Source organism: Amycolatopsis sp. NPDC051903 (genome assembly GCF_044452505.1).
Classification (GTDB): domain Bacteria; phylum Actinomycetota; class Actinomycetes; order Mycobacteriales; family Pseudonocardiaceae; genus Amycolatopsis.
Genome location: NZ_JBITBT010000015.1, coordinates 1 through 203,546 on the forward strand (window position 1 = coordinate 1; position 203,546 = coordinate 203,546).

Annotated in this window: 177 protein-coding genes and 5 pseudogenes; 100 read left to right on the top strand and 82 right to left on the bottom strand. The window is 70.5% G+C overall.

Annotation, left to right across the window (positions count from 1 at the left end; genetic code table 11):
• Window positions 1-275: 275 nt before the first annotated feature.
• The 5 genes from ACIA77_RS27650 to ACIA77_RS27670 are packed head-to-tail and all read right to left on the bottom strand — an operon-like array spanning window position 276 to window position 2,544.
• Window positions 276-515: an NUDIX hydrolase gene (locus ACIA77_RS27650; protein ID WP_395888901.1), complete on the bottom strand. Its 240-nt coding sequence runs from the start codon at window positions 513-515 to the stop codon at window positions 276-278.
• A complete protein-coding gene (locus ACIA77_RS27655; protein ID WP_395888902.1) occupies window positions 512-1,237 on the bottom strand; it encodes an SDR family oxidoreductase in 726 nt (241 codons plus the stop codon). The genes ACIA77_RS27650 and ACIA77_RS27655 overlap by 4 nt, the downstream gene beginning before the upstream one ends.
• Window positions 1,227-1,934, bottom strand: a complete 708-nt coding sequence (locus ACIA77_RS27660) for an RraA family protein (protein ID WP_395888903.1) — start codon at window positions 1,932-1,934, stop codon at window positions 1,227-1,229. The genes ACIA77_RS27655 and ACIA77_RS27660 overlap by 11 nt, the downstream gene beginning before the upstream one ends.
• Window positions 1,935-1,936: 2 nt before the next feature.
• On the bottom strand, window positions 1,937-2,284 hold the full coding sequence (locus tag ACIA77_RS27665; RefSeq protein WP_395888904.1) for a VOC family protein: 348 nt from the start codon (window positions 2,282-2,284) through the stop codon (window positions 1,937-1,939).
• Entirely contained in the window at window positions 2,281-2,544 is a 264-nt protein-coding gene (locus tag ACIA77_RS27670; RefSeq protein ID WP_395888905.1) for a hypothetical protein, read from the bottom strand. Before ACIA77_RS27670 ends, ACIA77_RS27665 begins: the two co-directional genes overlap by 4 nt.
• A 221-nt stretch (window positions 2,545-2,765) precedes the next feature.
• On the opposite strand from ACIA77_RS27670, the gene ACIA77_RS27675 reads away from it, so the two are divergent.
• From ACIA77_RS27675 to ACIA77_RS27720, 10 genes are all read left to right on the top strand, one after another.
• Entirely contained in the window at window positions 2,766-3,914 is a 1,149-nt protein-coding gene (locus ACIA77_RS27675) for an EfeM/EfeO family lipoprotein (RefSeq protein WP_395888906.1), read from the top strand.
• Entirely contained in the window at window positions 3,911-5,140 is a 1,230-nt protein-coding gene (locus ACIA77_RS27680) for a Dyp-type peroxidase (RefSeq protein WP_395888907.1), read from the top strand. Before ACIA77_RS27675 ends, ACIA77_RS27680 begins: the two co-directional genes overlap by 4 nt.
• A gap of 56 nt (window positions 5,141-5,196) precedes the next feature.
• Window positions 5,197-6,837: a phospholipase C gene (locus tag ACIA77_RS27685; protein WP_395888908.1), complete on the top strand. Its 1,641-nt coding sequence runs from the start codon at window positions 5,197-5,199 to the stop codon at window positions 6,835-6,837.
• A gap of 179 nt (window positions 6,838-7,016) precedes the next feature.
• Window positions 7,017-7,400 carry a hypothetical protein gene (locus ACIA77_RS27690; RefSeq protein WP_395888909.1) on the top strand — a complete coding sequence of 128 codons (384 nt, stop codon included), beginning with the start codon at window positions 7,017-7,019 and terminating at the stop codon, window positions 7,398-7,400.
• Window positions 7,401-7,620: 220 nt separating this feature from the next.
• Entirely contained in the window at window positions 7,621-8,199 is a 579-nt protein-coding gene (locus ACIA77_RS27695; RefSeq protein WP_395888910.1) for a GNAT family N-acetyltransferase, read from the top strand.
• A 56-nt stretch (window positions 8,200-8,255) separates the two neighbouring features.
• Window positions 8,256-8,672, top strand: a complete 417-nt coding sequence (locus tag ACIA77_RS27700; RefSeq protein ID WP_395888911.1) for an Lsr2 family protein — start codon at window positions 8,256-8,258, stop codon at window positions 8,670-8,672.
• Between the two features lie 177 nt (window positions 8,673-8,849).
• Window positions 8,850-9,869, top strand: a complete 1,020-nt coding sequence (locus ACIA77_RS27705) for a FecCD family ABC transporter permease (RefSeq protein WP_395888912.1) — start codon at window positions 8,850-8,852, stop codon at window positions 9,867-9,869.
• On the top strand, window positions 9,866-10,906 hold the full coding sequence (locus ACIA77_RS27710; RefSeq protein WP_395888913.1) for a FecCD family ABC transporter permease: 1,041 nt from the start codon (window positions 9,866-9,868) through the stop codon (window positions 10,904-10,906). Before ACIA77_RS27705 ends, ACIA77_RS27710 begins: the two co-directional genes overlap by 4 nt.
• 13 nt (window positions 10,907-10,919) lie before the next feature.
• Window positions 10,920-11,741: an ABC transporter ATP-binding protein gene (locus tag ACIA77_RS27715; RefSeq protein ID WP_395888914.1), complete on the top strand. Its 822-nt coding sequence runs from the start codon at window positions 10,920-10,922 to the stop codon at window positions 11,739-11,741.
• A gap of 41 nt (window positions 11,742-11,782) precedes the next feature.
• Window positions 11,783-12,769: an ABC transporter substrate-binding protein gene (locus tag ACIA77_RS27720; protein ID WP_395888915.1), complete on the top strand. Its 987-nt coding sequence runs from the start codon at window positions 11,783-11,785 to the stop codon at window positions 12,767-12,769.
• Window positions 12,770-12,824: 55 nt separating this feature from the next.
• Here the strand turns inward: ACIA77_RS27720 and ACIA77_RS27725 are convergent, their stop codons facing one another.
• Entirely contained in the window at window positions 12,825-14,273 is a 1,449-nt protein-coding gene (locus ACIA77_RS27725) for an aldehyde dehydrogenase (RefSeq protein ID WP_395888916.1), read from the bottom strand.
• A 157-nt stretch (window positions 14,274-14,430) separates the two neighbouring features.
• Here ACIA77_RS27725 and ACIA77_RS27730 point away from each other — a divergent pair, with 157 nt between their 5' ends.
• Entirely contained in the window at window positions 14,431-15,345 is a 915-nt protein-coding gene (locus ACIA77_RS27730; RefSeq protein ID WP_395888917.1) for a helix-turn-helix domain-containing protein, read from the top strand.
• Window positions 15,346-15,357: 12 nt separating this feature from the next.
• Here ACIA77_RS27730 and ACIA77_RS27735 read toward each other — a convergent pair whose 3' ends face one another.
• The gene (locus ACIA77_RS27735) at window positions 15,358-16,293 is read right to left on the bottom strand and encodes an MBL fold metallo-hydrolase (protein WP_395888918.1); all 936 of its coding nucleotides are present in this window, start codon (window positions 16,291-16,293) and stop codon (window positions 15,358-15,360) included.
• Window positions 16,294-16,720: 427 nt separating this feature from the next.
• Here ACIA77_RS27735 and ACIA77_RS27740 point away from each other — a divergent pair, with 427 nt between their 5' ends.
• Entirely contained in the window at window positions 16,721-18,703 is a 1,983-nt protein-coding gene (locus ACIA77_RS27740; RefSeq protein ID WP_395888919.1) for a glycoside hydrolase family 2 protein, read from the top strand.
• Here ACIA77_RS27740 and ACIA77_RS27745 read toward each other — a convergent pair.
• On the bottom strand, window positions 18,693-19,637 hold the full coding sequence (locus ACIA77_RS27745; RefSeq protein ID WP_395888920.1) for a GlxA family transcriptional regulator: 945 nt from the start codon (window positions 19,635-19,637) through the stop codon (window positions 18,693-18,695). The two genes, ACIA77_RS27740 and ACIA77_RS27745, sit on opposite strands and share 11 nt — an antisense overlap.
• Before the next feature lie 87 nt (window positions 19,638-19,724).
• On the opposite strand from ACIA77_RS27745, the gene ACIA77_RS27750 reads away from it, so the two are divergent.
• A complete protein-coding gene (locus ACIA77_RS27750) occupies window positions 19,725-20,474 on the top strand; it encodes an MBL fold metallo-hydrolase (RefSeq protein WP_395888921.1) in 750 nt (249 codons plus the stop codon).
• Here the strand turns inward: ACIA77_RS27750 and ACIA77_RS27755 are convergent.
• The 6 genes from ACIA77_RS27755 to ACIA77_RS27780 are packed head-to-tail and all read right to left on the bottom strand — an operon-like array spanning window position 20,464 to window position 27,347.
• Window positions 20,464-21,168, bottom strand: coding sequence for a class I SAM-dependent methyltransferase (locus ACIA77_RS27755; RefSeq protein ID WP_395888922.1), 705 nt, complete (start codon window positions 21,166-21,168; stop codon window positions 20,464-20,466). The two genes, ACIA77_RS27750 and ACIA77_RS27755, sit on opposite strands and share 11 nt — an antisense overlap.
• 49 nt (window positions 21,169-21,217) lie before the next feature.
• Window positions 21,218-22,114, bottom strand: coding sequence for an ROK family protein (locus ACIA77_RS27760; protein ID WP_395888923.1), 897 nt, complete (start codon window positions 22,112-22,114; stop codon window positions 21,218-21,220).
• The gene (locus ACIA77_RS27765; RefSeq protein ID WP_395888924.1) at window positions 22,111-23,742 is read right to left on the bottom strand and encodes a dipeptide ABC transporter ATP-binding protein; all 1,632 of its coding nucleotides are present in this window, start codon (window positions 23,740-23,742) and stop codon (window positions 22,111-22,113) included. The genes ACIA77_RS27760 and ACIA77_RS27765 overlap by 4 nt, the downstream gene beginning before the upstream one ends.
• Window positions 23,739-24,569 carry an ABC transporter permease gene (locus ACIA77_RS27770; RefSeq protein ID WP_395888925.1) on the bottom strand — a complete coding sequence of 277 codons (831 nt, stop codon included), beginning with the start codon at window positions 24,567-24,569 and terminating at the stop codon, window positions 23,739-23,741. The genes ACIA77_RS27765 and ACIA77_RS27770 overlap by 4 nt, the downstream gene beginning before the upstream one ends.
• On the bottom strand, window positions 24,566-25,525 hold the full coding sequence (locus ACIA77_RS27775; RefSeq protein WP_395888926.1) for an ABC transporter permease: 960 nt from the start codon (window positions 25,523-25,525) through the stop codon (window positions 24,566-24,568). Before ACIA77_RS27775 ends, ACIA77_RS27770 begins: the two co-directional genes overlap by 4 nt.
• A 4-nt stretch (window positions 25,526-25,529) precedes the next feature.
• Window positions 25,530-27,347, bottom strand: a complete 1,818-nt coding sequence (locus ACIA77_RS27780) for a peptide ABC transporter substrate-binding protein (protein ID WP_395888927.1) — start codon at window positions 27,345-27,347, stop codon at window positions 25,530-25,532.
• Window positions 27,348-27,503: 156 nt separating this feature from the next.
• Here ACIA77_RS27780 and ACIA77_RS27785 point away from each other — a divergent pair, with 156 nt between their 5' ends.
• Together ACIA77_RS27785 and ACIA77_RS27790 are read left to right on the top strand one after the other, a co-directional pair.
• Complete coding sequence (locus ACIA77_RS27785; protein ID WP_395888928.1) at window positions 27,504-28,652, top strand: ROK family protein; 1,149 nt, start codon at window positions 27,504-27,506, stop codon at window positions 28,650-28,652.
• A complete protein-coding gene (locus tag ACIA77_RS27790; RefSeq protein ID WP_395888929.1) occupies window positions 28,649-30,112 on the top strand; it encodes a M81 family metallopeptidase in 1,464 nt (487 codons plus the stop codon). The genes ACIA77_RS27785 and ACIA77_RS27790 overlap by 4 nt, the downstream gene beginning before the upstream one ends.
• Here ACIA77_RS27790 and ACIA77_RS27795 read toward each other — a convergent pair.
• Window positions 29,994-30,485 carry a hypothetical protein gene (locus tag ACIA77_RS27795; RefSeq protein ID WP_395888930.1) on the bottom strand — a complete coding sequence of 164 codons (492 nt, stop codon included), beginning with the start codon at window positions 30,483-30,485 and terminating at the stop codon, window positions 29,994-29,996. The two genes, ACIA77_RS27790 and ACIA77_RS27795, sit on opposite strands and share 119 nt — an antisense overlap.
• Before the next feature lie 56 nt (window positions 30,486-30,541).
• Between ACIA77_RS27795 and ACIA77_RS27800 the strand changes: the two genes are divergently transcribed.
• A complete protein-coding gene (locus ACIA77_RS27800) occupies window positions 30,542-31,309 on the top strand; it encodes an ArsR/SmtB family transcription factor (RefSeq protein WP_395888931.1) in 768 nt (255 codons plus the stop codon).
• On the opposite strand, the gene ACIA77_RS27805 is transcribed toward ACIA77_RS27800, so the two are convergent.
• Genes ACIA77_RS27805 through ACIA77_RS27820 form a run of 4 tightly spaced genes read right to left on the bottom strand, consistent with a single transcriptional unit; the run spans window position 31,310 to window position 35,502 of the window.
• Complete coding sequence (locus ACIA77_RS27805; protein ID WP_395888932.1) at window positions 31,310-32,137, bottom strand: carbohydrate ABC transporter permease; 828 nt, start codon at window positions 32,135-32,137, stop codon at window positions 31,310-31,312. It lies immediately after the preceding gene.
• Window positions 32,134-33,222: a carbohydrate ABC transporter permease gene (locus ACIA77_RS27810; protein WP_395888933.1), complete on the bottom strand. Its 1,089-nt coding sequence runs from the start codon at window positions 33,220-33,222 to the stop codon at window positions 32,134-32,136. Before ACIA77_RS27810 ends, ACIA77_RS27805 begins: the two co-directional genes overlap by 4 nt.
• Before the next feature lie 10 nt (window positions 33,223-33,232).
• On the bottom strand, window positions 33,233-34,474 hold the full coding sequence (locus tag ACIA77_RS27815; RefSeq protein ID WP_395888934.1) for an extracellular solute-binding protein: 1,242 nt from the start codon (window positions 34,472-34,474) through the stop codon (window positions 33,233-33,235).
• Between the two features lie 26 nt (window positions 34,475-34,500).
• Window positions 34,501-35,502, bottom strand: coding sequence for a LacI family DNA-binding transcriptional regulator (locus ACIA77_RS27820; RefSeq protein ID WP_395888935.1), 1,002 nt, complete (start codon window positions 35,500-35,502; stop codon window positions 34,501-34,503).
• A 164-nt stretch (window positions 35,503-35,666) separates the two neighbouring features.
• Here ACIA77_RS27820 and ACIA77_RS27825 point away from each other — a divergent pair, with 164 nt between their 5' ends.
• Window positions 35,667-37,682, top strand: a complete 2,016-nt coding sequence (locus ACIA77_RS27825; RefSeq protein ID WP_395888936.1) for a glycogen debranching N-terminal domain-containing protein — start codon at window positions 35,667-35,669, stop codon at window positions 37,680-37,682.
• Here ACIA77_RS27825 and ACIA77_RS27830 read toward each other — a convergent pair.
• From ACIA77_RS27830 to ACIA77_RS27840, 3 genes are all read right to left on the bottom strand, one after another.
• Window positions 37,679-38,851, bottom strand: a complete 1,173-nt coding sequence (locus ACIA77_RS27830) for a Glu/Leu/Phe/Val dehydrogenase dimerization domain-containing protein (RefSeq protein ID WP_395888937.1) — start codon at window positions 38,849-38,851, stop codon at window positions 37,679-37,681. The genes ACIA77_RS27825 and ACIA77_RS27830 overlap by 4 nt on opposite strands.
• A 656-nt stretch (window positions 38,852-39,507) precedes the next feature.
• Window positions 39,508-40,176 carry a YidC/Oxa1 family membrane protein insertase gene (locus ACIA77_RS27835; protein ID WP_395888938.1) on the bottom strand — a complete coding sequence of 223 codons (669 nt, stop codon included), beginning with the start codon at window positions 40,174-40,176 and terminating at the stop codon, window positions 39,508-39,510.
• Window positions 40,177-40,268: 92 nt separating this feature from the next.
• A complete protein-coding gene (locus ACIA77_RS27840; protein ID WP_395888939.1) occupies window positions 40,269-40,556 on the bottom strand; it encodes a DUF6412 domain-containing protein in 288 nt (95 codons plus the stop codon).
• Window positions 40,557-40,784: 228 nt separating this feature from the next.
• On the opposite strand from ACIA77_RS27840, the gene rho reads away from it, so the two are divergent.
• The 5 genes and pseudogenes from rho (at window position 40,785) to ACIA77_RS27865 (ending at window position 44,167) form a co-directional block, all read left to right on the top strand.
• Window positions 40,785-41,855 (top strand): transcription termination factor Rho, encoded by a 1,071-nt coding sequence (gene rho / locus ACIA77_RS27845; RefSeq protein WP_395888940.1) that lies wholly within the window; start codon window positions 40,785-40,787, stop codon window positions 41,853-41,855.
• Window positions 41,856-42,104: 249 nt separating this feature from the next.
• A pseudogene (locus ACIA77_RS27850) lies at window positions 42,105-42,563 on the top strand (phosphate ABC transporter ATP-binding protein); the annotation flags it as partial.
• A gap of 20 nt (window positions 42,564-42,583) precedes the next feature.
• Window positions 42,584-43,366, top strand: a complete 783-nt coding sequence (locus ACIA77_RS27855) for an HpcH/HpaI aldolase/citrate lyase family protein (RefSeq protein ID WP_395888941.1) — start codon at window positions 42,584-42,586, stop codon at window positions 43,364-43,366.
• 3 nt (window positions 43,367-43,369) lie between these two features.
• The gene (locus ACIA77_RS27860; RefSeq protein WP_395888942.1) at window positions 43,370-43,936 is read left to right on the top strand and encodes an SDR family NAD(P)-dependent oxidoreductase; all 567 of its coding nucleotides are present in this window, start codon (window positions 43,370-43,372) and stop codon (window positions 43,934-43,936) included.
• Between the two features lie 51 nt (window positions 43,937-43,987).
• A complete protein-coding gene (locus ACIA77_RS27865; RefSeq protein ID WP_395888943.1) occupies window positions 43,988-44,167 on the top strand; it encodes a hypothetical protein in 180 nt (59 codons plus the stop codon).
• On the opposite strand, the gene ACIA77_RS27870 is transcribed toward ACIA77_RS27865, so the two are convergent.
• Entirely contained in the window at window positions 44,148-45,518 is a 1,371-nt protein-coding gene (locus tag ACIA77_RS27870) for an APC family permease (protein ID WP_395888944.1), read from the bottom strand. The genes ACIA77_RS27865 and ACIA77_RS27870 overlap by 20 nt on opposite strands.
• A gap of 176 nt (window positions 45,519-45,694) precedes the next feature.
• Here ACIA77_RS27870 and ACIA77_RS27875 point away from each other — a divergent pair, with 176 nt between their 5' ends.
• The 3 genes from ACIA77_RS27875 to ACIA77_RS27885 all read left to right on the top strand — a co-directional run bounded on the left by ACIA77_RS27875 (window position 45,695) and on the right by ACIA77_RS27885 (window position 49,245).
• On the top strand, window positions 45,695-46,180 hold the full coding sequence (locus ACIA77_RS27875; RefSeq protein WP_395888945.1) for an Lrp/AsnC family transcriptional regulator: 486 nt from the start codon (window positions 45,695-45,697) through the stop codon (window positions 46,178-46,180).
• Between the two features lie 176 nt (window positions 46,181-46,356).
• The gene (locus ACIA77_RS27880) at window positions 46,357-47,748 is read left to right on the top strand and encodes an aspartate aminotransferase family protein (RefSeq protein ID WP_395888946.1); all 1,392 of its coding nucleotides are present in this window, start codon (window positions 46,357-46,359) and stop codon (window positions 47,746-47,748) included.
• Window positions 47,749-48,837: 1,089 nt separating this feature from the next.
• Window positions 48,838-49,245 (top strand): hypothetical protein, encoded by a 408-nt coding sequence (locus ACIA77_RS27885; RefSeq protein WP_395888947.1) that lies wholly within the window; start codon window positions 48,838-48,840, stop codon window positions 49,243-49,245.
• Here the strand turns inward: ACIA77_RS27885 and ACIA77_RS27890 are convergent.
• Window positions 49,239-50,717 carry an alpha/beta hydrolase gene (locus ACIA77_RS27890; RefSeq protein ID WP_395888948.1) on the bottom strand — a complete coding sequence of 493 codons (1,479 nt, stop codon included), beginning with the start codon at window positions 50,715-50,717 and terminating at the stop codon, window positions 49,239-49,241. The genes ACIA77_RS27885 and ACIA77_RS27890 overlap by 7 nt on opposite strands.
• A 269-nt stretch (window positions 50,718-50,986) precedes the next feature.
• Between ACIA77_RS27890 and ACIA77_RS27895 the strand changes: the two genes are divergently transcribed.
• Complete coding sequence (locus tag ACIA77_RS27895; RefSeq protein WP_395888949.1) at window positions 50,987-52,522, top strand: alpha/beta hydrolase domain-containing protein; 1,536 nt, start codon at window positions 50,987-50,989, stop codon at window positions 52,520-52,522.
• 241 nt (window positions 52,523-52,763) lie between these two features.
• Here ACIA77_RS27895 and ACIA77_RS27900 read toward each other — a convergent pair whose 3' ends face one another.
• A complete protein-coding gene (locus ACIA77_RS27900) occupies window positions 52,764-54,887 on the bottom strand; it encodes a DUF6351 family protein (protein ID WP_395888950.1) in 2,124 nt (707 codons plus the stop codon).
• A gap of 255 nt (window positions 54,888-55,142) precedes the next feature.
• Between ACIA77_RS27900 and ACIA77_RS27905 the strand changes: the two genes are divergently transcribed.
• The 14 genes and pseudogenes from ACIA77_RS27905 (at window position 55,143) to ACIA77_RS27970 (ending at window position 68,292) form a co-directional block, all read left to right on the top strand.
• Entirely contained in the window at window positions 55,143-55,952 is an 810-nt protein-coding gene (locus tag ACIA77_RS27905) for an ABC transporter ATP-binding protein (protein ID WP_395888951.1), read from the top strand.
• Window positions 55,945-56,652 (top strand): ABC transporter ATP-binding protein, encoded by a 708-nt coding sequence (locus ACIA77_RS27910; protein WP_395888952.1) that lies wholly within the window; start codon window positions 55,945-55,947, stop codon window positions 56,650-56,652. The genes ACIA77_RS27905 and ACIA77_RS27910 overlap by 8 nt, the downstream gene beginning before the upstream one ends.
• Complete coding sequence (locus tag ACIA77_RS27915; RefSeq protein ID WP_395888953.1) at window positions 56,653-57,531, top strand: branched-chain amino acid ABC transporter permease; 879 nt, start codon at window positions 56,653-56,655, stop codon at window positions 57,529-57,531.
• Window positions 57,528-58,601: a branched-chain amino acid ABC transporter permease gene (locus ACIA77_RS27920; protein WP_395888954.1), complete on the top strand. Its 1,074-nt coding sequence runs from the start codon at window positions 57,528-57,530 to the stop codon at window positions 58,599-58,601. Before ACIA77_RS27915 ends, ACIA77_RS27920 begins: the two co-directional genes overlap by 4 nt.
• The gene (locus tag ACIA77_RS27925) at window positions 58,598-59,905 is read left to right on the top strand and encodes an ABC transporter substrate-binding protein (RefSeq protein WP_395888955.1); all 1,308 of its coding nucleotides are present in this window, start codon (window positions 58,598-58,600) and stop codon (window positions 59,903-59,905) included. Before ACIA77_RS27920 ends, ACIA77_RS27925 begins: the two co-directional genes overlap by 4 nt.
• A gap of 22 nt (window positions 59,906-59,927) precedes the next feature.
• Window positions 59,928-60,524: a TetR family transcriptional regulator gene (locus ACIA77_RS27930; protein WP_395888956.1), complete on the top strand. Its 597-nt coding sequence runs from the start codon at window positions 59,928-59,930 to the stop codon at window positions 60,522-60,524.
• 177 nt (window positions 60,525-60,701) lie between these two features.
• Window positions 60,702-62,539, top strand: a pseudogene (gene asnB, locus ACIA77_RS27935) (asparagine synthase (glutamine-hydrolyzing)).
• Between the two features lie 30 nt (window positions 62,540-62,569).
• Entirely contained in the window at window positions 62,570-63,052 is a 483-nt protein-coding gene (locus tag ACIA77_RS27940; RefSeq protein ID WP_395888957.1) for a MarR family winged helix-turn-helix transcriptional regulator, read from the top strand.
• A 42-nt stretch (window positions 63,053-63,094) separates the two neighbouring features.
• On the top strand, window positions 63,095-64,882 hold the full coding sequence (locus ACIA77_RS27945; RefSeq protein WP_395888958.1) for a feruloyl-CoA synthase: 1,788 nt from the start codon (window positions 63,095-63,097) through the stop codon (window positions 64,880-64,882).
• Between the two features lie 40 nt (window positions 64,883-64,922).
• Window positions 64,923-65,405, top strand: a complete 483-nt coding sequence (locus ACIA77_RS27950) for a MarR family winged helix-turn-helix transcriptional regulator (protein ID WP_395888959.1) — start codon at window positions 64,923-64,925, stop codon at window positions 65,403-65,405.
• Window positions 65,406-65,528: 123 nt separating this feature from the next.
• A complete protein-coding gene (locus ACIA77_RS27955; protein WP_395888960.1) occupies window positions 65,529-66,719 on the top strand; it encodes an FAD-dependent monooxygenase in 1,191 nt (396 codons plus the stop codon).
• 41 nt (window positions 66,720-66,760) lie between these two features.
• Window positions 66,761-67,159, top strand: a complete 399-nt coding sequence (locus tag ACIA77_RS27960) for a MerR family transcriptional regulator (RefSeq protein WP_395888961.1) — start codon at window positions 66,761-66,763, stop codon at window positions 67,157-67,159.
• Window positions 67,156-67,482 carry a thioredoxin gene (gene trxA, locus ACIA77_RS27965; RefSeq protein WP_395888962.1) on the top strand — a complete coding sequence of 109 codons (327 nt, stop codon included), beginning with the start codon at window positions 67,156-67,158 and terminating at the stop codon, window positions 67,480-67,482. The genes ACIA77_RS27960 and trxA overlap by 4 nt, the downstream gene beginning before the upstream one ends.
• 153 nt (window positions 67,483-67,635) lie before the next feature.
• Window positions 67,636-68,292 (top strand): DUF998 domain-containing protein, encoded by a 657-nt coding sequence (locus tag ACIA77_RS27970; protein ID WP_395888963.1) that lies wholly within the window; start codon window positions 67,636-67,638, stop codon window positions 68,290-68,292.
• Window positions 68,293-68,324: 32 nt separating this feature from the next.
• Here ACIA77_RS27970 and ACIA77_RS27975 read toward each other — a convergent pair whose 3' ends face one another.
• Together ACIA77_RS27975 and ACIA77_RS27980 are read right to left on the bottom strand one after the other, a co-directional pair.
• Window positions 68,325-69,461 carry an MAB_1171c family putative transporter gene (locus ACIA77_RS27975; protein ID WP_395888964.1) on the bottom strand — a complete coding sequence of 379 codons (1,137 nt, stop codon included), beginning with the start codon at window positions 69,459-69,461 and terminating at the stop codon, window positions 68,325-68,327.
• 25 nt (window positions 69,462-69,486) lie between these two features.
• A complete protein-coding gene (locus ACIA77_RS27980) occupies window positions 69,487-70,212 on the bottom strand; it encodes a TetR/AcrR family transcriptional regulator (RefSeq protein WP_395888965.1) in 726 nt (241 codons plus the stop codon).
• Between the two features lie 241 nt (window positions 70,213-70,453).
• Here ACIA77_RS27980 and ACIA77_RS27985 point away from each other — a divergent pair, with 241 nt between their 5' ends.
• Window positions 70,454-71,395, top strand: coding sequence for an NAD-dependent epimerase/dehydratase family protein (locus ACIA77_RS27985; protein WP_395888966.1), 942 nt, complete (start codon window positions 70,454-70,456; stop codon window positions 71,393-71,395).
• Between the two features lie 111 nt (window positions 71,396-71,506).
• Window positions 71,507-74,914: an aminotransferase class I/II-fold pyridoxal phosphate-dependent enzyme gene (locus ACIA77_RS27990; protein WP_395888967.1), complete on the top strand. Its 3,408-nt coding sequence runs from the start codon at window positions 71,507-71,509 to the stop codon at window positions 74,912-74,914.
• Window positions 74,915-75,975: 1,061 nt separating this feature from the next.
• Here the strand turns inward: ACIA77_RS27990 and ACIA77_RS27995 are convergent.
• The 4 genes from ACIA77_RS27995 to ACIA77_RS28010 all read right to left on the bottom strand — a co-directional run bounded on the left by ACIA77_RS27995 (window position 75,976) and on the right by ACIA77_RS28010 (window position 78,492).
• Window positions 75,976-76,503, bottom strand: a complete 528-nt coding sequence (locus ACIA77_RS27995; RefSeq protein WP_395889075.1) for a toxin — start codon at window positions 76,501-76,503, stop codon at window positions 75,976-75,978.
• A 2-nt stretch (window positions 76,504-76,505) separates the two neighbouring features.
• Window positions 76,506-76,943 carry a helix-turn-helix domain-containing protein gene (locus ACIA77_RS28000; protein ID WP_395888968.1) on the bottom strand — a complete coding sequence of 146 codons (438 nt, stop codon included), beginning with the start codon at window positions 76,941-76,943 and terminating at the stop codon, window positions 76,506-76,508.
• A 228-nt stretch (window positions 76,944-77,171) separates the two neighbouring features.
• A complete protein-coding gene (locus ACIA77_RS28005; RefSeq protein WP_395888969.1) occupies window positions 77,172-77,708 on the bottom strand; it encodes a hypothetical protein in 537 nt (178 codons plus the stop codon).
• Between the two features lie 361 nt (window positions 77,709-78,069).
• Window positions 78,070-78,492 (bottom strand): hypothetical protein, encoded by a 423-nt coding sequence (locus ACIA77_RS28010; protein WP_395888970.1) that lies wholly within the window; start codon window positions 78,490-78,492, stop codon window positions 78,070-78,072.
• 327 nt (window positions 78,493-78,819) lie between these two features.
• On the opposite strand from ACIA77_RS28010, the gene ACIA77_RS28015 reads away from it, so the two are divergent.
• Together ACIA77_RS28015 and ACIA77_RS28020 are read left to right on the top strand one after the other, a co-directional pair.
• On the top strand, window positions 78,820-79,452 hold the full coding sequence (locus ACIA77_RS28015) for a GNAT family N-acetyltransferase (RefSeq protein ID WP_395888971.1): 633 nt from the start codon (window positions 78,820-78,822) through the stop codon (window positions 79,450-79,452).
• Entirely contained in the window at window positions 79,385-79,912 is a 528-nt protein-coding gene (locus tag ACIA77_RS28020) for a TetR family transcriptional regulator C-terminal domain-containing protein (protein ID WP_395888972.1), read from the top strand. Before ACIA77_RS28015 ends, ACIA77_RS28020 begins: the two co-directional genes overlap by 68 nt.
• Here the strand turns inward: ACIA77_RS28020 and ACIA77_RS28025 are convergent.
• Window positions 79,909-80,643, bottom strand: coding sequence for an enoyl-CoA hydratase-related protein (locus ACIA77_RS28025; RefSeq protein ID WP_395888973.1), 735 nt, complete (start codon window positions 80,641-80,643; stop codon window positions 79,909-79,911). The two genes, ACIA77_RS28020 and ACIA77_RS28025, sit on opposite strands and share 4 nt — an antisense overlap.
• Before the next feature lie 25 nt (window positions 80,644-80,668).
• The gene (locus ACIA77_RS28030) at window positions 80,669-81,484 is read right to left on the bottom strand and encodes a helix-turn-helix domain-containing protein (protein ID WP_395888974.1); all 816 of its coding nucleotides are present in this window, start codon (window positions 81,482-81,484) and stop codon (window positions 80,669-80,671) included.
• Between the two features lie 106 nt (window positions 81,485-81,590).
• Here ACIA77_RS28030 and ACIA77_RS28035 point away from each other — a divergent pair, with 106 nt between their 5' ends.
• On the top strand, window positions 81,591-82,616 hold the full coding sequence (locus tag ACIA77_RS28035) for an aldo/keto reductase (RefSeq protein WP_395888975.1): 1,026 nt from the start codon (window positions 81,591-81,593) through the stop codon (window positions 82,614-82,616).
• 58 nt (window positions 82,617-82,674) lie between these two features.
• On the opposite strand, the gene ACIA77_RS28040 is transcribed toward ACIA77_RS28035, so the two are convergent.
• Window positions 82,675-83,871 carry a cysteine desulfurase-like protein gene (locus ACIA77_RS28040; protein ID WP_395888976.1) on the bottom strand — a complete coding sequence of 399 codons (1,197 nt, stop codon included), beginning with the start codon at window positions 83,869-83,871 and terminating at the stop codon, window positions 82,675-82,677.
• 84 nt (window positions 83,872-83,955) lie between these two features.
• Here ACIA77_RS28040 and ACIA77_RS28045 point away from each other — a divergent pair, with 84 nt between their 5' ends.
• The 5 genes from ACIA77_RS28045 (at window position 83,956) to ACIA77_RS28065 (ending at window position 88,158) form a co-directional block, all read left to right on the top strand.
• Window positions 83,956-84,522: a TetR family transcriptional regulator C-terminal domain-containing protein gene (locus tag ACIA77_RS28045; protein WP_395888977.1), complete on the top strand. Its 567-nt coding sequence runs from the start codon at window positions 83,956-83,958 to the stop codon at window positions 84,520-84,522.
• A gap of 11 nt (window positions 84,523-84,533) precedes the next feature.
• Window positions 84,534-85,163, top strand: coding sequence for a peptide deformylase (locus tag ACIA77_RS28050; protein WP_395888978.1), 630 nt, complete (start codon window positions 84,534-84,536; stop codon window positions 85,161-85,163).
• A gap of 124 nt (window positions 85,164-85,287) precedes the next feature.
• Window positions 85,288-86,304, top strand: coding sequence for an alcohol dehydrogenase catalytic domain-containing protein (locus ACIA77_RS28055; RefSeq protein WP_395888979.1), 1,017 nt, complete (start codon window positions 85,288-85,290; stop codon window positions 86,302-86,304).
• 96 nt (window positions 86,305-86,400) lie between these two features.
• On the top strand, window positions 86,401-87,225 hold the full coding sequence (locus ACIA77_RS28060; RefSeq protein WP_395888980.1) for an isocitrate lyase/phosphoenolpyruvate mutase family protein: 825 nt from the start codon (window positions 86,401-86,403) through the stop codon (window positions 87,223-87,225).
• Between the two features lie 132 nt (window positions 87,226-87,357).
• Window positions 87,358-88,158, top strand: a complete 801-nt coding sequence (locus ACIA77_RS28065; RefSeq protein WP_395888982.1) for an alpha/beta fold hydrolase — start codon at window positions 87,358-87,360, stop codon at window positions 88,156-88,158.
• Between the two features lie 418 nt (window positions 88,159-88,576).
• Here the strand turns inward: ACIA77_RS28065 and ACIA77_RS28070 are convergent, their stop codons facing one another.
• Window positions 88,577-90,520: an AlkA N-terminal domain-containing protein gene (locus ACIA77_RS28070; RefSeq protein ID WP_395888983.1), complete on the bottom strand. Its 1,944-nt coding sequence runs from the start codon at window positions 90,518-90,520 to the stop codon at window positions 88,577-88,579.
• Window positions 90,521-91,044: 524 nt separating this feature from the next.
• Here ACIA77_RS28070 and ACIA77_RS28075 point away from each other — a divergent pair.
• Entirely contained in the window at window positions 91,045-91,821 is a 777-nt protein-coding gene (locus tag ACIA77_RS28075; protein ID WP_395888984.1) for an alkaline phosphatase D family protein, read from the top strand.
• Window positions 91,822-91,873: 52 nt separating this feature from the next.
• On the opposite strand, the gene ACIA77_RS28080 is transcribed toward ACIA77_RS28075, so the two are convergent.
• Window positions 91,874-92,461: an NUDIX hydrolase gene (locus ACIA77_RS28080; protein WP_395888985.1), complete on the bottom strand. Its 588-nt coding sequence runs from the start codon at window positions 92,459-92,461 to the stop codon at window positions 91,874-91,876.
• A 227-nt stretch (window positions 92,462-92,688) separates the two neighbouring features.
• Between ACIA77_RS28080 and ACIA77_RS28085 the strand changes: the two genes are divergently transcribed.
• From ACIA77_RS28085 to ACIA77_RS28100, 4 genes are read left to right on the top strand one after another with little or no spacing between them, the layout of a single operon-like run.
• Window positions 92,689-93,096 (top strand): hypothetical protein, encoded by a 408-nt coding sequence (locus ACIA77_RS28085; RefSeq protein WP_395888986.1) that lies wholly within the window; start codon window positions 92,689-92,691, stop codon window positions 93,094-93,096.
• Window positions 93,097-93,125: 29 nt separating this feature from the next.
• A complete protein-coding gene (locus ACIA77_RS28090) occupies window positions 93,126-93,701 on the top strand; it encodes a DUF3558 domain-containing protein (protein WP_395888987.1) in 576 nt (191 codons plus the stop codon).
• Between the two features lie 35 nt (window positions 93,702-93,736).
• A complete protein-coding gene (locus tag ACIA77_RS28095; RefSeq protein ID WP_395888988.1) occupies window positions 93,737-94,966 on the top strand; it encodes a hypothetical protein in 1,230 nt (409 codons plus the stop codon).
• A gap of 12 nt (window positions 94,967-94,978) precedes the next feature.
• A complete protein-coding gene (locus ACIA77_RS28100; protein WP_395888989.1) occupies window positions 94,979-95,752 on the top strand; it encodes an ESX secretion-associated protein EspG in 774 nt (257 codons plus the stop codon).
• Between the two features lie 9 nt (window positions 95,753-95,761).
• Here ACIA77_RS28100 and ACIA77_RS28105 read toward each other — a convergent pair whose 3' ends face one another.
• Window positions 95,762-96,931, bottom strand: coding sequence for a hypothetical protein (locus ACIA77_RS28105; RefSeq protein ID WP_395888990.1), 1,170 nt, complete (start codon window positions 96,929-96,931; stop codon window positions 95,762-95,764).
• A 735-nt stretch (window positions 96,932-97,666) separates the two neighbouring features.
• Here ACIA77_RS28105 and ACIA77_RS28110 point away from each other — a divergent pair.
• Window positions 97,667-98,050, top strand: a complete 384-nt coding sequence (locus ACIA77_RS28110; protein WP_395888991.1) for a transcriptional regulator — start codon at window positions 97,667-97,669, stop codon at window positions 98,048-98,050.
• A gap of 576 nt (window positions 98,051-98,626) precedes the next feature.
• Here ACIA77_RS28110 and ACIA77_RS28115 read toward each other — a convergent pair.
• The 3 genes from ACIA77_RS28115 to ACIA77_RS28125 form a co-directional block, all read right to left on the bottom strand.
• Complete coding sequence (locus tag ACIA77_RS28115) at window positions 98,627-99,346, bottom strand: DUF4145 domain-containing protein (protein WP_395888992.1); 720 nt, start codon at window positions 99,344-99,346, stop codon at window positions 98,627-98,629.
• 172 nt (window positions 99,347-99,518) lie between these two features.
• Window positions 99,519-100,661, bottom strand: coding sequence for a tetratricopeptide repeat protein (locus ACIA77_RS28120; protein WP_395888993.1), 1,143 nt, complete (start codon window positions 100,659-100,661; stop codon window positions 99,519-99,521).
• Between the two features lie 182 nt (window positions 100,662-100,843).
• On the bottom strand, window positions 100,844-101,224 hold the full coding sequence (locus ACIA77_RS28125) for an XRE family transcriptional regulator (RefSeq protein WP_366189609.1): 381 nt from the start codon (window positions 101,222-101,224) through the stop codon (window positions 100,844-100,846).
• A 170-nt stretch (window positions 101,225-101,394) separates the two neighbouring features.
• Here ACIA77_RS28125 and ACIA77_RS28130 point away from each other — a divergent pair, with 170 nt between their 5' ends.
• The 6 genes from ACIA77_RS28130 to ACIA77_RS28155 all read left to right on the top strand — a co-directional run bounded on the left by ACIA77_RS28130 (window position 101,395) and on the right by ACIA77_RS28155 (window position 107,984).
• Complete coding sequence (locus ACIA77_RS28130) at window positions 101,395-101,589, top strand: helix-turn-helix domain-containing protein (RefSeq protein WP_395888994.1); 195 nt, start codon at window positions 101,395-101,397, stop codon at window positions 101,587-101,589.
• Complete coding sequence (locus ACIA77_RS28135) at window positions 101,586-101,921, top strand: WhiB family transcriptional regulator (protein WP_395888995.1); 336 nt, start codon at window positions 101,586-101,588, stop codon at window positions 101,919-101,921. Before ACIA77_RS28130 ends, ACIA77_RS28135 begins: the two co-directional genes overlap by 4 nt.
• On the top strand, window positions 101,918-102,253 hold the full coding sequence (locus ACIA77_RS28140; RefSeq protein WP_395888996.1) for a hypothetical protein: 336 nt from the start codon (window positions 101,918-101,920) through the stop codon (window positions 102,251-102,253). Before ACIA77_RS28135 ends, ACIA77_RS28140 begins: the two co-directional genes overlap by 4 nt.
• Complete coding sequence (locus ACIA77_RS28145; protein WP_395888997.1) at window positions 102,250-103,107, top strand: hypothetical protein; 858 nt, start codon at window positions 102,250-102,252, stop codon at window positions 103,105-103,107. The genes ACIA77_RS28140 and ACIA77_RS28145 overlap by 4 nt, the downstream gene beginning before the upstream one ends.
• Window positions 103,100-105,469 carry an FtsK/SpoIIIE domain-containing protein gene (locus tag ACIA77_RS28150; protein ID WP_395888998.1) on the top strand — a complete coding sequence of 790 codons (2,370 nt, stop codon included), beginning with the start codon at window positions 103,100-103,102 and terminating at the stop codon, window positions 105,467-105,469. Before ACIA77_RS28145 ends, ACIA77_RS28150 begins: the two co-directional genes overlap by 8 nt.
• A gap of 751 nt (window positions 105,470-106,220) precedes the next feature.
• Window positions 106,221-107,984 (top strand): DUF6119 family protein, encoded by a 1,764-nt coding sequence (locus tag ACIA77_RS28155; RefSeq protein WP_395888999.1) that lies wholly within the window; start codon window positions 106,221-106,223, stop codon window positions 107,982-107,984.
• Window positions 107,985-108,056: 72 nt separating this feature from the next.
• On the opposite strand, the gene ACIA77_RS28160 is transcribed toward ACIA77_RS28155, so the two are convergent.
• On the bottom strand, window positions 108,057-109,685 hold the full coding sequence (locus ACIA77_RS28160) for a recombinase family protein (RefSeq protein ID WP_395889000.1): 1,629 nt from the start codon (window positions 109,683-109,685) through the stop codon (window positions 108,057-108,059).
• Between the two features lie 71 nt (window positions 109,686-109,756).
• Here ACIA77_RS28160 and ACIA77_RS28165 point away from each other — a divergent pair.
• Both ACIA77_RS28165 and ACIA77_RS28170 read left to right on the top strand, forming a co-directional pair.
• Window positions 109,757-110,581: pseudogene (locus ACIA77_RS28165) on the top strand (alkaline phosphatase D family protein); the annotation flags it as partial.
• Between the two features lie 11 nt (window positions 110,582-110,592).
• Entirely contained in the window at window positions 110,593-111,456 is an 864-nt protein-coding gene (locus ACIA77_RS28170) for a hypothetical protein (RefSeq protein ID WP_395889001.1), read from the top strand.
• Window positions 111,457-111,528: 72 nt separating this feature from the next.
• On the opposite strand, the gene ACIA77_RS28175 is transcribed toward ACIA77_RS28170, so the two are convergent.
• A complete protein-coding gene (locus tag ACIA77_RS28175; protein ID WP_395889002.1) occupies window positions 111,529-112,074 on the bottom strand; it encodes a DoxX family protein in 546 nt (181 codons plus the stop codon).
• 225 nt (window positions 112,075-112,299) lie between these two features.
• Window positions 112,300-113,409, bottom strand: a complete 1,110-nt coding sequence (locus tag ACIA77_RS28180; RefSeq protein ID WP_395889003.1) for a VanZ family protein — start codon at window positions 113,407-113,409, stop codon at window positions 112,300-112,302.
• A 172-nt stretch (window positions 113,410-113,581) separates the two neighbouring features.
• Between ACIA77_RS28180 and ACIA77_RS28185 the strand changes: the two genes are divergently transcribed.
• A complete protein-coding gene (locus tag ACIA77_RS28185) occupies window positions 113,582-114,001 on the top strand; it encodes a DUF5709 domain-containing protein (protein WP_395889004.1) in 420 nt (139 codons plus the stop codon).
• Window positions 114,002-114,439: 438 nt separating this feature from the next.
• On the opposite strand, the gene ACIA77_RS28190 is transcribed toward ACIA77_RS28185, so the two are convergent.
• Window positions 114,440-115,876 carry a hypothetical protein gene (locus tag ACIA77_RS28190; protein ID WP_395889005.1) on the bottom strand — a complete coding sequence of 479 codons (1,437 nt, stop codon included), beginning with the start codon at window positions 115,874-115,876 and terminating at the stop codon, window positions 114,440-114,442.
• Window positions 115,877-115,930: 54 nt separating this feature from the next.
• Window positions 115,931-117,400 (bottom strand): aldehyde dehydrogenase, encoded by a 1,470-nt coding sequence (locus tag ACIA77_RS28195; protein WP_395889006.1) that lies wholly within the window; start codon window positions 117,398-117,400, stop codon window positions 115,931-115,933.
• A 337-nt stretch (window positions 117,401-117,737) separates the two neighbouring features.
• Here ACIA77_RS28195 and ACIA77_RS28200 point away from each other — a divergent pair, with 337 nt between their 5' ends.
• The 4 genes from ACIA77_RS28200 (at window position 117,738) to ACIA77_RS28215 (ending at window position 121,149) form a co-directional block, all read left to right on the top strand.
• On the top strand, window positions 117,738-118,925 hold the full coding sequence (locus ACIA77_RS28200) for a S1C family serine protease (RefSeq protein ID WP_395889007.1): 1,188 nt from the start codon (window positions 117,738-117,740) through the stop codon (window positions 118,923-118,925).
• 20 nt (window positions 118,926-118,945) lie between these two features.
• Entirely contained in the window at window positions 118,946-119,665 is a 720-nt protein-coding gene (locus ACIA77_RS28205; RefSeq protein ID WP_395889008.1) for an SDR family NAD(P)-dependent oxidoreductase, read from the top strand.
• Between the two features lie 228 nt (window positions 119,666-119,893).
• Window positions 119,894-120,433, top strand: a complete 540-nt coding sequence (locus ACIA77_RS28210; protein ID WP_395889009.1) for a sigma-70 family RNA polymerase sigma factor — start codon at window positions 119,894-119,896, stop codon at window positions 120,431-120,433.
• Window positions 120,433-121,149 (top strand): anti-sigma factor family protein, encoded by a 717-nt coding sequence (locus tag ACIA77_RS28215; protein ID WP_395889010.1) that lies wholly within the window; start codon window positions 120,433-120,435, stop codon window positions 121,147-121,149. Before ACIA77_RS28210 ends, ACIA77_RS28215 begins: the two co-directional genes overlap by 1 nt.
• A 79-nt stretch (window positions 121,150-121,228) precedes the next feature.
• Here the strand turns inward: ACIA77_RS28215 and ACIA77_RS28220 are convergent, their stop codons facing one another.
• Both ACIA77_RS28220 and ACIA77_RS28225 read right to left on the bottom strand, forming a co-directional pair.
• Window positions 121,229-121,900, bottom strand: a complete 672-nt coding sequence (locus ACIA77_RS28220; protein WP_395889011.1) for an alpha/beta hydrolase family protein — start codon at window positions 121,898-121,900, stop codon at window positions 121,229-121,231.
• Window positions 121,901-121,907: 7 nt separating this feature from the next.
• Window positions 121,908-123,329: an FGGY-family carbohydrate kinase gene (locus ACIA77_RS28225; protein WP_395889012.1), complete on the bottom strand. Its 1,422-nt coding sequence runs from the start codon at window positions 123,327-123,329 to the stop codon at window positions 121,908-121,910.
• Window positions 123,330-123,581: 252 nt separating this feature from the next.
• Here ACIA77_RS28225 and ACIA77_RS28230 point away from each other — a divergent pair, with 252 nt between their 5' ends.
• On the top strand, window positions 123,582-124,403 hold the full coding sequence (locus ACIA77_RS28230; protein ID WP_395889013.1) for a class I SAM-dependent methyltransferase: 822 nt from the start codon (window positions 123,582-123,584) through the stop codon (window positions 124,401-124,403).
• A gap of 22 nt (window positions 124,404-124,425) precedes the next feature.
• Entirely contained in the window at window positions 124,426-125,241 is an 816-nt protein-coding gene (locus ACIA77_RS28235; protein ID WP_395889014.1) for a class I SAM-dependent methyltransferase, read from the top strand.
• Here ACIA77_RS28235 and ACIA77_RS28240 read toward each other — a convergent pair.
• Both ACIA77_RS28240 and ACIA77_RS28245 read right to left on the bottom strand, forming a co-directional pair.
• On the bottom strand, window positions 125,222-126,745 hold the full coding sequence (locus ACIA77_RS28240) for an FAD-dependent monooxygenase (protein ID WP_395889015.1): 1,524 nt from the start codon (window positions 126,743-126,745) through the stop codon (window positions 125,222-125,224). The genes ACIA77_RS28235 and ACIA77_RS28240 overlap by 20 nt on opposite strands.
• A gap of 8 nt (window positions 126,746-126,753) precedes the next feature.
• Window positions 126,754-127,368 carry a TetR/AcrR family transcriptional regulator gene (locus ACIA77_RS28245; RefSeq protein WP_395889016.1) on the bottom strand — a complete coding sequence of 205 codons (615 nt, stop codon included), beginning with the start codon at window positions 127,366-127,368 and terminating at the stop codon, window positions 126,754-126,756.
• Window positions 127,369-127,530: 162 nt separating this feature from the next.
• Between ACIA77_RS28245 and ACIA77_RS28250 the strand changes: the two genes are divergently transcribed.
• Window positions 127,531-127,665 carry a hypothetical protein gene (locus tag ACIA77_RS28250; RefSeq protein ID WP_395889076.1) on the top strand — a complete coding sequence of 45 codons (135 nt, stop codon included), beginning with the start codon at window positions 127,531-127,533 and terminating at the stop codon, window positions 127,663-127,665.
• A gap of 200 nt (window positions 127,666-127,865) precedes the next feature.
• Here ACIA77_RS28250 and ACIA77_RS28255 read toward each other — a convergent pair whose 3' ends face one another.
• Window positions 127,866-128,042 (bottom strand): CsbD family protein, encoded by a 177-nt coding sequence (locus tag ACIA77_RS28255; RefSeq protein WP_395889017.1) that lies wholly within the window; start codon window positions 128,040-128,042, stop codon window positions 127,866-127,868.
• A 58-nt stretch (window positions 128,043-128,100) separates the two neighbouring features.
• Window positions 128,101-128,661 carry an NADPH-dependent FMN reductase gene (locus ACIA77_RS28260; RefSeq protein WP_204093964.1) on the bottom strand — a complete coding sequence of 187 codons (561 nt, stop codon included), beginning with the start codon at window positions 128,659-128,661 and terminating at the stop codon, window positions 128,101-128,103.
• 231 nt (window positions 128,662-128,892) lie between these two features.
• On the opposite strand from ACIA77_RS28260, the pseudogene ACIA77_RS28265 reads away from it, so the two are divergent.
• A pseudogene (locus ACIA77_RS28265) lies at window positions 128,893-129,975 on the top strand (amidohydrolase family protein); the annotation flags it as partial.
• A gap of 109 nt (window positions 129,976-130,084) precedes the next feature.
• The gene (locus ACIA77_RS28270) at window positions 130,085-130,342 is read left to right on the top strand and encodes a hypothetical protein (RefSeq protein ID WP_395889019.1); all 258 of its coding nucleotides are present in this window, start codon (window positions 130,085-130,087) and stop codon (window positions 130,340-130,342) included.
• Here ACIA77_RS28270 and ACIA77_RS28275 read toward each other — a convergent pair whose 3' ends face one another.
• Complete coding sequence (locus tag ACIA77_RS28275) at window positions 130,343-130,489, bottom strand: hypothetical protein (protein ID WP_395889020.1); 147 nt, start codon at window positions 130,487-130,489, stop codon at window positions 130,343-130,345.
• 96 nt (window positions 130,490-130,585) lie between these two features.
• Window positions 130,586-131,773, bottom strand: coding sequence for a winged helix-turn-helix domain-containing protein (locus tag ACIA77_RS28280; RefSeq protein WP_395889021.1), 1,188 nt, complete (start codon window positions 131,771-131,773; stop codon window positions 130,586-130,588).
• Window positions 131,774-132,478: 705 nt separating this feature from the next.
• On the opposite strand from ACIA77_RS28280, the gene ACIA77_RS28285 reads away from it, so the two are divergent.
• The gene (locus ACIA77_RS28285; protein WP_395889022.1) at window positions 132,479-132,688 is read left to right on the top strand and encodes a molybdopterin-binding protein; all 210 of its coding nucleotides are present in this window, start codon (window positions 132,479-132,481) and stop codon (window positions 132,686-132,688) included.
• A 106-nt stretch (window positions 132,689-132,794) separates the two neighbouring features.
• Here the strand turns inward: ACIA77_RS28285 and ACIA77_RS28290 are convergent, their stop codons facing one another.
• Genes ACIA77_RS28290 through pdhA form a run of 3 tightly spaced genes read right to left on the bottom strand, consistent with a single transcriptional unit; the run spans window position 132,795 to window position 136,143 of the window.
• On the bottom strand, window positions 132,795-134,015 hold the full coding sequence (locus ACIA77_RS28290) for a dihydrolipoamide acetyltransferase family protein (RefSeq protein WP_395889023.1): 1,221 nt from the start codon (window positions 134,013-134,015) through the stop codon (window positions 132,795-132,797).
• Window positions 134,015-135,043 (bottom strand): alpha-ketoacid dehydrogenase subunit beta, encoded by a 1,029-nt coding sequence (locus tag ACIA77_RS28295; RefSeq protein WP_395889024.1) that lies wholly within the window; start codon window positions 135,041-135,043, stop codon window positions 134,015-134,017. Before ACIA77_RS28295 ends, ACIA77_RS28290 begins: the two co-directional genes overlap by 1 nt.
• Window positions 135,040-136,143 carry a pyruvate dehydrogenase (acetyl-transferring) E1 component subunit alpha gene (pdhA, locus tag ACIA77_RS28300; protein ID WP_395889025.1) on the bottom strand — a complete coding sequence of 368 codons (1,104 nt, stop codon included), beginning with the start codon at window positions 136,141-136,143 and terminating at the stop codon, window positions 135,040-135,042. Before pdhA ends, ACIA77_RS28295 begins: the two co-directional genes overlap by 4 nt.
• 149 nt (window positions 136,144-136,292) lie before the next feature.
• Between pdhA and ACIA77_RS28305 the strand changes: the two genes are divergently transcribed.
• Window positions 136,293-136,745 carry an Lrp/AsnC family transcriptional regulator gene (locus ACIA77_RS28305; protein WP_395889026.1) on the top strand — a complete coding sequence of 151 codons (453 nt, stop codon included), beginning with the start codon at window positions 136,293-136,295 and terminating at the stop codon, window positions 136,743-136,745.
• On the opposite strand, the gene ACIA77_RS28310 is transcribed toward ACIA77_RS28305, so the two are convergent.
• The 9 genes from ACIA77_RS28310 to ACIA77_RS28350 form a co-directional block, all read right to left on the bottom strand.
• The gene (locus tag ACIA77_RS28310) at window positions 136,746-137,573 is read right to left on the bottom strand and encodes a helix-turn-helix transcriptional regulator (RefSeq protein WP_395889027.1); all 828 of its coding nucleotides are present in this window, start codon (window positions 137,571-137,573) and stop codon (window positions 136,746-136,748) included.
• 174 nt (window positions 137,574-137,747) lie between these two features.
• On the bottom strand, window positions 137,748-138,719 hold the full coding sequence (locus ACIA77_RS28315) for an alpha/beta hydrolase family esterase (protein WP_395889028.1): 972 nt from the start codon (window positions 138,717-138,719) through the stop codon (window positions 137,748-137,750).
• Window positions 138,720-139,493, bottom strand: a complete 774-nt coding sequence (locus tag ACIA77_RS28320; protein ID WP_395889029.1) for an amino acid ABC transporter ATP-binding protein — start codon at window positions 139,491-139,493, stop codon at window positions 138,720-138,722.
• Window positions 139,490-140,245 carry an amino acid ABC transporter permease gene (locus ACIA77_RS28325; RefSeq protein WP_395889030.1) on the bottom strand — a complete coding sequence of 252 codons (756 nt, stop codon included), beginning with the start codon at window positions 140,243-140,245 and terminating at the stop codon, window positions 139,490-139,492. The genes ACIA77_RS28320 and ACIA77_RS28325 overlap by 4 nt, the downstream gene beginning before the upstream one ends.
• A gap of 13 nt (window positions 140,246-140,258) precedes the next feature.
• On the bottom strand, window positions 140,259-141,113 hold the full coding sequence (locus ACIA77_RS28330; RefSeq protein ID WP_395889031.1) for a substrate-binding periplasmic protein: 855 nt from the start codon (window positions 141,111-141,113) through the stop codon (window positions 140,259-140,261).
• Entirely contained in the window at window positions 141,110-141,937 is an 828-nt protein-coding gene (locus ACIA77_RS28335) for a creatininase family protein (RefSeq protein ID WP_395889032.1), read from the bottom strand. Before ACIA77_RS28335 ends, ACIA77_RS28330 begins: the two co-directional genes overlap by 4 nt.
• Before the next feature lie 14 nt (window positions 141,938-141,951).
• Entirely contained in the window at window positions 141,952-142,638 is a 687-nt protein-coding gene (locus ACIA77_RS28340; protein WP_395889033.1) for a FadR/GntR family transcriptional regulator, read from the bottom strand.
• A gap of 146 nt (window positions 142,639-142,784) precedes the next feature.
• Complete coding sequence (locus ACIA77_RS28345; protein ID WP_395889035.1) at window positions 142,785-143,714, bottom strand: SDR family NAD(P)-dependent oxidoreductase; 930 nt, start codon at window positions 143,712-143,714, stop codon at window positions 142,785-142,787.
• 78 nt (window positions 143,715-143,792) lie between these two features.
• Window positions 143,793-145,175: an FAD-dependent oxidoreductase gene (locus tag ACIA77_RS28350; RefSeq protein WP_395889036.1), complete on the bottom strand. Its 1,383-nt coding sequence runs from the start codon at window positions 145,173-145,175 to the stop codon at window positions 143,793-143,795.
• Window positions 145,176-145,245: 70 nt separating this feature from the next.
• On the opposite strand from ACIA77_RS28350, the gene ACIA77_RS28355 reads away from it, so the two are divergent.
• Both ACIA77_RS28355 and ACIA77_RS28360 read left to right on the top strand, forming a co-directional pair.
• Window positions 145,246-146,145 carry a cupin domain-containing protein gene (locus ACIA77_RS28355; protein ID WP_395889037.1) on the top strand — a complete coding sequence of 300 codons (900 nt, stop codon included), beginning with the start codon at window positions 145,246-145,248 and terminating at the stop codon, window positions 146,143-146,145.
• A gap of 168 nt (window positions 146,146-146,313) precedes the next feature.
• The gene (locus ACIA77_RS28360; protein WP_395889038.1) at window positions 146,314-146,571 is read left to right on the top strand and encodes a hypothetical protein; all 258 of its coding nucleotides are present in this window, start codon (window positions 146,314-146,316) and stop codon (window positions 146,569-146,571) included.
• Window positions 146,572-146,796: 225 nt separating this feature from the next.
• Here ACIA77_RS28360 and ACIA77_RS28365 read toward each other — a convergent pair whose 3' ends face one another.
• Entirely contained in the window at window positions 146,797-147,285 is a 489-nt protein-coding gene (locus tag ACIA77_RS28365; protein WP_395889039.1) for a GNAT family N-acetyltransferase, read from the bottom strand.
• A 9-nt stretch (window positions 147,286-147,294) separates the two neighbouring features.
• Window positions 147,295-148,050 (bottom strand): VOC family protein, encoded by a 756-nt coding sequence (locus ACIA77_RS28370; RefSeq protein WP_395889040.1) that lies wholly within the window; start codon window positions 148,048-148,050, stop codon window positions 147,295-147,297.
• Between the two features lie 84 nt (window positions 148,051-148,134).
• Here ACIA77_RS28370 and ACIA77_RS28375 point away from each other — a divergent pair, with 84 nt between their 5' ends.
• Both ACIA77_RS28375 and ACIA77_RS28380 read left to right on the top strand, forming a co-directional pair.
• Window positions 148,135-148,614, top strand: coding sequence for an SRPBCC family protein (locus ACIA77_RS28375; RefSeq protein WP_395889041.1), 480 nt, complete (start codon window positions 148,135-148,137; stop codon window positions 148,612-148,614).
• Between the two features lie 82 nt (window positions 148,615-148,696).
• Window positions 148,697-149,374 carry a GNAT family N-acetyltransferase gene (locus tag ACIA77_RS28380; protein ID WP_395889042.1) on the top strand — a complete coding sequence of 226 codons (678 nt, stop codon included), beginning with the start codon at window positions 148,697-148,699 and terminating at the stop codon, window positions 149,372-149,374.
• Window positions 149,375-149,400: 26 nt separating this feature from the next.
• Here the strand turns inward: ACIA77_RS28380 and ACIA77_RS28385 are convergent.
• Window positions 149,401-149,636, bottom strand: a pseudogene (locus ACIA77_RS28385) (transposase); the annotation flags it as partial.
• 189 nt (window positions 149,637-149,825) lie between these two features.
• Between ACIA77_RS28385 and ACIA77_RS28390 the strand changes: the two are divergent.
• The gene (locus tag ACIA77_RS28390; protein WP_395889043.1) at window positions 149,826-150,287 is read left to right on the top strand and encodes a DUF2269 family protein; all 462 of its coding nucleotides are present in this window, start codon (window positions 149,826-149,828) and stop codon (window positions 150,285-150,287) included.
• Here ACIA77_RS28390 and ACIA77_RS28395 read toward each other — a convergent pair.
• Entirely contained in the window at window positions 150,274-151,113 is an 840-nt protein-coding gene (locus ACIA77_RS28395; protein WP_395889044.1) for an alpha/beta hydrolase, read from the bottom strand. The two genes, ACIA77_RS28390 and ACIA77_RS28395, sit on opposite strands and share 14 nt — an antisense overlap.
• Window positions 151,114-151,164: 51 nt before the next feature.
• Window positions 151,165-151,869, bottom strand: coding sequence for an SDR family oxidoreductase (locus ACIA77_RS28400; RefSeq protein WP_395889045.1), 705 nt, complete (start codon window positions 151,867-151,869; stop codon window positions 151,165-151,167).
• Between the two features lie 110 nt (window positions 151,870-151,979).
• On the opposite strand from ACIA77_RS28400, the gene ACIA77_RS28405 reads away from it, so the two are divergent.
• From ACIA77_RS28405 to ACIA77_RS28420, 4 genes are all read left to right on the top strand, one after another.
• On the top strand, window positions 151,980-152,831 hold the full coding sequence (locus ACIA77_RS28405) for a LysR family transcriptional regulator (protein ID WP_395889046.1): 852 nt from the start codon (window positions 151,980-151,982) through the stop codon (window positions 152,829-152,831).
• A gap of 134 nt (window positions 152,832-152,965) precedes the next feature.
• Complete coding sequence (locus ACIA77_RS28410; protein WP_395889047.1) at window positions 152,966-153,736, top strand: thioesterase II family protein; 771 nt, start codon at window positions 152,966-152,968, stop codon at window positions 153,734-153,736.
• Window positions 153,702-155,303, top strand: coding sequence for an acyl-CoA carboxylase subunit beta (locus ACIA77_RS28415; RefSeq protein WP_395889077.1), 1,602 nt, complete (start codon window positions 153,702-153,704; stop codon window positions 155,301-155,303). Before ACIA77_RS28410 ends, ACIA77_RS28415 begins: the two co-directional genes overlap by 35 nt.
• A 14-nt stretch (window positions 155,304-155,317) precedes the next feature.
• Complete coding sequence (locus ACIA77_RS28420; RefSeq protein ID WP_395889048.1) at window positions 155,318-155,482, top strand: acyl-CoA carboxylase subunit epsilon; 165 nt, start codon at window positions 155,318-155,320, stop codon at window positions 155,480-155,482.
• Window positions 155,483-155,525: 43 nt separating this feature from the next.
• Here ACIA77_RS28420 and ACIA77_RS28425 read toward each other — a convergent pair whose 3' ends face one another.
• The 4 genes from ACIA77_RS28425 to ACIA77_RS28440 form a co-directional block, all read right to left on the bottom strand.
• Window positions 155,526-156,080, bottom strand: coding sequence for a cysteine hydrolase family protein (locus ACIA77_RS28425; RefSeq protein ID WP_395889049.1), 555 nt, complete (start codon window positions 156,078-156,080; stop codon window positions 155,526-155,528).
• Between the two features lie 14 nt (window positions 156,081-156,094).
• The gene (locus ACIA77_RS28430; protein ID WP_395889050.1) at window positions 156,095-157,534 is read right to left on the bottom strand and encodes an MFS transporter; all 1,440 of its coding nucleotides are present in this window, start codon (window positions 157,532-157,534) and stop codon (window positions 156,095-156,097) included.
• Window positions 157,527-157,973: a MarR family winged helix-turn-helix transcriptional regulator gene (locus ACIA77_RS28435; protein ID WP_395889051.1), complete on the bottom strand. Its 447-nt coding sequence runs from the start codon at window positions 157,971-157,973 to the stop codon at window positions 157,527-157,529. The genes ACIA77_RS28430 and ACIA77_RS28435 overlap by 8 nt, the downstream gene beginning before the upstream one ends.
• Before the next feature lie 569 nt (window positions 157,974-158,542).
• Window positions 158,543-159,166 (bottom strand): TetR/AcrR family transcriptional regulator, encoded by a 624-nt coding sequence (locus ACIA77_RS28440; protein ID WP_395889052.1) that lies wholly within the window; start codon window positions 159,164-159,166, stop codon window positions 158,543-158,545.
• Between the two features lie 89 nt (window positions 159,167-159,255).
• Here ACIA77_RS28440 and ACIA77_RS28445 point away from each other — a divergent pair, with 89 nt between their 5' ends.
• The 3 genes from ACIA77_RS28445 to ACIA77_RS28455 all read left to right on the top strand — a co-directional run bounded on the left by ACIA77_RS28445 (window position 159,256) and on the right by ACIA77_RS28455 (window position 163,360).
• A complete protein-coding gene (locus ACIA77_RS28445) occupies window positions 159,256-160,023 on the top strand; it encodes an SDR family NAD(P)-dependent oxidoreductase (RefSeq protein ID WP_395889053.1) in 768 nt (255 codons plus the stop codon).
• A 74-nt stretch (window positions 160,024-160,097) separates the two neighbouring features.
• The gene (locus tag ACIA77_RS28450; protein WP_395889054.1) at window positions 160,098-161,897 is read left to right on the top strand and encodes a flavin-containing monooxygenase; all 1,800 of its coding nucleotides are present in this window, start codon (window positions 160,098-160,100) and stop codon (window positions 161,895-161,897) included.
• Entirely contained in the window at window positions 161,894-163,360 is a 1,467-nt protein-coding gene (locus tag ACIA77_RS28455; protein ID WP_395889055.1) for a hypothetical protein, read from the top strand. The genes ACIA77_RS28450 and ACIA77_RS28455 overlap by 4 nt, the downstream gene beginning before the upstream one ends.
• A 38-nt stretch (window positions 163,361-163,398) precedes the next feature.
• On the opposite strand, the gene ACIA77_RS28460 is transcribed toward ACIA77_RS28455, so the two are convergent.
• From ACIA77_RS28460 to ACIA77_RS28475, 4 genes are read right to left on the bottom strand one after another with little or no spacing between them, the layout of a single operon-like run.
• Complete coding sequence (locus ACIA77_RS28460) at window positions 163,399-163,581, bottom strand: hypothetical protein (RefSeq protein WP_395889056.1); 183 nt, start codon at window positions 163,579-163,581, stop codon at window positions 163,399-163,401.
• Window positions 163,582-163,634: 53 nt separating this feature from the next.
• Complete coding sequence (locus ACIA77_RS28465) at window positions 163,635-164,288, bottom strand: response regulator (RefSeq protein WP_395889057.1); 654 nt, start codon at window positions 164,286-164,288, stop codon at window positions 163,635-163,637.
• A gap of 27 nt (window positions 164,289-164,315) precedes the next feature.
• On the bottom strand, window positions 164,316-165,431 hold the full coding sequence (locus tag ACIA77_RS28470; protein WP_395889058.1) for a sensor histidine kinase: 1,116 nt from the start codon (window positions 165,429-165,431) through the stop codon (window positions 164,316-164,318).
• Window positions 165,422-166,675 (bottom strand): nucleotide disphospho-sugar-binding domain-containing protein, encoded by a 1,254-nt coding sequence (locus tag ACIA77_RS28475; RefSeq protein ID WP_395889078.1) that lies wholly within the window; start codon window positions 166,673-166,675, stop codon window positions 165,422-165,424. The genes ACIA77_RS28470 and ACIA77_RS28475 overlap by 10 nt, the downstream gene beginning before the upstream one ends.
• Window positions 166,676-166,973: 298 nt before the next feature.
• Between ACIA77_RS28475 and ACIA77_RS28480 the strand changes: the two genes are divergently transcribed.
• Window positions 166,974-167,909, top strand: a complete 936-nt coding sequence (locus tag ACIA77_RS28480; protein WP_395889059.1) for a proline iminopeptidase-family hydrolase — start codon at window positions 166,974-166,976, stop codon at window positions 167,907-167,909.
• Entirely contained in the window at window positions 167,902-168,855 is a 954-nt protein-coding gene (locus ACIA77_RS28485; protein WP_395889060.1) for an ACP S-malonyltransferase, read from the top strand. Before ACIA77_RS28480 ends, ACIA77_RS28485 begins: the two co-directional genes overlap by 8 nt.
• Here the strand turns inward: ACIA77_RS28485 and ACIA77_RS28490 are convergent.
• Complete coding sequence (locus ACIA77_RS28490; RefSeq protein ID WP_395889061.1) at window positions 168,848-169,093, bottom strand: phosphopantetheine-binding protein; 246 nt, start codon at window positions 169,091-169,093, stop codon at window positions 168,848-168,850. The genes ACIA77_RS28485 and ACIA77_RS28490 overlap by 8 nt on opposite strands.
• A 131-nt stretch (window positions 169,094-169,224) precedes the next feature.
• On the opposite strand from ACIA77_RS28490, the gene ACIA77_RS28495 reads away from it, so the two are divergent.
• The 9 genes from ACIA77_RS28495 to ACIA77_RS28535 all read left to right on the top strand — a co-directional run bounded on the left by ACIA77_RS28495 (window position 169,225) and on the right by ACIA77_RS28535 (window position 198,196).
• Entirely contained in the window at window positions 169,225-170,736 is a 1,512-nt protein-coding gene (locus tag ACIA77_RS28495; RefSeq protein ID WP_395889062.1) for an AMP-binding protein, read from the top strand.
• An 87-nt stretch (window positions 170,737-170,823) separates the two neighbouring features.
• On the top strand, window positions 170,824-171,219 hold the full coding sequence (locus ACIA77_RS28500; protein WP_395889063.1) for a type II toxin-antitoxin system VapC family toxin: 396 nt from the start codon (window positions 170,824-170,826) through the stop codon (window positions 171,217-171,219).
• 225 nt (window positions 171,220-171,444) lie between these two features.
• Entirely contained in the window at window positions 171,445-172,854 is a 1,410-nt protein-coding gene (locus ACIA77_RS28505) for an AMP-binding protein (protein WP_395889064.1), read from the top strand.
• Window positions 172,851-174,065 carry a type III PLP-dependent enzyme gene (locus tag ACIA77_RS28510; RefSeq protein ID WP_395889065.1) on the top strand — a complete coding sequence of 405 codons (1,215 nt, stop codon included), beginning with the start codon at window positions 172,851-172,853 and terminating at the stop codon, window positions 174,063-174,065. The genes ACIA77_RS28505 and ACIA77_RS28510 overlap by 4 nt, the downstream gene beginning before the upstream one ends.
• Window positions 174,062-174,535 carry a cobalamin B12-binding domain-containing protein gene (locus tag ACIA77_RS28515; RefSeq protein WP_395889066.1) on the top strand — a complete coding sequence of 158 codons (474 nt, stop codon included), beginning with the start codon at window positions 174,062-174,064 and terminating at the stop codon, window positions 174,533-174,535. The genes ACIA77_RS28510 and ACIA77_RS28515 overlap by 4 nt, the downstream gene beginning before the upstream one ends.
• Window positions 174,532-175,803: a methylaspartate mutase gene (locus ACIA77_RS28520; protein ID WP_395889067.1), complete on the top strand. Its 1,272-nt coding sequence runs from the start codon at window positions 174,532-174,534 to the stop codon at window positions 175,801-175,803. The genes ACIA77_RS28515 and ACIA77_RS28520 overlap by 4 nt, the downstream gene beginning before the upstream one ends.
• Window positions 175,803-176,999: a cytochrome P450 gene (locus ACIA77_RS28525; protein WP_395889068.1), complete on the top strand. Its 1,197-nt coding sequence runs from the start codon at window positions 175,803-175,805 to the stop codon at window positions 176,997-176,999. The genes ACIA77_RS28520 and ACIA77_RS28525 overlap by 1 nt, the downstream gene beginning before the upstream one ends.
• A gap of 108 nt (window positions 177,000-177,107) precedes the next feature.
• On the top strand, window positions 177,108-192,842 hold the full coding sequence (locus tag ACIA77_RS28530) for an SDR family NAD(P)-dependent oxidoreductase (RefSeq protein ID WP_395889069.1): 15,735 nt from the start codon (window positions 177,108-177,110) through the stop codon (window positions 192,840-192,842).
• Window positions 192,839-198,196, top strand: coding sequence for a type I polyketide synthase (locus ACIA77_RS28535; RefSeq protein ID WP_395889070.1), 5,358 nt, complete (start codon window positions 192,839-192,841; stop codon window positions 198,194-198,196). The genes ACIA77_RS28530 and ACIA77_RS28535 overlap by 4 nt, the downstream gene beginning before the upstream one ends.
• Before the next feature lie 633 nt (window positions 198,197-198,829).
• Here the strand turns inward: ACIA77_RS28535 and ACIA77_RS28540 are convergent.
• On the bottom strand, window positions 198,830-199,096 hold the full coding sequence (locus ACIA77_RS28540; RefSeq protein ID WP_395889071.1) for a hypothetical protein: 267 nt from the start codon (window positions 199,094-199,096) through the stop codon (window positions 198,830-198,832).
• A gap of 109 nt (window positions 199,097-199,205) precedes the next feature.
• A complete protein-coding gene (locus ACIA77_RS28545) occupies window positions 199,206-200,021 on the bottom strand; it encodes a thioesterase II family protein (protein ID WP_395889072.1) in 816 nt (271 codons plus the stop codon).
• A gap of 172 nt (window positions 200,022-200,193) precedes the next feature.
• On the opposite strand from ACIA77_RS28545, the gene ACIA77_RS28550 reads away from it, so the two are divergent.
• Window positions 200,194-202,839, top strand: coding sequence for a LuxR C-terminal-related transcriptional regulator (locus tag ACIA77_RS28550; protein WP_395889073.1), 2,646 nt, complete (start codon window positions 200,194-200,196; stop codon window positions 202,837-202,839).
• A gap of 377 nt (window positions 202,840-203,216) precedes the next feature.
• Here ACIA77_RS28550 and ACIA77_RS28555 read toward each other — a convergent pair.
• A partial coding sequence (locus ACIA77_RS28555; RefSeq protein ID WP_395889074.1) for a transposase occupies window positions 203,217-203,546 on the bottom strand: 330 nt, incomplete at its 5' end.

A 203,546-nucleotide genomic window follows, 5' to 3' on the forward strand; every position in this document is an offset into this window, starting at 1 on the left:
CGCACCGATCCGCCACACAATCCAGCATGCGATGCACTGGTCGAAATGGCGACGAACCAGCCAAGCCCGAGCACGTGCCAGCCACTACCAACGACGCGGCCATCACGAAGTGTTGTTGCAGTACTAAGTGAACAACCGCAGCACGTGGGGAGAAAGAGGCAGGGACAAGGCGGTCTCTGCTGTGGCCCACGTGAACGCGTCGTGTTCCGACGGGTTCAGCGTGACCGCGCCATGGGGAGCGGGTTCGGTGGCGGTGTACACGCGGGCGCGGATGGTCAAGGGGCGGCGCCGGCGAGGTCGGGCCAGGAGAGGCGCGCGCGTTCGCCGGCGAGGCGCACGCGCAGGCCCGTCTCTTCGGCGACCTCGCGCACGGCGGTGGCTTCCGGTGCCTCGCCGGGTTCGGCGGTGCCGCCCGGGAGTTCCCAGTGTTCGCCGAGGAAGGTGCCGGGGGTGCGGCGCAGGAGGAGGACCGTCGTGCCGCGCGGGAGCCACGCGTAGGCGAGGAGTTTGGTCACGAAAGCCCGCCGTCGCTGGTCAGGACGCGGCCCGTGAGCCAGCCGCCGTCGGGGCCGCACAGGAAGGAGACGAGGTTGGCGCAGTCGGCGGGGGTGCCGAGGCGGCCGAGGGGTGTGCGGTCGACGAGCGCGGTGCGCAGCGGGGCGTCCAGCCAGCCCGTGTCGGTCGGGCCGGGGTTGACGGAGTTGGCCGTGATGCCGAGGTGGCCGAGTTCCCGCGCGGCGGCGACGATGAGCCGGTCCAAGGCGCCTTTGCTGGCGCCGTAAGGAACGTTGCCGGCCACGTGATCACTGGTCAGCGCGACGATCCGGCCCGCGCCGTGCGGACCGCGGTAGCGGGTGGCGAACTCGCGCATCAGCAGCCAGCTCGCGCGCGTGTTCACGGCGAAGTGGCGGTCGAAGCTGTCGATCGGGGTGTCGAGGAAACCGGAGTCGACGGATTCGCAGTGGGCGAGGACGAGGGCCCGCACGTCGCCGAGTTCGGTGACCAAGGAGGAGAAGAGCGCGCCGGGCGTGGCGGGGTCCTCGAGGTCGGCCTCGAGCTCGAACGAACCCACGCCGGGGCGGGTTTCGTCGGCGCCCCACGGCATCCGGGCGTCGTAGGCGCCCCAGTACGAGCACGCCACGGTCCAGCCGTCGGCCATCAGTCGGGTGGCGATCGCTGCACCGATGCCCGCGCGGCGGCCGACGCCGGTGACCAGTGCTACCGGCTTACTCTTCAACGGCTCCGCCCACGGCGCGCAGGTGTTCGCGGAACGTCAGCGCCGGGTTGTCCGCGCGGGTTCGCAGGAATTCGGCGAACCGCACTTGTTCGCGCAGCGTCGTGCCGCCGCGGATGAGGTCGGCCTGGCGGCGCTCGGTGTCGCGGATGGACTCCGCGAGCCGGAACACGTCGTCGGCCTCCGCGGCGGGCACGAACACCACGCCGTCGTCGTCGCCGAACACCAGGTCGGCCGGGGTGACCTCCCACGGGCCGACCCGCGCGGAGTCGAGCGCGTCCGCCGGCCGCGAGGTGAGCGACAGCGGTCCCGTCGGGATCGAGCCGAGGCTGAACACGGGCAGCCCGATCGCGCGCAGGTCCGCGGAGTCGCGGTGCAGGCCCCAGATCACGATGCCGGCCGCGCCCGCCGTCGCCGCCTCGATCGCCACGAGGTCGCCGACGCAGCTCTCGTCGAGGCGCCCGCCGTTGTCGACCACGAGCACGTCGCCCGGTTCGGCGCCGCCCAGCGCTTCGAGGAACACGTCGACGCTGCCCACGTGCCGCGCCGGCAGCACCCGCCCGGCCACCCGGCCGCCGGGCACCGTCGAGTGCGTGCCGGCCGGCGCGCACCGCACCTGCAGCCGCGCCCGGATGCACCCGTCGGTGAGGTGCGCGGTGGTCAGCGCCTCGAACCGGCGGTGCAGTTCGCCGTTGTCCATCGTCAGGCCTTTCTCGCCGCGAGCTGGAACACGTTGCCGGACGGGTCCCGCACCATCGCGCGGAAGTCGCCGTACGGGGTTTCGCGCGGCGCTTCCACCGACGTGCCGCCCTGCGCCAGCGCGCGGGCGTACGTGCCCGCGACGTCGGCGACGTAGACGTACAGGAACGCCGGGAACTCGTCCCGCTCCGCCGACACGCCCGACACCAGCACGAGCGAGTCGCCGACCCGGACCTCGGCCGGACCGTGCTCGGGCGTGGTGGCGGTGGCCGCGAAGACCGCGACCAGGAACGCGACGGCCGCCGCCGGGTCGGCGACCACCATCCGGGGCGTCACACTGCGGTAGCTCATCCGGCGAGCCAACCGCGTCCGCCGCGGCCGCGCAACGTGATTCGCAAGTCCACGACGTCGTTGCCGGATTCACGCATTCGGGTCCGCTCAACCGGAATCGGCGCGCGCCGAAGCCGGCAGACGGCCAGTCCGGGCACCGCGATCGCCCATTTCCCGAGGAAACCGGCACGCGCTTCACGGCGAATGCCTTTCCCCGGCAGCGTTCCCGCTGCCCGCGGCAGGACCTCGGCCGCGCCATCCGCGGGCTGCTGACGCCCCACTCCCCAAACCCGCCATAAGTTGCGAACAGGACTTAACGCACCACTGTGCTTTGGTGTGATTATCCCCTTTCGCGAGTTTCTGGTTGAAGTCCTGGTGAATTCCCGGGCGGGGAGTGGTCTCGACCCCCTGTTTCTTCACTTTCCGCACGCATAATTCCCTCCCGGTAGTCCGAACGAGTGGCAGGAGAGTGTGCGTGCCGGGGTCTGTACGTACCCGCTGGATGGTCGGGACCGCCGGCGTGCTGGTGGTCGCGGCTGCCGTGGGAATCGCATTCGCGGTCTGGCCCGACGGTGCCTCTGCGCAGGATCCGGAGATCCAGATCTCCCGCTCCGACTGTGGTCAGGGCTGGACGGACCCCAAGCCGGGTCCGCAAACCTTCCACTTCCACAACACCGGCGCGGTGACGTCCGAAGTGGATCTGATCGACCCTAAGACGGGCGTGATCTACGGCGAGGTCGAGGGGCTCGGCACCGGCACGACCCGGCCGATGTCGGTGACACTCGGTAATGGAACCTACGCCTTCCGATGCTTGCCGGAGGACTCCTCCGCGATCGTGGGCCCGGCCACGACGGTGAGTGGCGGCACCGAGCGCGGCCCCGGCGTCGCGGCCGTGACCCAGAACGACCTGTTGCAGCCACTGAAGGTCTACGAAGCCAAGGTCACCCAGGGCCTCGACCAGCTGGTCACGGATGTCGGTGCACTCAAAGACGCCGTGCACCGAGGCGACCGCACCGCGAGCGAGTCCACCTGGCTCACCGCACACCTCACCTACGAGCGCCTCGGCGCCGCGTACGACGCGTTCGGTGACTCCGACGGCGCGATCAACGGGACCACCGCCGGCTTGCCCGGCGGCACGAGCGACCCGGACTTCACCGGCTTCCACCGCCTCGAACACGGCCTCTGGCACAACGAGGACATGGGCTCGCTCGGCGCCGTCGCCGACAAGCTCGCCACGGACGTGCAAAACCTGCGCACCGCGTTCCCCAACAGCCAGGTCGACGCGGGCGACCTCGGCCTGCGCGCCCACGAGATCGTGGAGAACTCCCTGCAGTTCGAGCTCACCGCCAAAACCGACTACGGCAGCGGCACCAACCTCGCCACCACGCGGGCCAACCTCGACGGCGTGCAGACGGTGCTCGACGTGCTGCGCCCCGTCCTCGCCCCGCGCTATCCCGAACTGTCCGGTGTGGACAGCTGGCTGAAGCGGACGGAAGCGACGCTGGACGCGGCCCGCCGGCCCGACGGTTCGTGGCCTCCGGTGTCCGCGCTTTCCCAGCCGCAGCGCGAAAAGATCAACGCCGACGTCAGCGAGCTCACCGAGCGGCTCGCCCCGATCGCGGCCATCGCCGAGCCCAGGAGGGTTTCGTGACCGCCAACCACCGGGAGCCGGCCGAGTCCTCGCGCCGCACCTTCCTGCGCCGCACCGTCGTCGGTGCGGGTCTCACGGCCGTCGCGGGCGCGGGGGCCGGCACGGTCGCCGCGAGCGCCGCCGGTTCCGGCCCTGCCACCGTGCCGTTCCACGGCGACCGCCAGGCCGCGATCGTGCGCCAGCCGCCCGCGCAGGCCGTCGTCGCGTCGTTCGACGTGACCGCCGAGAACAAGGGCGAGCTCACCGACCTGTTCAAAGAGATCACCGACCGGGCGCGGTTCCTCACCACCGGCGGCGCGCCGGCGGCGCTGGGCATCACCGCGCCGCCCGCCGATTCCGGTGTGCTCGGCCCGGTCGTGCCGCCCGGGAACCTCGGTGTGGTCCTCGGCGTCGGCTCGTCGCTGTTCGACGACCGCTACGGCCTCGCGGCGAAGAAACCCAAGAAGCTCAAGCCGATGACGATGTTCCCCAACGACGCGCTGGACGACGCCCAGTGCCACGGGGACCTGTCGCTCACGCTCTCGGCCGACTCCACCGACACCGTGCTCCACGCGTTGCGCGACATCACCCGCGCCACCCGCGGCGGGATGCAGTTGCGCTGGAAGGTGAACGGGTTCGCGTCGCAGCCGCGCCCGTCCGGCACCCCGCGCAACCTGATGGGTTTCAAGGACGGCATCGCGAACCCCGTCGAGCCCGAGTTCGACCACCTCGTGTGGCTGGGCGACGGCAGCGGTGAACCCGCGTGGACGAAGGGCGGCACGTACCAGGTGGTGCGGCTGATCCGGATGCTCGTGGAGTTCTGGGACCGCGTGTCGCTCACCGAGCAGGAGAACATGTTCGGCCGCCGGCGCGACACGGGTGCGCCGCTCGACGGCGCGAACGAGCAGGACGTGCCGCGCTACGCCGACGACCCCGTCGGCACCGTCATCCCGCTCACGAGCCACATCCGCCTGGCCAACCCTCGCAAGCCGGAGACGGATTCCAGCCGGATCCTGCGCCGCGCCGTCAACTACGACCGCGGCGTGGACAGCAACGGCAACCTGGACATGGGCCTGATCTTCACCTGCTACCAGCAGGACCTCGAGCGTCAGTTCGAGGCGGTCCAGAAGCGGCTCATCGACGAGCCGCTGGTTGATTACATCTCCCCGTTCGGTGGCGGTTACTTCCTGGCGCTGCCCGGGGTGACCGGTTCCGACGACCACTACGGCCGGGCGTTGCTCGCCTGACCGTGGCTTTCCCGAAGTGCAGTTCCCACCAGATCACCGATCAGGAGGATTCCCCAGTGGACAAAGGAATCGGCAGACGGCGGCGCCACACGCGGCGCCTGCTCGGTGCCGGTGCGCTCGCCTCGGCCGCGGCCCTGGCGATCGTCACCGGCTCCGCGGCGACGTCGGCGGATGCGCAGCCGCTGCACGCCCTTCCCGCGTCGTGGATGCCGACGCTCACCCCGATCAAGCACGTCGTGGTGATCTTCGGCGAGAACATCTCGTTCGACCACTACTTCGGGACCTACCCGAACGCGACCAACGAGAACGGCACGCCGTTCAAGGCCGCGAAGAACACCCCGAAGGTCAACGGCCTCGACAAGAAGCTGCTGACGAACAACCCCAACGCCTACGACCCGAAGCGCCTCAGCCCCGACCAGGCGCTGACCTGCGACCAGAACCACTCCTACGGTGCTGAGCAGGCGGCGTTCAACGGCGGCAAGATGGACAAGTTCGTCGAGAAGACCGAGACCGACAAGTGCACGGGCCAGCCGATCCTCTTCGGCGAGCCGGGCCTGGTCATGGACTACTACGACGGCAACACCGTCACCGGCATGTGGAACTACGCTCAGAACTACGCGATGAGCGACAATTCCTACAACACGGTGTTCGGCCCGTCCACCCCCGGCGCCGTCAACCTGATCTCGGGCCAGACACACGGGGTTCAGGCGGTCACGTCGGTCACGCACCAGCCGACGTCGGACTCGTACGTGGTCGCGTCGCCCGACGCCAACGGCGTCGGCACGGTCATCAACGACCCGGACCCCGCGTGGGACGACTGCGCGGACAAGAACCACACGGCCACCGAGAACCTCGCCTCGATGCAGGGCAAGAACATCGGTGACCTGCTCAACCAGCGCCACGTGACCTGGGGCTGGTTCCAGGGTGGGTTCAAGCCGACCGGCACCCAGAACGGGTTCGCGGTCTGCGGTGCGCAGCACAACAACGTCGGCGGCATCCCGGTGACGGACTACAGCCCGCACCACGAGCCGTTCCAGTACTACAAGTCGACGGCGAACCCCAAGCACCTCCCGCCGTCGTCGGTGCAGGCCATCGGTCAGACCGACCAGGCCAACCACCAGTACGACACGACCGACTTCGACGCTTCGCTGAAGGCCGGCTCGATGCCCGCCGTGAGCTTCCTCAAGGCCCCGGCCTACCAGGACGCCCACGCGGCCAACTCCGACCCGCTCGACGAGCAGCAGTTCGTGGTCAGCGAGATCAACAAGATCCAGCAGTCGCCGGAGTGGAAGTCCACGGCGATCGTCCTCGCCTACGACGACTCGGACGGCTGGTACGACCACCAGTCCTCGACCATCATCAACGGGTCGCAGGACGCCGCGCAGGACCAGTCGGTCTGCACGGGGACGAAGACCACCCTGGGCAAGTACGCCGACCGCTGCGGTTACGGCCCGCGCCTGCCGCTGCAGGTCATCTCGCCCTACAGCAAGGTGAACTTCGTGGACCACACCCGCACGGACCAGACCTCGGTGCTGCAGTTCGTCGAGGACAACTGGTTCACCGGCCGCATCGGCGACTCGTCGTTCGACTCGCGCGCCGGCGGGCTGTGGAACATGTTCAACTTCAAGCACCCGCAGGCGGACAAGGTCGCGCTCGACCCGAAGACGGGCGCTGTCGTGAAGAACGGGCACCACTGAAGCAGCTAGTCAGTTCGCTTGATCCGAAGGCCACCGGGTTTGCGAATCCGGTGGCCTTCGGCCGTTCCCGGGGTCGTGCGCGGCGGTTCCGGTGCCGGCCCTCGTAGGGGAGTCTCTCCGGTACGACGCCTGGCCAGATAACCAACCAACTGGTTAGGTAGTAGACGGAGGTGGTTCCCGTGTCAGGACCGTTCGTTTTCATCGCCACGAATCGGGTGCGCGAGGGCAAGCTGGAGGCCGAGAAGAACCGCGTGCCGGGGTGGGTGCGGTTCATCGACGAGCGCGAGCCGCGGGTCCTCGGGTTCCACGAGTACCTCAGCGAAGACGGCACGGAAGTCGAGTACGTGCAGATCCACCCGGATGCCGCGTCGTTCGAGCACCACCTGGCGGTGCTCGCGGCGGAGGCGAACGAGTCCTACCGCGAAACCCTCGAGGCGACCACGGCCATCCGCGTCTACGGCGAGCCCACCCAGCCGATCCTGGACCTGCTCCACGCCTTCGCCGGCGAAGGCGTGCCGATCACCGTGTTCCCGCAGCACCTGGGCGGCTTCCAGCGCGCCTGAGCACGCACCGGGTGTCTTCTGGTCTGCTGGAGGGCGTATTTCCGGTTGGGGTGTCGGTGTGCGCCGGTGGGGTCGGCGGGTCGCGGGTGGTGTTGGCGGGGTGGCTGGGTGTCTTCCGGTCCGCCGGAGGGCGTATTCCCGGTGCGATTTCGCGCCGGAAGGACACAGAACGGAAAATGCCCCTTGCGCCAGGGGTACCGGCACTGGTCAAATCCCCGCCATGTCGACGTGGGCCGAAACGGAGCGACTGCTGTTGCGCCCGTTCACGCCCGCCGACGCCGGGGCGCTCGTGGCACTCCTCGGTGATCCCCAGGTGATGCGCCACATCGACGACGGCCGGCCGCTGCCGCCCGAAGTCGTGGTGGGGCGGACGCTTCCGGGGTTCCTGGCGGAATACCGCGACTTGCCCGCGGGGCACGGTTGTTTCGCCGCGGAGAATTCGGCGACGGGTCAATTCGCCGGCTGGTTCTCCGTGCGGCCGGCGACGCCTCGCGCGCTCGAAGGCGGTGGCGCGGAAGTCGGATACCGGTTGCTGCCGTCGGTGTGGGGGCGGGGATTCGCGACGGAAGGCCTGCGTGCGGTGGTCCGGAAGGCATTCGCGGAACTGGGTGCCGAGCGGGTCGTCGCGGCGACGATGGTGATCAACACCCGTTCCCGGCGGGTGCTGGAGAAGGTGGGCCTCAAGCTGGTGCGCACGTTCTTCCCCGAGTGGCCCGATTACCTGGAAGGCGCGGAACACGGCGCTGTCGCGTACGCGCTGACCGGACAGGAATGGGCGTCCAGCGCCGCGGCGCATTAGTCGACACGATAAGGTTCCCCCAGGCACGTCCTGTAGAAGGTGAAGGAACGCGAACCATGGCGCAGAAGGTTCACGTCGAGATGGTGGACGACATCGACGGCAGCATCGCCGATCAGACCGTCCCCTTCAGCCTCGACGGTGTGAATTACGAGATCGATCTGTCCGAAGACAACGCTGCCGCGCTCCGCGATGAACTGGCGCGGTACGTGGCTGCTTCGCGTCGCGTCGGCGGGCGCAAGGTGCGGATGGCCGCCGGGCAGGCACCGCGGGCGACGTCGTCGGCCGCCGACCGGGAGCGCAACCGCCTCATGCGCGAATGGGCCGAGGAGAACGGGTTCAAGGTCTCCGACCGCGGCCGTCTCCCCGCCGAAATCGTGAAGGCGTTCGAGGAGCGCGAAGAGGAGATCGAGGTCGAAGAGGCCCCCGTCAAGCCGGTCCGCAAGCGCGCGCCGCGCAAGAAGGCCAACGCCTGAGCCGAGCTTCCGCGAAAGGGGTCCGTCACGGTCGTGACGGACCCCTTCGGCGTTTCCGGGACACCGCACACGGCCGAACCGGCCGGTCGGTTCAGGTGACTTAGGCGACAGTCGAGTTCTCGCGCGCGAGAGGTAGGGTAGCCAAGCCTAATGTCCTGTGAGCGAAGGTAACCGACTGTGGCTGACCGAGCCCGCCCGAGAACGTTCTCCCTCACGGCGGGTCTCGTGGTGCTGCTGGTTGCGCTCGTGCTCGTCGTCGTGCTGAGCATCGCCGTGGGGTCGCGCGGGTTGTCGTTCGCGACGGTGCTGGACTCGCTGTTCCACTACGACGCCTCGAACCCCGATCACCTCGTGGTGCACGAACTCCGCCTGCCGCGCACGCTCGCCGGCGTGCTCGCGGGTGTCGCACTGGGACTGTCCGGCGCGATCATCCAAGGCGCCACGCGAAACCCGCTCGCCGATCCGGGCCTGCTCGGCGTCAACGCGGGTGCCGCGCTGTTCGTGGTGCTCGGCATCAGCACGCTCGGTATCAGCAGCGTCACCGGATACGTCTGGTTCGGTTTCGCGGGTGCGGCCGCCGCCGCTGTTGTCGTCTACGGCATCAGCGCGCTCGGCCGGGTCGGGGCCACGCCGGTGAAACTCGCGCTCGCCGGCGCGGCGGTAACGGCGGCGCTGCAGTCGGTGACGAGCGGCCTGCTGCTCACCGACTCGACCACGTTCGACCAGTTCCGCTTCTGGCAGGTCGGTTCCCTGACCGGACGCGACGCGGCGACGATCTCGCAGGCCGTGCCGTTCATCGTCGTCGGCGTCGTGCTCGCCCTGGTTTCCGCGCGGATGCTCAACGCGCTCGCGCTGGGGGAGGACACGGCCCGCGCGCTGGGCCAGAACGTGCCGCTGGCGCGGGCGATCTGCGCGCTCGCGGTGGTCGTCCTCTGTGGATCGGCGACGGCGATCGCCGGCCCGATCGCGTTCGTCGGCCTGACCGTGCCCCACGTCGCGCGGCTGATCACCGGGCCCGACCACCGCTGGCTGCTGCCGTACTCGGCGTTGCTGGCGCCGCTGCTGCTGCTCGTGTCCGACGTGGTCGGTCGCGTGATCGCGCGGCCGGCGGAGGTGCAAGTGGGTGTGGTGACGGCCGTGGTCGGTGCGCCGGTGTTCATCGTGCTGGTGCGCCGCCGGAAGCTGGTGAAGGTGTGAGCACGCAGCTGCCCGAAGCGCTCCGCGCCGTCAAAGCCGCCCGCCGCCAGGGCGCGGTGCGGGCGCGGCTCGTGTCCCTCGTGCTGTTCCTGGTGCTGGTGCTGGTCTTCGCGATGTCACTGGCGGTCGGCGACTTCTCCGTGCCACTGGGCGACTTGCCCGGCATCCTCTTCGGCGACGGCACGGGCGCCGGTGCCTACGTCGTCACGGACCTGCGCTTGCCGCGCGCTGTTGCCGGCGTGCTCGTGGGTGTCGCGTTCGGACTCGGCGGCGCGCTCTTCCAGCGCCTGCTGCGCAATCCGCTCGCGAGCCCCGACGTGATCGGCGTGACGCAGGGTGCGAGCGCCGCCGCGGTGATCTGCCTGGTGCTGTTCGGCGTGTCCGGTGCGGTGCTGTCGGTGGCGGCGTTCGCCGGCGCGCTGGTGACCGGCGTGGTGATCTACGTGCTCTCCCGCCGCGGCGGGGTGAACGGCTACCGGCTCGTGCTCATCGGCGTCGGGGTCGGCGCCGTGCTCGCCAGCGTCGTGTCCTACCTGATGACGTGGGCCGACGTGACGCTCGCGCAGCAGGCCCTGGTGTGGCTCACCGGCAACCTCAACGGCACCAGCTGGGACAAGGCGGCGCCGCTCGCGATCGCGCTCGTCGTGCTGGGACCCGCCGCGCTGGCGCTGAGCCGCGCGCTCACGGGTTTGCAGCTCGGCGATGACACCGCGGCCGGGCTCGGCCTCCGGGTGGAACGCATGCGCTTGCTGCTGCTCCTGGTCGCCACCGCGCTCGCCGCGTTCGCCACGGCGGTGGCCGGTCCCATCGCGTTCGTGGCGTTCGTGGCGAACCCGATCGCGACGCGGCTCGTGGGCGGCGCCCGAGTGGGCCTCGTCGCGCCCGCCCTCACCGGCGCTCTCGTGACGCTGATCGGCGACTTCGCCGCGCAGCACCTGCTCGGCTCCCAGCTGCCGGTGGGTGTCGTGACCGGTGCCGTCGGCGCGCCGTACCTGCTGTGGCTGCTCGCCACCGCCAACCGGGCCGGCCGGGTCTGAGGAGGAACTGACCGTGACACAGACCGCACCGACGCTGCACACCGAAGGCCTCGAGCTCGGCTACGGGCCGCTCACGGTCGTGAAGGACCTGTCGGTCCGGATCCCGCAGGGCAAGGTCACCATGATCGTGGGGACCAACGCGTGCGGGAAGTCGACGCTGCTGCGCGGCCTCGCGCGCCTGCTGGCGCCCGCCGCGGGCGCGGTGTTCCTCGACGGCGAGCGCCTGCATTCGTTGCGCAGCAAGGACGTCGCGAAAGTGCTGGGCCTGCTGCCGCAGTCGCCGACCGCGCCCGAGGGCATCACGGTCGCCGACCTCGTCGGCCGCGGCCGCTACCCGCACCAGGGCGTGTTCCGCCGCTGGAACGCCGACGACGAAGACGCGGTGGCGCGGGCGATGCTCGCCACCGACACCGTCGAGCTGGCGAGCCGGCCGGTCGACGAACTCTCCGGCGGGCAGCGCCAGCGCGTGTGGATCGCGATGGCGCTCGCGCAGAGCACGCCGCTGCTGCTGCTCGACGAGCCGACGACGTTCCTCGACATCAGCCACCAGGTCGAGGTGCTCGACCTCATCGCGGACCTCAACCACTCCGACGGCACGACCGTCGTGATCGTGCTCCACGACCTCAACCTCGCGGCCCGCTACGGCGATCACCTCATCGCCATGAAGAACGGGTCGATCGCCGCCGAGGGCGCCCCCGGCGACATCCTCACCGCCGAACTCGTCGAGGGCGTGTTCGGCATGCCGTCCCGGATCATCACCGACCCGGTTTCCGGCACCCCCATGGTCGTCCCGATCGGCCGCCACCGCGCCGGTGCCCCCACCACCCAGCCCTAGGAAGGAACCGCATGTCCGGACGGACCGCCAGATGGACCAGGGTGGCCGGCCTCGTCGCCGCCGCCACGCTCCTGGGCGCCTGCAGCCAGCCCGCCAACACCACGACGTCGGGGGTCGGGGACAAGGACGTCGCCACCGGCGGCCGCCTGTTCGCCACCGCCGACACCGAGACCGCGAAGCTCAAGGCCGACGTCGGCCCGGGTGTCTTCCCGCGCACGGTGACCCACGCGCTGGGCCAGACGAAGATCGAGAAGGCGCCCACGCGGGTCGTCGTGCTCGACAGCGGCGAGCTGGACGACGTGCTCGCGCTCGGTGTCACGCCCGTCGGCATGGCCACCACCGCCGGCCAGACCGGCGTGCCCAGCTACCTCGCCGACAAGGCCAAGGGCATTCCGACGATCGGCGACACCAACAACCTGAACCTCGAGAAGATCGCGTCGCTGCAGCCCGACCTGATCCTCGGCAGCAAGCTGCGCGCGAACGACCTGTACCAGCAGCTGTCGAAGATCGGGCCGACGGTGTTCAGCATCCGCCCGGGCTTCCCGTGGAAGGAGAACTTCCTGCTGGTGGCCGCGGCGCTGGGCAAGGAGAACGCGGCCGTCGCGGCGCTCAACGCGTACCAGAAGAAGGCCGACGAGGTGAAGGCCGAGGTCAAGGGCGACCCCAAGATCTCCCTGCTGCGCTTCCACTCCACGGGCATCCGGATCTACGGCGATCTGTCGTTCATCGGCGTGATCTTCTCCGACGTCGGCTTGCAGCGCCCGGCCAACCAGCACATCAACGAGCTCGCCAAGCAGATCTCGCGCGAACGCATCGACGAAGCCGACGGCGACTGGATCTTCTACTCGAGCTACGGCGCGGGCCCCAACGCCGACGAGAAGGCGGTGACCAGCAGCGGGCTGTGGGCTTCGCTGAACGCCGTGAAGAACAAGAAGGCCATCCGCGTCGACGACGAGGTGTGGTTCCTCGGCCTCGGCCCGATCGGCGCGAACCGGGTCCTCGACGACCTGAAGAAGTTCCTCGCCTGACCGGACTTCGACGACAAGGGGCGCCCCGGTTCTCCGCCGGGGCGCCCCTTTCGCGTCAGGCCGTGAGGTACACCGTCTTGAACTGCTGGTAGTTCCCGAGCGCCTCCGGGCCCAGCTCGCGCCCGAGGCCGCTGGCCTTCACGCCGCCGAAGGGCGCCACCGGGTCGGGCAGGTAGGTGTTGACGCCGATCGTGCCCGTCTCCACGCGGCGCGCGACGTCGAGCCCGCGTTCGGGATCGGTGGTCCAGACCGTGCCGCCGAGCCCGAAGTCGGAGTCGTTGGCGATGGCCACGGCGTCGTCGACGTCGCCGTAGGGGATCACCGACAGCACCGGGCCGAAGATCTCCTCGCGGGAGATCGTGGCGGAGTTGTCCACGTCGGCGAAAATCGTCGGTTCCACGAACCAGCCGGCGTCGCGCCCGCTCGGCCGGCCGCCGCCCGTGGTCACGCGCCCGCCTTCGGCCTTGCCCTTCGCGATGTAGCCCTCGACGCGGTCGCGGTGCGCGGAGCTGGCCATCGGGCCGATCGCCGTGGCCGGGTCGAGCGCGTCGCCGACCACCGCGCCCGATGCCATGTCCGTGAGCACGTCGACGACCTCCGCGTAGCGGCCCTGCGGTGCGAGCACGCGCGTGCCGAGGAAGCAGGTCTGGCCGTTGTTCATCATCGTGGCCACGAACAGGCCTTCGACGCTGCCGGCGAGGTCGGCGTCGTCGAGGATGATCGCCGCCGATTTGCCGCCCAGCTCCAGCGTGACGGGCCGCAGCAGCTCGGCGCAGGCCGACGCGATCGCGCGGCCCGCGACCGTCGAGCCGGTGAACGCGACTTTGTCCACGCCGGGGTGCTTCACGAGGTACTCGCCCGTTTCCCGGCCACCCGGCACGATGCTCACGACACCCGGCGGCAGCCCGAGGTCCTCGAGCACCTCGGCGAGCAGGAAGGCGTCGAGCAAGGTCTCCGGCGACGGCTTGATCACGACCGGGCACCCGGCCGCCAGAGCCGGGGCCAGCTTGAAGAACAGCAGCGTCTGCGGGTAGTTCCACGGCACGATCGCCGCGACGACACCCACCGGGTCGCGGCGGACCAGGGCGCGGCCGCCGAACGCGCCGTGGCGCGTTTCCTCGACCGGCTGCTCGCGGATGATGCCGCCGTACATCTGCAACAGCCCGGCCGGGTAACCCGTTTCGGCCTGGATGGCGGCGCTCGCGATCGGCATGCCGTTCTGCGCGCTCACCAGGTTCGCGAACTCCGAGCTGCGCTCGGCCATCACCGCGGCGAAGCGGTCCAGCACGTCGGCGCGCCGGGCCGGCTCCCAGTGGGCCCAGCCCCGCGGGTCACGCAGGGCGGCGCGGGCCGCGGCCACGGCCCTGTCGACGTCGGCGGGCCCGGCTTCCGGGACCTGCCCGATCACTTCTTCCGTGCTCGCGGACCGCACGGTGATGGTGGCGTCGGTGGACGGTGCCGTCCAGTCGCCGCCGATGAACAGGGCGTCGTGTACGTGCTTCACCTGGGAAAACTCCTCGGCCACTCCGGCGCCGCCCCGTTGCGGCGCGGTCCACAGGGTCGCGCGGAGTACTCCGCGGCAGTTGTCGCAGCGCGCCAGAGTTGTTGTCCTCCGGCGTATGCTGGCTCGACTGCGCCCAGAACGAGCTGGGGAGATCACCGTGGGGCGAAGCCAGCAGGCCGACGCGTGGAGTCACGAGCTCGCGCAGTCCTTCGCCGGGTTGCGCGCCGAACGCCACGAAGGCGTGCTCCCCCTGGGCAGTCTCGACCGCATGGAGCTCGACGACGTCGGCATGTACGACGTCCGCGGCACGACCCAGGTGGTTCGCCGCACCTCGCGCACGGCGCGCTCCGAAACCGTCGAACTGCTGAAGATCTGCCTGGTCGAAAGCGGCGGCGCGCTCGTGGAGCAGGCCCGGCGGCGCGTGCCGATCGGGGTCGGCGACTTCGCGCTGTACGACCTGCGCCGCCCGTACCAGCTGACGCTGCACGGGGAGTTCCGCTGCTCCGTGATGACGTTTCCACGCGCGGCGCTCGGGGTGCCGGAGCCGGCGCTCGAAGCGATGATGGAGCACCCGTTCGCCACCGGCAGCGGCGTCGGGCAGGTGTTCGCGTCCTGCCTGCACAGCACGTTGGAGCAGCGCGAACGGCTCGCCGACGGCTCGCCGGTGCGGCTGCGCGAGGCCGCCGTGGCGCTGCTTTCGGCCACGCTCGGCACCGCCGGGCTCACGGCCGGCCGCGCGAACCTGGCGTTGCGTGAGCGCGTGCTCGACCACGTCCGCGGGCACCTGGCCGATCCGCACCTGTCGCCGGCGACGGTGGCGGCGGCGCTGCGCATGTCGCCCCGCACGCTGCACCGGCTGTTCGAGGACACCGGCGAGACGTTCGGCGCCACCGTCCGCAAGCTGCGGCTCGAGGCCGTGCGCCGCGATCTCGCGGACCCGCTGCTCGCGAGCCGCGGCATCGCGGCCGTCGCGGCGCGGTGGGGGATCACCGACCAGCCGTGGCTGTCGCGGGCGTTCCGCGCGGAATACGGGATGTCGCCCTCGGGGCTGCGCCGGCGGATCGGCGGCTGAAGGTCGCGGGGCCTACCGGCCGAGTCGCGCGTCGAGGTCGATCTTGCCGCCGACGGCGTCGAGGATCGCGCGGATCGCCTTGTCCCGCCGCAATCCGCCGCCGTGCTGGTCGGCGTGGGCGCGCATGAGGTTGCCGACGTGGCGCTCCGGGTTGGACCACGTGGGCCAGCGGCGGCGCGCGATCGCGGCCAGGCCTTCGAAGTCGGTGGTGCCGGTCGGGGCGGTCGCGTCGAGCAGCCAGTTGAGGTACGTGCGCAGCACGGCCACGGGGAAGCTGCCGGGGTGGCTGAGGCTGCCGTGGCCGGGCACGAAGGTGCGGACGGTGGGGAACGTCTTGTCGAGCCAGTGCAACGCGTCCAGCCAGCCGGGCACCGAACCGTGGATGGCGAGGGGAGTCGAGCCGACCGACAGCAGATCGCCGGTGAACAGCGTGCCGGTCTTGGGCTCGAAGGCCACCAGGTCGCCGTCGGTGTGCGCGATGCCGGGGAACGGCACGACCTCCACGACGACGCCGCCGAGGTCGACTTCGCGCGGGGCGGTGACGGGGTGCACGGCCTCGGGTTTCGGGGCTTCGAGCGTGCCCCAGTTCGTGCACGTGAAGGTGTCCTCGTAGCGCTGCGGTCCCGCGCGCACCGCGGAGACGGCCGAGGCGGCGGCGAGGATGCGCCCGCCGTTGCGCAGTGCCACGCCGGCGCCGTTGTGGTGCGCGCCGTGCGCGTGGGTGAGCACGAGCGTCAGCGGCATCTCGACGGTCGAGTACTTGCGCACGTCCTTGACCAGGTCGAGCGTGTCGCGCTCGGTGCCGCAGGTGTCGACGAGCATGACCCCGGACCGGCCGCGGATCCAGCCGCAGTTCGACACGAGCCAGTCGGTCGGACTGCGGACGTAGGCCACCACGCTCGGGTCGGAGTACCTGAGCGGGACGATGTTTCGCCTGATGGCGGGCATGTGATCCCCCTCGTGGGCTGCGCCGCCGTGATCCCGGACCACTGCATGGTAGTGGATCACTGGCCTTCGAATGGTATAGACCAGGTGGGCGTATGTCAGCGGGCAGAAGGCCCACCGTGTGCGACGTCGCACAGCCCCGTCGGCGTCCTCCGTACGCCGACGGCCCGACCCTACCTCTGCCGGGGCGGCGGCTCAGGTCGGTGACGAGGTGCCGGGGCGTTCGGCGCGCATTTGTCCGGTTGGCGCGTTGACTCCGTTGTGACCGCCCGGCTACATTGCGGAACCATTCGAGTCGTTGGACTGCATTCACATCCATGAATGATGGGGTGGTGTCGTGCGCCGGTGGTTGCCCGTGCTCCTCGCTGTGGTTCTGGGTTTTTCCTTGGCACCGGCGGTTTCTTCGTTCGCGGTCCCGGGCGCGGGGCGCGTGCGGACCGACCTCGACGCCGGGTGGCGGTTCGTCCGCGCCGACGTGCCCGGTGCGCAAGCACCCGGGTTCGCCGACGCGTCCTGGGAGCGCACGACCGTGCCGCACACCTGGAACGCCCTCGACGGCCAGGACGGCGGCGGCGACTACCGCCGCGGCACCGGGTGGTACCGCAGGCACTTCACGCCGCCGCGCACGGTGGCGGGCAAGCGGTTGTGGCTGCAGTTCGACGGCGTGAACACGGTCGCCGACGTGTGGGTCAACGGCGTGCACCTCGGGCAGCACCGCGGTGGTTACGCGACCTTCCGCTTCGACGCGACGGACGCACTGCGTCCCGGCCACGACAACGTGCTCGCGGTGCGGGTGGACAATTCGGCCGTCGCCGACGTCGCGCCGCTGAGCGCCGACTACACGTTCTTCGGCGGCATCTACCGCGACGTTTCGCTGGTCGCGGTCGACCCGTTGAGCGTGCGGATGGACGACTTCGGCGGGCCGGGCGTGTACCTGGCGCAGCGGTCGGTGACGGCCGAAGCGGCCGAGGTGGACGTGGTCACCAAGGCGCACAACGGTTCCGGTGGCCCGCGGGCGGTGCGCGTGCGCACGGTGCTCTCGGACGCGCGGGGCCGCGAGGTGAGCCGGGCGGTTTCTCCGCCGGCGTCGATCTCGACGGACCTCGACGTGCCGCAGCGGCTTTCGATCGCGCGGCCGCACCGCTGGCAGGGCACGGCGGATCCGTACCTCTACCAGGTGCGGGTCGACGTGCTCGACGCGCGCACGGGCCGCGTCACCGACTCCGTGGGTCAGCCCCTCGGCCTGCGTTCGTCCACTGTGGATGCCGACGCCGGGTTCTCCCTCAACGGGCAGCACGTGGCGCTGCACGGCGTCAACGCCCACCAGGACCGGCTCGACGAGGGCTGGGCCGTCGCGGACCGGGCTCGCGACCAGGACTTCGACCTCATGGACGAGATGGGTGTGAACGCGTTGCGGACCGCGCACTACCAGCAGTCCCAGCACGTCTACGACCTCGCCGACCGGCGCGGGTACGTGGTGTGGGCGGAGATCCCGCTGGTCAACGGGATCACCGGCAGCGCCGAGTTCCGCGCCAACGCCGCGCAGCAGCTGTCCGAGCTGATCCGGCAGAACTACAACCACCCGTCGATCGCGTTCTGGGGCATCGGCAACGAGCAGGCCCAGAACGACGACGCCACCAACGGCCTCCTCGCGGACCTGGCCGCCCAGGTCGCCCGCGAGGACCCGACGCGGCTTTCCGTCTACGCCAACCACAAGGGCGGCCAGGACGCGGTGTCCAACCACGCCGACCTGTCGGCCTACAACAAGTACTACGGCTGGTACGACCTGTCCGCGCCCGGTTTCGGCCCCTGGACCGACCAGCTGCACGCGGCGGATCCCACGCGCCGCATCGCGATCAGCGAGTACGGCGCCGGCGGCAGCGTGTCCCAGCACGTGGAGAACTCGACGGTGAAGCCGCCGGTCATCGCGTCGCGCGTGCACCCGGAGGAGTACGAGACGCTGGTGCACGAGAACACGTGGCGCCAGATCGAATCCCGGCCCTACCTGTGGGGCACCTTCGTCTGGAACATGTTCGACTTCGCCTCCGACGGCCGCACCGAAGGCGACACCCCGGGCCGCAACGACAAGGGTCTGGTCACCTACGACCGCAAGATCCGCAAGGACGCGTTCTACTGGTACAAGGCCAACTGGACGGCGACACCGTTCGTCTACCTGACCAGCCGCCGCTGGACCTCCCGCACCGATGCCGCCACGACGATCAAGGCGTACGGCAACGGGGTCGACTCGGTGTCGCTGACGCTCAACGGCGTTCCCCTGGGCGCCCGGGTTTCGGCCGACCACACCTACACCTGGCCGGTCACCCTTGCTCCGGGAGCGAACGTCGTGACGGTGACCGGGGTGCGCGGCGGGCACACCTACACGGACACCGTCACGTGGACGCTCACGACGTGATGGCCGGCCGGAAGTCCGCCCGGTAGCGGCTCGGCGCGACGCCCACCTGGCGCGTGAAGTGCTGCCGGAACGAGACCGCCGAGCCGAAGCCGCAGCAGGAGGCGATTTCGGCGACCGGCAGGGCGGAGCGTTCGAGCAGTTGCTGGGCGCGTGCGATGCGCTGGTCGAGCAGCCAGCGCAGCGGGGTGGTGCCCGTTTCGGCGACGAAGCGGCGTGCGAAGGTGCGTTCGGACATCGAGGCCCAGCCGGCGAGTTCGGCGACGGTCAGCGGGCGGCGCAGTTCGCGCAGGGCGCGTTCGCGGACGGCGGCGAGGGGTTCGTCGCCCGGGGGTGGCGTGGGGGCGGTGATGAACTGCGCCTGGCCGCCGGAGCGGAAGGGGGCCGTGACCATGGACCGGGCGATCGCGGCGGCGGCGTCGGCGCCCTGGGCGAGGCGCACGAGGTGCAGGCACAGGTCGATGCCGGCGGCGACGCCCGCGGACGTCCACACGCCGTCGGCGCCGGTGTAGAGGACGCCGGGGTCGACGTGGGCGCGCGGGTGGCGCCGGGCCAGCTCCGTGGTGAACCGCCAGTGCGTCGAGGCGGGGCGGTCGTCGAGCAGGCCCGCGGCGCCGAGCACGAACGCGCCGAGGCACAGGCCCGCGACCTGCGCGCCCGCCCGGTGCGCCGACCGCAGCGCGGCCAGCAACGCGGGTGACGGGCGCGCGTCGACGTCGGCCAAACCCGGGACGAAGACCAGGTCGGCTGTGCGCAGCCAGGAAAACCCGCGTTCCGGCGTCAGCACGGCGCCGCCGGTGAGGCGCACGGGATCCTTCGTCTCGGCGCACTTGCGCAGCTCGGCGCCGGGACCGCTGCGCGCGCCCCACACCTCGTCGACCACGGCCGTGTCGAAGAGGCGGGCACCGTCGAACAGGACGAGGGCGATCTTCTGCACGGCTCCAGGCTAACTGGCAGGATCTCATCGGCCCAGGGCATCTCTGCCACTCACGGCGTCCTGCGAAAGCGAGGCAGGATGAACGGCATGACCACTTTCACCCTCCGCCACCTCGGCGGCCCGACCTCGCTGATCACCTACGGCGGCGTGCGGCTGCTCACCGACCCGACGTTCGACGAGCCGGGGGAACACCCGATCGGCAGCCGCGCGCTGGTCAAGACGACGGGCCCGGTGCTGAGCCCGGACGAGGTCGGTCCGGTCGACGCCGTCCTGCTCTCGCACGACCAGCACCCCGACAACCTCGACCGCCGCGGCCGCGAGTACCTCGCGACGGCGCCGCTCACCCTCACCACGACGTCCGGCGCCGAGCGCCTCGGCGGCACCGCGCAGGCCCTGCCGAACTGGGCGCACGTCGAGCTGCGCGGCGGGGTTCGCGTGACCGGCGTGCCGGCGCTGCACGGCCCGGAAGGCTCCGAAGCCAAGGTCGGCGAGGTCACGGGTTTCCTGCTGTCCGCCGACGGCCTGCCCGCCGTCTACGTCAGCGGCGACAACGCGTCGCTGGAGCGCGTGCGCGAGATCGCCGGCCGCTTCGGCTCGGTGCCCATCGCGGTCCTGTTCGCCGGCGCCGCTCGCACCCCGCTGATCGACGCGTACCTCACCCTCGAGTCCACGGCTGCCGCCGAGGCCGCCGAGATCCTCTCGGCCACCGACGTCGTTCCGCTGCACTTCGAGGGCTGGGGTCACTTCACGCAGGGTCCGGGCACGCTGGAGGAGGCCTTCGCCGGCAAACCGGCGCGCCTGCACCTGCTGAAGCCGGGCGAGGAAGTCAGTCTCTGACGTCCTCGCTCTTGTAGCCGCGGTGCAGGGCCACCACACCACCGGTGAGATCCCGCCACTCCACTCGCGTCCAGCCCGCGCGCTGCAGGTCGGCCGCGAGCTCCGGCTGCGTGGGCCACGCGAGGATGGAATCGGCGAGGTAGTCGTACGCCGGCGCGTTGCTGCTGAGCGCGCGGGCGATGCGCGGCGCCGCCTTCCGCAGGTACGCCTGGAAGGCGGCCTGCGTCAACGCGGAGGTCGGGTGGCTGTACTCCGCGACGACCACCCGCCCGCCGGGCCGCACGACGCGGTGCATCTCCGCCAGCGCCCGCACGCGGTCGTGCACGTTGCGCAGGCCGAACGAGATCGTCGCCGCGTCGAAGGAGCCGTCGGGAAACGGCAGATCGAGGGCATCACCCGGCACGAACTCCAGCGACGGCACGCGGCGCCGGGCCACGGCGAGCATGCCGGGCGAGAAGTCGCAGCCCACGACGGCCACGCCGGGCCGCGAAAGCGCCCGGGACGACGTCCCGGTACCGCACGCGACGTCCAGCACCCGCTGTCCCGGGCGCAGGTCCAGCGCCCGCGACACCGCCTGGCCCCACCGGCCCATCTGCCCGAACCACAGCACCGACCGCGTGCGGTCGTAGCCTTCGGCGACCTCGTCGAACATCGCCGACACCTGGTCGGCCTTCTTGTCCAGTTCTGCGCGCATCACGAACCCCCAAAGTTCCGCCTCCAGGGTAGCGCGCACCCGCAACCGTCTACTCAGGACGGACCGAACGCGCCAGCGCCACCGCCCCGAGCGCGACGGCCTTCGCACCGCCCCGCGCCAGCCGGACGTCCACGGGCGACCCGGACAGCAGCGGGTGCGCCAGCAGCGCCTCCTGCATCGGTTTCTCCAGCAGCGCCCACGAATTCGTCACCGAACCGCCGACCACGGCTGTGGCGATGCCCAGCAAGCCGCACGCGTGCGTGATCGCCTCCCCGAGGAAGCGCCCGGCGTCCGTGAACACCGTCAGCGCCGCCTGGTCGCCCGCCAGCGCCGCCTCCGCCACCACCTCGGCTCGGACCTCCAAGCCGGTCGCGAGTGCGTAGCGGCGCGCCAGCGACCGGCCCGACGCGTAGGCCTCCAGGTGCCCGGTTTGCCCGCACGTGCACGGCGCCGGTCCGTAGTCGCCGACGTGCCCGATCTCGCCCGCACCCGTGCCACCGCCGTGCAGCAGGGCGCCGTCGACGAACACGGCCCCGCCGACCCCCGTGCCCAGCGCCACCCCGAGCACGTGCCGGTCCGAAGTGGACAGTTCGCCGAGCAGGAACGCGTTCACGTCGTTCTCCGTCAGCACCGGCACGCCGCCGAGCCGCGCCGACAGGCCGGCGTTGACCGCCGTGCCCGCCCAGCCCGTGAACGAATCGCCCGTGACCACGATCCTCCCGGTCTCCGGCTCGACCACCCCGGCCGCGCCGACGCCCACCCCGGCCAGTGCCGAAGCGGGCACCACCGACGTCACCAGCGCCGCCGCCCGGTCGAGGATCGCGTCGCCGCCGAGGTGCGCGCCCGAATCCACCGACACCGACGCGAATTCCTGCCCATCGCCGTCGCACACCACGACCAGCGTCTTCGACCCGCCGATGTCGACCCCGGCCCACAGTCCGTTCACGCCGCGGGATCCACGTCGGGTGCCGCGAGCTCCAGCCGCCGGGCGCGTTGCACCGCCGGGTCCGGTACGGGCGAGGACAGCAGCAACGCCTTGGTGTACGGGTGTTCCGGGTCCCGCAAGACCCGCGCGGCCGGCCCTTGCTCCACCGGCTCGCCCGCGCGCAGCACGGCCACGCGGTCACACACGCGGTCCACCACGGCCAAGTCGTGGCTCACGAACAGGCAGCCGAACCCGAACTCCTCGTGCAGCCGCTTGAACACGTCGAGCACCACGGCCTGCACCGACACGTCGAGTGCACTCGTCGGCTCGTCGGCGATCAGCAGCTTCGGTCCCAGCACGAGCGCCCGCGCGAGGCTCACTCGCTGGCGCTGCCCGCCGGAGAGCTCGTGACCGTAACGCTCCAGCACCGATTCCGGCAGCTCCACGGCGTCGAGCAGCTCCCGCACCCGCCGCTGCCGTTCCGCGCGACCGGCCGAGGTGTGCACGACCAGCGGTTCGGCCACCGTCTGCGCCACCGTCATCCGCGGGTCCAGCGACGACGCCGGGTCCTGGAACACCGCGCCGATCTGCCGTCGCACCGCCCTCGCGGCCCGTCCGGTCCCGCGCGGCAATGGACCACCGAGCACCTCGACCCGGCCGGACTTGGGGGTCACCAGGCCCAGCGCGCAGTTGCCCAGTGTTGTCTTGCCCGAGCCGGATTCACCGACCAGCCCGACGATCTCGCCCGGCCCGACGCGCAGCGAAACCGAGTCCACGGCCCGTTTCCCGCCGTACTCGACCACGACGTCCGTCAGCGCCAGCACCGGCTTCTCCGGCGCCGCGGCGGCCGCGTCGTGCACCCCGGCACCCAGCCGCGGCACGGCCGCCAGCAGCTCCCGCGTGTAGGCGGCTCGCGGCGCCGCGAACAGCTGTGCCGTCGGCGCCTCCTCGACCAGCCGGCCGGACCGCAGCACGAGCACGCGGTCGGCGACGTCGGCCACCACCCCCATGTTGTGCGTGATCAGCAGCGTCGCCGTGCCCTCGGTGTCGCGGATGTCGCGCAGCAGGTCGAGGATCTGCTGCTGCACCGTCACGTCGAGCGCGGTCGTCGGCTCGTCCGCGATGATCAGCTTGGGCCCGGCGGCCAGCGCGATCGCGATCAGCACGCGCTGGCGCAGCCCGCCCGAGAGCTCGTGCGGGTACTGCCGCAGCCGCGCCGCCGCGTCCGGCACGCCGACGCGGTCGAGCAGCTCGACGCACCGCGGGTAGTAGTGCTGGTGGCGGCGGCGCCGCGGGTCGTGGTTGCGGATCGCCTCCGCGAGCTGGAACCCGACGCGCAGCAACGGGTTCAGCGCCGTCATCGGCTCCTGGAACACCATGCCCGCGGCCGGTCCGCGCAGCTTCCGCAGCTCCTCGCCACGCAGGTCGAGCACCGCGTGCCCGGCGAGCTCGATCGAACCGGTCACCGTCGCCGACGCGGGCAGCAGCCCCAGCACCGCGAGCGCGGCCGTGCTCTTGCCCGACCCCGACTCGCCGACCACCGCGACGATCTCGCCCGGCGCCACCGAAAGCGACAGGTCGTGGACAGCCGGCTCGCCGTCCCCGTAGGACACCCGCAGGTCGCGGATGTCGAGCACCGGCTCCGTCATCGCCGTCCCTTCACCGCGAACGCGTCGCGCAGTCCGTCGCCCACGAAGTTGATCGCGCACACCACGAGCACGATCGCGATGCCCGGCGGCAGGATCAGCCACCACGCGCCGTCGAACGTGTAGGTGATGCCCTTCGACAGCATCGCGCCCCAGTCCGTGGCGGGCGCCGGCACGCCGAGGCCGAGGAAGCTCACGTACGCGACGAGCAGGATCGCGTCGGCGATCTGGAAGGTCGCGTTGACCACCACCGTGCCGATGGCGTTGGGGATCACGTGCCGGAAGACCACGCGCGTGCGGCTCGCGCCGAGCACCGTGATCGCCCGGATGTAGTCGCGTTCGCGCAGGCTCACCGTCTCCGCGCGCATCAGCCGCGCCGGCACGAGCCACGACACGCAGCCGATGATCAGCGCCAGCACCCCCACGCTCGGCGTCACCAGCGTGGCCGCCACCAGCAGCAGGAACAGTGCCGGGATCGCGACACCGGTGTCGACGACGCGCATGAGCACCGTGTCGAGCCAGCCGCCGGTGTAGCCGGCGAGCGCGCCCCACACCGCGCCGATCGCCGTCGCGATGAGCCCGGCCAGCACGCCGATGATCAGCGACGTACGCCCGGCCACCATCAGGCGCCCGAGCACGTCGTATCCGAGGTCGTCGGTGCCGAGCGGGTGCCCGCCGCCCGGCCCCAGCCGGGCCGCCGCGAGGTCGGTGTGCGACTGGTCCGTGCCGTAGACGAGCGGTCCGACGAAGCAGAACAGGATCACCAGCAGCAGGAGGATCGCGCCGACCAGCGCGGTGCGCCGCGCGAAGACCCGCGAAAGGACGGTCACGACCGCGCTCCCTTCACCCGCACGCGCGGATCGATCGCCAGCTGCACGAGGTCCGCGAGCAGCGACCCGAGCACGGTCGCCACGGCGATCACCAGCACCACCCCGAGCAGCACCGGGAAATCGGCGTTGCGCGCGGCCGTCCAGAACAGCAGGCCGACGCCGGGGTAGTTGAACATCGACTCCACCACGAGCGAACCGCTGAACACGACCGGGACGTAGTAGCCGAGCATCGACACGACCGAGGTCAGCGAGTTGGGCCACACGTGGCGCCAGATGATCGTGCGCTCCGGTGTGCCCTTCGCACGGGCGGTGCGCACGTAGTCCTCGGCGAGGTTGTCCAGTGTGGACGCTCGCATGTACCGGCTGAACGCGGCGAGCGCCGCGCCCATGCCGGCGACCACCGGCAGCACGAGCGAACCGGGCTGCGCCAGCAGGTCCCCGATCGTCTCGCCCTGCGCGGCCTGCGCCGGGAACCACGGCAGCACCTGGGCGAACACGATGATCAGCACCAGCGACAGGAAGAACACCGGTGTCGCGTACAGCAGGAACGTGACGCCAGTGGTCACGTGGTCGGCCGCCTTGCCGCGCCGCACCGCCTGCCACACCCCGACGGGCAGCGCGACGACGATCGCGAGCAGCGTCGAGATCGCTGTGAGCAGCAGCGTCTTCGGCACGCGTTCTTCGAGCAGCGTCGACACGGGGGAGTTCTGCGTGTACGAATCGCCGAGGTCGCCGTGCAGCAGCCGCAGCAGGTAGTCCCAGTACTGCACGGGCAGCGGCTGGTCGAAGCCCTGCGCCCGGTTGAACGCGTCGATCTGGTCCTGCGTGGCCTTCACCCCGAGCACGCCGCGCGCGGGCCCGCCGGGCAGCAGGTGCAGCAGCACGAACGTGACCACGGTGACCAGCAGCACCACGACGACGGCCAGCACCAGCCGTTTGCCGATGTAGCGAGTCATGCCCTCACCTCGTCCAGTACCAGCGCTGCGGCTGCAGCCCCGCGAGCGGGTCCTGGCTCACCCCGCGCAGCGCGGTGTCGATCGCCGACACCTGGTACGGCGGGTTGGGCAGCCAGAGCACGGGGAGCTGCTCGGTCAGGTAGGCGCTGTAGTCGAACATCGGCTGGTCGCTCGAGGCCAGGTTGGTCGCGGTGATCAGCTCGTCCGCGTGCTTGTCGGAGTAGCTGCCGAAGTTCGTGCCGGCGCCGGTGAAGAACAGCTGCTCGCCGCTCGGGTTGGCCGGGAAGTACCAGCTGCCCTGCGTGCCGAAGTAGGACAGCTGCCACGAGCACGCGGGTTCCTCCGGCTTGCACGCCGTGCCGTTGGCCAGCACGGTGTTGAGCGGCTGCGCGTTGATCTTCAGCTCGACGCCGATCTTCGACAGCTCCGAGCGCAGCTCCTGCATCGTCCCGTCGGTCTCGTCGGAGCCCGATTCGGTCAGCATGGTCATGGACAACCGCGTGCCGCCCGGGATGCCCTCGCCGCACTGCCCCGAACCGGATCCCGGTGCGGCGCAGGACAACACGCCGTCGGAGCCGGGCCGCCAGCCGTGCTCCGCCAGCAGCTTGCGCGCGGCGTCGAGGTCGAACGGGTACGGGTTGGTCTTCTGCCGCTGCGACAGGTACTTCGCGTCGTTGTCCTGCGGCACCGGGCCGTAGTCGGCGCGCGCGGTGCCGCGCCAGATCACCTCGGTGATGGCGTCCTGGTCCACGGCGTGCTGGAGCGCCTGGCGCACGTACAGCTGCGAGAACACCTTGCCCAGCTGAGGGTTGCTGAAGTTGAACGGCGAGTACGTGATCGACCAGCCGTTCCAGGGTTCGACGCGGTAACCCTGCGCTTCGAGTTTCGCGCGCTGGCCGAGGTTCGACGTCGGCACGTAGCCGTAGTCGACGCCGCCGGCGCGCAGCACGTTGTACTCGGCCGACGAACCGGTGAAGGTCAGGAACACGACCGTGTCGAGCTTCGCCGGGTCCGGGCCGGTGTACTTCGGGTTCTTCTTCAGCGTCACCTGCCCCGCCGCGGTGAACCCGGCGAGGGTGAACGGGCCGTTCACGACCTGCCACAGTGGATTCGTCGCGTACGTGCCGAGCTGCTTGGCCTGCGACACCAGGAAGTCGAACACCTTCGTCGCGCCCGCCGGGTCGCGGTCGAAGTCGCCGACGGGGCCGCCCGCGCTCGTGCGGTCCCACGCCTTCTGCGGCATCGGCACCACGAGGCTCAGCTGGTTCGCCGTGAACCAGTCGGCGTTGTAGGGCTTGTCGAGGGTGAGCGTGAACGTGTGGTCGTCGACCGCGTGGAACGCCTTGATGTTGTCGGGCATCAGGCCTTCGGAGTACTTGCCCCAGTTGTCCTTGCCCGCGCGCACCAGGTTGAGCCAGAACTCGACGTCGCGGCTGGTCACGGGGTTGCCGTCCGACCAGGTGAGCGGCTTGAGCGTGATCGTCACGGTCTTGCCGTCGGCCGAGTAGCTCGGCGGGTTCGCGGCGCTGGACGGGTCGTCGAGCGCGACCGAACCGGAGGTGCCGTCGTAGTTGTAGAGCGGGGTGTACAGCTCGGCGCGGACGGCGCCGTTGTAGCTCGCGCCGTAACCCGGGATCGAAATCGGCATGATCCAGTTCGGGGTCGCCGACGGGGGCAGCGCGAACCGCACGGTGCCGCCGTCCACGGGTTCGCCCGAACCGCCGCCGTGCTGCTCGCGGCTCGTCGCGCACCCGGAGAGCGCCAGCACGGCGGCGAGCGAGACCCCGAGCGCGGCGCGCCACCGGTGTCGAGCTTTCCGCATCACTTCCAACATCCTTGATGTAAGTAGATGTCGTGGGACTGGGCCTGTTCTTGGTTGCCGTGTAATGTCGCACGCGGGTTGGAAATTGCCAAGAGGCTGTTTGGCCGGTGAGTTTCCCGAGAGTTTCATCAAGAATGATGTAAGTAGGTGACAGCCGTGGCCCAGGACTCCGCCGGTTTGCTGCGCCTGCTCTGGCTCGTCGCCCACGAGCACGCCGTTTCGCGGATGGATCTCGCGCGGGTGCTCGGTCTGCCGCAGTCCACGGTGTCCGTCCGGACGCAGGCGCTGATCTCCGCGGGCGTGCTCGTCGAGACCGGCGAAGGCAGTTCGGCCGGGGGCCGTCGGCCGAAGCTGCTGTCGGTCAACGCCGGTTTCGGCCACGTCTGGGCCGCCGACGTCGGCTCGCGGCACGTGCGGCTCGGCGCGCTCGACATCGCGGGCAACCTGCTGCACGCGGCCGAACGGCCGCTGGACATCAGCCGCGAACCCGCCGAGGTCGTGGCCGGCTTCGCGGCGGCCGTGCGGGAAGTCGCCGCGGACGCGCGGTGCCCGGGCCGCGAACTGGGGGTCGGGGTCGCGTTCCCCGGTCCCGTCGACGTCGGCGCCGGCACGATCACGTTGCCCTCGCGCATGCCCGGCTGGCGCGGGTTTGCGGTGCGCGACGCCTTGCGCGAGCACTTCGACGTGCCCGTGGCGGTGGACAACGACGCGAACCTGCTGGCACTGGGCGAATCCGTGGCCGGGTCGCCGGGCCGAACGCTGCTCGTGGTCAAGGCGGGTACGGGCATCGGTTCGGGGCTCGTGGTGACCGGGCAGCTCTACCGCGGCCGCGCGGGCGTGGCCGGCGACATCAGCCACGTGCGCGTGGCCGCGGCCGAAGACCGGCCGTGCACGTGTGGCAACCGCGGCTGCCTCGAGACGATCGCCAGCGGCGCCGCACTCGTCGCGCAGCTGCGTGAACAGGGCGTGGACGTCACGAGCACCGCGCAGGTGATGGCGACGGCCGAGGACGGGCACCCGGCCGCGACCACCGCCGTGCGGCGCGCGGGTCTGCAGCTCGGCGAGGTGCTCGCCACGGTGGTGAACTTCGCCAATCCCGACGAGGTGCTGCTCGGCGGCGCGCTGTCCGGTTCGGAGGCGTTCGTCGCGGCCGTGCGCGGCGCGCTCTACGAACGCTGTCTGCCCTTGGCCACCAGGGAGTTGCGCATCGACCGGGTGCGTTTCGGCGCGGACGCGGGCCTCTACGGCGCGGGCGCGCTGGTGCTGGACGAAGTGTTCGACGACGCGATGCGGAGCAGACGATGAAGCGGGTGCGGATCGGGATCACCGGGATCGCCATCGAGTCGAGCACGTTCTCCCCGCACCGCTCGACCGCGGCCGACTTCCACGTGATGCGGGGCGAGGAACTCCTGGCGCGGTACCCATTCCTGGCTGGAGACCGTCCATCGTGGACCGAACAGGTCGAGTGGGTGCCGCTGGTGCACGCCCGGTCGTTGCCCGGCGGCGCGGTCACCGAGGAGGCGTACGCGGAGCTGTCGGGGGAGATCCTGGACCGCGTCCGCGCGGCCGACGGCCTCGACGGGCTGTTCTTCGACATCCACGGCGCGATGAGCGTCGTCGGGCGCACCGACGTGGAAGGCGTGCTGGCCATTGAGATCCGCTCGATCCTCGGCCCGGACGTGCTCATCTCCGCGTCGATGGACCTGCACGGCAACGTTTCGCGTGAGCTCGCCACCGCACTGGACCTGATCACGTGTTACCGCAAGGCTCCGCACACCGACGCGTGGGACACCCGCGAACGCGCGGCCCGCAACCTCGTCGCGCGGCTGCGTGAAGGCGGCAAGCCGAAGAAGGCGTGGGTGCAGGTGCCGGTGCTGCTGCCCGGGGAGAAGACGAGCACCCGCCTCGAACCGGCCAAGAGCATCTACGCCGCGGTCGACGAGGTCGAGGTGATGGACGGCGTGCTCGACGCGGCCCTCTGGGTCGGGTACGCGTGGGCCGACGAACCGCGGTGCCAGGCCGCCGTCGTGGTGAGCGGCGACGACGAGGACGTGCTCGTCGAGCAGGCGGCGCGGCTGGCCCGGTCCTATTGGGACGCCCGCCGCGACTTCGCGTTCGTGGCGCCGACCGGCACCTTGCCGGAATGCCTGGCCCAAGCCGTGGCGTCGCAGGCGCGTCCGTTCTTCGTCAGCGACTCCGGCGACAACCCGACCGCCGGTGGGGCCGGCGACACGTCGTGGAGCCTCGACGTGCTGCTGCGCACGCCCGCCATCGCCGGCTCGGACTTGACCACGCTCTACGCCGCCATCGTCGATCCGTCCGCAGTGGACACCGCCGTGGCCGCGGGCGTCGGGGCGACCGTTTCCGTGGAGCTGGGCGGGAAAGTCGATTCCGGCCCGCACGGACCGGTGCCGGTCACCGCGCGCGTCGAGGCCATCGACGCCGACGACCCCGTGGCCGGTACCGCGGTGGTGCTCGGGGTCGGTGGCCTGCGCGTGATCGTCACGGCGCGGCGCAAGCCCTACCACCTGGAGTCCGATTTCCTCGCGCTCGGCCTGCGCCCGCGTGAAGCCGACGTGGTGATCGTGAAGATCGGTTACCTGGAGCCGGAACTGTTCGCCATGGCGGCCGGCTGGCTGCTGGCCCTCACGCCCGGCGGCGTCGACCAGGACCTGCTCCGCCTCGGGCACGCCGGGATCGAGCGGCCGATGTTCCCCTTCGACGACGATGCGGCGGACCCGGAGCTGAAGCCCGAGCTGCTCTGAGCGCCAGCGCGGTCAGCGCGCCGTAGGCCAGGTGGTCGAGCCACTGCGGCCCGCGCGGGAGCGCGCGGATCGCGGAGTTGCGCCGCCCGACGACCTCCAGGTCCAGCAGCGCGATGGCCGCGCCCGCGGCGACGCCGTCGCGCACGGACAGCGGGCGCCGGCGGTCCACGTACGCGAGCGCGGCCGTCCAGCCCGCCGACACCAGCCCGTGGACCAGCGTGCCGCGCACGACCCCGGCCCGGCCGCCGGGCAGCAGCGTGCCGGCCGCGCGCGTGGCGGCCAGTGGATCACGGCGCGTGAGCATCGCGTGCAGAGTTGACGGCACCCCGCTGCCGGTAGCCGCCACCGTCCACGCCTTGACCGCGTTCCTCACCAGGTCAGTATGCCTCAGGGCTTGACATGCAGGCATCTACCTGCCTTACTGTGTGTGTGCAACCGGAACTGGACAAGGTGTTCAAGGCGCTGGCCGACCCGACCAGGCGGTACCTGCTGGACCAGCTGCACGAGGACAACGGGCAGACGCTGAACGAGCTGTGCGCCCGCCTGGCCATGACGCGCCAGACGGTCACGCAGCACCTCGGGGTCCTCGAAGCGGCGAACCTGGTCAGCACGGTCCGCCGCGGGCGGGAGAAGCTGCACTACCTCAACCCCGTCCCGTTGCACGAGATGCAGGAACGCTGGGTGGACAAGTTCGAGCGCCCCCGGCTGCGCGCCCTGAGCGCCGTCAAACGCCGAGCAGAGGAAACCATGACCGACAAGCCGAGTTACGTGTACGTCACCTACATCGAGAGCACACCCGAGAAGGTCTGGCACGCGCTGACCGACGCGGAGCTGACCGGGCAGTTCTGGGGCCACCGCAACGAATCCGACTGGCAGCCCGGTTCCCGCTGGGAGCACGTGCGCCTCGACGGTTCCGGCATCGCCGACGTCTACGGCGACGTGGTGGAGGCCGTGCCGCCCAAGCGGCTCGTGACCACCTGGTACGACAACGGGAACCCGGACGTACCGCCGTCGCGCGCCACGTTCGACATCGAGCAGTACAACGACATCGTGCGGCTGACCGTGACCCACGAGGACCTGCCCGACGACCAGGCCAAGGTCGACGTCGGCCGCGGCTGGCCCGCGGTGCTGGCGAACCTCAAGTCGCTGCTGGAGACCGGCCACGTGCTGCCGCAGCAGCCGTGGACCATGCCCTGACTACTTGTCGACACCTTCGTACGTGCCGCGCGTGAAGCGCTTCGAGAAGATGAAGTAGACGATCGCCACCGGCAGCGTCATGAGCAGTGCGGCGGCGAGCTTGAGCGGGAACTGGTTGCCCTGCCCGAGCTCGCCGGACACGAGTGACGCGACGCCGGTGGTGAGCGTGTTCAGCGCCGGGTCCTGCCGGGACACGATGTAGTGGGGCAGCTCGTTCCAGGACCCCTGGAACGCCAGGATCGTCATGGTGATGAGCGCGGGCTTCGACATCGGCAGCACCACGGACCAGAACGTGCGCAGCGGTCCCGCGCCGTCGATGCGCGCGGCCTCTTCGACGCTCAGCGGCACGCTCTCGAAGAACTGCTTCATGATGAACACGCCCGACGCGTCGGCCAGCAGCGGGATGATCATCGCCGCGTAGGTGTCGTACATGCCGAACTGGTTGAGCACCAAGAACTTCGGGATGAGCAGCACGACACTCGGCACGGCGAGGATCGCGAGGACCGCGCCGAACACCGCGCCGCGGCCGCGGAACCGCAGCCGGGCCAGCGCGTAACCGGCCATCGAGTTGAACACGACCCGGCCGACGGTGATCGTCACGGAGACGAAGATCGAGTTCAGCGCCCAGCGCGGGAAGTCCTGCTGGGCGAGCGTGGCGAACACGGCCACGGACCACTCGTGCGGCCACGGGGTGAGCGGGTGGGCCGTGGCGTCGGCGTCGGTCTTGAACGCGGTGGCGAGCTGGATGAGGAACGGGTAGATGTAGGCGATCGCGACCAGGACGAGCAGTGCGAACCCGACCCAGCGCAGGTATCCGCGTCGCTTCACCGCCGGCTCCTCCGTCCGTCCTTTTCCCGCAGCAGCCAGCGCTGCCCCAGCGTGAGCACCACGATCACCAGGAACAGCAGGAACGCGATCGCGGAACCCTGGCCCCATTCCTTGCCGATGAACGACGTCGAATACGACAGGTACGCGGGCGTGAGCGTGGTGTTGGCGGGGGCGCCGCGGCTGAGCACGTAGACCTGGTCGAAGACCTGCCAGGTGCCGATCAGGCCGAGCGTGAGCACGAGGAACAGCGTGGGCCGCAGCTGCGGCAGGGTCACGCGCCAGAAGCGCTGCCACGGGTTGGCGCCGTCGATCAGCGCGGCCTCGTCGATGCCCGGCGGCAGGTTCTGCAGTGCCGCGTAGAACATCAGCATGAAGCCGCCGGTGGTCGTCCACACCACGAGCACGATGATCGAGCACATCGCGACGCTCGGGCCCGAAAGCCAGTCCCACCAGGACAGTCCGAGGAACCCGTGTGAGGTCAGGGCTTGCGGGTTCTGCGGTACCCCGAGTCCGTTGAGCGCGAGCTGGAAGACGCCGCGCGGGTCGGCGAACCAGCTGGGACCATCCACTCCGAACAGTTTCAGCGCGGCGTTCACCGTGCCACTGCTGGAGAAGAGGAACAGGAACACCACCGAGATGGCCACGGAACTGGTGACGGTGGGGAAGTAGAACGCCGTGCGGAAGAACTGCTTGCCCTTGAGCTTGCGCTGGTGCAGCAGCATCGCCAGGCCCAGCGCGAGCGCCGTCTGCAGCGGCACCACGAACAGCACGAAGTACGCGTTGTTGCGGATGCTCGTGGCGAAGTTCCGTTGCGTGAGGCCGGGTTCGGTGAGCAGTGCGGCGTAGTTGTCGCCGCCGACGAAGTGCACCCGCGACGAGAACGGGCTGCCGTTGCCGGTCCAGTCGCTCACGCTCACCCACAGCGCCATCACGATCGGCAGCACGAAGAAGAGGCCGAGGACCACCAGCGTCGGCGCGAGGAACAGCCAGCCGACGCGCCCCTCGCGCCGGCTGGGGCCGGCCCCCCGCCGCGCCGGGGATGGTGGCGCGGCGGGGGTGGCCGGGGTGGTGAGCACCGTGGTCATGCCCGCTGCCTCACTGACCCAGCGCGGCAGTGGTGTTGGTCTGCAGCTGCTGCAGGATGTGCTTCGGGTCCGCGCCCGGCAGCTGCTGGATCTGGGCGTCGAAGTCGGTGAGGACCGGGTCCATCTTGGTCAGCGTCACCGGGCCGTGCGCGGCGTCGGCACCTTCGAGGAACGCGGCCTGCTGCGGGAACTGCTGCTGGTACTGCGCGCGCACCGACTGGCGCGAGGGCATCACGCCGAACGTCTTCGCGAACGCGAGCTCCTGCGCCGGCTGCATCAGCGCGTCGACGAGCTGCTTGGCCTGGTCCTGGAACTTGCTCTTGGCCGCGATGCCCCAGCACTGCGTGAACGACAGCGTGCCCGGGCCCGCCGGACCGGCCGGCAGCGGCACGACCTTGTACTTCACGTTGGGGTAGTCCTTCGACATCCCGCCGACCAGCCAGTTGCCGTCGACGCTCATCGCGGCCTTGCCCAGGCCGAACGCCTCACTCGAGTCGCCCGCGCCGATCTGCTTGGGGTACTTGGCGGCGCCGGAGGCGAGCAGGTCGCGCACGTACGTCAGCGCCTGCAGGTTCTGCGGCGAGTCGGCCGTGGCCTTCTTCTGGTCGGCGTCGAGGGTCCAGCCGCCCGCCTGCACCATGAACGCGCCGACGCGGTCGCGGGTGTCGTTGAACACGAGCCCGGTGTGCCCGCCGGTGGTGAGCTTCTGCGCGACGGTCTTGAGCTGGTCCCAGGTCTTCGGGACGTCGTTGTCGGTGAGGCCGGCCGCGGTCCACTGGTCGGTGTTGATCGCGAGCGCGAGCGTGGAGAAGTCCTTGGGGACGCAGAAGAGCTTGCCGTCCTTGGTGAACGTGGTGCGCAGCGTCGGGTAGAGATCGTCCTTGTAGGACACCGAATCCCCGTACGGCAGCATTTCGTCGGCGTAGCCCTGGAACTTCGTGGCGTCCACGGCGAACACGTCGGGCGGGCTGCCTGCGGCGAAACCCTGGCTCAGCTGCTGCGGCAGGTCGTTGGCCGCGATCACCTGGACCGACGAGCCGCCGGACCCCGCGGCCCACTTCGCCGTCGCGTCCTGCACCGCCTTGAGCTCGGCGCCGCCGCTGGAGGCGATCATCAGCTTGAGCGACGCGGGTCCGGACTGCTGGGTCGCGGGTGCCGTCGAGTCGTCGAAGCCGCTGCCGCACGCGGTGAGCGTGAGCAGCAGACCGGTGGTGGCAACGGCACCGGCGGCCCTGGGGAGGGGGTGACGCATCGATCCTCCTTGATCGTGCAGGTGGGTCAGCTCGTGCGGAGCACGAGCCGGGGAGCGAGCAGGGTGGAGGTGGGTTCGGGGCCGGCCCCGCCGCGCAGCCGCGCGCGCAGCAGGCGCACGCACTCGGCGGCGACCTCGCCGATCGGCTGGGCCACGGAGCTCAGCCCGAGCACCGCGGCCGTCGGGGTGTCGTCGAAGCCGATCACGGACGCGTCGGCGCCCGGACGCAGCCCGCGGTCGCGCAGCTCACCGACGACGCCGAGCGCGAGGGAGTCGCTGGCGCACACGAAAGCGGTGGGCGCGGTGGCGTCGTCGAGCAACCGCGCGGCGGCGGAGCGGCCGCCTTCGACGCCGTCGAACACCTGCGCCTGCGGCCGGTCGCCGAGCCCCGCGGCGGCGAGCCCGGCCTCCCAGCCGGCGCGCCGGTCGTCACCGGTCTCGGAGCCGGCGGGCCAGCCGACGAACGCGATGCGCCGGTGGCCCTGGCGCACGAGGTGCTCGGTGGCCAGGCGCGTGCCGCGGGCGCCGTCGACGTCGACCCAGCCGTGCGCGTCCTCCGCGCCCCACGGCCGGCCGAACGTCACGAACGGCAGGTCGCGCTCCTTGAGCCAGCGCGTGCGCAGGTCGTGGTGGTGGGTGCCGGTGAGCACGAAACCGTCGACGCCGACGGAGGCGATGAGGTCCTCGTACGCGCGGGTCTCGGCTTCGTCGTCGGCGGCGCTGAAGAGCATGATCCGGTGGTCGTACTCCTCGGCCGTGGCCGTGAGGGAGTGCAGGAACTGGTCCAGGACCACGCCGCTCACGCCGTTGCCGGCCGGGGCGATGCGCATGCCGATGATCTGCGAGCGGGTGGTGCGCAGCTGGCGGGCGGCGGTGTGGGGGCGGTACCCGAGCCGTTCGATGGCTTCGAGCACGCGTTCGCGGGTTTCGGGGCTCACGAGGTCGGGCGAGTTGATCACGTTCGACACGGTCTGCCGGGAGACGGCGGCCGCTTGCGCGACCGAGTTCAGCGTGGCTCGCTGAGCCATCTCGCCTCCCGTTTGTCCGGTGTTGTCCGTCGATTTGAACGTTCAACCTGGCGGCTACTCTGAACGTTGGCCACTGACCTGTCAAGACTTCACATGAACTTGACACGAAGCTGGTTTGATCGATCAAATCGAGGGGCACCCGACCCCACCGGAGGACTTTTCCCATGCAGCCGCTGCTCCACGACCTCGCGATCGCCCTGCGCGCGCCGACCGTCGTCCTCTCGGGTCGCGACGGCCAGATCCGCGGCAACGGGACGCAGGGCCTGCTGCACGGCGACCTGCGCCTCGTGAGCGAAGCGGTGGTGACCGTCGACGGGCACGAGCCGGCGCCGATCGGCTTCGAGGAGCCGGCGGCGGACCGCGGGACGTTCACCGGACTCGTGCGCCACCTCGGCGACCCCGGCCCGGACCCGACGGTGTGGCTGCGCCGGCACCGCCGCGTCACGGCGAGCGGGGTGGCGGAGGAGCTGGAACTCGTGTCGTCGGCTGCCGACGCGGTGGAGTGCGTCGTCGAGCTCGCGCTGGCGGCCGACTTCGCGCCGATCGAGGTGATCAAGTCCGGTGGTGAGGCTTCGCCGCTGGTGCCCGTGCGCGTCGACGGCGGGGTGCGGTGGGAGTCGGGCCCGGTCACTGCCGTGGTCACCACCGACGGCGGGACCACTGTGGACGGTGCCGCGGTGCTGATCCGGTGGCGGGTTCGGCTCGAGGACCAGGTGGTGCTGCAGTGGACGCTGACCGCGGAGGACCCCGCGGCGCCGTTCGTGCCGGGCACGGGCGTGCGGTTGCCGTCCCCCTCGGTGGAGGCCGACGACCGGCGCTTCACCGCGCTGCTGAACCGTTCGCTCGCCGACCTCGACGCGCTGCTGCTGGCCGAACGCGAGCACCCGGCCGACGTGTTCGCGGGCGCCGGCGCGCCGTGGTTCTTCACGCTGTTCGGCCGCGACAGCCTGTGGGCCGCGCGCCTCGCGTTGCCGCTCTCGCTGGAGCTCGCCGGCGGCACGCTGCGCACGCTGGCCCGCGCCCAGGGCGAACGCCACGACCCCGCGACCGGCGAGGCGCCGGGCAAGATCCTGCACGAGCGCCGGCGCGCCGGCTTCGAAGTGCACGGCATGTCGCTGCCCGAGCGCTACTACGGCACGATCGACGCGACCGCGCTGTGGGTGTGCCTGCTGCACGACGCGTGGCGCTGGGGCCTGCCCGAGGCCGAGGTCCGCGAGCTGCTGCCGAACCTGCGCGCGGCGCTGTTCTGGATCACCGGCCTCGCCGACACCGACGGCGACGGGTTCGCCGAGTACCTCGACGAGTCGGGCCGCGGCCTGGCCAACCAGGGCTGGAAGGATTCCGGTGACGCCGTCCGCTTCGCCGACGGCTCCATCGCCAAGCCGCCCGTTGCGCTCGCCGAGGTGCAGGGTTACCAGTACGAGGCCGCGGTCCGCGCCGCCGAACTGCTGTCCGCGCTGGGCGAGCCGGCCGACGGCCTGGCCGAGTGGGCTTCGGCGTTGCGCTCCCGGTTCCGCGAGCGGTTCTGGGTGTCCACTGCGGACGGTCACTTCCCCGCACTGGCCCTGGACGGCGGCAAACAGCCCGTCGATTCCCTGACGAGCAACATCGGCCACCTGCTCGGCACCGGGTTCCTGGACGAGGCCGAGAGCGATTCGATCGGGGCGCTGCTCCTGGGTCCGTCGATGGCGGCGGGCTTCGGCCTGCGCACCATGTCCTCGACCGCGGGTGGCTTCTCACCCCTGAGCTACCACTGCGGCTCCGTCTGGCCCCACGACACCGCCGTCGTCGTCCGCGGCCTGCACCTCGCCGGCCAGCGCGCCCGCGCCGCCGAACTCGGCCGGCAACTGGTCCACGCCGCCGGCGCCTTCGACAACCGCCTCCCGGAACTGTTCTCCGGCTACGGCGCCGCCGACGTGACGGAACCCTTGCCCTACCCGGCCTCCTGCCGCCCGCAAGCCTGGGCGGCCGCTTCCGCGGTCACCCTGCTCGTGACCTTCCTGGGCCTGCGCGTCGACGTCCCCGCCGGCGTCGTCACGCTCGACCCACCCCGCCCCAGCCCGGTGGGCGCCCTGCGCGTGACGGGCCTGCGCCTCGCCGGCGGCACCCTCGACGTCACGCTCACGGCCGACGGCACGGTGACCGACCTGCGCCTGCCGCCCGGCTTGCGCCTCGGCTAGGCGGCGTCGTCGCCGAAGCGCGCTTCGATCGCAGCAGCGTTGGCGTCGCACAACGCCTGCGCCGCTTCGCGCAGCGTGGTGCCGTGCCGGTTCGAGTGGGTGAACAGGGTCGTGACCAGGTGGCGCAGGCGCGTGCGGACCTGGGCGAACGCCTCGTCCGCGGTGGGTCCGATGTCGCCGAAGAAGGTCCACCACCACCAGGAGTTGGTGGCCGAGTTGGCGGTGAAGTCGGGCACCACGGGGATGCCGCGGGCGGCCAGGCGAGCTTCGGCGTCGGCGGTCACGGGCAGGTTCGCCGCCTCGACGACCACTTTCGCGGTGACGAGGTGCTCGTTGTCCGCATCGACGCAGTAGGACACGGCGGCCGGCACGAGCACCTCGGCCGGGACCTTGAGCCACTCGTCGGCCGGCCGCGCAGCCGCTCCGGGGCACAGGTGCGCCCGGTCGATCGCCCCGAAGCGGTCCCGGTGGGCGAGCAGGTGCTCGACGTCGAGACCACCTTCGTCGACGACCAGCCCCTGCACGTCCGCGATCCCGACGACCCGCACACCGGCTTCGGCCAGGAACCGCGCCGTGGCCCCACCCATCGACCCGAACCCCTGCACAACCGCCCGACTGCCCTCCACCGGGAGCCGAAGGTGGCCCAACGCCGTCACCACAGCCTCGGCGACGCCCAGCCCGCCGACCAGCTCGTCGAGCCCCACCCCACCGACCTGCACCTCGAAGGCCGCCGCCAGCCGCGCTTTCGCGGCGGCGAGATCGTCGAGCAGCGGATGCACCGCCACCACGGAGCTGGACACACCGAGCTCGGCGAGCACCTCGTCGATGTCGTCCTGGCGCACGCCGAGGTCCTCACCCATGGTCCAGTACTGCTCGATGAGCGGCCGCATCGCCCGCAGGTACCGCTCGATCACGCCCCGCGCCCGCTCATCACGCGGATCGAAGTCGATCCCACCCTTCGCCCCACCCAACGGCACGTACCGCCCGGCCGGATCGTAATTCAGCGCCTCCTTGCGGCTCATGCCCTCGGCGAGCCCACGCACCTCCCCGAGCGTGCACCCCGGCCGCATCCGCAGCCCCCCACTCGCCACGCCCCGCACGAGCCGATCCACCACCAGATACCCATGGCAGCCGGTCACCGGATCGGTCCAGCTCACCTCGAGGAACACACGCACCTCCGTTGCTGATGCACGAGCCAACCCAGCCCGCGCCCAACCCCCACCCGCCCCGCCCCGTCGACCGGCACCGCACCACGCGTACGACACCGCCGCCCAACAGACCCACCGAGGATGCACCCAGCCCGTGCCCGCCACCTCGAACGGCGACCCACCACACGTACGAAACCGCCGCTGAACTAGGCAACTAAGGATGCGCCCAGCCCTGCCGTGCACCCCGACCGGCGACGCACCACGCATACGAAACCGCCGCCAAACTACGCAGCAAGTCCTGCACCCAGCCCCTACCCGGCACCCCGAACGGCGGCCCACCACGCGTACGAAACCGCCGCTGAACTAAGCAACCAAGGTTGCACCCAGCCCCACCCCGCACCCCCGAACGGCGGCCCACCACGCGCATACGACACCGCCGCTCGACCGCCCCACTGAGGATGCGCCCAGCCCCTGCCCGGCACCTCGATCCGAAGCCTCCACACGGCCGCCGACCCCGTGTCAAGGCACGCTTTCCCGCCTTGACACGGGGTCAGCGGCCGTAGTCACACTCAAGCTTCGGGGTGCCTACGCACCGCAACACGCCCCCGCGCAGGACCGCATCCCCACCACAACCCAACCGCACCCACCCAGCGACGGCCCCCTCACCCACCCCCCACTCACCCCCGATACAACACCACCCTCTCCACCACAGTCCACGTCGTCGTAGTCAGCACATACACCGACGCAGCCAAGGGAACAAAAACAGTGACCAAAACCGTTCCATAAGGCAGCAGGCGAAGGACCCGAGCACCAGGCGCCGTGAAATCGCGCTGACGGTCCTGCCACCTGATCGAGAACCACGCCACCACGGCGAGCAGGCCGGCCACCACGAACACCAGCGGGGCGGCGGCGAGGCCGTGGGCCCCGAGCGAGACGCCCAGCAGGGTGCTGCCGAGCAGCGCGTTGGGCGTGCCGGCGATCACCGCGGTGCTGAAGAGGTGGTACATCACCCAGAACAACGGCAGTTGCGCGACCATCGGCAGGCACCCGACGAACAGCGACGTGCCGGAGTCCTGCTGCAGCTTCGCCATCTCGGCGGCCAGCTTGTCGCGGTTCTTGCCGTGCTTCTCCTGCAGCTTCTTGATTTCGGGCATCAGTGCGGTGCGGGCCCGCTGCCCGCGGGCCGCGGCTCGGGCGAACGGCACGAGCAGCAGCCGCACGGCCACGGTGAACAGCACGATCGCGAGGGCGGCCGCGAACGAGCCGGTGACGGGTTCGGTCGCCGAGGCGAGCCAGTGAACGAGGTGGTACGCGCCTTCGACGGGCACGTCGAGGAATCCGGGCATGACAGCACTCCGAGGGAAAGTCGGTTCAGGGCAAGCGGAGTCGGCTGCGCGAGTGCCCGAAGAAGACTGTCCTGATCGGACTCAGCGAGGGGTCACGCAGCCGGGGAGTGCTGTCCGGGTGCGCGGGGCCGGCTTCGGCCGGGTGCGCCGGGATCGCGCAACCGCAGGAACGCGGCGCGGCGCGAGCGCTGGTTCAACGCGGTCCGGCGGGCGCGCACGGGGATCGTCCACGTCGCCAGCTCACCGCGGTTCGCGTTGGAGACCACGATGACCACGAGCAGGCTCGCCGCCACCACGGAGGCGAACGCGAAGAACGCGGCCGGGCCGCCCTGCTCCACCAGGTGGGCGGCCGGGAACGCGAGCTGCAGCAGTGCGTGCATGCGGCGTCCCCTTCCGGTGTGTGGTGCGTCCCCCTGTTCCGGCGCCAGTGTAGCCGAGTTCGAAAGGGTGTTGTGGCGTTCTCGGCCGGTGCGTTATGCTCACCCCGATCCCCATGGATGCCGGCTCGGCCGCCCGGGGGAGTTTCCCTCTCTTCACGCGAACCCGAGTAGCTCGTGTTCGTTCCCGCGATCCGTCGATCGCGTCTCACACCTGTGTAAGGAGTAACCGTGTCCTACCAAGGAATTCTCGACGTCCACGGCAAGACCGCCACGCTCGGCTACGCGCCGGGCGGGCCGTCCGTCCCGTTCGGACTGATCCGCAAGCACAACCTGCGCCGGGGCGACGAAATCGTCGTCGACGGCGAGCAGCTCGTCTCGGTCAACGGCGCCCCGCCGGTGCCGGACCGGCCCGAGTTCGAGCGGCTCACGCCCGTCCACCCCGACGAGCGGCTCGTGCTCGAAACCACCCGCCACCAGCTCACGACCCGCGTGCTCGACCTCGTCGCGCCCGTCGGCAAGGGGCAGCGTGCGCTGATCGTCGCGCCGCCCCGGACGGGCAAGACGTCGGTGCTGCAGGCGATCGCGCAGGCGGTGGCGGTCAACCACCCCGAGGTGCACCTCATGGTGCTGCTCGCCGACGAGCGGCCCGAGGAGGTCACCGACATGCAGCGTTCGGTGCGCGGCGAGGTCATCGCCTCGACGTTCGACCGCAAGCCGTCCGAGCACGTGGCCGTCGCCGAGCTCGCCGTCGAACGCGCCAAGCGCCTCGTCGAATCGGGTCGCGACGTCGTGCTGCTGCTCGACTCGCTCACGCGCCTCGGCCGCGCCTACAACCTCGCCGCCCGCGCCTCCGGCCGCATCCTGTCCGGCGGCGTCGACGCCGGCGCGCTGCACCCCATGAAGAAGATCCTGGGCGCCGCCCGCAACATCGAGGACGGCGGCTCGCTCACCATCATCGCCACGGCCCTCGTCGGCACCGGTTCGCTAGCCGACACGGTGTTCTTCGAAGAGCTCAAGAGCACGGGCAACTCGGAGCTGCGCCTCGACCGCACCCTCGCCGACCACCGCGTGTTCCCCGCCATCGACCTCTTCGCCTCGGGCACCCGCCGCGAAGAACTGCTGCTCTCCCCGGCCGAGCTGCAGGTGATGACGGAGGTCCGCCGCGCCCTCGCCGCCCAGGACCCCAAACGGGCCACCGAGCAATTCCTCGACCAGGTCCGCACCACCAAGTCCAACGCCGAGTTCGTGGTCCGCGTCGCGGCCTCCCTCGGCACCCCGGCCGCGGCCGCCGCTGCCTGACACCGCGCCGCGTACCCGCGCGTTCGGCTGGGAGTCGTCGCCAGCCCCTCCGGCTCGACGCCGAGGGGCGCGCGCTAGTCGGTCCGTGCCGGTCAGCCGCCCCCCGCTGTCGCCCGGCGTGCCGGCCACTCGGGTCAGCGCCGACCGCCGCACCCCAGCGTTTCCGAACCGCGATGTCGTGCGGCGTACGAACTTCCGCCCGCCTTGATCGAACGCGAAGCCGCCCGGCCAAAGGAGCACGTAAAGCGCCTGCCGGGGCTGAAGCTCACCGGCACCAAGGTGCGTTCGTCCGAAAAGGACGATCTCGTGGCGGAGTGTCTCATCAAGGCCGGGCTGTGGAAAGAGGTCCGCGACCGCCTCCGCCAGCCCGGCGGCGCCCTCTCCGGTGGGCAGCAGCAGCGCTTGTGCATCGCCCGCGCCCTGGCCGTGCGGCCGAAGGCCCTGCTGATGGACGAACCGTGCTCGGCGCTGGACCCGACGTCGACGCGCCGCATCGAGCAGACGATCGAGGACCTCAGCGGCGAGGTCACCATCGTGATCGTCACGCACAACATGCAGCAGGCCGCGCGGGTTTCGGCGCAGTGCGCGTTCTTCCTCGCGGAGGAGGGTGCGCCGGGCGGCATCGTGGAGGCCGGGCCGACCGCGGTGATGTTCGACTCGCCGTCGGACGCGCGCACCGCCGACTACGTGCACGGCCGCTTCGGCTGACCCGTGCCATCCTGGCCGGTGTGAGAACTCTGCTGTTCGTGCCGGGCAACCGCCCGGACCGCTTCGCCAAGGCCGCGGCCAGCGGCGCCGACGCCGTGCTGTGCGACCTCGAGGACGCCGTCGCCCCGGACGCGAAGTCCGCGGCGCGCGACGCCGTCGTGGGTTGGGTGCGCTCGGAACCGGCCGTGGTCCGCGTGAACGCGGCCGATACCCCGTGGCACGCCGCCGATCTGGCCGCGCTGCGCGGTCTGCCGGGGGTGCTCGCGGTGGTCCTGCCCAAGGCGTCGCCGGACGCCGTCGCCGCGACGGCTTCGGCCCTCGGCGAGGTGCCGGTGTGGGCTCTGATCGAGACCGCTCGCGGTATCCGCGACGCCGACGCCATCGCCTCGGTCGCGGCCCGTCTGGTGTTCGGCAACGTCGACTTCGGTCTCGACGCCGCCGTCACCGCGACGGGCCCGGACGAGCGTGAGCTGCTCTACGCCCGTTCCCGGCTGGTGATCGCTTCGCGTGCCGCGGACCTGCCCGCTCCGCTCGACGGCGTCACCACCGACCTCGACGATCCGGCCGCCGCGGCAACGGCCGCGCGGCTGTCCCGCAACCTCGGCTTCGGGGGCAAGTTGTGCTTGCACCCCAAGCAAGTCGCTGCGGTCCGGGAAGCTTTCGCGCCCTCGGCCGAAGAGCTCGCGTGGGCCCGCAGCGTCGTCGAGGCCGCCGGCTCGAGCGAGGGCGCGGCGGTTCGGGTGGACGGCCAGATGATCGACCGTCCCCGGCTCGAACTCGCCCGCCGCCTCCTGGCGGAGTGAGCCGTGCGCACCGTCGTGATCACCGGTGCCAGCTCCGGGATAGGCGCCGCGGCCGCGCGCCGGTTCGCCGCGCTGGGCGACCGCGTGGCCGTGGTCGGCCGCTCGCCGGAGAAGACCGCGGCCGTCGCCGACGGCGTCGGCGAACCGTTCACCGCCGACTTCGCCCAACTGGACGACGTCCGCGCGCTCGCCGAAGCGCTGCGGTCGCGGTACCCGAAGATCGACGTGCTCGCCCACAACGCGGGCGGCCAGTTCCGCGAGCGCACGACCACCGTCGACGGCCACGAGCTCACCATGCAGGTCAACCACTTCGCGCCGTTCCTGCTCACGCACCTGCTCGCCGAGTCGCTCGACGGCGCCCGCGTCGTGGTCACCAGCAGCCGGGCCCACGGCTACGGCCGCCTCGATCTCACCGACCTCGACGGCGCTCGCACGCGGTACAACTCCTTGCGCCGCTACGCGACCACGAAGCTCGCCAATCTGCTGTTCGCGCGTGAACTCGCGCGACGGCTGCCGGTCAGCGCCGCGTCGTTCCACCCGGGCACGGTGGCCGGCGACTTCTTCCGCTAGGGCGGGTTTTCGGCGTGGGCGGTGCGCTCGCCGATCGGCCGCCGGTTCACCGTGACTGCGGAACAGGCCGCGCAGCGCTTGGTCCAGCCGGCGACCGCGGCGGACCTGCCGAACGGCGCGTACTTCGAACGCGGCGTCCCGAAGGCACCGGCCGGACCGGCCGCGGACGACGAACTCGCCCGCGGCCTGTGGGTCCGCACCGCGGAGCTCCTCAATCTCCCGGAACGGTGATCAGCCACCGATCCGTCCGGCGCCGCAGGTAGCAGAACCAGTACGCGCCCGACACCACCAGCACGGCGGCGGTGATGCCGAGGTCCAGGGCCGTCTGCTCGACCAGCACGTAGGCCAGCGCCAGCACCACGACCACCGGCACCACGGGCCAGCCCGGCATGCGCCAGACGCGCGGGCCGCGGTGGGCGGGGCGGCGCGCCGCGAGCACGGTGATCGCGATGGCCAAGTACAGGGCGACCACGGCGACGCCCGTGACACCGCTGAGGGTGTCGACCGGGACGAAGCACAGCACGGCTTCCGACAGGCCGACCACGAGCGTCGCGACCCACGGGGAACCGAAGCGGGCACCGACGACGCTCAGGGCGCGGTTGACCGGGTCCGGCCAGGCGCGGTCGCGGCCCGAGGCGTACAGCACGCGCGAGTTCTGGATGACCATCACGATCACCGCGTTCACGATCGCCGCGGCGATGCAGAGGCTGATGACCGTGCCGAGCGTCGAGCCGCTCCAGCCGACGACGAGCGCGGTGATGTCGACGTCGGTCAGGGAACCCGGGTCGCCGAGGGTGAGAGCGACGACCGGCACCAGGATCACGAGGCCGCTGATGCCGAGCGTCCACAGGACCGTGCGCGACACCGTCCGGTGCGGTTCGCGCATCTCCTCCGCGAGGTACACGGCCGTCGAAAACCCTTGGACGACGAAGAGCGCGACGGCCAGCCCGGCGATCACCGCCACCAGCCCGACTCCGCTGACGCCGTCGAGGCTCGGGCGCACGAGCACGACGGGGGAGCGCCCCGCGTGCGCGAACCCGAGCACGGACACCACCACGACGGCGACGATCTCGATGGCCAGGAACACCCCCGTCAGCCAGGCGTTGGAGCGCAGGTTCGCCAGGCCCAGCACGGTGGACGCGAGCATCACGGCCGCGCCCGCGACCGAAGGGTCGAGGTGCACGATCGGGGCGAGGTAATCGGCGACCCCGATCGCGATGATCGGGGGCACGACCAGGATCACGATGAACGACAGCACGAACGTGATCCAGCCGGCGAAGCGGTTGAGGACCGTGGTGACCATGGCGTACTCGCCACCCGCGCTGGGCACGAGCGTGCCGAGTTCCGAGTAGCAGAAGGCGATGCCGACGCACAGCAGCACGGCCAGCGCGATGGCGAGCGCGGTGCCCGTGCCGAGATCGGCGAAGAGCGGGGGAACGAGGACGAACAGCGACGACGCGGGCGTCACGCAGCTCAGCGTGAGCAGCGTGCCGCCGGCGACGCCGATGGAGCGCGTGAGCGTGCGCGGCTTCGGCGAACCAGTGGTGGTGGCGGTGTCGGCAGGAGCCGGGTTAGGGGGCATGAGGCGATGTCCCTCCGTCGGCGGCGCGATGTTTCGGGGGATGGAACAGCACTGATTCAGTGTTGTCAACGCCACAAAGACGACTAAATCCGTTGCCGGTCACACTGTGGACGGTCGCTTTCAGTGACCGGTCGGCTGGCTTGCCGGGTGTCGGGCGGGTCGGGGATGATCCCGTGGTGAGCAGCCAGGAAGCGAACCCGAACCGGCCGGCGCCGCCGGTGCTCGACGACATCTCGAAGAAGATCATCGCGCAGCTGCAGGAGGACGGGCGCCGCGCGTACGCGACGATCGGCAAGGCCGTCGGGCTCTCGGAGGCGGCGGTGCGCCAGCGGGTGCAGCGGCTGTCCGATTCGGGCGTGATCCAGATCGTCGCGGTCTCGGATCCGTTGCAGGTGGGGCTTTTCCGTCAGGCGATGGTGGCGATCACTGTGGACGGTCCACTCGAGCCGGTCGCCGACGCGCTCGCCGAAATGGCCGAGATCGACTACGTCGTGTTGTGCGCCGGCCGCTTCGACGTGCTCTGCGAAGCCGTCTGCCGCGACGACGAAGCGCTGCTCGACCTGATCTCCAACCGCATCCGGACGCTGCCCGGCGTGCGCACCGCGGAGACGCTCGTCTACCTCAAGCTGCGGAAGCAGTCGTACCAGTGGGGCGCCCGCTGAGGGCGACGACTAAATCCGAAGGTATTGCTCACCGATTGGTCGAGAATTAGTCGCCTCCCTGGTTTGAGGCGACTGATCCACTTGCACTCTGTCGTGGGCTCGTGCGATAACCGGGGTGTCCGGCCGGCGCGCGCCGCCCCGCGCACCGGCACTTCGAGGTCCCGTTTCGAGGAGCCATGACCACCACCGCCGAACCCACCGCCGCCGACGCGACCGGCCTCGCCGCGGCCGCCCGCGACAACCTGTGGCTGCACTTCACGCGCCACTCGGGCTTCGAGACCGCCGAGGTCCCCGTGATCGTCCGGGGTGAGGGCGCCTACGTCTGGGACGCCCGCGGCAAGCGTTACCTCGACGGCCTCGCCGGCCTCTTCGCCGTGCAGGTCGGCCACGGCCGCGACGAGCTCGCGGAAGCCGCCGCGCGCCAGACGAAGCAGCTCGCGTACTTCCCGCTGTGGGGCCACGCCCATCCGCCGGCGATCGAGTTGGCGGAGCGCCTCACGGCCGCCGCCCCTGGCGACCTCAACCGCGTCTTCTTCACCGTCAGCGGCGGCGAGTCCGTGGAGACGGCGTGGAAGCTGGCGAAGCAGTACTTCAAACTCGTCGGCAAGCCCACCAAGCACAAGGTCATCAGCCGCGCCCTCGCGTACCACGGCACCTCCCAGGGTGCCCTGTCGATCACCGGCATCCCCGGCGCCAAGGCCGATTTCGAACCGCTGGTGCCCAGCACGCTGCGCGTCCCCAACACCAACTTCTACCGCGCCCCCGAGCACGCCGACGACTACGAGGCCTACGGCCGGTGGGCCGCCGACCAGATCGAGCAGGCCATCGAATTCGAAGGCGCCGACACCGTCGCCGCCGTGTTCCTGGAGCCCGTGCAGAACACCGGCGGCTGCTTCGTCCCGCCCCCGGGCTACTTCGCGCGCGTCCGCGAAATCTGCGACCGCCACGACGTGCTCCTCGTCTCCGACGAAGTCATCTGCGCCTTCGGCCGCCTCGGCCACGACTTCGCCGCGAAGCGCTACGGCTACCAGCCCGACATCATCACCACCGCCAAGGGCCTCACCTCCGGCTACGCCCCCCTCGGCGCCGTCCTCGCCACCGACCGCCTCACGGCGCCCTTCGCCACCGGCCCCACGACCTTCATGCACGGCTCCACCTACGGCGGCCACCCCGTCTCCTGCGCCGTCGCCCTCGCCAACCTGGACCTCATCGACCGCGAAGGCCTCTACGACCACGTCCTCACCAACGAGTCAGCCTTCCGCAACACCCTGAACCGCCTCCTGGACCTCCCCCTGGTCGGCGACGTCCGCGGCGCAGGCTTCTTCTACGGCATCGAACTGGTGAAGGACAAAGCGACAAAGGAAACCTTCACCGCGGAGGAGTCCGAACGCGTCCTGCGCGGCTACCTCTCGGATGCTCTGTTCGAGGCAGGGCTGTACTGCCGGGCCGACGACCGCGCGGAGCCGGTCATCCAGCTCTCACCGCCACTGATCTGCGGCCAGAAGGAGTTCGACGAGATGGAGAGCATCCTCCGGGAGACTCTCACGGAGGCTTGGAAGCTTTTGTAGAAGTCCAGGGGTAGGCGGTGGTGAGCTTCCCTGTCTTTTCGTCGCATTGCCAATAAATACGCCACGGCAACGAAACAACGGAATGAGAACCACCCACACCTCCCCCGCCCCCGATCCTCAGCCTCCTCTACGGTACTCACTTTGTGTCAAGGTACTCTTTCCAGCCTTGACACAAAGTGAGTACCGTAGAACGATTGGCTGACGGGGTGCCGTTCTCATGGGGTCTTTTCGCCCGAAGGGCGGTTTCTTCGGGGTGGCGCCCTGGGGGTGAAAGAATCCGCCTACGGCGAAAAGATATCGCCTACGGCGAAAAAGCTCACGAGAAGCTCCCCGAAGCCCAATTGTGACTACGGTTCGGGGCCTCTTGTCAAGGCGGGAAAGCGTACCTTGACAAGAGGCCCCGAACCGCGTTCTGGCTTCGTATCGGGGAGCAGGGCGGGGGTTGGTCGTTCTCGTTCGTCCCAGCATCGGTGACCATTGGGGAGATGGTGGTCGGTCGCCAGTGGCGGTGTTCCGGTTTAACGAGGGGTCGCGCAGAGGGTTGAGTGGGCGAGGGTCGGCGGCGTCTGGTAGATGGTGGTTGGTTGCCAGTGCGGTGTTCCGGTTTAACGAGGGGTCGCGCAGAGGGTTGAGTGGGCGAGGGCCGGCGGCAGTTGGGTGGATGGCGGTTGGTCGCCAGTGGCGGTGTTCCGGTTTAACGAGGAGTCGCACAAAGCGTCGGGTGGGCGAGGGCCGGCGGCAGTTGGGTGGATGGTGCTTGGTCGCCAGTGGCGGTGTTCCCGTTCAAAGAGGAGTCGCACAAAGCGTCGGTTTGGCGAGTTTGGCCGCGACTGGACAGATGCCAGCCGGCCCCCGCACTGCGGTGTTCCGACTCCAAACGGCCCGCACAGAGGTCCGGCCCGGCGACGTTGGCCGCGATCGGGGCCGATACCACCCGATCCACCCCGCCATCTTCCGTTCAAATCACCCCAACCCCTCCACTCACGACACCGAAAACTTCCCAAACAAGACATTCCCGACCCGTCAAGCTCACCCCCTCCCCTTCCCTTACTCTTCCCCTTGTCCACCAACGACACAGGAGGAAGCCGCGTGGCGGAATGGGCCGATTTGGTCGCGTTCATCAGGCACGAGTACGACGTGATCCGCGAGGAGCCCGATGAGGTGCGCATCCGGATGGCGTTCGGGGACGATGCGGAGACGCGGGGGCGCGCGCAGGTGGTGGTGATCGCCCGGGAGGTGTTCGACAAGCGCGAGGACTGGGTGCAGATCGCGACCCCGTTCGCCCGTGTGCACGAGGTGGAGTTGCTCGAGGTGCTCACCGAGGTGGGGCACACGCTCGTCGTCGGGGGGATCGTGGTGATGGGGGAGCACCTGGTGCTGCGGCATTCCCTGCCGCTGGTGAACCTGGACATCAACGAGTTCACGGATCCGCTCGAGCTCGTCGCCGGGTCGGCGGAGCTCCTTGAGCAGCAGTTCACCGGGCGCGACGACTACTGACGCGCAACCCGGGGGCCTGTCGCGAACAGGGAGAGGCCCCCGGTCCGCGCCTCGGACGGAGCGACGGCGGCGCAGTGCATGCCGCGCTCGGGCAGCGTTCCGTCGATCAGGAACCGGTCCGTTGTGGACACCACGCACGGGCTGTTCTTGAAGTACGCGCCGTGCCCCGCGCCGTCGTAGGTGAGCAGGCGCGCGCCGGTCTGGCGGGACACGTGCTGGGCCCATTCGTACGGCGTCGCCGGGTCGTAGCGGCTGTTGAGCAGCAGCACGGGGACCTGGCCGAGGAAGCCGGGCCGGCGCTGCGGGTCGCGGACGGCGCCGGGCCAGCCGACGCAGCCGGTGGCCGACTTCCACGCCAGGGGCGAGAACCGCACGTCCGGCGCGATCGCCGCGAGCGAGTGCCGGAACGTCTGCAGCTCGCCGAACCCGCTGATCGGCAGGTGCCAGTCGGAGCAGAAGACGCTGGCGAACGACGTGGGCACGGTGATGTCGCCGTACGCGGACTCCTCGGGCTTGCCGTCGCGCAGGCTGACCAGGCTCGTCGCCAGCTGGTTCCACGACGGCCCGTAGAAGTTGCGCGTCACCAGGTCCAGGAAAGCCACGGGGTCCAACGAGTCGTCCGGCGTCCCGAGCTGCCCGTGTTCGGCGCGCGAGTACAGCGAGGCCATCAGCGCGCGCACGTCCTGGCCGTGCAGCGCGCACGACGAAGTCGTGGCGCACCAGTGCGCGAACTGGTCGAACATCTCCTGCGTCGCCCGCGTCTGCGAGCTGAGGAACTCCCACGTGCTGCGCAGGGAGTGGTCCATCGTCCCGTCCAGCACGAGCGCGCGCACGCGATCCGGGTACTGCTCGGCGTACTCCTGGCCCATCAGCGTGCCGTACGAAGTGCCGTAGTACGTCAGCTTGCTTTCGCCCAGCGCGGCGCGGATCGCGTCGATGTCGCGGGCCACGCTGGCGGTGTCGACGTGGTCCGCCAACGGCCCGGTGGACTTCGCGCAGCTGTCGGCCAGCGCCCGGTTGCGCGCGGCGAGCTCCCGGAACTCGCCGGGATCCTGGGGCAGCTGGTGCTCGGGCGCGGTCACGGCGTCGAGCCCGCACCGCACCGGGTTGCTCTGGCCGACGCCGCGCGGGTCGAAGCCGACCGTGTCGAACCGCGCCGTGATGGCGGGCGACAACGACCACCCGTTCTGCACCTCTGACGCGCCCTCGCCGCCCGGCCCGCCGGGGTCCATGAGGACGGAACCGATGCGGTGCGCGGGATCGGTGGCCTTGCGCCGGGCGAGCGCGAGCCGGATCGTGCCGCCACCGGGGTTGGCCCAGTCGATCGGGACGGTGACCGTGCCGCAGTCGACGCCGGCCACGTTCGGGCACGGCTTCCAGTCGATGCCCGCGGCGCTGGCCGGCGCGGCGAGCAAGGCCGCGAGTGTGGGGACTACCGCCGCGACGACGGTCAGTTTCCTGCCCAGGCCCATGGAACCGCACCTTTCGCCGGCGGGTGAAGATCAACCACGTGCCCGGGGATCTTGCCAGAAGATCACCGATCCGATCGGGTGAGGGTGTGGCGACGTCCCAAGTGGACCTGCACCAACCCGAATAACATTCGGTCAACGCTGTCGTACGTCCGGGCTAATCCAGTGAGCGCGACGAGTCAGAACCGAATCAGATTCTTGACAATGCTTACTAAGCGAGCGTTCACTGGCCGCGCCGGAAACAGGCTGTCACCCCTCGTGAAGGGAAGTACATGTCCGGAAACCGCGCTCAACGAAGACTGCGCACCACCGTCCTCCTGGCACCCCTTACCCTGCTGCTGGCCGCGACGCCCGCGCTCGCCCCGGCGTCGGCTGCGACCCGGGCGCCCGCCGCGCCGCCCACGACGTCGCCCGGGAACGGGCCGGCGACGATCACCGGTCCCGTCCCGTCGCACGCCGAGCCCGGCGACCCGTCCCACGACTACGTCTTCTACTCCACGCCGTTCGACCTGGAGAAGGCCGGTTACGAGGAGGAGGAGTTCTTCATCTCGGGCACCGCCACGCGGTACAACCCGAACCCGACCGTCGACGAGCAGAAGCAGGCGGCCAGGCCTCTCGGCACCACGCCCTACACCACGCGCATCGTGGTGCGCCGCCCGGTGAAGCCGGCCAAGTCGGCCGGTGTCGCGGTGGTCGACTGGCAGAACGTGACCGCCGGGCACGACATCGACACCGAGTGGGGCACGAGCGCCGACTACTACGTCCGCAACGGCTGGACGTGGGTGGGCGCCTCGGTGCAGCACGTCGGCGTCAACGGCGCCACCTCGGGCGGGACGGCCGGCCTCGGCCTCACCGAATGGAGCCCGCAGCGCTACGGCTCGCTCGACGTGACCAACGGCGGCACCGTGCTCGACGACTCGCAGTCGTTCGACATCTACACGCAGATCGCGCAGCTGCTGAAGGGCCGCGGCAAGCAGAACCCGTTGGCGGACCTCGGGATCGCCCGCGTCTACGCGGGCGGCGCGTCGCAGTCCGGCCGCTACCTGGGCGTCTACTACAACACGATCCAGCCCCTGCGCCACGTCTACGACGGTTTCCTGTTCGCCCTGTCCGACGGCAACCTGCCGCCGCGCGCGGGCGTCGGCACCAAGGCCATCCGCGTCTTCACCGAAAACGACGTCTACCGCGGCGCCGGTGTCCCGGCCCAGCGCGTCCCGGACACCGATTTCCTGCGCACGTGGGAGATCGCCGGCGGTTCCCACGTCCCCGCGTACTCCACGGGCACGGACCCGGACGACTTCCGCACCACGCTCGGCGCCATCCAAACGCGCGAGTTCGGTGAGCAGGCGCCGTTCGACTGCACCAACCCCGGCCCCAGCCAGGTCGAGTCCTGGACGGTCTTCCACGCCGCCTACGACGCCCTCGACAAGTGGGTCAGCCGCGGCACCCCGCCCCGGCGCGCGGAGCCCCTCGCGATCATCGACCCGGGCCCGCCGGCGACCCTCGCGCGCGACCCCCTCGGCCTCGCCCAGGGCGGCATCCGCCTGCCCGACGTCGACGTCCCGGTCGGCCTCAACGACGGCATCAACTCCCCCGCGAGCCTCGACAACCCCCTCAGCTCCTTCTGCGTCCTCTACGGCACCCACCGCGACTTCACCACCGCACAGCTGAAAGACCTCTACTACAACACCAACGACTACCGCCGGCAGGTCGCCGACTCGGTCCGCCGCCTGGAGGGCCAGCACTTCCTCCTCCCCGAAGACGGCAAGACACTGATCACGCAAGCCAACAAACGCAAGCTCTTCTAGAAAACCGACGACACCGAAGCCGATCTACGAAGAGGGCTGCGCACCCACACCCCTCCCAGCCCCTCGATCCGAAGCCAAAACACGGCCGGCGAGCCCTTGTCAAGACACGCTTTTCGTCTTGACAAGGGCTCACCGGCCGTAGTCACAATCAACCTTCGGGGGCGCCCGCAACCCAACGCTTACGCCACGCAACTCTCCCTACGCCACGCAGCTCCCCCCCCGTCACGCTGCCTACGCGGCCCTAGGCCCGATCCCCATAATCCCGCCAAACCCCAGCAGCAACCCTCTCCCCAACCCCATCCTTCCGATAATCACAAACCCCCTCCGGAAACGCCTTCTTCAACTCCGCCTTCTCCTCCGCAGAAAACCGAACCGGGTAATCCTCAAAATCCACCGGCTTCAACCGGCACTTCACCACATCCATCGCCAACCCCTCCCCAGCGGCCATCCGCGTGTTCGACGCCACGGGGTACAACGCCCCACACTGCCCCGACGACGGATCCGTCAGCTTCTCCTGCACCCGCTTCGAAGCCGAGAGGTAACACCCGTCCGACAGATCGCGCGGCCGGTTGGCGATCACCTTCGCCGCCGCACCACGTCCGGACCGATCCCGGTCGATCGCCGTCAGCCACCGGTCCATCGCAGCCAGCTCGTACGCGCTCGCGGCCGCCTGCTCCGCCGCCGTCGCGTGGTTCGCGATGATCACCTGGTTGGCCGCGGTCCCGTTGGCCTGCAACAACCGCTGCCGCACCACGAACGACCACTCCGACGTGTGGATGTCGTTGCCCGCGCCGGCGAAGTCCAGATCCGTGCGCTGGTCGATGATCGGCGTCGACGCCAGGCCCTGCGAGGCCGAGTTGAAGATGTCGTCGCGGTACAACGCGTCCAGCGCCTTCGGGTCCGCCGCACTGCGCGCCGCCGCGGGCTTGCCGGTGTAGTCCAGTCCGCCGATCGAAGCGTTCAGCGAAACGAACTGCTCGGCCGAGATCTGCCCGGCCTGCAACGCCTTCAGCCCGTACTGCACACCGACGTTGTCCAGCGTGTTGCGCACGAACCCCGTCTTCGGGTCGCGCCCGAGCTGGTTCGCGAACTGCTCGTTCGAGTTGCAGATGACGCCGTGCGGGTTCGTCACCGGATCCCACCGGACGGCCACCGGGATCGCCGAGTTGCAGCTGTCCGTGGCAGTCGCGCGGCTGGCGAACGTCAGGTCCCACGAAACGCACGTGTCGTACGCGTTCCAGCCCGCGACCGCGAGCTTCTGCGCGTCCGTGAACGAAGTGTTCGTGAAGTAGCGGTTCAAAAGGCGGCAGTCCGCCACCGGACCGGCCGTGGTGATCGGGTCCGGAAAGGACACCCCGGGGATGATGCCGTCGACGATGCCGGGGTAGTTCTCCGCGATGTCGTACTGCTGGATCGCGCCGCCGGAGCCGCCCCAGCCGATGGTGTGCTGCACCGGGCCGTAGGTCTCGACGAAGTGCTCCTTCACCATCATCGCGGCCTCGGCCGAGATGATGGGGCTGCAGTTGTTGTCCAGCACGTTCAGGCTCGACGACGCGACCGCGTACCCCTGGCCCAGGAACAGGTCGTTGAGCACACCGCCGGTGCCCGCGCCCTGGTGGTAGCCGGAGTTGCAGCCGCCGCCGAAGGTGTAGACCAGCTTGCCGTTCCAGCCCGGCGTCGCGGTGAACGGCGACGGCGTGGCCGGTCCGTCCGCCAGCGCCGCGATCTCGTACACCGCGCGGTCGATCGTCCCGCGCTCCACTCGCACGACGTAGGGCACGCTGCGGCCGCCGACGGTCGCCGACGCGAGGTCGGCTGGACGGCTCGCCGGGTCGGCCAGCGCGGCGAACTTCCCCGCGGTGTTCTTGTACTGGTAGGTAACCTGCGTCGGCGCGCTGCACAGCGGCATGGTCGCCGGCGGCAGTCCGAACGCCGTCGTCTCGCAGTAGAACGGCTTCTGCTGCTGCCCGGAGAACACCGGGCCGGTGATCGCGTGGTTCACGACGCGCACGCTCGCGCGGGCGCCGTGACCGGCCGTGGCGACCAGCTCGGTCGAGCCGGTGCGCAGCCCGCTGACCAGCCCGAGCAGGCTGCCGTCGGGCTCGCTGTGGAACGCTTGCGTGATGTCCTGCCCGCCCGCGGAAACCCGCACGTCACGCGCGGTTCTCGCGTCCGGCGGGGTGACTCTGACCAGGACCTGGCCTCCGCTGACCAGATCGGGCCGGGGGTTCGAGACGGTCGTGATGCCCAGCCGCGACTGCTGGTGGGCGGGTGCCGCGACGGCCGAGGTCGCCGCGCCGGTGAGGAGGATTGGTACGGCCAATGCGGCCAGCACCGTGGTCGAGCGCCAAGTACGGTTCTTCACTTCGCACCTCGTTGCTCACGGCACCGCTCGGTGCGGTGCCACGCAAGAGCCGGGTATAGCACGCGTTCCTCAGGCAGAACAACATTCGGTTGATCAACGAATCGGCGGCGTTGATCATGGTTCTCCGGATCACCGTGAGGTCACCGAGAACTCAGCCCGGTAACAGGTCTGGGCAACACCGGGATCTGTCTGTACTGTTCGTCGCGTCCGAATCGGATTCTGCTTTGCCGGTGTCACTGCAACGAGGCGGTGGGGGTGAGCGTGGTCGAGGATCCTGTCCTGCTGCGGGCGGAGGGGCTCAACGTCTCCTTCGGCGGGCTCGAGGTGCTCAGGCGGGTTTCGCTGGAGGTGCGCGCCGGTTCCGTGCTCGGTGTGATCGGCCCGAACGGCGCGGGGAAGACCACGCTGTTCAACACGATCTGCGGGTTCGTCCGGCCCGACGCCGGCACGATCACCTTCGGCGGCCGGGAGCTCTCGCGCCCCCGTCCCGAGCAGCTCACCCGGCACGGCATCGCCCGCACGTTGCAGGGCTTGGGTCTCTTCGCCGGATTGACGGTGCTGGACAACGTGGTCGCGGGCGCCACGCACCGCTCGCGCACCGGCTTCGTCGGCGCGCTGCTCGCGTCACCGTGGGCCGATCGCGACGAACGCGAGCTCGCTGCCCGGGCCCGGGAAGTGCTGCGCGAACTGGGGATCGAGGACGACGCGAACCGGACCTGCGCCGGATTGCCCTACGGCGTGCGCAAACGCGTCGCTCTCGCGCGCGCCCTGGTGAGCGAACCCCGGCTGCTGATGCTCGACGAACCCGCCGCCGGCCTGTCGGCGAGTGAGGTCGGCGAGCTCGCCGACCTCGTGCGCGGTCTGGTGCCCGACACCACCGTGATGCTCGTGGAACACCACATGGACTTCGTGATGAACCTGTGCGACCGCCTCGTGGTGCTCGACTTCGGCGAGGTCATCGCACGCGGCACACCGGCGCAGGTGCGTGCTGACCCGCAGGTGCAGCGGGCCTACCTGGGTGACCCCGTGGCGGCCGTGGCGGGAGAAGGCGGGGCGCATGCTTGACGTCAGCGGGCTGGTTGTCGACTACGGTCCGGTGCGGGCGCTGGACCACGTGGACCTGTTCGTCGGGCGGGGTTCGATCACCGCGGTGCTCGGGGCCAACGGTGCGGGCAAGACCACGTTGCTGCGCGCGCTCTCGGGCCTGCACCGCCCGCGCGACGGTGCCGTGCAGCTCGACGGCCACGACATCAGCCGGCTTTCCCCGGAGGACCTCGTGCGCCTCGGCGTCGCGCACGTGCCCGAGGGCCGCGGCGTGATCGCCGAGCTGACCGTGGAGGAGAACCTGCGCCTCGGCGGCCTGTGGCGGCGTGACCGGCGCTGGCTGCGCACCGGCACCGGCGAGGTGTACGACCTGTTCCCGCCGCTGGCCGAGCGCCGTTACCAACGAGCGGAAGCGCTTTCCGGCGGTGAGCGGCAGATGCTCGCGATCGGCCGCGCGCTGATGAGCCGGCCCGAGCTGCTCCTGCTCGACGAACCGTCACTGGGCCTCGCGCCACGCGTCTCGGCCCGGATCGTGGCCGTGCTGCGCACTTTGCGCGAGGAGAGCGGGCTCACGCTGCTGCTGGTGGAGCAGAACGCGGCGACCGCGCTCTCGGTCGCCGACCGCGCCGTCGTCCTGCACCTCGGCCGCAAGGTCGCCGACGACACCGCCGACACCCTCGCGGCCGACGACCGCGTGCGCCGCGCCTACCTGGAGGTGTGAATGGGCCGCTTCCTCGACCTCACGCTCGCCGGGCTCACCAGCGGGGCCGTGTACGCGGCCGTGGCGCTGGCGCTCGTGCTGATCTGGCGCTCCACGCGCATCGTGAACTTCGCGCAGGGCGGCATGCTGATGATCACCACGTTCATCGCGTACACGATCGTCTCGCACGGCGGCTCGTATTGGCTCGCACTGCTCGTGGCCATCCTCAGTGGACTCGTGCTCGGCGCCGTCGTGGAACGGGTGCTGGTGCGGCCGGTGGAGAAACGGCCGCCGCTCGACGCCGTCGTGGTCACCTTCGGCCTGCTCGTGCTGCTGCAGGGCGTGGCTGGAATGCTGTTCGGCGGCACACCGCGCTCCTACCCGCCGGCGTTCGGCATCGCCGGGTTCAAGGCGGGCGGCCGGCAGTTGCTGTTCGCGCCCAACGACCTGTGGATCGTGCTCGTGGTGCTCGCCGTGATGGCCGGGCTCGCGCTGGTGTTCCGCAAGACCTCGCTGGGCTTGCGGATGCGGGCGTCGGCGTTCGCGCCGGAAGTGGCGCGGCTGCTGGGAGTGCGCGTCGGGCGGATGCTCACGGTCGGGTGGGCGCTGGCCGCCGCGGTCGGCGCGCTCGCGGGTGTGCTCATCGCGCCCAGCACGTTCGTCAGCCCGACGGCCTTCGACGCGGTGCTCGTGTTCGGCTTCACGGCGGCCGTGATCGGTGGGCTCGACAGCCCGCCCGGCGCGGTCGTCGGCGGGCTCGCGCTCGGCGTGGTGCTCAGTTACGTCGCCGGGTACCTCGGGTCCGACATCGTCACGTTCGCCTCGCTCGTCGTCCTCATCGGAGTGCTCATGGTGCGGCCGCAGGGCCTGTTCGGTTCGACGAAGGGACGCCGGGTATGACCGCGCTCGCCGCAGCCGCGCCCGTGCGCTTCTGGCGCCGGTCCACCGTGGTCCGCCACCTCACGTGGGCAGTGGTCGGCCTGGTGGTGCTGTACTTCGTCTCGACCTCGCTCGACTCGTTCGCGAACCTGCAGCTGGCCCAGATCTGCTACACCGCCATCGCGACCGCGGGCCTGACCGTCCTCTCCGGACTGTCCGGCCAGATCTCCCTCGGCCACGGCGCGTTCGTCGCCGTCGGCGCCTACACCACGGCGCTGCTGCTGGAACACCTCGAGTGGTCGCTGCCGCTCGTGCTGCTCGGTTCGGTGGTCGTCGGCGGAGCGCTGGGCTCGCTCGTCGGCGTGGCCGCGGCGCGGCTGCGCGGTCCGTACCTGGCGGGAGCGACGCTGGCGCTCGCCGTCGGCCTGCCTTCGCTGGCCGACTACCACGCGCTGCGCGACGTGCTCGGCGGCGCCAACGGCCTCATCGTCACCTCCGAGCCGCCGCCGCTGTCGCTCGGCGAGACGTTCCCGCTCGAACGCTGGCAGGCCTGGATCTGCGGGTTCTGCCTGGTGCTCACGTTGTTCCTGCTCGCCAACCTCACGCGCAGCAAGATCGGGCGCGACATGCGGCTGGTGCGCGAAGACGAGCAGGCGGCAGCGCTCTCAGGTGTGCACGTCGCGCGCACGCAGATCGTCACGTTCGGCATCAGCGCGGCGTTCGCGGGCCTGGCGGGCGGGCTCTTCGCGATCGTCAACAGCCTGGCCGCGCCCGGCGCGTTCACGCTCAGCCTGTCGCTGTCCCTGCTCACCGCGGCTGTGCTCGGCGGGCTCGGCAGCCTCGCCGGCGCGGTCTACGGCGCGGTGCTCGTGACGCTGCTGCCCAACTGGACGGCCGACCTCGCGCAGCAGGCCGACCTCCCGCGGGCGATCTACGCGAACATCCCGCTCGTGCTCTACGGGCTGGTGCTGATCGTGGTGATCGTCGCGTTCCCCGGCGGCATCCAGTCCGGGGTCCGCAAACTCGGCGCCCTCGCCAGGGCGCGCCTGAACCGTCCACAAGAGCCGGACAACCACCAGGAGCCGAGATGAAGACAGTTCGCCGAGCCGCCTCCGTCGGGGTGGCCCTGACCGCGGTGGTCGCGCTCACCGCCACTGCTTGCGCTTCGGGCGGCGACGCCGGTGAAGCCACGCCGGGTGTCACCGCCGACTCCGTGACCATCGGGTCCACGATCCCCCTCACGGGCACCGCCGCGCCGGGCTACAGCGAGCAGGGCCCGGCCGCCAAGGCGTTCTTCGACTACGTCAACGCGAACGGCGGCATCAACGGCCGCAAGATCACCCTCAAGTACCTCGACGACGCCTACAACCCGGCCCAGACCGTCACACTCACCAAGCAGCTGGTGTTGCAGGACAAGGTGTTCGCGGTCGTCGGCTCCCTCGGCACGCCGACGCACACCAAGGTCGTCGACTTCCTGAACTCCTCGCGCGTGCCCGACCTGTTCGTCGCGTCCGGTTGCACCTGCTGGGACCAGCCGAAGAAGAACCCCTACACGTTCGGCTGGCAGCCGGACTACACGGTCGAGGGCAAGATCCTCGGTGACTACGTGAAGAAGAACTTCGCAGGCAAGAAGGTCGCGTACTTCTACCAGGACGACGACTTCGGCCGCGACGGCATGAAGGGTCTCGACAAGTACGTCGACCAGAGCCAGGTCGTCACGCGCCAGCCCTACCAGCCGGGCAACACCGACGTCGCCGCGCAGGTGTCGGCGATCGCCGCGTCGAAGGCCGACGTCGTGGTGCTCGAGGCGATCCCGGCCTACACCGCGCTGTTCAAGCTGACGTCGCTGAAGCTCGGCTACTCGCCGACGCTGGTGGCCTCCAGCGTCGGCGCGGACCCGATCACGGTGTCCGGGCTGCTGGAGAACTTCGCCAAGCAGGCCGGTTCTTCGGTGAAGGGCCAGGACCTCATCGAGGGCTTGGTGACCTCGGCCTACCTGCCGCCCCTCGACGACACGAGCAACTCCTGGACCGCGCTGTTCAAGAAGATCCACGACCAGTACATCCCGAACGTCCCCTTCGACGGCAACGTCTACTACGCCATGGCCTACGCGTACACCTTCACCCAGGCGCTGGCGCGGGCCGGGCAGAACCCGACCCGGCAGGGCGTCATCGACGCGCTCGAGAAGGGCGGCCTGACGGGACCCGGCCTCGTGCCGTTCCGCTACGGCAAGGATTCACACGCCGGCTACACCGGCGGGCAGATCGCGACCGTCAAGGCGGGCAAGCAGGTGCCGTCCGGTTCCCCGCTGACCACGGACGACGGTGACGGCGCGATCACGGCCTACACCCAACCGCAACCTGCGGCTCCGGCCAACGGCATCCCCGCGGCGTGAGTTCGTCCGGCACAATCACGCCATGGCCATGACGGAGGCGACAGGGAGCAAGCGGGCGCAGGCGACGCGAGCGCTGCTGCTCGAAGCGGCCGGTGAAGTGTTCACCGCGGCCGGGTACGACCAGGCGAGCATGGCCGCGATCGCCGAGCGGGCCGGCGCCAGCATCGGCAGTCTGTACCACCACTTCGCCGCGAAGTCCGATTTGTACATAACCCTCTACACCGAGTACAACCGCCGCCAGCAGCACCGGTCCGCCAAGGCGTTCCGCACGGCGCTGGCACAGGGCGAGGAGGACGCGCTCCGGCTCTACATCGCCGGAGCGCGCGCCTACCTCGACGGGTGCTGGCAGGAGCGCAAGCTCGCCCGGCTGTTCCTGTCGGGCAACGGACCGGCGGGCTTCGGCCTGCTGACGCGCGAGCGGTTCCGGGAGTGGCTCACGGCCAACGCCACGCTGGTCAACGGCCACACCCGGCCGTTGTCGGACATGCTGGTGCTCTCGCTCACCGCCATGTCCACGGAGGCCGGCCGCGAGGTCGCGGCCGCGCCGACGAAGGCCAAAGCGACGCTGATGATCGAGGAGGTCCTCGAGCTCATGGGTCGCCTCTACCCCAAGTCGTGACGCAGGTCACCACGGCCGCCTGAGCGGGTCGGTCAGCAGCGGAAACGCCGGATGCCCGGCCGGATCGGAGCAGGTGTGTCCGGTTCGTCCGGGTGGCGCCGCACGTCCCCGAGGCAGTTTCATTCCCTATGAATGTTTCTCTGCTGGCACGACGAGACGGCACGACGGGGGCTGGACATGTGCGGGATCACGGGATGGGTGGACTTCGGCCGCGACCTGGCGGCTGAACGCGAAACGGTGGCGGCCATGACGGCCACCATGGCGTGCCGCGGCCCCGACGCGAGCGGGCTCTGGCTCGACCGCCACGCGGCGTTCGGGCACCGGCGACTGTCCATCATCGACTTGGAGCTGGGCAGGCAGCCGATGACGGCCGACGCCGGCGGCACCGTCGCCCTGACCTACAGCGGTGAGGTCTACAACTTCACCGAACTGCGCGCGGAACTGGAGACGCGCGGACACCGCTTCGCCACGCACAGCGACACCGAAGTGGTCCTGCGCGGTTATCTCGAGTGGGGCGCCGGCCTGGCCGAGCGCCTCAACGGCATGTACGCGTTCGCGATCTGGGACCCGCGCGAGGAGCGCCTGGTGCTGATCCGCGACCGGATGGGCATCAAACCGTTGTACTACTCGCTCCACGGCGACGGGCTGCTGTTCGGCTCCGAGCCCAAGGCGATCCTCGCGCACCCGGAAGTGAAGCCCGTGCTGGACGCCGACGGCCTGCGCGAGCTGCTGGTGTTCACCAAGAACCCGGGCCAGGCCGTGTGGGCCGGCATGCGCGAGGTCGAACCGGGCACGGTCGTGACGCTCGACCGCACCGGGCTCAAGGTGCGCCGCTACTGGCAGCTGGAGCCGGTGGAGCACACCGACGACATCGGGTGACCGTGCACCACGTGCGCGAGCTGCTCGACGACATCGTGCGGCGCCAGCTCGTGGCCGACGTGCCGCGCTGCGTGCTGCTCTCCGGCGGCCTCGACTCCAGCGTGCTCACGGCGCTGTCGGCGCAGCAGCTCGCCGATCAGGGTGAGCGGGTGCGCAGCTTCGCGGTGGACTTCGTGGGGCAGGAGGAGAACTTCGTGCCCGATGCGATGCGGTCCACTCCGGACGCACCGTACGTGCGCGACGTCCACGAACACGTCGGCTCGCTGCACCAGGACATCGTGCTCGACTCGGCGGAGCTCGCCGACCCGGCCGTGCGCCGTGCCGTGGTGCGCGCCCGCGACCTGCCCACCGGCCTCGGCGACATGGACGGCTCGCTGTACCTGCTCTTCCGCGCGATCCGCGAACGCTCGACCGTGGCGCTCTCGGGCGAGTCGGCCGACGAGGTCTTCGGCGGGTACGCGTGGTTCCACGACCCGCAGGTGCAGCAGGCCGACACCTTCCCGTGGCTCGCGCGCCGGCTGGCGTCCGGGGCCCGGGGTTCGGTGGCGGGGATCTTCGACGCCGGTTTGCTGTCCACTTTGGATCTTCGCGGGCACCTGCGCGATTCCTACTCCGCCGCCGTCGCGGAGGCCGGCACGCGGCCGGGGGAGACCGAGCACGAGCGCCGCATGCGCGTGATCGGGTACCTGCACCTCACGCGGTTCGTGCGCATCCTGCTCGACCGCAAGGACCGGCTCAGCATGGCCAACGGCCTCGAGGTGCGCGTGCCGTTCTGCGACCACCGGCTCGTGGAGTACGTCTACAACACGCCGTGGACCACGAAGACGTTCGACGGCCGCGAGAAGAGCCTGCTGCGTGCCGCGGCTCGCGACGTGCTGCCCGCTTCGGTGGCCGAGCGGGTGAAGAGCCCGTACCCGTCCACGCAGGACCCGAAGTACCTCGAAGCGCTTCGCGAGCAGGCCGGTGACCTGCTCGCCTCGCCCGCGCACGGCGTGTTCGACTTGGTCGACCGCCGCGCGCTCACGGAACTGCTTGCCCGAGAGGACACCGTTCCGTTCCTCCGCCCGCAGTTGGAGCGTGTGTTGTTCTTCGCGACCTGGTTCGATCTGTACTCACCGGAGCTGCGTGTCCGGTGACGCGAACCGAGTGAGGGTGAGGAGCGGGCCATGGTGGGCGAGTCTCCGGACGTCGACGCCGACGAGGCGTTCCAGTTCGTGCTGTCGCTGCACCGGCTGCTGCGCGAGCTGCGCCGGGCGGCGCCACCCGACGGCCTGCCGAGCACGCAGCTGCTGGTGCTCGCCAAGCTGGCCCGCTCCGGACCCCTGCGGATCGGCACGCTCGCCGAGGAGGTCGGCTGCTCCCAGCCCACGGCCACGAAGGTCGTGCACGCCATGGAGGAGTCCGGCCTCGTCGCGCGCGCGGCCGACACGAGCGACAAGCGCGTGAGCTACGTGCACCTGACCCAGCAGGGCCGGCGCCGGCTCGCCGCCGTGGTGCGCGACGAGTCGCAGGTGCTCGTCGAGCGGTTCGGCGACCTCGAACAGGACGAGGTCGAGCTGCTGCTCAAGGCCGGTGCGGTGCTGCGGCGACTCACGGAAAGCTCCGCGCCGGAGATCGATATTCGACAAATTTCTCCCGATCCTCAATAGTTGCGTAAGAGGTGGCGCGGGTCTCGAGGAGGAGACGGTCGAATGTTCGCTGAACCCGATGTCGAACGCGAGGACCGGCCTGACGGGAGCGTCGTCTTCCGCTCGCGCGCGCCGTTGGGGCCCTACCCGCGCAGCGTGGCCGCGATGCTGCGCGACTGGGCCGGAACCGATCCCGCCCACCCGCTCGTCGCCGAACGCTCGGGCGACGGCTGGGCGACGCTGACCTACGGCGAGGTCCGCGACCGAGCCGACGCGCTCGGCCAGGCGCTGCTGGAGCGCGGCCTCGGGCCCGACCGGCCGCTGGTGATCCTGTCCGGCAACTCCGTCGCGCACTTCGTGCTCACGCTCGGCGCGCTGACGGCGGGCGTGCCGGTGGCGCCGATCAGCGTCGCGTACTCCTTGCTCAGCACCGATCACGCGCGGCTCCGGGACATCGCGACGCTCCTGCGGCCCGGGCTGGTGTTCGCCGAGTCCGGCGGACCGTTCGCCGCGGCGCTCGCGGCCCTCGAGGCGCCCGGCGTGGTGCTCGCCCACGAGGCCGACGCGGTGCCGGGAGCGGAGTCGCTGGACGACCTCCTGGCCACGGCGCCGGGGCCGGAGCTGGCCGCCGCGTACGCCGCGACGGGACCCGACACGCTCGCGAAAGTGCTCTTCACGTCGGGCTCCACCGGCTCACCGAAGGGGGTGCTGAACACCCACCGGATGCTGTGCTCCAACCAGCAGGCGATCCGGCAGGCGTGGCCGTTCCTCGCCGGCGAGCGCCCCGTGCTCGTCGACTGGCTGCCGTGGAGCCACACCTTCGGCGGCAACCACAACGTGGATCTGGTGCTGCGCAACGGCGGCACGCTGTACCTCGACGACGGCAAACCGGCGCCGCAGCTGTTCGGCCGCAGCCTGGAGAACCTGCGGTCGGTGCCGCCGACGCTGTACTTCAACGTGCCCGCGGGCTACGCACAGCTCGTGCCCGTGCTGGAGCAGGACGCCGAGTTCGCACGGCTGTTCTTCTCGCGCCTGCGGCTGTTGTTCAACGCGGCGGCCGCGTTGCCGGCGACCTTGCGCTCGCGGCTGGAGGCCGCCGCCGCGGCGGCCGGTGTCGACGTGCCGCTCACGGGCTCGTGGGGTGCGACCGAAACCGCACCCGCGGTGACGAGCGCGCACTTCCCGTTCACCGACGCGCGGTGCATCGGCGTGCCGCTGCCGGGGCTCGAGGTCAAGCTGGCGCCCGTCGGCGAGGCGCACGAGATCCGCGTGCGCGGCGCTGCCGTGGCCCCGGGCTACCTGCACCGCCCGGACCTGACCGAGGCGGCGTTCGACGACGAGGGCTTCTACCGCACCGGCGACGCGGCCGTACCCGCGTCCGGCGACCCCAACGCGGGACTGCTGTTCGGCGGCCGCATCGCGGAGGACTTCAAGCTCGACACCGGCACGTTCGTGCGCGTCGGGGCGCTGCGCACGGCGTTGCTCTCGGCCGTGCCGCTGCTCTCGGACGCGGTGCTCGCGGGGGAGAACCGGCGCTACGTCGGGGCGCTCGCGTGGCTCAACCAAGCGGAAGCGCGGCTCGCCGGCTCCCTCGACGAAGCCGACGGCTGCCTCGTGCACGCCGAGCTGGCCGCGCAGGTCGCGAAACTGCTCGCGGCGATGAACTCCTCGGCCGGCTCGGCGGGACGCGTCGAGCGGCTCGTGGTGCTCGCGGAGCCGCCGGACCTCGACGCGGGCGAGATCACGGACAAGGGGTACCTCAACCAGCGCCGCGTGCTGGCCCGGCGCGCGGCGCTCGTCGAGCGTCTTTACGCTGATCAGCCGGACGTCGCCGTGATCGTGGCCGGCTGACCAGTTGGTGATACGTCAACAACTTGGGTAGACTCGGGTCATGACGGACCCACGCTGGCTCGACGAGCTGGAGCTGCACGTCTGGAAGAGCTACCACCTCCTCCAGCGGGCGCTCGGTGGCGCGATCGACCGTCAGCTCGTGCGCGACGCCGGGCTGTCCGGCGCGGACTACGCCCTGCTGGTGCCGCTGTCGGAGGCCCCGGGCGACGTGCTGCGCATGCGTGACCTCGGCATGCGGATCAACTGGGACCGCAGCCGCCTCTCCCACCACGTGAGCCGCATGGAGAAGCGCGGTCTGCTCGTGCGCGAGGACTGCTCGGAGGACGCGCGCGGCGCCATGGTCCGTCTCACCCCGGCGGGGCGCGAGGCGATCGAAACGGCCGCGCCCGAGCACGTCGAGACCGTGCGGCGGTACTTCTTCGAGCAGATCGAGCCGGCCGAGCTGGAGGTGCTCGGCCGCGTCTTCGACCGCATGCTGGCGCGTCTCGACGCCGACGACGAAGGCGGCCCCTGCAGCCGCTGACCGCGTGAACCACCCCTGCTGACGGTCCCGCACCGGCACCGTCAGCGCACCGTGCGGGCGTGGTCAGCGCCTAACCCCAGTCTTGGGTCATCGAACAGCCGAACCCGAGAAGGGAACAGCGAGATGACCACCAAGACCGTCCTCGTTTCCGGTGCCAGCGTCGCAGGGCCGTCGGCCGCGTACTGGCTGCACCAGTACGGCTACTCCGTGACCGTCGTCGAGGCGGCGCCGCAGCTTCGGCCCGGCGGGCAGGCCGTGGACTTCCGCGGCGAGCAGATGAAGCTGATCGACGCGATGGGGCTCACCGAGGACCTGCGCAAGTACGAAACGGGGATGGGCGACCAGCAGCTGCTGGACCCGGCGGGCCGTCCGGTGGCGACCATCCCGAGCAAGTTCATCAGCGGTGAGCTCGAGGTCTTCCGCGGCGACCTCGCCCGCATCCTCTACGACCGCACCAAGGACTACACCGAGTACGTCTTCGGCGACCGCGTCACCTCGCTGACCGAGACCGCCGACGGGGTCGAGGTCACCTTCCGGCACGGCGCGCCCCGCCGCTTCGACCTGGTGGTCGGCGCCGACGGTGTGCACTCCGGGGTGCGGACGGCCGCGTTCGGCGCCGAGTCGCGGTTTCGCACGGACCTCGGCTACCACGTCGCCGGCTTCACCGCGCCCAACCACCTCGGCCTGGACCACAGCGGCCTGATCTACAGCGAGCCCGGCCGCAGCGCGATGATCTACAGCAGCCGCGACGCCGAAACCGTGAACGTCGGCCTGTTCTTCCGCGGCGACCCGCGCGGCTACGGCCGCCCGGACCTCCAGCGGCAGCAGGAGATCCTCGCCGACGCGTACGCCGGCGCGGGCTGGGAGCTGCCCCGGCTGCTGGGCGCCGTGCCCGCCGCGCCGGATCTGTACTTCGACTCCATCGGCCAGATCAAGCTCGCCAAGTGGTCGAAGGGCCGCGTCGTGCTGCTCGGCGACGCCGCGTGGTGCGCGGGTCCCGGTGGCTCCGGGACGGGCCTGGCCATGATGGGCGCGCAGATCCTCGCCGGCGAACTGGCGGCCGCGAGCGGCGACCACGTGCGGGCGTTCGCGAACTACGAGCAGCGCCTGCGCAAGCCGGCGCACGTGGGCTACAAGAACGGCTCCGGTTCCGGCGGGTTCCTCGCGCCGGCGACGGAGAAGAACGTGCGCAGCCGCAACCGCATGTACCGCATGCTCGCCGGCTCGGTGTTCGGCAAGATCTTCGACTACATGGGTTACCGGGCGGCCAACGCGGTCCAGTACCGCGAGTACCCCGGCCGCATCGCGAGCTGAGCGTTGCCTTGACGCGCACGGCAAGGTCTACCGTCGCACGCATGCGGATCGGCGAGCTCGCCCGGCGGGCGGGGACGACACCACGGGCGTTGCGCTTCTACGAAGAGCAGGGGCTGCTGCCGGCTGGGCGGACGGCGAACGGGTACCGGGACTACGACGAGGACGACCTGCGGCTGGTCACCGAGATCCAGACGCTGCGCACGGTCGGCTTCACCCTCGAAGACACCCGCCCGTTCGTCGACTGCCTGCGCGACGGCCACGAGACCGGCGACGCGTGCCCGGCGTCGGTCGAGGTCTACCGGCGCAAGCTCGCGGAGGTCGAGGACTGCCTGCGGCGCCTGGGCGCCGTGCGATCCGCATTGCTGGACAAGCTCGCCGAAGCCTCCGCCCGGCCCGGCACCTGCCGGCTCGAACCCTTTGCCACCGAGGAGATCCGATGACGACCGACGCCACCTTCGCCGCCGACGTGCTGGAGCACGACGAACTCGTGCTCGTCGACTTCTGGGCCGAGTGGTGCCCGCCGTGCCGGATGATCGACCCGGTGCTGAAGGAGATCGCCCGGGAGCGCGCCGGGTCGCTGACCGTCCGCAAGGTCAACACCGACGAGAACCCGGAAACGGCCCGCACGTACCAGATCATGTCGCTGCCCACGCTGATGCTCTTCCGCGACGGCGAACCGGTGGCTTCCTACGTCGGTGCGCGGCCGAAGGCCCGGCTGCTGGCCGATATCGACACGGTCCTCGAATCGGCCGCCATCCGGTGAATTGCCCGCCGACCCGGTACTGTACTGCTCATTACCAATCCGACCACAGTCACGGCGGAAGCTGTTGACACACAACGTGACGCCCGGTTGGGTGTCCGCCTACTTCTGATCGGATCGGTAAAAGGGTGTGCAGCACTTTCCGGGGAGGTTTTCGTGGACACTCTCGTGCGTTCGTTTCTCTTCCTCCGCCGCGCGGTCGGCGTGCTCGGTCTGGCGCTGCCGTTCGTCGTCGTCATCGGCAAGGAGCTGCTCGAGGGCGGCGGCCTGCTCGGCTCGCTGAGCGGTTACTACTACAGCGACCTGAGAAACGTCTTCGTCGGGACCCTCTGCGCGATCGGGGTGTTCCTGATTTCGTACCGGGGCTACGGCCGGATCGACGACATCGCCGGCAACGTCGCCGCGGTCGCCGCCATCGGCGTCGCGCTGTTCCCGACCTCACCCACCGCGCCGACGCCGCTGGAGCGCACGATCGGCATCGCGCACCTCGTGTTCGCCGGGATCTTCTTCCTGACGCTCGCCTTCTTCTGCCTGTTCCTGTTCACCAAGTCCGACGATCCGTCGCCCCGTGGGCGCAAAGCCGTGCGCAACACGATCTACCGGGTGTGCGGTGGCGTGATGCTCGCGAGCCTGGCGCTCATCCTGATCAACGCGCTGTTTTTCGACGCCGCCACCGTCTCGCTGCACCCGGCGGTCTGGTTGGAGTCGCTGGCGATCATCGCGTTCGGTGTCTCGTGGCTCGTCAAGGGTGAAGCGCTGCTGGCGGACCTCCCGCACGACCGGACGGAAGTGGTCCAGGCCAATCCGGCGTAAGCCGGGAGGCGGTCCAAACCGGATGGCCCGATTCAGTTCAGGCGGCCGTAGGCGGCCGACACCTGCGTCAGCCAGTCGACTTCGGCGGCGAACGTCTTGGCGTCGTGGTCGTCGAAGCTGCCGTTGTCCTGGCTCAGCGCCGGAGCGACGCCGGAGTCCTTCGCGCGCAGCGCCTGCTTGATCTTCGTCGCCTCGACCACGGCGCGGTCCGTGCCGGTGGCCGAGCCGTCGGCGCGGTCCATGTACGGGCGCAGAGCCCGCCAGCCGTCGCGGATCTCGATCACGCGGCGGTGCAGGCGGTAGTGCAGGTCGGACCACTGGCGTTCGGCGCCGTTCGACGTGGGCGGCTCGAGCGCGATGTCAGGCGAAGACTCGTACAGCGAGTGCCACAGCGGGTACAACGCCCGGTAGGAGCTGTAGTTGCGGCCCCACGTCCGCAGGCTCGACACGTGCACCCCCCACGACGGCATCGTCAGCCCCAGCGACACGATCACGATGCCCAGCGCGCTGAACAGCGACGCGACGATGGCCCACGGCCCCATGGTGAAGCCCAGTACCGGGCTCAGGATGTTGACCGTGCGCGCCGTGCAGTACAGGAACAGCACGACCGCGCCGACCGCGAGCAGCCGCAGCGCGCGGCGCAGCCACGGCTTCGACGTGCTGCGCGCCGACGGGACGCACAACCGGTAGATCGTCACGCACGGCACGGCCTGCGAAACGATGAACAGCAACAGGTAAGTGAGGATCACCGGGTTGTCGCTGCCGGTGCCGAACGCCGAAGCCGGCGTGCCCGGCCGGTTGCCGATGAAGAACAGCACCGTGAGCACCACGCACAGCACGACGCCGGCGATGAGCCACCCCCGGATCGCGCGCCGCACTTCGGCGAGCGGGTTCGCCCACTGCAGCAGCAGGATCTGCGCGCTGATGCAGTAGGCGACCGCCGAGAGGTGCAGCACGAGGATGGCCAGGTTCCGCACGCCGAAGAACGTCACGACGCTAAGCGACACCGCGCCCATGGTGAACGTGAGGCACTGCAGCACGAGCGTCGCCATCATCGTGAGGTACCCGACGTCCCGCCAGCCGCGCCGGATCGACGACAGCTTGTACAGGAGCGCCGCGTACGACGACACCGCCGACGAAGCGAAGAGCACGATCTTCAGCGCGTTCACACCAGATCACCCCAGTTGCGGAACTTCAGCTGCCGGCGGCCGCGACCTCACGCCGGCTGTCCTCCAGCGGCACGGTCAAACCCACCGCCTCGGCCGCGACGGCCACCGCGTAGTCGAAGAACGCCGACTGGTCGGCGACGCTGTCGTGCGTGCGGCTGAAGACCTGGAAGACCAGCAGGCCGATCAGGTTGCTCCACAGCACGATCCCGCGTTCGAGGAGATCGCCGTACGGTGCTTCGGGCTGCCCGCCGAACAGCGCGACGGCGTCGGCCGTGACGAGCGTCGGCCCGGGCAGCGGGCGCTTCGGCGGCGTCAGCGAACCCGCCGCGAGCGCGGACCGCAGCACGGCGGCGAGCGCGGCCGGCGTGCGCGACGCCGGCGCCACGGTGGTCTCCGGCGCGGCGTAACCCGGGACCGGCGAGCCGTAGATCAACGCGAACTCCGCCGGATTCGCGAACGACCATTCGCGCAATGCGCGCGCGACGGCCAGCAGCCGCGCGCCCGCATCCGTTTCCCGCTCGCCGGGATCGGCCTGTTCCATGGCTTCGCCGGAGGTGTTGTAAGCGTCGATGATCAGCGCTGTCAGGAGTTCGTCGCGATCCGCGAAAAACGGTTGCACCTCGGCCACTGTGACGCCACTTCCGACGGCCACCGTCTGCAGCGTGAGACCGGTTGCCCCGGCCTCGGTGAGCTGACGGCGAGCCGTCTCCTTGATGAGTGCGTCGAGCCGGGGGAGATCCTCAGAAGACATTGGCATCCTTGTCGGAACTGTCCATGATCGCCGACCATACACCACACCCCCACGCCCGCCTAGGCCCCGAAAAGCCGCCTCGGCCAGCGCGAACGCGAACCGAACGCGATTAATCCGAATGGTTTTCCGGTGCGCGTCGGAGAGGTTTACGGACAGCTGTCCGATCGAGTTCGCGGTGAACCCGAAGTTACGGATACCTGAAACGCCAATGCGCGACGGCAGGCTGGCTATGGTGTGCCGCATGAGTCTTCACGTGGTGATCGGATTCGGCCCCGCGGGGGCGGCGACGGCGAGGCTCCTCGCCGAACGGGGCGAGCGGGTCAAGGTCGTCGGCAGGTCGCCGCGCCCGGAAGAACCGGGACTGGAGCACGTGGTGCTCGACGCGACCGACGGCGCCGCGCTCACCGCGGCAGCCGAGGGCGCCGACGCGATCTACCAGTGCGCGAGCCCGCCGTACCACCGGTGGGCGCGCGACTGGCCGCCGCTGGCCGGCGCCACGGCCGCGGCGGCCGAGGCGACCGGCGCGGTGCTCGTGGCGTTGGGGAACCTCTACGGCTACGGACCGGTGGACGGCACACTCACCGAAGACCTCCCACTCGCGGCTACGGGACCGAAGGGCCGGATCCGCGCGCAGCTGTGGCAGCAACTGCACGACCTGCACGAACAGGGCCGGATCCGCGCCGCCGAGGTGCGCGCGTCGGACTTCTTCGGCCCCGGTGTCGCCGAGGGCGGGCACCTCGGCTCCCGCGTGGTGCCGGCGGTGCTCAAGGGCCGCAAGGTGCAGGTGATGGGCGACCCGGACGCGCCGCACAGCTGGACCTACGTGCCGGACGTCGCGCGGACGCTCGTCCGCGTCGCCGCGGAGGAGAAGGCGTGGGGTCGCGCGTGGCACGCGCCGACGCTGCCGCCGAAGTCCGCGCGCGTGATGGTCGGCGTGCTGTGCGAAGCGGCGGGCGTGCCGCCGGTCGGCGTAAGCCGGATTCCGGCGCCGTTGCTGCGGATGGCCGCCGCGTTTTCCCCGCTGCTGCGGGAACTGCAGGAGGTGCGCTACCAGTTCGATCGCCCGTTCGTGGTGGATTCGAGTGCCTACGAGGAATTCTCGGGAGAACAGCCGACCCCGCTGGCCGAGCAGGCGGCGGCCACGGTGTCCTGGTGGCGTGATCGGTCGGCTACCGTGAGTTGACCGGCGGGGAGCGATTTTTCGCACGAATTGCGGGACGCCCTTGAAAAACCGATCGCCACGGGGCAATCTCTCCCGTACTGGGTGGGGCAATCGGCGCGAGGAAGTTCTGTCATGGCGTCTTGGGGATCTGCTGCGGAAAAAATCGGAAATCAGCAGGACATCGCTGTCGTCGGAATCGGGTGCCGTTTCCCCGGCGCCCGGAACGTGAACGAGTACTGGGATCTGCTCAGCGAGCCGAAACCACAGTTCAGGACCGTCCCGGATTCGCGGTGGCGGCGGGACTCCTTCTACAACGACGATTTCCGGGACACCTCGGCGGCGTACTCCGACAAGATGGCGCTGCTCGACGACGTCGGCCACTTCGACGCGGGGCACTACGGCATCCCGCCGCGGCGCGCGAAGTCGCTCGATCCGCAGCACCGGCTGCTGGTCGACCTCACGCGCGAAGCGCTGCAGGACGCCGGCTGGGAGGCCGAGGGCTTCGACCGCGACGACACGTCGGTGATCATGTCGCTGGCGGAGAGCGGCTACCGCGAGATGAGCACGCTGCACATCCGCCTGCGCCAGCTCGCCGGCGGGGAGTTCGGCCGCTCGGCGGGCCCGGAGCTCGCGGAGGCGGCCTCGGCCGTCGGCGGCCTGCACGCCACGGCGATGGCCGGCCTGCTGCTGAACATGGGCCCGAGCTCGATCAGCAACGTGTTCGACCTGCACGGTGAGAGCTACGCGCTCGACGCCGCCTGCTCGGGCGGACTCACGGCGGTGGCCAACGCGGTGTTCGCGCTGCGCGCGGGCCGCTGCCGCATCGCCGTGGCCGGCGGCGCGCAGCTCGTGCTCACGCCCGACCTGTTCGTGGGCCTGTGCCGCATCGGCGCGATCTCGCGCTCCGGTGAGTGCCGGCCGTTCGACAGCCGAGCCGACGGATTCGTGCTCGGGGAGGGGGCCGGCGTGCTCGTGCTGCGCCGCCTGGCCGACGCGCAGGCGGCCGGCGACCGCGTCTACGCGGTGATCCGCGGCGTCGGGCTGTCCAACGACGGCACGGTCAAGGGCGGCATGATGCCGCAGGAGTCCGGGCAGCTGCTCGCGCTGCGCCGCGCGTACCGCGACGCGGGCGTCGAACCCGGTTCGGTCGGTTACCTGGAAGCGCACGGCACGGCGACGTCCGTGGGCGACGACGTGGAGATCAACGCCCTGGGCGAGCTGCGCCGCGACGCCGCCGAGCCCGCGTACCTGGGTGCCGCGAAGTCCGTGGTCGGGCATTCACTCGGCACCGCCGGGATCGCGGGCTTGATCAAGTCTGTCCTGTCCGTCCACAAGGGACAGATTCTGCCGCAGCCGGACTTCGAGCCGGCCGGGCACCTCGCCCTCGACGAGGCGGGCCTGCGCGTGGCCGGCGCGATGACGCCGTGGACCGAACCACCGGGCCGGCCGCGCTGCGCCGGTGTAAGCGCATTCGGCTTCGGGGGCACGAACGTCCACGTCGTGCTGGAAGAAGCGCCGGGTGCGGAAGTGGCGCCGGCCGGCGGGCCGCAGTTGCTGCTCCTGACCGCTCGCGACCGCACGGGCCTGGCGCGGCACGCGCGCGACATCGCCGAGGTGCTGTCGCGGGAGCCGCTGCCGCTGGCCGCGGTGGCCGCGACGCTGGCGCGGCGCACCCTGTTCCCCGAGCGGCTCGCGCTCGTGGCCGACGACGCGGCGGACGCCGTCACGAAGCTGGTCACGGCGTCGGTGGCGCTCGAATCGGGGATGCCGGGGGAGCCGGCGCCCGAGACGTTCGCCGGGGTCGTCGCGCCGGGGGCGGAGGAAACCGCCCCCGACCTGCCGCTGCTGGAGCTGGCGAAGCGAGCCGTCACGGGTGCCGGGCTGCGGCCCGCGTACGGCCGGACGCCGCTGTCCACGCTGCCGCCGAGCCCGCTCAGCCCTCGCAACCACTGGGTCGTCGACGACACGAAACGCGCGAAGGCGCAGACGATGCCGCCACTGGGTACCGGGGCGTGCGCCGAGCCGGAAACCGCGGAGCCGCAACCAGTCCCGTCGGCACGCGACGTGCTGGCCGTGGTGCTGGAGGAGGTCGCGCGAACGAGCGCGTTCCCCGTCGCCGACCTGCACGCGGGACAGGTGCTGGTCGAGGACCTCGGGTTCGACTCGCTCATGCTCACCGAGCTGGAAGCCGGTCTGCGCAAGCGCTTCCCCGGCCGGACGTTCGCGATCGAGCAGGAGCGCGGCGTCACGATCGGCGCGGTGGCCGGCCTCGTCACCCCGCCGCCGGTGCCTGCTGCGCCGCCGGTGTCGCCCGCGGAGGTCGCGTTCGATCCGGCCACGGCGTCGATCGACGACTTCCCGGAAGCGGCGGCCATCGACGCGCGGCTGCGCGAGTTCACCGACCTCGGCGTGCCGAACCCGTACTTCCGCAAGCACCAAGGCCGGATGACGAGCACCACGACGGTCGCCGGCCGGCAGTACCTGTCGTTCTCCAGCTACAACTACCTCGGCCTGTCCGGCCACCCGGCGGTGACGGCGGCCGTGCACGAGGCCGTGGAGCGCTACGGGACGTCGGTGTCCGGCAGCCGCCTGCTCGCCGGCGAGCGCGACCTCACGCGGCGCCTCGAGACGGAGCTCGCGGACTTCCTCGGCACCGGCGACTGCCTGGCGCTCGTGAGCGGCCACGCCACCAACGTCAGCGCGATCGGCCACCTCGTCGGCCCCGGCGACCTCATCGTCCACGATTCGCTCGCGCACGACAGCATCCTGCAAGGCTGCGCGCTGTCGGGGGCCACGCGCCGGCCGTTCGCGCACAACGACGCCGCGCAGCTCGAAGACGTCCTGCGGCGCACGCGCTCGCGGTTCCGCCGCGTGCTGGTCGTGGTCGAAGGCGTGTACAGCATGGACGGCGACCTCGCCGACCTGCCGAACCTGATCGAACTGAAGAAGCGCTACGGCGCCCTGTTGATGGTCGACGAGGCCCACAGCATCGGCACCGTCGGCGCGCGCGGCGCCGGGGTCGGCGAGCACTTCGGCGTCGATCGGTCCGATGTGGACATCTGGATGGGCACGCTGTCCAAGTCCCTCGCCGGCTGCGGCGGCTACCTCGCCGGCTCGGCGCGGACGGTCCAGTGGCTGCGCTACTCACTGCCCGGCTTCGTCTACAGCGTCGGCCTGACGCCCGCCAACGCCGCCGCGTCGCTCGCCGCGCTCGAAGTCCTCCGCACCGAACCCGAGCGCCTGGCCCGCCTCCGGCACAACTCCCAGCTGTTCCTGGAACTCTGCCGCGCCGCCACCCTGCCCACCGGCTCGGCCGGCTCGACCCCCATCGTCCCCTGCGTCGTCGGCGACTCCACCACCACGCTGCGCCTCGCGAGCACCCTCTACGACCGCGGCATCATCGTCGACCCCATCCTGTACCCCGCCGTGGACGAAGCCCAGACCCGCCTGCGCTTCTTCCTCACCACCGACCACGACGACACCCAACTCACCTACACCGCCACGACGGTCTCGGAGGTCCTCGCCGCCCTGCGCTCCTGACCCAGCGACCCGGCCCGCCCGCCCCAGCGCTGCTCGCTCGCCCCGGCGCTGCTCACCCGCTTGATCCACCGCCTGGCCCGGTGCCCGGCCGTTGGCCGATCGGCTCACCGCTTGGGCAGGTGTCGGTCACCGGCTGATCGAGCGCCTCGCCGACTGGCCCAGTGTCCGGCTCGCTTGTCGGGAACTCTCACCAGCTGGCTGGGTGTCCGGCCATCTTGATCGGGAACTGCTCATCGTTTGGCCGGGTGACCGTCCGGCTTGATCGGGAACTGCTTATCGCTTGGCCAAGTGCCGGGCTGCCTGATCGGGATCTGCTCACAGCTCGGCCGGTCGCCCCGCTGGCTTGATCGGGAACTGCTTATCGCTTGGCCAAGTGCCGGGCTGCCTGATCGGGATCTGCTCACAGCTCGGCCGGTCGCCCCGCTGGCTTGATCGGGAACTGCTTATCGCTTGGCCAAGTGCCCGGCCGCCAGATCCCGAGCTGTGCACCGCCTGATCCAGTGCTGGTCGCCAGGTGCGCGACTCACCAGGGCGCGGCCCGCCCTCCCTTGGGGGCCGTCCCACACCCAGTCTATCGGCCACCACCGACGCTTTCGGGGCGAAAACCGCAGCTCAGCGCACCTGTCCACAACCCGATCGAGTGGGGATGACCTGCCGCGCAGCCGTCCGGCAGCGCATCGGTGCGCTGCAGCTCGATCGGCCCGAAGAAGCACCGGTTCACCGCTCCAGCCACCCGGCAACCGACTTCACCGCTCCTGCCCGGCAACCGGCTCAGCCCAGCTGCCAGCCGCGCCGCATCGGGCTCACCGCAGCTGTCCGGCAACCGGCTCGGCCCAGCTGCCGGCCGCGCGGCAACCGACTTCACCGCTCCTGCCCGGCAACCGGCTCAGCCCAGCCCAGCCGCGCCGCATCGGGCTCACCGCAGCTGTCCGGCAATCGGCTCAGGAGCAGCTGCTAGCCCTGCAGCAACCGGCCCGCGACGGCTGCCTCGAAAGCCGGCTCCGGCCAGCCGTCAGCAGCCCCGCGGCACCGAACTCCCAACGCCGCTCCCGCAACCCACCTCAAAGCAGCATCCGCTCAATCCGATCAATCGGCTTCTCATCCTCCGGCGGATGCCGCACAGTCGTCGTCGGCGCGGGGAGGCCCATGCGTTCCGAGAGCAGGTACGCGATGATCTCCGCCTCTTGCTCCTGGACGTCGTCGTAGGTGGCGCGCATCAGCATGTCGCGGACGAGGTCCGGGTCGAGGTTGGGGAACAGCGACCGGGCGCTCTCGTCGTCGAGCAGGCCCGAGCCGCGATGGCAGCAGATGATGTGACCGAGCTCGTGCAAGATGATGTGCTCCTGGTGCGCGCCGGTGGTGTTGGCGTCGAAGAAGATGAGGTCTTCTTGTTGCGCGGCAACCCACATGCCACACGGGTGGGACGCCGGCATCGGCATCGGCACGAGCGTGATGGGCCGTTCCCGGAGAGCGCCGAGCCGTTCGCACAGCGTGGGGAGGTCGCAGCCCTCCGGCAGGTCGAGCTCGGCGATCCGCCGGGCCCCCTCCTCACGCAAGCGCTTGAGCTGGTCGCGGCGCTCTTCGGGCATGCTCACTTCGCAGCTTCGTCGGTGACCGGCGGCAGGCCCTGCATCTGGCGGTACTGGTCCATGATCGTCGTGATCGCTTGCAGGTTCTCCTCGCGCATGCCCGCGGCGCGCATCGCGACGGCCCGCACGCCGGCCTGGCGCATCGCCTCGAGGGCGGCCAGTTCGGACTGCACGTCGCCGGCCACGTCCTCGTCGAAGAAGTACGCCACGGACACCCCGAAGAACTTCGCGAGGGCCGCCAGCAGCTCCTGCGACGGGTTGGTCCGCTTGCCCGTGCGCAGCTGCGACAGGTACACGGCGCCGACCTTCAGGTCCGGCGATTCGGCCTTGAGCTCGGCCACGACCTCGGCGTTCGTCCAGTGCTTGCCCTGCGGCCGCGCCGTGCGGAACAGGTCGTCGAGTCTCGAGGCCAGTGTCGGCCGCTCGTCGTCACTGGACATGTCCGCCCCCTTCGGTCACCGCTGATTGCTCTCAGCTAGTGCGACTATCCCAGATTAGCTGACAGTTGACAATCAGGCCCGAGGTCCACAAGACTGTGCCCGGAGCGAGTTAGCTGTTAGTTAATTCGACAAACCCGTGGCTCAGCGGCTAGGCGTCGCACCGCTGCGGGGCGGCGCTGGGGGTGTCGCTCCGCCGGTCCGCCGGCCGGGCCCGGGGGCAGGCCGGCGTCAGCGCACTGCCTCCGGGCCGGCGAGCTGGGCCCATTCGTCCGCCCAGCGCGCCGCGCGCTTGTGGTCGAGCACCCGCCGCGCGATCCAGAACGCGCCGGCCAGCACACCGATCGCGCACAGCCACGTGAAGGTGCCCACGAGCACCCCGTTGGTCACGGCGTCGGCGTGGGTCAGCGGCGCGGTGGTTTGCTTGCCGTTGTCGTCGAGCCAGATGGGCGCCTGCGAGCCGGGGTTGCCGGCACCCGCGGGCACCGTGACGACGCCGGCCTGCGGCGAGCCGTTCGGCAGCTGCCAGCTGGCGTTCACGCGCGAGCTGTGGGTGATCGGGGCGCTGTCGCCCACCGACGCCGGCTTCGGCGCCGGTGCGACCACGGTCGCGGTCACCTGGTGCCGGGTTTTCAGCTGGGCGTCCGACGCCGCGGTCTCGTGTGACACGTCGGCCTTGCCGAGCATGATCACGAACGGGAGCGCGATCAGCGACGCGAGCACCGCCAAGCCGATGAGGAGGCCCTCAATCCGGTCGGAGCGCCGCATGAGCGGATTGCGTGCGAGCCCGACTCGTCGAAGGAATCGGGTGAAGAGAAGTGGTGGTCTGCCTGCCCGGGCCTTGTTCCTCATGTCCTCCATGGTCCTCCGCTACGCTCGCGCGCGCTGTGTCCCGGACAACGTTTTCTTTGATTTTCCTGGGAAAACGGTGTGTTCCTCAGCACGCTCAAGGTGGCCGGGCCACGTGTGGGTGAACGCGGTCACTTCGGACCGTGATCAACTGGCCGAAGTTCTCGGTCCGGTGAATGGGCTCGGTGAAACGACGTCCGGTTGGTCCGTTCAGCGGGCGGAATGCCGGCGTGATCGGCCGGTGATCGGAAGGTGATCGGGCGACGGGCCCCGCTCGGGCTCAGTCGACGAGCCGGACGGTGGCCGTCGTGCTGTAGGACTTGCGCCGCGTCACCCCGTGCTCGGCGACGATGCTCAGCTGGATCGAGCGGTCCGCCGGGGCCCAGTAGCCGGTGCGGACGAAGTAGCCGTCCATCGTGCAGAGGCGGTTGGCGGACTTGCGGGCGCTGATCGTTTCCCAGCCCCAGTGCCGTCCGCTGGCCTCCACGCCGTTGCGCCGGACCGACAGGCGCGGGTTCCCGACCTCGCGGCAGTAGGCGCCGCCCTCGGAGATGTAGAGCACGCCGTCGACCTTGTAGAAGCGGTTGCCGTCGAGGAGCGCCACTTGCCCGGAGAGGGTGATCGAGACGCGGCCGCCGTCGTTGCCGTCCATCGTCCAGTCGATGCAGAATTCCTTCGCCGGAGCTTCGATCGACTGGGTCATGACCTCGTCCCCTTTGCGGTTCGATTCGGAGGGTCGATTAGAAGATAGGGATTACCGGCGAGTCGGGAAGGTTTCGGGTAGGGTTTTCACCCGATGAGGCCCATGGCCCCACAGATTGTGTTCCGCGCATGAATTCCCGTCGCATTTCAGCGCACTGGGTGATAGCGGATACGAAAAGTGAAATCGCATTAGCCGAAACCGGTCACGGACCACCGGTCGGGCTGGGCATTGTGGGTCTCGGCCGGGGCCGGCCGTGTCGGGAGCGTGAGCGCCGCTATGACGCGTGTCATAGTGAGTCGATCTGCGTGACCGTGCTACCCATGGGTCATGACGAGTGTCATAACGACCGTCGAAGTGGCCACTCCCGAGGCCGTCGCGGGACTGGTCCGGGCGTGCTCGCCCGAGAGCCTCGCGTGGCGGTTCACGTTGCCGGGGCGGCCGGATCCCGAGCGGATCCTGGTGCGCTACCGGCCGTTCCTGCTCGCGGAGGAGGCACTCGTCGCGACGGTCGGCGACGCGGCTGTGGGGCTGGTGAACTTCGTGCCCGACGGCGAGCGGCGCGCCGAGCTCGGGGTGCTCGTGGCCGACGCCTGGCACCGCCGTGGCATCGCCAGCACCCTGGTGCGGCACTTGTTCGACGATCCGCGGCACGCCGGCTGGACCGTGCACGCGACCGTGCTGGCCGGCAACAACCCGGCACTGGGACTGCTGCGCGCCCACGGGTTCCGCGGCGTGCCGACGTTCGAGCGCGGCGAACTCGAGTTCGAACGCACTATCATGACCAGCGTCATGAAGGAGGTCGCCGGTGGCGGAATCGGAGAGGCCGGCGCGGGACCGGATGGTCTTCAGCGCTGCGCAGCTGGTGCGGAGGCGGGGCGTCGCCGGCACGGGCATGCGCGACGTGGTGGAGCACGCGAAGGCGCCGCGGGGGTCGCTGCAGCACTACTTCCCGGGCGGTAAGGAACAGCTCGTCGCCGAGGCCGTCGCCTGGGCCGGCCGCTACGCCGGGCGCAGCGTGCGGCGCAGCGCCGAATCCCTCGAAGAAGCGACGCCCGGAAACCTCTTCGCCGTGATGGTTTCCCGGTGGCGCGAGGAATTCGCCGACGCCGGTTACGACGCCGGTTGTCCGTTGGTCGCCACGGTCGCCGATTCCGCCGCGCTGAGCGAAAAGCTGCGCGAGAGCGCGGTCGCCGCGTTCGCGGAATGGCGCAAACCGCTCGTCGAGGCGCTGGAAGACCTGGGAGTGCCGCCTGCTCGCACCGGTTCGCTGGCCGTGCTGATGATCAGCGCGCTGGAGGGTGCGATCGTCCTCGCGCGGGCCGAACAATCCGTGGCACCGCTCGACGCGGTGGTCGAGGAACTGCGGCCGCTGCTCGACGGCGCGGTGGACAAGCGGCGCCGCCGGACGGCGCAGCTCTAGCGGGGGCCGAGCTTCGCGCGCAGGTTCGCGACCGTCGCCGGGTCGTGCAGCAGCTTGGCGAAGTGCTGCGACTCCACCTCGAGGCGATCGCGCACGGTCGTCTCCGCGGTGTCGCGCAGCAGTTCGCGGGTCAGGGCCAGCGAGGACGGCGGCTGAGCGGCCAGCGCGGCCGTGCGGTCCGCGACGCGCGCCGCCAACGCTTCCGCGTCCGGCAGCACCTCGTTGACCAGCCCCAGCCGGTGAGCCTCGGCGGCAGGCACGCGGTCGCCGAAGAGCAGGAGTTCCGCCGCGCGTTGCGGGCCGACGAGGCGCGGCAGCACGTAACTGCTGCCGAACTCCGGCACCAGCCCCAGCGACGTGAACGGGAACTGCAGGTAGCTGCGCTCGGTCGCGTACACGAGGTCGCAGTGCAGCAGCAGCGTCGCGCCGATGCCGACGGCCGGCCCGTCGACGGCCGCGACGACCACCGAACGCGCGGCCAGCAGCGCTTCCTGGAACCGCCGCACGGGGCTGTCGGCGCCGCCCCCGGAGTCGGCGGCGAGGAAGTCGCCGAGGTCGTTGCCCGCGGTGAACGTGCCGCCCGCACCGGTGAGGACGACGACGGGCGTCTCGGCCGCGTCGAGCGCCTCCGCCAGCGCCGCGTACATGGCCTTGGTGAGCGCGTTGCGCTTGTCCGGGCGGTTGACCGTCACGGTGGTCACCGTGGCGCCGGCGACGACGTCGATGCTCATGCCCAGGAGAGTTCCACAACCGGACTCAGCCGGGCAACGCCACCTCGGCCAGCGCCCGCAGCGCGGCCTCCGACGCCGAACCCGGTTCGGCCGAGTACACCACCACGTACTGACCCGGGTCGGTTTCCACCGCGAGCCGCTGCGAATCCAGCGTCACGGGGCCGACGCGCGGGTGGCGGAACGTCTTGCGGCGGAAGCCCGCGGCCTGCACGAGGTGGGCGGCCCACCACTCCCGGAAGTCCGCGTCGGCTGCGGAGAGCTCGTCGACGAGCGCCGCGAGGCGGGGGTCGGCGGGGTACTTCCCGGCGTCGCGGCGCAGGTAGGCGACGCACTCCCGGGCGACGACCGACCACTCGGCCACGAGCGACCGGTAGTCCGGGTCGAGGAACGTCATCCGCACGACGTTGCGGTGTTCCGGCGCCAGCGCGCCGAAGTCGGCGAACAACGCGGCGGCGAGCGGGTTCCACGCGAGCACGTCGAGCGCGCGGCCGACCACCAGCGCGGGCAGGCCGAGCGACGCGAGCAGCCGCCGCGTCTGCGGCCGCACGGCACCGACGGGCGGCGGTGGATCCGCGGGGCCGGCGATCGTCAGCAGGTATTCGCGCGCCGCCGGCGCGAGCTGCAACGCCTCGGCCAGCGAGTCGAGCACCGAGCGCGAAACGTTGGTGGTGCGGCCCTGCTCGAGCCGCACGAGGTAGTCGACGCTCACGTTCGCCAGCTGCGCGACCTCTTCGCGGCGCAGCCCGGGCACCCGGCGCGGCTTGCCGTCGGGGTCGAGCCCGACGTCGCCCGGGTGCACGCGCGAGCGGCTGGCGCGCAGGAAATCGGCGAGCTCGGTCATCCGGCCATTCTCGGCGACGTCTCGGCGCCCGGCCGGCGTGGTACTGGCGGTCCTACGGAAGAACCGGCCGTGGCGCGCGGATCCGCGCCCGCCGCAGGGTGAAGCCATGCGCTACACACTGCTGGGCCGGACCGGGGTGCGGGTTTCCGAGCTCGCGCTGGGCACGATGACCTTCGGCGAGGACTGGGGCTGGGGCGCGCCGCGCGACACCGCCGCCCGGCTGCTCGACGTCTACGCCGCCGCCGGTGGCAACTTCCTCGACACCGCGAGCACCTACACCGACGGGTCGGCGGAGCGGATCCTCGGCGAGCTGCTCGACGGCCGGCGCGACCGGTTCGTGCTCACCACGAAGTACACCGCGCAGACCCGCCGCGGCGACCTCAATTCGGCGGGCAACCACCGCAAGAACCTCGTCGACTCGCTCGACACGAGCCTGCGCCGGCTGCGCACCGACCGCGTCGACCTGCTGTGGGTGCACGTGCGCGACGCGCTGACCCCCGTGCCCGAGGTGATGCGCGCGCTCGACGACCAGGTGCGCGCGGGCAAGGTGCTCTACGTCGGCGTCTCCGATTGGCCGGCGTGGGAGGTCGCGCAGGCGAACACGCTCGCCGAGCTACGTGGTTGGTCGCCGTTCGCCGGCCTGCAGATCCGCTACAACCTGCTCGAGCGCACGCCGGAGCGGGAGCTGCTGCCGATGGCGCGCGCGTTCGACCTGCCGGTGCTGGCGTGGGGCCCGCTCGCGGAGGGCCGGCTCACCGGCAAGTACGCGCGCGGCGAGACCGGGCGCCTCGACCGCGACGGCACCTTCCGGCCCGGCGAGGACAACGACGCCGTGGTGCGCGAGGTCGTCGCCCTCGCCGGGGAAGCCGGCTGGTCGCCGGCGCACGTGGCGCTGGCCTGGCTGCGCCGGCGCGGGGTGATCCCGTTGGTGGGCGCGCGTTCGGAGGCGCAGCTGCGCGACAACCTGGCGAGCGTCGACGTGGAGCTCGACGACGCTCAGCTAGCGCGCCTGGACGAGCTCAGCCGGCCGTCGCTCGGCTTCCCCCACGACGTGCTGTGCAGCGAGCGGATCATCACCACCACTTACGGCGACCAGTGGGCGCTGGTCGATCGTCGCCCGCCGGGCGTCTGAGCGGCGAAGCCGACCGTACGTCTCAACCCCGCTACGACCTACGGGCGCGGCCCGCCCGTCACAGTTCCGCGAGCGCGCCGACCAGCCGGTCGACCTCGGCCGCCGTCGTGTACGGCGCGATGCCCGCGCGCATGGCGCCGGCGTCGCCGAGGCCGAGGTGGCGCGAGCACTCGAGCGCGTAGAAGCTGGCGGCCGGGGCGTTGACGTGGTGGCGTGCGAGGTGCTCGTACACGGCCTTCGGCTCCACGCCGTCGACGGAGAACAGCACGGTGGGCGTGCGCCGGCGACCGGGCGCGCCGTAGCGGACGACCTTGTCCAGGCCGGTGAGCCCGGCGTCGAGGCGGTCCAGCAGTTCCCGCTCGTGCTCTTCGAGGGCTTCGAGCGAGTTTCCGAGCCGTTCGCGCCGGGTTCCGTCGCCGGGGACGAGGTTGGCCAGGAAATCGATCGCCGCGGTCGTGCCGGCCAGCAGTTCGTAGGGGAGTGTGCCGAGCTCGAACCGCTCGGGAACGGCGTCGCTGGAGGGCATGAGCTTGTCCGGGCGCAGCGTCTCCAGCAGTTCGGGCGCGGCGGCGAGCAGGCCGAGGTGCGGGCCGAGGAACTTGTACGCGGAGCAGGCGTAGAAATCGGCGCCGAGCTCGGCCAGGTCGACAGTTGCGTGCGGGGTGAGGTGCACGCCGTCGACGTAGCTGAGCACGCCGGCTTCGCGCGCCTTCGCCGTGATGGCCGGGACGTCGGGGCGGGTGCCGAGCAGGTTGGACGCCGCGGTGACGGCGACGAGCCGCGTTTTGTCCGTGAGCAGCTCGGTCACGGCCTCGACCGGCAGCTCGCCCGTCGCCGGGTCGAAGTCGGCCCACCGGACGGTGACGCCACGCGCCTCCGCGGCCTGGACCCACGGGCGGATGTTGGCGTCGTGGTCCAGTTTGGTGACCACGACCTCGTCGCCGGGCTGCCAGGTTTTCGCGAGGGCGCGGGAGAAGTCGTAGGTCACCTGGGTCATGCTGCGGCCGAACACGACACCCGCGGGGTTCGCGCCGAGCAGGTCCGCCACCGCCTGGCGGGCGTCGCGCACGATGCCGTCGGCGCGGCGCTCGGCCGGCGTGACGGTGCCCCGGTTGGCGATCGCGGAGCACAGCGTGGCGGCGACGGCCTCGCCCACCACGTCGGGCACCTGCGAGCCACCGGGTCCGTCGAAGTGCGCGGCTCCTTCTTCGAGGGCGGGGAAGTGCTTGCGGATCGCGTTCACGTCGTAGGCCACGGGGCCAGCATGCCAGTGCGGGGCGTGGGTCGTCGGCCGGCTCGTGGCGTCGACAGCCGAGACGACCGGTCATATACTGCGCTGATGCCTCGTCCCAGTGTCCGTGAGGTGATCGTCGAAACCGCGGTCACCGAGTTCCACCGCAACGGGTTCGCCGCGTGCTCCGTCGACACCATCACGCGGGCGGCCGGTGTGCCGAAAGGCTCGTTCTACAACCACTTCAAGAGCAAGGAAGACCTCGGCGCGGAGGTCGTCTCGCGCTACGCGGCTTCCTCCGGCTGGCGCGACGGCCACGGTGACCTCGGCCCGCTCGACACGCTGCGCGCCCGCTTCACGGTGATGCGCGACGTGCTCGAGGACAACGAGTTCACGCGCGGCTGCCTGATCGGCAACATGGGTGCCGAACGGGCCGACCACAGCGCGGTCATCCGCAAACAGGTGGGGGAGAGCCTCACGCACTGGTCGGACAGCATCGCGGAGTCCATCCGCGAGGCCCAGGCCGCAGGCGAGGTTTCCGCGGACCGCGACGCCGATCTGCTCGGCCGGTTCGTCCTGGACGCCTGGGAGGGTGCGATCATTCGCACCAAGGTGGCCAAGAGCGCCGCCCCGCTCGACGACTTCTTCGCCGTGGTCTTCGGCTCCCTGCTCTGAAAGGTGCGCCCTTGCTCGCCGACCAGGTCGACGCCCTGCTGGCCCAGCCCCTGCCCTGGCCCATCGTCCAAGCCGGCGACCCGGTTCTGCGTACCCCCGCGGCGCCCTATGAAGGCGAGCTGAGCGCGGCCGCGCTGGCGGGCTTGATCGAGGGCATGAAGGAGACCATGCACGCCGCGCCGGGAGTCGGTCTGGCCGCTCCACAGGTGGGCCTGCCGGTGCGGCTGGCCGTGGTCGAGGACCGCGCCCACGAACGGCAGGTGCCCCCTGAGGCGCTCGAGGCCCGCGGCATCGCCGCCCTGCCGTTCCGCGTCCTGGTCAACCCGCGTTACACCGCGCTCGGCGAGGAGCGCGCTGCGTTCTTCGAGGGCTGCCTGAGCGTGAGCGGCTGGCAGGCTGTGGTGGCCCGGCCGTTGCGCGTCCGCCTCCAGGCACTGGACGAAACGGGCGCCGCCGTTGACGAAGAGCTGTCCGGCTGGCCGGCCCGCATCGTCCAGCACGAGACCGACCACCTGGGCGGCATGCTCTACCTGGACCGCGCCGAGCTGCGCTCCCTGTCCACCCACCAGGCGGTTTCCCAGCGCTGGGCGCAGCCGACGGTGGAACTCGCCGCCAAGGAGCTGGGCTTCGACCTGCCCTGAGCCTTGCCGGCCAGGTGAACGCAGCGCCGCACGGCACGCTCCGCTCGTGCCCGCTGGAAAACGGCCTCCTCGAACTTCGGTCCTCGCCTTGACACAGTCTAAGACGACCGGTCATATTCAGTTCATGACAACCTACCGGGCCCTCCAGGTCGCCAACTCCCGCCAGTTCTCCCTGACCGACCGCGAACTCACCGCCCCCGAACCCGGCCACGTCCGCCTCAAGGTCGAGTACTGCGGCGTCTGCCACTCCGACGTCCTCGCCGTCGAAGGCCTCCGCGACGACCCCACCGCGCCGGTGGTGCCCGGGCACGAGATCGTCGGCGTGATCGACGCCGTCGGCGAGGGTGTGCGCGCGTGGCACGTCGGCGAGCGGGTCGGCGTCGGGTTCCTCGGCGGGCACTGCGGGGAGTGCGACTTCTGCCGCCGCGGGGATTTCGTCAACTGCACCGACCAGCCGCGCACCGGCACGGACGTCGACGGCGGTTACGCGGAATACGCCTACGCCCGCACGAGCGGCCTGGTCCGCGTTCCCGCGGGACTGTCCTCTTCGGACGCCGCGCCGCTGTTGTGTGCCGGCATCACCACGTACAGCGCGTTGCGCGACCTGAACGCCCGCCCGGGTTCGCTCGTGGCGATCCAGGGCATCGGCGGGCTGGGCCACCTGGGCGTCCAGTACGCCAAGGCCCTCGGCTACCGCGTCGCGGCCATCGCGCGTGGCACTGAAAAGGCCGAGCTCGCCAGGCAGCTCGGCGCCGACGAGTACGTCGACAGCACCGCCGCCGACCCCGGCCAGGCGCTGGAGAAGCTCGGTGGCGCGGCGGCGGTCGTCGCGACGGCCGCGAGCGGTTCCTCCATGTCGCCGCTGGTCGCGGGCCTCGCGCCACGCGGCAAGATGGTCGTCGTGGGTGCTGCCCTGGACCCGATTTCCGTCGCCACGCCGGACCTGATCTTCGGCACGCGCACCGTCACCGGCAGCCTCACCGGCTCGGCGATCGAGAACGAGGACAGCCTCGCGTTCGCCGCCGCTCGCGACGTCCGGCCCATGAACGAAGTCGTCCCGTGGACCGACGCCCCGCAAGCCTACGAGCGCATGATGTCCGGCAAGGCCCGGTTCCGCGTCGTCCTCGACCTGGCTGCGTGATTCCGGCAGGTTCGCGACGTCGTGGTGCGACCGCCGGATTTTGTCGGTGCCCGCTGCTAGCGTCCTGTCCATCTGGTCCGAACTGGGAGGAATCACGTGGAATCGTTGCAGGACAAGGCAAAGGCGCTCAGAGCGCTGCACGGCGAGCCGATGGTGGTGCTGCCGAACGCCTGGGACGCGGGCAGTGCGGCGGTCATCGAACACGCCGGCGCGAAGGCCGTCGCCACCACGAGCGGTGGCGTTTCATGGGCGCTCGGTCGGGGTGACGGGCAGAAGCTCACGCGCGCGGAGATGACGGAGGCGGTGCGGCGGATCGCGGCGGCCGTTTCCGTGCCGGTGAGCGCCGATGTCGAAGGGGGTTACGGCCCGGATCCGGCCGACGTCGCCACCACCGTCACGGAGATCATCGGCGCCGGTGCGGTGGGGGTGAACCTGGAGGACTCGCGAGCGGGCACGATGTCGTTGTTCTCGGCCGACGAGCAGGCCGCGCGGCTGAAAGCCGCCCGCGAGGCCGCGGTGGCGGCGGGGTTGCCGGACCTGTGGATCAACGCGCGCACGGACGTGTACCTGTTCGGCGTCGGCGAGCCTTCGGGGCGGTTCGACGACGTCGTGACTCGCGCGCGGGCGTACGCCGAAGCTGGTGTGGACAGCATCTTCGTCCCCGGCTTGATCGACCTCGCGGTGCTGCGCGAGCTGTCGGCGGCGGCGCCGATCCCGGTGGCCGTGATGGCGTGGCCGGGTGCGCCGTCGGTGTCGGAGTTCGCCGCGGCCGGAGTGCGGCGGGTGACCGTGGGGACGGCGCTGGCCCAGGGTGCGTACGCGGTCGCGTTGCGGGCCGCGCAGGAAATGCTGGGCGAGGGTAAGTACGACGAGCTGGGCGCGGGAGTCGACTTCGGCACGCTGAACGGCTTGTTCAAGTGACGGACGTCGAGCCGGGAGGGGTGACGGTGATGTGACGAGCGCCGTGTCGCCGACCGCGGGGGACGGGCGGCGGCGATACTGAACCGTGTGGAGGCCAGCGGGGAGACGGTCCAGGCGGACGACGGCTGTCGCATGTGGACAGTCGCCCTCGGTGAAGGTGAGCCGGTGATCCTGTGCCACGGCGGCCCAGGCCTGTGGGACATGTTCGGCGACCTCGCGACGTCCTTGGCGCCACACCTGCGCGTCATCCGCTGGGACCAGCGCGGCTGTGGCCGGTCCGAACGTCGCGGCCCCTACTCGCTCGCCCGCGCAGTGCTGGACCTCGACGCCGTGCGCCGCCACTACGGGCTCGACCGTGTGGCCGTCCTGGGCCACTCGTGGGGCGCGAGCCTGGCGCTGCACTACGCCCTCGACCACCCGGACCACGTGACGAAGCTCGTCTACGTGTCCGGCACCGGCCTCGGGCGGAGCTGGCACCAGGAGTACGAGCGAAACCTCGCCGCCCGCTTGGGCCCTGCGTTGGCCCGCGTGACGGAGCTGAGCGACCGCCCCCGCACGGCTGCCGAAGACCGTGAACTCGCGGTCCTGCAATGGTCCGCGGACTTCTCTGACCCCCACACGGCCCTCACCCACGCCCGACACCTGGCCGACCCGTGGTTCCCCATCAACTACGACTACAACGCCACCATCAACGCCGCCGAACGCAGCACCTCCGACGAAACCGCCCTCCTCGCGGCCGCCCGCGCCCTCCGCACCCCCACCCTCATCCTCGACGGCGCCGACGACATCCGCCCCCGCTGGGCCGTCGACTCCCTGGCCGCCGCGCTCCCGGCCGTCCACCGCGTGGTCCTGCCGAACGTCGGCCACGTGCCGTGGCTCGAAGCCCCGGCACAGTCGACCGCTGCCGTTCTGGACTTCCTGACCTCACGGTGATCGTGCTGCCGGCCTCTTCCGGCAGGGCGGTGTTGCACAGAACTCCTGCCGCAACGGACGCGCGGGCCGAGGTTGGGGCTGCACGGCCGATCAGCCGGTGGTGAGTCCTGCGGGGTTCCCGGAGCCGCGTTCGGTCGGGTCTGGTGGTAGGGGTCAGGTGGGGCGGTGGTTGATCGGGTGGACGTCGGCCACGTGCCGTGGCTCGAAGCGCCGGCGCAGTCCACCGCTGCCGTCCTGGACTTGACCTCACGGTGTTCGCGCGGCCGGCGCTGCAATCGTCGTCGGTGAGGCCGGGAGGGGGCCGGTGCTGTCACGCCAGAACTCCTGCCGCAACGGACGCGTGGTGCGGATGTTGGAGACTGCGCGGCCGATCAATCGGCGGTGAGTGGTGGTCGGGTCTGGTGGTGTGGAGCCCGGGTCACGTGGGGAGGCGGTTGATCGCGTGGTCGCCCGTTGCCCAGAGGTACTGGACGGCGTAGGCGCGCCACGGTTGCCAGCGCGTCGCGTGTTTGGTCAGCGCGGCGGGGGACGTCGGCAGGTCCAGGGCCGCCGCCGCGAGCTTGACGCCGAGGTCTGTGGGGATGAAGGCGTCCGGGTCGCCGAGCGCGCGCATGGCGATGGTCTCGACCGTCCACGGGCCGAAGCCCGGCAGGGCGGACAGCTGGTCGCGCGCACGGGACCAGTCGCCGCCCGGGGAGAGGTCGAGGGTGCCGGACGTGAGGAGGTCGACGAGCGCCAGCAGCGTCGTGCGGCGGGACTGCGGCATGGCGAGCGTCGCCGGATCGAGTTCGGCCAGGTCCTCGGGGCTGGGGAACAGGTACTCCAGGCCGCCCTCGGGGTCGTCGATCGGCGTGCCGTGCGCGGCGACGAGGCGCGCGGCGTGCGTCCGCGCGGCGGCCGTCGACACCTGCTGACCCAGCACGGCGCGCACGGCGAACTCCTCCGGCTCCGTCGTGCGCGGCACGCGCCGCCCCGGGCTCTTCGCGACGAGCGGCGCGAGTGCCGGATCTTCCGCGAGCTGCGCGTCGACCGCCACGGGATCCGTGTCGAGGTCCAGCAACCGCCGGCACCGCGCGATGGCCGCCGCGAGGTCCCGCAGATCACTCAGGTTCAGCCGGCAGGCGACGTGCTCGGGCGTCGGCCGCAGCGACACGACGCCGTGGCCGTGCGGCAGCCGCAGCGTCCGCCGGTACGCCCCGTCCCGCCACTCCTCGACCCCCGGCACCGCCGTCGCGACCAAGTGCCCGAACAAGTTGTCCGGACACAGCGGCGCCCGAAACGCCAGCCGCACCTCCACCACCCCCGGCGCCCCTTGCACACCCTCCGGCACACCGTCCACCCGCCCTCGCGGTGACGCACCGCCCTCGCCCGGGACCGCCGCAGCTCCCGCAACGAATCGAGACCACCGCCGTCCCGCGACGGACTTCGCAGCGCCGTTGCCGCCCGAGCCGGCCGATGCGGCGGCACCTCGCTCACCCGGCCGCTCACCCGACGATGCCCGATCAGCCGCTTCGCCACCCGAACCAAGCGATGCGGCGTTGACTCGCGCGCCCGCCCTTCCGCCCGGTGATGGCCGATCAGCCTCTTCGCCGCTCCACCCCGAGGCCCCCGCGGCGTTACCTCGCGCGCCCCGCCGGCTCCGTGATGCCGCAGCAGCGACCTCGCTGCCCGAACTCCCTGTCGCCGTGCCATCTCCGGCGCCCCGCCGCCCCGTCGAAGACGCACCGCCCCCATCACTCCGCCGCTCGACCGCCGTGCCCCCTGGTGCCGAAGCAACCCGACCCCGCGCCGAAGCCGGAGAACCGGCTCGCGACCTCAGCTCGCTGGGCGTCAGCCCGAACACCGACCGCACCGTGTCGTTGAACGTCCGGATGCTCGAGAAGCCCGCGGCGTACGCGATGTCGCCCATGGGCATCGCCGTGGTCTCGACCAGGAGGCGTGCCGTGGAGGCGCGTTGGGCGCGCGCGAGGGCGAGCGGCCCGGCTCCCAGCTCGGCGTAGACCTGGCGCTCGAGCTGCCGCACGCTGTACCCGAGCCGCGCCGCCAATCCGGCCACGCCTTCGCGGTCGACGACACCGTCGGAGATCAGGCGCACGGCGCGGGCGACGACGTCGGCGCGTTCGTTCCACTGCGGCGAACCCGGGGAGACGTCCGGACGGCACCGCTTGCACGCGCGGAACCCGGCCGCCTGCGCCGCGGCCGCGCTGGGGTAGAAGCGCATGTTCTCGACCTTCGGCGGCACGACCGGGCAGCTCGGGCGGCAGTAGATGCCGGTGGTCACGACAGCCGTGTAGAACCACCCGTCGAAGCGGGCGTCCTTGGACTGCACGGCGCGGACGCAGCGTTCGGTGTCCTCATACACGCTCGCCAGTGTGCCCGGCGGCACCGACAAGAACCTCGCGAAAAAACGACATCACCCTGGCGAGGACCCCACCGCGCGGGCGCCCTCGACCTGGCGAACAACGGTTTCGACAACAAGGCGAGCCGCCCTCGGTAAGCAATTACGGGGACGCCATTCGTCAAGCCCGAAGAAGTGACCGGGAGCGAGCGGAACAACCTCCCTCAGGCTTCAACTCGAATTCACCGCCGTGATCGCTCACGGCCCGCCGGGCGACGCCGTGCGCCGGATAACCTGCGCGACGCGAGGCCGGGCCCGTGACACAGCGTGAATGAAACGATTCACGCTGCAACGAAAGGGCTTGTCACCGCCGAACCGCATGGCTACCATCCCGTGTTGATACGTTTCAACCCCGAACGGCGATGATGCGACTGGGGAAGCCGCCGGCGGGGAGCACACCCACGCGCCGCACCCGTGCGGCCGTCCGCCCATCCCGGCCGCCGGCGTGCGCGCGCCCGAAAACCGGGACCAGCCTGGATCGGAGCGACGTGGAAAACCCGACGCGACGCAAATTCCTCACCGTCACCGGTGCGGCGGCCGCGCTGGCGCTGGCCGGCACGCTGCCCGGCCTCACCGCCTCCGGCGCCACCTCCGTGGACACCGACCGCGTGCCCGGTTACCCGTTCAAGCTCGGCATCGCCTCCGGCGATCCGCTGCCCGACGCCGTCGTGATCTGGACGCGCCTGGCGCCGAAGCCGCTGGACCCGTTCGGTGGCATGAACGACCGCCCGGTCTCGGTGCGCTGGGAGGTCGCCGAGGACGAGCGGTTCCGCCGGATCGTGCGCTCGGGCGACGCGATCGCGCGGCGTGAGGCGTCGCACAGCGTGCACGTGGACGTGCGCGGGCTGCGGCCGTGGCGGGAGTACTTCTACCGCTTCCGCGTCGGCGGCCACTCGAGCTCGGTCGGCCGCACGCGCACGAGCCCGGCCGCGCACCAGTCCGTCGCCGCCGTTTCGCTCGCCTACGCCAGCTGCCAAGCGTGGTACGAGGGCTTCTACACCGCCTACCGCGACATGGCCGCCCACGACCACGACGTGATCTTCCACCTCGGCGACTACATCTACGAGTACGGCGTCGGCGCCGACGGCGGGTTGCGCAAGCAGGACATGGCCGTCGAGTTCACCCGCGAGACCACGACGCTCGACGACTACCGCGGCCGCTACGCCCTCTACAAGACCGACCCCGACCTGCAGGCCGCGCACGCGTCCGCGCCGTGGATCATCACGATCGACGACCACCAAGTGCGTCAACTAATAACACGTTAGCACTTGCGACCAGCGACAACCCGCTGTCCTGGGTTCTTGGACTAGCTAATGGTCACGCGGGCTCGGTCGGTTGGTCTTGCCCAGCGGCGCTGCGGGTGCTGCGTGTGGCGACGTAGTAGAGCAACGGCACCAGCGCCCCCGCGCCGAGAAGTTCTTGCCGCTGCGCCAGTTCGGGGATCCGGCTGAGTGGAACCCATTCCAGCCTGCCGACTTCTTCGGTGTCCGTGGGTTCGCCGACCTTTTCGGCTGCTCGCCAGAGGTAGACCTCGGTGCCTGCGGTCACCTGTCCGGGCAAGGGCTCGAAGCTGATCAGGTGTTCGGCCTCGCCGAGCGGTTGATAGCCGCTCTCTTCACGGATCTCGCGGGCCGCTGTCGCTGCCGGTTCCTCGCCCTCTTCGACCAGACCCCCGAGTAGTTCGTAGCCCCATTGGTCAGTGGGGAATCGGTAGCGCCAGAGCATGAGCACACGGTCCAGGTCGTCCACGATCAGCCCGATGGCGATCCTCGCCAGATGCACCACGTGGTAGTCCCAGCGTTCACCGTTCGGCGCTTGCACGTCGGCCAGGCCGAGCCGGACCCACTTGTTGTCGTAGACGGTGCGCTCACCAAACGTCTTCCATGCCCCAAGCTCGTCAGTCACGCCCAGCACCCTACGGGGCTGTCGATGTTCATGGCACGCCCATCCGATGGACGTTCAACGTACGTTGGACGCCCATCGCTGATTGCCGATCCAACCCTGTTCAGCCTGGTCAGGGTACGTGTGGGCGGTCACGGGCGTGATCTTCGGCGTTCTGGAGACGGTTTGTTGCCGATTGGCTACTATCGGTGTGAGGTTGGGTGCCCTCGGTGTGTCAGGGGAGGCTTGCAGTGGCGGGGCAAGAGCAGGTGTTGAGCGCTGCCAGATTCGTGGTGGCCGGCGAAGGCGGCGGAGGTGCCGCCGGCGGCGGGTCGGCTGGCGGAGCGTTCGCCCTTGACCGGGACGCCATGACCGCTGAGTTGGCAAACTTGCAGAAGCTTCAGCGGCGGATAGCTGCTCAGCTGAACGAAGCGGTGCCAATGTGGTCTATCCAGTCTCCGGGCAACGATCCGGCGTCTTTGCGCAACACCGACGCCTCCAACAAATCCGGCCTCGCCTACCAGCAATCGCTCACGAAACAGCACGATTTCGTGAGTGTCTTCATCGGCAAGATTCAGACTGCGCTTGGAATCCACGTCGACAACGACGAGCAAGCTGCGCACACGGTCAAAGCTACGGGTGATGGAGGCCACTTCTAGTGACTGGCGGATCTAGGTTTGTCAGCGTTGTGGCTGGCCTGGTTGTTGCGTGCGCGGTTGCAGCGTGTTCGGGGACGACTGGTGGTAACCCGATGCCGAGCGCGGATCCAACCGCGCCCAGTGCTGATCCATCGGCTCCCAAGGTCGACTCCCCGTTGCCCGCATCCCTAATTCAGGGCGATCCATGCACAGCACTCACTTCAACGCAGATCGATAGTCTGTTCTCGAACACGCCGACACGTAGCCCAGCGGCGAAGGACACTGGGGTTGCGAAGTCCTGTTCTTGGGGTGACGACACCAGAGGGTCTCTGATCGGTATCCAGTTCGTGTACGCGTGGAAGCATGGCATAGCCGACGTGTATGCGACGAAAGGCCGTGGTTTCTTCAAGGTATTGGCGCCGGTACAAGGGTATCCGGTGGTTGCTTACGGGCCGTCGGATCAGCGCTCCAAGGGTATGTGCAATGTGGCGGTCGGGATCGCTGACAATGCGGCGTTCGAAGCCGATGTGCAGTTCGCCACCTCCTCGGTTGGCAAGGGCGACCCGTGCGACGACGCACGAAAGGTTGCGGACCTAGCAATCACCACGTTGAAGGCGAGTGCGTGATGTCTGGTGGGCCTGCTGAGGTTTTCAAGTCGTGGATGGACCAGCAGCAGAAAGAGGGCAACCTGATCCTGCCCGGTGAGCTGGTGCGGCGCGTGAAGAACGGTGCGGGTCTAGCCAGCCTGGGGCAAGCCCAGCACGTGAGCATGTCGCAGGCTTCGGAGCAACAGGGAATCGAATCGGACACGCGGGCAATCGTCGCGCGGTTGGAAGCGGCGTGGTCGGGGCAGAGTGGCGACGCCGCCCGTGCTGGGCTGCAGCCTTTGGCGGAAGCGGCTACGTCGTCGTCATCCGCGCTGTCCACTAGTCAGGGCACTTTGACTGACCAGAGTCATTCGTTCCAGTCCACTCGCGACTCGCTGCAGGAAGTGTCCGACTGGCCGCCGACGCGGGACTTTGTCGACGTGGCGACCCCGTGGGACACCGATGCCGAGGACCAGATCAACCAGCGCAACGCGGCGGTCCAGCGGAACAACGAGATCTATCAAGGCTTCACCTCGACCAGCGATGGACACGCGCAGGCCATGCCGACCGAATACGGCCAGATGCCTGATGCGCAAGGTGACTTCACGGTCGGGAATCCTTCTGCGGCAACGAATCAACGGGCAACGAGCGGGGCTTCGGCATTCCAGCCGCACTCGTCAGGTCTGGACGGCGGGTCGCCGCAGCCAAGTCAGAACTCGTTCGGCTCGCAGCCCGTGCAGGACCAGTCCGGGAATAGTGACGGGCCGGTCGGCAACGAACAGTTGCCCGCCGCGCAGGGAAACAGCGGCGACGGTACGCAGTCGGCCGGCTTTGTCCCACCGACGGAGCCTGGCACGGGTGGTGGCGACGCGACCCGGTTTACGCCGAACGGCTCAGGCGGAAGTGGATCGCCCTCCTATGGTTTGGGGAACGGACCCGGCGGAGGCTCCGGCTTCAGCGGCGGATTCACAGGCGGTGTCCCGGGCCTGGGAGAGCCGGGTTCCGGTGGACGTGTGCCGGGAACGCCTGGGGCGGATCCGCGTACCGGCAACCCTGCCGGGCCGGGGCGCTCGACCGGTTCGGGCCGGTTAGGCGGTGCGTCGGAAGAGTCGGTGACACGCGGCGGAGCGGGTGCGACCGGGGCGCGTGGCGCTAATGGCATGCCGATGGGTGCTGCTGGTGCAGGGAAGGGTGCCAAGGAGGAGGACAAGGAGAAGAAGTCCGCCTCGTATCTGCTGGAACCGGACCCGAACGCGTTGTTCGGATATGACGGCAAAGCCACTCCGCCAGTGATCGGCAAATAGCGGCTACCCGACATGCTCATCGACGAACCGGTGACGGTGCCACGCGCGGCTCTGGCCAGGGCGTGGGAGTGGGAACGAATCGGTGCGGCGCACCCTGTGTTGGGCGTGGTCGAGTGGTGGCTGGAAGACGACGCATCAGCCACGTTCGACGATCTCACGCGGCAGGTCCTCGCCGAGCCCGGGTTCTACGACCTGCGCCGGCAGCGACTTACGGGGGATTTCCGGGACGTCCTGTGGGCAATTTCGACTGCGGACGCGGAGTGCTATCGCCTCTCCGGTGCTCGTGGCGGGCAGACTTCCGGAGCGTTAGCGGTCGTCGCTGGACGCACGGGCTTGCTAATCACCGTTGAGGACGAGCAGGCGACGCTAGTGCGGATCCCGGCCGGGCGTTTGTGTCGGGCGGTCGTCGACACCCTGCCCAACGCTCGTCCCGCCGCGATCGGAGAGATCAGGGTGCCTCGTGCGGAATACGGTGCGAGGTCAGTGTCCGAGTCGTTCGACTTGGACACGACCAGCGACTACACCGCGCCCGATGCTGCCGGGCAGCTTCGCGAGCTGATGGCCGCGCCCCGCAGCGCAATGCACCAGTTCTACGTGGCCAGCCGCGCGAATGGCCCGCGTTCGTCGAGCTATCCCTTGACTGCGATCGACACGGTTGGCTATGGACGGGTTCTGACGATGCTTCAGAACGGTGCCGATGGCCAGGACATCATCTCCTGCGGCCCGGGCAGTGCCGACTACATCACCGCAACCCTGGAAACCACCATGCGCGGACTGGACGACTGAACGCGGCCACTACTGCCGCCTGCTAGGCAGAAGCGCCAGCCGACGCAGTTGGCGCGCTGAGCCAATTTCCGTTGCCAAGTCACGTGCTTTGGTGATGTGAAGGCTCGCTTCGTCGTGTTCTCCTGCGACGGCGAGAGCGGTGGCCAGATCAACGCGGAGACCCGCTTCGGCGCGCGTAAAGGTCGGATCCAGACCTCGTAGAGCATTGTCGAGAACGCCTACGGCGTCCGCCTCGCCGATGCGCGCGAGGGCGTTCCCGCGCCAGCGAGCGAGGTGCACAGAGTCGAGAACTAGGTAGGGCCCGTCATCCGTCGACGGGTCGGGCGGAAGCAACGATTCCGCCCGGTCGAACGCGCGGAGGCTTTCCGAACGCCTGTCGCTCGCTGCGAGTGCTTCGCCGTGGGCAGCAGCTAGCCACGCACGCAGCAGCGGGCTGCCATCTCCTCGGGCGTCGCCCTCGGTCGTGGCCAGCAGGTCGACGGCGTCGATCGCGTGCCCGATCTCTAGCAGCACGAAAGCCTGTTCGGCTTCAACGTGCCTGGCGAAAGCAGCATCTTCAGATTCACGCGCCGCCTGTTTTGCGCGTTCGTAGTGGTTCCACGCGGTCGAGACCCGGCCTTGGTCGAGCGCTTGCCACCCGGCAAGCGCGCTCAGTTGAGCGAGCAACGCGGCGAGCTGACCGCGAGTTCCGGCGGAGAGGCTGTACGAGTGCAATTCCGCCACCTGATCAACCTTGATTGCGACTTCGTGATACGCAGTGGCAGCACCCAATTTCCGGTCGAGCTGTCGCACCGCCGCCAATTGGCCACGCAGAAGCGCGACCACGCCCGGATCGATCCGCTTGGCTGTCGCGATAGCTGACCGCAGCTCCTGTCCGGCTACATCGCCGCCGGCGGCGGACCGCTCGATCGGTCCTAGAAGCTCGTCAACGCTGGTTCCGAAGATCCGTTCGAGCAGACGCGCCGTAGCGGGGCGGGGGCGGCCGACACGGGTGCCGTCGGTCCGGCGTCCCGCAACCAGGCGCTTGAGGTTGCGTTCGCTGAGCGTTCCCGGCTCCCCGGATTGCCGGGCGAACGCTTCGGCGGATTCGACGAACTCGGACAACGACTGGTTGCGCTCCCAGATCTTCTGTTCGAGCAGCGTCCGCGGTTGTCGTGCTCCCTCATCTCCTACTGCCATGTCCCCACCCCTGTGGCCCCGCACTGGCCCGTCACTGGCCTGCCGGCGTCCTTCCGCTGAAATAGCTACATCCTACACGCTTATATCAGCTTACTGAACACATTGAAATCCGGCCGTGAAGCGTGTCGGCGGGGAGGGCTTGGACGATGGCACCGGATCGGGCGCGGCTCTACATCGTGTGGCACCGCTGTGCGAACGATGGACACGACCACGCGATTACCGATGATGAGTTCGTGCGAGCTCGCCGCATGAGGTCTTGCGGCCGGTATCAGGCCGTCTGCGGGCACCTCGTGACCGTGGGGTCGATGCTGGAGGCTCCTGGTGCGCCATGCTTGGCGTGCCGTACATACGTCTTCGTCCGAAGCCGACTGCCATCTTCGGATGGGCAGGCTCGCCATGCCCAGCGGTCCGCACCCTCGCTGTGGTCCCGTGTCCGGCGTCGCGTCACCAATGTCGCGCGCCTCTCGTCGGGCGCGACGTCGGCCGCCGCTGGCGGCGCGCAGTGACCGGACACGTTTTCCTTGCGCGCCCCGTGCGCGGATTGGTCGGCGAAGCGCGCAGAGTCGTGCATATATTCGCTGTCTCTCGCGATCAAACGCCATGTCGGCTCATCGCTTTTTGTGGTGCAGATTTCTGTCCCGGAGGGCTTGAGGTCATGAATGCTCTGTGTGGAATGCCCTGTATGGCATGTTTGCGTGAGGTTCCTGTTGCTGAAGAGCCGGCGGGAAGCATCTGATGGCACGTTTTGTCCATGTCGAAGGCTTCACCGAGGGTATCGATCCGATTCTTGTCCCACCGGTTCGGCTGCTGATCGCCATCCTTTTGGTCGACCAGAGATGGCACGAATACGCCACGTTGCGAGAAAAGCTTGGACTGGAACCGGCCGTGCTTTCGAAACAACTGGCCACCCTGCGGTTGACAGGCTACGTGATCACGAGGCCGGCAACCGATGGCCGACGGTCAGAATGGCTCATCCTGGACCGTGGAATTGATCGACTAACCGCGCATCTAACCGGATGGCATCGCCTAACTGTGACCGCGTCCGAGGCGCTTTCTGCGAATCGCCCCGCAGTGCCGCGTTCGTCGTGGGCTTCGGGGTTTTCTGACAGTGAAGACTAAGATGACCGTACAATGCCTCCTCGTAAGAATTCTGTACACGTTTTATCGACTGGTCACTGGGAGTATGAATGGAAAAAGAAGGCGGCGACCCGTCATTTTTAGTAGCGATCACCAGCTTTCTGTCGCTGAAATTAGTCAACGCATCGAATGGGAGAATCTCGCCGGAGATACTTGCGTCATGCATAGGGTTCGATGGACGCAGTTAGCGCCCGATCCTCTGCAGGAAGGAAACATTTCCGGTCTTCTTCCGCTGCCAAAGCGTTTTCATAGTGGCGTCCTTAAGTGGCGTCCGCACGTGCAGTGCCCAGCTGTTCAGCCGGATACCGATTTGATGACGCGAGTATTAGACGGACTTCGCCGGATCGATTGATTGACCTGGTCTGGTACTCCAGTTGGAATTCGTAATCGGGGCTGGCCAGGGGTGCCGGGTAGTGGGCAATGTTGATGATCTTTGCCATCTCTGAAGCCGGCACCCCAATCTATCGGCCGTTGAATCTTGACGAGTCCAGCGCTTCCGCCACCTCTCCGCGTGCGCCTATGAAGTTGGGATACCGGTCGACGTGGACCTCGTACCCTCTAGGCACCTACTGAATTCTCGTCGGTAGCGTTCTTCGGCGCGGTGGAACCGGTCGGTTTTTCGATGGAAACTACGTTGGTGGAATCTCGCCGTTCGATCGCGGTCCGGGCGCTCTCCGGCAGTGAATCGAACAGAGAGTCAACCTGTTTCGGTCGAGACAAAACATGATGTACTACCAGGTTCAAAAGGGCAAAGAGTGCGGGGATGAGGTCGTCATCGCCATCAAGCTCGATCTCGCCGGGATGCACTGCATTATTTCCTACCACGCGCAAGACGTCCATGGCCTTCTTTGTGGTGGGTTCTAGTCCTCTTGCGACGAGCCGCCGAATTTTCTCATTGATTGTCTTCTTGCCCGGCTCGAGTGTATCAATAAGAACCTGTAGGGCAAGGCGCAGTAGCGCACCAGAACTTCGAGGAGAAATAGGAAATACCGCGCGAGCCTCCTCGTATAGTTTGCGCACTTCCTTCGGCATGTCAGGATTTGGGCTGGGGCCAAACTTTGAACGGTCTGGCCAGACAAGTTTTTGGTCATGCGACCACAGCGCAACTGAGTGGCAGTGGCGACACTCGCTCCACTTCCATGTCCAAAACCGCGCCTCTTTGGTCGATCCCCATTTCTCGAGGTCGGCCCATTCTTGAGTCGCATAAACATGGCAATATGGACACTCGAATGCGTCCAGTTCGAACCTGGGTGAACGGTCTTCAATCTCTGCTGTCACCAGAGCCTCGCTATCCTTTCGTAAGATATGTCGTTGACTGTACTCTGCTTGTCACGCGATTATTTCTATCCTGCTCTGCTCGCCGGTCTGGCGAACAGAGCAGGATAGCCCTGATTGGCCGATCGGGCCACAGGGGGGTAGCGCTAGTCCTGCGGCGAGTCATGAAAAGGCCCTAGTTGCCTGGCGCGACACCAGAAGCGCTCCCTGGCAAGATCAGACCGCTGAGACGGTGTAACTGTCGATCCGACTTGATCTGCGCAGCGAGCCGCCGGGCCTGCCGTGCGTGATCGAGCGAAGCATCTCGGTCGCCTGCTGCCGCGTAGGCGAATGCCAGGTCAACCAGCATGCCTGTCCTGGCACGAACGAAGTCCGTCGGTAGGAGAGGCAACGCTGTGGTGAGTTGCCGGATCGCATCCGGCTCGCCGAGCTTGCTCAACGCGTTGCCACGCCACCGGTCGAGGTGTGCGCCGCCCAGAAACAGGAACGGCAACGCCGGGTCCACGGGGTCGGTTGGCAGGTGCGCGCTCGCCGCGTCGAACGCTCGCAGCGCGTCGTCTCGCTGGCCTGCCGCCGAAAGGCCTTCCCCATGAGCTGCTGCCATCCACGCGCGCAGTACAGGCGGTGCCGAGCGGTCCGCAAGCGCGCGTGCCTCCGCGAGTTGTCCGACGGCTGCTTGGACCTCACCAAGGTCAATTAGGATGAATGCCTGCTGCGCGGTCGAGTGCGCCAGCAGGATCGGCGACCCCGCTTCACGCGCCGCCGCCTTGGCTGTCTCGTGGTGTTCCCACGCCTGCCGGATGGCGTTGCGGTCGAGCGCTTCCCAGCCGGCCAGCGCCGACGCCTCAGTCAGGACGCCGGCCAGTGCCTGGCGTTGCCCGTTCATCGTGCTGAAACCGAGCAAGCCTTGAAGCTGGTCGATGTTGTTGCGCAGTTGATCGAGCACCGACATGCCGCCGAGACGTCGGTCGACGTGCCGCGCCTGGTCTACCTGGCGGCGGAAGATGTCAACGGTCTCGGCGTCGACCGAGCGGGCAAGCGCGAGCCTCGAGATCAGCTCGTCTGCCTCGTCGTTCTCTTCCTCCGCAGGGAAGCCGAGTTCTTCGTTGGTGCGCCCGTATATGTCTCGGAAGAGGCGCCGGTACGGCTGACTGACCTCTTCGTGTCCGTTCTCCCAGCGCGACAGCTTGGTCTTGAGGCTCGTTGCCGACATAACAGGCACCGCGAGCGTGTCGGCGCGGCGGAGCAGCATCCTGATGACCTCGTCGGCCTTGTAGCCGAGATGCTTGCGGACGGCCTGAAGGTTGGTCTCAGCCATTGGCGACTTCTCGCGGATAACGGCTCTGACCTGCATAGTTAATTGAAGTTAATGGGATTGTGGTTAACCTCAGCCACCTGCGGAATGGTGCTTCGCTGCCGTTTCCTTGAGGCATGAACGCAAACGAAAACGACCTGGCGCTCCGGGCACGAGAGCATTCGACGCCGCGGACCATGGGACTCCTAGCGCCCGTCCGGCCGGCTCAGTACGTCGGCGATGTCCGCTCGCAGTGCGGCGAGCTGCTCAGTGATGTCGGACAGCCGACGCTCGATCACGGCAAGCCGCGCCGATACGGCGTCTTCCATGTCCTCACGTGGCTGGCCTGGGGCCGGCGGTATGCGGCCGTGCAGCAGGGCGAGCAGGTGTTGGGGGTGCAGGCCGAGCGCCAAGGCCAGCGCTTCAAGCGTCCGGTCACTGCGCTTGCGCTCCACGGTGTGGTTCTGGATTTCGCGGACGATCGCCTGAGAGACCTGCGAGCGTTCGGCGAGCTCGCGTTGCTTCCAGCCCAGCTCTTGGACGCGCTCGTTGATGGCCCTCGCGACCGCCGCCCAGTCTTCCGACACCCATTCCTCCGTGGTCCGCCTCAGCGCCGAGATTAGTGCTTGACGGAGCCGACCGGCGCGGAGATCAACACTGCGTCGCGCGTTCGGACCATTCTCACGCCTTTGTGCGACTAAATCAGCTCTTATCTTTCGACTAAATCATCGTTCTTGACTCAAAGGGACTCAATCCAATGACTAAGAAGACTCCTGACGCCGGTCGTCCGGCGTTCTATACCCCGGCCGAAGCCGCGTGGATTCTCGGCGTCGACCGCAACGAAGTGCACCGCGCCATCCGAGTCGGCACGCTCCGCGCGGAGCGTCGCCGCTCCCACCTTGTCGTCGCCGCCGCCGATTTGCGGCGGGTGCTGGACGGCGGTGCGCGATGACTGCCTACGACTACAAGGAGATGGCGGCCCAGCTCGACCGGTACGCCGACGTGCCGCGCGAGGTTCTGCGTGAAGTAGTGACTAGGGACGGCCTGTGCTTCTGGGCTTTCGAACGGGCCGAAATGCCGGAACTGTCCGGTGAGGACTCGCCGGACCGCGAGCTGGCAGCACGGATGTGTGCCGGGTGCCCGGTGATCGACCAGTGCCGGGAACTGGAGTTGCGGACGGCCGGGCCGGACACGGTTGGGGTGTGGGGTGCGCTGCCGGACACCGACCGACGTGCGTTGTACCCGGTGTGGCTGCGTCGCCGCCGGGGTGGTGAGGCGCTATGACGGTCAACCTCACACCTACTCAGCTCCTCGTCGGAATCGGGGTGCTGCTGGCTCTGTTCATGGTGTGGCGCTACAGCGCCAGGAAGGCGCGCCGGGCGGCCGACGCGGCACGGGCGAGCGCCCGGGTAGTGTCGTTGGCCGGGCGCGTGCTGTTCACGGGCGCCGGGTTCATGGGCGTTCAGTGGCTGGCGATCACGCACGTGCACAACCCGACGTTGGCTCTGGTGGTCCTCGGAGTGCCGGACATGGTCGCCGCGTTCGTCCTGACGCGTGTCCTCACGGTCACGTCGGCGGACAGCACCACTGACCGCCGGGGTGGTGGTCGCCGATGACCACCAATCAGAACGAGACGACGCCCGTCCGGGCGCAGCGGCTGGCCGAAGACGCGGCTGAGGCGGCCGACGTCCGCCGCTGGCAGACCCACCCGGACGTCGTGGCATTGCAGGTGGAGCGGGTTCGGACGCAGGTGGACCGGCTGTGCTGGTCCGGGATCGTGCTCGGCTTGGCGTTCACCACGGCGAACGTACAGTGGTTCGCCGCGTCCGGTGCTGCGTTCGGCTCGCTGCCGTGGCTGACGGCGTGGCTGCTGGACCCGACTGTGTGTCTGGTCTTGTTGGCGATCCTGCGGGCCGAACAAGTCACCGCCCGGTACCAGGTCCACACGGGAACATGGGTGCGGACGGCGAAGTGGTTCACGCTGGCGGCGACGTACGTGATGAACACCTGGTCGTCGTGGGCGGCCGGTTCGCCGGCCGGGGTGGTTCTGCACTCGGTGCCGCCGCTGGTCGTGTTCGTCGCGGCCGAGGCGGTGACCGACCTGCGGGACAAGCTCACCGACGCGGTGGCCGTGGCGCTCATGAACGCCACCGACCAGGCCAAACCTCCCGCAGTGGCCCCGGTTCACGAACTGGCCGAACCGGTTCATGAACTGACCACCCCGGCACATGAACCGATCACTCAAGCAGCTGAGCTGACGGTGCCCGGTCGTGACTCGGCGGTGCCGAGTCCGGCCAAGCGAAAGCTGTTCGGCGACTACCTCACCGAAGCGCGGGACGCGTGGACGCCTGGTGTGGCGATCAGCCCCGCGTGGGTTCGGGAAGCCACGGGGTGTTCGCGTGGCTTGTCCTCCCGTCTCGCTGCTGCGTTGGCGGCCGAGGTTGGCAAGGGGGTGCGCGACGATGACTGACCAGAATCGAGAAGAGCAGGGACACGCCGCGCTGGCTCGCCCCGGTGTGCGGGACGTCGAACATGTCGGCCCGGTGCTCGACGGTGAGTTGATCGACGACACGTTGCCTCAGCCGCGTGAACGGACGGAGCCGCGCCGGTTGGCGTCGTGGTGGCAACGCTGCTTCCACGCGGCCGGGCGGGTGTGGCGGTCCGGCCCGGTGGTGCGGGCTCGGTCACTAGCCGCCTACCGGGTGCGGAAGGGCCCGCACGATGCCGCCCGGCTGGTGTGGTTCGTGTTGCGCGGCAACTGGCGTTGGCTGGTCAAGTTCTGGAGCTGGGCCACGTATGCCGACTTGAGGGCCGACGCCCGACGCGCACGGCTCGCCGGGGATGCCGAGGCGCGGCGAGCCGCGCAGGAGTTGATCCGGTCGGATGCCACGGCGCGGTGGGCCAAGCTCGGCATTGCCGTGCGCCGCTTGGTGATCACGACGCGGGTAGCCGCTCCGGTCGCGGCGGTGTTGTGGCTGCTCGACTCGGTGATGGCCCGGGCAGACATGTGGCCGTGGCTGGCGGACGTCTACACGGGAGTCGATGCCGTGCGGTCGGCAATCACGGTTGTGGTGCCCGCGCTGCTGGTCGTGCTCCCGGTCGTCTGGGCCGTTGCGGCAGCGTTCGAAGGACGTGACCGCACTCCGGGTGCGGGGTGGCTGGTCCGGCCGGACCGCGACGACGCCGACTCGTGGATTGACGAACGGATGATCTCGAAGGCGTTGGCGCACTTGGGAATCAGTCCGCTCGACCGGTTCTACCGCGACGGCGGGGAGCTGGTTTACACGGTGGCTGCCCGTAAGGACGGTGACGGCACATTCGCGCAGGTCAGGTTGCCGTTGGGGGTAACCGCGGACATGGTCGCAACGCGTCGTTCCAAACTCGCCGCGAACCTCGGGCGGGCGTCGCTGGAAACGTGGCCCACCAAGGGAGACGAGGACGGAATCCTTGACCTGTGGATCGCCGACAAGGGCGTTCTGCGGGGCGGGGCCGGTCAATGGCCGCTGGTCCACGATGGACAGGTCGACGTATTCGAGGGCGTCCCGTTCGGGCTGTCCCAGCGCGGTCTGGTCATCAACGCGCCGTTGCTCGGGGTCAACTGGCTGATCGGTGGCCGCCCCGGGCAGGGGAAGTCGGCGGCGTTGCGGACACTGCTGCTCGGTGCCGCGCTCGACCCAACGGCAGAGCTGTGGGCGTTCGTGATGGGCGAGTCGCCGGACTTCGAACCGTTCCGTCCGCGCCTGTCCCGCTACCGGATGGGCATGGACGACAGCGTGGCCGAGGCGGCCACGCAGGCGCTGGCGGACTTGCTGACCGAAATGGAACGACGCGGCAAGACCCTCGGGGAGCAGCCGGGCCGCCCACCGAAGGTCTCCCGCAAGCTCGCCGACAAGCGCGCGCTCGGGCTGCACCCGCTGGTGTTCGGGATCGACGAGTGCCACGAGTTGTTCCAGCACCCGAAGTTCGGCAAGAAGGCCGCCGAACTGGCCGTGCGGCTGATCAAGCGAGGACGCAAGTACGGCATCGTGCTGCTACTGGCCACCCAGTCACCGACGAAGGACAGCATTCCCCGGGAGATCACGCGCAACGTGTCCTGCGGCGCGGCGTTCTCTGTGGCCGATCAGGTCGCCAATGACGGGCTGCTCGGCTCGGGCAAGTACGCAGCCGGCATCCGCGCGACCGAGCTACGAATCAACACCGACCGGGGCACCTGCGTCGCGGTCGGCACCACCGATGAGACGTTCGAGCTGGTGCGCACGTTCTATGTCCCGTTCGAGGACGAGGCCGACGACGTCACACCGGTGATCGCGCGGGCCGTAGCGCTGATCGAGGAGATGGGCCGCACGGTCGAACCGAGCACACAGCCGCAGCTTTACGCGACCGGACCGGTTGAGGTGGATGAGTTGGCCGACCTCGCCGAGGTGATCGGCGGAGACGACCGAGTGCGAACGCAACAGGTACTGGCGCGGCTAGTTGAGCTCAACGCGGATCACTACGGCGGGTTGAGCTTCGCCGCCCTGTCGGCCTTGCTGGCGGAGCACGGCATTGCTGCCCGCAAGTCCCACGGCGTAATGACCGTGCACGCCGCCGACGTCACGGCCGCGATGGTCGGCCGGAGTGCCGGGGACTCGGCGGGGGAGGAGACGGGGACGCGGGGAGTTCTCCCCGCCGACTCCCCCGAGCAATCTCCCCCCGTTGGCCAGCGTAAACCTGGCTCGGTGACTCGGGGGAGCCGTCACCCGCCAAACCCCGGATCGGGCCGAAGCTCGGCTGATTCCGGAACCGGCCAGGGTCCCTCCCCGGCTCCCCGCCAGTCGGACGAGGGGAGGTAAGCAGCCCCTTGCCCGACTACGACACACAGGTACGACCAACCACCACGAGGCACCATCAGAAAGGTAGCGAACATGGCCGCAACAGCCACCCCGACAGAGAGGACAGTCGATCGACCGGCGACGGCGGAAACGACGGAGGCCACGCGCCTGACGGTGACCGTGGCGATGGCCCGGATGGCGGAGCCGAGCCGGACACCGATCGTCTCCGCCGCGCTCGGGAGACCGCCGCCGTACCACGACCTGAACGGGACCGTGACAGCTCGCCATCGTCTGAGCCAGACGATCTTTCAGCGATGTTCAAGATGGGAACAGACGGCTCACTGTGGGTTGTCGTTGAGGGCGCGGACATCCAGGCGGTGGCCACGGCAATGAGCGCGGCGTGTGACGCACTTATCCGTGTGTGGCCATCACCAGAGTAAAGACAGTGGGCGCCTCCGGCACACGGCCGCGCGAGAAGTAGCTGTTCAGATGCATGGGGCCTGGCCTGAAAGGACCAGGCCCCATGTGGCCAGCATGAAACGCATCATTGACGGCTACACACGCTAGGCAAACGGCTTTTTCGAACTTCTGTGCGGGCCCACAAAGGTGAACGTGCAGACTCCGGCTTCATTGGCCGTAACGTCCTACGTCGATCTTGCGACCTGGTTCCGTAGCCGCCACAACAGGTCGGCTTGGTCAGCGGACGACTGGCCATGGTGTAGAGGTGAGCTGCGCGAGAGCACCTGCCACCTCGTGGGGTCGGAGGGTGCAGGTGAACGCGAAAAGAGCAAACAATGCGATCTGGAAGCTGACGGTTCCTGATGGTGTTAAGCCGAAAGGTCGGATTGAGGGCATCCTTAAATTATATGCAAAGAAGGCCAAAGAGGATGACTTGAGTGAGTTGAACCCTGTGCAGCTCAATCAGCCGATTGAGGGCTATCAACTAAGCCTTTATATGCGAAGCACCTTTAGCGATGGCCTTCTCCCGTTTTTGCGTGGCTATCTGCAAAATTCCAGCGACGAAAACTTATTCTATGTTAGAGGGTTTGAGGGCTGCCTGTTCATTGCTAACGGTACGTCGCTGTATGCTATTACGTCGGGCGGTGGTTATCACATCATCACGGACTTTGTCGACTACGGATTTCCGTTCGATACGGCGAAGAAGCTTATTTCAAACAGCTTCACTGCGACTGAAGCCCGTGACCTGATCGGTTCGCGAACAAGCCGATCCGAAACCTACCGACGTGCCTACTCGATATCAAAAAGCGAAGCAATGGATGCCGTCTGGAAGAAACTGGTCGGCAAAATTGATGCAAATCAGGTGCCCGAAAGTGAACTATTTGCAAAGGTTATCGACCCTGATAGGCCGCCGTCAGTTGAAGTCAAGTCTTCTTTTGTTTTGCGCCAGAGGCTTAACCTTCTAGAAGTAACGAAGCTAATAGACGCGATAGAGGCGCTTCCGGAGCCAAGCGATGAGCGCCGTAAACAACTTTCTTTTCTCGACAATGTTTACCCAATTCGGAGCAATAAGAAGCTGACCACGGATCTCACGAGAGTATTCGTCGAGAACATTAGGAATCACCTGTTGGGCGGCGAAGCCCCGGATGTCGATGTGCTCGATCCAAGTGAGATTATCGACTTCACTTCCGGATGTGAATTCAAGCTGGGGCGTGTATTGTTGGGAGATAGCACTCCAGAGTTTAGTGACCTGGTAGAGGGTATTAAGAAGGGCGTCGGCAAAACGCTTGGCGATGAGAATAAATTTCTAGAAAAGTTTCTCGGGTTGCATCTCACGTATAAGAAAAATTCCGATTCGCCGAAGCCGGTTCGTCGGAAGCTGATCGACTTCTTGCATGGGCAGGCTGACTTTGGTGGTCAAACCTATTTTCGGATCGACAAGGTGTGGTACCGCATCTTGGGAGATTTTCTCGATAACCTCAAGCGGGATTTCATCGAAGAAGTATTCAACGCTCCCGCTCCGATACTTTTGGGTGCGGAGGTGGAATTCTTACCATGGGTAGGTGGCAAGGAGGACGAATTCAATCTTCACCAGGCGGATGTAGATGGTTTCTACTTTGGCGACAAGCTATTTGCTAAGCATAGTGGAGGCAAGATTGAACTCTTTGACTTGCTTAAGGTTGACGATGCTGCCAAGTGCTTATTTATTATTCAGACTAAGAAGGACTTTGGTAACAGCACGAGAGATGCTTGCGCTCAGATTCTCGGTGCCTCTGAAGTTATAGAGAGTGACCTAAACAGTGGCTGCAACGTGCTGAGGTCATACTTTAGGAATGAGTGGAGTTTGGCTGCGTCAAACAAAGGCGTTAAACTCTCGACCTTTCTTAAGTGGTTTACTAAGTATCAGCGAGTTTACGTTGTGCTGTGTGCGACTGGGAAAGGATTTGTGGTGGAGGACTTTGAGAGAGGTCGACTGCGATCGCACATCGCGCGTCGCGAAGTACTCGCAACTCGAAATGAGATGAAGCGCAAGTTATTAACGTTCAAATTGGCGCACACGAAGTATAGTGATTCGTGAAGGTGAGAAGTAAGGGGCGCTCGGGCACGATAAATCCGAACGCCGCTTACCTGACTGACCTGTTGGTCCGTGTCAAATGTTGAACCTATGAAGGTCCTCGATTTCACTGGGTCGAGTTGATTCTGCGATGTCGATGATCTCGCCGAACTTGGGGCCGAGCTCGTACCGTGCGGCTATTTCTGGCATGGCTTCGCGCCACTCATCAGGTATGCGCCACCCGGCCTCCCAGGTGCCGTCAGGCCGCTTCTGAGCAGCAAACGCAAAACCGAGTTCGAGCCACCTAAGGCGGCGGTCTTCCGGTGTCATACCCTCTAATTCTTCCTGCCAGGTCCGCTCGGTCGGAACCCATTGCACGCCCCCGGGGTCAATGGGCAGTGCCCTTAGCGTGTCAATGTCGGCCAGAATTTTATCTCCATCGTCTTTGGCGCGGCGCCGCTCTTCCGGCGACTTGGTTCGTGCCACGTTCGACATAGCCTTGCCGTACTCACGTTCAAGCTTGGCGATTTCGTTTGCATGGTTGGTCGGCGGCAATACAACACGTTCTCGAACGGGAACCTTCGCAAAGACCTTGTAGAAGGCCTGCTCAGCGAGCGGCTCAATCTCGTCGGCTCGCATTGCCGGACCGTGCTTGCGTGTCGGGCAACGCCAGTATCGGTACTCGTACTGGGCGGTGCTTCCATCGCTGAGGGTTCGCTCTTGGTGGGCGATGCGGTGCCAGAGGGGCTCAAAGCACACCGGGCACGCCAGGATCCCGGAGAACGCGTAAGGCTGGTTGCTGCCGCGCGCCTTCCTTCGCGCCTTCTCCTCCAAGCGAGCGAATATCTCGGCTTGCTCGGCGGGCTCGAAGATGCCGAACTCTACGAGGATCGGGTTTAGCAATAGTCGACGGAGAGGGGTTCCATGCCACGGATAGTTTTTAAGTTCAACCATCGCGGGATCCTCTCCTCTCCGCTCTGCTGAGAGCTGCAATTGCCTGTCCCTTGGAGTTACGACTTTCTGTTCCGTCAACCAATCGCACATTTCGGTGAGACTTTTGCCTGCTCGTGCTTGCTTGGAAAGAGCTTGGAGAATCTTCACTGCAAACGGATCTAGGCCGAGAATCCACCCGCCCCCGCTCGGGAGTTCCACTGGCATCGTGCCGTAAGGGTGACCTTCACCCGACCAGCGGCCAGCTTCCTTGAGCGCGGACTTCGACGCGCGGAACCGCTCTTTCATGCGCTCCCGCTCCATGCGAGCAAACGCGGCAATGAGCGTGATCATGAACTCTGACATCGAATTGCTGGAATCGATGCCCTCAGCGATGCAGATCAGCCGCTTTCCGCGAGCCCTCAGCCACTCAAGCAGGTTCAGCGCGTCCATCACGTTGCGCACTAGCCGGTCGAGCTTGGAGACAACCAACGTCTTCCACGGCTTCGGCGGTGCGTCCGACAACCATATCTTCAGGCCGTCCCGCTTGTGCGGTTCCAGGTCCCCGGAGACGTGCAGGTCTTCGACGGTCTTCACGACGGGCACGCCGTAGGCGTTCGTCCAGCGGTGTGTGTCGTGGATCTGGATCTCGCTGGACATGCTCTCGTCCGTGTAGTGCGACTGTCGGGCGTAGCACACCGCCGCGTCGTCATCCGGGCTGAACGGGATTACGGGTGGCCGTTCACTCATCTGCTTCTTCAGACGCCGTCGATTCCGGGGTGTCGATGCGCTCATGGTCGGTATCCTCGCTGGTAGATGCCGTGATCAGTGTAGTTCGTTGACGCACTTCGTGGGACCACGAGGTCGAGAACAACTGGGCCGGCGACATCTCTGAGAACAACGACGCCGTCGCGCAGTTCCTCGTGCGCCGCGCCAACGCGTTCCGCGCGTGGTGGGAGCACCAGCCCGTGCGCACCACGCAGCTGCCGAACGGGCCGGACGTCCAGGTGTACCGCCGCTTCCAGTACGGCGACCTGATCCGCTTCAACGTCCTCGACACGCGCCAGTACCGCGACGACCAGGCCGCGGGCGACGGCACGAAGGCGCCGAACCCCGAGTCGCTCGACCCGAACCGCACGATCACCGGTGCGGCGCAGGAGAAGTGGCTGCTCGACGGCATGGCCGAACACTCCGCGCGCTGGGAGGTACTCGCGCACCAGACGGCGATCGCCCAGCTCGACACCGCGGCGGGCCCGGCCGTGCTGGTGCCGATGGACACGTGGGACGGCTACGTCGCCTCCCGCAAGCGCGTCCTCGGCGGCGCGCAGGAACGCAAGGTGCGCAACCTCGTCAGCATCGCGGGCGACCTGCACCGCAGCGTCGCTTCCGAGCTTCGGCCCGACTACGCCGACCCGAACTCGCCGGTGGTGGCGACGGAGTTCGTCGGCACGTCGATCACGTCCGGCCAGGACGGTATGGACCTCGACCCGGGCGGCCAGACGATCCTCGACGAGAACCCGCACGTGAAGTTCGGCAACTTCCAGCGCGGCTACGTGCGCTGCGACGTCACCCCGCGCGAGTGGGTCGCCGACTACCGCGTGGTCGACAAGGTTTCGATCCCGAACGGCAAGGTCACCACGCGCGCGAAGCTCATCGTCGAAGACCGCGTGCCCGCCATCAACGTCCACTGAGGAGTATCCCCATGCAGCGACGTCACCTCGTGGTGGCCGCGGCCGCCGGCGCCGCGGTGCTCGGCGTGGCGCTGGCGACCGCCGCGCAGAGCAGCCCGGCCACGAACGCCACGCAGATCAAGCTTTCCGCGTCTCCGTCACAGGTGCAGGTCGTCGGCCTGCCGTGCCTGCCCAGCGCCCTCACGGTCGGCATGACCAACACCGGTAACGGCTCCGTGTACGCGGACATGGAGCTGTCCGCGCCGAAACCGCTGGTCCTCGACCGGCGCGTCTTCTCGTCGTGGCTGCCCGCCGCGGAACCCGACCGGCCCGTGACGGTGAAAGTCGGCGTCACGGTCCCGCGCGACGCTCGGCCGGGCCACTACACCGTCGGCCTTTCCGTGGACCACAACGATTTGCGGGTGCCGGTCGACGTCCTCCCCTTGCCCGGCAAGGGCCCCGGCGACAACCTGCTCCTCGGCGAACAAGCCGTACCGTCCTCCACGAACGGCAGCTTCTCCCCCTGCGGCGCCGTCGACGGCGACGCGAACGGCGACCACTGGTCCACCAGCACCGGCTGGAACGACGGCACGAAGTCGGTGTTTCCCGACGACTACGCCGTCACCCTGCCCACCGCCACGACCCTCTCCCGCGTCGTCACCGACACCCTCGACTCCGCCAAGTACCCGGCCCCCAAGTACGGCCTCCGCGACTTCGACGTCCAAGCCCACGTCTCCGGCGCCTGGGTCACCGTCGCCTCCGTCCGCGGCAACACGGCGGGCTCCGTGACGTCGACCTTCGCCCCCGTGCAGGCGGACGGGGTGCAGATCGTCGCGCTGGACTCGAACGACCACGCGTACTCGCGGATCGTGGAACTGCAGGCTTTCTCCAGCTGACGCCCGGTTCCGCGTGAATGAAGACGACCGCGGCACGGGCTCGAACGAGAGCGACCGCCGAGCCGGGAAGTGTCAGAAGGCCAACCCGATCACGATCGAAGCGACGATCGCGAGCAGCAGGCCCACCAGGCCGTAGCGGAAGGGATGGCGGCGCCACGGCGTGTTGACGTCCAGGGCGATCCGGCCGGAGCCCGCGAGGAGGATCGCGAGGGCCAGCACCGCCAGCGTCAGCTCGAACTCGAAGCCCTTGCCGCTGCCCTCGAAGAACCCGCCGTCCAGCTTGGAGACGACGACGCTCAAGCCGACGCCCAGCAAGCCCGTCGCCGCGAGTGGGGTCAGGAAGCCGAGCACCAGGAGGGCGCTGCCGCCGACCTCGGTGACGCCCGTGACCCACGACAGCAGGCCGAGGCCGCGCGTGAAGCCGTAGCCGTGGAGCACTTTGGCGAAGCTGTCGAGGCCGGGGCCGCCGAAGGCGCCGAAGACCTTGATCAGGCCGTGCGCTCCCATGGTCGCCGCGACGATCAGGCGGAGGAGCAGGAGCGCGACGTCGGCGCCGACCTGTTCGTGACGAACCGAAGAAGTCGTGGTGGACAAGGAAATCCGGTCGGAATCGGTCATTCGTCCTGTCCTGCGGAGGAGTTCCGGTTGGCGTTTCCCAACCTACCGAATTCACCGCGTCCGAATTCGGCTCAGAACGCTGTGGCCAGGCACATCACCGTCGCCCCGTGATCAACGTCGCACGAAGATCAACGGAGCTCCTGGCCCGAGAGAAAGTGCCGCAGCGGCGTTCGACAATCTCATGTGGACAGACAAGTCGACACCGCCGAGAAAGGACCACCGGGGTTACGCCGGGACGGGCTCCGGCTGGTTCTTCCGCCGAACATCCGCCACGCGAAGGCCCGTCACCAGACCGGTGAGACCGCGATGGGTGCGCGTGAAGATCGCGAACAGCCCGCTGACGAGGATCCACAGCCCCGTGAACGACGTCTCCTGCCCGCTCGCCGTGCTGATGCCGACCGCGATGAAGTAGCCGCCCGAGCCGAACACGAAGCGCACCAGCATTTGCAGCACCGACGGTTTGTCGTCGTCCTTGGTCACGACGGTCAGGAGGACGGCGCGCTGGCCGACCGTCGCGCCGGTGCCGGCCAGTGGCACGAACAGCAGCAGGACCACGGCGGGCAGCCATTCGCCGAGGGTGGCGTCGAGCAGGGGGGTGCCGCCGTTGCTGAGGACGGCGTTGAGGCCCTGCGGGTCGCGCAGGTACTCGATCGCGCGGACGAGGACGTTGAGCGCGACGCCGAGCAACGTCACCGCGATCAGGTCCAGCAGCATGCCGAACAGGCGCCGGCCGCTGCGGACTGGGCGCGGGGCCTTCGCGTCGAGGCGCACGCGCGGGCGGCCGAACACCGGTGCGACCAACGCGCCGACCGCCGCGCCGACGGTGTTGGACAGCAGGTCACCGGTGTCGAACAGCCGGTACGGGCACTCGACCAGGAACCACACGCCGGTGAGCTGCGTCGTCTCGATGAGCAGGGACACGAAGAACCCGCCGGCGATCGCGACGGCCGTGTTCTTCTCGTACAGCCGCCGCAGGAACACGCCCCACGGCACGAAGAGCGCGACGTTGAACAGCACCTGGCGCAGCGCCGGGTTGTCGAGCAGCCCGGTGTTGAACTGCTTCATGTCCGACAGGAACTGCAGCGGGTTGAGCACGGGGTGGCGCAGCGATTCGTGGCTCGCGCAGTAGGCCGCGTCGACGACGGGTTGCGGCAGGAGCGTGTACGTGACGAGCGCGCAGCAGTAGACGAGGAACCCCAGCGCCGCGATCGCGCGGCCCGGCCCGAACTCGCCGCGACGCCGGTAGCTGATCACGGCGTACGGCACCACCAGCACGAACGCCAGCCCGAACCCGATGAACAGGGCTACCAACGTCGGCCCGCTCCACTGTGTCACTGACCCCTCCACCTCCGTAGGCGCGGCCGAGGTTAGCGAGGCCCGATCGGACCAGCCGGACGAGGCGCGCCGCCGGATCGGGTGGTCTCCGGTCGCGCTGCGTGATGGACGGGCTTTCGTGGGCCCCGGGCGGCGGGCGCAGTAATCTGCACGCGGGAAGAGAGGAGCCGTCGTGGACGACGACATCGAGGACAACGCCGACACCGGCTTGCTGGACCCGGAGGACACCCTCGAGGACCGCGACCCGTACGACGAGGGTTACTCGCCGCCGGAACGCCCGCTCGAGGTGCGCGAATGGGGGATGACCGCCGCCGAAGAGCTCGCCGGCGAGAGCTGGGAGGGCCGTCTCGCGCGCGAACTCCCGGACCTCGGCGCGGACTCCGACGGCGACCTCCTCGGCGACACCACGGACACCGACGGCGAACTCCTGGACGACGAAGTCGGCGACACCCGCGCCGGCCGCCTGGTCGCCCAGGACGCCGGCTTCGGCCCGGACCTCGACGACGAGCTCTACGCCTCCGACGCGGGCATCGACGGGGGCGCCGCGTCGGCCGAAGAGGCCGCCGTGCACGTGATCACTCCGCGCGACTGAACCTGGTTGTGGGGCCTTCTTTCACGCCTTCGTGCGCTTGGGCTTTGCTCTAGCGGTCTGCCCTGGAGCCGGCAGTGCTGCGGCGCTGCCGGGCGGTGGTGAAAGGGACGTTCACGATCACCAGCGCGGTCTGCGCAGCAGCAGTGGCACGAGATTTTGTGGCTGCGCGAGGAATGAAGGGGACCTTTACACCTTCGCGCGGTTCGTGTTGCGAATGGGTTGCCGATACGGCGGTGGTGACTCGGTGTGGCGGCCAGGGGTGAAGGGGACCTTCACGACAGACCTCGGGGGTGACTTGCGGCCTTGGCTCGCTGCGCTTGGTCTGTGCAGCGACCGCGGCGGTGAAGGGGCCCTTCATTCCTTGGCGAGATGAGTTGCCGTGCCGCAGGCGCGGTTCGTAGTGACTCTGCGCAGTGGTTGCGCGTGTGGAGACGATCTTCACCTCTGCCCGAAAGGCCTTGCCGCCATGCCCTCCTCGACCCAGATGGAGGAGGGGAGGACGTAGGGGCGCAGGAGCTCCATGAGTTGGGCGTCGCCGTGCTGGTGGAGGGTGTGTTCGGCCAGGCGGCGGGCCGTGCCGGCCAGGAAGTCGGCGATTTGGACGCGCGGGTCGGTGCGGGAGTCGACGAAGTGGATCGACCGCGCAGGGCCTAGGAGCGTCGCGAGGCGGGCTCGGGTGAGTGAGGGCTGCTCGTCGTGGATGACGGTGGTCGGGTGCCAGTGGGTGATGGTGTCGGCCAGGGCCGGCATGAGCGGGTCGAGCGGCGGGACCAGCGCGGGATCCGAGTGGAGGCGGTCTCGGAGCGCGGTCAGGTGTGAGCGGGCCTGAGCGAGGAGTTCCTCGGCCGCGGGCGGCATCGGATGCGGTGCTGGTGCATCGTTCGTTGCGAAGAGATCAGCGAGTGGTCCCGTCGCACCGGCCCGGACGCTGGAAGGACCAGCGAGCGGTCCCGTGGTGTTGTCTTGGAACTCGGATACGTGAGTGAGTGGTGCCTTTGTGCCGCGTTCGGCACGGGAAGGACCGGCGAGCGGTCCCGTCGCGCTGTCCTCAACCTCGGACATGCGAGCGAGTGGTCCCCTCGTGCCGCGCTCGGCGCTGGATGGACTGGCGAGCGGTCCCGCGGTGTTGTCTTGGTACTCGGATACGTGAGTGAGTGGTGCCTTTGTGCCGCGCTCGGCGCTGGACGGACCGGCGAGCGGTCCCGTCGCGCTGTCGTCGACCTCGGACATGCGAGCGAGCGGTCCCCTCGTGCTGCCCTGGGCACCGGAGGGATCGGCGAACGGTCCCGTCGCGCCGCCGTGGCGTGGGGAGAAATCGGCGACCGGTCCCATCCCTTCGCCCGACGTCGTGAAGAACGTAGCCAGCGGCACCAGCACGTCGGCCTGGGTGAAGAACTGCTGCGGGGTCAGGCCGGGGCGCCGGGGGGACCGGTGGAGCAGCGCGGTGAACGATCGCAGGAACTCGCCCCACCGCCGCTCGCCGGCGAAGTGGGGGCCGGCGCGGTGCAGGGCCTCGGCGCGGGAGTCGGGGCGGCGCGCGAGGCAGTCCGGATAAGAAACCCGGTCGACGAGCAGGTCGACGACCTTCCCGGTCAGGAACAGGGCCTTGTCGACCAGCAGCACGCCGGCCCGGTCGACCAGCGGGCCGGACGGGCCCAGGAACCACACCAGCGCGGCGCGGTTCTTGGCCCGCAACAGGTGGTTCGCCTTGTACTCCACGGCCGGTGACCGGATGCGGGCCCGCAGTTCGGCCACGCAAGCCGAAGCCGCCGAGGTGTCCAGCCGCACGCCGGCGTGCGCGAACACCGCGGTGTTCGCGCCGACGAGGTTGTCGCCTTCCGAACCGGACTCGTCGCAGGCGAGGGGGCCTGGCACGGAACCGATCCTGCCAGACGGGGCAATCCCGTTTTCCACAGTGGACCGAACGGCTCACCCCAGCGTGAACGGATCCCGCGTCCCGCCGGTGAGTTCCACCCACACCGCCTTCTCCTCGAGGTACTCGTCCACCGCGTGCACACCGTTCTCCCGCCCCCGTCCGGAGTTCTTGAAGCCTCCGAACGGAACCGACGGCGCCACCACGCGGTAGGCGTTGATCCACACGCTCCCCGCCCGGATCCGGCCCGCGACGCGGTGCGCGCGGTGCACGTCCTTGGTCCACACCGCGCCCGCCAGGCCGTAGGGCGTGTCGTTCGCCAGCTTCACGGCTTCGTCCTCGTCGGTGAACGTCAGCGCCGCCAGCACCGGCCCGAAGACCTCTTCGCGGAACACCGTCGACGCCGGGGTGACGCCCGTCAGCACCGTCGGCTGGACGAACAGCCCGCCCAGCCCGGCGTCGGCCGCGCCGCCGTAGGCCACGGTCGCGCCCTCCGCCCGCGCGGTTTCCAGGTACTGCAGCACCTTCTCGTACTGCGGCTCGTTCGCCACCGGACCCATCTCGGTCTCCGCCGCCGTCGGGTCGCCCAGCTTGATCCGCGCCGCGCGGTCCGCCACGAGCCGCACGAGCTCGTCGTGGACGTCCGCGTGCACGATCAGGCGCGAGCCCGCCATGCACGTCTGCCCGGTGGCCGCGAAGACCCCGGCGACGATCCCGTTCGCGGCGGCCTCGAGGTCGGCGTCCGGGAACACGACCTGCGGCGACTTCCCGCCGAGCTCCAGCGTCACCTTCACGAGGTTGTCCGCGGCCGCGCGAGCCACCGCGCGCCCCGTGGCCGTCGAACCCGTGAACGCCACCTTGTCCACGCCCGGGTGCCCGGCCAGCGATGCGCCCGTTTCGCGCGAAAGCCCGGTGACGACGTTGACCACCCCCGGCGGGAACCCGGCCTCGGTCACCAGCTCCGCGAACCCGAGCGTCGACACGGGCGCGTGCTCGGAGGGCTTCACGACGACCGTGCAGCCCGCCGCCAGCGCGGGTGCGAGCTTCCACGTCATCAGCAGCAGCGGCGAGTTCCACGGCGTGATGGCCGCGACCACGCCGACGGGCTCCCGGCGCGTGTACACGAGGTAGTTGGGGTTGGGCGACGGGATCTGCCTGCCCTCGATCTTGTCGGCCAGGCCCGCGAAGTAGTGGTACCAGCCGCCGAGGGCGGTGAGCTGGCCGAGCATCTCGCGCAGCAGCTTGCCGGAGTCGTTGACCTCCAGGCGCGCGAGCCGCTCGGCGTTGGCGGCGATGAGGTCACCCAGGCGGCGCATCAGCGCGGCACGGGTGAAGCCCGTCGCCGAGCCCCATTCGCCTTCGAGGGCGGCGCGGGCCGCCTGCACGGCCGCGTCGACGTCTTCGGGGCCGCCGTCGGGCAGCACGGCCCAGGGTTCACCGGTGTAGGGGTTGCGTGATTCGAACGTCTTGCCGCTGATCGCGTCGACGGCTCGGCCGCCGATGAGCATCTTGAAGTGTTCGGCCATGACCTCTCCTCGTCTCCACTGGGACCGTACGTCCGCGCAGGCCGAGGGCGCCAGACCCGCAGCATTCAGTCCACAAAGGACCATGTGACGACGATCACGCGAACGCGGCCGTCGGGTGCGCGGTGAGGCCACCACGCTCCCGACGGCCGGGCGGTCGGGTGCCGGGGCGGTGATCCCAGTGCACGGCTCCGGCGTGCGCCGACCTGGTGGGTGGAGCAGGCTGGGAAGATCACTTCGAACCTAACTCACCCCGCGGGCGGCCTGGCAGTACTGTCCCCGATCGTGTCGGGGTGAACCCGGCCGTCCCCCGCGGCGATCCGAGCGGCAGGAACCGAAGATGAGCGACAACACCGGCGCCCCTCTCGGCGCGCCGTGGGCGCAGCAGCCGTCCCCCGTCCCGCCGCCGCGGCCGCGGGAACCGCCGCCCGAACCGGAGAAGCCGAAGAAGCGCCCGCTGCGCGCCGTGCTGCTCGCGGTGGGCCTGGTCGTGCTGCTGGGCCTGGTGGGGGTCGCCGTCGGGCACTACGCGTGGGGTCCCAAGACGCCACCCGCTCCGGCGAAGGTCGTCAGCGCGCCCCCGCCGCCGTTCGACGTCGCGGCGGCGGTCGCGAAGGTGAGCCCGGCCGTGGTGAACATCGACGTGGAGCTGGGTCTCGAGGGCGGCGGCGCCGCGGGCACCGGGATCGTCCTGAGCCCCGACGGGCTGGTGCTCACCAACAACCACGTCGTCGAGGGCGCCACGGCGATGCACGTCACCGACGTCGGCAACGGCCACGGCTACGACGCCACCGTGCTGGGTTACGACCGCAGCCACGACATCGCCCTGCTCAAGCTCGCCGGCGCGAGCGGCCTCGCCACGGCGACTCTCGGCGACTCGAACGCCGTGCGCGTGGGCGACGGCGTCGTCGCCATCGGCAACGCGGGCGGCGTCGGCGGCCCGCCGAGCGCGTCACCGGGCCGGATCACGAGACTCGGTCGGCAGGTGACCGCGGCCGACGAGGTCACCGGTGCCACCGAGACGCTGCACGACCTGATCCAGGTCGACGCCGACGTCCAGTCGGGCGATTCCGGCGGCCCGCTCGCCGACCCCCGGGGTCGCGTGATCGGTGTGGACACCGCCGCCAACGCCGGGTACGTCTTCGACGAGGGCCTGCGCCCCCACGAAGGGTTCGCGATCCCGATCGCGCAGGCGGCCGACATCGCGCAGCGCATCCGCGACGGCAAGGCGTCGGACACCGTCCACATCGGACCCAGTGCGTTCCTCGGCCTCACCGTGGTCGACGCGGGCAACGGCTCGGGCGCGCTCATCAAGTCGTTGGTGGCGGGCGGGCCCGCGGCCAAGCTGGGGCTCAAGGCGAACCTGCTCGTGGTGGGCATCGACGACAAACCGGTGACGTCGGCGACCGCGCTGATCGCCGTGCTGGACACCCACCACCCCGGCGACCGCCTGCGCGTCACCGTGGCGGGCCAGGGCGGCAAGACGGCGACGGTGACCCTGGTCCCGGCGAGCGGCCCGATCGGCTGATCGTCCGTAGGGTCGGGGGCATGAGCTTGCGGGATCGCGTGGCCCTCGTCACCGGCGGCAGCGGCGGGATCGGCGGTGCGCTCGCCCGCCGGCTCGCCGCCGAGGGACTGAAGGTTGCCGTGCACTATTCGGCCTCGCGCGAGGCCGCCGAAGCCGTGGCGCGGGAGACGGGCGGGATCGCGCTGCAGGCCGACCTCGCCGTGGCCTCGGCCGCTGAGGAACTGGTCACAGCCACCGAAACGAATCTCGGGCCGGTGGACGTGCTCGTGGCCAACCACGGTCGTTCGCGACGCCGTGAGCTGGGTCGGGAGATCACCGCGGCCGACTGGGACGAGACGTTCGCCGTGAACACGCGCGCGCCGTTCCTGCTGACGCAGGCCGTGCTCGGCGGCATGCGGGAACGCGGGTTCGGCCGGATCCTCTACACGTCTTCGGTCGCGGGCCTCACGGGTGGCGTGGTGGGCCCGGACTACGCGGCGTCGAAGGCCGCGCTCCACGGGCTCGTGCACCACCTGGCGCCGCGCGTGGCCGCCGACGGCGTGACCGTGAACGCGCTGGCCCCGGCGCTGATCGAGCGCACCGCGATGCTGCCCGGCGACCCGGGCGATCTCGCGAAGCTGATCCCCGTCGGCCGGCTCGGGACGCCGGAGGAGATCGCCGACTTCGCCCTCGCCGTGCTCGCCAACGGCTACCTGACGAACCACGTGCTGCCCGTCGACGGTGGTCTGCACCCGTACTGAGGGGTTGCGGGGAGGACGAACGGGCACGGTCCGTGTCCGAAGGTCTCGGTTGCCCGGGGTAATGGCAATCGTCCGTTCAGGGGAAGGTGTTGACTAGCGCCGGGTGTCCGACAGCCACTGTGGGTGGTGGTCGCGGCGGTGCACCTCGTGCGGACGGCCCACTGCGCTGTCCTACAGTTCTGCGCAACACGGCGAGCGTGATCGCCGGTTCGGGGAGGGTGGTCCGGAATGGCCGGGTTGAGGACTCGTCACCGCCAGCAGGTGGCCGACGAGGCGCTCGTCCGCTCGTTGTTCGAGGAGCACGGCAAGGCGATGCTCGCCTACGCCACGAGATTGCTCAGCGACCGCGCGGCCGCCGAGGACGTCGTGCAGGAGGCACTGGTGCGCGCGTGGCGCAACCCGGACAGCCTGCTCAACGGCAAGGGCTCGGTGCGTGGCTGGCTGCTGACCGTGGTGCGCAACCTGGTGATCGACAAGGTCCGCGCGCGTGACGCGCGCCCGGCCGAGGTCGCGGAGTCGCCGACGACCGGGCCGGTGGAGAACGACCACGCCGACCACGTCGTCGACTCCATGGTGGTGCTCTCGGCGCTGGAGGGCCTGTCGCCGGAGCACCGCGAGGTCCTCGAGCAGATGTACTTGCACGGCCGCACCGTGACGGAAGCCGCCGAGAAGCTGGGCATCCCGCCGGGAACGGTGAAATCCCGTTCGTACTACGGGTTGCGGGCGTTGCGCGAGAAGTTCCAGGACCAGCGCGTGGGGGCGGCGTGATGAGTGAGTTTTCCGAGCACGCGGATCTCGCCGGCCACGTCGCCGGTGACCTGCCGCCGGAGGAGAAGCAGGCGATCGAGGCGCACCTCGCCGGCTGCGCGGACTGCCGCGCGGAGGTCGAGTCGCTGCGCGAGATGCAGGAGTTCCTCGGCGAGGTGCCGCCGGAGGCGCTGCTGGACGGACCGCCCGACGGCGGTGACTTGCTGCTGCAGCGCACGCTTCGCCAGGTGCGGTCCGAGGCGCGCAGTTCGGCCGGGCGCGGCCGGTTCCTGGCCGCCACGGCCGCCGTGGTCGTCGCCGCGGCCGCGATGGGTGTCGGGGTCGTCGTCGGCAAGTCGGGCTCTTCGTCCGGGCCGGCGGTCGCCGTTCCGCCGCCGCCCGCACCGGTGCCTTCGTCGGCGTCCAGCACCGTGCCCGGCACGAAGTTCATCAGCGGCACGTCCGGCGACGCCCGGCTCACCGCGAGCATCGTGCCCGCCGCCGGCTGGGTGCGCGTCGAGGCCGCGGTCACGGGGATCCCGGCGGGCGAGAAGTGCCGGCTCATCGTCGTCAGCAAGAACGGCGACCGCGAAACCGCGGGCAGCTGGCTCGTCTCCCCGAAGGCGGTCCACGACGGTGCCGACCTGAACGGTTCGGCCCTCATCGACCCCGCTGAGGTGGCCTCGATCATGGTCGAGAATACCGACGGTCACCGCTTCGTGGAAGCGAACGTCTGACCTTCGGCGCTTCCTGCCCCGCCCCGTGGTGCGTTCGGGCAAACCGGGGCAGGGGCGTCCACTTCGGACGGTCGGTGGACTACGCGAACCGGGCGTCGAGCCAATTCCGGACGTGCTGCCACGGTTCGTCGGCCGGGTCGATCACGCGGAAGTGGTCCACGCCGGGGAGTTCGACGTAATCCACGGTGTCGCCGGCTTCCCGGGCGGCGGCCACGTACGCGCGGCTGTGCTCGACGGGCACCCGGACGTCGCCGTCACCGTGGACGATCAGCTGCGGGACGCCGAGCGGGACGGACGTCAGCGGTGAGGCGGCCGGGTCGGGTTCCGGGAGGAACAGGCTCGCGGCGCCCTCACCCAGGCCCTCGACCGCGCTGCGCGGCACGTCGGTGATCGGGGCGAGGCCGACGACGCCGGACAGGCCGGCGCCCGCCAGCAGCGCCAGGTGACCGCCGGCGGAGTGGCCGATCGCGACGGCGGGCTTTCCTGCCGCCGCGGGCACGACTGCGAGGCCGGCCCGCACGTCGTCGAGCGTTTGCGGCCAGCCGCCGGTGTCGCCGTCGATGCGGCGGTACTCGAGGTTCGCGACGAGCCAGCCGGCGGCGACGAGGTCGGCCGCGAGCCCGTCCATGAGGTGCAGGTCGCGCTGGGCGCGCCACCAGCCGCCGTGCAGCAGGTGGATCGTGCCGCGGCCGGTTTCGCCGTGGACCTCGATGTACTGGCTCGGCTCGGTGCCGTAGCGGATCGTCCTCATGCGCCCATTACTTCAGCAGCGCGTGCACCTTCGCAAGGCCTTCGTACGAAGCGCGGTACGCCTCGTACAGCCGCGACAGGTCCTCGCGCGGCTCGAACACGCGCTCCACGGCCACAGTCGCGGCGGCCGCGGCTTCCACGTCGGCGTGGCGCTTCACCCCGACGGCTCCCAGCAGCGCGGCCCCGAGCGCGGCGCTGTCGTGGACCCGGAGGCGCTCGATCGGGCGGCCCAGCGCGTCGGCGTGCAGCTGCGTCCACAGGTCGCTGCGCGCGCCGCCGCCGGAGAACGTCAACGACGGCAGGCGAAGGCCACACGCCTCCTCGACGCGTTCCAGAACGTGCCGTGCCGAGAACGCGACTCCGGTCAGAACCGCGCGCGACAGGTCCGCCTGCGTGGTCGACGAGCTGAGGCCGAGGAAGCTGCCGCGCACGTCGGCGTCCCACAGCGGTGCGCGTTCGCCTTGGAGGTAGGGCGTGAAGACGATCCCGGACCGGCCGTTGTGCGCGGATTCGAACACCTCCGGCACGGCCAGCCCCGACACCCGGCTCCACCACCGCACGGCGTCACCGGCGGCCTGCGTCGGTCCGGCGTGGACGGTGAGGTCGCCCCGCGGCGGGAAGGTGACGATGCCGGGCGCGGACGTGCTCTTGTGCGACGCGCCGGCCACGACCAGCGACGTCCCGCACGAGATCATGCCCCGGCCCGCCTCCGTGGTGCGCGTGCCGAACACGGCGCCGAACGCGTCCATCGTGCCGACGACCACGGGCGCGCCGAGTTCCGCCGACGTCCCGAGCACCGCCTCGGGTTCCAGCAGCTCCGGCAGCCGCTCCCCGAGCCCGTCCACGAGCGCGACGGCCTCGGGCAGGTAGCCGCCCGCGCCCGCGATCCGCACCCCCGACAGCTTGTCCGTCGCGACGCGGCCCGTGAGGCGTGCGCCGATGAAGTCCTTGGGGCTCAGGATCCACCGCGCCCGCGACCACTCGTCCGGCCGGTGCCGCCGGAACCACGCCGCCCGCGCGCCGACGAACGACGCGTCCAGCGCCACCGGCCCGCCCCAGATGCGCAGCTTGTCCTCGGGCGTGAACCGCGCGTCCAGCTCACGCGCCTCCTCCGCGCACCGCTGGTCCTGCCAGATCACGGCGGGCGTCAACGGCGTCAGCCCCGCGTCGGCGAGCAGGTGCGTGTTGACCTGGCTCACGATCCCGGCCCCCGCGACCACGGCGCCGGGCAGTCCGGAAAGGACGGTGCGGATCGCCGTGACGCAGCCGCGCCACCAATCCTCGGGATCCTGCTCCGCCCACCCGGGCCGCGGCCGCCCGATCGGATAGGCGACGCTGTGCACCCCGCGCACCCGCCCGTCACCCGCGAACGCGGCCACCTTCACCGCGGTCGTGCCGATGTCGATGCCCAGCAGCACCTCGTTCTCCATGGGAGACATTTACCAAATTCGGGCTGTGGTTGGCTGCATGAGACGCGCCACTGGAGTGGTGTGGTGGGTTTCCGGCTCGGTGTGGCAGGCGCAGGCGGAGCTTTCTTCGGTTGGCCGCACGGCGAGCGCCCGATCTTCTGACGCCGATGCCGATGCGGATCTCTTGCGTTCGGGTGCGGCCGCTCCGGAGGCGGATATGCCCACAGCTGAAACCCGGGCAGCACCCCGATCCTTCACGCTAACGTCGACCCCATGACCACACCGGGGGAACTCTGGCTGCGCGAATACCACGACCGCAAACCGGATTCGCAGTCCGTGTTGATCGGGGCCGGGCGGGTGGCCGGGGACGGGCGGCCGAGTTACGGCGTGTTCGCGGAGCGCGTGGGCGGGGAGCGGCGCGTGCTGGATCTGGGGTGCGGGGACGGGGCGTTGCTGGCCGAGTTCGTCAAGATCGGCACCACCGCGCCGGCCGGAATCGACTTGTCGGCAGGAGAGCTGGAGCTGGCGAGGCGGCGTCCGGAGCTGCGCACCGCCGACTTGCGCCAGGGCCGCGCGCAGGAGCTTCCCTTCGGAGACAGCGAGTTCGACGCCGTCGTGGCGCACATGACGTTGATGTTGATGGCCGACCTCGGGGCGGTCGTCGCGGAGGTGGCGCGGGTGCTGAAGCCGCGCGGGGTGTTCGCGGCGGTGGTCGGTGGGGGCGGGGCCATCGGCGCGAGCGAGGTGTTCTCCGGCCTCGCGAAGCCGATGTTCGACGCCGTGCCGGAAGACCGGCGGTTCCCGGACGAAGGCGACCACCGCACGCGGACGCGGGAGGGGTTCGACGAGCTCCTCGGCCCGGTGGGGTTCGAACCCGTTGTGTGGGAACAGATCGTGATCGAGTTCGACGCGCCGCCCGAGCAGGTGTGGGCCAGGTGCTGCGAAACCCTGTACCCGGTGCACACCCTCGACGACGCGCAGCTGGCGCGGCTCAAGGCCGAGTTCACCGAGGCGACGCGCGAACTGCTCACCCCCAGCGGGATCCTGCCGGCCGCCGTCCGCCTCAACCTGGCGAAAACCCGCCTGGCCGGGTGACGATCCGCGCTAACGTCTCGGCATGACGTCCGCAGAAGAGTTCCTGCGCAGCTACCACGACCGCCGCCCGGGTGCGTCGTCCGAGCTGACGGAGCGCGGCCGCGTGGCCGGCGACGGGCGCACCGTCTACGAAGTGTTCGCGGACCGCGTCGAGGGCGCGAAAGCCGTGCTGGACCTCGGCTGCGGCGACGGAGCCCTGCTGGCCGTGCTCAAGGACCGCGGTGCCGAAACGGTTGCCGGCATCGACCTGTCACCCGGCCACGTGGACGCGGCCGGCCGCCGCCCCGCGCTGGCCGACGCCGACGTGCGGGTCGGCCGCGCGCAGGAGCTGCCGTTCGCCGACGGCGAGTTCGACACCGTCGTGTCGGTCATGGCGCTGATGCTCATGGCCGACGTCGAGCGGGTCGTCGCGGAGGTCGTGCGCGTGCTGAAGCCCGGCGGCACGCTGGCGCTCGGGCTCGGGGGCGGCGGCCTCGACGCGATGGAGATCTTCCTCAAGGTCGCGCGCCCCCTGTTCGCCGTCGTGCCCGAGGAACGCCGCGTGCCGAGCGTCGGCGACCCGCGCACGCGCACGCGCGAAGGACTCGACGAACTGCTCGGCCCGGCCGGCTTCGAACCCGTTTCGTGGGACCCGATCCTCGTCGACTTCGGCGGCACGCCCGACGAGGTCTGGCAGACGTGCCACGACTCCTACTACCAGATGGCGACCCTCGACGAGACCCAGGCGAAGGGCCTGCGCACCGCGTTCACCGTGGCCACGCGGAGCAGGGTGAACTCCGACGGCCGGCTGAACGCGGCCATGTGCGTCAACGTGGCCGTCACCCGGCTGCGGTCGTGACGGGCGCCCCGAACCAGCGCAGCAGCGCCTTCTCCAGGTCGGCGGTGTCCGGCTGCGCGTCGGACGACGCCCACGCCACGTAGCCGTCCGGACGGATCAGCAGCGCCGTTGCGTCGAGGTCCTCGGTGGCGATGACGGCGTCGACCCGATCCCGCCACGGCCCGGCCGCGGCGACGACCGAGCCGTCCGCGGTCAAGTCGACCAGCACCGGCCGTGCGGCGCGGTACGCCCGCGCGACGGCCTCGGACGCGAGGTTCGGCGCCCACCGGCCGGCGAGCGGGTGCGGGTCGTCGCCGTAGCGCAGGTCGGCGCCCGACAGGAGATCTGCGATGTGCTGCCTCACGTCCTGGTAGCCGAGGAGTTCGCCGAACAGCTCCCGCAGCGCCGTGATCTCCGGCCCCGGCCCGGTCAGCACACCCTGCGCTTGCGTGTGCATCACCACGCGCCGGCTCACGGGCTGCCGTTCGGCCTCGTAGGTGTCGAGCAGGTCCGCCGGCGCCCAGCCGCGCACTTCGGCGGCGAGCTTCCACGCGAGGTTCACCGCGTCCTGCAGCCCCAGGTTCAGACCGGGCCCGCCGATGGCCGAGTGCACGTGGGCGGCGTCGCCGACGAGCAGTACGCGGCCGGCGCGGAACCGCTCCGCGATGCGCGTGTTGCCGCCGGTGACGCGACGCAGCTGGTGCGGTCCGGGGCCGGCCGGGGCCGCGATCGGCACGTCCACGCCCAGCACGCGGCGGATGCTCGCGCGGACTTCGTCGAGGGTGGGCGCCTCGTCGTCGGGGAACTCGGCTTCACTGCGCTCCGACACCGCGATGCGCCGGGGCGCGTTCGGGAACGGCGCCCACACGAACAGGCCCGCCTCCGTGCGGAAGTGCTGGAACGGCGGGACGGTGCCGATCCCGTCGACGCGCAGCCCGCCCGTCGCGGGGTCGACCAGCTCGTCCGGCACGCTCACGTCGACGGTGTAGGAGAGGACCTTGTCCCACGTGACGCCGGGGAACTCGATGCCGGCGAGCTTGCGGACGGTGCTGCGGCCGCCGTCGGCGCCGATGAGGAATTGAGCGTCCACTGTGTACGTACCTTGTGGACCATCGACGGTCACCTGCACCGACTCGCCCTGGGTGAAGCCGGCGACCTCGTGGCCGCGCCGGATCTCCACGCCGAGCGAAAGTGCCCGTTCCTCCAACGCTTTCTCGAGCTCGTACTGCTGGATCGGCAGCACGTACACCGGGTTCACGGGCAGCGTGCTCAGGTCGAGCGGGAACGCGCCGAAGATGTACCGCGGCGCCGGGGCCGGTGCCGGCAGCCCGGTGAGCGGCTCGTACAGGCCGCGGCGGTGCAACAGCGGGACGACTTGGCCGACGAGTCCGTTGGCGCGCTGCTCCCCGCTGCGTTCGGTCAGCCGTTCCAGGACGATCGGCCGGATCCCGGCCAGTCTGAGCTCGCACGCCAGCATCAGCCCGTTGGGGCCGGCACCGGCGATCACGACGTCGATCGCGGGCATGGTTCTCCTCAGAGTTCGACGGTCACCGCGCTGAACACCTCGCGCAGCACCTCGCGGAAGGAAACGGGTGGGTCCGCGCGGGCCCAGTGGGCCATCGCCGCGCGGATCGCCGCGCCCGCCGCCGTGGCGACGAGCAGGGGGTAGAGATCGTGGTCCGCATCGGTCCCGGTGCGGTCGGCGACGGCCCGTGAGAGAGCGATTTCGGCCGCCACGTTGGCTTTCTGGAACTCGCCCTGCAGGGACGGCTCGGCCATCATCAGCTGCACGCCTTGTGTCCACTCCGGATCCGGTGTGGACGGTTTGCCTGCCCGGTCGGTCTGGTCTGCCTCGAACCGCGCGAACGCGGCCTGCGTGATGGCCTCCCAGATGGGCTCGTCCGCGGGCCGCGCACGGACCCGTTCGGCGATGCCGATCGCGCGGTCGTGGTGCCGGGCCGCGATGGCCTCGGCCTTGCTGGAGAAGTAGTTGTTCACCGTGCGCGGCGACACGCCGGCTTCGTTCGCGATGTCCTCGATGGTCACGTTGGCCAGACCGCGCTCGACCGCGAGCCGGATCGCCGCCCACGAAATGGCGGTGCGCGTCTCCTGCCGGCGGCGCTCCCGCAGGCTCGGTCGTTCGGTCATGCCATGACGGTAGCGGAAACTTGCGTGATGCGCAAAGAGTGCGCGACACGCAAGATTGCGAGTTGTCCACAGGGCGGGCGAGTGCGGTCGAATTGTGGATAACTGGGCCTTGACCAGGGGTTTTGTCGGTGGGGGCCGATAGAATGGACTCGGGGTGGCCCCCTGGTAGGGCGGGGCTGTGTTGTGGGGCGGGGCTGTGTTGTGGGGCGGGGCTGTGTTGTGGGGCGGGGCTGTGTTGTGGGGCGGGGCTGTGTTGTGGGGCGGGGCTGTGCCCTGCGTGACCGGCGCCCTGGATGACCCATGCCTGGGAAGCCCGCTTGTGTCGCGTGACCGCGCGCGATGAGAATTGCGTGCCCCGGGCCACCGGTCGAGAAACCGTTACCCTGTCGAGAAACCGTCGTCAGTCCCTCGAGGAATCCTTGCCCCACAAACCTCCGTTGACCGCACGCGCGAAAAAGCCCAGGACCACGTCGGTCCTGGGCTTTCCCGGTCTGGGGTCAGTCGGAAGCGCCCTTGATGGCGTCCTTGACCTTGTCGGCGGCCTGTTTCAGGTTGCTCTTGCCCTGTTCGGCCTTGCCTTCGGCCTGCCACTGCTCGTTGTCGGTCGCGTTGCCGACTGCTTCCTTGGCGCGGCCCTTGAGCTCTTCGGCCTTGTTTTCGGCCTTGTCGTTCATGCGTCGCCTCCCTTCGCACCCCTCGGCTACCCCGTGGGTGCGCGGCGAAACACGAAGATCAGGCAGCGCGCAGCGTCGCCAGCGCCTTGCTCCACGCCTCGACCTGGTCGAGCGTCGTGTTGAGGTAGTCGGTGTGCATGGCGGCCGGCTTGAACTCCGACATGTTCTCGAAGTCGGTGAACAGCGACAGCGCCACCTGGCTGGTGACGTGCGCAACCTGCAGGTTGCTCAGCACGAGGCGCAGCTGCTCCACGGCGCGGACGGCACCGACGGACCCGTAGCCGACGAAGCCGGCGGCCTTGTTGTTCCACTCGGCGCCCAGGAAGTCGATGGCGTTCTTCAGCGGGCCGGGGATGGCGTGGTTGTACTCCGCCGTCACGAAGACGTAGCCGTCGAACTCCGCGATCTTCTCGGCCCAGCGCTTGGTGTGCTCCTGCGCGTACTGGCCCATCGCCGGCGGCAGCGGCTCGTCGAGGTGCGGGAGTTCGAAGTCGAGCAGGTCGAGGAGCTCGTACTCGGCGGTGCCGCGCTGCTTCGCGATGTCGAGGGCCCACTTCGCCACGGCTTCGCCGTTCCGGCCCGGACGGGTGCTGCCGAGGATGATCGCAATCTTGGTCATGTCCGACTTTCCTGGTTCGAGGGGTTTGTCGCCACCGTGTTTCCGCTGCTCGGGGCTTGATCAAGCGGCGTTTGATGACACGTCCGCAATTATGCCCCAGAATGCGGACATGTCAACGAACGAGGTGTGACGGGTCGGTGCCACGGTCGGGTGAATCGGCAGTACCTTGTGTGTGCCCGCGCACACTCGCAGGAGCCAACCGTGACGACTTCTCAGGACAACTTCCCGCTCGTGATCAGGGGCGGACGCGTGCTCGACCCCGAAAGCGGCTTCGACGCCGTGGCCGACGTCGGGATCAGAGCCGGCTCGGTGAGTGTGGTCTCGGCAACACCACTCGACGGCGAGCACGTGATCGACGCGACGGGACTCGTCGTCGCTCCCGGGTTCGTCGACCTCCACAGCCACGGCCAGGCGATCCCCGAGCAACGGCTGCAAGCCCTCGACGGCGTGACCACCGCGCTCGAGCTGGAAGCCGGCGTCACGCCGGTCGCCCTCGCGTACGAGCGGGCCGCGGCGCAGGGCCGCCCGATCAACTACGGCTTCTCGACGTCGTGGGCGCTGTCCCGCATGGCCGTGCTCGCGGGAGCGCCGCTCGACGGCTCCGCCGCGACCGTGCTGGCGCACCTCGGTGTGCCGGCTTGGCGGGCCGAGGCGTCGGCGGCCGAGCGGGCGCAGATCTTCGAGCACCTGTCGGCCGATCTGGCCGCGGGCGCGCTCGGCATCGGCGTGCTCGCCGGGTACGCGCCGCACCTCGGTCCGGCCGAGTTCGTCGCCGTGGCCGAATTGGCCGCGGAAGCGGGGCTGCCGGTGTTCACGCACGCGCGCCCGCTCGTCGAGGCGGATCCGGACGTGCCCGTCGACGGCGCCGAGGAAATCGTGCGCGTCGCCGGCCAAACGGGCGTGCACCTGCACTACTGCCACGTGAACAGCACGTCGGGGCGGCAGGTCGACCGTGTGCTCGGGCTCGTGGAGCGGTGCCGGCTGGAAGGCGCCGAGGTGACGACCGAGGCGTACCCCTACGGCGCCGGTTCGACGGCCATCGGCGCGGCTTTCCTCGCGCCGGAAGTCCTGGCGCGCCAAGGCATCCGGCCCGACTCGCTCGTGCTCGTCGGCACGGGGGAGCGCATCGCGGACGCCGCGCGCCTCGCCGAGGTGCGCGCGAATGACCCCGGTGCGCTGGCCCTGCTGCACTTCCTCGACGAGGACGACCCCGCCGACCTCGCGCACCTCGAAAGCGCCCTGCTCTTCGACAGCGCCGCCGTCGCCAGCGACGCGATGCCGTTGACCTGGACGGGGCCGCAGCCCGATCCGTTCACGTGGCCGCTGCCGCCGGGCGCGCTCGGGCACCCGCGCGGGGCGGGCACGTTCGCGCGCGATCCGCCGCCTGTACCGGGAAACGGGCAAGCTGACGCTCGCCGACGCTGTGGCGCGCTGCTCGCTACTGCCCGCGCAGGTGCTCGACGAGGCCGTGCCTGCGATGCGGCGCAAGGGCCGCCTGCGCGCCGGCAGCGACGCCGACGTGGTGGTCTTCGACCCGGAGCGGATCACGGACCAGGCGTCCTATGTGGACGGGACGCGGCCTTCGGCGGGTATCGTCCACGTGCTGGTGAACGGGTCGCCGGTCGTGCGGGACGGTGAGATCGTGCCGGACGCGCTGCCGGGCAAACCGGTGCGGGGCTGATTACGCGGTCTTGCGGTTGCGCAAGGCCACGGCGGTGCCGACGACGATCGCCGCGAGCACGAGGAACGGGATCGCCGGCCCCGGCCGGTCGAGTGACAGGTTCCCGAAGAAGCCGATCAGCAGCGCGACGGTGAGCGGTGCCCACATGTGATCCGTCCTTTCCCGTGAATGCTTGTTAACGCTAAGTTTCACGGTAGGGCAAAGCGGACACCCCGCGCATGATCAAGTCGCGCAAGGAAAACGTCAATTCCTCGTGAGGGCGGTGTGCCACAGGTCGGGTACCGGTCCTGCGTAGTCGATGCGGTTCGCGCCGACGAACGTCGCGAGCGCGGTGACGGCGTGGCCGACTGCCTTGGCGGCGCTGGCGGGAGCGCCGGGTTCGGCGTAGACGCCTTCGATCTGGAACACGCCCGTGCGCCGATCGAACCGCGGCGCGACGCGGCCGATCAGCCGGTCGCCGTGGAGGATCGGAAGGACGTAGTAGCCGTATTGACGTTTTGCCTTCGGTATGTACATCTCCGTGCGGAAGGTGAAGTCCCACAGGCGTTCCGTGCGGGCGCGGTCGCAGATGAGGTTGTCGAACGGCGACAGCAGAGTGGTGCGCGAGGCCCAGTCGCCCTTCGGTGTGCGGTCGGCGTGGACGTACCAGGGCGTGGGGTCGTCTTCGAGGGTGACCTTCGTGGCGCGCCCGTCGGCGACGAGCTTCGCGAGCGTCGTGGTGAGGCCGGGGTAGCGCTCGCGGACGAAGTGCTGCTCGATGTCCTGCTCGCGGGCGATGCCGAGGGCGCGCAACGCGAGCTCCGCGCTTGTCTCGACCACCTTCCCTTCGGGTAGCGGTGTCCGGTCGAGATCGGCGGGCAGGCAGCGGGAAGCCAAGTCCCACCAGCGTTTTCCGCCGCTGCGCGCCGCGACCATGATCTCGCCGCGGAACCACAGGACGTCCAGCATGCGCTCGACGTTCCGCCCGTTCGTCCAGCCGCCCGACACCCACGGGACGGTCGCCCGGTCCTCGAACCCGCCCGCCGGGAGAGGGCCGGCCTCGCGCAGCCGGTCGAGGATGTGGTGGTGCAGCTCGGCGTTGCCGCTCAGGAATTCGGCGACGCGACGGCCGTACGCGGATTTGCCGCGGGGGTACGCGCGCATCAGCGCTTGGTGCAGCGGGTAGTCCTCGGTGAGCACGATGGAGGCGGCGTGGGCCCAGTACTCGAAGAGGCTGCGGTCCTCCCACAACCGCTTCTCGAGGTCTGCTGGGTCGTAGTTCGCCAGCCGGCTCCGCACCACCAGGTGATGACTGTTGGCGACGACGGTGATCGGGTCCAGCTGGAGGCAGCGGAGGGTGGTGAGTGCTTCGTCCAGGGTTCGCGCCCCGCGCCCGTCGAGGTGCTGACTGCTGATCGCCCAACGGCGGGCTTCCCGGATGCTGACCTTCACGGGAGCCAACCTAGCGCTTCCGGGGGTGCTTCCGTGGCTGGTTCGCCGTGTCTGGCTGGGGTTGTCCACAACTTGGCTGCGGTGTGGACAACTTTGCCGGGGCGGGGGTTTTGTCGGTGCTGGGCGGTAGAATGGGCTGGGGACGCCCCCTGGGAGGGCGGGGTTTTCTGGTCTCGGGCGCGGCTGTGCAACGCGGCTGTGCAACACGGCGGGAAAGTGAGAACCCCGGGCTGGTTAGACCGGCGGCGGCCGTGGAGTGGGCGAGACTTGAAACCTGGGGCTAGCAGTCGTTCCGGTGGGTTCAGTGGTGACAGCCCGATCATTGTTTGCGCCGCGTGCGTTGCTCCGGACATGGAAGAGTGGCGTGATCATTTGCGCCGAACCCGAGTGCGCGCAGGGAATTCTCGTGGTCGAGTCGGGCGAGGGGCCGGAGGTGCGGGTTCTGGTCTCCGGTTGGCGGCCAGGCGCGCGGGTGGGGCCGAAGGCGAACGCGGCGACGCGCGCGGGCGGTGGAGATCACAGGGAAGCGCGGTTGCTGCTCGGGCGGGCGGTTGGGTGTGCATGTGCGGTGTCAGGGGGATGACGGGGGCCGCAGGGTGGTTTCAGCGGCGGTCGGGGCGGCGGCGCGGGGATGCGGAAGAGCGTTAGTGTGGCGGCGTTGTCGCACTTCCACACCTTCCGCACTCTGTACAAAGGACTGTCCACATGCGTCTGTCTACTCGTAACCAGCTCGTCGGCACCGTGTCGGCCGTGAAGCCCGGCGCGGTGATGACCGTGGTGACCGTGCAGCTCGACGGCGGGCAGTCCGTCGTCGCGTCGATCACGAAGGATGCGGCCGAGGAGTTGGAGCTCGAGGTTGGCAAGTCGGTTACCGCGCTGGTGAAGTCGACGGAGGTCATGCTCGGGGTCGAGTGAACCCCGGTGCCGAGGCCCGGGCCCCCGTGAAGGGGGTCCGGGCCTCGTCCCCGGAAGCAGCAGAGCGACCCGGGCCGCACCGGAAGCAACGGCCCGGGTGAGGGCGCTAAAGGCCGCGCAGGAGGCGCAGCGGTGACTCGACGCAGTCGGCGACGAAGCGCAGGAACCCGCCCGCCGTGGCGCCGTCGCAGGCGCGGTGGTCGAACGCCAGCGTGAGCTCGGTGATCTTGCGCGGCACCACCTGGCCGTCGACGATCCACGGCCGGTCGATGATCCGGCCGACGCCCAGGATCGCGACCTCCGGGTGGTTGATGATCGCGGCGGAGCCGTCGACGCCGAACACGCCGTAGTTGTTGATCGTGAACGTGCCGCCGGTGAGTTCGGCCGGCGTCAGCGCACCGGAGCGGGCGCGTTCGGTGCGTTCGGCGAGCGCGCCGGAGAGCTCTTCCAGGGACAGCCCGTGCGCGCCCGGCACGACGGGGACCACGAGTCCGCGATCGGTTTGCGCGGCGAAGCCCAGGTTGACCGCCGTGGGGATCACGAGCTCGTCGCCGTCGAGGTGGGCGTTGAGCTCGGGGAAGCGGCGCAGGCCTTCGAGGGCGAACTTCGACAGCAGGGCGAGCAGGCTGATCTTCGGCGAGGCGGCGTTGAGGGCCGCGCGGGCTTCGAGCAGGGCCGTCGCGTCGACGTCGACCCACACGGTCGCCTCGGGGATCTCCCGGCGCGAGCGCGTGAGCTTGTCGGCGACGGCCTTGCGCACGCTGCGCAACGGGATCCGGCGCTCGTCAGACGGCCGAGCAGCCATGGCCCGTTCGACGTCGGCCCGGCTGATCAGCCCGCCGGTTCCCGAGCCGGTGAGCACGCGGATGTCCACTCCGGACTGCTTCGCCAGCTGCCGCACCAGCGGCGACACCACGCGCACCCGCTCGTCGGCCGGCCGCGGCGAAGGCACGGTGGCCGGCCGGCGGGAACCACGGGCGCGGCGGGTCCGCCGCGCTTGCGCGGTCCCGGTCCCGTACCCGATGAGCACGTTGCCGCTGCCCTCCGAGGCGGCAGGCGACGGCGTCACCACCCCCGGCTCCACGAAGGCCGGCTCCTCCTGAACCGTGATCAGCGGGCTGCCGACGGTCAGCGTGTCGCCGGCCGCGCCGTGCAGCGTCGTGACGCGGCCCGCGTACGGCACCGGCACCTCGACGCTCGCCTTGGCCGTTTCGACCTCCACCACCGTCTGGTCCACGGTCACGGTGTCGCCCACCGCCACGTGCCACGCGACGATCTCGGCCTCCGTCAGGCCCTCGCCCAGGTCGGGCAGCTTGAAGACGGCCATCAGCGCGCTCCGTCCGCGAGCGGCGCCGCGTCGTCCCACTGCAGGCGCTCGATCGCGTCCAGCACGCGGTCGACGTTCGGCAGGTGGTACTTCTCCAGGTTCGGCGCCGGGTAAGGGATGTCGAAGCCGCCGACGCGCAGCACCGGCGCTTCGAGGTAGTGGAAACACGTCTCCGACAGCTGCGCCGCGACCTCGGCTCCGTAGCCGCAGAACCGGCTCGCCTCGTGCACCACGACCGCGCGGCCCGTGCGCCGCACCGACGCCGCGACCGTCTCCAGGTCGAACGGGGCGAGGCTGCGCAGATCGATGACCTCCGCGCGATAGCCCTCTTCCTCCGCGGCCGCGGCCGCTTCGAGCGTGGTGCCGAGCGCACCGCCGTAGGAGATCAGCGTGACGTCGGTGCCCGGTCGGCGCACGACGGCGCGGTCGAGAGCCGTCGCGCGGTGGTCGAGCGCGACGGTTTCCTTCTCCCAATAGCGCCGCTTCGGCTCGAGGAAGAGCACCGGGTCCGGGCTGTCGATCGACTGGCGCAGCAGCGCGTACGCGTCGGCGGGCGTCGCCGGCGTGACGACGCGCAGGCCGGGCGTGTGCGTGTAGTAGACCTCGGACGAGTCGCAGTGGTGCTCGACGCCGCCGATGCCGCCGCCGTAGGGGATCCGGATCACGATGGGCAGCTCGATCGCGCCGCGCGTGCGGTTGCGCAGCTTGGCGAGGTGGCTCGTGATCTGCTCGAACGCCGGGTAGGCGAACGCGTCGAACTGCATCTCGACCACGGGGCGCAGGCCGTTCATCGCCATGCCGATGGCCGTGCCGACGATGCCCGATTCGGCCAGCGGCGTGTCGAACACGCGGGCCTCGCCGAAGCGGGCGGCCAGCCCGTCGGTGACGCGGAAGACGCCGCCAAGCGTGCCGACGTCCTCCCCGAACACGAGCACGCGCTCGTCCTCGGCCAGCGCGTCGGCGAGGGCGCGGTTGAGCGCGCCCGCCATGGTCACGATGTCCGAAGTGGACTCAAGGGTCGCGGTCATTCGTCGTCTCCGGAAGCGATCTCGGCGGTGAGTTCGCCGGCCTGGTGCCGCAACGCGGCGGTCGGCTCGGCGTAGACGTGGCGGAACAGGTCCGCGGGGTCGAGCGCGGTGTCGGTGTTCATGCGCTCGCGCAGCGCGGCGGCCTCGGCCTCGGCGCGCGCGGCGATCTCCTGGCGCGCGGCGTCGTCGAGCAGGCCCCGGTCGGTGAGGTACTGCTCGAGCCGCGCGATCGGGTCGCGGGCGAGCCAGGTCTCGACCTCCGCGCGGTCGCGGTAGCGGGTGGCGTCGTCGGCGTTGGTGTGCGACTCGACGCGGTAGGTGACCGCCTCGATCAGCGTCGGCCCGCCACCGGCGGCGGCGCGTTCGACGGCTCGCTCCACCACGGCGTGCACGGCCGCGGCGTCGTTGCCGTCCACGAGCACCGACGGCATGCCGTAGCCGACCCCCTTGTGCGCCAGCGAAGGCGCCGCGGTCTGCTTCGCGAGCGGGACGCTGATCGCGTATCCGTTGTTCTGCACCAGGAACACGACGGGTGCCTGCCACACCGCGGCGAAGTTCAGCGCCTCGTGCGTGTCGCCTTCACTGGTGGCGCCGTCGCCGAGCAGTACGAGCGCGACGGTGTCCTCGCCCTTGACCTTCGCGGCGTGCCCGAAGCCGACGGCGTGCAGCGTGTTCGTGGCCAGCGGCGTGCACTGCGGCGCGACGTTGGTGCGGTTCGGGTCGTAGCCGCAGTGCCAGTCGCCGCGCAGCAGCGTCAGGACCTCGACCGGGTCGACGCCGCGCGCCACCACGGCCATCGAGTCGCGGTAGGTCGGGAACAGCCAGTCCTGCGGGCGCAGCGCGAGGATCGAGCCGATCTCGCCCGCCTCCTGGCCGCGCGCGGACGGGTAGACGGCGAGGCGGCCCTGCTTGGTGAGTGCGGTGGCCTGGGTGTCGAAGCGGCGGCCCGACACCATCGCGCGGTAGAGGCGCAGGAGGACGTCGTCGGCCGGCAGGGCGAGCTCGGCGTCCGGGACGGGCGAGCCGTCGGCGGCGATGAGGCCCAGTGGCTCGTCGCTCGGGAGGAAGAACGACGCTGCGGTGCGTTCCGTGGTGGTCACCGGCTGCTCCGATCGACGGGGACGGGTAAAGACGTCTAACGCCGATCTTCGCTCTCTGCCGATCAGGTATCCAGGCAACGAGAAGAAGTGTGGAACAATGGTTCTCCTGGCCCGCTTGGGCCGGATGATTGGCTTCGAGAGGTGCGGCGATGTCCGAGCCGGGTGGACGAATGGCGGCGGCGCTCGACGAGGTCGACCTCAAGCTCATCGCCGAGCTGAAGGCCGACGGGCGCGCGTCGATGCGCGCGCTGGCCGAGCGCGTGCACATTTCGCGAGCGGGCTGCTACACCCGGGTGGAGCGGCTGCACCGCGAAGGCGTGATCACGGGCTACGCCGCGGTCACCGATCCGCGCCGGCTGGGGCAGGGGCTCGCGGCGTACGTGTACCTCAAGGTCACGCAGAACACCTGGCGCACGGTGAGCGCCGACCTCAAGAACATCCCCGAGATCGAACACGGCGGGCTCGTCTCGGGGGACAACGACCTCATCCTGTTCGTGCGCACGCGCGACGCCGACAGCCTGCGCGACCTGGTCTTCGAACGGCTGCAGGCGATGCCGGACGTGCTCTCGACGCACACCGTGCTGGTGTTCGACGAGCTGTGATCAGGAAACGAGCGAGTCCAGCAGCTTGAGCCGCTCGGCCGACGCGGAGCCGGGCACCGCGCCGAAGAACAGGATGCGCTGGCCGGCTTCGTCGGGCATGCGCAGGCTCTCCTCGTTGAGGGTGAGCCTGCCGACGAGCGGGTGGTCGAACTCGCGGACCGAGTGGGCGCACTCGGCGACCGGGTGGGCGGCCCAGATCCGGGCGAACTCGGGGCTCTCGATGGACAGCTCGCCGACGAGCTCGGCCATCAGCGGGTCGTCGACCTGCTCGCCCGCCGCCATGCGCAGGTACGCGGCGGAGTTGACTGCCTGGTGCTCCCAGTCGACCACGAGGTCGCGCATGGCGGGGTCGAGGAACATGCGTTTCGTGAGGTTGGGCCGCGCGTCGGGGTCGAGCCCGAACAGCGCGAACCCGAGCCGGTTGCCGCCCAGCAGGTCGGTGCGCCGCCCGACGATCACCGCGGCCTGGTCGACGCTGCTCTCCACGAGCGCCAGCAACGATTCCCGCACCTGCTCCGGCCCCGGCTCGCGCTTGGCGAGCTGCGCGGGCCACGCGAGGCGCAGCAGGTGCATGCGTTCGCTCTCGTCCAGCCGCAGGGCGTTGGCGATCGCTTCGAGCACCGAGTCGGACAGCTGGTGGTTCTCGCCCTGCTCGATGCGCGTGTAGTAGTTCACGCTCATGCCGGCCAGCTGGGCGACCTCTTCGCGCCGCAGCCCGGGGACGCGGCGCGCGGTGCCGTACGTCGGCACGCCCGTCTCCGCCGGGGTCAGTGCCGCGCGGCGCGCGCGCAGGAATTCTCCGAGCTCGGTGTTGCGGTGGTCGCCCATGTCCCCGTCCTCCTTGGCCGGCCCGCCCGCCGCCCTCCCCTGACGTGGGTACCCGGCGGGTGCTGTGACGTGAATGTTCAACTCATCACGGGGCCCGGGTATTTCGGTGGATCAGGCCGGCGCGCGGAAGTGCCCTGCCGGACGAGCGTCCGGCAGGGCACCGAGGAGCAGGGGTCAGCGGTGCCGCAACCCCGACCCCAGCGTGTGCGCGGTGAAGAACGCCCAGATCACGTCCTGGGCCTTGATCGTCTGCGTCGCCGAGCCGGGGCCGCTGTCCACGAGCTCGCCGGGCCAGGTGTGGCCGGCGCCGAGGATGCGGTAGTGGGTCACCGACGCGTTGACGGCGCAGTTCTGCCACGAGAACTGGATGACGTCGGTGCCGATGTCCGTGCTGACCGGGGTCGCATCGCAGTGGTTGTGGTCAGCCCAGTTCTGGGCCCAGTCCATGAGGTTCGGGATCGGCTCGCTGTGGCTGGTGCCTCCCGTGTACTCGATGGTCGGGTCGGCGGTGCCGTGGAAGTCGACGATCGGGGCGGGCACGCTCGACGAGCAGCCGACCGTCGTGCCGGGGTAGAAGGCGCCCGCGATGGTGGCGAAGGCCGCGATGCGCATCGGCAGCTGGCAGGCCAGCAGCGAGACGAAGCCGGCGCCGTTGGACTTGCCGGTGGCGAAGATGCGCAGCGGGTCCACGCACAGCGTGGCCTGCAGGTGGTCGAGCAGGTCGCTCACGAAGCGCACGTCGTCGACGCCCGGGGCGGCGTACGGGGCGCTCTGCCAGGCGCGCTGGTCGTCCTGGCCCTTGGCACCCACCGGGTACACGGCGATCGTGTCGAGGCCGTCGATGCCGGAGAACGCTTCGATGTCGCGGCCGTCGCCCTTGCGGCCGTGGAACGCGAGCACCACGGGCTTCGGCTGGCCCGGCTCGTACGACGCCGGCAGGTGGATCAGGTAGTCGCGGGACAGCCCGCCGGAGGTGATGGTCTGGGTGACCGTCTGCCCCGGTGGCAGCGAGGTCGAGCGCGCGAGACAGCCCGTGGAGGGCATCGGGTGGTTGCGCGCGGACGGTGTGGCGGACGCGGTCTGCGGCACCACCACCGCGGCCGTGAGCGCAAGCGCGGCGACAGCGGCGAGCTTGGCGAATCTCATTCAGAGCACCTCGTCGAGGAAGGACCGGAGCCGGTCACTGCGGGGGTTCTCGAAGAACTCGGTGGGGTGGGCGGCTTCCACGAGCCGCCCCTGGTCGAGGAACACGACCTGCTCGGCGACCTCGCGGGCGAACCGCATCTCGTGCGTCACCACGATCATGGTCATGCCGTGGGAAGCCAGGTCGCGCATCACGGCGAGCACGCCCTTCACGAGCTCGGGGTCGAGTGCGGACGTCGCTTCGTCGAACAACATCACCTCGGGGTTCATCGCCAGCGACCGCGCGATGGCCACGCGCTGCTGCTGACCGCCCGAGAGCTGCGAGGGCCGGCGGTTCTCGTACGCCGCCAGCCCGACCGCGGCGAGGTTCGCCCGCGCGGTCTCCACGGCTTCGTCGCGCGACACCCCGAGCACCTGCTGCGGGGCGAGCGTCACGTTGTCCAGCACGGTGTGGTGCGGGAACAAGTGGAAGTTCTGGAACACCATGCCGACGCGGGTGCGGATGCGGTCGACGTCCGCGCCCTTGTCCGTGATCGCCTCCTCGCCGATGAAGATGCGCCCGGCGGTGGGGATCTCCAGCAGGTTGGTGCAGCGCAGCAGCGTCGACTTGCCGGAACCCGACGGGCCGATGATGCAGGTGGTCGTCCCGCCCGGCGCTTCGAGCACGATGTCGTGGAGCACCGGCGTGTGGCCGTAGCTCTTGTCGACGTGCTCGTAGCGGACGGTCGTTCCGGTGGTGGTCGCGGCGTCGGCCGCCGCGGTGCTCGCCTGCGTCATGCGAGTGCCTCCTCGGTGCGCACGGCCTTGGGCGCGGTGCTCGCGGCGGGCCGGCCCTCGCGCATCCGCTTGTCCCACTTGTTGACCACGTAGGTGAGCGGCACGGTGATCGCGAGGTAGAACAGGCCCGCGGCGACCAGCGGCGAAAGCGACGCGTTGTTGGTGGACGTGTCCTGGGCGATCGCGAACATCTCGCGCTGTCCGGCGGCCAGGCCCAGCAGGTAGACCAGCGCGGTGCTCTTGATGACGAGGATGAACTGGCCGGTGAGCGCCGGCAGCACCCGCCGGAAGCCGATCGGGATCACGATCAGCCGCATCGTCTTCGTGTGCGACAGGCCCAGGCTGCGGGACGCTTCGACGATGCCCTTGTCGACGCTCTGGAAGCCCGAGCGGAAGATCTCCGCCATGTAAGCGCCTTCCATGAGCCCGATCGCCAGCGCCGCGTAGCCGTAGGTCCAGTCACCGAACAGCGTGAGCCCGGCCAGCGGCAGGCCCTGCCCGATGAGGTAGATGCTCAGGATGTGCGGCAGGCCGCGCAGGACGTCGACGTACCAGCGGCACGGCAGGCGCAGCACCCGGAACTTCGACATCAGGCCGCTGGCGAGGAAGATGCCGACCACGAGGCCGATCGCACTGGCGAGCACCGTGAGGAACAGGGTGTTCAGCAGCCCTTCCTTCAGCAGCGTGGGGAGCGTGCTGCCGATGAGGTCGAGGTCGAAGAACGTGTCCCAGATGTGTTTCAGGCCTTCCATGGCACCTGTCCTTTCAGGACCCGTCGGTGGTGACGCCGGGTCGCTGCTGCATGCCGGGGTAGGCGTTCAGCATGTCCTTCGGGATCGCGACGTGCTTGGGGTTCCACTTGTCGAACAGCTTCGTGTAGGTGCCGTCGGCGATCACGGCCTTGAGCGCGTCGTCCAGCGCCTTCTTCAGCTCCGGGCGGTCCTTCGCGACGGGGAACGCGGTCATGCCGCTGGTGATCGGCGGCGAAGCCTGGTAGTCCGGGTGCTTCTCCAGCAGGTCCAAAGTGGTCGCCACGCCGGTGAACAGGCCGTCGACCTGGCCGGCCGTCAGCGCGTTGGAGCTGGCCGCGATGTTCGGGAACTCCTTGACCGTCACGGTCGGCACGCGCTTCTTGACGAGCGGGATCAGCTCACTGCCGCGCGTGATCGCGATCGTCTTGCCGCCGGCGGCGTCCACAGTGGCCAGTGGCGCGGACTTGCGCGAGATCAGCTGCGCCTGCCCGTAGTTCACGGCGGTGGTGAAGTCGGTGACCTCCTGGCGCGGCGGCGTGACGAGCGTGCCGAACGCGGCCGAGTCGTACTTGTGGTTGCGGACGTTGGGCAGCATGCTCGCGAAGTCGGTGGCCGTGTACTCCGCCGTGAGGTTCATCTTCTTCGCCATCGCCTGCGTGAGCTCGATGAGGAAGCCGGCGGGCTTGCCGCCGTCGATGAACGAGGTCGGCTTGTCGTCGGAGCGGAACGCGAGCTGCAGCTTTCCGGCGGCCGCGGTGTGCAGCGGGTTGGCGGCCTGGTCGTCGCCGCCACCGCAAGCGGCCAGCGTGAGGCCGACCGCGATCGCGAGGGTGGCCACTCCGAAACGACGTCGGGTCGGGGCGGTCATGGAGTCTCCTGGGGAAGGGTGGTGCGGGCAGGGGCGGACTGGCGTTCCGGCAGGTCGATGAACTCCTGCAGGAAGCCGCTGATGCGCTCGACGGCGGTTTCCACCAATCGAGCACCGGTTTCGGCGGACGCCTTCGTGCCGTCGCCGAGCGTGCCGGTCTTGCTGAGGTTGTCGTAGGTCTGCGGGAAGTGGATGCCCGGCCGCGAACGGCTGAGCTTGCCCGCCTGGTCGAGGTCGTCGAACGTGGCGCTGCCTCGCGTCAGGCGGTCGGGCAGGACGAGGTCCGGGTCGGCGAACATCGCCTGCGACGTCTCGATTTCGCAGGAGTGGCCCCGGATCCGGCTCTCGGCGAGCTCCGCCGTGAGGTCCGCGACCACGGGCGTGATGCCGCTCCACGCGAGGTGCAGGTCGGGCAGGTCGGTGCGCAGCCGGGTCACGGCGATCTCCACCGTCGCGTTGTTGCCGCCGTGGCCGGTGAGCACGTAGACCTTGCGCCAGCCGTGCCGGTGCAGGCTCGTGACCAGCTCGACGATCACCTGCTGCAGCGTGATCGGCGACAGCGTGAGCGTGCCGGGGAAAGCCATGTGGTGCTCGGAAACGCCCACCGGGATCACCGGCGTGACCACGACCTTCGGCGACAGCCGTTGCGCGACGAGGTCGGCGACGACTTCGGCGCGCGTGGTGTCGGTGCGCTGCGCCAGGCCGTGGCCGTGCTGCTCGGTGGCGCCGAGCGGCACGATCGCCACGGGGGCGTACGGGCGCAGGTCGTCGATCTCCGGCCAAGTCAGGTCGGCGAGGCGGTGCGAACGTGGTGCGATCGTCATCTTGTCTTTCCCGGTCATCCGGCCCGCCCCAGCTGGCGGGCCACGTCGGTGCGGAGCTGTTCGAGGTGAAGGCGCGTGAGCTCCTCGGCCCGCGCCGCGTCGCCGGCGCGCACGGCCTCGTAGATCGCGAGGTGCTCCTCGTAGTCGCGCTTGCGGTCTTCGATGAGGGCGCGCAGGGCTTTCTGCTCCCGGCCCCTCGCGGTGAGCAGAGAATCGACGATCTCGAACAGCACCTGGTTGCCCGAGCCACCCGCGAGTTCGCGGTGGAAGTTCAGATGCGGGCCCGGATCCGCGCGGTCGCGCTTGGCCGTGTCGAGCGCGAGTTCCAGGCGCTGCAGGCTTTCTTCGGTGCGGTTGGCCGCGGAGAGGGCGGCGATGCCGGGCTCGATCGTCAGCCTCGCGGCCACGAGCTGCAGGATCAGCTCGTCCTTCATCGGCGCGGAGTTGGGGTTCGGCATCAGCGTGCGGTGGATGCCTTCGCCCACGTAGATGCCGGAGCCGTGGCGCATGCGCACCGCGTCGGTGGTTTGCAGGCGCCGCAAGGCTTCCCGGATGGTCGGGGTCGTCACGGAGAACCGTTCCGCCAGCACCCGCACGGTCGGCAGGCTGTCGCCGGGCGCCAGGCGCTCCTCGGCGATCAGCTGCAGCAGCCCTTCGACGAGCTGCTCGGACAGCCCGGGCTTGGGGTGCGCTTCGGTCATCGGTGACTCCGTTCTGCGAGTGGATTGACTAAATCACTTACTCAATTTGAAGTCAAGGATGTGATGTTCGCGCAGGTCAGGGTGGTGGTGGAACGTGAAACGGCCTCCGATCCCGGGTGGGGTCGGAGGCCGTGGGGCGGAGGGTGTCAGCCGGCGAGGAGGCGTTCGGAGACCGTCCACAAGCGACGGGCGACGTCGGGGTCGAGCGCTTCGGGGGAGACGCCGGAGGGTTCGGGGCCCGCGTTGCCGGCCGGATCGGCGAGTGGTGCTTCGGCGCAGTTTTCGAAGTAGCGGCCGCTGACGCCGTCGAGCAGCGGGGAAGCGGCGACGAGCACGGAGGTCGCGGCGCCTTGTTCGGCGCTGCGCCAAGGGTAGTTGTCGAAGATCTCCTGGACGGCCGGCGTCATCGCGTTTTCCTGGTGGCGCTGGAGGTTCGTGCGGATGCCGCCCGGCATGACGGCGTTGGCGGTGATGCCGTCGGCAGCCCACCGCTGCGCGGCCTCGACGGCGAAGAGCACGTTCGCGATCTTGGACTGCGCGTACGCGACCCACGGGTCGTACGGACGCCGGTCGAAGTGCAGGTCGGTGAAGTCGAGCGGGGCGGCGAGGTGGCCGTTGGAGCTGACGGAGACGATCCGCGCGGCGCCGGCTCGCGCGAGGGCGCGGCGGAGGCCGGTGGCGAGGGCGAAGTGGCCGAGGTGGTTGGTGGCGAACTGCAGTTCCCAGCCTTCGGGGGTGCGGTGCAGTTCGGGGAGTGCCATGATCCCGGCGTTGTTCACGAGGACGTGCAGCGGGCCGCGCCAGGCTGCCGTGAACGCCTTCACTGAAGCGCGGTCGGCGAGGTCCAGGTGAGCCGCGGTCACGGTGCCGGGCAGGGCGGCGGCGACGCGATCGCCCGCGGCGACGTTGCGCACGGCCAGCGTGACCTCGGCGCCGGCCTGTGCGAGGGCGCGGGCGGTCTCGAGGCCGATCCCGGAGGCGCCACCGGTGACGATCGCGCGGCGGCCGGTGAGATCGACGCCCGCGAGCACGTCGGCCGCGGTCGACTCCCTGGTGAACGGGGTGGTGAGAGGCATGAGTGGTCCGTCCTGCGGCATTCGGAGGTTCCTCCGGTTACTGGGCGACTGTAACCGGAGGACCCTCCGAATGGCAACTCAAGCCGTGCGGACGGGCGGCGTCGAGAGGACCTCGTTGAAGGCTTCCGTGGAGGACGGGTGCGTGTAGACGGCGTCGCGCAGCTCGCTCGCGGTCACGTCGTGGCGCAGGGCCAGCGTGAGCGTGTTGATCAGTTCCTGCGAGTCGACGCTCAGCAGTGCGGCGCCCAGCACGCGGTCGGTTTCGCGGTCGACGACGAACTTCATCAGCCCGCGCGTCTCGCCCACGATCTTCGCCCGCGGCATGCCCGCGATGTCCGCCACCGGCTTCTCGACGACCTTCACCGGCAGCCCGCGGTCGACGGCTTCGCGCTCGGTGAGCCCGACGCGCGAGAGCGCCGGCGTCATGAACACCGTGTACGGCACGAACTTGCGGTCCTTTGTGGACCGGACGCCGGTGCCGAGGAGCTGGTCGGCGACGACGCGGTAGTCGTCCAGCGAGATGTAGGTGAACTGCGGCCCGCCGTTGACGTCGCCGATCGCGAAGATGTGCTGCTGGCTCGTGCGCAGGAACTCGTCGACCTCGACGGCGCCCGACGCGGTGGTGCGCACGCCCGCGCGGTCGAGCCCCAGTCCCTCGGTGGCCGGCCGGCGCCGGGTCGCGGCGAGCACTTCGTCGGCGGCGAGCGTGTGCGTCGTGCCGCCCGCTTCGTAGGTGATCTCGACGCCGTTGTCGATGTCGCGCACCTGCGTGACGTGCGCGCCGAACACGAACTCGACGCCCGCCCCGCGCAAGATGTCCGTCGCGGCCTCGGCGATGTCGTCGTCCTCGCGCGGCATGGCGCGCCGGGCCGAGTCGAGCACCGTCACCGCGCTGCCGAACTGGGCGTAGATCGACGCGAACTCGACACCGACGTAGCCGCCGCCGAGGATCGCGAGGCGCTTCGGCAGGTGGTCCAGGTCGATGAGGTCGGTGCTCGTGAGCAGGTGGTCGCTGTCCGCGAGGCCGGGGATCGGGGCGATCGTCGGCGTGGCCCCGGTGTTGATCACGATCGTGTCGGCGGCGAGGTCCAGCACGTCGTCGCCCGCGGTGACCCGGACCGTCTTCGGGTCGAGGAACTCCGCGCGGCCGGTGATGACCGTGACGGAGTCGATCGTGTCGAGGTTGGCGAAGTTGGCGTCGCGCAGCTTCGTCGTGAGCGCGCGAGTGGCGTCGACGGCCGTGCGGTGCCGTTCGGCCGGCGTACCCAAGCCGGGGTTCTCCGCGTGGTGGACGAGCGCCTTCGTCGGGACGCAACCGATGTTGATGCAGGTGCCGCCGTACATGGCCGCGGACTGCTCGATCATGGCGACCCGCTTGCCGAGCCGCCCCAGCGACGCGGCCAGCGTCTTGCCGCCCTTGCCGAACCCGATGACCAGAAGGTCGAAGTGCATATCCTCCATGTGCCCAGTTTTCGCCGGCCCAGGAGAGACGACAACGCATGAACAGCTCAATTTCCGTCGGAATCGGCTCATGGACGGCGTGAGCCGGCTCGTCCGGCTGGCGCAGCTCGAAGGCGGTGTCGACGTGCGCTGCCTGCTGGCCGGGCGGTTCACGCTCGACAACCCGGTGGCCGGGCCGGGGGAGGTGCCGTTCCACCTGGTGCTGCAAGGCCGGTGCGCGGTGACGTCCGGGGCGTCGGCCGTCGAGCTGGGCCCCGGCGACCTCTTGCTGCTCTCGCACGGAGACGCCCACCACGTGTCGGTGACGTCCGGCCGTCGGCGCCGGTTCGCCGAATCGCCCGGGACGGCGTTCCCGACGCGGCGGACGGTCGGCGCTGAACCCGAGCTCGACCTGTTCTGCGGGCACTACCGCTTCGAACCCGGTGCCGGGGCGCTGCTGTTCCGGCTGTTGCCGCCGCTGGTGCACGTGTCGCTGGATCCCGCCGCACTGACGCTCGCGGAGGTCCTGCGCGGCGAGGCCCGCTTCGACGGACCGGGCACGGGCGCCGTCGTGGCTTCGCTGTGCGATGCGTTGCTGGCCATGGCTTTGCGCCGGCGGCCCGCGACGCAGCTCGATTCGCCCGCGTTGTGGACGGCCGTCGGCGACGACGCGCTGGGCCGCGCGATCGCGGGCGTCATCGACCGCCCGGCCGAGGCGTGGACGATCGAGCGACTGGCCGCCGCGGCCTCGATGTCGCGTGCCACCTTCGTGCGGCACTTCACCGCTCGCACCGGAACGACGGTCGCGACCCTCGTGACGACGATCCGGATGATGGTCGCGGCCGACCTGCTCTCGCGGGGGGACCGTTCGGTGGCGCGGGTCGCCGACGACGTGGGGTACCGCTCAGAGTCGGCGTTCGGCCAGGCGTTCCGCGCGGCGCTCGGCACGTCGCCCGCGCGGTTTCGCCGGGAGGCCGCGGCGGGGCGGTGATCGCTCAGTCGGGTGCGGCGGGCGGGTGGTCCACCCGGCGCAGCACTCGGGAAGCGAGCCGACCATGCTGCGCATCACGGCGCTGGGCTGGACTGTCCATATTGGAGACGGCGACGCGCTCTTCGCCGCGTCTGGGCGGGGCGCGACCTCGGCCTGCCGGACGCCGACGTGCAGCCCTTCGTCACCACCCTCGGCGAGGTGGTGAAAACGGTGCAGTTCTCGCACTCCCGCGGCTCCGGCGCCGGCCGGGGCAGCGAACAGATCTGGTCGGTCCCGGTGACCCGCAACGGCTTCACCTACGTCGCCGGCCCTTGCGGCCGCTGGAACAACACCGCGGGCCACTGCCTAGCCGAGACGTTCGGGGTCGCACTGGCGGACGTGCGGGGGTTGCGGATCCGGCCGGCCGCGCACCTGCACTTGGGCTGACTGTCCGCGGCCGATGTCAGGCACCGTCGCGAACGCGCGAGGTTCTCGTGCGCCGAGGTCAGCAGCACGGTCGGTACGGCTGGGTGACCCCGCAGTTGCGCGCCGGCGTTGCTGCGCCTCGGAAACCATCGCGCAGTCGGCCCCAGGGTCGTCACGCGGTGCGAACTCGCCGGGTGCGGCGCGTGAAGTCCGGCTCGGTTCCCGCCACGGCCGGTGTGGCCGTGGTCAGCCGCGGGGCTTGACCAGGTACACCGCGTGCCGGATGTGGGCGTCGGCCGGGCCGGATTGGTCGGTGAGGCGGTAGCCGGCGCGTTCGTACAGGGCGATGTTGCGCTTGCTCGCCGCGCCGGTGAAGAGTTCGGTGGTGCGCGCGGTGGCCGGAGCGTGGCTCTCGGCGTGGGCCAGCAGGAACCGCCCGAGGCCGCGGCCGGTGAGGTCAGGGGCGACCATCAGGCGGCCGATCTCCCAGGCCGTGCCTTCGAGGCGCGCGCGGACGGCACCGACCAGCCGCGGGCCCTGGCGCACGACCCAGACGCGCCACGTGCCGATCCACTCGCGGACCTCGTCGAGGGTCTCGTGCAGCGCCGGGATCTCGAGGGTGGTGTTGAGGATCGCCTCCTGGACCCAGCAGCAGCGCTGCAGCACGAGCAGTTCGGGCGCGTCGACGGCGGTCGCTTCGAGGAGGCGGGTGCCGGGCACTTCGGGGATGTCCACCTCGGCTGTCTAGCGACCGGCGGCCCGTTCGGCAATCGAGTTCAGGGGCGCGCGATCATCGTGAACTCCGTGCCGAACGGGTCCGTGACGGTGGCCATACAGCCGTAGGGGGTGTCGTCGACCGCGGGTAACCGTGCCGCCCGCGGTGGCGAATTTCTCCGCCGACGCCTGGGTGTCGGCGACTTCGAACGTGGTGGCCCAGGCGGAGGCCGGCGCCGAAGCGACGCCGAAGATGCCGCCGATCTCGTGGCCGTCGGGGCGGCGGAGGAAGGTGAAGTCGGCGCCGGGGAGGTCGGGGTTGGCGTCGAGGGTGAAGCCGAAAACGCTCCGGTAGAACTCGCGGGCCAGTGGCGCCTCGGTGGTGACGAGGTCGTTGCGCACGAGGGTGCCGGGCTCGTTGACGAGCCGCGCGCCCGGGAACGCGCGGCCCTGCCAGAGGCCGAAGCGCGCGCCGGTCGGGTCGGCCAGCACTGCGGCGCGCCCGCGGCCGTCGACGTCGTGGGGTTCCGCCAGCACCGTGCCGCCGGCCGCGGTGACGGCCGCGGTGGTCGCGGCGCAGTCGTCGGTGGCGAGGTGGACCGTCCAGCCGCGGCCCTCGCCGCGGTACAGGCCCGCGACGGGCAGGCCGCGCAGGAGGCAGTCGCCGCCGTCGAAGGTCCAGCCGAAGACGGCGCCGTAGAAAGCCTGCGCGCGGGCGAGGTCGGGCACGGCCAGGTCGAGCCAGGTGGGCGTGCCGAGGGGCTGGTTGGTGTCGACGGTGCTCATCACGGTCCTTTCGCTGCGTGTACCCGGACGCTAACCGGCACACCGGCCGGTTCTTGACCTGAATGTCCGGCTACCCTGGCTCGCGTGACGGGTGAACTGGTACGGACCGAAACGGGCGCCGACCTGGTGCTGCGCCGCGTGTTCGCGGCGCCGACCGGCGCCGTGTGGGCCGACGTCACGGACCCCGCCCGCACGGCGTTGTGGTTCGGGACGTGGGAGGGCGACGCCGCCCCCGGGCGCACGATCTGCGTGCAGATGGCCTTCGAAGAGGGCGAGCCGTGGACCGACATGCGCGTGGACGCGTGTGACGAGCCCCGGCGCCTGGCCCTGACCGGGATGCTCGACGCGGGCGGCTGGCCGCTGGAGCTCCTGCTGTCCGAAGTGGACGGTGGCACCGAGCTGCGGCTCGTGCACCACCTCACGGACACCGGCGGCATCGGCGAGATCGGGCCCGGCTGGGAGTACTACCTCGACCTGCTGGTGGCCGCGCGCGACGGTTCGCCGCGCCCGTCGTTCGACGACTACGACCCGGCTCGGAAGGCGCCGTACGAGGCGCTGCGCTGATCAGGATGTGGGACCGCTGGCCGCGCGTCGCCGCGGCGACGCATTCTGGGGTGTCGTTCGCTTCTACGAAAGGGCAGGCTGGATGAGCCCGCTGGACAACCCGGTGCTGTCGTCGTTGTCGGGGCCGCACGCGCACTTCGCCGAGCAGAAGGGCCAGGTCCTGCGCTACCCGGCGGACGTCGCGCCGTTCCTGGCACTGCCCGATGAGCCGGACGAGCACGTGTGGCGCGACATCGCCGACCTCGCGGGCCCAGGCGCCACGGTCGTCATCGCCGGCGACGCGCTCACGCCGCCGCCGGGCTGGACCGTGCACGGCGACATCCCGGGGGTGCAGCTCGAAGGCACGAACCTCAGCGTGGCGCCGGAGCCCGAGGCCGTCCGCCTCACGGAGGCCGACGTGCCCGAGATGCTGGACCTCGTCGAGCGCACGCGGCCCGGCCCGTTCCTGACGCGCACCATCGCGCTGGGCACCTACCTCGGCATCCGCCGCGACGGCGCGCTCATCGCCATGGCCGGCGAACGCTTCCACCCGCCGGGCTGGACGGAGATCAGCGCCGTGTGCACCGACCCGGCCTTCCGCGGCCAGGGCCTCGCCGCGCGGCTGGTGCGCGCCGTCGGCGTGGGGATCCGCGACCGAGGCGAGCTGCCGTTCCTGCACGCCGCCGCGTCGAACGTCAACGCGATCCGGCTCTACGAGGCACTGGGGTTCCGGCTGAACCGGGAGATCGTGTTCACCGCCGTCGAGGTGCCGCAGGACTAGGCCGTGTCCTGCGCGATGCCACGATCGAGTATCCGGCTCCACGTGCCATCCTTGGTCCACGGCCGCAGCCCCTCGTGCGCGGTCCTCCACGGTCCGTAACGCTCGGGCAGGTCGCGCCACGGGGCGCCGGTACGCAGTTCCACAGGATCACGTTGATGACGTGGCGGTGATCCCGCCACCGCTGGCGACCGCCCTGCTGCGGCGGCAGCAACGGCTCGATCACCGGGGAAAGACTCGCGCGGTCCCGCGCAGTACCGAGCAGTTCTGTGACCTGGCCACCCGCTACGCACAACGCGCCGCCTATTAGCAGGCCGAACTCACCATCGCTGCGATCATCCTCTGGCTCCGATGACGCAGGACAGCACCTAGCCGCGCAAGTGGCGGAAATCCGGTGGAACACGGCGATCCAGCCGGTTCCGGGCGGCGAAACGCGGGGGCTAGCGTCGACGTCGTGAGCAAAGTATTTCTGTCGATCCACGTGCTGGCGGCGATCCTGGCCGTCGGGCCCGTGGCGGTGGCCGCGAGCATGTTCCCCGCTGCGCTGAAGCGGGGTGATCGCGGCACGTTGGCGTTGTTGCACCGGATCTGCCGGGTTTACGCGTGGGTGTCGATCGCCGTGCCGGTGTTCGGGTTCGCCGTGGCCGGGACGATGAAGGTGACCGGCCAGACCTGGGTGCTGGTGTCGATCGGGCTGACCGCGGTCGCCGCCGTCGTGCTGGTGGCGTTCGTGCTGCCGGGACAACGCGCGGCGCTGGCGGAACCGGCGGCCGACGGCGGCGCGGCCACCGCGGTCACGCAGGTCGACACCCGCCTCGCCGGGCGGCTGGCCATGACGACGGGGATCTTCAACCTGCTGTGGGTCGTGGTCACCGTGATCATGATCGTGCGGCCGGGCTCGTCTACCGGGGTGTGACGGCGCCCGCCAGCACCGCGGCGAACTCCGCGGCGTGCACGAGCGGGCCGACGTGCGACGCGGCGAGCGAGCGGACGTCGAAGGGGTTGCCGGGCGTGAGGGCGTCGGCCTCTTTGATGAACGCGTCCTGCAGCGCGAGCGGCATGCTCTCGTCCTGCGTGAAGCGGAGGTAGGTGTGCGGTACGCGGCCCCAGGTCGCCGGGTCAGTGCGGTCGCCGCCGCCGTCCAGGGTCTCGTCCGGGTCCAGGCCCGCGAGGAAGGACAGCAGTTCGGCGTCGGTGCCGTCGGCGAACATGGCGCGCTTCAGCGCGGCGAAGTGCTGTGGATCGCTGCTGCGCCAGTTCATGCGCAGGACACCGAGCTGCTGCGGATCGCCGATCCGGATGGCCGCCGCTTCCGCCAGCGCGGCCGGGAAGTACGCGGGGTTCCGGAGGTAGTCGGCGGGAGTGCCGGTGACGCAGCACCAGGCCGACGCGTACACCGTCCGCTCCAGCAGATCCGGCACCGCGTTCGCGACGCTCGTCACCGTCATGCCGCCGCGGCTGTGCCCGACGAGGACCACCGGGCCGTGCTCGCGCGCCCGGCGCACGACGTCCGTCACCGTGGCCACCGCGTCGGCGTGCGTCACTGCGGCCAGGGGTGACGGCTCCGTCGCGAAGGTGTTGAGGTCCTGCGCCTGGTACGCCATCGAAAAGCCCGCTTCGCCGTGGCCGGGCAGGTCCACCGCGAGCGAACGGTGGCCGAGCAGGGCCAGTTCGCGCTGCAGCACGGAGAAGCAGCGGCTGGTGGCGTTGGACCCGGGCACGAGCACGAACGTCGGTGACATGGCGGCGATTCTGCCCGAATCGGGCGGGCCGCGGCGGCGATTTTCCGGGGCTCAGGCGGCGGCGATGCTCGCGCCGCCGTCGACGCGCAGGACCTGGCCGGTGATGAACCCCGCGTCCTCCGACAGCAGGAAACAGATGGCGTGCGCGATCTCCGCCGGGCGGCCGAGACGGCCGACGGGCAGCTTGGCGAGGAACCACGCCTCGCGCTCGGAGCCGGCCGGGGTGCCCTTGCGGAAGAGCTCCGTTTCCGTCGGGCCGGGGGCAACCGCGTTGACGGTGATGCCCTGCGCGCCGAGCTCGGCCGCCCAAATGCCGGTGGCGGCTTCGAGTGCGGCTTTGGACCCGCCGTACGAGGTGCGGTGCGGGGTGCCCAGTGTGACCAGGGTCGTGACGTTGACGATCCGGCCGCGCCCGGCGGCGAGCATGCCGGGCAGCACGGCCTGCGTCACCTGCACCGCGGTGCGGAAGTTGAGGTCGTAGGTCCGCGCGACCTCGTCGAGGTCGACGGAGCCGAGCGGGGCCAGCTTGGCGGTGCCGACGTTGTTCACCAGCCCGTCGACGGCGCCGGCCGCGACGATCTCGTCGAGGGCCGCGGCGGTCGCGTCGGCGTCGGCGAGGTCGGCGACGTGGAAGTCGCCGGGGAAGCCGGGTGGCGCGGTGCGCGCCAGGCCGATCGGGTGGTGGCCCTCGGCGGCCAGCCGGTCGGCGACGGTCCGGCCGATGCCCTTGGACGCTCCGGTGATCAGCACTCGCATGGTCAGGTGACTCCTCTCGATCTGCCCATGACGCTAATGTTGTGGCTGAGCCGCCGGAAATGTCGCCGACGTTATGCCGACATGGCGCGGCGATCATGGCCGGAGGTCCGATGACGACGATGCAGCAGCTCAAGGTGCTCCTGGCCGTGGCCGAGCACGGCGGGTTCACGGCCGCGGGTGAGCGCCTGGGCATGGCGCAGCCGGCCGTCAGCCGCTCGATCGCCACGCTCGAGAGCGAACTCGGGGCACCGCTGCTGCTGCGCCAGCGCACGGGCGTCGTGCTGACGGAAGCCGGCGAGCGCGCGGTGCGGCGGGCGCGCGAAGCCGTGCGGCAAGTCGACTTGTTGCGCGCCGAGGTCGCCGAGGTGGCCGGGCAGATCACCGGCACCCTGCGGCTCGCGAGCGTGCCCACCGCCATGGGCACCCGGCTCCCGGCGCAGCTCCGCCTGTTCACCGAACGCCACCCGCTCGTCGCGGTGCGGTCGTTCGAGGGCAGCGACGAGGAACTGCGCGACTGGCTCGACCAGGGTGTCGCCGACGTCGCCGTGGTCACGCTGCCGGCGCCCGGACTGCGGACCGTGCTGCTCGACCGCCACGAGATGCTCGCCGTGCTGCCCGTGGCGCACCCGCTGGCGGCTTGCGAGTCGGTGACGTACGCGCAGCTCGCCGACGAGTCGTTCGTGCGTCCGACCGGCGGGTGCGCGCAGGTGTTCACGGCCGCCGCGCGCGACGCGGGGGTGCGCCTGGAGGCGGCGTTCGAGGCCCGCGAGATGTCCGCCGTGCTGGAGATGGTGCGGGCCGGGCTGGGCGTGAGCATCTTGCCGGCGGTGGGGGTGCCGCGGGTCGACGGAGTGGTGGCGCGGCCGCTGCTGCCGCGCACGATCCGCGAGGTCGCGCTGGCCGTGAGCGCGAGCGCGTCGCCCGCCGCGCGGGCCTTCCTGGCGCAGCTCGAAGCCGCCTGAAGTCCACTGTGGAGGGTCGACTTTAGGGGCGGTTTAGGGGTCGTTCCGCTGCCCCGGTCCGGGCTAGCTTGGTTCGTCGAGACCGGGCCGCCCGTGGTTTCCCGGTGTGACAGACGGAAAGGCGGTGGGACGACATGGTCGCCCACGCGGAAGAAGCCGAGGACGCCTGGTTCCGGCGGTTCCACGCGGCTGACGAGGCCGGGGCGCGCCTGGTGTGCCTGCCGCACGCCGGGGGCTCCGCCAGCTTCTACTTCCCGGTGTCGCGAGCGCTCGCGCCGGACATCGAGGTGCTCGCCGTCCAGTACCCCGGGCGGCAGGACCGGCGCCACGAACCGTTCCTGACCAGCATCGACGCACTCGCCGAGCGGATCGCCGCCCTGCTGGGCGACAAGACCGACCGCCCGCTGGCGCTGTTCGGCCACAGCATGGGCGCGATGATCGCCTACGAGGTCGCCCGGCGGCTCGAAGACCGGGGCTCGCCCGTGTCGGCGCTGTTCGTCTCCGGCCGCCGCGCGCCGTCCCGCCGCCGTGCCGAGAGCGTCCACACCCGTACCGACGAGGGCGTGATCGCGGAGCTGCGCCGCCTCAGTGGCACGGAACTGGATCTGCTGGGCGACGAAGACGTCGTGCGCATGATCCTTCCCGTGGTGCGCAACGACTACCGCGCCGTCGAGACCTACCGGTACGAGCCCGGGCCACCGCTGACGACGCCGGTGGTCGCGTTCACCGGCACCGACGACCCGGTCGCTTCGGTCGACGAGGTGCGCTCGTGGGCCGACTACACCTCGGCCGGCTTCGAACTGGTGACGTTGAGCGGCGGGCACTTCTTCCTGACCCGCCACCAGGACGTCGTTCTGCGGTATCTGGCTGATCGGCTCGGCGACAAGGGGCGTGTCCATGTCTGAAGCACTGGCGGTAGAAGGATCCTTCGGCAACCGGCTCGTGGAGCTGCGCGAGATCAAGGACGCGGCTCGCCGCGGCCCCGACGACGCGGCGACCACCCGCCAGCACGAACGCGGCAAGCTGACCGCCCACGAGCGCATCGAGCTGCTGCTCGACCCCGGCAGCTTCACCGAGATCGAGGCGCTGCGCCGCCACCGGGCGACGAGTTTCGGCCTGGAGCACCGCCGGCCCTACTCCGACGGCGTGGTGTGCGGCTGGGGGACCGTGCACGGGCGCACGGTTTTCGTGTACGCACACGACTTCCGCATTTTCGGCGGCGCGCTCGGGGAGGCGCACGCGCAGAAGATCCACAAGGTCATGGACCTCGCCGCGGCCGCCGGCGCGCCGCTCGTGTCGCTCAACGACGGTGCGGGCGCGCGGATCCAGGAGGGCGTGACCGCGCTCGCCGGGTACGGCGGGATCTTCCAGCGCAACACGCGTTGTTCCGGCGTGATCCCGCAGATCTCGGTGATGCTCGGGCCGTGCGCGGGCGGCGCGGCGTACTCGCCGGCGTTGACGGACTTCGTGTTCATGGTGCGCGAGACGTCGCAGATGTTCATCACCGGTCCCGACGTGGTGCAGGCCGTGACGGGCGAGGAGATCACGCAGAACGGCCTCGGCGGCGCCGACGTGCACGCCGGGACCTCGGGCGTGGCCGCGTTCGTGTACGACGACGAGCCGACGTGCCTCGAGGACGTGCGGTACCTGCTTTCGCTGTTGCCCGCCAACAACAACGAGGCGCCGCCGGTCGAGCCGTCCGGCGACCCGGTCGACCGGCGGACGGACCGGCTGCTCGAGCTCGTGCCGACCGACTCGGCCCGCGCGTACGACATGTGCGGCGTGATCGAGGAGATCGTGGACGACGGTGAGTTCCTCCAGGTGCACGCGGGCTGGGCGACGAACTTGGTGTGCGCGTTCGCCCGGCTCGACGGCCACGTGGTCGGCATCGTCGCGAACCAGCCGGCGACGCTCGCGGGCGTGCTCGACATCGAGGCCAGCGAGAAGGCGGCGCGGTTCGTGCAGGCGTGCGACGCCTTCAACATCCCGCTGGTGACCCTGGTGGACGTGCCCGGCTTCCTGCCCGGCGTCGACCAGGAGCACGGCGGCATCATCCGGCACGGCGCGAAGCTGCTGTACGCGTACTGCAACGCCACCGTGCCGCGGGTGCAGCTCATCCTGCGCAAGGCCTACGGCGGCGCGTACATCGTGATGGACTCGCGCTCGATCGGCACGGACGTGTCGCTCGCGTGGCCGACCAACGAGATCGCGGTGATGGGCGCGGAGGGCGCCGCGAACGTGATCTTCCGCCGCGAGATCAAGGCCGCTGACGACCCGGAAACCGTGCGGCGGCAGAAGATCAAGGAGTACCGCACCGAGCTGATGCATCCGTACTACGCGGCCGAACGCGGGCTCGTCGACGACGTCATCGAGCCCGGCCGCACGCGTGAGCTGCTGATCCGGTCGCTGGCCATGTTGCGCACGAAGCACGCCGACATCCCGGCGCGCAAGCACGGAAACCCGCCGGTGTGATGGGGGAGCCGGTGGTGAGGGTGGTGCGGGGCAACCCGTCGGACGAAGAGCTGGCGGCGTTGGTGGCCGTGCTGTCCGCTGTCGCCGCGTCACGGGAAGCGGGGCCCGAGGTCGAGCTGCCGCGGCCACGGCGGCCGGTGCGGTACGTGCCGGCGACGAGCTGGCGGCTGGCCCGCTGAGCTGCGGGAACGGGTGGGACCGGCCCACCCGTTCCCCGTCGGCTCAGGCGGAGGCCAGTTCCTGGGCCCACTCCGCGATGGTCGTGGTGCGGCCGCGGCGGGCGAAGACGTCCGTGATCAGCGTTTCGTGCAGGGCGGGGCTGGGGTCGACGCAGGCGTCGGCGAGGACGGTGACGTCGTAGTCGAGGTCGGCGGCCTGCAGGGTCGTGGACAGGACCACGCCGCTCGTGGCGATGCCGGCGAGGACGAGCTTCGTGATGTCCTGCGCGGCCAGGATCTGCTGGAGGTTGTTGCCGGCGAAGGCGCTCACGCGGTTCTTGTACACGACGATCTCGCCGTCGGCGGGGGCGACGTCGGGGTGGATGGCGCCGGCGGGGTCGTCCTCGGTGAAGACGCCGGCGGGCAGCGAGCCGAAGATCTTGTTGCGGGAGTGGGCGTCGACGTGGTCTCGCCGCAGCTGCACGGCGACGTGGATGACGGGCACGCCCGTGGCGCGCGCGATCTCGAGCGTCTCCACGGCGCGGGCCAGGTAGTCCTCGGCGACGCGGGACAGTGTGCTGACCTGGAGGTCCATCAGGAGCAAAGCGGTGCGGGACAAGGTGGTGCCTTTCGTTAGTCGGCTTCGCGGGTGCGAAGGCGGCCGAGGGTGCGGTCGAAGGCGGTGAGGGCGAGGAACAGGACGCCGGCGCCGAGCATGAGCCACGCCAGCACGTGCATCCCGCCGGTGTCGGCGCGCTGGCCGAACGACGCGGCGGTGGTGGCCGACGCGATCATCGAGCCGAGGTAGCCGAACGTGCGCAGCAGGCCGGCCGAAGACCCGATGTGCTCGGGGTTCGCCTGGTGGTACAGGGAGTTCTGGAGGGCGAGGCTGTTCGTCCCCTGCGGAACGCCGAAGATCAGGGCGAGCAGGATGAGTGTCCACAGCGGACTTTCGCCGGTGAGCGTGAGCATCAGCCCGCACGCCACGATCTGCCCGACCGCGCCCAGCAGGAGCTTGCCGCGCACGCCGTCGCGCCGCCCGGTGAGGATCGACACGCCGATCGACACCGCGAACATCGGGATCTGCACGAGCCCGGCGACGAACGGCGACAGGCCGTAGCCCTCCTCGGTCCACTGGGTGAAGCCGTAGAGGAACGCGTACGACACCGTGTACGCGACGACGGCGCGGGCGTACGTGGTCACCAACGGGCGGTTGCCGCCCAGTACGCGCAGATCGATGAACGGTGTGGCGGCCTTGAGTTCCCGCACGGCGAACGCGGTGCCGGCCGCGATGGCGATCGCCAGCAGGTACCACGTCGACAGGTGCAGGTTCATCAGGAACAGCAGCAGGGCGAGCAGCATCGCGGCGAACAGCGCCATGCCGGGCAGGTCGAGCTGCTGCGCGATCCGGCTCGCCGGTTTGGTGTTCGATTCCGATTTGGGCAGCCACAGGCCGAGGAGCACGGCGGCGAGGGCGAGGGGCACGTTGATCGCGAACGTGGCGCGCCACCCGCCGACGCCGATCAGCACGCCGCCGAGCAGCGGGCCGATCACCGCGATGGTCTGGCTGGTCACCGCGAGCGCCGTCAGCACGCCCGCCGGACTGTCGCGCCCGGTGCGGCGCGCTTCGCTGCGCAGCAACGCCATCGCCGCCGGGTAACCCGCGCACGTGCCGAACCCGAGCACCACCCGCGCGACGATCAGCACCGCCAGGTTGGGTGCCATCGTGCCGAGCACGCCGGCCACGCCGACGAGGCTGGTGGCGGCCAGGAACAGCCGCCGCGGGCCGAACAGGTCGATCAGCCGCCCGACCACGGGCTGCCCGAGCGCCGTCGCCAGGTACAGCGACGACACCAGCCACGCGGTTTCCGCCGGCGGCGCCCCGAGCGCCTGCCCGATCGGGATGAGCGCGACGGCGACGATCGTGGAGTTGACCGGGTTCAGGATCGCCCCGAGCATCATGGCCGGCAGCAGCCGCCGGTCGAAGCCGGGCTTCGTGGTTTCGGTTCGGGTTGGCGTGGTGACCTCCTGGTGCGGCGCGGTGGCGCCGGTGTCGGGGGTGGGGTCAGTCAACGGTGAGCCTCTGCAGGACGGCCATGGCCTCGAGCACGAGCTGCCGTTCGTGTTCGGTGCAACGGTCCTGCAGGCGCGACGTCAGCCATTCGCCGCGGAGCTGCCGGCCCTCGTCCACGCGCCGGCGCCCCTCGGGCGTGACGCTCAGCCGCACCCGCCGGCCGTCGGCCGGATCCGGCGCCCGCGTGACCAGCCCGAGCTCGGCGAGCGACGCGATCGTCGACGTCATCGACTGGTGCCGGACCCCCTCCGCCGCCGCGAGCTCACTCGCGGTCGCCCCCGGCGAATCCGACAACCGCGTCAGGACGGACGCCTGCCCCAGCGTGATGTCCGCCGCCTCGGCGGCCCTCAGAATCCGCCTCCGCAGGCGGCTGATGGTGGTCCGGACCTCCTGCGCCGCCTGCGCGGCGGAGGGCGCCAAGTTCGGGGTCTCGTTCACTCTGACGACGGTAAACTACGCAGCTAAGACTGTACAGTTTGGGTTGCGTATATCACCCGCTGGAGGTGGTGAAGGGCTGACCGGTGCGGCCACTCGCGGATGAGGTGGATGGTGGCGGCGCTGCCTTGGGAGTTGTCCCTCGGTGTGGCGCACGCGGGCTTCGTTCGACGCGGGCCGACCGGCATGAGCGCGCGTGGCAGCTCGATCGCGGGGACCTTCGACAGGGCGGCGGGTGCGGGCGGTGCTGCGGCGAATGTTTGTTCGGGCCGGGCGGCCTGGCGGACGAGGCATCCGGGCATGCCTGGCGGCGGGAATCCGCGGACCGGCGCCGCGGCGTGTTCGGCTCGGCAGCGTTGCGGACGTGAACGACGACCGGGCCGATGGCCGAAAACGTTGCGGCGGCGAGGAGTGCGGTCGGCGTTGGTGTGCTTGGTGATTGATCGGGCGGAGCCGGTTGAGGCGAATGTCAGGCGGGTTCGGCTGTCGGGGGTGGGGGTCGTACAGTCCGCGTTGTAGTGGGGGGCGGGTCGACGCCAGGTGTGCGAGAGGTGGGATCCGCGGTTGGCGCGTCAGGAGGTGAAGCTGCCGGCGGCGACGAGGAGGGCTTCGCGGATGGTGGAGTCGTAGTCGGCCGCGTCTGGGTTGTCGTGGGAGGCGTAGTGCTCGACGGCGACGCGGAGGGCGACGTTGAGCATCGCGGCCTGCACGGTGGTGACCAGGTCGGGTTCGGGTAGGCCGGCGCGGTGGGCGAGGGCCTCCGCGAAGACCGGCTCGGCGGCGCGGTGGGCTTCGAGCCACACGGCGCGCAGACCCGGTTCGGTGCGGGTCAGGCGGACGAGGCGGAGCATCGTGCGGGCGTCGTCGGCGGTGTCGGTGAGGGGTGGGCGCGCGGTGGCCAGCAGGTCGGCCAGGTCCTGGTCGTTGCGCCACGACCGCAGCTGCCGCGCGGTGGTCTCGATCCCGCCGGTCAGCAGCGGCATGATGCAGCTCTCCTTGGTCGGGAAGTACCGCCACAGCGTGCGCGGCGAGATCCCGGCCGCCTCGGCGATGTCTTCGCCGGACGTCCCGGCCACGCCCCGCGCGAGGAAGAGCCGCACGGCCGCGCGGGCGACCTCCAGCCGCGTTTCCGCCTTCCGTCGCTCCGTCAGCGGCGGCCGGCCCATGCGCGACGGCGTCTTCTGATCGTGGGGCATGTGTCCTCCTCGCCGGGTCTGACCAGTCTACTTAATGACGCTCGCTGACTAGATGGCGCAGACTGCCAAAAAGTCGTACCCTTCAGGTCATGGCACACACCGACGGCTTGGCCGGCAGCAGCGTGATCGTCACCGGCGCGGGTTCGGGTATCGGGCGCGCCGCCGCGCTGCAGTTCGCCGTCGCGGGCTCGAAGGTCGTAGTGGCCGACGTCAACGGGGACGCGGCCAACGCGGTCGTCAAGGAGCTCGCCGCGAAGGGCTGCGCCGCCGTCGCCGTGGTCGGTGACCTGAGCGACCCGGCCGTGGCCGACGAGGTGGTCGCGACCGCGGTGAACACCTTCGGCGGCGTGGACGTGCTGGTGAACAACGCCGGCATCATGGACTCGATGTCCGCGGCGGCCGACGTCAGCGACGTCGAGTGGACCCGTGTGCTCGCAGTCAACCTCACCGCGCCTTTCCTGCTCACCCGTGCCGCCCTGCCGCACATGCTCGCCCGCGGCAAGGGCGCGATCGTCAACACCGCTTCGCAGGCGTCGTTGCGCGGCAGCGCCGCCGGAGCCGCGTACACGTCGGCGAAGCACGGCGTGGTCGGACTGACCCGCTCGCTCGCGGTGATGTACCGCGACTCCGGCATTCGCGCCAACGCCATCGCGCCCGGCGGTACCAAGACCGGTATCACCGTCGACGCCGACCCCGCGGGCCACGGGCCACAGGTCCTGGCGCGGTACCTGCCCAACCTGGGCCGCGTCGCCGAAGCGGACGAACAGGCCGCGGCCATCGTTTTCCTCGCCTCCGACGACGCGGCCAACATCAACGGTGTCGTGCTGCCCGTCGACAACGGCTGGGCCGCCGTCTGAGCGGCACCGCGCTCCACCCGCCGCCGCCGTCCCAGCGGCAGGCGCATTCCCCGTGCACCAAGGAAAGGCAGGGCATGTCCACCACCGCCGGCGTCCCGGACGAGCTGGGCTTCGACCCGGAGGCGCTTCGCGCCAAGTACCGGCGCGAACGGGATCGCCGCATCCGCCCCGACGGCGCCGGGCAGTACCGGCCGGCCGAGGGCGCGTTCGCTGAGGACCCGTACGCCGAGGGCGCCTTCGAGCGAGAGCCGTTGCGGGACACCGTCGACGCCGTTGTCATCGGCGGCGGGTTCGGCGGACTGCTCGCCGCGGCCCGGCTGCGGCAGGCCGGCGTCGAGCGCATCCGGATCGTCGAGAAGGGCGGCGACTTCGGCGGCACCTGGTATTGGAACCGCTACCCCGGCATCCACTGCGACATCGAGTCCTACGTCTACCTCCCACTGCTCGAAGAGCTCGGCTACGTGCCCGAATGGAAGTACGCGCCCGGCGAGGAGATCCGCCGCCACGCCCGCGCTATCGGCCGGCACTTCGACCTCTACCGCGACGCCTGCTTCCAGACGGCCGCCACCGAGCTGACGTGGGACGAGGACACCGCCGGCTGGCTCGTGACCACCGACCGCGGCGACCGGATGCGGGCGCGCTACGTGGTGGTGTCGAACGGCACGCTCGACCGGCCCAAACTCCCGGGCATCCCCGGCATCGATTCGTTCGGCGGGCACCTCTTCCACACCAGCCGCTGGGACTTCGGCTACACGGGCGGCGACGCCGACGGCGGTCTGCACAAGCTGGCCGACAAGCGGGTCGCGCTGATCGGCACGGGTGCCACCGCGATCCAGGTCGTGCCCCACCTCGGCCGCGACGCGCGGCAGCTCTACGTCTTCCAGCGCACACCGTCCACCGTGGACGTTCGCGGCAACCGGCCCACCGACCCGGAATGGGCGGCCTCGCTGACGCCCGGCTGGCAGCGGCACCGGAGGGACAACTTCCTCGACATCGTCGCCGGTGGGCCACCCGTGACCGAGGACCTGGTGGCCGATGCCTGGACGACCAGCGCGCACCTGCTGCACAACCTCACCCCCGTCGAGATTCGGGATTCGCTGACGCCCGAGGACCGCGAACGCCTCGACGAAATCGCCGACTTCCGCAAGATGAACATGATCCGCGCTCGCGTGGCGGAGATCGTGCAGGACCCGGAGACGGCCCGGCTGCTCGAACCCTGGTACCGCTACACCTGCAAACGACCCACCTTCAGCGACGAGTACCTCCAGACTTTCAACCGCCCCAACGTCACGCTCGTCGACACCGCGGACCACGGCGGGGTCGAGCGGGTCACCGAGAACGCCCTCGTGGTCGGCGACCGCGAGTACGCAGTGGACTGCATCATCCTCGCCACCGGCTTCCAGGTTGGCCGCTCGGACGTACTGACCGGCCGCCTGCCCGTGTACGGACGCGGTGGCACGGCCCTGCTGGCGCACTGGAAGCAGGGTCCTCGCACCCTCCACGGGTTCTACAGCGACGGTTTCCCCAACCTGTTCACCATGGGCTCGGTGCAGAACGCCGCGTCGGTGAACTTCACCCACATCCTCGACCAGCAGGCGATCCACATCGCCGAGGTCGTCGCCCAAGCCGGCAAGCGCGGTGCCCGCTGGGTCGAACCGAGCACGCCGGCCGTGGACGCGTGGGTCGCCAGCCTCGGCGAGAACTCCGAGGCGCTGTACAAGTTCCACGCCGAGTGCACCCCGGGGTACTACAACAACGAGGGCAAGCCCCGCCTGCGCACCGGTTACGGCAAGGGCGCGGTGGCGTTTCACACCCTGCTCGAGCACTGGCGGGACAACGGCGGAATGGACGACGTCCTGGTGGACGCGGGGTGAGTGCGTTCAAGGGCTCCAACGGCATCACGTTCGGCCCCGACGACCGGCTCTACGTCGCCGAGTTCCTCGGCGGGCGGATCAGCGCGGTGGAGCTCGCCACCGGGCAGGTCGACATCGTCGTGCCGGCGGGTGGTGCGGTCCAGTCACCCGACGACCTCGCGTTCGGCCCGGACGGCTCGATGTACATCACGGACCTCGTACCCGGCCGCGTGTGGCGGCGCGACCCGGCGGGCGACTGCACGCTGGTCTCCGACGCGGTGACGATGCCCAACGGCATCACCTGCGTCGGCGATCGGCTGTTCGTCAACGAAATGCGCGTCGGCGGCCGGTTGCTCGAACTGTTCCCGGGCGGCGGCGAACCGGTGGTGCTCGTCGAGGGCTTGGCGATGGGCAACGCGATGCAGCTCGGTCCCGACGGGTGCCTGTACTACCCGCACATGCTCACCGGCGAGGTCTTCCGGGTCCGACCGGACGGCGGTGAACCCGAGCTGGTCGCCGAGGACGTTACCCAGCCGGTCGCGGTGCGCTTCGACCGCGAGGGGACGCTGTTCGTGCTGTCGCGGGATGCGTCGGGGATCGTGACGCGTCTCGACGCGGCCGGCGGCCGGCGGCAGATCCTGACGACCAGGATCATGGGGCTGGACAACGCCGCGTTCGACGACGACAACCGGATGTACGTCTCGAGCTACGCCAGCGGTGGCATCGCCGAAGTCCGCCCGGACGGCGAGACCCGGCAGATCGTGCCCCAGGGCCTCGTCGGCCCGTACGGCGTGACGGTCGACCTCGGCGGCGCCGTTCATGCGGCGGACCACTACCGCCTGACCACACCGGAGGGCAACGAGCTCACGCCGTTCGCGCACGGGATCGTCGCCGACCGGGGACGGCTGCACGTGACCTCGCAATACGGCGACGTGCGCACGTACGATCCCACGCCGCGCCGGCGCGCCGCGGAACTCGCGAGGCCGATCGGCATCGCAGTGCGCGACGACGGCGTTCTCGTGGTCGCCGAGGCGGACGCCGGCCGCGTCGTCGCGATCGACGCCGACGACACGCTCACCGCGGTGGCCGACGGCCTCGACACCCCCGTCGACGTGGTGTTCGACGCACAGAACCGGTGCTACGTCAGCGATGAACGCGGTGTCGTGCACCGGATCGACGACGGGCAACCGGTCCCGATCGCGGAGGGGCTGGACCTGCCGCAAGGCATCGCCGTCCGCGGCCCCGAGCTGCTCGTGGTCGAAGCCGGACAGCGGCGGCTGCTGGCCGTCGACCTGGCCACCGGCGCTGTGCACATCGAGGCGACGGACCTCGACCTCGACCCCCCGGAGCACACCCGGCGGGCGCTGTTCGCCGCCGGACTGCCCGGCTGCCCGCGCCCGTTCGCCGGAGTCGCCGTCGGCCCGGACGGCACCGTGCACCTTTCCGTCAACGGCACGGTGAAGCGGATACCGCAGCGCACCTGACCCGGCCACAAGAGCGAACACTCGTCTCATCGAGCCGATCACGGCTTCGCCCCCGTGTCCGACGCCGATTGCCCCGCGACCGGCACGTCGAGCTCGGGCCGCGAGCGAGATCGCCAGGGTCTTCGGAACCGGGGCAGGTCGAGGTGCGCACGCCACAACGCGGCCAGCACACCGTCCACAATGGTCACTACGGGAACCGGCCCAGCCGGGGAGAAGTCCATGCCTCCACGGTACCCACGACCATCGAACACCTGCACGATATCGATCGGGTGAATCAGGCGCGCACCGCCGTACTGTCCAAATAGGTCAGCACCGCGCGGATCCGCCGGTTTTCATTCCGGCTGGCTTCCAGGCCGAGTTTGGCGAAGATGTTGCTGATGTGGTTCTCCACAGCTCCCTGCGTGACCACCAGCGTCTTCGCGATCGCCGCGTTCGACAACCCTTGCGCCATCAGGCCGAGTACCTCCGTTTCGCGCGCCGTGAGGCCGTCGAGCGGGTCGCGGCTGCGGGAGAGCATCTGCGCCACCACGTCGGGGTCGATGGCGGAGCCGCCGCCGGCCACGCGGTGGACGGCTTCGAGGAAGTCGGCGACGTCGGCGACGCGTTCCTTGAGCAGGTATCCCACCCCGGACGTGCCCTCGGCGATCAGGTCGACCGCGTAGCTGCCCTCGACGTACTGCGACACCACCAGCACCGGCAGACCCGGGATCTCCTTGCGCGCGGCCAGCGCCGCGCGCAGGCCCTCGTCGGTGAACGTCGGCGGCATCCGGACGTCCGCGATGACCAGGTCCGGCCGGTGCTCGCGGATGGCGACGAGCAGGTCGTCACCGTTGGCGACGGCGGCCGCGGTCTCGATGCCGACGTCGGCGAGCAGGCTCTGCACCCCGGCGCGCAGCAGCACGGAGTCTTCGGCGATCACCACACGCATTTCCCAGCTCCTGAGCACTCGACGAGTTCACCAGCGGACGGGAAGGTCGGCACGCACCACCGTGGGTCCTCCCGCCGGGCTGACCACGGTGAGCACACCGTCGATCGTGGCGGCCCGGTCGGCGAGGCCGGCCAGTCCACCACCGGGACGCACGGACGCGCCGCCGTGGCCGTTGTCGATGATCTCCACGACCACGGTGTCGTCATCGCGGGTCACGCGCACCGACGCGCGGTCCGCGCCCGCGTGCTTGGCGATGTTGGTGAGGGTTTCGCTGACGATGAAGTACGTCGTGGTCTCCACGGGCGCGGGTGGGCGGGGCTCCACCGTCACCTCGACGTCCACGTGGATCGGCATTCGCGCGGTCAGCGCGGACAGCGCGGCATCCAGGCCGCGGTCCTGCAGCACCGGTGAGTAGATCCCGCGAGCGAGGTCGCGCAGCTCGGACACGGCGAGTTTCGCGTCGGCGTGGGCCGCGCCGATCAGGTCGCGCACCGCGACGGGGTCGTCGGTGTCGAGCTTCAGCTGCGCCCGGCCCAGGCTCATCGCGACGGCCACCAGCCGCTGCTGCGCCCCGTCGTGCAGGTCGCGTTCGATGCGTTTGCGCTCGGCCTCCACAGCGTCGACGCCGCGGGCCCGCGAGTCCTTCAGCTGCCGGGTGCGGGCCTCCAGCTGCGCCGTCCGGCCCGGCCCGAGCACCGACAGCGTCAACGCACCGTGCAACGCCCCGATCCGCGGCGCCACGAAGATGCCGAACGGCGGCACGGCCACGGACACGATCCCGGCCACGAATTCGACGATGCCCAGCGGGAGCGCGAGCAGCGCGTAGCTCAGCTCGCGCCACGTGATCGGGTCCACGAGCCGGGTCTGCCACGTCTGCAGCAGCCCGGCGCCGTGCGGCACCCGGCGGGGAGCCGGGGTGTCGACGCCGAGCATCGTACGCACCCAGCCGCGTTCCAGCTCGGCCAAGCCGCGGACCAGCGAGGTCGCGCAGATCAGGATCGGGATGCCGATCCACAGCATGGTGGTGGCGATGCCGAGCACGGTCGTGGGGAGCACGAGCACGAACGCGACGAGCCGGAGCGGGAAGCTCGAGATGAGGAAGCCGATGGTGCGGACGACTTGCGGTCGCTGCATCACCGGCATCGTGCGATCCGCATCAGCTCCGGCACCAGGTCATCCAGCGTCGGAGTGGCCAGCATCTCGTCTCGGACTTCGAGCGCGCAGTCGCGGAAGGACGGTTCCTCCAGCAGCCGCTCCAGTCCACTTCGGACGTTGTCCGGGGTGACGTCCTCGAGGTCCACCAACAGGCCGTTGCCGCGCTTCACCTGTGCGACCGCGGACACCCGCTCGCTCCACGTGGTGCCCGGGATCACGAGCTGGGGGACGCCGTTGACCACCGCGTTGCCGATCGTCGCGCCACCGCCCTGGTGCACGATGGCCGAGCAGCTCGCGAGCAGCTCGTTCATCGGCACGAAGTCCACCGCGCGCACGTTGTCCGGGAGCTTGTCCACCGACGCGAGCTGCTCCGCGTTGAGCGTCGCGATCACTTCGACGTCGAGGTGGGAAAGGCCGTCGAGCAGAGCGGAGACGGAGGCCTCCTCTTCGCCGAGCGTCTGCCGGTTGGAGATGCCCAGGGTCAGCAGCACACGCGGGCGCGACGGGGTTTCGACCACCCAGCGCGGCAGCGCCATCGGCTTGTTCAACGGCACGAACCGCGCCGGGAGGTAGTCGACGTCGACGCCGTCGTAACGAAGGTAGGACGGGTGGCAGTCGATGGTCTTGACGCCGTAGCGCAAGGTTTCGTCGTAGTCCGCGCCGAAGCGGCCCACCTCGGCCGACATCCACTCCACGAACGAGTCCGGGCTGGTGTCCTCGGGCCGGCTCGCGCGGAGGTCCCGGTACTGCGCGCCGATTCGCGCCGTCTGGTCCGCCGCGTACATCATCCGCAGGTGCGGGACGCCGACGGCGTGCGCGACGATCGGCGCCGCGTAGACCAGCGGGTCCCACACCACGAGGTCCGGCTGCCACTGCCGGGCGAACCGGACGAGTTCGTTGAGCAGCTGTTCCGGCGTGTTCCAGCGAAAGACGTCGACCCAGCCGTCGTAGACGGTGCGCACGTACTCCTCGGTGTAGCGCTCCGGACGGCTTTCGGAGAGCTGGTGCTCGCCGTGCACGGCGTTGTCGCCGTCGACGCTGAGCCGCCGGTGGTGCGCGATGTCGAGGTCGTCGCCGAACCACATCGCGTCGAGGCCGGTCTCGGCGAACGGCAGGACCTCACGGGGATTGCGCTGGCCGACGAACCGCACTTCATGCCCGGCGGCGGCCAGCGCCCAGCCGACCGGGGCCATGCTGTAGACGTGCGTCCTCGTCGGGAAGACCATCAACATGACGCGCACAACGCACTCTCCGATGCCGGGGGCGGGAAAATCCTGCTGTTGGGGAAAAGGTAGCGGCGGCGTGCTCTCCGGCAGACCCGGCAATGCGGCGGTAGGGGTCCGGAACCCCTGTTCCGGCAAGGAAACCTTCCCCGCTGGCACGCTGGTGCGCTAGTGAGGTCAGTGGCACTTAGATCCGCTTTAGATGCCCCTTAGGGGCTGGTGACAGCGCTTCCGCGACGGCTAGACATGAAGGTGGTTCCGGCCGCGCAGAAGCGGGACGCGAGGGAAACGAACGAGGTGACTGAGCATGGCCGTGGCACCCATCGCGAAGGGCTGGGTTCCCTTCGGCGAGTACCGCACCTGGTACCGGGTCACCGGTGTCGCCGGGAGCGAACTACCGGCCGTCGTCGTCGTGCACGGCGGTCCGGGGAGCACGCACGACTACCTGCTGAACCTCTGCTCGCTCACCGAGCACGGGTGGCCGGTGGTGCACTACGACCAGCTCGGCAGCGGCGGTTCGACGCGCCTGCCGGGCAAGGGCGCCGACTTCTGGACCCCCGAGCTGTTCGGCGACGAGCTCGACAACCTCGTCCACCGCCTGGGGATCGAGGACAACTACGTCCTGTACGGACAGTCGTGGGGCGGGTTGGTCGTCGCGCGCCACGCGGCGCAGCGGCCCGACGGGCTGCGCGGGCTCGTGATCGCCAACTCGCCGGCGTCCTACGAGCTGTGGCGTGCGGAGATGGACGTGCTGCGCGCCCAGCTGCCGCCGGGCGTCGACGAACAGCTGCGGGCGCACGAAGCCGCCGGCACCACGGACGCGCAGGAGTACTTCGACGCCATGCGCGTGTTCTACGACCGGCACGTCTGCCGCGTGCTGCCGTGGCCGGGCGACTACCTCGCCTCGTTCATGGAGATGGCGGACAACAACACCGTCTACTCCGTGATGAACGGGCCGAGTGAGTTCACCGTCACCGGCACGCTCAAGGACTACTCCGTGGTCGAGCTCCTCGACGACATCGAGGTGCCGACGCTGCTCATCTCCGGCCGGCACGACGAAGCCACGCCCAAGACGGTGCAGCCCTACCACGACCGGATCCACGACGTGCGCTGGGAGATCTTCGAGGACTCCAGCCACGTGCCCCACCTCGAGGAGCCGGAGCGGTTCCGCGAAGTCCTGCTGGGGTTCCTGCAGGAATGCCATCCCGCGAACGCCGAATGTGAGGTAACCAGCCATGGATGAAGCCACGAGATCGGCGGTCGTCTTCCCGGGGATGAGTCCCTGCCGCTTCGCCGACTTCGGCAAGTTCCTGCTCATCAACCCCTTCGCCCGGCGGCTGATCGGGGAGGCGAACGGCCGGCTCGGCTACTCGCTGGTCGACCGGTTCCGCGAGACGGAGGGCGACTACTCCGAGTACGCCCAGGTCGGGTTCATGCTCACCTGCCTCGCGCTCGCGGAGTGGGCCGAGCAGGAGTTCGACCTCGCGCCCGACTACTGCACCGGCCCGAGCTTCGGCGAGAAGCCGGCCAGCGTGTACGCCGGTTCCCTGACCTTCCCCGACGCCGTGTGGATGACGGCGGAGCTCGCCCGGTGCCTCAACGAGTTCTTCGCGACCGAGTACACCGACGTGGTCACGCACTCGTTCGTGCGCACGCCGGAGGAGAAGCTCAGAGACGCGCTGACCGACCTGGACGGGCGCGGCGAGTGGGCCGACATCTCGTGCTACATCGACCACGACTTCTACATGGTCTCCGTACGGGAGCGCAACCTCGACTGGCTCAAGCAGACCGTGCGCAGCATGGGCGGGCTCTCGCTGTACACGATGCGCCCGCCGCTGCACTCGCGCGCGTTCGGGGCCCTGCGCCGCAAAGCGGAAGACGAGGTGCTCGGCGGCCTCGAGTTCCACGACCCGCTGCTGCCGATCGTCGCGGACCAGGACGGTTCGATCCTGCGCTCCGGCGAGCAGGTGCGCACGATGCTGCTCGACAGCATCGTCAAACCGTTGCGGTGGCCGCACGTCGTCTCCTCACTGGAGCAGCTGGGGGTGCGCAAGCTGTGGGTCGCCGGTCCGGACACGCTCTTCGGCCGCGTGCGCGCCACCACGAGCCGCTTCGAGGTCGTGACGGTCAACCCGCGCCTGGCCCTGCAGCCCCGGCGACGGGGCGCAGGACCTTCGCGGGTCAGCTAGCGGGCTGGAGCTCGGCGATCGTCGCCCAGAGCCGGCCGGGGTTCTCGAAGGTCTCGAGGTTCAGGGCGTCGTCCTCGAAGCGCACGTTGTAGGTCTGCTCCAGCACGGCGAGCAGTTCCACGGTCGCGAGCGAGTCGAGGCCGTAGTCCCGCAGCGGGGTCTCGGCGGTGAGCGCCTCCTCGGCGGGCAGGAACGGGAGGAACGAGCGAAGGGTCTCGTCGAAAGAGCTGTCCCACATGGTTTCTCCGGATGGCTAGGTTGGGCTCTACCAGGCTGGAAAACCGACCGCCCGGTTCGGTTTTGAACTCTACCCCGCGTCGCCGCTCCGGATCGACGCATCGGCACCCCTATTCGTTGCGGAGGATGGGAATGGACACGAGCTTCACCGGCGGGCTGCACTCGCGGTTCCTGCGCGGGCTGGCCCTTTCCGAGGGCGGCACCGCCGTCCGGGTCGGCGACCAGGAGCTGAGCTACGGCCGGCTCCACGAACAGGCCCTGCGCTGGGGCGGTGCGCTCGCCGAGGCGGGCGCGCGGACGGTAGGGGTCCTCGCGGGCAAGGGCCTCAGCGCGTACGCGGGGTTGCTGGCCGGGTTGTACGCGGGCGCGACCGTGGTGCCGCTGCGGCCCGATTTTCCAGCGGCGCGCACGGCGCAGATGGTCGAGGCGGCTGGCGTCGACGCGGTGGTGGTCGACGCGCGGGGCGAGGCGTTGCTGCCCGAGGTGCTGGGCGAGCGACGGGTTCTCGTGCTGTCGCCTGAAACCGAGGTGGGTGAATCGCGTGCCCTCGTGGCGCCGCGGGAGGTTCGCCCGGAGGACTCGGCGTACGTGTTGTTCACGTCCGGCTCCACCGGCCGGCCGAAGGGGGTGCGGATCGGCCACGGCTCCACGGAGCACTACTTCGGCCTGCTGGACGCGCGGTACGACTTCACGCCCGAGGACGTGTTCTCCCAGACGTTCGACCTGAACTTCGATTGCGCGATGTTCGACCTGTTCTGCGCGTGGGGCGCGGGCGCGCCGGCGGTGGTGCTGCCGGGCCGCGCTTACCGCGACCTGCCGGCGTTCGCCGCCGAGAGCGGGCTGACGGTGTGGTTCTCCACGCCGAGCGCGATCGACCTGGTGCGCCGCACGGGCGGCCTCACGCCCGGTGCATTGCCGCATCTGCGGTGGAGTTTCTTCGCCGGCGAAGCACTTACGGTGCGCGACACGGCGGACTGGCGTGCCGCCGCGGTCAACGCCACGACGGAAAACCTCTACGGCCCCACGGAGCTGACGATCACCGTCGCCGGGTACCGGTGGGACGACGAGGAGACCCCGCGCGTCGCCGTCAACGGCGTCGTGCCGATCGGTGCCGTCCACGAGGGCCACGAGCACCTGCTGCTCGGTGAGGGCGACGTCGAGGAACCCGAAGAGGGTGAGCTCGCCATCGCCGGCCCGCAGCTGACACCGGGCTACCTCGACCCGGCCGACGAACGCGGCCGGTTCCTCGAGCGCGGCGGCCGCCGCTTCTACCGCACGGGCGACCGCGTGCGGCGCCTCGCCGGCGGCGACCTGGCCTACCTCGGCCGCCTCGACTCGCAGGTGCAGGTGCTCGGCTGGCGCGTCGAGCTCACCGAGGTCGAGCACGCACTGCGGGCCACGGGCGTCCAGGACGCCGTCGCACTCGGCGTTTCCGGGGTTTCCGGCACCGAACTGTTCGTCTTCTACACCGGCGGCGAGCGCCCGGTCATCGAGCTCGTGCGCCCGCTGCGCGAAGTGCTGCCGGAGGGGGTGATTCCCCGCCACTACCGCCACGTCGACGAGTTCCCGCTCAACTCCAACCGGAAGATCGACCGCAAGGCGCTCGCCGCGGAAGCGGCCGTGCTGCTCACACCGGTCGGCTGACGACACGCCACGGGCCCGCTCCGCCGGTCTTTCCGGTGGGCGGGCCCGTGGCGTGTCGTACCCTGAGCGCGGAAGAGGAGCTCACCGATGGCGAAGTACGTGATCGGGCCGGACGTGGCGGTCCGGCTGGCCGAGGAGCGGGCCGAGGTGCGCGACGAGCACCAGCTGCTGGCGCCGACGCTCATCCGGTCGCACGCGCTCTCCCTGCTCTACGGCCGCGTGCGGCGCGGCGAGCTGCCCAAGAAGGCGGCCGAGCGGCAGCTGGACTTCATCCGCGGGCTGCGGATCCGCCTGCTCGGCGACCGCGTGCTGCAGGCGACCGCGTGGAAGGTCGCCGAGGAGCTCGGCTGGGCGGACACGTACGCCGCGGAATACGTGGCGCTGGCGCGGTTGCACGCCGACGCGCTGGTGACCCTCGACGAGGAGCTCGCCCGCGACGTGAAGGGTCTCGTGCCCGTCGCGGCGTTCGACGCGCTGATCTGAAGCAGTTCTGAAAAGGCCTGTTCCGGCCCGGTTTTCCGGTCGGGACAGGCCTTTCGGCGTGGGCGGTTAGGGGCCGTTAGGGGTGTGGCCGCGTGAGCGCCCGCGGCTAACTTCGCCTGCGTCGGCGGGCGTTTTCCGCGCCGCGGCACGGTGAATTCTCGAGTTCTGGTGGGAGTGGCAGTCGTGAACGGTACTTCGCTCGTCCAAACTCTCCTCGATGAGGCGGTGACCGACGCACCCGGGTCCACGGCGGTGCGCGACCGGGCCGGCGCGTGGACCTACGCCGAGCTGGCCGCGTGGAGCCACGCGGTCGAGGCGGTGCTGGCGCGGCGCGGGGTGGGGCGTGGCGACCGCGTGGTCGCGCAGCTGCCCACGAACCGCGAGCTGGTCGCCCTGTTCTTCGGCACCACGCGCCGGGGCGCGGTGTTCGTGCCGGTGAACCCGGCGATGAAACCCTTCCACTTCGATTCGGTCGTGGCCAACGCCGAGCCGGTGCTGACCGTCACGAAGGACGAGTTCGGTCCACTGTGGAGCGAGATCGAGCAGGCTTACGGCGAGCGGATCGAACCCACGCCGGTCGACCCCGACGACGTCGCCGTGCTGATCTACACCTCCGGCAGCACCGCCGCGCCCAAGGGTGTGATCGGCCCGCACCGCCAGGTCACCTTCGCCGCCGGCGCGATCCAGGCCGTGCTGGGGTACCGCGGCGACGACGTGGTGTTCTGCCGCTTCCCGATGTCGTGGGACTACGGCCTCTACAAGGTGCTGCTCTCGACGCTGGGCCGCAGCGAAATCGTGCTCGCCGACGCCGAATCCGACCTGCGGCTGCTGCAGCGGATGCGCGAGGTCGGCGCGACCATCGTCCCGATCGTGCCCTCGCTGGCCACGATGATCGCGACGCTCGCCGAGCGCGAGACCGAGCCGGCCGCGCCCGTGCGGCTGTTCACCAACACCGGCGCCGCGCTGCCCGACGTGACGATCGCGCAGCTGCGCGCCGCCTTCCCCGGCGCGCGCGTGGTGCGCCAGTTCGGCCAGACGGAGTGCAAGCGCATCACGATCATGCCGCCCGCCGAAGACGGCGACCGCCCCGGTTCGTCCGGGCTGCCGCTGCCCGGCACGTCGGTGCACATCCTCGCGGCCGACGGCACGGAGCTGCCCGCCGGCGACATCGGCGAGATCGTGGCCGCCGGCCCGCACGTGATGCCGGGTTACTGGCGCGCGCCCGAGCTGTCCGAGCGCGCGTTCCGCCGCGACGAGGCCACCGGAGGGCTGCGGCTGCACACCGGCGACTACGGCCGCCTCGACGCCGACGGCTACCTGTACTTCGAAGGCCGGCGCGACGACATGTTCAAGCGCAAGGGCATCCGGATGTCCACTTTGGAGATCGAAGCCGCCGCGATGGACATCCCCGGCGTGCGCGCGGCGGGCGCGATCCCGCCGAGCGAGACGCGCGACCTCGCCCTCTGCGTCGAAACCGACCTGGCGCCCACCACCGTGCTGCGTGAGCTGGCGAAGCGGCTGGAACCGCAGAAGGTGCCGTCGCTGTGCCACGTCGTCGACGAGTTCCCCCTCACCGCGCACGGCAAGAACGCCACGAAGGAACTGGCCCTGCTCGTGGAAGGCGCCCGCAAATGAGCCCGTACCCCGGCCTCGCCGAACGCTTCGGCACGCCCACCTACGTCTACGACCTCGACGTCGTCGCGGACTCCCGCGACCAGCTCTTCGGCCTGCTGCCCGAGGGTTTCCGGCTGTTCTACGCGCTGAAGGCCAACCCGCACCCCGAGATCGCGCGCGAGCTGCACGACGGCGGCTGCCGCGCGGAGATCAGCTCCACGGGCGAACTCGCCAACGCCCTGACCGCCGGGTTCGACCCGGGCGAGATCCTCTACACCGGCCCCGGCAAGACGAACGCCGAGCTGGAGCAGGCGATCGCGGCCGGCGTCCGGCTGTTCTCGGTCGAGTCGCGCACCGACCTGGAGCACGTCGGGGCCGCCGCCGGACAGCACGGGGTGACCGCGTCCGCGCTGCTGCGGGTGAACACGACCGCGAGCAGTGGCGGCACCGGGATCCGCATGATGGGCCGCCCGTCGCAATTCGGCATCGACGCTGAGACGCTGCCCGGAATCATGCCCGCGCTCAAAGCGGTGCCCGGCGCCCGTGTCGTCGGCGCGCACTTCTTCACCATGAGCAACGCCCAGGACGAGGACGCCCTGCTGGGCGAGTACGAGTTCGTGCTCACCTCGGCCGCGCGGTTGCGCGACGAGGTCGGGCTGCCGCTGGAGATCCTGGACATCGGCGGTGGTTTCTCCTCGCCGTACGCGGTGCCCGGCCCGCGGGCCGGCTACCCGAAGTTGCGTGCGGGGCTCGAGACGTTGCTCGACCTGCACCTGCCCGAGTGGCGCAGCGGTGGGATCGAGCTGGCCTGCGAGTCGGGCCGCTACCTGTCCGGCAGCTGTGGTTCGCTGCTGGCGGGCGTGGTGAACGTCAAGGAAAGCCGCGGCAGCCGGTTCGTGGTCCTCGACGCCGGGATCAACGTCGTCGGCGGACTGTCCGGGATCGGCAGGCTGCTGCCCGCGGCGGTCGGCATCGAAGAAGCCGGCAGCGCGCCGGGCAACCTCGTCGGTCCATTGTGCACTCCCGGGGACTCACTGGCCAAGGCGGCGAAGCTGCCCGAGCTGGCGCCCGGCGACGTCGTCACCGTGCCGAACGTCGGCGCCTACGGCGTGACCGCGAGCCTGATCAGCTTCCTCGGCCGCCCCGCGCCGACGGAGGTCGTGGTGCGCGGCGACGAGGTGGTGTCGGTGTCGCGGCTGGACTACCAGCGTGCGTACGAGGTGTCGCCGTGACCGAGGAACTGCGAGCCTACGGCGGCGGGGTCGTGACCGAGCCGCGGCGGACGGTGATCGTCAGCAGCATGGCTTCGGATTCGCACACCTGGAACCTCGTCTACCTGGAGCTGCTCGTCGGCGAGCTCGGCTACGACGTGGTGAACCTCGGCGCCTGCGTGCCCGACGAGCTGCTGGAGTCGGAGTGCCTGAGCCGCCGCCCGGCGATGCTGGTGCTGAGCAGCGTCAACGGGCACGGTTACCAGGACGGCCTGCGGGTGATCCAGCGGCTGCGTGCCTTCCCCGAGCTCCGGGCGCTGCCGGTGGTGATCGGCGGCAAGCTCGGCGTCGACGGGGCGCTGACCGCGGCCGAGACCGCGCAGCTGGTGCTCGCCGGGTTCGACGCGGTGTTCGACGACCAGCAGAGCTCGGCGTCGTTCCGCCGGTTCGCCGCGACGCTGTCCGCCGGCGTGACGCAGGTGGAGGCGTGAGCTTCGAAGAGTTCGTCGCGCGACGGCACGCCGCCGGCGAGCTCGTCGTGCAGCCGCGGATGGGGTTCGCCGATCCGGCCGACATGCGTGCCGGGCTGGCCGCGACGAAGGGGGCAGACGCCGCCACCGTCGGCACCGTGACGCTCGACAGCTACACGCGGGTGTGCGACACCGGTTCCGTGGCGCACGCGCTGCGCAGCGGGATCGCGCTCAACGGCTATCCGATCGTCAACCACGCACCAGAGGTGACGCGCGGGATGCTCGACGGTCTGGAAGGGCCGGATTTCCCGGTGCAGGTGCGGCACGGTTCGGCGCGGCCGGCGGACATCTTCCGCGCCATGATCGACGCCGGCCTGCACGCCACGGAGGGCGGCCCGGTGTCCTACTGCCTGCCCTACAGCCGGACTCCGCTCGACGAGTCCGTGCGCAACTGGGCGCACTGCTGTGACCTGTTGCTGGCGGCCGAGCATCCGCGTGGCCGGCCGCACCTGGAGACCTTCGGCGGGTGCATGATGGGCCAGCTCTGCCCGCCGAGCGAGCTGGTGGCGTTGTCGGTGCTGGAGGCGTTGTTCTTCTACCGCAAGGGGTTGCGCAGCATTTCGGTGAGCTACGCGCAGCAGACGAACATGGCGCAGGACCAGGAGGCGGTGTCCGCGTTGCGCCGCCTGTGCGCCGAGCTGCTCCCCGACGCCGCGTGGCACGTCGTGATCTACGCCTACATGGGTTTGTTCCCGCGGACCCCGGGTGGTGCCCGCGGTCTGCTCGGGCGGGCGGCCGAGCTGGCGGTGACCACCGGGTCGGAGCGGCTGATCGTCAAGACCACGGCGGAGGCGCACCGGATTCCGACCGTGGCCGAGAACGTCGCGGCACTGGAGCACGCCGGCGCGGTGGCGAGGTCGGTCGCCGGTCCGATCGCCGTGGATCGGGACAACCAGGTCTACCGCGAGGCGCACGCGCTCGTCGACGCGGTGTTGAACAGCCACGCCGACCTGGGCCGCGCGATGGTGCTCGCGTTCAAGCGCGGCCTGCTCGACGTCCCGTACTGCCTGCACCCGGACAACGCCGGGCAGGCGCGCAGCTACCTCGATCCGGCGGGCCGGCTCGGCTGGTCGGAGCTCGGATCGCTGCCGCTGCGCCGCGTGGTGGAGCGCCACCACGCGGGCCGGATCACGTCGTCGACGTTGATGTCGGCCCTTTCCCACGTCCAGAACGCCTACGACACCGAGGCGCTGGAGCAACCGATGACCGCGATTGGGGGCGAGTCGTGATGAGTCCACACCGGACAGTTCGTGCGTACCCGTTCGACATGCGTGAGATCTCCGTTTCCGAGCAGTACCACATCCTGCAGCGTGACGAGCCGATGAGCCGGGTGCAGATGCCCTTCGGCGAGCCGGCCTGGCTGGCCACGAAGTACGCCGACGTCAAGCTGGTGACGACCGATCCGCGGTTCAGCCGGGAGCTGGCGCAGGGGCTCGACCAGCCGCGGATGCGTCGTCAGCAGATGGGCGACGGCATCATGGGGATGGACCCGCCGGACCACTCCCGGCTGCGCCGCCTGGTGGCCAAGGCGTTCACGGCCCGTCGTCTGGAGCAGATGCGCGAGGGCGTGCGGGACCTGGTGAACCGCCTGCTCGACGACATGCAGGCGCACGGTGACAGCGCCGACCTCGTCGAGGAGCTCGCGCGGCCGCTGCCGGTCACCGTGATCTGCGACCTGCTCGGAGTGCCGAAGGAGGACCACGAGATCTTCAGCGAGTGGACCCAGGCCCTGGTCGGCGACGCGACGGCGAAGGGCGATGTGCTCGACGTCTACGGCGACCAGCTGGACAACTACGTGGCCGGGCTGGTGGCCCGGCGGCGTGAGGAGCCGACCGACGACCTGCTCGGCGCGCTCGTCTACGCCCGCGACGCCGGCGACCGGCTGACCGAGAACGAGCTGATCGCGATCGCCGGCGCGGGCCTGCTCACCGGTGGCGTGGAGACGGTGTCGACGGCGTTGCCGAGCTTCGTCTTCACGCTGCTGACGCAGCCCGAGCTGCTGGCGCAGCTGCGGGCCGACCCGGACCTGATGCCGACGGCGATCGAAGAACTGCTGCGGTACGTGCCGATCAACACCGCGGCGATGTTCGCCCGCTACGCCACCGAGGACATCCGCTTCGGCGATGTCGTGGTGCGCGCCGGCGACCCGGTGCTGCCGGCGCTGCACGCGGCCAACCGCGACCCGGAGGTGTTCGCCGACCCGGACCGCATCGACTTGACCCGCAGCCCCAACCCGCATGTGGCGTTCGGGCACGGCCCGCACCACTGCATCGGCGCGCAGCTGGCCCGGCTCGAACTGCAGGAGGCGCTGAAGGCGATTCTCGCGCGGTTCCCGGACTTGCGGTTCGCGGACGGGCGCGAGGGCGTGAAGTGGGAGTACGGCGTGATCGTGCGCGGGCCTTCGCTGCTGCGCATCGCCTGGTGACTTCCCGCCCCTAGAACGCTTTTCAGGGGATCCGGCCGCGACGCGCGCCGACCTACGATCGATCAAGACGACCATGAGTGCTGGCTTGCTACAGCGGTGGAGTGCGGAATGCGTGAGTTTGAAACCGAATCGAATCGGGCGTCCGGGTTCGCGGAGCGGCTGACCGAACTGCCCTCCGGTGACCGCGCGGCATTCCTGGCCGACGTCGTCCACGACGCCACGCGGGCCGCACTCCTGGCGGCCCGGCCGGACGTCCCGGCGGTGCTCGACCCGGAAAAGGCGTTCTCCGACCACGGGTTCGACTCGCTGGCCGCGGTGGAGCTGCACGCGCGGCTCACCGAGGTCACCGGGCTCGAACTGCCGGTCACCCTGGCCTTCGACCACCCGACGCCGGTCGCCGTCGCGCGCTTCCTGCACGCTGCGGTGTTCGGCGCCGAGATAGTCCACAGTGGACCGATTACAACCGGCGAACCGGACGAGCCGGTCGCGATCGTCGGCATCGGCTGCCGCTACCCGGGCGGAGCCGTCTCGCCCGAGGACCTCTGGCGGCTGGTCGAAGACGAGGTGCACACCACCACCGGCTTCCCGACCGACCGCGGCTGGGACCTCGACGGCCTCTACGACCCGGACCCGGACCGCCCGGGCAGCAGCTACGTCACGTCCGGCGGCTTCCTGCCCGACGCCGGGGAGTTCGACGCGGACTTCTTCGGCATCGCTCCGCGTGAGGCGTCCGCGATGGACCCGCAGCAGCGGCTGGTGCTCGAGACGGCCTGGGAAGCGCTGGAACGAGCGAAGATCGACCCGACGACGCTGCGCGGCACGCCCGCCGGTGTCTTCATCGGCGCCGAGGCCCAGGAGTACGGCCCGCGCCTGCACGAGGCCCCGGACGGCCTCGACGGGTACCTGCTCACCGGCAACGCACCCAGCGTCGTCTCCGGCCGGGTCGCCTACGCGCTCGGCCTCGAAGGCCCGACGCTGACCGTCGACACCGCGTGCTCCGGCTCGCTCGTCGCGCTGCACCTCGCCGTGCAGGCCCTGCGCCGCGGCGAAACCCCGCTCGCGCTCGCCGGCGGCGTCGCCGTGATGGGCGGACCCGGCACGTTCACCGCGTTCAGCCGCCAGCGCGGCCTCGCCGAAGACGGCCGCTGCAAGGCGTTCGCCGCGGCCGCCGACGGCACCGGCTTCGCCGAAGGCGTCGGTGTCCTGGTGCTGGAACGGCTCTCCGACGCCGTCGCGAACGGGCACACCGTACTGGCCGTCGTGCGCGGCACCGCCATCAACTCCGACGGCGCGTCCAACGGCCTCACCGCCCCCAACGGCCCGTCGCAGCAGCGCGTGATCCACCGCGCGCTCGCCGACGCCGGGCTGGAACCGTCCGAAGTGGACGCCGTCGAGGCGCACGGCACCGGTACCCGCCTCGGTGACCCGATCGAAGCGCAGGCGCTGCTCGCGACCTACGGCCCGCGCCGCGAGACGCCGCTGCTGCTCGGCTCGATCAAGTCCAACATCGGCCACACCCAGGCCGCGGCCGGCGTGGCCGGCGTGATCAAGATGGTCGAGGCGATCCGCCGCGGCCGGTTGCCGAAGACCCTGCACGTCGACGCGCCGACCCCGCACGTCGACTGGACCGCGGGCGAGGTCGAGCTGCTCACCGAGGCCCGCGAGTGGCCCGCGGTCGAGCGTCCGCGCCGCGCGGGTGTCTCGTCGTTCGGCGTCAGCGGCACCAACGCGCACGTCATCATCGAGCAGGCGCCCGCGACCGCGGAGGAGGGAGTCACTGAGCCGCTCCCGGTCGTCCCGCTCGTCGTCTCGGCGCGCAGCGAGGAAGCGCTCAAGGCGCAGGCCGCGAAGCTTGTGTCCACTGTGGAGTCCGGCGAGCTGACCGAAGTCGGCTTCTCCCTGGCGGCCACGCGTGCCGCGCACGACCACCGCGCCGTGGTCGTCGCCGAGACCACCGAGGACGCCGTCCGCGGCCTGCGTGCGCTCGCCGCGGGGGAGCAGGACTCCGCCGTGGTCACCGGCGAACGCACGCCGGGCAAGCTCGCGATGCTGTTCACCGGACAGGGTGCGCAGCGGCTCGCCATGGGCAAGGAGCTGTACCTGGCTCACCCGGTCTTCGCCGAGGTCTTCGACGAGGCCATCGACCACCTCGACGTGCAGATGGACCGCCCGCTGCGAGACGTCCTCTTCGGCGACGACGCCGAGGAGCTGAACGGCACCCAGTACGCGCAGTGCGCGCTGTTCGCGATCGAGGTCGCGCTGGTCCGGCTGCTGGAGTCGTGGGGTGTCAAGCCGGACGTCCTGCTCGGCCACTCGATCGGCGAGCTCGTCGCCGCGCACATCGCCGGCGTCTGGTCGCTGGAGGACGCCTGCCTCATCGTCGCCGCTCGGGGACGGCTCATGCAGGCGCTTCCCGAGGGCGGCGCGATGGTCGCCATCGCCGCGACCGAGGACGAGGTCGGCCCGCTGCTCACCGACGGCGTGAGCATCGCCGCGATCAACGGTCCCAACTCGGTCGTCGTCTCCGGCGAGCGCGCCGAGGTCGAAGCCGTCGCCTCGGTGTTCCGGCTGCAGGGCCGCAAGGCGAGCGAGCTGCGCGTCTCCCACGCCTTCCACTCGCCGCTGATGGAGCCGATGCTCACCGAGTTCCGGGAGGTCCTGGGAGTCGTCGACTACGCGGCTCCGAGCATCCCCGTCATCTCGAACGTCACCGGCCGCCCGGCCACCACCGAGGAGCTGTGCTCGCCCGGCTACTGGCTCTACCACGTGCGGCGGCCGGTCCGGTTCGCCGACGGCGTCGACGCGCTCGCCGCGGCCGGCGTCACCACCGCGATCGAGGTCGGCCCGGACGCCGTCCTCGCGGCCATGGCCGCCACCGGCCCGCACGGCACCGACATCGCCTTCGTGCCCGCGCAGCGCCGCGGCCACGCCGAGGTCCCGGCGCTCGCCGGTGCGCTCGGCCGGCTGCACACCCGGGGCGTGGTGATCGACTGGACCGCGTTCTTCGGCCCGGCCAACGCCGTCGACCTGCCGACGTACGCCTTCCAGCGCAAGCACTTCTGGCTCACCGCGCCCGGCCACGGCGACGCGGCCGACTTCGGCCAGCTCGCTTCCGGCCACCCGCTGCTGGCCGCCGAAATCGGCCTTGCCGACCACGACGGCCTGGTCCTGACCGGCCGGATCGGCCTGCGCTCGCACCCGTGGCTCGCCGACCACACCATCGCCGGGACGGCCCTGCTGCCCGGCACCGCGTTCGTCGAGATGGCCCTGCACGCCGCCGGGCGGGCGGGCTGCGACGTCGTCGAAGAGCTGACCCTGCAGGCGCCGCTGGCCGTGCCGGACGGCCGTGGCGTCGAGGTGCAGGCCGTCGTCGGCCCGGTCGAGGACGGCCGCCGCACCATCGAGTTCTACTCGCGAACCGAGCAGGACGTCGCCTGGACCCGCCACGCCACCGGCGTGTTGGCGGAGGCGCCGGCCGCCGAGCCCGCGCCGATGACCGAGTGGCCGCCGTCCGGCGCCGAGGTCGTCGCCACGAACGAGCTGTACGAAGAGCTGGCGGCCCAGGGCTACGGCTACGGCCCGCTGTTCCAGGGTCTGCGCACAGCCTGGAAGCGCGATGACGTCGTGTTCGCCGAAGTCGCCCTGCGGACGCGGGACGAGGACTTCGGGATGCACCCGGCCCTGCTCGACGCCGTCCTGCACGCCACTGACTTCGCCCCGGGCGAGGCCCGGGAAGCCGACGAGATCCGCCTGCCGTTCGCGTGGACCGGCGTGCGGCTGCACGCCTCCGGCGCGGCCGAGGTGCGCGTCCGGATCACCTCACCCGCCACCGGCGGCGTCTCCCTGGAGGTCACCGACCCCGCCGGAACGCCGGTGCTGTCGGTCGAGTCGTTCCGCTCCCGCCCGGTCAGCGGCGCCGACCTCGGCCCGCGGTCCCAAGACCTGCTGCACACCGTCGAATGGACGCCGGTCGCGGCGTCGGACGCGCAGTACTCGGTGGCCGAAGTCTCCGACCTCGCCGAGCTGACCGAGGTGCCGGACGCGGTCGTCGTGCCGGTCGCCGCGAAGGGCCGCAGTGTCCCGGCCGCGGCGCGACAGGCCGCTCATCGGATCCTTGCCGTCTTGCAGGAGTTTCTCTCCGACGACCGGTTCGCCGTGGCCAAGCTCGTGATTCGGACGCCCGGATCGCTCGCCGACTCCGTCGCGCGGGGGCTGGTGCGCTCGGCGCAGGCCGAACACCCGGGCCGGATGGTCCTGATCGAAGGCGAAACCACCACCGCGACGCTGACCACCGCACTGGCGTCCGGCGAGCCGGAGCTGCGAATCGACGGCGACCAGGTCCAGGCCCCGCGGCTCGTGCGCCTCCACACTGACGCACCGGCGTGGCGGGCCGACGGCAGCGTGCTGATCACCGGCGGCACCGGCGGCCTCGGCGCGCAGGTCGCGCGCCACCTCGTCGCCACCCACGGCGTCCGGCACCTGGCGCTGCTCAGCCGCCGCGGCAGCGACGCCCCGGGCGCGGCCGAACTGGTCGCCGAGCTGGCGGAAAGCGGCGCCACGACGCAGGTCATCGCCTGTGACGTCACCAAGAAGCGGTCGCTGTCGGCAGCACTGAAGAAGATCGAGCAGCCGCTGACCGCCGTCGTCCACACGGCCGGCGTGCTCGACGACGCCATGATCGGCTCGCTCACCGAAGAGCGCCTCGACAGCGTCCTCGCACCCAAGGTCGACGCCGCCTGGGCGCTGCACGAGCTGACCGCCGACCTGGCCGCCTTCGTCCTGTTCTCGTCTTCGGCCGGTCTGGTCGACGGTGCGGGCCAGGCCAACTACGCGGCGGGCAACACCTTCCTCGACGCCCTCGCCGAACACCGCCGCCACCAGGGCCTCCCTGCGACGTCCCTGGCCTGGGGCCTGTGGACGGACGGCAGCACAGCGCTCGGCATGAGCGCTGGACTGTCCGAAAAGGACTTGAGTCGGATCGGCCGCCTCGGCCTCGCCCCGCTGACCGCGGCCGAAAGCCTCGCCGCTTTGGATGCCGCCGTTGGCCTGAACGCGCCGGCCGTCGTGCCGGCCCGCGTCGACCGCGCCGCGCTGAGCGCCCGCGAGGACGTCCCGGCGCTGCTGCGCGGCCTCGTCCCGGCGAGCCGGCGTCGCATCGCCGCGGCCGCGGGGGAGCTCACTCCGGAGCGGCAGTTCGCCGACCGGTTCGCCTCGCTGTCCGAGGCCGACCGCGACCGCGCGGTCTTGGACCTGGTGCGCACCCACGTCGCGGCCGTGCTCGGCCACAATGGTCCGTCGGCCATCAGCCCGTCCCGCCCGTTCGGCGAGATCGGCTTCGACTCGCTCGCCGCGGTGGAGCTGCGGAACATCCTCGACTCGGTCAGCGGCCTGCGGCTGCCCGCGACGCTGGTGTTCGACCACCCGACCCCGCGGGCGCTGGCCGAGTACCTCGTCACGCGCATCGGCGGCCTGGCCCCCACGACGCCGGTCGCGCCGGTCACCACGGCCGACCCGGAGGAGCCGATCGCCATCGTCGGCATCGCTTGCCGCTACCCGGGCGGTGTCGCGACGCCGGAAGACCTGTGGCGGCTCGTCGCGAGCGGCGAAGAGGCGCTGACGCCGTTCCCGGTCGACCGCGGCTGGAACGTCGACGCGCTCTACGACCCCGAGCCCGGCAAGCCCGGCCACAGCTACGTCAAGCACGGCGCGTTCCTGCACGACGCCGCCGAGTTCGACGCCGACTTCTTCGAGATCAGCCCGCGCGAGGCGGCCGCGATGGACCCGCAGCAGCGGCTGTTGCTGGAGGTGTCCTGGGAGGCGTTCGAGCGGGCCGGCATCGACCCGGTCTCCCTGCGCGGCAGCGCCACCGGTGTGTTCGCCGGCGTCATGTACCACGATTGGGGCACCCGCCTCGGCACGGTTTCCGACGACATCGCGGGCTACCTCGGCAACGGCAGCCTCGCCAGTGTCGTCTCCGGCCGCGTGTCCTACGCGCTCGGCCTGGAGGGCCCGACGGTCACGGTCGACACGGCGTGCTCGTCTTCGCTGGTCGCCCTGCACTGGGCGGTCCAGGCCCTGCGCCGCGGCGAGTGCGCCCTGGCCCTCGCGGGCGGTGTCACCGTGATGTCCACTCCGGACACGTTCGTCGACTTCAGCCGCCAGCGCGGCCTGTCCGCCGACGGCCGCTGCCGCTCGTTCGCCGACTCCGCCGACGGCACCGGCTGGGGCGAGGGCGCGGGCATGCTGCTCGTCGAGCGGCTGTCGGACGCCCGCCGCAACGGCCACCCGGTCCTCGCGCTGCTCAAGGGCTCCGCGGTCAACCACGACGGCGCGTCCAACGGCCTCACCGCCCCGAACGGGCCCTCTCAGCAGCGCGTGATCGCGAAGGCGCTGGCCGACGCGGGCCTCACACCGTCCGAAGTGGACGCTGTCGAGGGGCACGGAACCGGGACCACGCTGGGCGACCCGATCGAGGCGCAGGCCCTGCTCGCGACCTACGGGCAGGACCGGGAAGAGCCGCTGTGGCTCGGCTCGATCAAGTCGAACATCGGCCACACCCAGGCGGCCGCGGGCGTCGCGGGCATCATCAAGATGGTCATGGCGATGCGCAACGCGCAGCTGCCACAGACTCTGCACGTCGACCGTCCGTCCACCGTGGTCGACTGGGAGACCGGCGCGGTGCGGCTCCTGACCGAGGCGCGCGACTGGTCGGCCAACGGCCACCCGCGTCGCGCCGCAGTCTCGTCGTTCGGCATCAGTGGCACCAACGCGCACGTGATCATCGAACAGGCCCCGCCCGCGGCCGAGCAGCCCGCCGAGCCGCAGCCCGAAGCCGTCGTCCCCGTCGCGCTCTCCGGCCGCACCAAGGCTGCGGTGCGCGGGCAGGCCGCCCGGCTGCGCGAGTACCTCGCCGACCACGAAGACGTCACCGTCGCCGAGCTGGCCCGCTCGCTGGTCTCGACCCGCGCGGCGTTGGAGCACCGCGCAATCGTCGTCGCCGGGACCCCGGCCGAGCTGGCCGATGGCCTCGACGCGCTGGCCACCGGCGAACAGGGCGGCGACGTCGTCACCGAGGGCAAGCTCGCGTTCCTGTTCTCCGGCCAGGGCGCGCAGCAGGTCGGGATGGGCGCGGCGCTGGCGGAGACCTACCCGGTCTTCGCGGAGGCGTTCGACGCCGTCTGCGCCGCGATCGACCCGCTGCTGGACGTCCCGCTGCGCGACGTCGTCCTCGGCACGACCACGCTGGCGGACCGCGGCCTGCTCGACCAGACGCAGTACACCCAGACCGCGCTGTTCGCGGTGGAGGTCGCGCTGTTCCGGCTCGCCGAGTCGTGGGGCATCGTCCCCGACGCGCTGGCCGGCCATTCGATCGGCGAGCTGGCCGCGGCGCACGTCGCCGGGGTGCTCTCCCTCGAAGACGCCTCGAAGCTCGTCGCCGCGCGTGGTCGTCTGATGGGTGCGCTGAGCACGCCGCCCGGTGCGATGGTCTCCCTCGCCACCACCGAGGAGGCCGCACGCGAGCTGATCCGCGGGCACGAGGACGAGGTCAGCATCGCCGCCGTCAACGGCCCCACGTCGGTCGTCATCTCGGGGGTGGCCGACGTCGTGGCCCGAATCGAGCGGGCCACCGACGTCCGGACGCGCCGGCTACGCGTGAGCCACGCGTTCCACTCGCCGCTGATGGCGCCGATGCTCGAGGAGTTCCGCGAGGTCGCCGCCGGGCTGACGTTCCACGCGCCGCGGATCCCGATCTTCTCCACGGTCTCGCCCGGCGCGGACCTGGCGTCGCCGGAGTACTGGGTCACGCACGTCCGTGAAGCCGTGCGCTTCGGGGACGCGGTGGCCGGCTTGGCCGCCGACGGCGTCCGGACGTTCCTCGAGCTGGGGCCCGACAGCGTGCTGACGGCCCTCGGCCCGCAGATCGAGCCCGACGCCGCTTTCGTGCCCTTCGGCCGCCGCGACCGGGACGAGGTGCGCACCGCGCTGGCCGCGCTCGGCCGCCTCCACACCCGGGGTGCCGCCAAGCTGGACCGCGTGCTCGGCGACGGGCCGATCCGGCTCGACCTGCCGACGTATGCCTTCCAGCACAAGCGTTTCTGGCTCGACGCGACGCCGTCCGGCGACGTGACGGCGGTCGGGCAGCAGCCGCTGCCGCACCCGATGCTGGGCGCGGTCGTGCCGCTGTCCGGTTCGGACACCACGGTGCTCACCGGCCGGCTGTCGGCCGGGTCGGTGCCGTGGGTGGCCGACCACGTCGTGAAGGGCGCGATCCTGGTGCCCGGCACCGGGTTCGTCGAGCTCGCCATCGCCGCCGGCGACCAGGTCGGCCACTCGACGGTCGAGGAGCTGACGCTGCAGGCGCCGCTCGTGTTGCCGCCGGACGGCGCCGTCGCGCTGCAGGTCGTGGTCGGTCCCGCCGACGGCGACCGGCGCCCGGTCACTGTGTTCTCCCGTCCCGCCGACGGCGACGAGTGGACTCAGCACGCGGTGGGCACGCTGTCCGCGGCGCCACGGCCCGAGCCCGCCGGCCTCACCGAATGGCCGCCGCCGGGCGCGACCCCGATCGTCGTCGAGGGTGCCTACGACCTGCTCGAGGAGCGCGGCTACGGCTACGGCCCGTCCTTCCAGGGGCTGACGGCCGCCTGGCGGCGCGGCAACGAGGTCTTCGCCGAGGTCGCGCTGCCGGAGCCGGCGGCGCCGACGGCGAACCTGTACGGCCTGCATCCGGCGCTGCTCGACATCGCGATGCACGCCGATCTCCTCGGCGACCCGGGCGGCGCGACCCTGCTTCCGTTCGTCTGGAACGGCGTCACGCTGCACGCCGCCGGCGCCTCGGTGCTGCGGGTGCGGATCGAGCGGCTGAACGGCGACGAGGTGTCGGCGATCGAGGTGGCCGACAGCGAGGGTCGCCCGGTCGCGACCATCGACTCGCTGGTCTCGCGCCCCGTCCGCCGGGAGCTGACGGCGTCGTCCGCCGAGGCGGACGGCTCGCTGCTGAAGATCGCCTGGCAGCCCGTCTCCGTGCCGCAGTCCGACGCCGAAGTGGTGGCGATCGGCCGCGGCCGGGTCGGGGTGGCCGCCACCTACGCCGGGTTCACCGACCTCGTCGCGGCCATCGACCGCGGTGAGCCGGTGCCGGGGCTGATCACACTGTCCGGGCCCGGCGCCGAGGGTGACGTCCCCGCCGCAGCCCGAGAGAACGCCGGGTGGCTGCTCGCCGAACTCCAGGCCTGGCTGGCCGAGCCTCGGTTCGGGATCACGAACCTGGCCGTCGTGACGCGGGACGCCGTGCCCATCGGTGAGTCCACTGTGGACGTCACGCAGGGATTGCTGTGGGGTCTGGCCCGCGGGGCCCAGGCCGAGCACCCCGGGCGGGTGTTCGTCGTCGACGCCGACGAGGCCGCGACGGCCGCGTCCGTCGCGGCGGTCGTCGCCTCCGGTGAGCCGGAGGCCGCGATCCGCGAGGGCGCGGTGTTCGTGCCGCGGTACGTCAAGACCGAGTCCGGCGACGCTTCGCCGTGGCAGGCCGGCGGCGCCGTGCTGATCACCGGTGGCACCGGCGGGCTCGGCAGCCTGCTGGCGCGCTACCTGGTGGCCGAACACGGCGTCACCGACCTGGTGCTCACCAGCCGTCGCGGCCTCGGTGCGCCGGGGGCCCGGCAGCTGGTCGAGGACCTGGCCGACCTGGATGCCCGGGTGCGGGTCACCGCGTGCGACGTCACGGAGCGCACCCAGGTCGAGAGCCTGCTCGGGGCGATCGACAACCTCACCGCCGTGGTGCACGCCGCCGGCACGGCCGACAGCGGCGTCTTCGACTCGCTGACCCCCGACCGGCTCGACTCGGTCCTGCGGGCCAAGGTCGACGCCGCCTGGCACCTGCACGAGCTGACGCGGGACCTCGCCGCGTTCGTGCTGTTCTCCTCGGCCGGCGGCCAGGTGCTGCCCGCGGGTCAGGCGAACTACGCCGCGGCCAACGCGTTCCTCGACGGCCTCGCCGCGCACCGCCGGGCCGCGGGCCTGCCGGCGACGGCGCTGGCCTGGGGTCTCTGGGCCGAGAACACCGGCCTCGGCGGCGAGCTGGCCGAGGCGGACCTCGCCCGGATGGCGCGGCTCGGCCTCCCCGCGGTCACCGCGGAGCAGGGGCTCGCGCTGTTCGACGCGGCGACCGCCACCGAAGACGCCGTGATCGCCCCGCTGCGGGTGGACGTCCCGGCGTTGAAGGCCCGCACCGACGACCTGCCGGCGTTGCTGCGCGGGTTCGTCCCACCGAAGGCCCGCCGGACCGCCAGGGCGGCCAAGGCGGCCGACAACGCGCTGGCCGCGGAGCTGGCCGCACTGGCCGACACCGAGCGTGACCGCGTGCTGCTGGACATCGTTCGCACCCAGGTCGCCACGGTGCTCGGCTACGCGGACAAGTCCGAAGTGGACGGCACCCGGGCGTTCAAGGAGCTCGGCTTCGACTCGCTGGCCGCGGTCGAGCTGCGCAACCTGCTGGGCACCGCGACCGGCCTGACCCTGCCGGCGACGCTGATCTTCGACCACCCGACCGCCAAGGCGGTGGCGGACTTCGTCAAGGGCAAGCTGCTCGGCGCGGCCGCGAAGGTCCCGGCCACCACGACCAGGACCAACGCGTCGATGCAGGAGCCGATCGCGATCGTCGGCATGGCCTGCCGGTACCCGGGCGGCGTCCGGTCTCCGGAGGACCTCTGGCAGCTGCTGGTCGACGAGGTCGACGCCGTGTCGGAGTTCCCCGCCAACCGCGGCTGGGACATCGACGCCATCTACGACCCCGAGCGTGGCAAGCGCGGCAAGACCTACGCCCGCGAAGGCGGCTTCCTCCACGAAGGCACCGAGTTCGACCCGGCGTTCTTCGGCATCGGCCCGCGCGAGGCGCTGGCCATGGACCCGCAGCAGCGGCTCCTGCTGGAGACGGCGTGGGAGGCCATCGAGCGGGCCGGCATCGACCCGACCGCGCTGCGCGGCAGCATGACCGGCGTCTTCACCGGCGCGATGTACGACGACTACGGCAGCCGCGTCCCCGGCGCGCCCGCCGACGTCGCCGCCTACATCCCCAACGGCAGCTCGGGCGCGGTCGTCTCCGGCCGCATCTCCTACCTGCTGGGGCTGGAAGGCCCGTGCATGACGGTCGACACCGCGTGCTCGTCTTCGCTGGTCACGCTGCACCTCGCGGTGCAGGCGCTGCGGGCGGGGGAGTGCGGGCTGGCGCTCGCGGGCGGCGTCACGCTGCTCTCGCAGCCGGACCTGTTCGTCGACTCCAGCCGCCAGGGCGTGCTCTCGCCCAACGGCCGGTCGAAGTCCTTCTCGGCGGCGTCCGACGGTGTCGGCTGGGCGGAGGGCGCGGGCCTGCTCCTGCTGGAGCGGCTGTCCGACGCGCAGCGCAACGGGCACGAGGTGCTCGCGGTGGTCCGCTCCAGCGCCGTCAACCAGGACGGCGCGTCCAACGGTCTCACCGCACCGAACGGGCCCTCGCAGGAACGCGTGATCCACGCGGCCCTCGCGGCGGGTGGCCTGACGCCGTCCGAAGTGGACGCTGTCGAGGCGCACGGTTCGGGTACGAAGCTGGGTGACCCGATCGAAGCGCAGGCGCTGCTGGCCACTTACGGCCAGGACCGCGAGCGGCCGCTGTACCTGGGCTCGGTGAAGTCCAACATCGGCCACGCGCAGGCCTCCGGCGGCGCGGCGGGCGTGATCAAGGTGGTCCAGGCCCTGCGGCACAACACGCTCCCGAAGACGCTGCACGTCGACGCGCCGTCCCCGGTCGTCGACTGGACCACGGGTGACATCGAGCTGCTGACCGAGGCCCGGCCGTGGCTGCCCAACGGCCGTCCGCGCCGCGCCGGTGTCTCGTCGTTCGGCATCAGCGGCACCAACGCGCACATCATCATCGAGGAGGCGCCGCCGTCCACTGTGGAGCGTCCGCGCCGGACGGCACCGCCGCTGGCGTCGGTCCCGCTGCCGATCGCCGGCACGACCGCCGCGGCGCTGGCCGACCAGGCGGCCCGGCTGGCCGCGCACCTGCGGGCCAACCCGGAGCTGGACCTGACCGACGTCGGCTACTCGCTGGCGACCGGCCGGGCCGCGCTCGACCACCGCTCGGTCGTCCTGGCCACCGGCCGCGACGCCGCTTTGAAGGCATTGGACAGTCTCGCCACCGGCGGGACCCCGGCGGGCACGTTGACCGGCACGACCAGCGCCGCCGACCTGACCGCGTTCCTGTTCACCGGGCAGGGCGCCCAGCAGCCGGGCATGGGTCGCGAGCTGTACGAGGCCTTCCCGGTCTTCGCCGGCGCGTTCGACGAGGCCTGTGGCCTCTTCGACACCGACGTGCCGCTGACGGACGTCATCTGGGGTGACAGCCCGCTGCTGAACCAGACCGCGTATACGCAGTGCGCGCTGTTCGCGATCGAGGTCGCGCTCTACCGCCTGGTGGAGTCGTGGGGCCTCACCCCGGACTACGTCGGCGGCCACTCGATCGGTGAGCTGGCCGCGGCGCACGTCGCCGGGGTGCTTTCGCTGGCCGACGCCTGCGCTCTGGTCGCCGCTCGCGGCCGGTTGATGCAGGCCCTCCCCGCCGGGGGAGCCATGGCCGCGATCGCGGCCACCGAGGACGAGGTGCGCGCCGCGCTCCCGGCCGAGGTGGACGTGGCCGCGGTCAACGGCCCGCGCTCGGTGGTCGTCTCCGGCCCCGAGGCCGCGGTGCAGGCGGCGATGGCTGCCTTCAAGAACGCGGGACGGCGGACGAAGCAGCTGGTCGTCTCGCACGCCTTCCACTCGGCGCTGATGGAGCCGATGCTGGCCGACTTCGCCGTCGTGGCCGAGAAACTGACCTACAGCGCCCCGAGCATCCCGGTCGTCTCCAACGTCACCGGCCGGATCGCCACCGCCGACCAGCTCTGCTCGCCGGAGTACTGGGTCAACCACGTGCGGGAAGCCGTCCGCTTCGCCGACGGCGTCGGCACCCTGCTCTCGGCCGGCGTGACCCGGTTCGTCGAACTGGGCCCGGACGCGGTGCTGACCGGCATGGCGCGCGAGTGCGACACGTCGGCCGCCGACCGGCCCGACCGCGTCGTGGGCGTACCTGCGATGCGCCGGGGCCGCGCCGAGGTGCCGACGCTGTTCACCGCGCTGGCCACGCTGTACTCGCGGGGCGCCGAGCCCGACTGGACCGCACTGTTCGCCGGGCGTGGCGCGTCCACTGTCGACTTGCCGACGTACGCCTTCCAGAACAAGGAGTACTGGCTCAACGCGACCAAGCGGGCGGGCGACGTCGGCTCGCTCGGCGCCAGGTCCGCCGGGCACCCGCTGCTGGGCGCGCTGGTCGAGCTGCCCGACGGTGGTGCGGTGCTCACCGGCCGGCTCGCGCTCGACCGGCAGACCTGGCTGGCCGACCACGTGGTGCTGGGCCGGACGATGCTGCCGGGCACCGCGTACGTCGAGCTGGCCCTGCACGCCGGTGACCAGGTCGGCTGCGACGTCCTGGAGGAGCTGACCCAGCAGGCCCCGCTGTTGCTGCCGGAGGAGGGTGGCGTCGACCTCCGCGTCGTCGTCGGCGCTCCCGGGGCGGACGGCCGCCGCGACCTGTCGGTGCACTCCCGCACCGGGGACACCTGGACCCAGCACGCGGCGGGCACCCTGGCCGCCGGGGCCCAGCCCGCGGAGTTCGACCTCTCGGTGTGGCCCCCGGAGGGCGCCGAAGCCGTCGACCTCACCGGGCTCTACGACGACCTGGCCGGGCTCGGCTTCGGCTACGGCCCGGTGTTCCGGAACCTGCGCGCGGTGTGGCTGCGCGACGGTGAAGTGTTCGCCGAGGTGGCACTGCCCGAGGGCACCGCGGCTAGTGAGTTCGGCCTGCACCCGGGTCTGCTCGACTCGGCGCTGGGCGCCACGGACTTCCTCGTCCCCGGCGGGCCGAAGGCCCTGACCGAGACGACGATCCCGTTCGCCTGGAACCAGGTCTCCCTGCACGCCGCCGGGGCCACCACGCTGCGGGTGCGGGTCCGCCAGGAGGGCAAGGACGCCTCGCTCGCGCTGGCCGACGCGACCGGTTCGCCGGTCGCCTGGATCGAGTCGCTGGTGACGCGGCCGGTGTCGGAGGGCCAGCTGGGCGCGAAGGTGCCCGACTCGCTCTACCGGATCGACTGGCAACCCGCGGCGGGTGTCCGCCTGGTCAAGTCCCTCGAGGGCTGGGCCGTGCTCGGCACCGACGACCTCGGTCTCGGCGTCCCCACGCACGCACGACTGGTGGCAGCCGACGTCCTGGTCCTTCCGGTCGGTCCGGCCGGCGGGGAGGTGCCGGCGCGGGTTCACGCGACCGTGCAGAAGACCCTGGGACAGCTGCAGAGCTGGCTCGGCGGTTCTCCCGACGGCAAGCTCCTGGTCGTCACGCGCAACGCCGTGGCGGACCGGCCGGACCCCGCGCAGGCACCGGTCTGGGGACTCGTGCGGGCCGCGCAGGCGGAGAACCCCGGCCGGGTCCAGGTCGTCGACGTCGACGACCTGCCCCAGTCGAGGCGAGCCCTGCCCGCGGTGGTCGCCTCCGGCGAGCCGGAAGCGATCGTCCGGGCCGGCGAGGTCCGCGTGCCCCGGCTGGCGAAGGTCACGACGGTCGGCGACCCGGTTGAGTGGGACACCGGCGGCACGGTGCTCATCACCGGTGGCGCCGGCCTGCTCGGCGGCCACCTGGCCCGGCACCTGGTCGCCCGCGGCGCCCGAAAACTGGTGCTCACCAGCCGTCGTGGCCTGGAAGCGGCAGGGGCTCGCGAACTGGTCGACGAGCTGACCGGGCAGGGCGCCGAGGTGACCGTCGCGGCCTGCGACGTCACCGATCGCGCCGAGCTGACCACGCTGATCGAGTCGCTGCCCGACCTCACCGCCGTGGTGCACGCCGCCGGGCAGATGGACAGCGCGGTGCTGAGCGCGCTGACCCCGGAACAGGTCGAGAACGTCTTGCGCCCCAAGGTGGACGCGGCCTGGTACCTGCACGAGCTGACGGCTTCGCTGGATCTCGCCGCGTTCGTCCTCTACTCCTCGGCGGGCGGCCTGCTGCTCGCCGCCGGGCAGGCGAACTACGCGGCGGGCAACGTCTTCCTGGACGCGCTGGCCGAACACCGCGCGGCGCTGGGCCTCCCGGCGACGTCGCTGGCCTGGGGTCCGTGGGAGGGTAGCGGTGACGCGGTCGACCTGACGCACATCGCCCGGTCCGGGGTCGGTGAGCTGTCGGTCGACGACGGTCTGGCGCTCTTCGACGCCGCGCTCGCGGCCGGCGAGCCGGCACTGGTGCCGGTGAAGCTCGCCGACCTGCGGGACGCCGATCGGCTCGCGCCGCTCCTGCGGGGCCTGGTCACAGCCACCCCGCGGCGGGCCGCCGCGGCGGCGGGTCCGGCGACGGCGGCACCCGAGGCCGGGTTCGCCGAGAAGCTGACCGGGCTGTCGGCCGACGAGCGCGAAGCGGCGCTGCTGCAACTGGTCTGCGAGCACGCGGCGGCCGTCCTCGGCTACGACGACGCTTCGGCGGTCGGCGTCGAGAAGGGCTTCACCGACCTGGGCATCGACTCGCTGGCCGCGCTGGAACTGCGCAACCGGCTCGGGGCGGCGTGCGGGCTGCGCCTGCCGGCGACGCTGATCTTCGACTACCCGAGCCCGCTGCCGCTGACCCGGTTCCTGCTCGGCGAGCTGCTGCCCGAGCTCGGCGAGCCGGTCGAAGAGGTGGCCGAGGCCAACGGAACCGACGAGGTGGCGGCGATCGCCGGGATGGACCTGGCCGACCTGGTCCGGTCCGCGATGGCCGGCACCCGGACCGACGATGGAGGGGACTCCCAGTGACCCAGGCGCCGTCCACCGAGCAGATCGTCGCCGCGCTGCGCCAGTCCATGATGGACAACGAGCGGCTCAAGGCGGACAACCAGAAGCTCACCGCGGCGATGAGCGAGCCGATCGCGATCATCGGCATGGGCTGCCGCTACCCCGGCGGCGTCACCACGCCTTCGCAGCTCTGGGACCTCGTCGCGGGCGGCACCGACGCCATCGGCGAGTTCCCGGAGGATCGGGGCTGGGACACCGCGTCGATCTTCGACACCGCGGGCCGGCCCGGGACGACGTACTCGAAGGAGGGCGGCTTCCTCTACGACGCCGCCGACTTCGAGCCGGAGTTCTTCGGGATCTCCCCGCGCGAGGCACGCACGCTCGACCCGCAGCAGCGGATCGTGCTGGAGACGGCGTGGGAGGCCGTGGAACGCGCCGGCATCGTGCCCTCGACGTTGCGCGGCAGCCGGACCGGCGTGTTCGCGGGCGTGATGTACCACGACTACGGCGCCGGGAGCAGCGACGGCAGCCTGATCTCCGGCCGCATCTCCTACACCCTCGGGCTCGAAGGCCCGTCGGTGTCCGTGGACACCGCGTGCTCGTCGTCGCTGGTCGCCCTGCACTGGGCGGCGCAGGCGCTGCGCCGCGGCGAGTGTTCGCTGGCGCTGGCCGGCGGCGTGACCGTGATGGTGACGCCGGACATGTTCGTCTACTTCAGCGAGCAGCAGGGGCTGTCCCCGGACGGCCGGTGCAAGGCGTTCGGCAGCGGCGCCGACGGCGTCGGGTGCTCCGAGGGCGCCGGGATGCTGCTGCTGGAGAAGCTTTCCGACGCACGTCGCAACGGCCACCAGGTGCTGGCCGTGCTGCGGGGCAGCGCGGTGAACTCCGACGGCGCGTCCAGCGGCATCACCGTGCCGAACGGGCCCGCGCAGCAGCGGGTGATCCGCGCGGCACTGGCCGACGCCGGGCTGGAGCTGTCCGAAGTGGACGCCGTCGAAGCGCACGGCACCGGCACGAAGCTGGGTGACCCGATCGAGGCGCAGGCGCTGATCGCCACCTACGGCAAGGTGACCACGCCGGAGCGGCCGCTCTACGTCGGATCGTTGAAGTCCAACGTCGGCCACACGCAGGCCGCCGCCGGGGTCGGTGGCGTGATCAAGGTGGTGGAGGCGCTGCGCCGCGGTGTCCTGCCCGTGACGTTGCACGCCGACGAACCCTCGCCGCACGTCGACTGGTCGGACGGCACGATCGAGCTGCTCAGTTCGGCGCGGCCGTGGCCGGAGACCGGGCGGCCGCGGCGGGCCGGGGTGTCGTCGTTCGGCATCAGCGGGACCAACGCGCACGTGATCGTCGAGCAGGGTGACCCGGTGCCGGCCACCGCCGCCGAGCCCGGTCCGGTCAGCTGGCTCCTTTCGGCCACCAGCCCCGAGGCACTGCGGGCGCAGGCGGGCAAGCTGGCGTCGTTCGTCGGCGAGCGCGAGCTGTCTGCGGTGAACGTGGGGTTCTCGCTGGCCACCACCCGGACGCTCGCCGAGCACCGCGCGGGTGTCGTCGCCGCCGATCAGGCTTCCGCCGTACGGGCGCTGACCGAGTACGCGGCCGGGCGCTCGGCGGCGGGCGTCGTCGACGGCGCCGCCGCGCCGGGCCGCACGGCGTTCCTGTTCACCGGGCAGGGCGCGCAGCGGGCCGGGATGGGTTTGACGCTCGCGCAGCGGTACCCGGTGTTCGCCGAGGCGCTGGAAGCTGTTTGTGCCGGGCTCGATCAGCACTTGGACCGTCCGTTGCGGACGGTTCTGGGTGATGGTGAGGCGTTGGAGCGCACCGGTTTCACGCAGCCCGCGTTGTTCGCGGTCGAGGTGGCGTTGTTCCGGTTGCTGGAGTCGTGGGGCGTGCGGCCGGAGTACCTGTTGGGTCATTCGATCGGTGAGCTGGCCGCGGCGCAGGTGGCCGGGGTGCTGTCGCTGGACGACGCGTGCACGTTGGTCGCTGCGCGGGCAAAGCTCATGCAGGCCCTGCCTTCCGGTGGCGCGATGGTCGCGGTTCAGGCCGGCGAAGCAGAACTGGCGCCGCTGCTCACCGCGGAGGTGAGCATCGCCGCGGTCAACGGCCCGGCGTCGGTGGTGGTCTCCGGCGCGGAGGACGCGGTGCTCGCGGTGGCGGGGAAGTTCGCCAAAACGTCGCGGCTCCGGGTTTCGCACGCGTTCCACTCGCCGCTGATGGAGCCGATGCTGGCAGATTTCGCCGCGGTGGCCCGGAAACTGAGTTATGCCGAGCCGGAGATCCCGATCATTTCGACGGTGGCGCCGGACGCCGACTTCACGTCACCGGACTACTGGGTCCGCCAGGTGCGCGAAGCCGTCCGGTTCGCCGACGGGATCCGCACCCTGCTCGACGCCCGGGTCACCACCTTCGTCGAGGTCGGGCCGAGTGCGGTGCTGACCGCGATGGCGCAGACCTCGCTGCGCGAAGACGAGCGCGCGACGTTCGTCCCAGTGCTGCGCAAGGACCGGGACGAAGACGAGTCGGCCGCGGCGGCGGTGGCGACGCTGTTCGTCAGCGGGTCTACTGTGGACCTCACGAGCTTCTACACCGGTGGCGAGCGGGTCGAGCTGCCGACGTATGCCTTCCAGCGCAAGCGTTACTGGCTGGAGAACCCGACCGGCGCCCGCGTTCGCGGGGTCACCGAGGCGGGGCAACTCGACGCCGGGCACCCGCTGCTGGGTGCGGTCGTGGCGACCGCCGACACCGGAGGCGTCGTGCTCACGGGGAAACTCTCGCTGCGCGCACAGCCGTGGCTCGGCGATCACGTCGTGCAGGGTGCGACCCTGTTCCCCGGGACGGCTTTCGTCGAACTGGCCGTGCGGGCAGGCGACGAGGTGAACTGCGCGAGGCTCGACGAGCTGACGCTCGCGGTGCCGCTGATCCTGCCCGAACACGGAGCCGTCGCGGTACAGGTGACGGTGGGCGCGGAGGACGAGTCGGGTGCCCGCTCGCTGGGCATCTACTCGCGGGCCGGGGATGGCGGGGAGTGGACGAAACACGCCAGCGGCAGGCTGTCGCCGTCGGCGGACGCGCCCGCGGCCGTCGCGGAGTGGCCCCCGGCCGGGGCCGTCGAGATCGACGTGACCGGTCGCTACGACGAACTCGCCGCCCAGGGCTTCGACTACGGGCCGGTCTTCGCCGGGCTGCGCCGAGTCTGGCGCGACGGGAACACCCTGGCCGCCGAAGTCGCCTTGCCGGAACACACCGACGGTTCGACGTTCGGGTTGCACCCGGCCCTGCTGGACGCCGCGCTGCACACCATCGGCCTCGCCGGGCTGACGGAGGACAAGCCGGCGTTGCCGTTCGCGTGGACCGGGGTCTCGCTGTACGCCGGCGGGGCGTCGAGCCTGCGCGTGCTGCTCTCGGCGGACGTCGAGAACACCGTGTCGCTCACCGCCACCGATTCCACCGGGGCACCGATGCTGACCGTGGGGTCGCTGGCGCTGCGGCCGATCGCCGATGACGCGTTCGCCCCGGCCACCCGGCCGGCCGCCGGCGACTCGCTGTTCCGGGTGGACTGGCTGCCCTATACCGGCGACGCCGCTGCCGACGTTTCGCACGCTCTGCTCGGTGCGGACCCCTTCGGTTTCGGCGCGAAGTCCTATGTAGACGTTGCCGAACTGGTCGATGCGGTGCGGGCGGGGACGGCCGTCCCGGACGTGGTGTTCGTGTCGTTCGCGGCGCCCGAGACGGCGTCGCCCGCGGTGGCGCGCGAGGCCACCCACCGGCTGCTGGCTTTGGTGCAGGCGTGGGCCGGTGAGCAGGCGCTGGCCGGTTCGCGGCTGGCGGTGGTCGCCTCTCGCGCCGTCGCGACGCGGCCCGACGAGGGCATCGGCGACCTCGCCCACGCCGCGCTGTGGGGCGTCGTCCGGTCGGCGCAGCTGGAATACCCGGATCGGTTCGTGGTGGTCGATGTCGACGGCGGCGAGCCGGCGCTGGACACGGTGCTCGGGGCGATCGACGCCGGTGAGCCCGGAGTCGCCGTCCGGGACGGGGCCGTGCTGGTACACCGGCTGGCGAAGTTCGTACCCGAGAACCGGACGCCGTCGCTGAATCCGAACGGAACCGTGCTGCTCACCGGCGGCACCGGCGCGCTGGGCCGGTTGATCGCGCGGCACCTGGTGACCGCGCACGACGTGCGCCACCTGCTGCTCACCAGCCGTCGTGGCGCAGCGGCGCCGGGAGCGGCGGAGCTGAAGGCGGAGTTGGCGGATTTGGGCGCTTCGGTTTCGTTGGTGGCCTGCGATCTCGCGGATCGGGCCGCGGCGGCCGCGTTGGTGGCCGGCGTGCCGGCCGAGCATCCGCTGACCGCGGTCGTGCACACGGCCGGTGTCCTGGACGACGGGGTGCTGCTTGCGCTGACTCCGGAACGGATGGACACGGTGTTGCGGCCGAAGGTGGACGCGGCCTGGCACCTGCACGAGCTGACCGCGGATCTCGACCTGGCCGCGTTCGTGCTGTTCTCCTCCGTCGCCGGAACGCTTGGTTCAGCCGGGCAGGCGAACTACTCGGCCGGGAACGTGTTCCTCGACGCGCTGGCGCACCATCGTGCGGCGCTCGGGTTGCCGGCTGTGTCGCTGTCGTGGGGACTCTGGTCCGCAAGCGGCATGGCGGGGGAGCTCGGGGACACCGACCTGATCCGGATGGCGCGATCCGGGGTGGCCGGGCTGTCGGTCACGGACGGGCTCGAGCTGTTCGACGCGGCGTTCGGCACCGAGCAGCCATCGTTGGTGCCGGCACGGCTGGACGTGTCCGTTCTGCGGGCCGACGCGCATCGCGTGCCGGCGATGTTGCGGGGACTGGTGCGTGGTGGTGCGCGGCGGCGGGCCACGGCCGCCGACGACTCGTGGGCCCGGATCGTGGCACTGCCCGCCGGGGAGCGGGAGCGGGCGGTGCTCGACCTCGTGCGTGGCACCGCCGCGGTGGTGCTCGGGCACGAGCGTCCGGACGCGATCGACCCCCGGAAGGGGTTCATCGAGCTCGGCTTCGATTCACTGACGGCGATCGAGTTGCGGAACCGGCTGGACGAGGTGTCCGGACGGCGCCTACCGGCAACCCTGATCTTCGACTACCCCTCCGCCACCGCCGTGGCCGGGTTCCTCGGTGCGGGTCTGGCGGATCAACCATCCATTGTGGATTCCCAGCTGGCCGCTCTCGAGACCGCACTGCGAGACACCGCCCTGGACGAGTCCGCACGCGAGAAGCTGGTCACCCGTCTGACCGCCCTGCTGGCCTCGTACTCGGCCCCCGGCGAGCCCGCGGACATCGAAAACGCCAGCGCCGAGGACCTCTTCGCCCTCCTGGACGAAGAACTGGACACCAAACCCAGCTGATCACGCGAGTCTCCACTCCCGACAAGCGAGTCCCACACCGAGGTCGCGCGAGTCCCACGCGTACGCCGGCCAAGTGCCCCGTTCGCGCTGGGGACTCGCGCGACGGCCGTGTGGGACTCGCTGAACCGCGCCGGGTTCAGGAAGAGAACCACCGTGTGCGCGGTACACCGAAGGTGTGGTGGTGGCCGCAGTGAGACGGAGTCGCAGTGGGGCGCGGTCGGGTCGAACGGCTCGTGCGGCGATTGTGCGTTGCCGGTGCGGTGCGCGGCCGGACGGTGCGCACCACGATCTCCGGCGAGGACGGTCCGCGAGCCGCGGGCCCAGCGGATCGCCAGTTCTCGGCGGGTGCGCCGAACCGGTGGTGGGTGGCGGCCTTCGCCCGCGTCGCCACCTGGGCCGGCACGGTGTACGCCGCTTTCGCCATTGACTCTCGGAGACCACGGCGCACCGAGAAAGATCGAAATCGGCACCGCCGTGGGGGTGGAGCGGTACAACGGTCGGCGACTTCACCGGGCCTGTGGCCACCGGCCGCCGACCGAGTTCGAGACCTGGTGCGAGCTGGGCGATCTGACCAAGCCCGGTCGACTGAACCCCGGTAACCGGTCTCTGCCGAACCCGGGGCGGTTCACGTGGTCACACCTCGGTGAGGAGACCGAGGGAGCACAGGGAGCCGGCCAGGGCGATCATGTCGTAGCGGATGGTCTCGACATCGGTCTCCCACAGCGCGGCGAGGACGGCGCTGGCGCCGTCGACGTCGCCGTTGTGCTGCTTGAGCGCGATCCACATGGCCGCGGCGACCGGCTCGCACTCCACCTGGCGGTTGGTGCTGCTGCAGATCAGCTCGAGATGCCCGTCGGGAAGCATCCGCTGGGTGACGCCGGGAGCGGTCCGAATGGCCATCATGGCTACCTCCGAGGGCGGTGGTCCGGTCTGTTTTCCTTGGTGTATCCAGTTTCGCGGACCCGGGCCCGGCGGACCATGGGGGCGGCACCTGAACGCGAGCTGGGGTTTACTCCCCCCTTGGCCACTCGTGTTCTGGGGTTACGGGGGCGAGCGCCTCTTCCCGCCAGTCTCGCAGGCGGGCGGCGACGGTGGTCAGCACGCCGTCGAGTCGCGCGTTCAAGTAGAAGTGCCCGCCGTCCAGCACCTCCACAGCGCAGTCGCTGGTGGTGTGGGCACGCCAGGCACCGGCCTCGGCGCGGTCGACGACGGGATCGTCCGCTCCCAGCAGCACGTGGATCGGACAGTCCAGCTCGCGCCCGGACTCGTGGCGGTAGGTCTCGACGGCGGTGTAGTCCCCGCGGACGGCGGGCAGCACCATGCGCAGCAACTCGTCGTCGCCGAAGACGGCGCTGTCGGTGCCGCTGATCTCCTTGAGGGCGGCGATCAAACCGTCATCGTCGAACTGGTGGACGTACTCGGTCCGCGGCACGGACGGCGCCGGGCACGCGGATGCGAACAGGCCCAAAGGCCGCGCGCCCCGGGCCTGAAGCCGGCGCGCGACCTCGTAGCCGAGCGTCGCGCCCATGCTGTGGCCGAACAGCGCCACCGGCCGGTCGAACCACTGGCCGAGGTCGTCGGTGATGACCTCGGCCATCGCGTCGAGTGCCTCGAAACACCGCTCTCCCCGCCGGTCCTGCCGGCCCGGGTATTGCACGGCGATGACATCGGCGTCCAGCCCGGCCGCGGCGGCCGCCCGCGAGAACGGGAAGTACGCGGTAGCCGACCCACCTGCGTGCGGCAGGCACACCAGTCGCACCGCGGCGTCGTCGGCCGCGTGGAATCGCCGGATCCACCGGCTCGATTTCTCGTTCAGGGCAGTCACAGTTCAGGAAGTCTCCGGTCCGTTTGGGGGGACCGGCAACCCCTAGTGCACAGCGACAGTGCGTAGTCAAGTTACCTCTTCGGGTGACTTTAGATTGCGGTTGGGAGCACTTAGGGACGTGCTGCGAACGTCGATGGGCAGGAAGCGAACCGCCTTCTTCGAGGAGTTTGCGATGGGCGCGATCTGGGGGCAGAACCGCCGAGACGACCCGCAGGAGGCCTTGGAATTCCTCGAGGCCTTGCTGATCGGATGTGATGCCGGGGCCGGGGAGTCGGTGCTGGTCGGTGGAGGACCGGCCAGCGGCAAGACCCAGTTGCAGAACCAGGTGGTGGCGAGCGCCAGGGAATTGGGCATCCTCACCCTCACCGCGACGGGTGCCGCCGACGAGCGGGACGTGGCGGGCGGCGTGATCGACCAGCTGTTGGCGAGCCCCGCACTGCCGAGGGCGCTGACCGAGCGCTTCGTCGTCGACGGCACCGACGACTGGATCGCCGGGCTGTGCAGCGCGGTGCACCGGCTGGCCCGCGAGCGCGCGGTACTCGTGGCCGTCGACGACCTCCACCACGTGGACGAACCCTCCGCACGGCTCCTCCTGCGCCTGCAGCGCCGGACGCGGTCGGCGGGGTTGCTGCTGGTGCTCAGCCACGCCGACTCGTGGTACGGGGCCGGTGGGCAGCCGTTCGCGTCGCAGCCGCACCGGCACGTGCAGCTGATGCCGCTTTCCGTGCGGTCCATCGCTGAGCTGGTGGCGGACGAGGAGCACGTCGGGCTGCCCGAGCGGATCCACGAGCTCAGTGGCGGAAACCCGTTGCTGGTCAACGCACTGGTTGACGCCCACCGCGGCAGCACGGACACCGGCTCGGCGTACTCCGAGGCCGTGCAACGGCTTCTGCACCACTACGACTCACCGCTGCGCGAGGTGGCGACGGCGATCGCGGTGCTGGACACCGACGTCAGCACCGACGCGGTGGCCCTCGTCGCCGGCGTGGATCCGCGCGACGCCGAGACTTCCGCCGGCCGGCTCGCCGACACGGGCCTGATCGCGGGTGTCCGGTTCCGGCAGCCGCCGGCCGCGGCCGCCGTGGTGGGTGGGCTGCGCGGGCCCGAGAAGGTGCGGCTGCACGCGCGGGCCGCCGACGTGAAGCACTCACGCGGGTTGCCCTCCGCCGACGTCGCCCGGCATCTCGTGGCCGCGGGTGAGGCGAGGGCCGAGTGGGCGCTGCCGGTGCTGGTGGCGGCGGCGGAAGAGGTGATGCTCGCGGACGACATCGACTTCGCCACCCGCTGCCTCAAGCTCGCCGCGTCGGTGGCGACGGCGCGGTGGGAGCAGCAGCTGATCTCGCAGCTGCTCGCCAAGATCACCTGGCGGGTGAACCCGGCCGCCGCCGCGCCTCATCTGCAGTCGCTGCGCGATGCCGGTGACTCGCTGGACCAGACCGACCGCATAGCGCTCGCACGACAGTCGCTGTGGTTCGGCGAGCGGGACACGTTCGAGTGTGCGTTCGCGGCGCTCGGAGACGACATCGAGCCGCTCGACCCTCGCACCGCCGCCGAGTTGAGCCTCGCCGGACACTGGCACTACGGCGTCTCGGTGGCTTCGGCCGAGACGAGCGATCCCTGGCTGCGCACGGCGAACTCGCTGGCCGCGGTGTGGCACACCGGCGGCACCGAGGTGACCTCGGCGGGCGCGGAACGGATCCTGCAGAACTGCCGGCTGTCGGACACTTCGCTCGAGGCGCTGGCCACCGCGATCCTCGCGCTGGCCCACGACAACAAGGCCGACCGCGCCGAGGGCTGGTGCACCTCGCTCAGGGAGGAGGCCGAGTACCGCGGCGCGGTGACGTGGAAGGCGATGCTCGACGCGATCAGTGCGAGCCTGGTGCTGCGCCAGGGCGACGTCGCGGCCGCGGCGGAGCGGGCGAAGGAGGCATTGGCCATGCTGGACGCGCCGAACTGGGGCGTCGCGATCAGCTACCCGCTGGCCACGCTCCTGACCGCGCACACCGCGGCCGGTGCGTTCAAGGCGGCGGCCGCGGTGCTGCGGCACCCGCTGCCGGACGCGGCGATGACGACGCTGGGCGGCGTGCGGTACCTGCGCGCGCGTGGCCACTTCCACCTGGCGACCAACCGGGGGCTCGCCGCGGTCAGCGACTTCCAGCAGTGCCGGCGGATCCTGCGCGAGTGGAACCTGGAGCTACCGACGATCGTGCCGTGGCGCACCGATCTCGCGGAGGCCAACCTGCGGCTGGGCAACCGGGCACCGGCCGGCGAGCTGGCCAGGCAGCAGCTCGCGTGCGCCGCACCGTCCGACGCCTACTCGCGTGGCTCCGCCCTGCGGGTGCTGGCGCTGGCCGGGGACGCCGAGGTGCGTCCCGGCCTGCTGACCAGGGCGGCCGAGGCCTTCAAGGGTGCCGGCGACCGGCTGGAGCTGGCGAAGACCATGCGCACGCTCAACCAGCTGGGCCAGCGCGCGCAACGCTCCGCGGGCCTGGTGAAGCCGGTCCACGTGCCACGGCAGGCAGGCCGGTCGCCGCTGGCCCGGCCGCCGGTGGCGCCACCGGCAGTGTCCCGGCCCGCGGTCGCGCGCCCGGAGCTCGCTGCGACGTCGGCGTCCTCAGCGCTGAGCGAGGCCGAGCTGCGGGTCGCCGAGCTCGCGGCGGAGGGCCACACGAACCGGCAGATCGCGGAGACGCTGTACATCACGGTGAGCACGGTGGAACAGCACCTGACCCGCGTGTACCGCAAGCTCGGCGTCGCCGGGCGCGCCGCGCTGGCCTCCGAACTGGCCCCCGCCGAAAACCCTCGAAGCCACCTTTAGCGCGGCCTGATTCCGGAAAGTGCGCGGAAATCCAGGCTCCTGTTCGTCTCGGACGCTTTCGTGGCCGGTGCCGTGGACCGGCTCTGCCTACTCGACGAACGAGAGGCCCTCGCCGCACTGCCCGATCACCACCACCACCTGCATGCGGACCAAGTCTGTTGGCGGACAAGGAGAACCGGTCAACCAGACCCGGGAAGGCCGACTCGACCGCGAACACCACGGCCGACGCACCCGACCGGCAAACCATCACTCATCGCGTTCGACGACCAAACACCAGCTCCACGGAATCAACCAGCCCAGCCAGGGGCGGTCAACGCCACCAGGGCTGCCTTTGCGGCATCCAAACCCGCGTCTTCCCCTCGATGCTCCTATGTTTGTCAAGCTGTGGCGGTGGTGGGTGTTGGTGGTGAGTCGACGCTGGTCTGGCGGGGAAGTTTGGCGTAGATCTCGCGGGCGATGTAGCGCTTGAGGCAGCGGATGATCTCGCGTTTGCTGAGGCCTTCGGCTGTGCGGCGTTCGATGTAGTCGCGGGTGGGCTGGTGGCGGCGCATGCGGACGATGGTGATGATGTAGAGCGAGCTGTTGGCGGCGCGGTCTCCGCTGCGGCTGAGGCGGTGGCGGCCGGTGGTGCGACCGCTGCTGGCGGGTTGTGGTGCAACCCCGCAGAGCTTGGCGAAGGCGGCCTCGTTGCGGATGCGGTCGGCGTT

What these genes read in the sequence shown, in the direction of transcription:
- ACIA77_RS28020 (WP_395888972.1), top strand. Translation starts at nt 79,385, where the DNA reads ATGCGCGACGTGGTGGAGCACGCGAAGGCGCCGCGGGGGTCGCTGCAG.
- ACIA77_RS28245 (WP_395889016.1), bottom strand. Translation starts at nt 127,368, where the DNA reads ATGACCGAACGACCGAGCCTGCGGGAGCGCCGCCGGCAGGAGACGCGC.
- ACIA77_RS28530 (WP_395889069.1), top strand. Translation starts at nt 177,108, where the DNA reads ATGCGTGAGTTTGAAACCGAATCGAATCGGGCGTCCGGGTTCGCGGAG.
- ACIA77_RS27895 (WP_395888949.1), top strand. Translation starts at nt 50,987, where the DNA reads ATGTCCGGAAACCGCGCTCAACGAAGACTGCGCACCACCGTCCTCCTG.
- ACIA77_RS28100 (WP_395888989.1), top strand. Translation starts at nt 94,979, where the DNA reads ATGCTCATCGACGAACCGGTGACGGTGCCACGCGCGGCTCTGGCCAGG.
- ACIA77_RS28225 (WP_395889012.1), bottom strand. Translation starts at nt 123,329, where the DNA reads ATGGAGAACGAGGTGCTGCTGGGCATCGACATCGGCACGACCGCGGTG.
- ACIA77_RS28000 (WP_395888968.1), bottom strand. Translation starts at nt 76,943, where the DNA reads ATGTCCAGTGACGACGAGCGGCCGACACTGGCCTCGAGACTCGACGAC.
- ACIA77_RS27920 (WP_395888954.1), top strand. Translation starts at nt 57,528, where the DNA reads ATGACCGCGCTCGCCGCAGCCGCGCCCGTGCGCTTCTGGCGCCGGTCC.
- ACIA77_RS27775 (WP_395888926.1), bottom strand. Translation starts at nt 25,525, where the DNA reads ATGACTCGCTACATCGGCAAACGGCTGGTGCTGGCCGTCGTCGTGGTG.
- ACIA77_RS28065 (WP_395888982.1), top strand. Translation starts at nt 87,358, where the DNA reads ATGTGGACAGTCGCCCTCGGTGAAGGTGAGCCGGTGATCCTGTGCCAC.
- ACIA77_RS28370 (WP_395889040.1), bottom strand. Translation starts at nt 148,050, where the DNA reads ATGAGCACCGTCGACACCAACCAGCCCCTCGGCACGCCCACCTGGCTC.
- ACIA77_RS28140 (WP_395888996.1), top strand. Translation starts at nt 101,918, where the DNA reads ATGACGGTCAACCTCACACCTACTCAGCTCCTCGTCGGAATCGGGGTG.
- ACIA77_RS28395 (WP_395889044.1), bottom strand. Translation starts at nt 151,113, where the DNA reads ATGTCACCGACGTTCGTGCTCGTGCCCGGGTCCAACGCCACCAGCCGC.
- ACIA77_RS27765 (WP_395888924.1), bottom strand. Translation starts at nt 23,742, where the DNA reads ATGACGGAGCCGGTGCTCGACATCCGCGACCTGCGGGTGTCCTACGGG.
- ACIA77_RS28550 (WP_395889073.1), top strand. Translation starts at nt 200,194, where the DNA reads ATGGGCGCGATCTGGGGGCAGAACCGCCGAGACGACCCGCAGGAGGCC.
- ACIA77_RS28205 (WP_395889008.1), top strand. Translation starts at nt 118,946, where the DNA reads ATGAGCTTGCGGGATCGCGTGGCCCTCGTCACCGGCGGCAGCGGCGGG.
- ACIA77_RS27940 (WP_395888957.1), top strand. Translation starts at nt 62,570, where the DNA reads ATGGTGGGCGAGTCTCCGGACGTCGACGCCGACGAGGCGTTCCAGTTC.
- ACIA77_RS28380 (WP_395889042.1), top strand. Translation starts at nt 148,697, where the DNA reads ATGAGCCCGCTGGACAACCCGGTGCTGTCGTCGTTGTCGGGGCCGCAC.
- ACIA77_RS27950 (WP_395888959.1), top strand. Translation starts at nt 64,923, where the DNA reads ATGACGGACCCACGCTGGCTCGACGAGCTGGAGCTGCACGTCTGGAAG.
- ACIA77_RS28470 (WP_395889058.1), bottom strand. Translation starts at nt 165,431, where the DNA reads ATGCCGGTGATGCAGCGACCGCAAGTCGTCCGCACCATCGGCTTCCTC.
- ACIA77_RS28230 (WP_395889013.1), top strand. Translation starts at nt 123,582, where the DNA reads ATGACCACACCGGGGGAACTCTGGCTGCGCGAATACCACGACCGCAAA.
- ACIA77_RS27695 (WP_395888910.1), top strand. Translation starts at nt 7,621, where the DNA reads ATGTCGACGTGGGCCGAAACGGAGCGACTGCTGTTGCGCCCGTTCACG.
- ACIA77_RS27945 (WP_395888958.1), top strand. Translation starts at nt 63,095, where the DNA reads ATGTTCGCTGAACCCGATGTCGAACGCGAGGACCGGCCTGACGGGAGC.
- ACIA77_RS28200 (WP_395889007.1), top strand. Translation starts at nt 117,738, where the DNA reads ATGAGCGACAACACCGGCGCCCCTCTCGGCGCGCCGTGGGCGCAGCAG.
- ACIA77_RS27755 (WP_395888922.1), bottom strand. Translation starts at nt 21,168, where the DNA reads ATGCGCGCAGAACTGGACAAGAAGGCCGACCAGGTGTCGGCGATGTTC.
- ACIA77_RS27840 (WP_395888939.1), bottom strand. Translation starts at nt 40,556, where the DNA reads ATGCACGCACTGCTGCAGCTCGCGTTCCCGGCCGCCCACCTGGTGGAG.
- ACIA77_RS28440 (WP_395889052.1), bottom strand. Translation starts at nt 159,166, where the DNA reads ATGCCCCACGATCAGAAGACGCCGTCGCGCATGGGCCGGCCGCCGCTG.
- ACIA77_RS28310 (WP_395889027.1), bottom strand. Translation starts at nt 137,573, where the DNA reads ATGGGCGACCACCGCAACACCGAGCTCGGAGAATTCCTGCGCGCGCGC.
- ACIA77_RS27870 (WP_395888944.1), bottom strand. Translation starts at nt 45,518, where the DNA reads ATGCCCCCTAACCCGGCTCCTGCCGACACCGCCACCACCACTGGTTCG.
- ACIA77_RS28285 (WP_395889022.1), top strand. Translation starts at nt 132,479, where the DNA reads ATGCGTCTGTCTACTCGTAACCAGCTCGTCGGCACCGTGTCGGCCGTG.
- ACIA77_RS27815 (WP_395888934.1), bottom strand. Translation starts at nt 34,474, where the DNA reads ATGCGTCACCCCCTCCCCAGGGCCGCCGGTGCCGTTGCCACCACCGGT.
- ACIA77_RS27995 (WP_395889075.1), bottom strand. Translation starts at nt 76,503, where the DNA reads ATGCCCGAAGAGCGCCGCGACCAGCTCAAGCGCTTGCGTGAGGAGGGG.
- ACIA77_RS28015 (WP_395888971.1), top strand. Translation starts at nt 78,820, where the DNA reads ATGACGAGTGTCATAACGACCGTCGAAGTGGCCACTCCCGAGGCCGTC.
- ACIA77_RS28055 (WP_395888979.1), top strand. Translation starts at nt 85,288, where the DNA reads ATGACAACCTACCGGGCCCTCCAGGTCGCCAACTCCCGCCAGTTCTCC.
- ACIA77_RS28335 (WP_395889032.1), bottom strand. Translation starts at nt 141,937, where the DNA reads ATGACGATCGCACCACGTTCGCACCGCCTCGCCGACCTGACTTGGCCG.
- ACIA77_RS28320 (WP_395889029.1), bottom strand. Translation starts at nt 139,493, where the DNA reads ATGACGCAGGCGAGCACCGCGGCGGCCGACGCCGCGACCACCACCGGA.
- ACIA77_RS27750 (WP_395888921.1), top strand. Translation starts at nt 19,725, where the DNA reads ATGACCACTTTCACCCTCCGCCACCTCGGCGGCCCGACCTCGCTGATC.
- ACIA77_RS28355 (WP_395889037.1), top strand. Translation starts at nt 145,246, where the DNA reads ATGGACGGCGTGAGCCGGCTCGTCCGGCTGGCGCAGCTCGAAGGCGGT.
- ACIA77_RS28480 (WP_395889059.1), top strand. Translation starts at nt 166,974, where the DNA reads ATGGCCGTGGCACCCATCGCGAAGGGCTGGGTTCCCTTCGGCGAGTAC.
- ACIA77_RS28410 (WP_395889047.1), top strand. Translation starts at nt 152,966, where the DNA reads ATGGTCGCCCACGCGGAAGAAGCCGAGGACGCCTGGTTCCGGCGGTTC.
- ACIA77_RS28400 (WP_395889045.1), bottom strand. Translation starts at nt 151,869, where the DNA reads ATGCGAGTGCTGATCACCGGAGCGTCCAAGGGCATCGGCCGGACCGTC.
- ACIA77_RS28295 (WP_395889024.1), bottom strand. Translation starts at nt 135,043, where the DNA reads ATGACCGCGACCCTTGAGTCCACTTCGGACATCGTGACCATGGCGGGC.
- ACIA77_RS28475 (WP_395889078.1), bottom strand. Translation starts at nt 166,675, where the DNA reads ATGTTGATGGTCTTCCCGACGAGGACGCACGTCTACAGCATGGCCCCG.
- ACIA77_RS28175 (WP_395889002.1), bottom strand. Translation starts at nt 112,074, where the DNA reads ATGACCGATTCCGACCGGATTTCCTTGTCCACCACGACTTCTTCGGTT.
- ACIA77_RS28510 (WP_395889065.1), top strand. Translation starts at nt 172,851, where the DNA reads ATGAGCCCGTACCCCGGCCTCGCCGAACGCTTCGGCACGCCCACCTAC.
- ACIA77_RS27960 (WP_395888961.1), top strand. Translation starts at nt 66,761, where the DNA reads ATGCGGATCGGCGAGCTCGCCCGGCGGGCGGGGACGACACCACGGGCG.
- ACIA77_RS28150 (WP_395888998.1), top strand. Translation starts at nt 103,100, where the DNA reads ATGACTGACCAGAATCGAGAAGAGCAGGGACACGCCGCGCTGGCTCGC.
- ACIA77_RS27930 (WP_395888956.1), top strand. Translation starts at nt 59,928, where the DNA reads ATGGCCATGACGGAGGCGACAGGGAGCAAGCGGGCGCAGGCGACGCGA.
- ACIA77_RS27890 (WP_395888948.1), bottom strand. Translation starts at nt 50,717, where the DNA reads ATGGGCCTGGGCAGGAAACTGACCGTCGTCGCGGCGGTAGTCCCCACA.
- ACIA77_RS27915 (WP_395888953.1), top strand. Translation starts at nt 56,653, where the DNA reads ATGGGCCGCTTCCTCGACCTCACGCTCGCCGGGCTCACCAGCGGGGCC.
- ACIA77_RS27925 (WP_395888955.1), top strand. Translation starts at nt 58,598, where the DNA reads ATGAAGACAGTTCGCCGAGCCGCCTCCGTCGGGGTGGCCCTGACCGCG.
- ACIA77_RS28135 (WP_395888995.1), top strand. Translation starts at nt 101,586, where the DNA reads ATGACTGCCTACGACTACAAGGAGATGGCGGCCCAGCTCGACCGGTAC.
- ACIA77_RS28210 (WP_395889009.1), top strand. Translation starts at nt 119,894, where the DNA reads ATGGCCGGGTTGAGGACTCGTCACCGCCAGCAGGTGGCCGACGAGGCG.
- ACIA77_RS28105 (WP_395888990.1), bottom strand. Translation starts at nt 96,931, where the DNA reads ATGGCAGTAGGAGATGAGGGAGCACGACAACCGCGGACGCTGCTCGAA.
- ACIA77_RS28030 (WP_395888974.1), bottom strand. Translation starts at nt 81,484, where the DNA reads ATGACCGAGCTCGCCGATTTCCTGCGCGCCAGCCGCTCGCGCGTGCAC.
- ACIA77_RS28170 (WP_395889001.1), top strand. Translation starts at nt 110,593, where the DNA reads ATGCAGCGACGTCACCTCGTGGTGGCCGCGGCCGCCGGCGCCGCGGTG.
- ACIA77_RS27810 (WP_395888933.1), bottom strand. Translation starts at nt 33,222, where the DNA reads ATGACCACGGTGCTCACCACCCCGGCCACCCCCGCCGCGCCACCATCC.
- trxA (WP_395888962.1), top strand. Translation starts at nt 67,156, where the DNA reads ATGACGACCGACGCCACCTTCGCCGCCGACGTGCTGGAGCACGACGAA.
- ACIA77_RS28145 (WP_395888997.1), top strand. Translation starts at nt 102,250, where the DNA reads ATGACCACCAATCAGAACGAGACGACGCCCGTCCGGGCGCAGCGGCTG.
- ACIA77_RS27985 (WP_395888966.1), top strand. Translation starts at nt 70,454, where the DNA reads ATGAGTCTTCACGTGGTGATCGGATTCGGCCCCGCGGGGGCGGCGACG.
- ACIA77_RS27955 (WP_395888960.1), top strand. Translation starts at nt 65,529, where the DNA reads ATGACCACCAAGACCGTCCTCGTTTCCGGTGCCAGCGTCGCAGGGCCG.
- ACIA77_RS28305 (WP_395889026.1), top strand. Translation starts at nt 136,293, where the DNA reads ATGTCCGAGCCGGGTGGACGAATGGCGGCGGCGCTCGACGAGGTCGAC.
- ACIA77_RS28005 (WP_395888969.1), bottom strand. Translation starts at nt 77,708, where the DNA reads ATGCGGCGCTCCGACCGGATTGAGGGCCTCCTCATCGGCTTGGCGGTG.
- ACIA77_RS28450 (WP_395889054.1), top strand. Translation starts at nt 160,098, where the DNA reads ATGTCCACCACCGCCGGCGTCCCGGACGAGCTGGGCTTCGACCCGGAG.
- ACIA77_RS28330 (WP_395889031.1), bottom strand. Translation starts at nt 141,113, where the DNA reads ATGACCGCCCCGACCCGACGTCGTTTCGGAGTGGCCACCCTCGCGATC.
- ACIA77_RS27820 (WP_395888935.1), bottom strand. Translation starts at nt 35,502, where the DNA reads ATGGCTCAGCGAGCCACGCTGAACTCGGTCGCGCAAGCGGCCGCCGTC.
- ACIA77_RS28350 (WP_395889036.1), bottom strand. Translation starts at nt 145,175, where the DNA reads ATGGAGGATATGCACTTCGACCTTCTGGTCATCGGGTTCGGCAAGGGC.
- ACIA77_RS27665 (WP_395888904.1), bottom strand. Translation starts at nt 2,284, where the DNA reads ATGAGCTACCGCAGTGTGACGCCCCGGATGGTGGTCGCCGACCCGGCG.
- ACIA77_RS28485 (WP_395889060.1), top strand. Translation starts at nt 167,902, where the DNA reads ATGGATGAAGCCACGAGATCGGCGGTCGTCTTCCCGGGGATGAGTCCC.
- ACIA77_RS28215 (WP_395889010.1), top strand. Translation starts at nt 120,433, where the DNA reads ATGAGTGAGTTTTCCGAGCACGCGGATCTCGCCGGCCACGTCGCCGGT.
- ACIA77_RS28495 (WP_395889062.1), top strand. Translation starts at nt 169,225, where the DNA reads ATGGACACGAGCTTCACCGGCGGGCTGCACTCGCGGTTCCTGCGCGGG.
- ACIA77_RS27980 (WP_395888965.1), bottom strand. Translation starts at nt 70,212, where the DNA reads ATGTCTTCTGAGGATCTCCCCCGGCTCGACGCACTCATCAAGGAGACG.
- ACIA77_RS27780 (WP_395888927.1), bottom strand. Translation starts at nt 27,347, where the DNA reads ATGCGGAAAGCTCGACACCGGTGGCGCGCCGCGCTCGGGGTCTCGCTC.
- ACIA77_RS27835 (WP_395888938.1), bottom strand. Translation starts at nt 40,176, where the DNA reads ATGCCCGGATTCCTCGACGTGCCCGTCGAAGGCGCGTACCACCTCGTT.
- ACIA77_RS27735 (WP_395888918.1), bottom strand. Translation starts at nt 16,293, where the DNA reads ATGCCCGCCATCAGGCGAAACATCGTCCCGCTCAGGTACTCCGACCCG.
- ACIA77_RS28255 (WP_395889017.1), bottom strand. Translation starts at nt 128,042, where the DNA reads ATGAACGACAAGGCCGAAAACAAGGCCGAAGAGCTCAAGGGCCGCGCC.
- ACIA77_RS27880 (WP_395888946.1), top strand. Translation starts at nt 46,357, where the DNA reads ATGACCACCACCGCCGAACCCACCGCCGCCGACGCGACCGGCCTCGCC.
- ACIA77_RS28045 (WP_395888977.1), top strand. Translation starts at nt 83,956, where the DNA reads ATGCCTCGTCCCAGTGTCCGTGAGGTGATCGTCGAAACCGCGGTCACC.
- ACIA77_RS28490 (WP_395889061.1), bottom strand. Translation starts at nt 169,093, where the DNA reads ATGTGGGACAGCTCTTTCGACGAGACCCTTCGCTCGTTCCTCCCGTTC.
- ACIA77_RS27675 (WP_395888906.1), top strand. Translation starts at nt 2,766, where the DNA reads ATGGTCGGGACCGCCGGCGTGCTGGTGGTCGCGGCTGCCGTGGGAATC.
- ACIA77_RS28275 (WP_395889020.1), bottom strand. Translation starts at nt 130,489, where the DNA reads ATGTGGGCACCGCTCACCGTCGCGCTGCTGATCGGCTTCTTCGGGAAC.
- ACIA77_RS27700 (WP_395888911.1), top strand. Translation starts at nt 8,256, where the DNA reads ATGGCGCAGAAGGTTCACGTCGAGATGGTGGACGACATCGACGGCAGC.
- ACIA77_RS28500 (WP_395889063.1), top strand. Translation starts at nt 170,824, where the DNA reads ATGGCGAAGTACGTGATCGGGCCGGACGTGGCGGTCCGGCTGGCCGAG.
- ACIA77_RS28095 (WP_395888988.1), top strand. Translation starts at nt 93,737, where the DNA reads ATGGACCAGCAGCAGAAAGAGGGCAACCTGATCCTGCCCGGTGAGCTG.
- ACIA77_RS28160 (WP_395889000.1), bottom strand. Translation starts at nt 109,685, where the DNA reads ATGAGCGCATCGACACCCCGGAATCGACGGCGTCTGAAGAAGCAGATG.
- ACIA77_RS27910 (WP_395888952.1), top strand. Translation starts at nt 55,945, where the DNA reads ATGCTTGACGTCAGCGGGCTGGTTGTCGACTACGGTCCGGTGCGGGCG.
- ACIA77_RS28325 (WP_395889030.1), bottom strand. Translation starts at nt 140,245, where the DNA reads ATGGAAGGCCTGAAACACATCTGGGACACGTTCTTCGACCTCGACCTC.
- ACIA77_RS28025 (WP_395888973.1), bottom strand. Translation starts at nt 80,643, where the DNA reads ATGAGCATCGACGTCGTCGCCGGCGCCACGGTGACCACCGTGACGGTC.
- ACIA77_RS28010 (WP_395888970.1), bottom strand. Translation starts at nt 78,492, where the DNA reads ATGACCCAGTCGATCGAAGCTCCGGCGAAGGAATTCTGCATCGACTGG.
- ACIA77_RS28220 (WP_395889011.1), bottom strand. Translation starts at nt 121,900, where the DNA reads ATGAGGACGATCCGCTACGGCACCGAGCCGAGCCAGTACATCGAGGTC.
- ACIA77_RS28525 (WP_395889068.1), top strand. Translation starts at nt 175,803, where the DNA reads ATGAGTCCACACCGGACAGTTCGTGCGTACCCGTTCGACATGCGTGAG.
- ACIA77_RS27660 (WP_395888903.1), bottom strand. Translation starts at nt 1,934, where the DNA reads ATGGACAACGGCGAACTGCACCGCCGGTTCGAGGCGCTGACCACCGCG.
- ACIA77_RS27825 (WP_395888936.1), top strand. Translation starts at nt 35,667, where the DNA reads ATGCAGCCGCTGCTCCACGACCTCGCGATCGCCCTGCGCGCGCCGACC.
- ACIA77_RS27990 (WP_395888967.1), top strand. Translation starts at nt 71,507, where the DNA reads ATGGCGTCTTGGGGATCTGCTGCGGAAAAAATCGGAAATCAGCAGGAC.
- ACIA77_RS28465 (WP_395889057.1), bottom strand. Translation starts at nt 164,288, where the DNA reads ATGCGTGTGGTGATCGCCGAAGACTCCGTGCTGCTGCGCGCCGGGGTG.
- ACIA77_RS28260 (WP_204093964.1), bottom strand. Translation starts at nt 128,661, where the DNA reads ATGACCAAGATTGCGATCATCCTCGGCAGCACCCGTCCGGGCCGGAAC.
- ACIA77_RS28130 (WP_395888994.1), top strand. Translation starts at nt 101,395, where the DNA reads ATGACTAAGAAGACTCCTGACGCCGGTCGTCCGGCGTTCTATACCCCG.
- ACIA77_RS28540 (WP_395889071.1), bottom strand. Translation starts at nt 199,096, where the DNA reads ATGGCCATTCGGACCGCTCCCGGCGTCACCCAGCGGATGCTTCCCGAC.
- ACIA77_RS28405 (WP_395889046.1), top strand. Translation starts at nt 151,980, where the DNA reads ATGACGACGATGCAGCAGCTCAAGGTGCTCCTGGCCGTGGCCGAGCAC.
- ACIA77_RS28340 (WP_395889033.1), bottom strand. Translation starts at nt 142,638, where the DNA reads ATGACCGAAGCGCACCCCAAGCCCGGGCTGTCCGAGCAGCTCGTCGAA.
- ACIA77_RS28315 (WP_395889028.1), bottom strand. Translation starts at nt 138,719, where the DNA reads ATGAGATTCGCCAAGCTCGCCGCTGTCGCCGCGCTTGCGCTCACGGCC.
- ACIA77_RS28110 (WP_395888991.1), top strand. Translation starts at nt 97,667, where the DNA reads ATGGCACGTTTTGTCCATGTCGAAGGCTTCACCGAGGGTATCGATCCG.
- ACIA77_RS28235 (WP_395889014.1), top strand. Translation starts at nt 124,426, where the DNA reads ATGACGTCCGCAGAAGAGTTCCTGCGCAGCTACCACGACCGCCGCCCG.
- ACIA77_RS28445 (WP_395889053.1), top strand. Translation starts at nt 159,256, where the DNA reads ATGGCACACACCGACGGCTTGGCCGGCAGCAGCGTGATCGTCACCGGC.
- ACIA77_RS28240 (WP_395889015.1), bottom strand. Translation starts at nt 126,745, where the DNA reads ATGCCCGCGATCGACGTCGTGATCGCCGGTGCCGGCCCCAACGGGCTG.
- ACIA77_RS28345 (WP_395889035.1), bottom strand. Translation starts at nt 143,714, where the DNA reads ATGCCTCTCACCACCCCGTTCACCAGGGAGTCGACCGCGGCCGACGTG.
- ACIA77_RS28035 (WP_395888975.1), top strand. Translation starts at nt 81,591, where the DNA reads ATGCGCTACACACTGCTGGGCCGGACCGGGGTGCGGGTTTCCGAGCTC.
- ACIA77_RS28195 (WP_395889006.1), bottom strand. Translation starts at nt 117,400, where the DNA reads ATGGCCGAACACTTCAAGATGCTCATCGGCGGCCGAGCCGTCGACGCG.
- ACIA77_RS28460 (WP_395889056.1), bottom strand. Translation starts at nt 163,581, where the DNA reads ATGGACTTCTCCCCGGCTGGGCCGGTTCCCGTAGTGACCATTGTGGAC.
- ACIA77_RS28120 (WP_395888993.1), bottom strand. Translation starts at nt 100,661, where the DNA reads ATGGCTGAGACCAACCTTCAGGCCGTCCGCAAGCATCTCGGCTACAAG.
- ACIA77_RS27790 (WP_395888929.1), top strand. Translation starts at nt 28,649, where the DNA reads ATGAAGCGGGTGCGGATCGGGATCACCGGGATCGCCATCGAGTCGAGC.
- ACIA77_RS28290 (WP_395889023.1), bottom strand. Translation starts at nt 134,015, where the DNA reads ATGGCCGTCTTCAAGCTGCCCGACCTGGGCGAGGGCCTGACGGAGGCC.